The organism is Streptomyces sp. NRRL F-525 (genome assembly GCF_000716605.1).
GTDB lineage: Bacteria > Actinomycetota > Actinomycetes > Streptomycetales > Streptomycetaceae > Streptomyces.
This window is the reverse complement of sequence record NZ_JNXE01000001.1, coordinates 1-229,690: the sequence shown is the minus strand read 5'-3', so window position 1 is coordinate 229,690 and position 229,690 is coordinate 1. Positions and strand designations below refer to the sequence as shown.

General features: G+C 70.6%; 200 protein-coding genes, 1 pseudogene and 1 riboswitch (1 of these 202 cut by a window edge). Of the genes and pseudogenes, 115 read left to right on the top strand and 86 right to left on the bottom strand.

Annotation, left to right across the window (positions count from 1 at the left end; all coding sequences use genetic code 11):
• The 3 genes from OO69_RS00995 to OO69_RS00985 all read right to left on the bottom strand — a co-directional run.
• Window positions 1-1,678, bottom strand: the 5' portion of a protein-coding gene (locus OO69_RS00995) for a cellulosome protein (RefSeq protein ID WP_420707845.1). 941 nt of this gene lie to the left of the window's left edge; 1,678 of the gene's 2,619 nt are visible here — the first part of the coding sequence; it begins with the start codon at window positions 1,676-1,678; its stop codon lies beyond the left edge, outside the window.
• A gap of 109 nt (window positions 1,679-1,787) precedes the next feature.
• Window positions 1,788-2,360, bottom strand: coding sequence for a MarR family transcriptional regulator (locus OO69_RS00990; protein ID WP_033278381.1), 573 nt, complete (start codon window positions 2,358-2,360; stop codon window positions 1,788-1,790).
• A complete protein-coding gene (locus tag OO69_RS00985; RefSeq protein ID WP_033278380.1) occupies window positions 2,357-4,048 on the bottom strand; it encodes an FUSC family protein in 1,692 nt (563 codons plus the stop codon). The genes OO69_RS00990 and OO69_RS00985 overlap by 4 nt, the downstream gene beginning before the upstream one ends.
• Before the next feature lie 168 nt (window positions 4,049-4,216).
• Here OO69_RS00985 and OO69_RS00980 point away from each other — a divergent pair, with 168 nt between their 5' ends.
• From OO69_RS00980 to OO69_RS00960, 5 genes are all read left to right on the top strand, one after another.
• Window positions 4,217-4,807 (top strand): DUF5134 domain-containing protein, encoded by a 591-nt coding sequence (locus OO69_RS00980; RefSeq protein ID WP_420707841.1) that lies wholly within the window; start codon window positions 4,217-4,219, stop codon window positions 4,805-4,807.
• 99 nt (window positions 4,808-4,906) lie between these two features.
• Complete coding sequence (locus OO69_RS00975; protein ID WP_033278379.1) at window positions 4,907-5,842, top strand: M56 family metallopeptidase; 936 nt, start codon at window positions 4,907-4,909, stop codon at window positions 5,840-5,842.
• A gap of 81 nt (window positions 5,843-5,923) precedes the next feature.
• On the top strand, window positions 5,924-6,571 hold the full coding sequence (locus OO69_RS00970; protein WP_078652245.1) for a phosphatase PAP2 family protein: 648 nt from the start codon (window positions 5,924-5,926) through the stop codon (window positions 6,569-6,571).
• Between the two features lie 172 nt (window positions 6,572-6,743).
• Window positions 6,744-7,463: an HAD family hydrolase gene (locus tag OO69_RS00965; protein WP_033278378.1), complete on the top strand. Its 720-nt coding sequence runs from the start codon at window positions 6,744-6,746 to the stop codon at window positions 7,461-7,463.
• 111 nt (window positions 7,464-7,574) lie between these two features.
• Window positions 7,575-8,276, top strand: coding sequence for a Clp protease N-terminal domain-containing protein (locus OO69_RS00960; RefSeq protein ID WP_051800702.1), 702 nt, complete (start codon window positions 7,575-7,577; stop codon window positions 8,274-8,276).
• 60 nt (window positions 8,277-8,336) lie between these two features.
• Here OO69_RS00960 and OO69_RS00955 read toward each other — a convergent pair whose 3' ends face one another.
• Window positions 8,337-8,585: a DUF2630 family protein gene (locus OO69_RS00955; RefSeq protein WP_033278377.1), complete on the bottom strand. Its 249-nt coding sequence runs from the start codon at window positions 8,583-8,585 to the stop codon at window positions 8,337-8,339.
• A 262-nt stretch (window positions 8,586-8,847) separates the two neighbouring features.
• Between OO69_RS00955 and OO69_RS00950 the strand changes: the two genes are divergently transcribed.
• On the top strand, window positions 8,848-9,567 hold the full coding sequence (locus OO69_RS00950) for a TetR/AcrR family transcriptional regulator (protein ID WP_033278376.1): 720 nt from the start codon (window positions 8,848-8,850) through the stop codon (window positions 9,565-9,567).
• A 9-nt stretch (window positions 9,568-9,576) separates the two neighbouring features.
• On the opposite strand, the gene OO69_RS00945 is transcribed toward OO69_RS00950, so the two are convergent.
• On the bottom strand, window positions 9,577-10,038 hold the full coding sequence (locus OO69_RS00945; protein ID WP_033278375.1) for a DUF6214 family protein: 462 nt from the start codon (window positions 10,036-10,038) through the stop codon (window positions 9,577-9,579).
• Window positions 10,039-10,265: 227 nt separating this feature from the next.
• Between OO69_RS00945 and OO69_RS00940 the strand changes: the two genes are divergently transcribed.
• Both OO69_RS00940 and OO69_RS00935 read left to right on the top strand, forming a co-directional pair.
• Window positions 10,266-11,612: an FAD-dependent oxidoreductase gene (locus OO69_RS00940; protein WP_033278374.1), complete on the top strand. Its 1,347-nt coding sequence runs from the start codon at window positions 10,266-10,268 to the stop codon at window positions 11,610-11,612.
• Between the two features lie 136 nt (window positions 11,613-11,748).
• A complete protein-coding gene (locus OO69_RS00935) occupies window positions 11,749-13,116 on the top strand; it encodes a nucleobase:cation symporter-2 family protein (RefSeq protein WP_033278373.1) in 1,368 nt (455 codons plus the stop codon).
• A 221-nt stretch (window positions 13,117-13,337) separates the two neighbouring features.
• Here OO69_RS00935 and OO69_RS00930 read toward each other — a convergent pair whose 3' ends face one another.
• Both OO69_RS00930 and OO69_RS00925 read right to left on the bottom strand, forming a co-directional pair.
• Window positions 13,338-14,624 (bottom strand): SGNH/GDSL hydrolase family protein, encoded by a 1,287-nt coding sequence (locus OO69_RS00930; RefSeq protein WP_199810851.1) that lies wholly within the window; start codon window positions 14,622-14,624, stop codon window positions 13,338-13,340.
• A 68-nt stretch (window positions 14,625-14,692) separates the two neighbouring features.
• On the bottom strand, window positions 14,693-16,018 hold the full coding sequence (locus OO69_RS00925; RefSeq protein WP_033278372.1) for a PHB depolymerase family esterase: 1,326 nt from the start codon (window positions 16,016-16,018) through the stop codon (window positions 14,693-14,695).
• Window positions 16,019-16,266: 248 nt separating this feature from the next.
• On the opposite strand from OO69_RS00925, the gene OO69_RS00920 reads away from it, so the two are divergent.
• Entirely contained in the window at window positions 16,267-17,223 is a 957-nt protein-coding gene (locus tag OO69_RS00920; protein ID WP_033278371.1) for a pectate lyase family protein, read from the top strand.
• 32 nt (window positions 17,224-17,255) lie between these two features.
• The gene (locus tag OO69_RS00915; protein WP_033278370.1) at window positions 17,256-18,050 is read left to right on the top strand and encodes a pectate lyase; all 795 of its coding nucleotides are present in this window, start codon (window positions 17,256-17,258) and stop codon (window positions 18,048-18,050) included.
• 71 nt (window positions 18,051-18,121) lie between these two features.
• Here OO69_RS00915 and OO69_RS00910 read toward each other — a convergent pair whose 3' ends face one another.
• A complete protein-coding gene (locus tag OO69_RS00910; protein ID WP_033278369.1) occupies window positions 18,122-18,661 on the bottom strand; it encodes a GNAT family N-acetyltransferase in 540 nt (179 codons plus the stop codon).
• Window positions 18,662-18,704: 43 nt separating this feature from the next.
• Window positions 18,705-19,460, bottom strand: coding sequence for a PaaX family transcriptional regulator C-terminal domain-containing protein (locus OO69_RS00905; protein WP_033278368.1), 756 nt, complete (start codon window positions 19,458-19,460; stop codon window positions 18,705-18,707).
• Between the two features lie 74 nt (window positions 19,461-19,534).
• Between OO69_RS00905 and OO69_RS00900 the strand changes: the two genes are divergently transcribed.
• Window positions 19,535-21,202 carry a DNA alkylation response protein gene (locus tag OO69_RS00900; RefSeq protein ID WP_033278367.1) on the top strand — a complete coding sequence of 556 codons (1,668 nt, stop codon included), beginning with the start codon at window positions 19,535-19,537 and terminating at the stop codon, window positions 21,200-21,202.
• Between the two features lie 86 nt (window positions 21,203-21,288).
• Entirely contained in the window at window positions 21,289-23,331 is a 2,043-nt protein-coding gene (locus tag OO69_RS00895; protein ID WP_033278366.1) for a hypothetical protein, read from the top strand.
• A 137-nt stretch (window positions 23,332-23,468) separates the two neighbouring features.
• Here the strand turns inward: OO69_RS00895 and OO69_RS00890 are convergent, their stop codons facing one another.
• A complete protein-coding gene (locus OO69_RS00890) occupies window positions 23,469-24,050 on the bottom strand; it encodes a hypothetical protein (protein ID WP_033278365.1) in 582 nt (193 codons plus the stop codon).
• Between the two features lie 214 nt (window positions 24,051-24,264).
• On the opposite strand from OO69_RS00890, the gene OO69_RS00885 reads away from it, so the two are divergent.
• The 4 genes from OO69_RS00885 to OO69_RS00870 all read left to right on the top strand — a co-directional run bounded on the left by OO69_RS00885 (window position 24,265) and on the right by OO69_RS00870 (window position 28,232).
• A complete protein-coding gene (locus OO69_RS00885; protein ID WP_078652244.1) occupies window positions 24,265-25,416 on the top strand; it encodes a glycosyl hydrolase in 1,152 nt (383 codons plus the stop codon).
• Between the two features lie 133 nt (window positions 25,417-25,549).
• Entirely contained in the window at window positions 25,550-26,227 is a 678-nt protein-coding gene (locus tag OO69_RS00880; protein WP_033278364.1) for a uracil-DNA glycosylase, read from the top strand.
• On the top strand, window positions 26,224-27,213 hold the full coding sequence (locus OO69_RS00875; RefSeq protein ID WP_033278363.1) for an N-acetylglucosamine kinase: 990 nt from the start codon (window positions 26,224-26,226) through the stop codon (window positions 27,211-27,213). Before OO69_RS00880 ends, OO69_RS00875 begins: the two co-directional genes overlap by 4 nt.
• A gap of 95 nt (window positions 27,214-27,308) precedes the next feature.
• On the top strand, window positions 27,309-28,232 hold the full coding sequence (locus tag OO69_RS00870; RefSeq protein WP_078652243.1) for a sirohydrochlorin chelatase: 924 nt from the start codon (window positions 27,309-27,311) through the stop codon (window positions 28,230-28,232).
• A gap of 90 nt (window positions 28,233-28,322) precedes the next feature.
• Here the strand turns inward: OO69_RS00870 and OO69_RS00865 are convergent, their stop codons facing one another.
• Window positions 28,323-29,360, bottom strand: coding sequence for a lactonase family protein (locus OO69_RS00865; RefSeq protein ID WP_033278361.1), 1,038 nt, complete (start codon window positions 29,358-29,360; stop codon window positions 28,323-28,325).
• Between the two features lie 118 nt (window positions 29,361-29,478).
• Entirely contained in the window at window positions 29,479-30,972 is a 1,494-nt protein-coding gene (locus OO69_RS00860; protein ID WP_033278360.1) for an FUSC family protein, read from the bottom strand.
• Window positions 30,973-31,151: 179 nt separating this feature from the next.
• Here OO69_RS00860 and OO69_RS00855 point away from each other — a divergent pair, with 179 nt between their 5' ends.
• The gene (locus OO69_RS00855; RefSeq protein ID WP_033278359.1) at window positions 31,152-31,628 is read left to right on the top strand and encodes an Lrp/AsnC family transcriptional regulator; all 477 of its coding nucleotides are present in this window, start codon (window positions 31,152-31,154) and stop codon (window positions 31,626-31,628) included.
• 19 nt (window positions 31,629-31,647) lie between these two features.
• Window positions 31,648-32,361: an HAD family hydrolase gene (locus tag OO69_RS00850; protein ID WP_033278358.1), complete on the top strand. Its 714-nt coding sequence runs from the start codon at window positions 31,648-31,650 to the stop codon at window positions 32,359-32,361.
• Window positions 32,362-32,382: 21 nt separating this feature from the next.
• Here the strand turns inward: OO69_RS00850 and OO69_RS00845 are convergent, their stop codons facing one another.
• From OO69_RS00845 to OO69_RS00830, 4 genes are read right to left on the bottom strand one after another with little or no spacing between them, the layout of a single operon-like run.
• Window positions 32,383-33,513, bottom strand: a complete 1,131-nt coding sequence (locus OO69_RS00845) for an XdhC family protein (RefSeq protein WP_033278357.1) — start codon at window positions 33,511-33,513, stop codon at window positions 32,383-32,385.
• Complete coding sequence (locus OO69_RS00840; protein WP_033278356.1) at window positions 33,506-35,641, bottom strand: xanthine dehydrogenase family protein molybdopterin-binding subunit; 2,136 nt, start codon at window positions 35,639-35,641, stop codon at window positions 33,506-33,508. The genes OO69_RS00845 and OO69_RS00840 overlap by 8 nt, the downstream gene beginning before the upstream one ends.
• Window positions 35,638-36,630 carry an FAD binding domain-containing protein gene (locus tag OO69_RS00835; protein WP_033278355.1) on the bottom strand — a complete coding sequence of 331 codons (993 nt, stop codon included), beginning with the start codon at window positions 36,628-36,630 and terminating at the stop codon, window positions 35,638-35,640. Before OO69_RS00835 ends, OO69_RS00840 begins: the two co-directional genes overlap by 4 nt.
• Complete coding sequence (locus tag OO69_RS00830; RefSeq protein ID WP_033278744.1) at window positions 36,627-37,214, bottom strand: 2Fe-2S iron-sulfur cluster-binding protein; 588 nt, start codon at window positions 37,212-37,214, stop codon at window positions 36,627-36,629. The genes OO69_RS00835 and OO69_RS00830 overlap by 4 nt, the downstream gene beginning before the upstream one ends.
• Before the next feature lie 227 nt (window positions 37,215-37,441).
• Here OO69_RS00830 and OO69_RS00825 point away from each other — a divergent pair, with 227 nt between their 5' ends.
• The 4 genes from OO69_RS00825 (at window position 37,442) to OO69_RS00810 (ending at window position 43,041) form a co-directional block, all read left to right on the top strand.
• Window positions 37,442-38,020, top strand: coding sequence for a TetR/AcrR family transcriptional regulator (locus tag OO69_RS00825; protein ID WP_033278354.1), 579 nt, complete (start codon window positions 37,442-37,444; stop codon window positions 38,018-38,020).
• Between the two features lie 73 nt (window positions 38,021-38,093).
• Entirely contained in the window at window positions 38,094-40,307 is a 2,214-nt protein-coding gene (locus OO69_RS00820; RefSeq protein WP_033278353.1) for a TerD family protein, read from the top strand.
• A 197-nt stretch (window positions 40,308-40,504) separates the two neighbouring features.
• Window positions 40,505-41,185: a class I SAM-dependent DNA methyltransferase gene (locus OO69_RS00815; protein ID WP_033278352.1), complete on the top strand. Its 681-nt coding sequence runs from the start codon at window positions 40,505-40,507 to the stop codon at window positions 41,183-41,185.
• 164 nt (window positions 41,186-41,349) lie between these two features.
• On the top strand, window positions 41,350-43,041 hold the full coding sequence (locus OO69_RS00810; RefSeq protein ID WP_234444317.1) for a SpoIIE family protein phosphatase: 1,692 nt from the start codon (window positions 41,350-41,352) through the stop codon (window positions 43,039-43,041).
• A 3-nt stretch (window positions 43,042-43,044) separates the two neighbouring features.
• Here OO69_RS00810 and OO69_RS00805 read toward each other — a convergent pair whose 3' ends face one another.
• Window positions 43,045-44,526 (bottom strand): MFS transporter, encoded by a 1,482-nt coding sequence (locus tag OO69_RS00805; protein ID WP_033278743.1) that lies wholly within the window; start codon window positions 44,524-44,526, stop codon window positions 43,045-43,047.
• A gap of 211 nt (window positions 44,527-44,737) precedes the next feature.
• On the opposite strand from OO69_RS00805, the gene OO69_RS00800 reads away from it, so the two are divergent.
• A complete protein-coding gene (locus OO69_RS00800) occupies window positions 44,738-46,306 on the top strand; it encodes an HAL/PAL/TAL family ammonia-lyase (protein WP_234444292.1) in 1,569 nt (522 codons plus the stop codon).
• On the top strand, window positions 46,303-47,202 hold the full coding sequence (locus tag OO69_RS00795; protein WP_033278349.1) for an amidohydrolase family protein: 900 nt from the start codon (window positions 46,303-46,305) through the stop codon (window positions 47,200-47,202). The genes OO69_RS00800 and OO69_RS00795 overlap by 4 nt, the downstream gene beginning before the upstream one ends.
• Window positions 47,203-47,209: 7 nt before the next feature.
• Here OO69_RS00795 and OO69_RS00790 read toward each other — a convergent pair whose 3' ends face one another.
• Together OO69_RS00790 and OO69_RS00785 are read right to left on the bottom strand one after the other, a co-directional pair.
• Window positions 47,210-48,670 (bottom strand): glycoside hydrolase family 76 protein, encoded by a 1,461-nt coding sequence (locus OO69_RS00790; protein ID WP_033278348.1) that lies wholly within the window; start codon window positions 48,668-48,670, stop codon window positions 47,210-47,212.
• Window positions 48,671-48,703: 33 nt separating this feature from the next.
• Window positions 48,704-50,317 carry a glycoside hydrolase family 27 protein gene (locus OO69_RS00785; protein ID WP_033278347.1) on the bottom strand — a complete coding sequence of 538 codons (1,614 nt, stop codon included), beginning with the start codon at window positions 50,315-50,317 and terminating at the stop codon, window positions 48,704-48,706.
• A 226-nt stretch (window positions 50,318-50,543) separates the two neighbouring features.
• On the opposite strand from OO69_RS00785, the gene OO69_RS00780 reads away from it, so the two are divergent.
• Window positions 50,544-51,716, top strand: coding sequence for a glycoside hydrolase family 76 protein (locus OO69_RS00780; RefSeq protein ID WP_033278346.1), 1,173 nt, complete (start codon window positions 50,544-50,546; stop codon window positions 51,714-51,716).
• 2 nt (window positions 51,717-51,718) lie between these two features.
• Here the strand turns inward: OO69_RS00780 and OO69_RS00775 are convergent, their stop codons facing one another.
• From OO69_RS00775 to OO69_RS00760, 4 genes are all read right to left on the bottom strand, one after another.
• Entirely contained in the window at window positions 51,719-52,750 is a 1,032-nt protein-coding gene (locus tag OO69_RS00775; RefSeq protein WP_234444291.1) for a LacI family DNA-binding transcriptional regulator, read from the bottom strand.
• A 93-nt stretch (window positions 52,751-52,843) separates the two neighbouring features.
• Window positions 52,844-54,139 carry an ABC transporter substrate-binding protein gene (locus tag OO69_RS00770; RefSeq protein WP_033278344.1) on the bottom strand — a complete coding sequence of 432 codons (1,296 nt, stop codon included), beginning with the start codon at window positions 54,137-54,139 and terminating at the stop codon, window positions 52,844-52,846.
• A gap of 80 nt (window positions 54,140-54,219) precedes the next feature.
• Window positions 54,220-55,134: a carbohydrate ABC transporter permease gene (locus tag OO69_RS00765; protein ID WP_033278343.1), complete on the bottom strand. Its 915-nt coding sequence runs from the start codon at window positions 55,132-55,134 to the stop codon at window positions 54,220-54,222.
• On the bottom strand, window positions 55,118-56,080 hold the full coding sequence (locus OO69_RS00760; RefSeq protein ID WP_234444290.1) for a carbohydrate ABC transporter permease: 963 nt from the start codon (window positions 56,078-56,080) through the stop codon (window positions 55,118-55,120). The genes OO69_RS00765 and OO69_RS00760 overlap by 17 nt, the downstream gene beginning before the upstream one ends.
• Window positions 56,081-56,308: 228 nt before the next feature.
• On the opposite strand from OO69_RS00760, the gene OO69_RS00755 reads away from it, so the two are divergent.
• On the top strand, window positions 56,309-57,682 hold the full coding sequence (locus OO69_RS00755; RefSeq protein WP_033278341.1) for a glycoside hydrolase family 125 protein: 1,374 nt from the start codon (window positions 56,309-56,311) through the stop codon (window positions 57,680-57,682).
• A gap of 148 nt (window positions 57,683-57,830) precedes the next feature.
• On the opposite strand, the gene OO69_RS00750 is transcribed toward OO69_RS00755, so the two are convergent.
• A complete protein-coding gene (locus OO69_RS00750) occupies window positions 57,831-58,577 on the bottom strand; it encodes an SDR family NAD(P)-dependent oxidoreductase (protein ID WP_033278340.1) in 747 nt (248 codons plus the stop codon).
• A gap of 92 nt (window positions 58,578-58,669) precedes the next feature.
• Here OO69_RS00750 and OO69_RS00745 point away from each other — a divergent pair, with 92 nt between their 5' ends.
• Complete coding sequence (locus OO69_RS00745) at window positions 58,670-59,278, top strand: TetR/AcrR family transcriptional regulator (RefSeq protein ID WP_033278339.1); 609 nt, start codon at window positions 58,670-58,672, stop codon at window positions 59,276-59,278.
• Between the two features lie 64 nt (window positions 59,279-59,342).
• Here the strand turns inward: OO69_RS00745 and OO69_RS00740 are convergent, their stop codons facing one another.
• A complete protein-coding gene (locus OO69_RS00740) occupies window positions 59,343-61,019 on the bottom strand; it encodes a glycosyl hydrolase family 28 protein (RefSeq protein WP_078652242.1) in 1,677 nt (558 codons plus the stop codon).
• Window positions 61,020-61,257: 238 nt separating this feature from the next.
• On the opposite strand from OO69_RS00740, the gene OO69_RS00735 reads away from it, so the two are divergent.
• From OO69_RS00735 to OO69_RS00710, 6 genes are all read left to right on the top strand, one after another.
• Window positions 61,258-62,832, top strand: a complete 1,575-nt coding sequence (locus tag OO69_RS00735; RefSeq protein ID WP_420707840.1) for an acyl-CoA carboxylase subunit beta — start codon at window positions 61,258-61,260, stop codon at window positions 62,830-62,832.
• Between the two features lie 62 nt (window positions 62,833-62,894).
• Entirely contained in the window at window positions 62,895-64,646 is a 1,752-nt protein-coding gene (locus OO69_RS00730; RefSeq protein WP_033278337.1) for a fatty acyl-AMP ligase, read from the top strand.
• Complete coding sequence (locus OO69_RS00725; protein ID WP_033278336.1) at window positions 64,643-68,572, top strand: type I polyketide synthase; 3,930 nt, start codon at window positions 64,643-64,645, stop codon at window positions 68,570-68,572. The genes OO69_RS00730 and OO69_RS00725 overlap by 4 nt, the downstream gene beginning before the upstream one ends.
• A 9-nt stretch (window positions 68,573-68,581) precedes the next feature.
• The gene (locus OO69_RS00720) at window positions 68,582-69,526 is read left to right on the top strand and encodes an alpha/beta hydrolase (RefSeq protein ID WP_033278335.1); all 945 of its coding nucleotides are present in this window, start codon (window positions 68,582-68,584) and stop codon (window positions 69,524-69,526) included.
• Window positions 69,527-69,648: 122 nt separating this feature from the next.
• Window positions 69,649-70,923: a PucR family transcriptional regulator gene (locus OO69_RS00715; protein ID WP_033278334.1), complete on the top strand. Its 1,275-nt coding sequence runs from the start codon at window positions 69,649-69,651 to the stop codon at window positions 70,921-70,923.
• Window positions 70,924-71,017: 94 nt separating this feature from the next.
• A complete protein-coding gene (locus OO69_RS00710; RefSeq protein WP_033278333.1) occupies window positions 71,018-71,659 on the top strand; it encodes a cutinase family protein in 642 nt (213 codons plus the stop codon).
• Between the two features lie 80 nt (window positions 71,660-71,739).
• Here OO69_RS00710 and OO69_RS00705 read toward each other — a convergent pair whose 3' ends face one another.
• The 3 genes from OO69_RS00705 to OO69_RS00695 form a co-directional block, all read right to left on the bottom strand.
• Window positions 71,740-73,410 carry a hypothetical protein gene (locus OO69_RS00705; RefSeq protein WP_033278332.1) on the bottom strand — a complete coding sequence of 557 codons (1,671 nt, stop codon included), beginning with the start codon at window positions 73,408-73,410 and terminating at the stop codon, window positions 71,740-71,742.
• Between the two features lie 224 nt (window positions 73,411-73,634).
• On the bottom strand, window positions 73,635-74,069 hold the full coding sequence (locus OO69_RS00700; RefSeq protein ID WP_033278331.1) for an OsmC family protein: 435 nt from the start codon (window positions 74,067-74,069) through the stop codon (window positions 73,635-73,637).
• 82 nt (window positions 74,070-74,151) lie between these two features.
• A complete protein-coding gene (locus tag OO69_RS00695; RefSeq protein WP_033278330.1) occupies window positions 74,152-76,065 on the bottom strand; it encodes an N-acetylmuramoyl-L-alanine amidase in 1,914 nt (637 codons plus the stop codon).
• A gap of 322 nt (window positions 76,066-76,387) precedes the next feature.
• Here OO69_RS00695 and OO69_RS00690 point away from each other — a divergent pair, with 322 nt between their 5' ends.
• Window positions 76,388-77,488: a helix-turn-helix domain-containing protein gene (locus OO69_RS00690; RefSeq protein ID WP_063744399.1), complete on the top strand. Its 1,101-nt coding sequence runs from the start codon at window positions 76,388-76,390 to the stop codon at window positions 77,486-77,488.
• On the opposite strand, the gene OO69_RS00685 is transcribed toward OO69_RS00690, so the two are convergent.
• A complete protein-coding gene (locus OO69_RS00685; protein ID WP_033278329.1) occupies window positions 77,424-79,169 on the bottom strand; it encodes a CocE/NonD family hydrolase in 1,746 nt (581 codons plus the stop codon). The genes OO69_RS00690 and OO69_RS00685 overlap by 65 nt on opposite strands.
• Before the next feature lie 176 nt (window positions 79,170-79,345).
• On the opposite strand from OO69_RS00685, the gene OO69_RS00680 reads away from it, so the two are divergent.
• The 5 genes and pseudogenes from OO69_RS00680 (at window position 79,346) to OO69_RS51160 (ending at window position 93,161) form a co-directional block, all read left to right on the top strand.
• Window positions 79,346-80,374: an alpha/beta hydrolase gene (locus OO69_RS00680; RefSeq protein WP_033278328.1), complete on the top strand. Its 1,029-nt coding sequence runs from the start codon at window positions 79,346-79,348 to the stop codon at window positions 80,372-80,374.
• A gap of 39 nt (window positions 80,375-80,413) precedes the next feature.
• Window positions 80,414-81,356, top strand: a pseudogene (locus OO69_RS52350) (carboxylesterase family protein); the annotation flags it as partial.
• Window positions 81,357-82,064: 708 nt separating this feature from the next.
• Window positions 82,065-85,292: an alpha-L-rhamnosidase gene (locus tag OO69_RS00670; protein ID WP_033278327.1), complete on the top strand. Its 3,228-nt coding sequence runs from the start codon at window positions 82,065-82,067 to the stop codon at window positions 85,290-85,292.
• 1,141 nt (window positions 85,293-86,433) lie between these two features.
• Window positions 86,434-92,586 (top strand): DNRLRE domain-containing protein, encoded by a 6,153-nt coding sequence (locus OO69_RS00665; RefSeq protein ID WP_078652240.1) that lies wholly within the window; start codon window positions 86,434-86,436, stop codon window positions 92,584-92,586.
• A gap of 20 nt (window positions 92,587-92,606) precedes the next feature.
• Window positions 92,607-93,161 carry a hypothetical protein gene (locus tag OO69_RS51160; protein ID WP_158713342.1) on the top strand — a complete coding sequence of 185 codons (555 nt, stop codon included), beginning with the start codon at window positions 92,607-92,609 and terminating at the stop codon, window positions 93,159-93,161.
• Window positions 93,162-93,289: 128 nt separating this feature from the next.
• Here OO69_RS51160 and OO69_RS00655 read toward each other — a convergent pair whose 3' ends face one another.
• On the bottom strand, window positions 93,290-93,712 hold the full coding sequence (locus OO69_RS00655) for a secondary thiamine-phosphate synthase enzyme YjbQ (protein WP_033278325.1): 423 nt from the start codon (window positions 93,710-93,712) through the stop codon (window positions 93,290-93,292).
• A 181-nt stretch (window positions 93,713-93,893) separates the two neighbouring features.
• Here OO69_RS00655 and OO69_RS53810 point away from each other — a divergent pair, with 181 nt between their 5' ends.
• The 6 genes from OO69_RS53810 to OO69_RS00630 all read left to right on the top strand — a co-directional run bounded on the left by OO69_RS53810 (window position 93,894) and on the right by OO69_RS00630 (window position 99,081).
• Window positions 93,894-93,977: a putative leader peptide gene (locus OO69_RS53810; RefSeq protein ID WP_315986669.1), complete on the top strand. Its 84-nt coding sequence runs from the start codon at window positions 93,894-93,896 to the stop codon at window positions 93,975-93,977.
• 129 nt (window positions 93,978-94,106) lie between these two features.
• Window positions 94,107-95,000: an ABC transporter permease gene (locus OO69_RS00650; RefSeq protein ID WP_033278324.1), complete on the top strand. Its 894-nt coding sequence runs from the start codon at window positions 94,107-94,109 to the stop codon at window positions 94,998-95,000.
• Window positions 94,973-95,740 (top strand): ABC transporter ATP-binding protein, encoded by a 768-nt coding sequence (locus OO69_RS00645; RefSeq protein WP_033278323.1) that lies wholly within the window; start codon window positions 94,973-94,975, stop codon window positions 95,738-95,740. Before OO69_RS00650 ends, OO69_RS00645 begins: the two co-directional genes overlap by 28 nt.
• 43 nt (window positions 95,741-95,783) lie before the next feature.
• Complete coding sequence (locus OO69_RS00640) at window positions 95,784-96,809, top strand: ABC transporter substrate-binding protein (protein ID WP_033278322.1); 1,026 nt, start codon at window positions 95,784-95,786, stop codon at window positions 96,807-96,809.
• Between the two features lies 1 nt (window position 96,810).
• Window positions 96,811-97,953 (top strand): LLM class flavin-dependent oxidoreductase, encoded by a 1,143-nt coding sequence (locus OO69_RS00635; RefSeq protein ID WP_033278321.1) that lies wholly within the window; start codon window positions 96,811-96,813, stop codon window positions 97,951-97,953.
• 42 nt (window positions 97,954-97,995) lie between these two features.
• Window positions 97,996-99,081 carry an NAD(P)-binding domain-containing protein gene (locus OO69_RS00630; RefSeq protein WP_033278320.1) on the top strand — a complete coding sequence of 362 codons (1,086 nt, stop codon included), beginning with the start codon at window positions 97,996-97,998 and terminating at the stop codon, window positions 99,079-99,081.
• A gap of 326 nt (window positions 99,082-99,407) precedes the next feature.
• Here OO69_RS00630 and mltG read toward each other — a convergent pair whose 3' ends face one another.
• Both mltG and OO69_RS00620 read right to left on the bottom strand, forming a co-directional pair.
• Window positions 99,408-100,250: an endolytic transglycosylase MltG gene (mltG, locus tag OO69_RS00625; RefSeq protein ID WP_033278319.1), complete on the bottom strand. Its 843-nt coding sequence runs from the start codon at window positions 100,248-100,250 to the stop codon at window positions 99,408-99,410.
• A 43-nt stretch (window positions 100,251-100,293) separates the two neighbouring features.
• Window positions 100,294-102,096: an ABC transporter ATP-binding protein gene (locus OO69_RS00620; RefSeq protein WP_033278318.1), complete on the bottom strand. Its 1,803-nt coding sequence runs from the start codon at window positions 102,094-102,096 to the stop codon at window positions 100,294-100,296.
• Window positions 102,097-102,226: 130 nt separating this feature from the next.
• On the opposite strand from OO69_RS00620, the gene OO69_RS00615 reads away from it, so the two are divergent.
• On the top strand, window positions 102,227-102,727 hold the full coding sequence (locus OO69_RS00615) for a MarR family winged helix-turn-helix transcriptional regulator (RefSeq protein WP_033278317.1): 501 nt from the start codon (window positions 102,227-102,229) through the stop codon (window positions 102,725-102,727).
• Window positions 102,728-102,786: 59 nt separating this feature from the next.
• Here OO69_RS00615 and OO69_RS00610 read toward each other — a convergent pair whose 3' ends face one another.
• Window positions 102,787-103,425: an HD domain-containing protein gene (locus OO69_RS00610; RefSeq protein WP_033278316.1), complete on the bottom strand. Its 639-nt coding sequence runs from the start codon at window positions 103,423-103,425 to the stop codon at window positions 102,787-102,789.
• Window positions 103,426-103,555: 130 nt separating this feature from the next.
• Here OO69_RS00610 and OO69_RS00605 point away from each other — a divergent pair, with 130 nt between their 5' ends.
• Complete coding sequence (locus OO69_RS00605; protein ID WP_234444289.1) at window positions 103,556-104,536, top strand: GlxA family transcriptional regulator; 981 nt, start codon at window positions 103,556-103,558, stop codon at window positions 104,534-104,536.
• Between the two features lie 15 nt (window positions 104,537-104,551).
• Here the strand turns inward: OO69_RS00605 and OO69_RS00600 are convergent, their stop codons facing one another.
• Entirely contained in the window at window positions 104,552-105,217 is a 666-nt protein-coding gene (locus OO69_RS00600; RefSeq protein ID WP_106970953.1) for a TetR family transcriptional regulator, read from the bottom strand.
• A gap of 59 nt (window positions 105,218-105,276) precedes the next feature.
• Between OO69_RS00600 and OO69_RS00595 the strand changes: the two genes are divergently transcribed.
• Window positions 105,277-106,128, top strand: a complete 852-nt coding sequence (locus OO69_RS00595) for an SDR family NAD(P)-dependent oxidoreductase (RefSeq protein ID WP_033278314.1) — start codon at window positions 105,277-105,279, stop codon at window positions 106,126-106,128.
• Window positions 106,129-106,208: 80 nt separating this feature from the next.
• On the opposite strand, the gene OO69_RS00590 is transcribed toward OO69_RS00595, so the two are convergent.
• The 3 genes from OO69_RS00590 to OO69_RS00580 all read right to left on the bottom strand — a co-directional run bounded on the left by OO69_RS00590 (window position 106,209) and on the right by OO69_RS00580 (window position 110,244).
• The gene (locus tag OO69_RS00590; protein WP_033278313.1) at window positions 106,209-107,615 is read right to left on the bottom strand and encodes a cation:dicarboxylate symporter family transporter; all 1,407 of its coding nucleotides are present in this window, start codon (window positions 107,613-107,615) and stop codon (window positions 106,209-106,211) included.
• A gap of 174 nt (window positions 107,616-107,789) precedes the next feature.
• Complete coding sequence (locus tag OO69_RS00585; protein WP_234444288.1) at window positions 107,790-109,472, bottom strand: peptide-N4-asparagine amidase; 1,683 nt, start codon at window positions 109,470-109,472, stop codon at window positions 107,790-107,792.
• A gap of 10 nt (window positions 109,473-109,482) precedes the next feature.
• A complete protein-coding gene (locus OO69_RS00580; RefSeq protein ID WP_033278311.1) occupies window positions 109,483-110,244 on the bottom strand; it encodes a L,D-transpeptidase family protein in 762 nt (253 codons plus the stop codon).
• A gap of 227 nt (window positions 110,245-110,471) precedes the next feature.
• Between OO69_RS00580 and OO69_RS00575 the strand changes: the two genes are divergently transcribed.
• From OO69_RS00575 to OO69_RS00560, 4 genes are all read left to right on the top strand, one after another.
• A complete protein-coding gene (locus OO69_RS00575) occupies window positions 110,472-112,382 on the top strand; it encodes an ABC transporter ATP-binding protein (protein WP_033278310.1) in 1,911 nt (636 codons plus the stop codon).
• Window positions 112,379-114,160: an ABC transporter ATP-binding protein gene (locus tag OO69_RS00570; RefSeq protein ID WP_033278309.1), complete on the top strand. Its 1,782-nt coding sequence runs from the start codon at window positions 112,379-112,381 to the stop codon at window positions 114,158-114,160. Before OO69_RS00575 ends, OO69_RS00570 begins: the two co-directional genes overlap by 4 nt.
• A 330-nt stretch (window positions 114,161-114,490) precedes the next feature.
• Entirely contained in the window at window positions 114,491-114,967 is a 477-nt protein-coding gene (locus OO69_RS00565) for a DUF5709 domain-containing protein (RefSeq protein ID WP_033278308.1), read from the top strand.
• Window positions 114,968-115,018: 51 nt separating this feature from the next.
• Complete coding sequence (locus OO69_RS00560) at window positions 115,019-115,288, top strand: type B 50S ribosomal protein L31 (RefSeq protein ID WP_033278307.1); 270 nt, start codon at window positions 115,019-115,021, stop codon at window positions 115,286-115,288.
• 38 nt (window positions 115,289-115,326) lie between these two features.
• Here the strand turns inward: OO69_RS00560 and OO69_RS00555 are convergent, their stop codons facing one another.
• Window positions 115,327-116,118 (bottom strand): metal-dependent hydrolase, encoded by a 792-nt coding sequence (locus tag OO69_RS00555; RefSeq protein WP_033278306.1) that lies wholly within the window; start codon window positions 116,116-116,118, stop codon window positions 115,327-115,329.
• A 145-nt stretch (window positions 116,119-116,263) separates the two neighbouring features.
• Here OO69_RS00555 and OO69_RS00550 point away from each other — a divergent pair, with 145 nt between their 5' ends.
• Window positions 116,264-118,777 (top strand): DEAD/DEAH box helicase, encoded by a 2,514-nt coding sequence (locus tag OO69_RS00550; protein ID WP_033278305.1) that lies wholly within the window; start codon window positions 116,264-116,266, stop codon window positions 118,775-118,777.
• A 19-nt stretch (window positions 118,778-118,796) separates the two neighbouring features.
• Window positions 118,797-119,660 (top strand): acyl-CoA thioesterase, encoded by an 864-nt coding sequence (locus tag OO69_RS00545; RefSeq protein WP_033278304.1) that lies wholly within the window; start codon window positions 118,797-118,799, stop codon window positions 119,658-119,660.
• Window positions 119,661-119,684: 24 nt separating this feature from the next.
• Here OO69_RS00545 and OO69_RS00540 read toward each other — a convergent pair whose 3' ends face one another.
• Both OO69_RS00540 and OO69_RS00535 read right to left on the bottom strand, forming a co-directional pair.
• A complete protein-coding gene (locus OO69_RS00540) occupies window positions 119,685-120,683 on the bottom strand; it encodes a DUF6397 family protein (protein ID WP_033278303.1) in 999 nt (332 codons plus the stop codon).
• A 126-nt stretch (window positions 120,684-120,809) separates the two neighbouring features.
• Complete coding sequence (locus tag OO69_RS00535) at window positions 120,810-121,223, bottom strand: roadblock/LC7 domain-containing protein (RefSeq protein ID WP_019062680.1); 414 nt, start codon at window positions 121,221-121,223, stop codon at window positions 120,810-120,812.
• Between the two features lie 92 nt (window positions 121,224-121,315).
• Between OO69_RS00535 and OO69_RS00530 the strand changes: the two genes are divergently transcribed.
• Window positions 121,316-121,744, top strand: coding sequence for a PPOX class F420-dependent oxidoreductase (locus tag OO69_RS00530; RefSeq protein WP_033278302.1), 429 nt, complete (start codon window positions 121,316-121,318; stop codon window positions 121,742-121,744).
• Window positions 121,745-121,754: 10 nt separating this feature from the next.
• On the opposite strand, the gene OO69_RS00525 is transcribed toward OO69_RS00530, so the two are convergent.
• The 5 genes from OO69_RS00525 to OO69_RS00505 all read right to left on the bottom strand — a co-directional run bounded on the left by OO69_RS00525 (window position 121,755) and on the right by OO69_RS00505 (window position 126,761).
• Window positions 121,755-122,360, bottom strand: a complete 606-nt coding sequence (locus OO69_RS00525) for a GTP-binding protein (RefSeq protein ID WP_019062682.1) — start codon at window positions 122,358-122,360, stop codon at window positions 121,755-121,757.
• Between the two features lie 182 nt (window positions 122,361-122,542).
• The gene (locus OO69_RS00520) at window positions 122,543-122,956 is read right to left on the bottom strand and encodes a DUF742 domain-containing protein (protein ID WP_033278301.1); all 414 of its coding nucleotides are present in this window, start codon (window positions 122,954-122,956) and stop codon (window positions 122,543-122,545) included.
• A gap of 22 nt (window positions 122,957-122,978) precedes the next feature.
• Window positions 122,979-123,416, bottom strand: coding sequence for a roadblock/LC7 domain-containing protein (locus OO69_RS00515; RefSeq protein ID WP_019062684.1), 438 nt, complete (start codon window positions 123,414-123,416; stop codon window positions 122,979-122,981).
• A complete protein-coding gene (locus OO69_RS00510; protein WP_033278300.1) occupies window positions 123,413-125,938 on the bottom strand; it encodes a nitrate- and nitrite sensing domain-containing protein in 2,526 nt (841 codons plus the stop codon). Before OO69_RS00510 ends, OO69_RS00515 begins: the two co-directional genes overlap by 4 nt.
• A gap of 49 nt (window positions 125,939-125,987) precedes the next feature.
• A complete protein-coding gene (locus OO69_RS00505) occupies window positions 125,988-126,761 on the bottom strand; it encodes an MHYT domain-containing protein (protein WP_033278299.1) in 774 nt (257 codons plus the stop codon).
• Between the two features lie 152 nt (window positions 126,762-126,913).
• Here OO69_RS00505 and OO69_RS00500 point away from each other — a divergent pair, with 152 nt between their 5' ends.
• The 3 genes from OO69_RS00500 (at window position 126,914) to OO69_RS00490 (ending at window position 129,040) form a co-directional block, all read left to right on the top strand.
• Window positions 126,914-127,513: a class I SAM-dependent methyltransferase gene (locus OO69_RS00500; RefSeq protein ID WP_033278738.1), complete on the top strand. Its 600-nt coding sequence runs from the start codon at window positions 126,914-126,916 to the stop codon at window positions 127,511-127,513.
• Window positions 127,514-127,646: 133 nt separating this feature from the next.
• Window positions 127,647-127,943 (top strand): hypothetical protein, encoded by a 297-nt coding sequence (locus OO69_RS00495; protein ID WP_033278737.1) that lies wholly within the window; start codon window positions 127,647-127,649, stop codon window positions 127,941-127,943.
• Between the two features lie 134 nt (window positions 127,944-128,077).
• Complete coding sequence (locus OO69_RS00490; RefSeq protein ID WP_033278298.1) at window positions 128,078-129,040, top strand: hypothetical protein; 963 nt, start codon at window positions 128,078-128,080, stop codon at window positions 129,038-129,040.
• 200 nt (window positions 129,041-129,240) lie between these two features.
• Here the strand turns inward: OO69_RS00490 and OO69_RS00485 are convergent, their stop codons facing one another.
• A complete protein-coding gene (locus tag OO69_RS00485; protein ID WP_033278297.1) occupies window positions 129,241-129,423 on the bottom strand; it encodes a hypothetical protein in 183 nt (60 codons plus the stop codon).
• A gap of 133 nt (window positions 129,424-129,556) precedes the next feature.
• Window positions 129,557-130,621, bottom strand: a complete 1,065-nt coding sequence (locus tag OO69_RS00480) for a fatty acid desaturase family protein (protein ID WP_033278296.1) — start codon at window positions 130,619-130,621, stop codon at window positions 129,557-129,559.
• A gap of 277 nt (window positions 130,622-130,898) precedes the next feature.
• Between OO69_RS00480 and rox the strand changes: the two genes are divergently transcribed.
• Both rox and OO69_RS00470 read left to right on the top strand, forming a co-directional pair.
• Window positions 130,899-132,425, top strand: coding sequence for a rifampin monooxygenase (gene rox / locus OO69_RS00475; RefSeq protein ID WP_324604524.1), 1,527 nt, complete (start codon window positions 130,899-130,901; stop codon window positions 132,423-132,425).
• 319 nt (window positions 132,426-132,744) lie between these two features.
• A complete protein-coding gene (locus tag OO69_RS00470; RefSeq protein ID WP_033278294.1) occupies window positions 132,745-134,091 on the top strand; it encodes an esterase-like activity of phytase family protein in 1,347 nt (448 codons plus the stop codon).
• Window positions 134,092-134,114: 23 nt separating this feature from the next.
• Here the strand turns inward: OO69_RS00470 and OO69_RS00465 are convergent, their stop codons facing one another.
• Entirely contained in the window at window positions 134,115-134,366 is a 252-nt protein-coding gene (locus tag OO69_RS00465; RefSeq protein WP_033278293.1) for a hypothetical protein, read from the bottom strand.
• A gap of 344 nt (window positions 134,367-134,710) precedes the next feature.
• Window positions 134,711-135,877, bottom strand: a complete 1,167-nt coding sequence (xylA, locus tag OO69_RS00460; protein ID WP_033278292.1) for a xylose isomerase — start codon at window positions 135,875-135,877, stop codon at window positions 134,711-134,713.
• Window positions 135,878-136,064: 187 nt separating this feature from the next.
• On the opposite strand from xylA, the gene xylB reads away from it, so the two are divergent.
• From xylB to OO69_RS00425, 7 genes are all read left to right on the top strand, one after another.
• Window positions 136,065-137,510 carry a xylulokinase gene (gene xylB / locus OO69_RS00455; protein ID WP_033278291.1) on the top strand — a complete coding sequence of 482 codons (1,446 nt, stop codon included), beginning with the start codon at window positions 136,065-136,067 and terminating at the stop codon, window positions 137,508-137,510.
• Window positions 137,511-137,538: 28 nt separating this feature from the next.
• A complete protein-coding gene (locus tag OO69_RS00450) occupies window positions 137,539-138,771 on the top strand; it encodes an ROK family transcriptional regulator (protein ID WP_033278290.1) in 1,233 nt (410 codons plus the stop codon).
• Between the two features lie 177 nt (window positions 138,772-138,948).
• Window positions 138,949-140,451, top strand: coding sequence for an APC family permease (locus tag OO69_RS00445; protein WP_051800699.1), 1,503 nt, complete (start codon window positions 138,949-138,951; stop codon window positions 140,449-140,451).
• Window positions 140,448-141,461, top strand: coding sequence for an acetamidase/formamidase family protein (locus OO69_RS00440; protein ID WP_033278289.1), 1,014 nt, complete (start codon window positions 140,448-140,450; stop codon window positions 141,459-141,461). The genes OO69_RS00445 and OO69_RS00440 overlap by 4 nt, the downstream gene beginning before the upstream one ends.
• A 36-nt stretch (window positions 141,462-141,497) precedes the next feature.
• Window positions 141,498-142,097, top strand: coding sequence for an N-acetylmuramoyl-L-alanine amidase (locus OO69_RS00435; RefSeq protein WP_033278288.1), 600 nt, complete (start codon window positions 141,498-141,500; stop codon window positions 142,095-142,097).
• Window positions 142,098-142,293: 196 nt separating this feature from the next.
• The gene (locus OO69_RS00430; protein WP_033278287.1) at window positions 142,294-143,571 is read left to right on the top strand and encodes a GAF domain-containing protein; all 1,278 of its coding nucleotides are present in this window, start codon (window positions 142,294-142,296) and stop codon (window positions 143,569-143,571) included.
• Between the two features lie 278 nt (window positions 143,572-143,849).
• Complete coding sequence (locus tag OO69_RS00425; RefSeq protein ID WP_033278286.1) at window positions 143,850-145,373, top strand: aldehyde dehydrogenase family protein; 1,524 nt, start codon at window positions 143,850-143,852, stop codon at window positions 145,371-145,373.
• A gap of 88 nt (window positions 145,374-145,461) precedes the next feature.
• Here OO69_RS00425 and OO69_RS00420 read toward each other — a convergent pair whose 3' ends face one another.
• The gene (locus OO69_RS00420) at window positions 145,462-146,598 is read right to left on the bottom strand and encodes a thioesterase domain-containing protein (protein ID WP_033278285.1); all 1,137 of its coding nucleotides are present in this window, start codon (window positions 146,596-146,598) and stop codon (window positions 145,462-145,464) included.
• A 74-nt stretch (window positions 146,599-146,672) separates the two neighbouring features.
• Here OO69_RS00420 and OO69_RS00415 point away from each other — a divergent pair, with 74 nt between their 5' ends.
• Entirely contained in the window at window positions 146,673-147,071 is a 399-nt protein-coding gene (locus OO69_RS00415; protein ID WP_033278284.1) for a hypothetical protein, read from the top strand.
• 53 nt (window positions 147,072-147,124) lie between these two features.
• On the opposite strand, the gene OO69_RS00410 is transcribed toward OO69_RS00415, so the two are convergent.
• Complete coding sequence (locus tag OO69_RS00410; RefSeq protein ID WP_033278283.1) at window positions 147,125-147,811, bottom strand: DUF2848 domain-containing protein; 687 nt, start codon at window positions 147,809-147,811, stop codon at window positions 147,125-147,127.
• Window positions 147,812-147,971: 160 nt separating this feature from the next.
• Between OO69_RS00410 and OO69_RS00405 the strand changes: the two genes are divergently transcribed.
• Genes OO69_RS00405 through OO69_RS00395 form a run of 3 tightly spaced genes read left to right on the top strand, consistent with a single transcriptional unit; the run spans window position 147,972 to window position 150,558 of the window.
• Window positions 147,972-149,399, top strand: a complete 1,428-nt coding sequence (locus tag OO69_RS00405) for an MFS transporter (protein ID WP_234444287.1) — start codon at window positions 147,972-147,974, stop codon at window positions 149,397-149,399.
• 41 nt (window positions 149,400-149,440) lie between these two features.
• A complete protein-coding gene (locus OO69_RS00400; RefSeq protein WP_033278282.1) occupies window positions 149,441-150,232 on the top strand; it encodes a carbon-nitrogen hydrolase family protein in 792 nt (263 codons plus the stop codon).
• A complete protein-coding gene (locus tag OO69_RS00395; RefSeq protein WP_033278281.1) occupies window positions 150,229-150,558 on the top strand; it encodes a cupin domain-containing protein in 330 nt (109 codons plus the stop codon). Before OO69_RS00400 ends, OO69_RS00395 begins: the two co-directional genes overlap by 4 nt.
• A 16-nt stretch (window positions 150,559-150,574) precedes the next feature.
• Here OO69_RS00395 and OO69_RS00390 read toward each other — a convergent pair whose 3' ends face one another.
• On the bottom strand, window positions 150,575-151,201 hold the full coding sequence (locus OO69_RS00390) for a GntR family transcriptional regulator (RefSeq protein ID WP_033278280.1): 627 nt from the start codon (window positions 151,199-151,201) through the stop codon (window positions 150,575-150,577).
• Window positions 151,202-151,448: 247 nt separating this feature from the next.
• Here OO69_RS00390 and OO69_RS00385 point away from each other — a divergent pair, with 247 nt between their 5' ends.
• Window positions 151,449-151,943 carry a peptidylprolyl isomerase gene (locus tag OO69_RS00385; protein ID WP_033278279.1) on the top strand — a complete coding sequence of 165 codons (495 nt, stop codon included), beginning with the start codon at window positions 151,449-151,451 and terminating at the stop codon, window positions 151,941-151,943.
• 83 nt (window positions 151,944-152,026) lie between these two features.
• Here OO69_RS00385 and OO69_RS00380 read toward each other — a convergent pair whose 3' ends face one another.
• From OO69_RS00380 to OO69_RS00350, 7 genes are all read right to left on the bottom strand, one after another.
• Complete coding sequence (locus OO69_RS00380; protein ID WP_051800698.1) at window positions 152,027-153,061, bottom strand: alpha/beta hydrolase; 1,035 nt, start codon at window positions 153,059-153,061, stop codon at window positions 152,027-152,029.
• Between the two features lie 58 nt (window positions 153,062-153,119).
• Entirely contained in the window at window positions 153,120-153,986 is an 867-nt protein-coding gene (locus OO69_RS49305) for an alpha/beta fold hydrolase (protein ID WP_051800697.1), read from the bottom strand.
• Window positions 153,987-154,024: 38 nt separating this feature from the next.
• Window positions 154,025-155,203, bottom strand: coding sequence for a DUF5624 domain-containing protein (locus tag OO69_RS00370; RefSeq protein ID WP_033278278.1), 1,179 nt, complete (start codon window positions 155,201-155,203; stop codon window positions 154,025-154,027).
• Between the two features lie 41 nt (window positions 155,204-155,244).
• Window positions 155,245-156,351, bottom strand: coding sequence for a hypothetical protein (locus OO69_RS00365; RefSeq protein WP_033278277.1), 1,107 nt, complete (start codon window positions 156,349-156,351; stop codon window positions 155,245-155,247).
• Between the two features lie 47 nt (window positions 156,352-156,398).
• Window positions 156,399-157,007: a TetR/AcrR family transcriptional regulator gene (locus tag OO69_RS49300; protein ID WP_051800696.1), complete on the bottom strand. Its 609-nt coding sequence runs from the start codon at window positions 157,005-157,007 to the stop codon at window positions 156,399-156,401.
• Between the two features lie 116 nt (window positions 157,008-157,123).
• Complete coding sequence (locus tag OO69_RS00355) at window positions 157,124-157,831, bottom strand: response regulator (protein ID WP_033278276.1); 708 nt, start codon at window positions 157,829-157,831, stop codon at window positions 157,124-157,126.
• A complete protein-coding gene (locus OO69_RS00350; RefSeq protein WP_078652238.1) occupies window positions 157,828-159,096 on the bottom strand; it encodes a sensor histidine kinase in 1,269 nt (422 codons plus the stop codon). The genes OO69_RS00355 and OO69_RS00350 overlap by 4 nt, the downstream gene beginning before the upstream one ends.
• Window positions 159,097-159,296: 200 nt before the next feature.
• On the opposite strand from OO69_RS00350, the gene OO69_RS00345 reads away from it, so the two are divergent.
• The 4 genes from OO69_RS00345 to OO69_RS00330 all read left to right on the top strand — a co-directional run bounded on the left by OO69_RS00345 (window position 159,297) and on the right by OO69_RS00330 (window position 164,298).
• Complete coding sequence (locus OO69_RS00345; RefSeq protein ID WP_033278275.1) at window positions 159,297-160,016, top strand: ABC transporter ATP-binding protein; 720 nt, start codon at window positions 159,297-159,299, stop codon at window positions 160,014-160,016.
• Window positions 160,013-162,517 (top strand): ABC transporter permease, encoded by a 2,505-nt coding sequence (locus OO69_RS00340; protein ID WP_033278274.1) that lies wholly within the window; start codon window positions 160,013-160,015, stop codon window positions 162,515-162,517. The genes OO69_RS00345 and OO69_RS00340 overlap by 4 nt, the downstream gene beginning before the upstream one ends.
• 107 nt (window positions 162,518-162,624) lie before the next feature.
• Window positions 162,625-162,984 carry a DUF779 domain-containing protein gene (locus OO69_RS00335; protein WP_033278273.1) on the top strand — a complete coding sequence of 120 codons (360 nt, stop codon included), beginning with the start codon at window positions 162,625-162,627 and terminating at the stop codon, window positions 162,982-162,984.
• A 75-nt stretch (window positions 162,985-163,059) separates the two neighbouring features.
• Window positions 163,060-164,298 (top strand): phosphodiester glycosidase family protein, encoded by a 1,239-nt coding sequence (locus tag OO69_RS00330; protein WP_199810850.1) that lies wholly within the window; start codon window positions 163,060-163,062, stop codon window positions 164,296-164,298.
• A gap of 26 nt (window positions 164,299-164,324) precedes the next feature.
• Here the strand turns inward: OO69_RS00330 and OO69_RS00325 are convergent, their stop codons facing one another.
• The 6 genes from OO69_RS00325 to OO69_RS00300 all read right to left on the bottom strand — a co-directional run bounded on the left by OO69_RS00325 (window position 164,325) and on the right by OO69_RS00300 (window position 169,698).
• Entirely contained in the window at window positions 164,325-164,519 is a 195-nt protein-coding gene (locus tag OO69_RS00325; RefSeq protein ID WP_026150825.1) for a hypothetical protein, read from the bottom strand.
• 110 nt (window positions 164,520-164,629) lie between these two features.
• The gene (locus tag OO69_RS00320; protein ID WP_033278271.1) at window positions 164,630-165,493 is read right to left on the bottom strand and encodes a phosphatidylinositol-specific phospholipase C/glycerophosphodiester phosphodiesterase family protein; all 864 of its coding nucleotides are present in this window, start codon (window positions 165,491-165,493) and stop codon (window positions 164,630-164,632) included.
• Window positions 165,494-165,675: 182 nt separating this feature from the next.
• Window positions 165,676-166,749: an acyl-CoA dehydrogenase family protein gene (locus OO69_RS00315; RefSeq protein WP_033278270.1), complete on the bottom strand. Its 1,074-nt coding sequence runs from the start codon at window positions 166,747-166,749 to the stop codon at window positions 165,676-165,678.
• Window positions 166,746-167,951: an acyl-CoA dehydrogenase family protein gene (locus OO69_RS00310; RefSeq protein WP_033278269.1), complete on the bottom strand. Its 1,206-nt coding sequence runs from the start codon at window positions 167,949-167,951 to the stop codon at window positions 166,746-166,748. Before OO69_RS00310 ends, OO69_RS00315 begins: the two co-directional genes overlap by 4 nt.
• Window positions 167,948-168,925: an NADPH:quinone oxidoreductase family protein gene (locus OO69_RS00305; protein ID WP_033278268.1), complete on the bottom strand. Its 978-nt coding sequence runs from the start codon at window positions 168,923-168,925 to the stop codon at window positions 167,948-167,950. Before OO69_RS00305 ends, OO69_RS00310 begins: the two co-directional genes overlap by 4 nt.
• Window positions 168,926-169,116: 191 nt before the next feature.
• Window positions 169,117-169,698 (bottom strand): helix-turn-helix domain-containing protein, encoded by a 582-nt coding sequence (locus tag OO69_RS00300; RefSeq protein ID WP_033278267.1) that lies wholly within the window; start codon window positions 169,696-169,698, stop codon window positions 169,117-169,119.
• A gap of 70 nt (window positions 169,699-169,768) precedes the next feature.
• On the opposite strand from OO69_RS00300, the gene OO69_RS00295 reads away from it, so the two are divergent.
• From OO69_RS00295 to OO69_RS00260, 8 genes are all read left to right on the top strand, one after another.
• A complete protein-coding gene (locus OO69_RS00295; protein ID WP_234444286.1) occupies window positions 169,769-170,725 on the top strand; it encodes an NAD(P)/FAD-dependent oxidoreductase in 957 nt (318 codons plus the stop codon).
• Window positions 170,726-170,754: 29 nt separating this feature from the next.
• Complete coding sequence (locus tag OO69_RS00290) at window positions 170,755-172,293, top strand: ATP-dependent DNA ligase (RefSeq protein ID WP_033278265.1); 1,539 nt, start codon at window positions 170,755-170,757, stop codon at window positions 172,291-172,293.
• Window positions 172,290-172,760 carry an NUDIX domain-containing protein gene (locus OO69_RS00285; RefSeq protein ID WP_033278264.1) on the top strand — a complete coding sequence of 157 codons (471 nt, stop codon included), beginning with the start codon at window positions 172,290-172,292 and terminating at the stop codon, window positions 172,758-172,760. The genes OO69_RS00290 and OO69_RS00285 overlap by 4 nt, the downstream gene beginning before the upstream one ends.
• A 74-nt stretch (window positions 172,761-172,834) precedes the next feature.
• Entirely contained in the window at window positions 172,835-174,220 is a 1,386-nt protein-coding gene (locus tag OO69_RS00280) for an NADP-dependent succinic semialdehyde dehydrogenase (RefSeq protein ID WP_033278263.1), read from the top strand.
• A 25-nt stretch (window positions 174,221-174,245) separates the two neighbouring features.
• Window positions 174,246-174,482 carry a DUF6213 family protein gene (locus tag OO69_RS00275; protein ID WP_033278262.1) on the top strand — a complete coding sequence of 79 codons (237 nt, stop codon included), beginning with the start codon at window positions 174,246-174,248 and terminating at the stop codon, window positions 174,480-174,482.
• A 266-nt stretch (window positions 174,483-174,748) separates the two neighbouring features.
• Window positions 174,749-175,813, top strand: coding sequence for a type III polyketide synthase (locus OO69_RS00270; protein ID WP_033278261.1), 1,065 nt, complete (start codon window positions 174,749-174,751; stop codon window positions 175,811-175,813).
• Between the two features lie 7 nt (window positions 175,814-175,820).
• Window positions 175,821-177,035 (top strand): cytochrome P450, encoded by a 1,215-nt coding sequence (locus OO69_RS00265; RefSeq protein ID WP_033278260.1) that lies wholly within the window; start codon window positions 175,821-175,823, stop codon window positions 177,033-177,035.
• 7 nt (window positions 177,036-177,042) lie between these two features.
• On the top strand, window positions 177,043-177,564 hold the full coding sequence (locus OO69_RS00260) for a cupin domain-containing protein (protein WP_033278730.1): 522 nt from the start codon (window positions 177,043-177,045) through the stop codon (window positions 177,562-177,564).
• Window positions 177,565-177,695: 131 nt separating this feature from the next.
• Here OO69_RS00260 and OO69_RS00255 read toward each other — a convergent pair whose 3' ends face one another.
• Window positions 177,696-178,925, bottom strand: coding sequence for an acyl-CoA dehydrogenase family protein (locus OO69_RS00255; RefSeq protein ID WP_033278259.1), 1,230 nt, complete (start codon window positions 178,923-178,925; stop codon window positions 177,696-177,698).
• 171 nt (window positions 178,926-179,096) lie between these two features.
• Between OO69_RS00255 and OO69_RS00250 the strand changes: the two genes are divergently transcribed.
• Window positions 179,097-179,741 (top strand): TetR family transcriptional regulator, encoded by a 645-nt coding sequence (locus OO69_RS00250; RefSeq protein WP_019070916.1) that lies wholly within the window; start codon window positions 179,097-179,099, stop codon window positions 179,739-179,741.
• Between the two features lie 132 nt (window positions 179,742-179,873).
• Here the strand turns inward: OO69_RS00250 and def are convergent, their stop codons facing one another.
• The gene (gene def, locus OO69_RS00245) at window positions 179,874-180,413 is read right to left on the bottom strand and encodes a peptide deformylase (protein WP_033278258.1); all 540 of its coding nucleotides are present in this window, start codon (window positions 180,411-180,413) and stop codon (window positions 179,874-179,876) included.
• A 154-nt stretch (window positions 180,414-180,567) separates the two neighbouring features.
• Here def and OO69_RS00240 point away from each other — a divergent pair, with 154 nt between their 5' ends.
• The 7 genes from OO69_RS00240 to OO69_RS51155 all read left to right on the top strand — a co-directional run bounded on the left by OO69_RS00240 (window position 180,568) and on the right by OO69_RS51155 (window position 188,294).
• Window positions 180,568-181,806, top strand: a complete 1,239-nt coding sequence (locus OO69_RS00240; RefSeq protein ID WP_033278257.1) for a Mur ligase family protein — start codon at window positions 180,568-180,570, stop codon at window positions 181,804-181,806.
• A gap of 21 nt (window positions 181,807-181,827) precedes the next feature.
• Entirely contained in the window at window positions 181,828-182,556 is a 729-nt protein-coding gene (locus OO69_RS00235; protein WP_033278256.1) for a type 1 glutamine amidotransferase, read from the top strand.
• A gap of 189 nt (window positions 182,557-182,745) precedes the next feature.
• Complete coding sequence (locus OO69_RS00230; RefSeq protein ID WP_033278255.1) at window positions 182,746-183,771, top strand: 6-phosphofructokinase; 1,026 nt, start codon at window positions 182,746-182,748, stop codon at window positions 183,769-183,771.
• 163 nt (window positions 183,772-183,934) lie between these two features.
• Complete coding sequence (locus OO69_RS00225) at window positions 183,935-184,885, top strand: cytochrome c oxidase assembly protein (protein ID WP_033278254.1); 951 nt, start codon at window positions 183,935-183,937, stop codon at window positions 184,883-184,885.
• A 47-nt stretch (window positions 184,886-184,932) separates the two neighbouring features.
• Window positions 184,933-186,255, top strand: coding sequence for a PASTA domain-containing protein (locus tag OO69_RS00220; RefSeq protein WP_324604522.1), 1,323 nt, complete (start codon window positions 184,933-184,935; stop codon window positions 186,253-186,255).
• 25 nt (window positions 186,256-186,280) lie between these two features.
• On the top strand, window positions 186,281-188,122 hold the full coding sequence (locus tag OO69_RS00215; RefSeq protein ID WP_033278252.1) for a serine/threonine-protein kinase: 1,842 nt from the start codon (window positions 186,281-186,283) through the stop codon (window positions 188,120-188,122).
• A 13-nt stretch (window positions 188,123-188,135) separates the two neighbouring features.
• Window positions 188,136-188,294 (top strand): hypothetical protein, encoded by a 159-nt coding sequence (locus tag OO69_RS51155; protein ID WP_019070924.1) that lies wholly within the window; start codon window positions 188,136-188,138, stop codon window positions 188,292-188,294.
• Between the two features lie 6 nt (window positions 188,295-188,300).
• Here the strand turns inward: OO69_RS51155 and OO69_RS00205 are convergent, their stop codons facing one another.
• The 4 genes from OO69_RS00205 to OO69_RS00190 all read right to left on the bottom strand — a co-directional run bounded on the left by OO69_RS00205 (window position 188,301) and on the right by OO69_RS00190 (window position 192,418).
• Window positions 188,301-189,506: a sensor histidine kinase gene (locus tag OO69_RS00205; RefSeq protein WP_033278251.1), complete on the bottom strand. Its 1,206-nt coding sequence runs from the start codon at window positions 189,504-189,506 to the stop codon at window positions 188,301-188,303.
• 82 nt (window positions 189,507-189,588) lie between these two features.
• A complete protein-coding gene (locus tag OO69_RS00200; RefSeq protein WP_033278250.1) occupies window positions 189,589-191,301 on the bottom strand; it encodes a cation acetate symporter in 1,713 nt (570 codons plus the stop codon).
• A gap of 5 nt (window positions 191,302-191,306) precedes the next feature.
• Window positions 191,307-191,666: a hypothetical protein gene (locus OO69_RS00195; protein ID WP_033278249.1), complete on the bottom strand. Its 360-nt coding sequence runs from the start codon at window positions 191,664-191,666 to the stop codon at window positions 191,307-191,309.
• 2 nt (window positions 191,667-191,668) lie between these two features.
• Entirely contained in the window at window positions 191,669-192,418 is a 750-nt protein-coding gene (locus OO69_RS00190) for a LytR/AlgR family response regulator transcription factor (RefSeq protein WP_033278248.1), read from the bottom strand.
• A gap of 77 nt (window positions 192,419-192,495) precedes the next feature.
• Between OO69_RS00190 and OO69_RS00185 the strand changes: the two genes are divergently transcribed.
• The 3 genes from OO69_RS00185 (at window position 192,496) to rocD (ending at window position 195,158) form a co-directional block, all read left to right on the top strand.
• A complete protein-coding gene (locus OO69_RS00185; RefSeq protein ID WP_033278247.1) occupies window positions 192,496-192,999 on the top strand; it encodes an Lrp/AsnC family transcriptional regulator in 504 nt (167 codons plus the stop codon).
• Window positions 193,000-193,122: 123 nt separating this feature from the next.
• Window positions 193,123-193,935, top strand: a complete 813-nt coding sequence (gene ddaH / locus OO69_RS00180; RefSeq protein WP_033278246.1) for a dimethylargininase — start codon at window positions 193,123-193,125, stop codon at window positions 193,933-193,935.
• Window positions 193,932-195,158, top strand: a complete 1,227-nt coding sequence (gene rocD / locus OO69_RS00175; RefSeq protein ID WP_033278245.1) for an ornithine--oxo-acid transaminase — start codon at window positions 193,932-193,934, stop codon at window positions 195,156-195,158. Before ddaH ends, rocD begins: the two co-directional genes overlap by 4 nt.
• A 177-nt stretch (window positions 195,159-195,335) precedes the next feature.
• On the opposite strand, the gene OO69_RS00170 is transcribed toward rocD, so the two are convergent.
• Both OO69_RS00170 and OO69_RS00165 read right to left on the bottom strand, forming a co-directional pair.
• Window positions 195,336-195,575, bottom strand: coding sequence for a hypothetical protein (locus OO69_RS00170; RefSeq protein WP_051800695.1), 240 nt, complete (start codon window positions 195,573-195,575; stop codon window positions 195,336-195,338).
• An 88-nt stretch (window positions 195,576-195,663) separates the two neighbouring features.
• Complete coding sequence (locus tag OO69_RS00165) at window positions 195,664-195,882, bottom strand: hypothetical protein (RefSeq protein WP_158713341.1); 219 nt, start codon at window positions 195,880-195,882, stop codon at window positions 195,664-195,666.
• 278 nt (window positions 195,883-196,160) lie between these two features.
• On the opposite strand from OO69_RS00165, the gene OO69_RS00160 reads away from it, so the two are divergent.
• The 4 genes from OO69_RS00160 (at window position 196,161) to OO69_RS00145 (ending at window position 201,641) form a co-directional block, all read left to right on the top strand.
• Window positions 196,161-197,453, top strand: a complete 1,293-nt coding sequence (locus OO69_RS00160; RefSeq protein WP_033278243.1) for an EfeM/EfeO family lipoprotein — start codon at window positions 196,161-196,163, stop codon at window positions 197,451-197,453.
• The gene (gene efeB / locus OO69_RS00155) at window positions 197,450-198,667 is read left to right on the top strand and encodes an iron uptake transporter deferrochelatase/peroxidase subunit (RefSeq protein ID WP_033278242.1); all 1,218 of its coding nucleotides are present in this window, start codon (window positions 197,450-197,452) and stop codon (window positions 198,665-198,667) included. Before OO69_RS00160 ends, efeB begins: the two co-directional genes overlap by 4 nt.
• Window positions 198,668-198,840: 173 nt before the next feature.
• Window positions 198,841-200,718, top strand: coding sequence for a phospholipase C (locus OO69_RS00150; protein WP_033278241.1), 1,878 nt, complete (start codon window positions 198,841-198,843; stop codon window positions 200,716-200,718).
• Between the two features lie 203 nt (window positions 200,719-200,921).
• Window positions 200,922-201,641 (top strand): lysophospholipid acyltransferase family protein, encoded by a 720-nt coding sequence (locus OO69_RS00145; protein WP_033278240.1) that lies wholly within the window; start codon window positions 200,922-200,924, stop codon window positions 201,639-201,641.
• Window positions 201,642-201,705: 64 nt separating this feature from the next.
• On the opposite strand, the gene OO69_RS00140 is transcribed toward OO69_RS00145, so the two are convergent.
• The 8 genes from OO69_RS00140 to OO69_RS00105 all read right to left on the bottom strand — a co-directional run bounded on the left by OO69_RS00140 (window position 201,706) and on the right by OO69_RS00105 (window position 208,996).
• Window positions 201,706-203,286, bottom strand: a complete 1,581-nt coding sequence (locus OO69_RS00140) for an alpha/beta hydrolase (protein WP_033278239.1) — start codon at window positions 203,284-203,286, stop codon at window positions 201,706-201,708.
• A 164-nt stretch (window positions 203,287-203,450) separates the two neighbouring features.
• A complete protein-coding gene (locus OO69_RS00135) occupies window positions 203,451-204,218 on the bottom strand; it encodes an urease accessory protein UreD (RefSeq protein WP_033278238.1) in 768 nt (255 codons plus the stop codon).
• Window positions 204,206-204,883, bottom strand: coding sequence for an urease accessory protein UreG (gene ureG / locus OO69_RS00130; RefSeq protein WP_033278237.1), 678 nt, complete (start codon window positions 204,881-204,883; stop codon window positions 204,206-204,208). The genes OO69_RS00135 and ureG overlap by 13 nt, the downstream gene beginning before the upstream one ends.
• A gap of 498 nt (window positions 204,884-205,381) precedes the next feature.
• Window positions 205,382-206,056 (bottom strand): urease accessory protein UreF, encoded by a 675-nt coding sequence (locus OO69_RS00125; RefSeq protein WP_033278236.1) that lies wholly within the window; start codon window positions 206,054-206,056, stop codon window positions 205,382-205,384.
• Between the two features lie 35 nt (window positions 206,057-206,091).
• A complete protein-coding gene (locus OO69_RS00120; protein WP_033278235.1) occupies window positions 206,092-207,813 on the bottom strand; it encodes an urease subunit alpha in 1,722 nt (573 codons plus the stop codon).
• Window positions 207,806-208,117: an urease subunit beta gene (locus OO69_RS00115; protein ID WP_033278234.1), complete on the bottom strand. Its 312-nt coding sequence runs from the start codon at window positions 208,115-208,117 to the stop codon at window positions 207,806-207,808. The genes OO69_RS00120 and OO69_RS00115 overlap by 8 nt, the downstream gene beginning before the upstream one ends.
• 9 nt (window positions 208,118-208,126) lie before the next feature.
• On the bottom strand, window positions 208,127-208,429 hold the full coding sequence (locus tag OO69_RS00110) for an urease subunit gamma (protein WP_019059531.1): 303 nt from the start codon (window positions 208,427-208,429) through the stop codon (window positions 208,127-208,129).
• Between the two features lie 288 nt (window positions 208,430-208,717).
• Window positions 208,718-208,996 (bottom strand): type II toxin-antitoxin system Phd/YefM family antitoxin, encoded by a 279-nt coding sequence (locus OO69_RS00105; protein WP_033278233.1) that lies wholly within the window; start codon window positions 208,994-208,996, stop codon window positions 208,718-208,720.
• A gap of 91 nt (window positions 208,997-209,087) precedes the next feature.
• On the opposite strand from OO69_RS00105, the gene OO69_RS00100 reads away from it, so the two are divergent.
• The 3 genes from OO69_RS00100 to OO69_RS00090 all read left to right on the top strand — a co-directional run bounded on the left by OO69_RS00100 (window position 209,088) and on the right by OO69_RS00090 (window position 211,035).
• Window positions 209,088-209,723 (top strand): ATP-dependent Clp protease proteolytic subunit, encoded by a 636-nt coding sequence (locus tag OO69_RS00100; protein ID WP_033278232.1) that lies wholly within the window; start codon window positions 209,088-209,090, stop codon window positions 209,721-209,723.
• Window positions 209,724-209,730: 7 nt separating this feature from the next.
• Entirely contained in the window at window positions 209,731-210,039 is a 309-nt protein-coding gene (locus OO69_RS00095) for a hypothetical protein (RefSeq protein ID WP_033278231.1), read from the top strand.
• Window positions 210,040-210,378: 339 nt separating this feature from the next.
• Window positions 210,379-210,558, top strand: a riboswitch (cyclic di-AMP (ydaO/yuaA leader).
• 3 nt (window positions 210,559-210,561) lie between these two features.
• Entirely contained in the window at window positions 210,562-211,035 is a 474-nt protein-coding gene (locus tag OO69_RS00090) for a C40 family peptidase (protein WP_033278230.1), read from the top strand.
• Between the two features lie 84 nt (window positions 211,036-211,119).
• Here OO69_RS00090 and OO69_RS00085 read toward each other — a convergent pair whose 3' ends face one another.
• A complete protein-coding gene (locus tag OO69_RS00085) occupies window positions 211,120-211,578 on the bottom strand; it encodes an ATP-binding protein (protein ID WP_033278229.1) in 459 nt (152 codons plus the stop codon).
• A 212-nt stretch (window positions 211,579-211,790) separates the two neighbouring features.
• On the opposite strand from OO69_RS00085, the gene OO69_RS00080 reads away from it, so the two are divergent.
• Both OO69_RS00080 and OO69_RS49865 read left to right on the top strand, forming a co-directional pair.
• Window positions 211,791-212,660, top strand: coding sequence for a helix-turn-helix domain-containing protein (locus OO69_RS00080; RefSeq protein WP_033278228.1), 870 nt, complete (start codon window positions 211,791-211,793; stop codon window positions 212,658-212,660).
• 9 nt (window positions 212,661-212,669) lie between these two features.
• Entirely contained in the window at window positions 212,670-212,894 is a 225-nt protein-coding gene (locus OO69_RS49865) for a DUF397 domain-containing protein (RefSeq protein WP_078652236.1), read from the top strand.
• 44 nt (window positions 212,895-212,938) lie between these two features.
• Here OO69_RS49865 and OO69_RS00075 read toward each other — a convergent pair whose 3' ends face one another.
• Window positions 212,939-214,066, bottom strand: a complete 1,128-nt coding sequence (locus OO69_RS00075) for an 8-amino-7-oxononanoate synthase (protein WP_033278227.1) — start codon at window positions 214,064-214,066, stop codon at window positions 212,939-212,941.
• Window positions 214,067-214,212: 146 nt separating this feature from the next.
• Between OO69_RS00075 and bioB the strand changes: the two genes are divergently transcribed.
• From bioB to bioD, 3 genes are read left to right on the top strand one after another with little or no spacing between them, the layout of a single operon-like run.
• A complete protein-coding gene (gene bioB, locus OO69_RS00070; protein WP_033278226.1) occupies window positions 214,213-215,415 on the top strand; it encodes a biotin synthase BioB in 1,203 nt (400 codons plus the stop codon).
• Window positions 215,408-216,700 (top strand): adenosylmethionine--8-amino-7-oxononanoate transaminase, encoded by a 1,293-nt coding sequence (locus OO69_RS00065; RefSeq protein WP_033278225.1) that lies wholly within the window; start codon window positions 215,408-215,410, stop codon window positions 216,698-216,700. Before bioB ends, OO69_RS00065 begins: the two co-directional genes overlap by 8 nt.
• Window position 216,701: 1 nt before the next feature.
• Entirely contained in the window at window positions 216,702-217,451 is a 750-nt protein-coding gene (gene bioD, locus OO69_RS00060; protein WP_033278224.1) for a dethiobiotin synthase, read from the top strand.
• On the opposite strand, the gene OO69_RS00055 is transcribed toward bioD, so the two are convergent.
• The gene (locus tag OO69_RS00055) at window positions 217,448-219,838 is read right to left on the bottom strand and encodes a LuxR C-terminal-related transcriptional regulator (RefSeq protein ID WP_033278223.1); all 2,391 of its coding nucleotides are present in this window, start codon (window positions 219,836-219,838) and stop codon (window positions 217,448-217,450) included. The genes bioD and OO69_RS00055 overlap by 4 nt on opposite strands.
• Before the next feature lie 115 nt (window positions 219,839-219,953).
• Here OO69_RS00055 and OO69_RS00050 point away from each other — a divergent pair, with 115 nt between their 5' ends.
• Window positions 219,954-220,640 (top strand): esterase/lipase family protein, encoded by a 687-nt coding sequence (locus OO69_RS00050; RefSeq protein ID WP_033278222.1) that lies wholly within the window; start codon window positions 219,954-219,956, stop codon window positions 220,638-220,640.
• Window positions 220,641-220,735: 95 nt separating this feature from the next.
• Window positions 220,736-221,422, top strand: coding sequence for a class I SAM-dependent methyltransferase (locus OO69_RS00045; protein ID WP_033278221.1), 687 nt, complete (start codon window positions 220,736-220,738; stop codon window positions 221,420-221,422).
• Here OO69_RS00045 and OO69_RS00040 read toward each other — a convergent pair whose 3' ends face one another.
• Window positions 221,423-221,797, bottom strand: a complete 375-nt coding sequence (locus OO69_RS00040) for a hypothetical protein (RefSeq protein WP_033278220.1) — start codon at window positions 221,795-221,797, stop codon at window positions 221,423-221,425.
• Between the two features lie 4 nt (window positions 221,798-221,801).
• Entirely contained in the window at window positions 221,802-222,041 is a 240-nt protein-coding gene (locus OO69_RS00035; RefSeq protein WP_033278219.1) for a hypothetical protein, read from the bottom strand.
• Window positions 222,042-222,263: 222 nt separating this feature from the next.
• Between OO69_RS00035 and OO69_RS00030 the strand changes: the two genes are divergently transcribed.
• The 6 genes from OO69_RS00030 (at window position 222,264) to OO69_RS00005 (ending at window position 229,633) form a co-directional block, all read left to right on the top strand.
• Window positions 222,264-223,151: an ABC transporter ATP-binding protein gene (locus tag OO69_RS00030; RefSeq protein WP_033278218.1), complete on the top strand. Its 888-nt coding sequence runs from the start codon at window positions 222,264-222,266 to the stop codon at window positions 223,149-223,151.
• A 4-nt stretch (window positions 223,152-223,155) separates the two neighbouring features.
• Window positions 223,156-225,726: an ABC transporter permease gene (locus OO69_RS00025; protein WP_033278217.1), complete on the top strand. Its 2,571-nt coding sequence runs from the start codon at window positions 223,156-223,158 to the stop codon at window positions 225,724-225,726.
• A gap of 46 nt (window positions 225,727-225,772) precedes the next feature.
• Complete coding sequence (locus OO69_RS00020; RefSeq protein ID WP_033278216.1) at window positions 225,773-226,684, top strand: LLM class F420-dependent oxidoreductase; 912 nt, start codon at window positions 225,773-225,775, stop codon at window positions 226,682-226,684.
• Window positions 226,677-227,102, top strand: coding sequence for a GNAT family N-acetyltransferase (locus tag OO69_RS00015; protein ID WP_033278215.1), 426 nt, complete (start codon window positions 226,677-226,679; stop codon window positions 227,100-227,102). The genes OO69_RS00020 and OO69_RS00015 overlap by 8 nt, the downstream gene beginning before the upstream one ends.
• Before the next feature lie 156 nt (window positions 227,103-227,258).
• Window positions 227,259-228,623, top strand: coding sequence for a hemolysin family protein (locus OO69_RS00010; RefSeq protein WP_033278214.1), 1,365 nt, complete (start codon window positions 227,259-227,261; stop codon window positions 228,621-228,623).
• Window positions 228,620-229,633 carry a hemolysin family protein gene (locus tag OO69_RS00005; RefSeq protein WP_033278213.1) on the top strand — a complete coding sequence of 338 codons (1,014 nt, stop codon included), beginning with the start codon at window positions 228,620-228,622 and terminating at the stop codon, window positions 229,631-229,633. The genes OO69_RS00010 and OO69_RS00005 overlap by 4 nt, the downstream gene beginning before the upstream one ends.
• The last annotated feature ends 57 nt before the right edge of the window (window positions 229,634-229,690 follow it).

The following is a 229,690-nucleotide window of genomic DNA, read 5'->3' as shown; positions in this document are numbered from 1 at the left end:
CGCCGGCGGTCAGTTCGACCCGGGTGTCGGTGTGGCCCCACACCGCCCACTTGTAGGCGAGCGGCAGCCGGAGTTCCTGCGCGTGACCGCCATCCACACGAAGGAAGACGTTGGTGGGACCCTGCTCACGCACCGCGTCGGCCAGGTTGTAGGAGTTGGCGAAGACACGCAGGTCGTACGTCCCGTCCTCCGGGACCTCCACGGAGAAGACGAGCACGCCGTCGGAACCGGTGCGGAGTCCGCCCACGTGGTAACCGGTCGAGCCCGCGAACCTGTCGACGTCGGACGGGGACCCCTCGGGCCCGTTCAGCGAGTGACCGTCACCGATGTAGGCCGCGCCCTCCGCCTGGTACGAACGCCGCCATCCGACCGAAGGCGCCAGCGCTACGGCTCCGTTGCCGCCCGGGGACAGCATCACCTGGTAGGCCGACATAGCCTCCAGGTCGGTCAGACGCAGCGTCACTTTGCCGTCCACCACGGGGTGTTCGCGATCAGCCAGCCTCAACGGCTGCGCGGAGGCGCCGACTTGACCCGTCCAGGGGATCTCAAAGAGCCGCGCGTGGACGGTCGTACCGAAGATGTCAGAGTCGACGCGCTCGAACACGACGTCCGCCGACCCACCCGCGCCGCCGAGCAGTACCCGCGCCTGCCGCTTGGCGCGGTCGAGCATGGCGACCCCCTGAAGCGTGTACTGGACGTTGGGATGGGGCGCGGTGACCTGGACCGTGTCGCCCGTGAACTGCCCGTACGCGTTGAACAGCCACCACTGGCCATTGCCCTTGTTGGCCTCCACCACCGAGTCGTTGAGGTTGCCGTCGATGTTCCAGTACGCCATGTCGGCGTCGACCTTGGACTCCTCGATGGCGGCGATCCACTGGATCATCTGACCCGGGACGGACAAGTGGTAGTTGTGGGCGTACTCGTTGATGTTGACGGGCAGCGGGCCGATGCCCAACTCCCGTTCCAGCGCACGATACTTGGCGACGCTCGTGCGGATCTCGTCGGGCGTGGTCAGCTCGTGCCAGGTGATGACGTCGGGCAGGACGTCCTCAGCCTTGGCGAACTCCAGGAAGCCCCTCACCTCGTCGTACAGGAGGCAGGTGTTGGGGCCGGCGATGCGGGCGCCCGGGTCGAGTTCCCTGATCAGGCGGTGGATGTCACGCCAAGCGGTGAAGTAGCGGTCTGGGCCGGTCCGCCAGGAGACGCGGTCGTAGCTCCACTCCTCCTCGCCGAACATGTTGCCCTCGGGCTCGTTGAACGGGACGTACACGACATGGGCCTTGTACGTGCCGAGCGTCAGCACCTGGTCGACCTGGCGGCGGACGCGGGCCGTGAAGTCGGCGAGGCGTTCGGCTCCGGTGTCGCCGGGCCATTCGTAGGGGAAGCCGCGGTAGATGTCGGTCATGTAGACGTAGACGTCCCGGCCGCCCGCCTCGACGAAGGGGCGCAGGATCTCCAGGGCGTCGGCGCCCGGGTGCTGGGTGCCGTCCTGGGCCTTGGTGGAGACCGTGCGGACGTACATGCCCTCGACGGCGTTGCGGCTGGGGACGCCGTCGCCGTACAGGCCGTAGAGCGTGCCGCTCGCGCCTCCGTGGAAGGGGCCCGTGTCGGTGCCGAGGTCGATGGTGAGGTTCCCGGAGGTGGGAGCTTCGGAGGCTTCGGCTGCCACGGCATCAATCCCTTGTTCGGCATGTCGTACGTCGGTCGGCTTCCCGGACCGGCTTGATCGAACGTAGGGAGATCACGCGACTCGCGTCAACGGTCCGTCGGCGCCCGCGTACGGCGGGTCAGACGCGCAGCATGCCCAGCCGGCCTTCCAGCTGGACCAGCAACTCGCCGAGCAGGGAGGCGAGTTCGCCCTGTCCGGGGGTGTCGAGACCGGCGAGCACGGTCGTCTCGTAGGCGAGCTGCTCGGGCAGGATCGCGTCGACGAGGTCGCGGCCGGTGTCCGTGAGGCGGACGTGGGCGACGCGCCGGTCGCGGGTGTCGCCGCGGCGCTCGACCAGCCCGCGTTCGGTCAGCAGCTTGAGGCGCTTGGTGACGGCGGCGCCCGAGGAGAAGGTCTCCCGGGTCAGCTCGCTCGGGGTCAGCTCGTGCCCGGTGCGGCGGAGCGCGCCGAGCAGGTCGAACTCGGGGCGGCTGAGCCCGGCCCGGCGCAGCGGCGCGTCCTCGGCCTGCTGGAGCAGGGCGGCGCACCGGTTGATGCGGCCGATGATCTCCATCGGGCCGGTGTCGAGGTCCGGGTGCACTGCCTGCCACTGCCCGACGACGGCGGCGACCGTGTCACCCCGGGTCGCGCTCGGAGGGGTCGGGCGGGCCGCGCCGTCCCCGTCGACCGGCCGTCCGTTCATTGCCGTCATCCCCGTACGCCCTCCGTCTTTCCGCCCGTGCGCCGATCCACGGTCGGCCAGGAGTGCGACTCCCGGCGTCGTACCGTCGCGGCGAGCGTACGGTGTCCGGACCGCTCGGCGAACACGACCCGCTCCTGCGGCAGGGCGCGCTGCCACCACTCGCCGGACGCGGCGTCGACGGTGGCCCGCAGTTCGACGAGCGCGGCGGCGAGCGCGCGGTGCGCGGAATCGAGGCTTCCCCGCGCGGGCGCCTGCTCCGTCAGGAGCCGCGCGGCCCGCTCCCGGGTGCGTTCCACGGCGGCCAGGGCCTCCTCGATGCGGTCGGTCGCGCGCCGGTTGGTGACGACGAACGCGGCGACAAGGCCGACCAGCGCGCCGACGAGGGTGTCCACGAGCCGCTCGGCGATCAGCTCCCCGGGCTGCTGGGTCCGGGCGAACTCGGTGATGAGCAGTGCCATCGGGGTCACACAGACGCTGCCGAGCCAGTAGTTGCGGCCGATCAGCGCCTCCGCACCGAAGTTGAAGGCGAGGCAGCACAGCACGAGGGCCGCGGGGTGCGCGTGGGCGAGCGGGGCGACCGCGGCGAAGACGAGCACCCCGGCGAGATTCCCGACGACCCGTTGCACGCCCCGGCCCCAGGTGAGCGTGATGTTGGCCTGATAGAGGGAGGCGGCGGTGACGAGGGCCCAGTAGGGGCGGCCGACTCCGAGGGCGAGGGAGGCGTATCCGGCGAGGGCGCAGCCGAGCGCCGTGCGCAGCACGAGGGGGGTGAGCGGACCGAGCCTGGCCCACAACGGGCGGGCGGGGGCGGCCAGTTCGGCGTCCACACCGAGGAGTTCGTCGGCTACGGCGTCTGCCGGGGCGTCGGTCTGCGGGACCGGTCCCCTCCCGCGCAGTTCGCGGGCCCAGGTGCGGAGCAGTTCCGGGTCGGCGTCGGCGGGCGCGGCGAGGGCGACCTCGGCACGGACGAGGAGGCGTTCGAGAGCGCGTCGGGGCTCGGCGCGGGCACCGGTCGCGAGCAGGGACTGCCAGGCGGCGTGGACGGCGGCCGCCCCGGCGGCACGCGCGCGTGCGTGACCGTCGCCGGTGCCACGGGTGGCGGCGTACGTCGCAACGGCGTTCAGGGCCTGGGCGGTGGCGCGGCGCTCCGGGCCGTAGGGGCGGACGAGTGCGGGAGCCATGCCGACGAGCCATGCCCAGGCGCCCGCGACTGCGGCCAGCGCGAGGTGGCCGGGGACCTGGCCGAGCGTCTGCGGCGCGAAGAGCGAGGCCGAGCTGATGAAGGTGAGGACGACGTTCCCGGGCGGGCCGATCCGGGTCGCGTCGCACAGGCCCTTCTGTACGGCGGCCAGGGCGGCGCCGACCGTGACCAGTACGACGGCGTTCGTGGTGAGGGAGGCCGTGACCAGCGCGACGGCGAGACCGGCGATCATGCCGAGCACCACCCGGACGAGGGCGCGGGCCCGGGCGGCGTAGGGCTTGTTGTGGGCGTAGAGCGCGCACAAGGAGCCGGCCATCGTGTACATCGCCAGGTCGAGGCGGCCGAGGGCCAGCAGGGTCAGGTTGGGCGGGGCGACCGAGGCGACCGCGCTGAGCGCGGGCTTGAACCAGATGTCGGAGGGCCGGCCGAGGCGCAGTACGCCGGTGAGCGGGAGACGTCGGACGCGTGGGGTGGGGGCGAGGGTCGCACTGCTCATGGGAAACAAGTTTAGCAGGTGTTTTACTCGTGAAACATTTCCGCCGGGCATGCCCCGGGGGCGCCACTGACCAGCCGCGCTCCGTCGAGTGCTCCCCATGTACACCGTTGCGCTTGATTGCGCCCCGTGCGGCAAGGGCATCCTGTGACCGAACGTCGACGGGGAGCGATGTCCGAGGCGGAACGGGGGATGCGCGTGCATGGTGGACCGGCTTCGCCCGGCTGGCTGCTGGTCGCGCTGTGCGCGGCGACCGGGGCCTACTGCCTGCTGCGGATGCGCAGCCCCGTCGAGGAGCAGCGCCGGGCCGCGGGCGGCGAGGCGCTGATGGGCTTCGGCATGGCCGCGATGGCCGTACCGGCCGCGGTGTTCACGCCACCGTCCTGGGCGTGGCCCGTCTACGCGGCGGTGTTCGGCGCGGCGGCGCTGCGCGCCCTCTGGTCGGCGCGCCGGAGCCCGCACCATGTGCACCATCTGCTGGGCACCGCGGCCATGGTCTACATGGCGCTCGCGATGGCCGCCTCACCCGCGCACCACCACGAGCACGGCGACTCCGGAGTACCACTCGTGACAGGCGCGTTGCTCCTCTACTTCGTGGGATACGTGCTGCTGTCGGGCATCCGGCTGGTGCCGGGCGCCGGAGGGGTCACCGGCGCGGCCGTCGGCGGCGGGAGCGTCGGCTGGGGCGACCGGCCGGAGTTGGCGCGGGCGTGCCGACTGTCGATGGGGATCGGCATGGTCGCGATGTTGCTGACGCTCTGAACCTCCGAGGATCCGAGGCACTGTACGGAATCGTGGTCTGCGTCACTTTGCCGTAACAAGCCGTACCCCTGATCACCGCGGCGCTCATAGGGTGCTCCCATGATGGTCCCCGCGGCACTGTTGCTGCTCGGCGCCTTGGCCGCCGTCGTCGCCCCACGGCTGCTCGCCCGGGCCGACTGGCCGGACCATGAGCCGGTGCTCGCGCTGTGGGTGTGGCAGTGCGTGGTGGCGGCCGTCCTCCTGTGCTGCGCCCTGTCGATGACGCTCAGCGCGGCAGCCGCGTGGCAGGCGGTGCGCGGTCACGTCTTCGCCAACGCCCCGCACGCGGTCGTGGACGCCTATCCCCTTGTGGCGAACGGTCCTTGGGCCGCCACGACCGCGGTGGCCCTCGCGTGCGGCGGGGCATGGACCGTGGCGATGCTGGTCCGTGAAGTCGTACGAGCCCGGGCGCGACGTCGGCTGCGGAGGGCCGAACTCCTCGTGCGCGCACCGGTGTTGCCCGGCGAGGAGCCCGGTGCCGAGCCGCTGGTCATCCTGGAGGGGGAGCGGCCGGACGCGTGGTGGATGGCCGGTGCCGCGCCCCAACTGGTCATCACCACGGCCGCGTTGAGGCGCCTCAAGGGGCGGCAGCTGGACTCGCTGCTCGCGCACGAACAGGGGCACGCGCAGGCCCGGCACGACTGGCTGCTGCACTGCTCGGGCGCGCTCGCGAACGGGTTTCCGCAGGTGCCGGTGTTCGCCGCGTTCCGGGACGAGATGCACCGGCTGGTCGAACTCGCCGCCGACGACATGGCCTCCCGGCGCTTCGGCCGCCTCACCACCGCCCTCGCCCTGGTCGAACTCAACGAGGACCGCGGGGTGTTCGGGCCGTGCCCCACCCCGCACGCCCATGTCCCGCAGCGCGTGAACCGGTTGCTCACTCCCCCGGACCGCCTCACGGCGATGCGCCGCCTGGGCTGGACCGCGACGGCGGCACTGGTGCCGGTGGTTCCGGTCCTGGTGGCGTTCGTGCCGGGGTTGCGGGCGCTGGGCTGAGGAGGGCCGGGGAGGAGTCCGGGGGAGGTGATCCCCAGGCAGCGGTGGCTCCGCCCGCCGCCGGTCGGCGAGGATCGTTCCATGCACTCCCCGCTCCGCCCGAACCTCCGCCAGACAACCAGCATCACCCTCGCCCTGTGCTCCGCGCTGCTCCTCACCCTGGTCACTGTGGAGTGGCGTCCGCTGATCGACGTCGACGAGCGGATCGCCCGGACTGCACATCGCCGGGCGGTCGAGAACCACGGCCTGACGCATACGTTCCGCATCCTGACGGACTGGGTCTGGGACCCGCTGACCCTGCGCCTCGTGTGTGTGGCAGCCATGGTGTGGCTGGTGTGGCGGCGTTCAGCATGGTGGACGGCTCTATGGCTGGCGGCCACATGCGCGCTGGGCACCCTGCTCCAACAGACCCTGAAGGCACTGGTCGACCGCCCCCGCCCGGTGTGGCCCGACCCCGTCGACTCGGCCCACTACGCCGCCTTCCCCTCGGGCCACGCCATGACCGCCACGGTGGTCTGCGGCCTGCTGCTGTGGCTCCTCCACGACTACGGCACCGACCGCGCTGTATGGCGTACGGCCATGGTCCTGGCCGTGACCTCCGTCGCGGGTGTGGGCTTCACCCGTGTGTGGCTGGGCGTGCACTGGCCGTCGGATGTGGTGGGCGGGTGGCTTCTGGGGGCGCTGATGGTGGCGGTGGCCGTGGGGGCGTACGAGCGGTTGCCGGCGTGAGCGCGGCCGGGTGGCGGCACAGGTGTGCCGGTCCGGCGCAGTTGCTGAGGTCGGCAACCAGTCCACCGGGTACTGCCCGTACCTCGAATCCTGGGATGCGGTGGCACGGGCACCCCACGGGGCCGGTATCGGCCGCCCCGCCGAGTGGAACGTCGCTGCGTAAGATCACCGCATGAATGCCGTCCTCTTCGACTTCTCCGGAACTCTCTTCCGTATCGAGTCCACCGAGTCCTGGCTGCGTGCCGTGTTGCGCGAGACCGGGATCGCGCTGCCGGAACCGGAGTTGACCGAGGCGGTGCGGGCGCTGGAGTCGGCGGGGGCGATGCCGGGCGGGGCGCAACCGGAGCAACTGCCCGAGGAGTTCGCGGAGATGTGGGCGATCCGGGATGAGAGTTCCGCGCTGCACCGGGCCGCGTACACCGGCGTCTCCCGTCAAGTCCCGCTCCCCGACCCGGCGTTGCACGACGCGCTGTACGACCGGCACATGACGCCGGCCGCGTGGACGCCGTACCCGGACACCGAGGACGTGCTGCGGACCCTGCGCGAGCGCGGGATCGGCGTGGGCGTGGTCAGCAACATCGGGTGGGATCTGCGGCCGGTGTTCCGCGAGCACGGGCTCGATCCGTATGTGGACGCGTACGTCCTGTCGTACGAACACGGCATCCAGAAGCCGGACCCGCGGCTGTTCACCGTCGCCTGCGAGGCGCTCGGCGTCGACCCGAAGGACGTGCTGATGGTCGGCGACGACCGGCGGGCGGACGGCGGGGCGGCGGCGCTGGGGTGCGGGGTGCACTTCGTGGACCACCGGCCGGTGACGGAGCGGCCGGACGGTCTGCGGCCCGTGCTCGAACTGGTCGGGCGGGGGCGGGGGTTGGGCGGGATCCGGGGCTGACTGATCGCTGGGCCCGCCGGGTCGTAACCCCGCATCACCGCGGCGGAGCGACCTCCAACCAATCGTCAATTACAGGTTGACGATGGGGGGTCGTCAATTTAAAGTTGACGCATGAGCCCACTCGACATCAGCCTCGCCGATCTGATCGCCCGCCTCGACGAGGAGCTCCCCGACACCGACGAACTGGCCCGCATCAGCGAAGCACGCCTGCGCGCCCAGACCCTGTCCGACCTCGGTGACCAGCTCATCGACCACTACGTCAGCAAGGCCAAGCAGGTCGGCGCGTCGTGGACCGAGATCGGCGACGCCATCGGAGTGTCCAAGCAGGCCGCCCAGCAGCGCCACGCACCCGGCCCTTTCGAGCGGTACACGAACCTGAACCGGCACAGCATCGTGCTGGCGCAGGAGGCCGCCCGGACGCACAAGCACGACTCCATCGGCACCGAACACCTCCTGCTCGGCCTGCTCGGCGAACCGCGGGGCCTGGCGTACGAGGTGCTGGTGGCGAAGACCGAATCGGAGCAGCGCGTCCGTGACGCGATCGCGGAAGCGCTGCCGCCGGCCGGCAAGAAGGCGCTACGGGGTCACATCGCGTTCCGGCCGGAGAGCAAGGAGGCCATCGAGCAGGCCCGCCGCGCGGCGGCCGACCTCGGCCACGACTGGGTCGGCACCGAGCACGCACTGCTCGGCCTGATCCGCGTCGAGGAGAGCCCGGCCGCGCGAATCCTGCGCGACCTCGGCTTCACCTCGGACGAACTGCACGAGACGGTCAAGGCCGAGATCGCCAACAGGCTTGCCGCGCGCGGCAATTAGCGAGAAGACGACCAGTGACCGCGGAGCACCGGGCCGCCGCGATCACCCCGACCCATCAGCTCACCCCTGATACCCCTCCACCTCGGACTCCGGCCGCACCCGCGCCTCGTCCGGGTTCTCCCCGAACTCCACCTTGGCGCGGCGCTGGCGCAACAGGTCCCAGCACTGGTCGAGTTCACGTTCCAGTTGCCCGAGGCGCTGATGCTCCGTGGCGCTGTCGATCGCGCCGGACGCGACGGCCTCCCGGAGCTTGCGCTCGTCGTCGACCATCTCGTTGATCCGCGCGAAGATCTGCTGGTCCTGCTCCATGCCCGTGCGCCTCCTCGGCTCGACACCCGTGCCCACTCTAGGGACGGATCACGTGCCGTGCGACAGATGTGCGAGAAGGCGGCGCCGGGCGCCGGTTCAAAAGTCGCCCGAGGAAACCATTGGGGTGAAAAGGAGCCGCCCGCCTGAGACGATCCCCCGCGTCGCCCCAGACGGACGGCAGCATGCGCCAGGCCCCCTCGACGGGCGACCCGGACGTCCTGAGTATAGTTGGCTGATAGCCAGTCAACGCAGGAGTTACAGCATGTCCCCGCGAAGCGCATCGGTCAATGAAGAGTTGCGCAGGCGTTCCCGGGAACGGCTCCTGCAGGCGGCCCTGGAGCTGGTCGGCGAGCGCGGGTACGAGGCCACGACCTTGGGCGACATCGCGGACCGGGCCGGTTCGGCGCGCGGACTGGTGTCGTACTACTTCCCCGGAAAACGCCAGCTCGTCCAGTCCGCCGTGCACCGTCTGATGCACCGGACGCTGGAGGAGGCACTGGAGCGCGAGCCCCGGACCGACGACGGGCGGGAGCGGATGGCGCGGGCCATCGACGCGATCCTGGGTCTCGCGCACGACCGGCCCGTGCTGATGCGCCAGCACATGGCGGGGCTGTTGCAGGGCGAGGGCTTCGTGCAGTGCCCGGAGCAGCGGCGCCTTTCCGAGCTGCTCGGGCAGACGATCGCGCGGTACGGATCGGGGAACGTCCCCTCCGACTACCCCATGCTGCGCGCGCTGCTCATGGGCGCGGTCTACTCGGCACTCGTCCCGGGGGTGCCGATGCCGATTCCGGTGCTGCGCACCGAGCTGTTCGAACGGTACGGACTCGACTGGGAGTTGGGGATCCCGCCGGAGGCCCGTGCACGGGCCGGGACGCCCGACACGGACCTGTCCCGGTTCTTCGCGACGGACGACAGATCCACTCCCCCACCCACGGCCGAAGACCCGGCCGACGAGCGGCCGACCGAGCCCTCCGACGCGTAACCGCCCTACTCAGCGCCGGGCGTGACGAGGCGTCAGAAACCCGGCGTCCCGCGCCTGCGAGATGAGCCGAAGCGACCGGCGCCGACTGTGCCCGGTCGCGCACATCACGGCGAGGACGGGATCAACTCCCTCCTCCTGCGCGGCGCGATACTCCTGAGCGATCTGCCACCGCCCCTCGATACCCCGAGGCCAGGCCGGCCGGGCCCGGCGCGCTCCGCCCGACTCCACGTCCTCCTCCCCGGGTTGCAGCCCGCACGCCTCGAAGAGCGGCCCCTCCAGCCAGTCGGCCAGCACCGTCAAGTCGTCGAGGGACAGGGCGGGTTGAGCCCGTACGTCCTCGACGGAGACGGTCTGCTCACAGACCACGGCGAGCGCGTCGACCCGGGCGCCGTCGGGGAAGGCGAGCCGGACGTGGAACCACGAGGTGGCGCCGTCGTGCTCCTGCACTTCCCACGCGGGCCACACGGACACCGCACCGTCAGCCGGAGAGCGATCAGAAAGATTAACGAAGGATGCTTCTAGCACATACGCAACGTAACCGCATGATCACATTCCATACGAACGGACACGCGCGCCCCCAGCGCGTACGGGTGCGTCCGGCACCCTGTCAGCGGAGCACCGGTGGTGCGATCCTGGACGTGTCAGTGGTCTGGCGAATGAGCGTTCTCCTGTGTGCCTGACGGGTGAGGAGTTCCGCCGTGCTGCGTGTCGCCGTCGTCGGCTCCGGGCCGAGCGGGGTCTACACCGCCCAGAGTCTGGTCCAGCTGGAGCCCGGGGTACTGGTCGACGTCCTGGACCGGCTGCCGTGCCCGTACGGTCTGGTGCGCTACGGCGTGGCACCGGACCACGAGAAGATCAAGTCGCTGCAGAACAATCTGCGGGCGGTCCTGGAGCACGGGCGGGTGCGGTTCCTCGGCGGGGTGCTCGTGGGACCGGGCGGACTGTCGGCCGCCCGGCTGCGGGAGTTGTACGACGCGGTCGTGTACTGCGTGGGTGCCGCCACCGACCGCCACCTGGGGATTCCCGGCGAGGAGCTGCCCGGCAGCTGGTCGGCGACCGAGTTCGTGTCCTGGTACAGCGCCCACCCGGACTCCACCGCCGACGGGTTCGTGCTCGGCGCGCGCTCGGCCGTGGTCATCGGCGTGGGCAACGTCGCGGTGGACGTCACGCGGATGCTGGCGCGCGGCGCGGCCGAACTGAGCCGTACCGACATTCCCCAAACCGCGCTCACCGCACTGTCCGCGAGCGGGATCACGGACGTCCACATGGTCGGCCGGCGCGGTCCCTCGCAGGCCCGGTTCACGACGAAGGAGCTACGTGAGCTGGGCGGGCTCCCGGACACCGAAGTGACCGTGGATCCGGCCGAGTTGGCGCTCGACCCGGACTGTCTCGACCCCTCCGCCCTGCCCGGTGCCCAACGCCGCAACGTGGAGGAACTCCGCCGCTGGGCCGCGCTTCCGCCCCAGGGCGCCGCACGCCGTATCCACCTCCGTTTCTTCCTCCGTCCCGTCCAACTCCTCGACGAGGCAGGGCGCGTGGGCGCGGTCCGCTTCGAACGCACCGCGCCGGACGGGCGGGGCGGAGTGGTCGGCACGGGTCAATTCGAGGAGATCGAGGCGCAGTTGGTGCTGCGCTCGGTGGGCTATCGCGGAGTGCCGTTGGACGGGCTGCCGTTCGACGCCGAGCACGGCACCGTGCCGCACCGGGCGGGCCGGGTCGTACGCGATGGGCGGACCGTGCCCGGCGAGTACGTGGCCGGCTGGATCAAGCGGGGCCCGACCGGCGTCATCGGCACCAACCGCCCGGACGCCAAGGAGACGGTGACGTCCCTGCTCGCCGACGCCTCCATGCTCGTACGACGGGATGCGCCCGAGGACCCGCTCCCCGCACTGCGCGCCGAGGGGATCAAGCCGGTCGAGTGGAGCGGGTGGGAGGCCATCGAGCGGGCCGAGGCGGAGTTGGGGGCCTCGCTCGGGCGGGGTGGTGTGGTCAAACTGCCGGACTGGGATGCCCTGCTGGCGGCGGCACGCGAGGCGCGCGCATAGAGATATGTGGGGCGCACACATAGCAGCCGGGCAAGACACACGGCGGCAACAACCCAGAAATCAACAAACTGTTCAAGGCGCCTACGGTCTCGAACTGTTCGCACATTTCTCCCCTCTCCGCCGCTCAGGAGTGTCCATGGCCACGACCACACCCGTGCATCCCGTCGACGAGGTCCCACCCGTACGGCAACTGGCCACCTTCGGGCTCCAGCACGTGCTCGCGATGTACGCGGGCGCGGTCGCGGTGCCGCTGATCGTGGGCGGGGCGATGAAGCTGTCGGCCGCCGACCTGGCGTATCTGATCACCGCGGACCTGCTGGTGTGCGGGATAGCCACGCTCATCCAGTGCATAGGTTTCTGGCGGTTCGGCGTGCGGCTGCCGATCATGCAGGGCTGTACGTTCGCCGCGGTGTCGCCGATGGTGCTGATCGGCACGACGGGCGGCGGGCTGCCCGCGATCTACGGCTCGGTGATCATCGCGGGGCTCGCGATCGCGCTCCTGGCCCCCGTCTTCGGCAGGCTGCTGCGCTTCTTCCCGCCGCTGGTCACTGGCACGGTGATCCTGATCATCGGTCTGTCGCTGCTGCCGGCGGCGGGCAACTGGGCGGCGGGCGGGCAGGGTTCGAAGGACTTCGGTGAACCTAAGAACATCGCGCTCGCCGCCTTCGTCCTCGCGGTCGTGCTCGGGGTGCAGCGGTTCGCGCCGGCCTTCCTCAGCCGGATCGCGGTGCTGATCGGCATGGCGGTGGGGCTGGTGGCCGCGGTGGTGTTCGGGTTCACGGACTTCAGCGGGGTCGGGGACGCCGACTGGGTCGGCATCAGCACCCCGTTCCATTTTGGAACGCCCACCTTCCACGCCTCGGCGATCGTGTCGATGCTGGTGGTGGCGCTGGTGACGATGACCGAGACGACCGGTGACCTGATCGCGGTCGGCGAGATGACCGACCGCAGGATAGAGCCGCGTTCGCTCGCGGACGGACTGCGCGCCGACGGCCTCTCCACCGTCCTCGGCGGCGTCTTCAATACCTTCCCGTACACGGCGTACGCCCAGAACGTCGGCCTCGTCGGCATGACCCGGGTCCGCAGCCGCTGGGTCGTCGCGGTCGCCGGTGGCATCCTCGTCGTCCTCGGTCTGCTGCCCAAGCTGGGCGCGGTCGTCGCGGCGATCCCGGCGCCGGTGCTCGGCGGCGCGGGTCTGGTCATGTTCGGCACGGTCGCCGCGAGCGGTCTGCGCACCCTGACCCAGGTCGACTTCAAGGACAACCACAACCTCACCGTCGTCGCCGTCTCGGTGGCCGTGGGCGTGCTCCCGGTCGGGGTGCCGACGATCTACGCGCAGTTCCCGGACTGGTTCCAGACGGTGATGAACAGCGGCATCAGCGCGGGCTGCCTGACGGCGATCGTACTGAACCTGCTCTTCAACCACCTTCCTGCGAAGGGAAGTTCGCCTGCCACCAGCACGGCTGCTTCCGCCGGCGCGGTCGCGGAGGAGCCGGTCGTCTAGGGCCGGTCCGGCGGATCCTGTCGCGGACGCGGGGCGAGGCACACCATCCCCGCTGCCCAACAGGCTTGGGGCACAACGGCGTTGCCGTCGGTAGCCGACTCCCCCTTCTCGACACCCGTGACGGCAGCCTCTGACGTCGACGCCCCTTCCGCCTCGCAGCCGCAGGCACAACTCCCCGCGTACCGGCGCCGATCAGAGACCGCCGACGCCCTTCGCCCTGATCAGCGCAGCAGTCCGGCAGGGACCGTCGCGGCCAGCACCCCATACCCCGCCGGATTGAGATGCAGCCAGTCGCCGACCTGGAGGGACGGGAGCAGTCGGCGCGGGTCGGCCGGATCGCGTACGGCGTGGTCGAAGTCGAGGACCGCGTCGAAGCAACCGGCCGTGCGGATCCAGGAGTTGACCGCCCGGCGGGAGGACTCGCGCTCTCCCGCCGGGTCGTCGTAGGTGTTTCCGCCGAAGGGGAGCAGGGTCGCGCCGTAGACGCGGATGCCCTGGGCGTGGGCGCGGACGACGATCTGGGCGTAGGCGGCCAACAGGTCTTCCGTGACCTGGTGTTGGGCGGTGGTGGTCGCGTCGGCGGTGCCGATGTCGTTGACGCCCTCGAAGACGATGAGGCGGGTGACCCCGCTGCGGGAGAGGACGTCGCGGTCGAGGCGGGCGAGGACGTTGGGGCCGAGGCCGTCGTTGAGGACTCGGTTGCCCCCGGCGGCCTGGTTCAGGATTGCCACGGACTCGGTGGCGGGGTGGGCGCGGAGACGGTCGTAGAGCTGGTCGGGCCAGCGGTCGTTGGCGTTGGTCGTGGAGCCTCGGCCGTCGGTGAGCGAGTCGCCCAGGATCGCTACGGCCGTGCTCGCGCGCGGGGCCAGGACCTCCACGTCGCTCAGCAGATACCAGTGGTCGACCGGGGTCGCCCCGGGCAACAGGTCCTGGTCCTCGGTGTGGTCGCCGGTGCGGAGGTACGAGGTCGTGCGCGAGCCCGGGTGCGAGGTGAGCGCGAGCGAGGGCTGGCCCGTCGCCAGGTACGTCGTCACGGCCAGGATGGACGCCGGGCGCAGGTCCAAGTCCAGTGGGTCGGAAACCAGTTGGGCGCCGACGGGGACCGTCGCCGATCGGCGTCCGGCGAACGTGACCAGTCTGCTGCTACCGGGCACGATCGCGCTCGCTCCCGCCCTGCCGTCCTGCGGGAGCGCCAGCGTCACCGCGGTGAGCGGGAGCGGGGTGTCGCCGTAGGCGTTGGAGAAGCGCAGGCGGAGCTTCCGGCCGCCGGTGGTGACGCGGAGTGTCTGGCGCAGGGTCGTGTCGACGAGGACTGAGGCGGTCCCGGTGAACGGCGCGGGTGGCAGGTTCCCGGGCTCGGTGAGCTGGGGCATCGCCGTCCAGGTGTTCACCCAGTGCGCGACGGACGGGGCTGAACTCCCCTCTGCGCGTGCGGGGTTGGTGGCGACCAGGGCCGACAGCGCCGTTGTCGTCGTGGCGACGATCGCTGTCCGTCTCGTGGGCTGCACGGAACCTGCCTTCCTCTGGCGGGAGTTGGGGCGCAGGGGTGCGCGCAGGGCACGCACCCCGGAGTGGGTCAACCGACCGTGCAGGCCGTCCCGTTGAGCGTGTAGGCCGTCGGCGCCGCGCTGTTGCCGGTGTGGTTCGCCTGGTAGCCGATGGTCACGCTCGCGTTGGGGGCGATCGTGCCGTCGTAGGAGGCGTTGGTGGCCGTCACCGTGCCGGAGGCCGGTGCGTAGGTGGCCCCCCAGCCGTTGGTGATGGCCTGGCCGGTGGGCAGGGTGAAGCCCAACTGCCAGCCGTTGACGGCACTTGTACCGGTGTTGGTGATGGTCACGGAGGCGGTGAGGCCGGTGTTCCAGGCGCTGGTCGTGACGGTCACCTTGCAGGGGCCGGTCGAGGGCGGGGGTGTGGTGCCGCCGCCGGTCAGGCCGAAGAAGGTGAGGACACGGGCGCCCATGCCGTAGGTGTAGAGGTTGTGGGTGACGCCCTGGAGGCTGATCGCCTCGACGGGGGCCCGGTCACCGGTGGCACCGTAGCGGGTGCGGGTCCAGCCGGTCGCCGGGGTGTCGGTGGCGGCCGGGGTCTGGCTGACGCCCTGCACGTTGGTCCACTGTTTGATCTCCTCGCCGAAGTTGGGGTAGCGCAGCGTGTCGTCCGCGGTGCCGTGCCACAGCTGCATGCGGGGGCGCGGGCCGGTGTAGCCGGGGTCGGCGCCCCGGACCAAGTCGCCCCATTGCTGCGGGGTTTGGATGACCGTGCCGTTCGCGCAGGCGGTGTTCCACTCCGAGCCGTCGGTGGTGGCGAAGCAGCCGAACGGTACGCCGGCGAAGGCGGCGCCCGCCGCGAACACGTCGGGGTAGTCGCCGAGCAGGACGTTCGTCATCATTGCGCCGGAGGAGATGCCCAGGGCGTAGACGCGGGAGGTGTCGGCGGAGTAGGTGCTGGTCACCCAGTCGACCATGGACTTGATGCCGACCGGGTCGCTGCCCCCGTCGCGGTGCAGGGCCTGGGGCGAGGAGACGTCGAAGCACTTGCTGGCGCGGGTGACCGACGGGTAGATCACGATGAACCCCAACTGGTCGGCCAGCGAGGCGTATTCGGTGCCGGAGTACATCGCCGGGCCCGATCCCCCGCAGTAGTGCACGGCCACGACGACCGCCGGGTGCGCGGTGACGGCGGCCGGGACGTACACGTACATCTGGAGGCTGCTGGGGTTGGCGCCGAAGCCGGTGACCTCGGTGAGGGTCGCGGTGGGGACGGCCTCGGTGCGGGCGGTGGCCGGGGGTGCCAGGAGGGTCAGGGCCGCGAGGAGCGGCACCAGCGCTCCGAAGACCGCGACGAGTACCGAACGCGGCTTTCTCCGGGCGGACTTGAGGGTGTTGTCGGCTGTGGGGCGCACGTCATCGTCCCTTCCTGAGCGCGGCTCGTGCGGCTCGTGCGGCATCGTTCGGAGGGGGAACCATCGGCATCGTGGCATGGACATGAGCCCCATGGAAGCGCTCCCACGCCTCGAATAGTTTCGCGCGGAGCGTTGACTAGAAAGCGCTTGCACCCTACCTTCCGTTCAGATGTGTGACCGCAACACCTCTAGCGGCACGCCTCGTTCACGTACGCGATCACCCGACCCCTCCGAAGGGACGCACCCGCATGCGTACTCGCTCCCGAAGGTCAGCCCTGACGGCTGTCGCATTGGCCACCGTCGCCGTGTTCGCGCTCCCCCAGTCCGCGTCGGCGGTCGACGCCTCGCCGGTCGGTTTCGGCGCCGGGACGACCGGGGGCGGCGGCGCCTCGGCGGTCACGGTGTCGACGCTGGACGCCTTCAAGTCGGCCGTCACCGGCGGCAGTTCGAAGGTGGTCAAGGTCAACGGCCTGATCTCGCTGAGCGGTCAGGTCGACGTCGGGTCCAACACCACGGTCCTGGGCGTCGGTTCGGCGTCCGGGTTCACCGGCGGCGGGCTGCGCCTGAAGAACGTGACGAACGTCGTCGTCCGCAACCTGAACATCAGCAAGTCGGTCGCGCCCGCCGACGGCATCACCGTGCAGGCGTCGACGAAGGTGTGGATCGACCACAACGCCTTCTCGTCCGACCTCGACCACGGCAAGGACTACTACGACGGCCTGGTCGACATCAGCCACGCCTCCGACTACGTCACCGTCTCCTGGAACACCTTCAAGAACCACTACAAGGGCTCGCTCGTCGGCCACAGCGACAACAACGCGAGCGAGGACACCGGGCATCTGCGGGTGACGTACCACCACAACTGGTTCGACCAGGTCAACTCCCGTATCCCCAGCCTGCGTTTCGGCACCGGGCACTTCTACGACAACTACGTCGTCGGCGCCGAGACGGCCGTGCACTCGCGCATGGGCGCCCAGATGTTCGTCCAGAACAACGTCTTCCGGGACACGGAGGTCGCCGTCACGACGAACCGGGACAGCGACGTGGACGGCTACGCCAACCTCAGCGGCAACGACCTCGGTGGAGCCGCCACCGAGATCTCGCAGGTCGGCACGTTCACCAGCCCGCCGTACAGCTACACCGCCGAGCCCGCCTCGACCGTCGTCGCCTCGGTGACCGCGGGCGCGGGCACCGGAAAGCTCTGACCACTCCCCCACCTCGGAGAAGGAATCGGGACATGACTTCTTCCGCACGATCGCGCGCGCTGACAGGCGCGTTGGCCGCCTTCGGCCTCTCCGTTGGCATGATCATGGCATCTGGCGCGCTCTCGCCGGCCAGTGCAGCCACCTGGCCCACCGCGAGCGGCAGCCAGGCAGTGACCTCGACGATCTCGGTCTCGGGCACCAAGGACTACGGGATGCTGCGCCTGTACGGCAGCGGCGACCTGGGCACGGGCAGCCAGGACGAGGACCAGGGCCCCATCCTGGAGCTGGCCGCCGGTGCCGTCGTCAAGAACGTCATCATCGGCTCGCCCGCCGCCGACGGCATCCACTGCCTGGGCAGTTGCACGCTGCAGAACGTCTGGTGGGAGGACGTCGGCGAGGACGCTGCGACCTTCCTGGGCTCCTCGTCGTCGAACGTGTACGCCGTGAACGGCGGTGGCGCGAAGGAGGCGAGCGACAAGGTCTTCCAGTTCAACGGCGCCGGGACCCTCAACGTCTCCAACTTCGCGGCGCAGACCTTCGGTACGTTCGTCCGCTCGTGCGGCAACTGCAAGACGCAGTACAAGCGCACGATCAACCTCAACTCCATCGAGGCGACCTACAAGGGCAGCCGGATCGTCGGCATCAACACCAACTACGGCGACAGCGCGACCCTGAAGGCCATCACCATCGTCGGGGACACCAGCAAGAAGATGATCCCCTGCCAGAAGTACATCGGGAACAACACGGGCGCGGAGCCGACAACCAACGGCACGGGCGCGGACGGGACTTACTGCAAGTACGCGTCCTCGGACATCACGTACAAGTAGGCCTCCCACGGTGACGGCGGCCGTACGAAGCGTCCCCGCACGGCGCTTCGCACGGCCGCTCCGGCACCAACTCAGCGCGGCGGCACGGCCGTTGACCGCATGCCGAGCCACTGCTCGGCGTCCCATGCCTCGAACCGCTCCACCTCGGTGAACCCCAGTTTCGCCGCGAGGCGCATCGAACGGGCGTTGGCGGTCTGGGTGGTGAGCACCACCGGCTCGCCGGGAAGAACGTCGTCGAGCCAGCCGAGCGCAGCCGCGCACGCCTCGGCGGCGTACCCGGATCCCCACGTCCGGGGCAGGAACAGGTAGCCGAGATCGACCTTTCCCACGGCAGCCGGGCGGCTGTGCCCGGTCGCCCTCCTGAGCAGGATCAGGCCGACCATCGCCCCGTCGAGATCGACGACGAAGCTCCCGGGCCGGTGCTCGGGCACCGCAGGCATCTCGCGCTCGAGCTCGTCACGCGGGCGAGGACCGCCGAGGTAGGTGTGCACCTCCGGCGAGGCGAGCAGTTCGATGAACGTCGCGCGGTCCCGCACCTCGGACGCACGGAGCACGAGCCGCCCCGTTCTGATCAGCTCAGGCGGCCAGGCCGCGACTCCCAGATCTTCCATCGGCACACGCTAACAGACCGTCAAACCCGGTGAACGGAGGTGCTCATGCCGTGTTCGCGAGCATGTTCGCGATCAACTCCCGGCGGTGGCGCGTGTATTCGCTGCGCAGAGCCGCACCCGGCCAGTCGGGGGGCAGGAGTTCAGGGGGCAGAACCGGGTCGGCGAGCAAATGCCGCACGGCGGCGGCGAGGACGGTGAAGCGGTCGGCCGGGTGGTCCGCGGTGGCGGTGATCCGGTCGAGCAGGGCCTCGGCCGTCTTCGCCCAGGTGTCAAGTGGCCATAGGGCCGCAGCCAGTTGGCGGGCGGGTTCCTGCGGGCGGGTGGTGAAGTGCCGGGCGACCGCGCCGAGTTCGTCCGGTCGGGGCCGTAGGAGATTGGCGGGGCGGAGCCAGACTCCCTCGCGGAGTTCCGCGAGCCGCAGAGTGGTCAACTTGCCGCGCAGGTCGGCGCGTTCGGCGGGGCCGCGGCCGGTCGCGGTGACGACGGTCATCTCCCAGTCGCCGTCCCAGGGGCGGGTCTCCGGGTGGACAGCGGCGTCCTGGCGGCGCTGGCGTTCCAGCAGGCGGTCGCTGAGCCGGTAGACCGCGTCCGTGGTCCGCAGGTCACCGGCGGCCACCATCCGGCTCAGCGCGGCACGGAGCGTGGAGCCCGCGACGCCGAGGGGTTCGACGGCGCGCAGCAGATCCCGTACGGGCAGCTCGGGCGGGTGCGTGCCCAGCAGCAGGCTGAGGACGACCGACCGCGCGGACAGCGGGCGCAGGTTCACCTCGCCGGGGCCTTCTGACACGTTCATCCGCATGGCCTCGTACTCTACGTGGCGATTCCCGTGTTACATCATTGATGCGACCGCAGGGATAGTGCAACACTTCAGCTATGGCCCAGACACTCGCGCACATACCGCCGCAGCCGCGGAACGACACGCACGACGTCACCAACCAGCCCCCGCCCCTGACCCCGTACGACGCCTCCGAGGACGCGGCCCTGCTGGAGGGACTGCGCCGGGAGGGTGCCGGGTGGGCCGAGGACGACGTGCGGCGGCTCGGCCGGGCGGCGGGCAGCGAGGAGGCGCAGGAGTGGGGTGAGCAGGCGAACCGGCACGAGCCGGAGCTGCGCACGCACGACCGGTACGGCAACCGCGTCGACGAGGTCGAGTTCCACCCGAGCTGGCACCGGCTGATGGGCGTCGCCGTGGCCGAGGGGCTGGCCGGGGCTCCCTGGGCGGACGACCGCTCCGGCGCCCATGTGGCCCGCACGGCAGGGGGGTTGGTGTGGGGACACACCGAGGCCGGGCACGGCTGCCCGACGTCGATGACGTACGCCGCCGTCCCCGCCCTGCGCGCCACGCCCGAACTGGCCGCGGTCTACGAGCCGTTGCTCACCAGCCGGGTGTACGACCCGACCCTGCGCGTCCCGACCGAGAAGCGTGGGCTGCTGGCCGGGATGGGGATGACGGAGAAGCAGGGCGGCTCCGACGTCCGTACCAACACCACGGTGGCCACCCCCACTTCCGAACCCGGCGTGTACACCCTGCGCGGGCACAAGTGGTTCACGTCGGCGCCGATGTGCGACGTGTTCCTCGTACTGGCACAGGCGCCTGACGGACTGTCATGCTTCCTGGTGCCGCGCGTACTTCCCGACGGCAGCCGCAACACGTTCCGCATCCAGCGGCTGAAGGACAAGCTCGGCAACCGGTCCAACGCGTCCTCGGAACCCGAGTTCGACGGAACCGTCGCCTGGCTGGTCGGCCCGGAGGGCCGTGGCGTGAAGACCATCATCGAGATGGTCAACTGCACGCGCCTGGACTGCGTGATGATGTCGGCAACTCTCATGCGCAAAACCCTCGTCGAGGCGGGTCACCATGTACGGCACCGGTCCGCGTTCGGGGCTCGACTGCTCGAACAGCCGCTGATGCGCAATGTGTTGGCCGATCTGGCGCTGGAGTCCGAGGCCGCCACGACGCTCACACTGCGGCTGGCGGGCGCGGCCGACCGTGCGGTGCGCGGGGACGGTGTCGAGTCGGCGTTCCGCCGGATCGCCACCGCCGTAGGCAAGTACTGGGTCACCAAGCGCGGCCCGGCCTTCACCGCGGAGGCCCTGGAGTGCCTCGGCGGCAACGGCTACGTCGAGGACTCGGGCATGCCCCGCCACTACCGCGAGGCGCCCCTCCTCTCGATCTGGGAGGGCTCGGGAAACGTCAACGCCCTGGACGTATTGCGGGCGTTGACCCGCGACCCCGGCACGGCGGAGGCGCTGTTCACCGAACTCGCCCTGGCGCAGGGCGCGGACGCCCGCCTGGACGCGGCCGTGACCCGCTTGAGGAACGACTTGGGCCGGGCCACCGAGACGGGTGCCCGCCGTCTCGTCGAGCAGATGGCGTTGACCCTCCAGGCCTCCCTCCTCGTGCGACACGCCCCGGCCGCCGTCGCCGACGCCTTCTGCGCGAGCCGGCTCGGCGGCGACTGGGGGCACGCCTTCGGCACCCTCCCCGACTCCGCCGACCTCGACACGATCCTCGCCCGCGCTCTGCCCGAAGCAGACTGACCCTCGGTCACCTCCCGATTCCGCTTCGTTGTCAGTGGCGTGGTGCAGACTCGCGATCAGTTGGCACCGCGCCTGGGGAGGACAACGTGTTCACGGGGATCGACGAGGTCGGCTGGGCCTCACTGCGCCACGCGTACGGCAGTGCGGAGGACGTGCCCGGACTGCTCCGGGGACTGGCCTCCACGGACCCCGCCGAGCGGGCGGGCGCGCTCGACGGGATGTACGGCGCGGTGCACCACCAGGGGATCGTGTACGACTCGACGCTCGCCTGCGTTCCGTTTCTGTTCGAGCTCTCCGCGTGCGAAGAGGTCGCGGACCGGGGCGAGTTGGTGGAGCTTCTGGTCAGCATCGGACGGGGGCACGGGCCGGAGGCAGCGGGTGCCGGGGGCGAATCCGCCGAGGCCGCCGTCCGCGCGGGCGCCGAGGTCTTCGTCGCCCTCACCGGGGACCGGGACTCCGGCGTGCGCCGCGCGGCGGCCGAAGCACTCGTGCGCTTCCTGGACCAACCCGCGCGCGTACTGGGCCTGTTGCGGCAGCGCATCGCGGTGGAGCGCGACGACCGCGTCCTGCTCGCCCTCACCGAGAGCGTCGGCCTGTTCGTACGGCAGCACCCGGCCCACGCCCCCGAGGCGCTGGACATCCTGCTGATGCTCGGCACTCCGCCGTACGACCCCGGTCTACGGCTCGCCGCGCTCGGCCAACTCGCGGGCTGCGCACCCGATCTGCTCCCCGCCGACCTCGTCCCGACCGTCGTCGAACTGCTCGGGGAGAGGTCGGAGCAGCGCCGGTCGGGCCGTTCGGCGCCGACGGAGGGGGACCATGCGGACCCGGACACGCTCGCCGGACGGTTACGGCGGCTGCGGCCCTCGGACGAGGAGGGCGCGCTGCTGCTGCGTACGCTGCACACCGCGCTCGGCGGGCGGGTGGGCGATCGAATCGCCCTGCTGGAAGGGCAGTTGACCAGCCCGGACCCGGCCGACCGGTGCAACGGGGTGTGGATGGCGGCGGGGTTGTTCCGCGAGTGGCGGGCCGACTACTCGGTGCCGGTCACGCTGATCGGTGAGCAACTGGGCGCGGGGGCACCTCCGTTGCCCGGTGCGGCGGCGTCGGACCGGTTGCGCGATGCGGCGGTGTCGGTCCTGGGCGATCTCTTCCACCTGGCCGCACCTGCCGCCGACCATCTCCACGCGCTGGTGATCTCCCGCCCCGACCTGTGGGTACACCGCTGGGAACGCCGGCCGCCGACCCTGGGCGGACCTCTCAAGTCCCTTGCCCACAGCGGCGATCCACGGGCGGTACCGGTACTGGCCCAGGTTCTCGCACAGCCAGCCGCACCCGACGATCTGGGCCGCGTGATCGTCCACCTCGGCCGCGCCGCCGCACCGCTCGCCCCGGCACTGCGACACCGGCTCGGCCAGGTCCCCCTCGACTCCCCCGAGACCTACGACCGTGCCGTACCCCTGCTGTCGGCACTGACCGCGCTCGCCGATCGGGAGGCGGTGCCGGAGGTGTTGCGGCTGTTGGGCGGGATGGCGGAAGGGGTGCGGTTGAGGCACCGGGTGGTTGAGTCGGCGGTCCGGGCGCTCGGGGTGTTCGGAGGTGGTGCGGAGGGGGTCGTACCCGTGCTGCGGAGGCTGTTGGAGTCCGAGTGTGCGGGGCTGGCGGCGGGGGCTCTGTGGTCGGTGGAGGGGGATGCCTCGGCCGTACTGCCGGTGCTGGTACGGGAGTTGGCGGGCCCGGACACGCAGCGGTGCCGGGCTGCCGCGGACGCGCTCGCCCGGCTGGGGTCGACCGCGCGGGCCGCGGCGCCCGGGTTGTCGCGGCTGGTCGGGGCGGAGTGCGCGTGGGAGCGGGTGGCGGGCGCGGGTGCGCTGTGGCGGGTCACCGGGGAGGTGGAGAGGGTGCTTCCGGTGCTGCGTTCGGCCTGGGTGGAGCAACCGGGGGTGCGGGGCGTCATTGCCGGGTGTCTGGTCGACATGGGGGCGGCCGGGACACCCCTGCACGACCTGGTGGAGGCGGAACTCGCCGCGCCGCGACGGCATTTGGTGCGGTCGGGTGGGTACGGGAGCCAGGACGTTCTGGAGGACGAGCGGCTGTTGGGGGTGTGCCGGGTGGTATTGGGGGCTTGAGATCGGACGGGGCCATCTGCCTGGAAGTACACACGACTTGGGACCAGGCGGGACCGCGTGACGGGCACGAGGAGGGCCCCTGCCTGTGATCCGTGTGACAGGCAAGGGGCTCGCGCTCGTGACGCCGTGCTGGGCGCTCAGCCCGTCTTGCGGCCCCACAGTGGGCCGAAGCGGGCCCACTCCTCGTCCCACTGGTCCATGCGGCGGCGTTCCAGTCGGCCGCGCAGGGCCCGGGCGCTGACGAAGGGGACGGCCGCCGCGCCCACGCCCAGGAGGGTGCCGATCAGTACGGCCCGCAGCTTGGCCTGCGAGGCGCTGGCGGGCTGGGTGACCAGGTGGCCCCGCGGGTCGGTCCAGACGGTCACCGGCGTGCCTATCGCACTGCCGGAGGGGACGCGTATCTGGCCGCTGTGCGAGGAGCCGTCCACGGCCGTCCAGCGGACCTTCGCCCAGACCGGTTCGCCGCTCGTCCTGGAGTTCGCCGGGGCGGGGCCGGGCGCGTCCTGGACCACCAGGGCCACCACGGGTTTCCAGTCGACGCGTTCCCGGGCCAGCTCGTGTTCGACGGACTGGGTCGCCGTCAGACCGGCGAGCACCCCGGCGAGGACGGTGATCAGCCAGGCGCCGAGCACGATCCACGATTCCACCGCATCGGCACGGCGCTTGAGCGGATTCCGCCGCCACCGCCACAGCCACACCTTCGGACCTCGGAACGCCATCGAAGGCATCCTCCTCATGAACGCACTGACATGCCGAACCGCCCTCCCATACGGGAGACGTCTCCTCGATGCTCACGACGAATACCCCGACTCGACGTTCCCATGGCTGCCGGGACTTCCGCAGGCGCTTTGCGGGAAGGCCTCGCGCAACTGCCCAACAGACCGATATTGGCCTCCTGACCTGCGGTGATGCCGGTTGCAGGGGTGACTGTCAGTGGTGGGGTGCAGACTGGGCGGTGATGGGGGCAAAGTCGCCAAAAACGCAGTGGAGGTGACCGGCATGACGGAGGTTCTGCTCGCGGTGGGCACGCGAAAAGGCCTGTTCATCGGGCGCAGGCGGGGTGGGACCTGGGAGTTCGACGAGAGTCCGTACTTCAACGCGCAGGCGCTGTATTCGGTCGCCGTCGACACCCGCGGCCCCACACCGAGACTGCTGGCCGGTGGTGACAGCTCTCACTGGGGCCCGTCCGTGTTCCACTCCGACGATCTGGGCCGGACGTGGGCCGAGCCGGCGCGGCCCGCGGTCAAGTTCCCGAAGGACACGGGGGCTTCGCTGGAGCGGGTGTGGCAGCTGCACCCGGCGGCCGCGGAACCCGACGTGGTGTACGCGGGCACGGAGCCGGCCGCGCTGTTCCGCTCCGAGGACCGCGGCGAGAGCTTCGAACTCGTCCGTCCCCTCTGGGAACACCCCACCCGTTCCCGGTGGGTTCCGGGCGGCGGCGGAGAGGGCCTGCACACCGTCCTCACCGACGAACGCGACCCGCTCGCCGTGACGGTGGCCGTCTCGACGGCCGGGGTGTTCCGCACCGGCGACGGCGGCGAGAGCTGGGAGCCGTCCAACTCCGGCGTCTCCGCGGTGTTCCTGCCGGATCCGAACCCGGAGTTCGGCCAGTGCGTGCACAAGATCGCGCAGGACGCGGCGACCCCGGACCGGCTGTATCTGCAGAACCACTGGGGCGTGTACCGCAGCGACGACGCGGGCGCGCACTGGACGGACATCGGCGAGGGCCTGCCGTCCACGTTCGGCTTCGCGGCGGCCGCCCACCCCCATCGCGGCGACACCGCCTACGTGTTCCCGATCAACGCCGACGCGGACCGCGTGCCCGCCGGGCACCGGTGCCGGGTCTTCCGTACGGCGGACGCGGGCCGGAGCTGGGAGCCGCTGTCGGCGGGGCTGCCGACCGAGGACCACTACGGCACGGTGCTGCGCGACGCGATGTGCACGGACGGCGCGGACCCGGCGGGCGTGTACTTCGGCAATCGCAACGGCGAGGTGTTCGCGTCGGACGACGACGGGGACAGCTGGCGGCAGTTGGCGTCCCATCTCCCGGACGTGCTGTGCGTGCGCGCGGCGGTGGTCGCGTGAGGGCGGGAGCTTCCGGGAGGACAACTCCCGCCAGGACAGGCTTCGTTCAGACGCGTCGACGATTCGGTCGTTCTCGGTCGGGCCGCGACCACCGGTTGATCGCCGGGCCCTGTACGGCAGTAGGGTGACGCCCGTGGCACCACGACCGTTGCATGAGATCGTCGAACCGGGCTGGGCGAAAGCCCTGGAACCCGTGGCCGGACGCGTCGCCGGGATGGGGGAGTTCCTGCGCGCGGAGATCGCCGCCGGACGCACCTATCTACCGGCGGGACCGAATGTCCTCCGAGCCTTCCAGCAGCCCTTCGACGACGTCCGCGTCCTGATCGTCGGACAGGACCCCTACCCGACTCCGGGGCACGCGGTGGGGCTGTCGTTCTCGGTGGCCCCCGAGGTACGTCCGCTCCCGCCGAGCCTCCTCAACATCTACCGCGAGCTGAACACGGACCTGGGCCTGCCCCAGCCGTCCAACGGCGACCTCACCCCGTGGAGCCAGCAGGGGGTGCTCCTCCTCAACAGGGCGCTCACCACGGCCCCGCGCAGTCCGGCCGCCCATCGCGGCAAGGGCTGGGAGGAGGTCACCGAGCAGGCGATACGGGCGCTGGCCGCGCGCGGCAAGCCGCTGGTGTCGATCCTGTGGGGCCGTGACGCCCGCAACCTCCGGCCCCTCCTCGGCGACCTGCCCTCGGTGGAGTCCTCGCACCCGTCCCCGATGTCGGCCGACCGCGGCTTCTTCGGCTCCCGCCCCTTCAGCCGCGCCAACGACCTGCTGGTCCGGCAGGGAGGACAACCGGTGGACTGGCGTCTGCCGTGACCGCGCCGGGGTTTCTCGCCGTGGACTCGGGAGGCTCCGGGCTCCGGGTCGTCGTGGGCCAGGCCGGTAGTGGCCGAAGATCCGGCCCGCTCTCGTCCGGGGAGCCCGTTCGAACCGGTGCCCGCGGGATCGACGCGGGGCATTTCATGGAGCAACTGGCGCCCATGGTGCGCGAGTTGGTCGATCACGCCGAGGTGTCCGAGATCGGCACGGCCGTCATCGGGGCCGCCGGGCTCGCCACCCTCGGGGACGGGGTGCGGGCCGAGTTGCCGGGGGCGTTGGCGCGGGAGTTCGGGGTACGGACCGTCGCACTCGCCGCCGATGCCGTCACCGCCTACGTGGGCGCCCTCGGGGCACGGCCCGGTGCTGTGGTCGCCGCCGGCACCGGCCTGATCGCGATCGGCACCGATCTCACCGGGTGGCGGAGAGCCGACGGTTGGGGGCATCTGCTCGGCGACTGCGGTGGCGGGGCCTGGATCGGACGGGCCGGGCTGGAGGCGGCGCTTCGGGCGTACGACGGGCGGGACGGTGGCTCCGGGGCACTGTTGAGCTGTGCCGAGAAGCAGTTCGGGGCGATGACGGGGTTGCCGGGGCAGGTGTATCCGCGGTCGGACCGGCCCGCCGTACTCGCGGCTTTCGCGCCCCGTGTCGCCGAGTGCGCGGCGGTCGACCCGGTGGCGGCCGGCATCCTGCGTGCCGCCGCCCAGCACATGGCCGAGTCCGCCGTCGCGGTCTGTCCGGTAACCGGCGAGCCCCAAGTCGCGCTCACCGGTGGCCTGTTCAAGATGGGCGATCCTCTCCTCGTACCGCTGCACGAGGAGTTGGCGAAACGGCTGCCGCATGGGCGGGTGGTTCCGGCGGAGGGTGATCCGCTGGACGGTGCCGTGCGGATCGCGCGTGATCTTGCCGCGGGGGCGCTCGCGCTGCCGTGTGACGACGTGATGTTGTCCGTGCTGAGCCCAAAGGGACAAGGTGATCACTTCTGATCCGTACGTAACTCATCAGACAAAACAGGACGGATACCGCTCACCTGCACCCTCCCCGAACAGGGGAGCCCAGGAAGCCAGTAACATGCCTCGCCATGAGCTCCCCCACTGGGCCCGCGTCCGGCCTGCCAGTACGAATGCCGCGACCTCGCCAGCCCGGGCGGCACCGCCGACCCGAGCAGCTGGCGGCTCCCGAGGGCGCGCCCGCGCTGGTGCTTGCCGTGCCGGGCACGCCCAGCGCGGCCACGCGCAGCCTCGCCGAGGAGGTCGTGAGCATCGCGCGCTCCGAGCTGCCCGGTCTCGACGGCCGCATCGGTTATCTCGACGGGGACGACTCCGAGTTCCCCACGCTGACGTCCGTGCTCGCGCACGCCGCTGAGGAGCGCACCGCCCGCTTCGAGCAGGCCAGGGCCGCCGGCGCCGACGTCAAGGAGCCCGACGGGCCGGTGGCCGTCGTCGTGCCGCTGCTCGCCGGTCCGGACAGCGCGCTGCTGCGTCAGGTCCGCCAGGCCGTCATGGACAGCCGTGTCGCGGCCGACCTGACCGATGTGCTCGGCCCGCACCCGTTGCTCGCCGAGGCGCTGCACGTGCGGCTGTCCGAGGCAGGCCTGGCCCGTGCCGACCGCGCCCGGCTGTTCACCGTGGCGACCGCCGCGGACGGCATCATCCTCGCGTCCGTGGGTGGCGAGGAGGCCGTACAGGCGGCCGGGATCACCGGCATGCTGCTCGCCGCTCGTCTCGCCGTGCCCGTGATGGCGGCGGCGCTGGACCAGGAAGGTTCGATCGCGGCCATCGCTGAGCAGTTGCGCGGGTCGGGTTCGCAGCAGCTGGCGCTGGCGCCGTACCTGATCGGCCCGGAGATCGACCCCGGTCTGCTCCAGGCGGCCGCCGCCGAGGCCGGCTGCGCAGCCGCCGAGGCGCTCGGCCCGTACCCGGCGATCGGCAAGCTCGCGCTGGCCAAGTACACGACGGCGCTGGGCATCGCCCCGCCGCAGCCGCAGGGCGCGCCGGTTCGCTGACTCACCGGCACGTGTAACGCCGTAGCGCCGAAAGGGCCCCTCCTCACGCGGGAGTGGGCCCTTCGGCATGTGCTGGGGACGGCAGCGGGGTCAGTCGAACACCACGCAGGACGCGGCGGTCACCTTGATCGAGCCGTTGCGGCGCGGGACGCCCGTGGCGGGGTCGACGGTGAACCAAGTGACGTCACCGGAGCGCTCGTTCGCGACGTACAGGTGGCCCCCGGCCTCGGTGAGCGCGCGCGGCCAGTGGCCCTCGCAGGGCACCGTGCCGATCAGGCGCAGCCCGTCGCCCTCGACGGCGAGGACGGAGAGCACGTCCTCGCCACGGGTGGCCGTCCAGACGAAGCGGCCGTCCGGCGAGGTCACGATGCCGGATGGGTAAGCGGCGTCGCCGTCCGGCGGGCCGGGCAGGACCGCGACCTCGGTCAGCGGTTTCAGTGCGCCGCTCTCGGCGTCCCAGCGGCAGACGGTGACGGTCGGCGTGAGTTCGTTGAGGACGTAGGCGTGGGCGCCGTCGGGGTGGAAGGCCAGGTGGCGGGGGCCCGAGCCGGGGCGCAGCGCGATCTCGCGGTGCAGTACGGGACGTCCGTCCTCCAGCGTGCACACCCGCACGGAGTCGGTGCCGAGGTCGACGCTGACCGCCCAGCGGCCGCTCGGGTCGGGCTGGATCTGGTGGGCGTGCGGACCCTGCTGGCGCTGCTGGTGCGGGCCGGAACCGGTGTGCCGGAGCTGTCCGGAGGGGCGGCTCGCCAGGGTGCCGTCCGGGCGGACCGGCACGGCGGTGACGCTGCCGGAGCCGTAGTCGGCGGTGAGGACGTGCCCGGCGAACAGGCTCAGGTAGGTCGGCCCTGAGCCGCCCACCCGCACCGGCGACCCGAGCGGCTCGGGCTTGTCGCCGTTCACGCGGTACGCGGCCACCGCGCCCTCGGCCGTCTCGCTGACGGCGTAGAGCGTGTCCCCGTCGGGGGCCAGGGCGAGATACGAGGGATCGGGGACGCCGTCGACGCTGCTCAGGACGGTCAGCGCGCCGCTGTCCGCGTCCACGGCCGCCGTGACGACACCCGGGCCGCCCGCCGCCGTGAACGACCCGATGAAGGCCCGCCGTCCCCGCCTGTCGCCGTCTGCCACCGCTGTCCCCTCTCGGTCAGTGCTGTCCGGGGTGACGGTAGCAGTCGATCATGACCGGTCTAGACCAAATCCCAGAGCTTTCTCCGCCCCGCAGTACCGGTCTCGCTCCCGTACCTGCTCACGCTCCGACGAGCCGTGAACCAGAGCGCGCACGCAGCGGCTCCGCCAGTTCCGCGAGGGCGTGCTCCAGCCCATGGAGGTGGGCCAGCGCGGGCTCCGCGGGTGCCCTGGTCGGCGTGGCCGTGAGCCGCGACGCGTCGCCGTCGGTGAGCGCCTCGACCGCGGTCTCCACGCGCCAGCAGGCGGCGGCCAGGCGGGCGTCGTGGGAGGCCTCGGGGTCGGCGGCCACCGCGACGAGGCCGCGGATCTCGCGGGCGCAGTCGTCGAGCAGCGCGAGCACCCGGCGGGCGCGGCGCTTGCGGCCGAGCACCGGGTTCAGCGGGTGCACGAGGGGCGCGACGGACAGCCGTACCCGGCCCAGGAGTTGCTCGAGTTCGGCGACGCGTCCGGCGGGGTCGGCCGCCGCGGAACCGGCGAGGCGGGCGGCGGCCTCGGCGGTGCAGGTGTGGACGCAGCGCAGGGCGCGTTGGATCCAGGCGTCGGTGGTGGTGTGGGTGGTCACCGGCAGGACGAGGAGGACGGCCAGTACGGCACCGAGCGCGCCGACGCCGGTCTCCGCGAAGCGCAGCGCCAGCAGCGCGGGGTTCAGGACGCCGAGGAGGCCGTAGAGCAGTTCTGCCATCAAGGTCACCGAGAGCATCATCCAGGTGTAGGAGACGGCGGCCGAGTAGAAGATGCCGAAGACGCACACGGCGACCAGGATCGCGGTGGGGACGGGGGCGCCGTGGACCGGTACGGCGACGAGGAGGCCCAGGGCGATGCCGAGGACCGTGCCGAGGACGCGGCGGAAGCCGCGGACCACGGTCTCGCCGCGCGAGGCGGTGTTCACGAAGATCCACCAGGTGGCGCCGACGGCCCAGTACCAGCGCTGCCCGGACACCAACTGGCCGACGACAAGGGCGAATCCGGCACCGGCGGTCGCCTGGACCGCCTGCCTCGTGGTCACACGGGCCAGGCCTCGTCCGGCAGTTGGGGCGGGTACGGCGGTCGTCGGCAGTCGGCGTTCGTAGCACCAGAAGCCGAAGCGGACCGTCGCGGCGGTGAGCACGGAGAGGGCAACTGCCGCGTACAGCCTGGGCAGTTGGTCGGTGGTCGCGTGCAGGAACTGGGCCACGAAGAAGGTCATGAACGCGAAGACGCCGAGGCTGTGGCCGCGCGGTCCCCAGCGGCGGGCGTAGACGCCGGCGCCGACCACGGCGAGGAAGGTGAGGTCGCGGGCGACGGGGTGGTCGTGCAGTTCAGCGGCGGCGGCGAGCACCGGCAGGCCCACACAGGGCAGCAGCGCGGTGGTGACGGCCTGCCCGCGCACCGTGGCGTCCGTCACCGTGAACAGGGCGAGCAGCGCGGCGAGGCCACCGGTGACGGCGCCCGCGAGGGACTGCCCGGTCAGCCCGCAGACGACGACCGCGAGGCCGATGCCGAGGACGGCCCGCGCGGCGAACCGCAGCCGCACGCGCCCCGGGTCCGGAGCCACGAACACCCTTTTCAGCACTGCTTCCCGCCCCCTGCGCATACCTCTGGACACCGGCATGAAAAAGGCGCCGCGGAGGTCCGCAGCGCCATCGACATGCCCATGAGAGCATCATCGGGTCGAGTGGCTCAAGTGGCTCCCGATCCACTGGTCCATTGGCCCAGTAGCTTGACGCTGGGCCATTGGTACAGTCTTGCGCCATGAGCGTGGACGAACTCGACACCCGCATCCTCAGGCTGCTTCTGGAGCAGCCGCGTACCAGCGTGCGCGAGTACGCCCGCCTCCTCGGCGTGGCCCGCGGCACGCTCCAGGCGCGGCTGGACCGGCTGGAGCGGGACGGGGTGATCACCGGTACGGGCCCCTTCCTCTCCCCCGCCGCGCTCGGGCACCCGGTGCTCGCGTTCGTGCACATCGAGGTCACCCAGGGGCATCTCGACGAGGTCGGGGACGCGCTGGCCGCCGTACCGGAGATCGTCGAGGCGTTCTCGATCACCGGTGGCGGGGACCTGCTCACCCGGGTCGTCGCGCGGGACAACGGTCACCTGGAGGACGTGATCCAGCAGCTGATCAGCCTGCCGGGAGTGGTCCGCACCCGGACCGAGATGGCGCTGCGCGAGCGCGTCCCGCACCGGTTGCTGCCACTGGTGGAGTCGATCGGCCGCGCGGCCGGCATGTGACCCTTGGCATCCTGAACCCATGAGCAATCTCGGCGCCCTCTCGGTCATCTTCGATCTCGACGGAACACTCGTGGACAGCGAGCCGAACTACTACGAAGCCACCCGGCAGACCCTCGCCGAGCACGGCGTCCCGGACTTCACCTGGGCCCAGCACGAGCGCTTCGTCGGCATCAGCACCCAGGAGACCCTCGTCCTCCTGAAGGAGCGCTACGGCCTGAAGGCGCCGGTGGAGGAGCTGCTGGCGGAGACCAACCGCCGTTATCTGGCGCTGGCCCGGGCCGCCACGCGCGTGTACCCGGAGATGCGGAAGTTCGTGGAGTTGCTCGCGGCCGAGGGGGTGCCGATGGCGGTGGCGTCGGGTTCGTCGCCGGAGGCCATCGAGGCGATCCTGGCCGGCACCGGGCTCGACGCGTCGCTGCGGACCGTGGTCTCGGCGGACGAGGTGGCGCGGGGCAAGCCCGCGCCGGACGTCTTCCTGGAGGCCGCGCGCCGGTTGGGGGCGGCTCCGGCCGACTGCGTGGTCCTGGAGGACGCGGCTCCGGGTGCGGCGGCGGCGCACGCGGCCGGGATGCGCTGCATCGCGATCCCGTACGTGGCGGCGCAGGCCGACGCCCCCGAGTTCGCGACGGCGGGGCTGCTGCTGCGGGGCGGGCAGGCGGAGTTCAGCGCGCGGGGGGCGTACGACTGGCTCACCGACGACCGACCGGTCCGCTCGGGGCGTACAACTGGCTGACCGAGGACCGACCGGTCCGCGTCAGGACACCCCCAGCACAAGCTCGTCCCGGTCGCGGTGGATCGGTGCCGCCGAGCCGGTCAGCGGCACGCCCGAGCCGCCGTTGCGCACGGCGACGATCTCCGCCGCGATGGACAGGGCCGTCTCCTCGGGCGTACGGCCGCCCAGGTCGAGGCCGATCGGAGAGTGCAACCGGGCCAACTCCCGCTCGCTGAGGCCGACTTCACGGAGCCGTCGGTTGCGGTCCTCGTGGGTTCGGCGCGAGCCCATGGCTCCGACGAAGGCGACGGGCAGCCTCAGTGCCTCTCCGAGGAGCGGGATGTCGAACTTGGCGTCGTGGGTGAGCACGCACAGGACCGTGCGCTCGTCCGTGGCCGTGTGCCGGAGGTAGCGGTGCGGCCAGTCGACCACGATCTCGTCGGCGTCCGGGAAACGGCTCCGGGTGGCGAAGACGGGCCGGGCGTCGCACACGGTCACCCGATAGCCCAGGAACTTGCCGGCCCGCACCAGCGCCGCCGCGAAGTCGACAGCACCGAAGACGATCATGCGGGGTGCGGGCACGCCGGACTCTACGAAGAGGGTCAGACCACCGGGGCAGTGCGAGCCGTCCTCCGAGATCTCCACCGAGCCGGTGCGGCCGACGTCCAACAGCGCGCGGGCCTGTGCCGCGGCGGTCCGCTCCAGCTCGGGGCGTCCGTCGAGACCGCTCTCGTACGAACCGTCCGGGCGGACCAGCAGCCCGCGGCCGAGCAGCCCGGCCGGACCCCGGACGACCCGGGCGAGGGCGACCGCCTCGCCCCGGGCCGCCGCCGCCAGCCCGGCGGTGAACAGCGGATCGCCCGCGTGGACCGGCGTGACCAGGACCTCGATCACCCCGCCGCAGCACAGGCCCACGGCGAAGGCGTCCTCGTCGCTGTAGCCGAAGCGTTCGCGGACCGGCTCGCCGTCCTGGAGTGCCTGCACGCACAGGTCGTAGACCGCGCCCTCGACGCAGCCACCGGAGACCGAGCCGATCACCGTGCCGTCGGTGTCGACGGCGAGCGCGGCGCCGGGTGGGCGCGGTGCGCTGCCGCCCACGGTGACGACGGTCGCGACGGCGAAGTCCCGGCCTTCCCGCATCCAGCGGTCCAACTCCTGGGCGATGTCAAGCACTTGGCGTCCCGCCCGCAGTCAGGATCCGGTCGGGGCGGATCGGCAGGGCGCGGTGGCGGACGCCGGTGGCGTGCCAGACGGCGTTGGCTATCGCCGCTGCGGTCCCTACGACCCCTATCTCGCCGATGCCCTTGATGCCGACCGGGTCGTCCGGGTCGGGGTCGTCGACCCAGTCGGCCTCGATGGCCGGTACGTCGGCGTTGGCGGAGAAGTGGTAGTTGGCGAAGTCCGGTCCGACCTGGGCGCCGGACGCCGTGTCGCGGACCGCCTCCTCGTGCAGGGCCATGGAGATGCCCCAGATCATCCCGCCGACGAACTGGCCGCGCGCGGTGAGCGGGTTGACGATGCGTCCGGCGGCGAAGATGCCGAGCAGCCGTCGTACCCGGACCTCACCGCTGGCGACGTCCACGGCGACCTCGGCGAACTGCGCCCCGAAGGAGTGCCGTTCCTTCTTGGCCAGCGCGGCGACGGCCTCGGCGGTGTCGCTTCGCGCGGTGATGCCGTCGGGCGGGATGTCGCCGCCCAGGGCCAGTTGCTCGCGCAGGTCGGCCGCGGCCCGCATCACCGCCCAGGCCCAGGAGCGGGTGCCCATCGAGCCGCCGGCGAACATCGCGGCACCGAGATCGCTGTCCCCGATGTGCACCCGGACCCGGGCCGGCTCCGTCTCCAGCGACTCCGCGGCGACCAGGGTCAGCGCGGTGCGGGCGCCGGTGCCGATGTCCGTCGCGTTGATCCGCACGGTGTAGGTGCCGTCCGCTTCAGCGGTGACGGCCGCCGTGGACGGGCCCACCCCGACATGGAAGGTGGCCGCGGCCATGCCGGTGCCGAGCAGCCAGCGCCCTTCGCGGCGCACGCCGGGGCGGGGGTCGCGGTCGGCCCAGCCGAAGCGCCGGGCGCCCTCGTCGAAGCAGGCGAGCAGGTTGCGGCTGCTGAAGGGGAGCCCGGAAACCGGCCCCACCGTGGGTTCGTTGCGGACGCGCAGGGCGATCGGGTCGAGGCCGCACTTCTCGGCGAGTTCGTCGAGCGCGGACTCCAGCGCGAAGGAGCCCGGCGCCTCCCCCGGGGCGCGCATGAAGGTGGGGGTCGGCAGGTCGAGCCGTACGACCCGGAAGGCGGTGCGGTGGGCGTCGGCGTCGTACAGCGGGCGGCCGAACGCGGCGCTCGGTTCGACGAATTCGTGCACGGTCGAGGTGAGGCTGAGTGCCTGGTGGTCGAGGGCGCGCAGCCGGCCGTCGGGGTCGGCGCCGAGCCTGACGCGCTGGGTGGTGGGGCTGCGGTAGCCGACCAGGGTGAACATCTGACGGCGCGTCAAGACCACGCGGACCGGGCGCTGGAGAACGGTCGCGGCCATCGTAGCGGCCACCTGGTGCGGCCGTACGCCCTTGGATCCGAAGCCGCCGCCGACGTGTTCGGACCGCACCCGCACGGCCGCCGGGTCGAGGGAGAAGAGTTTCGCGAGTTCGCCGGCCACCCACACGGTGCTCTGGTTGGAGTCGACGACGTCGAGCCGTCCGGCCTCCCAACGGGCCGTCGCGGCATGGGGTTCCAGTGGGCTGTGGTGCTCCTCGGGTGTCGTGTACTCCTCGTCGACGACCACGGCGGACCGGGCGAGGGCGTCCGCCACGTCGCCCTTCACCACCTCGGCCGGTCCGGCTGGCGAGCCCGCGGGCAGGTAGGCGCCGGGGTGCCCGGCGTGGAACGCGATGTCGTGCGGCTCCTCGTCGTAGTCGACCACCAGCGCCTCGGCGGCCTCCCTGGCCTGCTCGGACGTCTCGGCGACGATCAGCGCCACCGGCCAGCCCACGTAAGGGACTTGGTCGTGCTGGAACAGTCCGAGGGCCGGGTCGGGCGGGCCCACGACACTCAGGTAGTCGGTGCTGACACGCGGTGCGTTCTCGTGGTGCAGGACGGCGAGGACTCCGGGCATCGCGAGCACCGGGTCGGCCCGGACGGTGCGGACGCGGCCTCGGGCGACGGTGGACAACACCAGCCAGCCGTGGGCGAGTTCGTCGAAGGGGAAGTCTCCCGCGTAGCGGGCCGCGCCGGTGACCTTGTCCCGTCCCTCGACGCGGGTGTGGGCGGTTCCGAAGGCACCCGTCGACCGGACGGCCTGGGTCGTGGTGGTCATCGGGCGGTCTCCTCGGCGAGTTCGGTCAGTACGGCCACGACGAGATTGCGCAGCAGGGTGACCTTGTAGGCGTTGTCCGACAGCGGCTCGGCGGCGGCCAGTTCGGCGTCCGCGGCCGCCATGAACGCCTCGGCGCTCGCCGGTCCCCCGGTCAGCGCCCGCTCTGCCCGCCGCGCCCGCCACGGTCGTGACGCCACCGCCCCGAAGGCCAGCCGCACCTCGCGCACGACACCGTCGCGCACGTCGAGGGCGGCGGCGACCGATCCGATCGCGAACGCGAAGGAGGCACGCTCGCGCACCTTCCGGTAGCGGGAGTTGGCGGCGACCGGGGCGGGCGGCAGCGTGACCCCGGTGATCAGGGCGCCCGGGGGCAGCGCGGTCTCACGGTGCGGGGTGTCGCCCACGGGGAGATAGAGGTCCATGAGCGCCAACTCACCCGGCCCGGCGGCGGTTTCGTACGACACGACCGCGTCGAAGGCCGCCAGCGCGACCGCCATGTCGGAGGGGTGGGTGGCCACGCAGTGCTCGGAGGCACCGAGGATCGCGTGGTTGCGGTGCTCGCCCTTCAGCGCGGGGCAACCAGTGCCGGGGGCCCGCTTGTTGCAGGGCTGGGTCACGTCGGTGAAGTAGGCGCAGCGGGTGCGCTGAAGCAGATTCCCGCCGACCGTGGCCATGTTGCGCAGCTGGCCGGAGGCGGCGGCCAGGACCGCCTGGGCCAACGCCGGGTAACGGAGCCGCACTTCGGGATGTGCGGCGAGGTCGCTGTTGGTGACGGTGGCGCCGATGCGCAGGCCGCCGTTCGCCGCCGTCTCGACGCGGTCCAGGGGCAGTTCGCGTACGTCGACGAGCCGCGCGGGACGCTCCACCCCGGCCTTCATCAGGTCGACGAGATTGGTGCCGCCGCCGAGGAAACGGGCGTCGGGCTCGGCGTCGAGCAGCGCGACCGCGCCGAAGACGTCGAGCACCCGCCGGTACTCGAACTCCCTCATGCCGCGGCCTCCTTGACGTCGTCCTGCTCCTCCTCGGCCCGCGGTGCTTCCGTCCGCCGCGCCTCGGCCGCCCGGGCGACCGCCTGGACGATCGACACATACGCGCCGCACCGGCACAGGTTCCCGCTCATCCGCTCCCGGATCTCCTCCGCGGTGAGGGGTGGCGGCCCCGCCTCGGGCCGTACGTCGGCGGTGACGGCGCTGGGCCAGCCCGCCGCGTGTTCCTCGATCACCGCGAGGGCCGAACAGATCTGGCCCGGAGTGCAGTAGCCGCACTGGTAACCGTCGAGGTCGAGGAACGCCTGCTGCACGGGATGCAGCCGGCCGCCGTCGGCCACGCCTTCGATGGTGGTGACGGCGCGCCCCTCGGCGGCCACCGCCAACTGGAGGCAGGAGACGACCCGGCGGCCGTCGAGCAGCACCGTGCAGGCCCCGCACTGCCCCTGGTCGCAGCCCTTTTTCGTGCCGGTGAGGTCGAGGTGTTCGCGCAGGGCGTCGAGCAGGGTGGTGCGGTGATCGACGGGCAGCGTGTGCTTCTCTCCGTTGATGTTCAGGGTGATGACGCTGGACGTCGATGGGGCCATGGTCAGCCTTCTCTCGCGGATGTGGGGCGCGTCGAAGTCGGACAAGGGGATCCGTGAGCCCACGGGTCGCACGGGAATTCCGGTCGGCGATCGGTCCGGCCGTTCGCGCAGCCCGTTCTACCGGTAGAGTGAGCTCTAAGCGGACAACTGTCCGCTATCCAGGAACCTAACGGACAGCTGTCCGCTTAGCAAGGTCGGCTCTGCCGTGTTTCCCCGAAGGAGGAGGAGTGCGCGAGGAGTTGGGCACGCCACAGCGCTCGGACGCCCAGCGGAACCGCGAGCGCATCCTCGAAGTGGCGCTCGCCGAGCTGACGCTCGCGGCGGACGTCCCGCTGAGCACGATCGCCAGGAAGGCCGGCGTCGGGCAGGGCACGTTCTACCGCAACTTCCCCAACCGCGAGGCGCTCCTGCTGGAGATCTACCGCCACGAGATGCAGCAGGTCGCCGATGCGGCGGCCCCGTTGCTGGAGACGAGCGCGCCGGACCGGGCGCTGCGGGAGTGGATGGACCGCCTCGCCCGGTTCGCCAGGGCCAAGGTCGGCCTGGCCGGGGCGCTGCGGCAGGCGGCCGGCGCGTCCGGCACCCCGGCCAAGCCCGGGCACGGCGCGGTGACGGAGGCCGTCGCGCTGCTCCTGCGGGCGAACGACGAGGCCGGCACCATCCGCCCGGGCGTCACCCCCGACGACTTCTTCCTCGCCATCGCGGGCCTGTGGCAGATCGAACCGCACGGCGACTGGCAGGGGCGCGCGGAGCGGCTCCTGGACCTGGTCATGGACGGACTGCGGGCGGGAGCGCCCGGACGCTGACCCGCGGCCTTCACCGCACCCTCCACGGGAAACCCGAATGCGCCCGCTTGTTCGGTTCTGGGACCATGCGGGAATGATCGACCGTCTCGAACCACTGGTCCTCCGGCACACGTTCCGCATTCCCCTCCCCACGGGTCCCTCGGGTGAACCCACAGGTCCCTCGGGTGACGCCACAGGTCCCGTGGGTGAAGGCGCCACCGCCGCGCGGCAGTTCGACGCCGTGCTGCTCTCCGTGGGGTTCAAGCTCTCCGCCGAGCTGCTGGAACGGCTGTCGGGGCTGCCCGAGGAGACGGTCGTCCGTATCGCCGGACGCACGCTGCGGACCGTCCGCGAGCTGGTCGGCGATCACGTGCAGCACAACGCCTACTTCATCGGCTTCCCGGCCAACGTGCCCGACACCGTGGACTTCTGGATGTCGTGCGTCGCCGACGCGCTCGACGACGAGGAGACCTCGTCCGCGACGCTCAAGCAGCTGCGGACCGGCGTGGTGAATCTCCTCGACCTGCCGACCTACGGCAGATACCAGCACACCTACGCCGAACTGCTCGCCGCGCAGGACGAGTTGATCGCGGGGGCGGGCGACCGACTCACGGTGCTGCACGCGGGCGGCAAGCTCGCCGATGAACTCGCCACCCTGTACCTGGCGTTGGCGGGCAGCGTCACTCCCCTGAGCGAGGAGCACCAGGGTGATCTGCGGGCGCTGGCCGAGCGGTGCGTGGACGGGCCGCAGCCCGAGGCGATCCCGGTCCGGGAGAACCGCGCGATCGTCAACCAGGCCCGGATGAAGGCGGGTTCGGGGCTGTTGCTGGACACCGTGACCGATGTGCTGCGGCTGGCCTGCGCGCTGTCGGACGGTGATGTGACGCTGACGGAGCCGACCCGTTTCCGGTCGCCCTCGCGTCCGGTGCGGCGGGCGCTGCTCGCGGGGCTGGACTCCGTGATCGCCGCGTCCCCCGCCAAGCTCGCCGACGTGCACGCGCACCGCGAGGCGTGGAAGCGGCTCGGCGAGCGGCTGCACCCGCACGAGTACCCGCGACTGCCGCGCGCCGCCGAGGTGTTCGCGGTCGCGCGCGGTGAGCTGAAGGCGCGGTCGTTCGACAGCCGGGTCGAGGAACTGCTCGCGGAGGCCAACCTCCTGGACGCGCTGGAGCTGCTGAAGTCCGCGCCGGGCAAGCTGTTCCGCGCGCTGGACCGGCTGCTGCGCATGGCGCTCACGCAGGAGGAGCGGGACGCCGTGGTGGCCGCCGCCGAGCAGGTCGCGCCCGAGGTGTCGGGCCGGGTCGTGCTGTCGGTGCGCGAACATCTGCACAACCGGGCCCGGGACACCGGGGAGTTGCGGGTCTTCGTGAACCGGCGCGGCCGGGCCTGGGTGACCGACGACGAGCGGTCGATCGTAGGACCGGCGGAGCGTGACCGGCTGATCGCCGCGCTCGACGACGAGACGCGGCGTCGACTGCCTTCTCCGGAGCGGCTGTTGGTCGATCCGGACATGCTGGACGTGGCGCTGCCGTTGAGCGGGAAGGCGACGGCTGCCGGGCTCGGGGTGCTGCCGCGCGGGTCCCTCTCCACGGTCGAGGGCGAGTTGCTGCGGTTCTTCGTGTACTGGAAGGAGACCGAGCAGCGCACCGACTTCGACCTGTCGGCGCTGATGCTGAACGCGGACTACTCGACGCACTCGTGGCTGGCGTACACCGCGCTCACCGACGTCGAGGGCGAGCACTCCGGTGACATCACCGAAGCGCCGGACGGGGCCTCGGAGTTCATCAATCTGCGGCTGGGCGCGGTGCGCGGGGCGTTCGTCGTGCCGCAGGTCAACATCTTCGCGGGCGAGGGCTTCGAGGAGGTCGAGGAGTCGTTCTTCGGGTTCATGCTGCGCGAGGGCGAGCACTTGGGGCGGCCGTTCGAGCCGCGTACCGTGCGGATGAAGTCGGAGCTGCGCGGGGCGGGCCGGGTCGCGCTGCCGCTGGTGTTCCTGCGCGGGGAGGACGGCGCCTGGCGGGCGAAGTGGCTGCACCTGTACCTCAAGGGCAGCCCGTCCGCGAACCGGGTCGAGGAGAACCGCGTGACGGTGGCCAACCTGCTGCGCGGCATCGTCGAGCGCGAGCAGCTCACCGTGCGCCATCTCGTCGGCCTGATGACCGGGGAGGCGACGACGGTGACCCTGTGGGACGGGGAGACAATCCCCGACGAACCGGTCACCTTCATCGGCATGCGCCGCCCGGCCGGGCTGCCCGCCGGATCTCTTGTCGTCACTCCCGAAAATCTGCGCGACCTGATCCCCGCCTGACTGATAGCGTCGGCCCCGGCGAGGCCATGGACGGACTTCCTTCTCAACTCCTTCTTTGAATCCAGTCCGTCCGCTTTCCTCGCCCTCGACGTTCCGTGAGGGGTGCCCCAGGGCGCCCCTCACGTTCTTTTTCCGCCGAAACCTCACTTCACAGACTTGTGGGACAATCCTCTATGCGCGGACGAAAGGCCACTTCAGTGAGCGGAACGCACGACGGGTCCGGCTACGACAGCCTTCGGCTCGACCGCACCGGTCAGGCCGAGGCCTTCGATGCCATCGGGGACCGGTACGACGAGGCCTTCCCGCACAAGGAGGGCCAGGTCGGCGCCGGTGACTGGCTCATCGAGTCCCTCGATCCGGGCGCCCGTGTGCTGGACCTCGGCTCCGGCACGGGTGTGCCGACCTCCCGACAGCTGGCCGACGCGGGTTTCGACGTCGTCGGCGTGGACTTCTCCGCCCGGATGGTGACGCTCGCCCGGGAGTACGTCCCCACCGCCACGTTCCACCAGCTCGACCTCGCGGACCTGCGCCCGGGCGGCACCCGTGACCTGGGCCGTTTCGACGGCGTCGCCGCGTTCTTCTCCCTGCTGATGCTCCCGCGCGCGGAGATCCCGCTCGCCCTGCGCACGATCCACCACCTGCTGAATCCGGGCGGGCTGCTCGCCCTGTCGATGGTGGAGGCCCATGTGGACGACTTCGAGATCCCCTTCCTCGGCCACACGATCAGGGTCTCCGGCTATCTCCTCGAAGACCTGCACAAGGTCCTCGACACGGCTGGCTTCGAGGTCGTGAAGGAGAACTCCTACACCTACGCCCCGGCGACCGCCGACGTCCCGCCCGAGGAACAGGTCTTCCTCTGCTGCCGACGGCGCGACTGAGGCCGTAGGACCGACACAGCGGCCGCTGCCGTACCAGTGACGGGACGAAGCGTGTGACGGAGCAACCCAGCCCCCGCGAAGGCCCCGCCGGAACCGCCCGGCGAGGCTCCTCGGCGAGCGGCCCGGCGCCCGTCGTACCGCTCGGCCGGACGCCCGTGCAGCAGATGGACCGGCTCCAGTACCTCGATGTCGCCACCCGGCGGATCGCCCGCGGGATGGACCTGGACGAGACGCTGCGGGAACTGCGGTGGGCGGCGGTGCCCGCCTTCGCCGACGCGATCGTGATCCACCTGCACGATCCGCTGCCCGTCGGGGACGAGAAGTCGGCCGCGCCCGTCGTCCTGCAACTGCACAGCATCGACCGCGCGCCCGAGGCCAGGTCCGCGCTGCTCATGCCGCACGCCGAGTACGCGAGCGTGGCCGAGCGGGTGCAGCCGATGCTCGCGGGACGGCTCGCGAAGCTGCTCCTGGCCGGGCGCCCGGCCTTCGGCGACGCCCCGGGCATCCACCCCGCCGTGGCCGAACTGCTCGGGCCCGCGGCGAGCGCGCACGGCACGCTGCCGCCGGGCCGCCGCCTGATCATCGCCCCGCTGCACGGCCGCCACCACGTCATGGGCACCGTCGTCCTGCTGCGCCGCCCCGACCGCTCCGCGTTCACCACCGACGACCTGCTCGTCGCCTCGCAGCTCGCCACCCACACCGCGATCGGCGTCCAGAAGGCGGTGATGTACGGCCACGAGGCCTCCGTCGCGGACACCCTGCAGCACACCATGCTCCCGTCCTCGCTGCCCGAGCCGACCGGCATCCGGCTCGCCAGCCGCTATCTGCCGGCCTCGAAGACCGCGCAGGTCGGCGGCGACTGGTACGACGCGATCCCGCTGCCCGGCAGCCGGGTCGCGCTGATCGTCGGTGACGTCATGGGCCACTCCATGACCTCCGCCGCGATCATGGGCCAGCTGCGCACCATCGTGCAGACCCTCGCCGGCCTCGACCTGCCCCCGCACGAGGTCCTCCACCACCTCGACGAACAGGCCCAGCGCCTCGGCAGCGACCACATAGCGACGTGCCTGTACGCGATCTACGACCCGATCTCGCACCGCCTCCTCATGGCCAACGCCGGCCACCCGCCCGCCGTACTGCTGCGCCCGAACGGCCACGCCGAGGTGCTCCAGGTCCCGCCGGGCGCGCCGATCGGCGTCGGCGGGGTCGTCTTCGAGTCCGTGGAGATGCCCGCGCCCACCGGCACGACCCTGGTCCTGTACACCGACGGCCTGGTCGAGTCCCGCGACACCGACGTGGGGACGGGTGTCGAGGCCCTGCGCACCCACCTCCAGTCCACCCCGCACCGACACCGCCTGTCCTCGCTGGAGCGGCTCTGCGACCGCATCCTCACCGCACTGGCGCCGGGCGCCCGCGACGACGACATCGCGCTGCTCACCGCCCGCTTCGACGGCTTCCCGCCGGACAGCGTCGGCTACTGGCACCTCGACCCCCACCCCCTCACCGCGGGCCAGGCCCGCCGGCTGACCCGCAGGGTGCTGCGCCGCTGGGGCCTGGACGCCCTGCTCGACAGCACGGAACTCATGGTCAGCGAGGTCGTCACGAACGCCGTGCGGTACGCCTCCCGCCCCATCTCGCTACGGCTGCTGCGCACCGACGTGCTGCGCTGCGAGGTCACCGACGACTCGCCCCAGGTGCCCCGCATGCGCCAGGCCGCGCCCGGCGACGAGGGCGGCCGGGGCCTGTTCCTGGTCGACCGGCTCGCCCACCGCTGGGGAGCGACGCGGCTGAGCACGGGCAAGGTCGTGTGGTTCGAGCAGCAGATCCCGAAGGGCCAGCAATCTCAAGGGAGTTGATGTTCAGACCGGTCCAACCCCCGGGCCTCCCTTGAGGCGTTCGAGATCGGAGGGCCGAACCTGGATGACCACCACGGCGATCAAGGCAGCGACGACAGTGAAGATCGCCGCCATCACGAACGCGGCCGAGACCCCGGCAGTGAGGACGTGATCGCCCCAGGCGCCCGGGAGTTGGCCGGTCCGCTGGAAGCGGATGCGCTCGGCCGGGGTCGCCTGGGACAGGAACGCGGGGATCTGGTCCTTCGCCTCGTTGCGGCTGGCCGTGCCGAACATCGTGACCAGGATGGACAGCCCGAGCGACCCGCCCACCTGCTGCATGACGTTGAGGAGTCCGGAGGCCGCGCCGGTCTCCTGGACGGGCACGTCGGAGAGCGCCATCAGGGTCAGCGAGACGAACTCCATGCCCATGCCGAGGCTGAACACCAGCATCGGGCCGAGGACGCTGCCCAGGTAGGTGGAGTCGACGTCCGTCAGCGTCAGCCAGGCCAGGCCGCCCGCCGCGAGAACCGCGCCCACCACCATGAACGGCTTGGGGCCGTAGGTCGGCAGGAACCGTGAGGCCAGCCCCGCGCCGACCGCGATGACGGCACTGACCGGCAGGAAGGCGAAGCCGGCCATGAGCGGACTGAAGCCCAGCACGTCCTGCACGAAGAGGGTGAGGAAGAAGAACATCCCGAAGATCGCGGCGGACAGGCAGAGCATGATGCCGTACGTCCCGGCGCGGTTGCGGTCGCGGAACATGCGCAGCGGGGTGATCGGCTGCCGGGAGCGCCGCTCGACCAGCACGAACAGCGCGAGGACGACCACCGCCGCGGCGAACGAGCTCAGGGTGAGCCAGTCCCGCCAGCCCTCCTGCGCGGCCCGGATGAAGCCGTAGACGAGGAACACCAGGCCCACGGTGGAGGTCAGGGCGCCGGTGATGTCGAAGTGGCCCGGGTGGCGTTCGGACTCCTTGATCCAGCGCGGGGTGGCCAGGACGATGAGCAGTCCGATGGGGACGTTGACGAAGAGCACCCAGCGCCAGTTCAGCCACTCGACGAGGATCCCGCCCATCAGCAGTCCGATCGCGCCGCCGCCGGCCGAGACACCGGCGAAGACCCCGAACGCCCGGTTGCGTTCCGGGCCTTCACGGAACGTCGTGCTGATCAGGGCGAGCGAGGTCGGCGAGGCGATGGCACCGCCGACGCCCTGGAGGGCGCGTGCGGCGAGGAGTTCACCGGAGTTCTGCGACAACCCGCCCAGCAGGGAGGCGAGTACGAAGAGCAGCACCCCGAACACGAACACCCGCCGCCGCCCGAGGATGTCCCCGGCCCGCCCGCCGAGCAGCAGCAGACCGCCGAAGGTGAGGGTGTACGCGTTGACGACCCAGGCCAGGCTGGTGGTGGAGAACCCCAGCGAACTCTGGATGTGCGGAAGCGCGATGTTCACGATGGTGATGTCGAGGACCACCATCAGCTGACAGGACGCGATGACCAGCAACGCCATCGTGCTGCCGCCACCGCCGGTGTCCCGGGTGGTGGTCGTGGCTGCGGAGGCTTGCTGAGGACTGCTGCTCATGGCGGATCGCACTCACGAGAGCCCGGTGAACGGCTCCGTCCACTGGTTGCTCACCGTTCGACGGTACGCCCGCCCCTTCCTCCCCACCACTCGATCATCACGAGCGCAGGCGCTAGGTTCACTCATGACAGGACATGGGGTGAAGCCATTGGTGACCGAGGTCGTCGTCGACGGACGGACACTGTCCTACGGCGATGTCGTCGCCGTCGCCCACCACGGCGCCCAAGTCGCCCTGACGGACGAGGTGTTGCCGCGTCTGGCCCGCGAACGGGCGGTCGTGGACGACGTGGTCGACCGCCAGATCCCGACCTACGGTCTGACGACAGGCCTCGGCGCCCGCTCCTCCTACGCCCTCCCCCGCACGGAACTCGACGCGTTCAGCGTCCGCACGGTCCGGGGCCGCGCGAACGCGGTCGGCGATCCACTGCCGACCCCTGTCGTACGCGCCGCCCTCCTCGCCCGGGTCAACGGCCTCGCGGGCGGCGGCAGCGGAGTCCGGCCGGAGATCGTACGGCTGCTCGTAGCGCTGCTCAACGCGCGGGTGCATCCGGTGATCCCCGAGGTGGGCTCGATCGGCGCGTCCGACCTCTGCCAGATGGCACACGTCGGCCTGGTCGTCATCGGCGAGGGCAGCGCGGAGTACGGCGATGAGGTACTCCACGGCGCTACGGCCCTGCGCCGGGCCGGTCTCACCCCAGCCGCGCTTGGCCCGAAGGACGGCCATGTCCTGTGCAGCGCAAGCCCGTTGGCGGCCGGCGTCGGTGCCCTGGCCCTGCACGAGGCGGGCGCGGTGCTGACCCTGGCACAGGCGGTGACGGCTCTGACCTACGAGGGCTTCCGGGCCAACACCAGCCCACTCGACGCCCGGGTCCTGGCGCTGCGCCCCGCTCCCGGACAGTCCCGAGCGGCGGCCGAACTCCTCGCCCTGCTGGACGGCGGCGAGTTGACCGACCCCCGCAACGCCCGCCGGGTCCAGGATCCGGTCAGCCTGCGGTGTGCCGCTCAGATGCATGGTGCGGGGTACGCGGCCCTGGACTTCGCGGATGCGGCGCTGGCACCGGAGTTGAACGGCTGCGGGGACAATCCGGTGGTGCTGACCGGTGTCGGCGACAACCCCGAAGTGCCGGGCGGCACAAGCGAGATCGTCTCGTCCGGGAACTTCCACACCCCCGCCCTGGCCCTCGCCTTCGACACCCTCGCACTGGCCCTGACCCAGACCGCGGCGATCTCCGCCGAACGCATGCGCCGACTGCTCGACCCGAACGTCAGCGGACTCCCCGCGAACCTCTCGCCGTACGGTCCGGAGCGTTCGGGGTTCGCGCCGCTGGTGAAGACGGCGCAGGCGCTGGTCGCCGAGATCCGGATGCTGGCCGTGCCCGTGTGCGTCGATCCCCGGCAGGGCGCGGATGCCGTGGAGGACGACTCGACCAACGCGGCGCTCGGTGCGCGGCGGTTGACGACGATGCTCGGCCGACTGCGTCAACTCCTCGCCGTGGAGGCGGTGGTGGCCGCGCAGGCGGTGGATCTGGCGGCGCCGGGCACGTTGGGGCGGGGGCCGGAGTTCCTGCGTCGTGCGATCCGCGAGGTCGTGCCCACCCTGAACGACGACCGGCCAGGCGGTGTGGACGTGGAGACGGTGAGCCGCGACATCCTGGGGTCCGACGACGTCCGCAGCACACTGAACGCCTTGGCGGGAGAAGCGACATGACCAACGTCGACGTACACCAGCATCTGTGGACCCCATCGCTGGTGACGGCTCTGCGTGCCCGCCGTGAACCGCCGTACCTGGACGGCTGGACGCTGTTCCTGGACGGCGAACCGCCCTTCGAGATACCGCCCGCCGACCACGACATCGCCCGGCGCGCGGAACTCGCCGCCGCCGACGGCCTCGGCCGGGTCCTTGTCTCGCTGTCCGCCCCGATCGGCGTGGAGTGGCTGCCCGAGGCCGACGCACGCCCCCTCCTCGACGCCTACCACGACGGCGCGGCCGCGCTGCCCGAGCCGTTCGGGGCGTGGGCCGCGGCCTGCGTACGGGACATCGACGCGGAGGCGACCGCCAAGGACCTCGACCGAGGCTTCGTCGGCCTCCAGCTCCCCGCCAACTCCCTTGCCGACGCCGCTGGTTACGCCCGCTGCGCCCCGCTCCTCGACCTCCTCGAAGAACGCGACCTCCCCCTCTTCGTCCATCCTGGACCAGCGGTGGGCTCATCAGCAGACCCCGCGTGGTGGCCCGCGCTGGTCCCCTACGTCCAGCAGATGCACGCCAGTTGGTACGCCTTCCGCGCCTTCGGCCGCCCCCGCCATCCACGCCTCCGCGTGTGCTTCGCCCTGCTGGCCGGGCTCGCCCCACTGCACGGGGAGCGTCTGGCGGCCCGTGGCGGGCGGCAACTGGAGGGCGACCAGGGCGTGTTCGTCGAGACGTCCTCCTACGGCCCGACCGCCGTCGACGCGATCGTGCGCGCGCTCGGCGTCGACGCCGTCGTCCAGGGCTCGGACCGCCCCTACGCGGAGCCGCCCCGCCACCCGGGGTACGGGTTGGGCGGGGCGGCTGCCTACGCCTTTCGCATCGCCAATCCGCGACGGCTCCTCACCGGGCAGGGATGACGGTGCGTCAATTCGCCGCGTTCATCAGGTCGAGCGCGCTCTGCTGCCGGGCCGCGTCGGTGGAGTCCAGCGGTCCGGCCCAGTGCAGGCCGTACGCGTCGAGGGAGTTGCGGTCGTTCGCGTAGGCCGTGTCCGCCTGGCGTTTGATGTAGGAGGTGTAAGGGCGGTCCGACAAGCGGGAGTTGAAGGCGCTCAGACCCCGGACGTACGCGCCCTTGAAGGACGGGCCGTCCCCGCCGCAACCGCTCGTCTCACACGGTTCCCGCAGGATTCCACCGGAGTTGAGGGCCGTCGACGTGGTCGAGGCGTCCCCGATCTGACGGCCGGTCGTGAGCAGACCGGCGTCCCCGGTCGCCCGGTACAGCTCCGACAGACCGCCGAGCAGCACGCCCTGGTTGTACGACCACGTCGTGTCGCCGTTGTTGCCGCAGGTCGCCAGGTTGATGCCGTCGTTGACGAGGTGGGAGCCGTTGATCATGCCGGTGCCCTTGAACCAGGACCACTCGGCGTTGGCCCGGCCGAGATACGCCGTGTCGCCCGCGATGCGGTTGTGCAGCGCGGCGTTGAGCTCCAGGTAGAGGGAGTTGGCGATGGCGTTCTTGTAGGTCTTCGCCGTGCTCCACCACACCCCGCCGCCACACGTGCTGTCCCAGTACCGCGCCATGTAATCGGCGTCCGCGCGGGCGGTGTTGAGGTAGCGGCTGTCGCCGGTGAGGTCGTACGCGTCGACCCAGGCCAGCCCCCACCACCCCGTGTCGTCGATGTAGTTGTTGGTGAAGTTGCCGCCCTGGGCGGAGAGGTTGCGGTCGTAGGTGTTGGCGATCGCGTACTTGTAGCTGCCCATGCCGGTGACGCGGACGTTGTCGATGAGGGCGGTCAGGGCGTTGGCCGAGTTCCACCAGCCGGTGGTGTCGAAGAGGCCGGTGCCCAGGTTGTACGACTGCATCAGTGCCGTGGCGGCGGCAGTTGGGCGGCTGCCCGCGTTCCACGTCGTGCGGGCCCAGGACGTACAGGCGATCTCGGCCCGGTCGCCGGCCTTGCCGCAGGCGCGCAGGGCGCCGACGCCGAGGTTGTTCCAGTCGTCGACGTTGTACATAAGTGTGCGCCAACCGCCTTGCCCCGCAGGGATGGTGGTGTCGCCGAGCTTGCTGCCGGAGGACCAGGTGCGGCCGCCGTCGAAGGAGCGGTCGAGCCAGACCTCGTCACCGGGGCTGCCGTTGGTGATCGAGGCCCAGCCCATCGCGTCGGTGTCGTCGAAGTGGAGCGCGATGTTGCGGGAGTAGATGCTCGCGCTCACCGGCTGCCTGTCACCCGGGGAAAGGGCCGGGTCGCGGGCGTCGCAGTACTTGTTGCAGATCGACGCCTGGGCGGCGGCGGTCGCGACGCCGGTGGAGACCGGCATGAACAGGGCCAGGGCGGCGATCAGACCGGTCCCAACTCTCTCGATGTGTCTTGCTGTTGAGATCATGCCGGCTCCATGGGTGTGGGGGGATACGAGCGGTCAGCCCAGGCGCCACTGCTGGTTGGCGCCGCCGTTGCAGGACCAGAGTTCCAGCGCGGTGCCGTTGACGTTGCCTGCGGGCTGGTCGCCTCCGGTGACGTCGAGGCAGAGGCCCGACTGGGTGCCCGTGATCGTGCCGTTGGGGTTGACGCTCCACTTCTGGTTGGCGCCGCCGTTGCAGCCGTAGAGCTGCACCTTGGTGCCGTTGCTGGTCTGGTTGTTGTAGGCGTCCAGGCACTGGGTGCCGCCGTAGAGCCGGAGTTCACCGGCGGCGGTGATGGTCACGGCCTGGTTGGTGCCGCCGCCGCAGTCCCAGATCTCGATCTTGGTGCCGGGGGTGGTCTCGCCGTTGTAGGCGTCGAGGCAGCGGTTGGAGGAGGCGCCGATCAGCGGGTGGGTGGTGCCGACGCTGGTGCCGCTGCCGACGGAGACCCGGTACATCACCGAGCCGTGGCCGGGGACGCTCGCCGAGATGCTGCCGCTGGTGCTGCTGACGACGTGGGACCAGAGGTTGTTGAGCTTGTACGAGGACGCCGAGGGGAGGCCTGCCGCCGTCGCCGAGGTGGTGATGGTGGCGGCGGAGGAGTTCTCGTTGAAGAGGACCACCGAGACGTCGCCGTTGGCGAGGGGCTTGGAAAGGACGTGCAGGCCACCGGAGTTGGAGATCTCGGTGCCCTGCTTGCCCAGGGAGTCCTGGTCCACGGCGATGACGTCCTTGTTGCCGTAGAGCGAGAGCGTGGCGGCGGTCGCCTTGCGCAGGTCGGTGCCCGCGATCAGCGGCGCGGCCATCTCCGACCAGAGGCTGAAGTGGGAGCGGTCCTCGGTGAACGACATGCCGTTGCCGACCTCCAGCATGTCGGGGTCGTTCCAGGCGCCGGGCTTGGCGTACGCGGCGAGTTTGACGTTGGCCTTGTAAATGGACACCACCGTCGAGAAGTTGACGTTGATGTCGTCGGTGGTGCGCCAGCTGTTGCCGACGCCCGCGCCCCAGGTCCACACGTCGGCGAGGCCCCAGTTGCAGAGGCTGTAGACGATCGGGCGGCCGGTGTTGGCGAGGGCGTCGCGCATCGCGGTGTAGCGCTGCTGGTCGGGCACGTTCTGGTGGTTGCAGTTGTCGTACTTGAGGTAGTCGACGCCCCACGCGGCGAAGCTGTTGGCGTCGGTCTGCTCATGGCCGAGGCTGCCGGGGTAGCCCGCGCAGGTCGCGGTGCCGGCGCTCTCGTAGATGCCGAGCTTGAGGCCCTTGCTGTGGACGTAGGCGGCGGTGCCGCTGATGCCGTTCGGGAACTTGACCGGATCCGGGACGAGTTGACCGGCGGAGTTGCGGGCCGAGGTCATCCAGCAGTCGTCGATGTTGACGTACTGGTACCCGGCGTCCTTCAGCCCGGAGGAGACGAGGTAGTCGGCGGTCTGCTCGACCAGCTGCTCCGTCACGTTGCACCCGAAGGCGTTCCAGTCGTTCCAGCCCATCGGGGGCGTCTTAGCGAGGCCGTTGTCGAGGGCCTGCGCGGGCGGCGCAGCGCGCAGCACCAGCAGGGCCGGGACGAGGGCCAGCAGCAGCACCATCGTGAAGGCGGCGCTCAGACGTCTCTTGAAGGGTGACGGGACGGTCATGTCGAGGTCTCCTGCTTCGCCGTGTGGGGCCGGTCGAACTCACCTGTGGAAACGTAACCATCGTGCAGGTTCCAACAGCGCGGCCGCATCGTCAATGGTCCGGACCAAAATGTCCCGGGAGTGAACTACCCGTGTCGTCAGATGCGTTGACGACCTATTGAGTCGATGACAACGTTTCCATCATCGGCACCAACCCGCACCCATCGACCATGACTTGGAGGCCTCCATGTCGCTGCGTCCCTCCCGGCGCGTGATGATCGGTTCCGGCCTGGCCGCCGCCCTGACCGCGACGGCCGCCGCACCCTCCTTCGCGGCCGAACGCCCAAGCTCCGCACGGGCGTTGTCCCGCGCCAAGACCACGTACGCCGTGCTGAGAAGACACTTCGACGCGACCGACGGCTCCGGGCTGGTCCGCGAACAGATCCCGGCGGCGGCCGGTGACAACCCGTACTCGTACGAATGGCCCTTCTCGCAGGTGCACATCGCCGCGCTCGATCTCACCGTCGTGGCACCGGAGTTGGAGCCCGAGCTGGCCCGGCGGGCGGCGGCGCAGGAGCACCACTGGAACACGGGCGGCGGGACGACGAAGCTGCCTGGTTACGCCTCCTACCCGGTCGCGCCGTACGGGGCGGGCGGTGACATGTTCTACGACGACAACGAGTGGGTCGGGCTGGCGAAGGTCCAGCGGTATCTGCAGACCGGGGACACCGCCGCGCTGTCCCGCGCGAAGGAGATCTTCGCCCTGGTCAAGTCCGGTTGGGACGACGACAGCAGCCATGCCGCGCCCGGCGGGGTCTTCTGGACGCAGGCCGACTGGAGCCACGACCGCAACACCGTCTCGAACATGCCCGGCGCCCAACTCGCCCTGCGCCTGCACCAGATCACCGGCGAGGCCGACTACCTGGACTGGGCCAAGCGCTTCTACGACTGGACGAACGCGCACCTGCAGAGCCCAACTGGCCTGTACTGGGACCACCTTGACCTCCAGGGGACGATCGAGAAGACCATCTGGTCCTACAACCAGGGCGTGCCGGTCGGCGTGGCCGTACTGCTATACCAAGTCACGCGCGACCGCGCCTACTTGCGCCAGGCCGAGCAGGTCGCCGCCGCCGCGTACGCCTACTACGTCACCCAGGGACGGCTGTTCACGCAGCCCGTGTTCTTCAACTCGATCTTCTTCAAGAACCTGCTGCTCCTGGAGTCGGTGACCGGGAAGGACACCTACCACCGGGCGATGGCCGACTACACCGACCAGGTGTGGGACACGATGCGCGATCCCGCGACCGGCCTCGTGCACTTCGACTCGGCCGGTGGCACGCAGGCGATCCAGCAGGCGGCCCTCGTGCAGCTCTACGCCGTGCTCGCCTGGCCGCGTGCCAAGTGGCGGATCCTGTACTGACGTTACGGGTGCGCGATCTCCCCGGTGCCGCGTGCGATCAACTGCACCGGGAGGACGGTCCGGTGGGAGGGGCTGTCGTCGCCGTCGATGCGGTCCAGCAGGATGTGCGCGGCCCGGCGGCCGAGTTCCTCGGTGTCGGAGGTGACGACGGTGACCGGGGTGGGGAGCATGTCGGCGAGCTTGAAGTCGTCGAACCCCACGACGGCGATGGAGACTTGGAGGTCACGGCAGGCCCGCAGCACGCCCTCGGTGAGGAATCCCGTGGTGGAGAAGACCGCGGTGGGCGGGTTCGCGGAGGTGAGCAGGGCGCGGGTCGCGGCCTCGGCCTCCTCGGTGGTGCCGCGGCGCAGGGTGACGACGAGGTCGTTGTCGGGCTCGATGCCGCTGCGGCGCAGGGCCTTGCGGTAGCCGCGCAGCCGTCGGCCGGTGCTGTAGTACGAGGGCGCGACGAGGATCGCGATACGACGGTGGCCCTGGTCGACGAGGTGCTGGGTGGCCTTGTGGCCGCCGTCCTCGTTGTCGACCAGGACGACATCGGCCTCGGCGCCGGTGGCCGGCCGGTCCACGAAGACGATGGGCACGTGGTCGTGGCCGTTGATCTCGTTCAGGAAGGCGTGGTCGCCCTGGTCGGGGACGATGATGAGCCCGGCGACCCGGCGGCCGATCAGCTCGCCGACGGCCCGGCGCTCGACCTCGGGGTCCTCGTCGGCGGTGCTCAACAGGACTGCGTAGCCTGCCTCGTTGGCGACCTCGACGGCGGCCTTGGCGAGGGAGGCGTAGAACGGGTTGGTGAGGTCACCCAGCAGCAGCCCGATGGTCATGGAGTTCTGGCCGGGGCGCAGGGAGCGCGCGATCTCGTTGCGCTGGTAGCCGATCGCGGTGATCGCCGCGTTCACGCGCTCGGCCGTCTCCTCGCGGACCGTGCCGATGCCGTTGACGACGCGGGAGACGGTGACGACGGCGACTCCGGCCCGCTCCGCGACGTCGCGCATCGTGGGCCTGGTGTTCTGGCGGTGCGGGGGACGACTGCTCACGTGAGTTGAAGACCAACCTTCCATCGCGTACCGGGGGCCGGGACCGCCCTCAGGATACGTATCGGGTCCCGGCCCGCCGCTCGGCCCGGAACGCTAACTGTTGTTCTTGATCACATCGTTGATCTTGTCGGTCATCGTCTGCAGGTCGGAGAGCGGCTTCTTGCCGTTGAGGATGTCCGGCCAGTAGGCGGTGATCAAGTCATTTGACTGGCTGGCCCACTGAGTGGTGAAGCGCACGCCGATGGTGGTCGGGGTGTTCAGACCCGCCTTGACGGTGGCCACGACGGTGGTCTGCCCGGCTTTGTCGAGGGCGCCGAAGTAGGCGTTCTGGGCGGAGAGATAGGCCGGGGCCGCGACCGGGGAGTCGGGCAGCACCTTGGTCCACACCGTGGAGTCGAGGTACTTGAGGACCTTGAAGGTGGCGTCCGCGTTCTGCGTGTACGACGGCGTGCAGATGCCCACGGCGTCGTAGAGGGTGGCGGGCTTGTTGACCTGGGGCAGGGGCGCGAAGCCGTACTTGATCTTCGGCTTGTCGGTGAGGAAGCCCGCGGCCAGCCACTGACCGCTCCACAGCATCGGGATCTGCCCGGCGGCGAACAGGCCCTGCTGGTTGCTGATGTCGTAGCCGGGCGGCGCGATCGCTCCGCTCTTGATACCCGCCACGACCTTGCTGACGCCCTCGGTGTACGTCGGGTCGATGGTCGTCCTGGTGGGCTGGTGCACGTTGTCGGCGAAGGGCTTGCCGCCCGCGGACAGGGCGTACGTGCTGAGGGAGAACGGCCCGTCCGTGGAGGTCAACGCGTCGGCAACCAGGCCGTACTTGGCGCCCTTGGCGTGCAGCTTGGCGGCGGCGTCGAACATCTGGTCCCAGGTCCAGCCGGCGGCGGGCACGGTGATTCCGGCGGCCTTGAAGGCGTCGACGTCGTACCAGATGCCGTAGGTGTTCAGCAGGGACGGGACGCCGCCTATCTTGCCGTCGGCGGTCTTCCAGTTCTTCATCGTGGACGAGACGAAGCTGCTCGCGCCGAAGTCGCTGGAGCCGGAGAGCCGGGAGGCCCAGTCGGTGAGCAGGCCCTGGCTGGTGTACTGCTGCTCGGTGTCGTTGCCGCACCAGAACAGGTCGGGCAGCTTCTTGGCCTGGGTCAGGGCCGCGAGCTTGTCGCTGTAGTTGCCGTTCGGGGTGTCGACGCGCTTGACAGTGATGTTCGGGTCGTGGAAGCCGGTCAGGGCCTGGTCGATGGCCTTGTTGGTGGCCGCGGACTCCCAGGTCATGAGGGTGACCGTGACCTTGCCGTCCGACTGCTTCCCGGACGAGCCGCCGCACGCCGCCGTCGCGAGCAGTCCCCCCGCCGACAGCAACACTCCGGCGCAACGGATCCATCGTTTCATCGTGGCCTCCTGATACCTGGCTGGCATACGGCTCGCTGGCATACGGCTCGTAGGTGGGTCGGGGTCCAATTCGGCGCCGGTCAGCGCTGGTTGACGGTGCCCAGGGCGCTCAGACCCTGGATGAAGTAGCGCTGGGCGACGAAGAACACGATCAGCGGCGGGAGCATGTAGAGCAGGTTGGTGGCCATGAAGAGGTTCCAGTCCGGGGTCTGGCCTGCGAACTGGGTGACGAAGGAGGCCATGCCCACGCTCAACGGCCACTTCTGGGACGAGTACAGGTAGATCAGCGGGTTGAGGTAGTCGTTCCAGGACATCTGGAAGGCCAGGATTGACATCGTTATCCAGGCGGGCTTCGTGATCGGCAGCATCACGCTGAAGAAGATCCGGACGTGTCCCGCGCCGTCGACCTTGGCCGCCTCGTCGATGGAGTGTGGGATCGACAGGAAGTACTGCCGGGCCAGGAAGATGAAGAGCGGATTGCCGCCGAGGAAGGCCGGGACGATCAGCGGCAGCCAGGTGTCGTACCAGCCGATGTCCTTGAAGAGCTGGAACAGCGGGATGATGCCGACCACCGGGGGCAGCAGCATGCTGCCGACGAAGACGTAGAACCACACCTTCCGGCCGGGGAAGCGCAGCCGGGCCAGCGCGTAGCCCGCCATCATCGAGGTCATCACCCCGCCGATCACCGAAAGCCCGGTGATGACAAGGGAGTTGAGCAGCAGGCGCGGGAAGTGGATGACCTTCGGGCCGTCGATGAAGTTCTTGAAGTGAAACTCGTGCGGCAGCAGTTTCGGCGGGACCTCGAAGACCGCCGAGGGACCTTTCAGGGCGACGGTGAGCATCCAGAGGATGGGCAGGATCATCACCGAGCTGATCAGCAGCGCGGTCGCGTACCAGGTTGCTTTGCGTACGGCCCTGCCGGGCGGCTTCGTCGGTGGGGCGGCCGGTGTCGGCGCGGTCGTCGGCGCCCTGGTGACGTCAGGAGACGTGGTCACTGTAGGTCCAAATCGACGAGAAGCGGGCGGTGGCGGCGATCACGACGACGATGACCAGGAACAACACCCATACCTGGGCGGAGGCGTAGCCGAACTGGGAGACCTGCCCGAGCCGGGGGAAGCCGTTGTCGTAGATCGACAGCATCAGGGTCCTGGTGCTGAACCCGGGTCCGCCCTGGTTGTCCGGCGAGAGGATCTTCGGCTGGTTGAACGCCTGGAGGGCCGTCACCATCTGCAGAACCACTTGCAGGATCATGATCGGGCTGATCAGCGGCAGGGTGATCCGGAAGAACACCGTGCGGGGTCCCGCCCCGTCGAGCCTGGCCGCCTCGTACAGCTCGGTGGGGACGGCCTGGAGCGCGGCGAGGAAGATGATCATCGTGGAGCCGACGCTCCACAGCATGACGATCACGATCGACGGCATCGCAGAGTTGTCGCCGGACAGCCACTCACTGGTGGGCAGGTGGAACCACTTCAACACCTGGTTGGCCAGGCCGACTTGGGGGTTGAACACGAACTTCCAGAGCGTGATCGTGGCCACCACGGGCAGCACGACCGGCAGATAGCACAGGGTGCGCAGCAGGCCGACGCCCCGCATCCGCTGGTTGCAGAACACCGCCAGGGCCAGCCCGATGGCCAGCGACAGCGGCACGTACAGCACGACGAGCAGCAGCGTGGCGCGCACGGACGGCCAGAAGGACGGGTCGGTGGTGAACATGCGGTGGAAGTTGTCGAGGCCGACGAACTTGGGGTCCGTCAGGCCGTTGTAGGTGGTCAGCGCGAAGTAGCCGGACCGGAACAGCGGGTAGACGACGAACGCCGTGAAGCCGATGAGCGCCGGGGCCAGGAACACATACGCGGCCAGGGTGTCCGAGGACCGCTTCGGCGCTCGTCGCCAAGGGAGTCCGAGGCGCCCCTGACTCCCCCGGCCGGGCGGCCTGTCCATGGGCGGTACGGCGGTTCGCGTCTCTTGGTGCGGAGCGGCTGTCACACGCGCTCACCTTCTTCCTCCGAGGAGTTGACGATCACTCGGATCGCGCGGACCCGACCGTCTGGTGGTCGTCGGCCCGCTCAAGGTAACGTTTCCATTCCCTGGCGATCACACGGTGGCGCACGCCACATGAGGGAGTCAAGAGGCGCGATGGTAACGTTTCCCGGATCAACATCCGGAACAGTGTGGGCAGTTCCGGAGTCGCTGAGCACGCTCGGGCGACGGCTGGCCGGCGAGTTGCGGGGTGGTCCGGCGGGGGACATCGTCGAGCGGTGCCTGACCAACACGTGGGCTACGGCGATGAGTTGGGGGGCTTCGCCGGGAAGTCTGTCGGCCGGCGTATCGGACGCGTCGTCAGAGGTCTTCGTCAAGACCGGTGACATCCCGGCGATGTGGCTGCGGGACAGCACGGCGCAGGTCAGGCCCTACCTCGGCGTGGCCACGGACCCGGAGGTCGGTGACGTGCTGGCCGCCGTCTCGCGCCGCCAGATCCGCTGCGTCCTCCTCGACCCGTACGCCAACGCCTTCAACGACGGCCCCACCGGCGCGCACGGCGAACCCGGCGATCTGCCCACGCCGGGCGACTGGGTGTGGGAGCGGAAGTACGAACTCGACTCCCTCTGCGCGCCGTTGCAGCTCGCGTACGCGATCCGGCGGGCGACCGGTCGCGAGGATCATCTCGACGAGGCGTTCCACCGCGCCGCCTGGCGGATCGTACGGTTGTGGCGGGCGGAGCAGTCCCACCACACGCAGTCGCCCTACCGGTTCGTCCGGCCGTCCGGCCCCTTCGCCGGAGACACTCTGCCTCTCAACGGCCATGGTGCGGCGGTCGGTTGGACCGGGATGACGTGGTCGGGCTTCCGGCCGAGCGACGACGCGTGCGTCCACGGCTATCTGGTCCCGGCGAACGCCCTGGCGTCGACGAGCCTGCACGGGTTGGCCGAGCTGGCGGCGGCGGTTCTCGACGACACCGAACTCGCCCATGAGTGCTGGCGGTTGGCCGACGAGATCGACGCCGGGATCCTGGCTCACGCGGTCACCGAGGTCGACGGCGACTCCGTCCTCGCGTATGAGGTCGACGGCCTCGGCGCGACGTTGATGTGCGACGACGCGAACCTTCCGAGTCTGCTGAGCCTTCCGCTGAGCGGTTGGTGCGTGCCGGAGGATCCGCTGTACCGGGCCACCCGGCGCTTCACACTCTCTGAGGCCAACCCTTCTTATTTCAGGGGGAGTTACGCGTCCGGAGTCGGCAGTACGCACACACCGGACCGGCATATCTGGCCCCTGGCGATCGCCACGGCGGGCCTGACCGGCAGCGCGGACGAGGCGGCTCGGGCCCTGGAGACCCTGGCCGCCACCACCGCAGGTACCGGCCTGATGCACGAGAGTTTCCATGTCGACGCGCCTGGCCGCTTCACCCGGGACTGGTTCGGGTGGGCGAATGCGATGTTCTGCGAGCTTGCGCTGGAGGTGTGCGGGGGCGGGGTACGGCAGTTCTTTCCGGTACATCCGCGGGCGTTGCCCGGCGGGTCGGGGGCGGGCGGCGAGCCTGCGTGACGCTGGGGGTACTGGGCGACCCTGTCGGCGGAAGTGATGTTGCCCCTCCGTGTCCGGCCCGGGCGCACCGCACGCATGCTCGCGCCGGCCACGCGAACTGTCGCGGGCGACGACTCGCCCGCGACAGTTCGGGACTCCCGCGGCGGGGTCAGAACTGGTTCTCGCCGCCGTTGACGTGCAGGGTGGTGCCGAGCACGAAGCTGCTGTCCGCGGAGGCGAGGAAGGCCACCGCGGCGGCGACCTCCTCCGGGCGCCCCCTGCGGCCGATCGGCACTCCCGCCGCGAGTTCCGCCTTGACGGCGGCCGCGTTCTCCTCGCCGATGGCGATGTCGACTCCGGGGGTGTCGATCGCGCCCGGCGCGACCGTGTTGACGCGGATGCCCCTGCCCTTCAGCTCGTTGGCCCAGGTCCGTGCGAGGGACCGGACCGCGGCCTTCGACGCCGCGTACAGGCCGAAGGCCTCCCGGCCGTCGTCGGCGCGAATGGAGTCGTTGAAGATCACCGAGGCGCCGTCGTTGAGGAGCGGCAGCGCCTTCTGCACGGTGAGCAGTGTGCCCCGGACATTGACGCCGAACATTTGGTCGAACTGCTCCCCGGTGGCCTGCGCCAACGGTGCGAGCGTGGCCATGCCCGCGTTGGCGAAGAGCACGTCCAGGCCCCGGCCGCGTTCACGGACCGCGTCGTACAGCCGGTCCAGGTCGGCCGGCTCCACTATGTCGCCCGGCACCGCGGTGACCGCGGAACCGATCGACTCGACGGCCCGGTCGAGCACGTCCTTGCGTCGGCCGGTGATGAACACATGGGCGCCCTCGGACGCCAGCCGCGCGGCGGTGGCCAGGCCGATTCCCGTGCTTCCGCCGGTGACAACGGCGGTCTTACCTTCCAGCTGTCCCATTGCTTGACCTCACGAAACTTAGATACCGATCGGTGCAGAATGAAACCGTAGCACTTCTGCACCGATCGGTATCCAGGACGTAGGATGGGGTCATGGAGATCACCGGGAAAGCGCCGATCGGCCGACCGAGAGGCTTCGACGCCGACGAGGCCCTGGAGCGAGCGATGATGGTCTTCTGGGAGCAGGGCTACGCAGGCGCCAGCCTGACCGACCTGACGCGCGCCATGGGCATCACCCGCAAGAGCATGTACGCGGCCTTCGGCAACAAGGAGGAGCTGTTCCGAAAGGCCCTGGAGCGTTACACCGACGGTCCCGCCGCCTATGCGGCCCGCGCGCTGGAGAAGCCGAGCGCCCGTGAGGTGGCCACGGCGTTCCTCGCCGGCGCGGTCAACACGACCACCCGCCCCGACTGCCCCGCCGGGTGCCTGGGCGTGCAGGGCTCGCTGGCCGCCGGCGACTCCGGACGGGCGGCCCAGGATGCCCTGATCGCCTGGCGCGACGACGGCCGCGCTCTCCTCCGCCACCGGTTCCAACAGGCCGTCGACGAGGGCGATCTGCCCCCGGGCGCGGACCCGGAACTGCTCGCCCGATACCTCATGACCGTGGGGAACGGCATCGCCGTCCAGGCTGTCGGCGGTGCCACCCGCTGCGAACTCCAGCGGGTGGCCGACGCGGCACTGCGGAACTGGCCACCCGTCTGACAGCAGGGGCCCGTGGGAGCGTGCCGCGCCACCCGGGGCGAGGAACCGCGCCCGCATTCCGGCCTCAGGGCGTGATGGTCAAACTGCCGTAGTCCGAAAGGTTGGTGAGGTTGGCCTGGCCGAGGGTGGTCGCGCCGGTCGTGCTGCCCGGCATCACGATGTGGCTCAGGGCCACGCCCGAAATGGGCGCGCCGGGAAGGCCGTTGACGCGTGCGGCGGTCGTACCGGCGTTGCGGACACGGACGTTGGAGATCGTGACGCCGGTGACCGGGCCGATGCCCGCCGTGCTGCCGGTCATCATGGCGAGCCAGGTCCGGTTGCCGTCGTTGGTGAAGCTGAGCCGTTCGATGTCGATGTCGTCGAACTTGAGGTTCGTCGCGGCCGCCGTGCCGTACTTGTGGTGGACGCCGATGCCGACGGCCGCGTCGTAGACGACGACGTGCTGGAAGGTGACCTTGTTCTGCGACTCGTAGACGCCCTGGCCGACCTTGACGCCGTAGCAATAGGTCCAGGAGACAAGGTCGTTGAAGGTGACGTTGTCCAACGGGCGGGGGGTGCCGGGGACCGAGCTGTAGATGTCGGCGCCGGCCGGCCAAGTCTTGGTGCTGAACGGGTCGTCGAGGCCGATGCCGATCGCGTGGTCGACGGTGACGTTCGTGGACTCCATGACGTCGATGCCGTCGTTCTCGCCCATGTCGAACCTGTTGAACATCTTGATGTTGCGGAAGGTCAGGTCCGAGGAACGCAGCGGAATGACCGCCCAACTGCTGGACTCCCGGAAGGTGATGCCGTCGACCGTGAAGCCGCTCGTGTAGATCGGGGCGAGGAGGTTCACGCCGAGGTTGGAGGGCGCGAGCGCGGCCCGGCCGTTGCCGTCGATGATGCCGCGGCCGTAGATCTTGATGTTCGTCGAGGAGTAGCGGGTGGAGATGAACCAGGTGAGGTCGCGGCCCTGGGAGGTCTTGTGTCCGTTCACCACGTAGTGGCCGGCCTCGCCTGTGTAGCGAAGTACGGCTCCCGGTGCGAGATAGAACGCGAGGTTGCTCCGCAGGTAGAGGTTGCCGAGGGTGTAGACGCCGGCCGGGACGTACACGATGCCCTGGGTGCCGTTCGCGGAGCCGTACGCGGCCGCGTCATCGAGGGCGTTCTGGAAGGGAGTTGTGGTGTAGGCGCCGGTGTTCGGCTGGGCCGAGTAGGGCGCGCTCCGCACGTTGAAGATGCCGGTACCGCCGGTCGCCGGGCGGTCGGTCTCGGCCGGGTCGGCGGCGATGACCAGGTTGGGGCGGCCGTCGAGCTTGACGATCAGGTACTCGTCGTTCTGGACGGTGAAGGTCAGGGTCGGGCCGCTGACGGTTCCCGTGATGCCCAGCTTCTGCGGGCTGATGCTGTACGCGCCGATGGCCGTGTTGTTGAGCTTGGTCACGGAGATGGTGGCCGTGCCTGTCCCCAGGGCGAGTTGGGCGATGTCGTACCCGGTGTACTTGGTGACCGGAACCGAAGTGCCGTTGACGGTCAACTTGTAGTCGGTGGACGCCGGGTAGATGGAGGGGACCGGGTACGCCGACACGGTGCCCGCCGCGGCCTGTGCGGGCTGCGGGGCGCCAACGAGTGCCGCGACGCCGAGCAGGAGGGCCGTCAACACGAGGGCCAGGGGGCGCAGTACGCGCTTGTCGGTTCCGTCGGCTGCGGTCAACAGCCGTCTGCGGGCCGCGATCAACGGCCGACTCGTCGACGATCTCATCCGGGGTCCTCCTGTGGTCACATCGGTGGGGGCACGTAAGACGGGATGGAAACGTTGCCAGTGACATGACCACACTAATGGTCTGGACCGCAGACGCCTATGCGCTGTGCCGGGCCGGCGTCACTCCCTTGTCACCTCAGGACGAACCTCCGTCGCCCGGGACTCAACTCCCGCAAACAGAACGGCGATCCCTCGGTCCGCTCCCGAATCGCTGCCATATTCGAGAACCACTTCGGAGGTGGCTGTGACGCTAGAGGCGACGACATCCCTGACGGCAGTGACACCCTCGGCGGACGGGACCGCCGGACGCATCGGCGATCTGGAACACCGTCGGGCGCAGGCAGTTGCCACGGCCGCGCCGAGAAGACAGGGCGCGCTCGGTGCGCGGCAGCGGATCGAACGGCTGCTGGACACGGGCTCGTTCGCGGAGACGGGCCGCTTCGTGCGGGCCCGCGCCGTCGGGGACGGTGCCCAACGCCCTTACGGGGACGGGGTCGTGACCGGGTACGGCACGGTCGACGGACGGCCGGTCTGCGTCTTCGCGCAGGACTCCACGGTCTTCGGCGGCAGCATGGGCGAGGCCTTCGGCGAGAAGACCGTGGCCCTCATGGAGCTGGCCCTGAAGACCGGCTGCCCGGTCGTCGGCCTCAACGACTCCGGCGGCGCCCGCATCCAGGAGGGCGTCAACTCCCTCGCGCTCTACGCCGAGTTGGTGCGCCGGAATGTAAAGGCGTCCGGGGTGATCCCACAGATCTCCGTCGTCCTGGGCCCGTGTGCGGGCGGCGCCGCGTACTCCCCCGCCATCACCGACTTCACCGTGATGGTGGACGGCGCCTCGCACATGTTCGTCACCGGGCCCGACGTCATCGAGGCCGTCACCGGCGAACGCGCCACCGCCGAGGAGCTGGGCGGCGCCCGCACCAGCAACTCCGTGAACGGCAACGCCCACTTCCTCGCCGCCGACGAGGGTGACGCGCTCGACACCGTACGCGACCTGCTGTCGTACCTTCCCGCCAACAACCTCGAACGGCCACCGGAGTTCGCGCCCGGTTCCGTCGCCGACGGCGCCCCGCTCGACGAGATCGTGCCCGACCGGCTCGGGCAGGCCTACGACATGCGGGACATCCTGCACGCGGTCGTCGACGACGGTGAACTCCTGCACGTACAGGAGCTGTTCGCGCCGAACATCATCTGCGCGCTGGCCCGGGTCGAGGGGGCGAGTGTCGGGGTCGTCGCCAATCAGCCGCTGCACCTCGCCGGTGTCCTCGACATCGACGCCTCCGAGAAGGCCGCACGGTTCGTACGGTTCTGCGACGCGTTCGGCATCCCGCTGCTGACCTTCGCCGATGTCCCCGGGTATCTCTCCGGCGTCCGCCAGGAGCGCGGCGGCATCATCCGGCGCGGCGCCAAACTCCTCTACGCGTACGCCGAGGCGACCGTCCCGAAGGTCACCGTGGTGGTGCGCAAGGCGTACGGCGGCGGGTACGCGGTGATGGGCTCCAAGCATCTCGGCGCGGACCTCAACCTCGCCTGGCCCACGGCCCGTATCGCCGTCATGGGCGCGGAGGGTGCCGTGGGCGTGCTGCACCGGCGCCAACTCGCCGCCGCGGCCGACCCGGAGGCGCTGCGGGCCGACCTGGTCGCCGCGTACGAGTCGACGCACGGGACGCCGTACCTTGCCGCCGAGCGCGGGTACGTCGACGACGTGATCGCCCCGCGCGACACCCGCGCCCATGTCAGCCGCGCGCTGCGCGCACTGCGTGGCAAGCGCGCCCCGATGCCGGAGCGGCGGCACGGCAACATCCCGCTCTGACCGCCCTGTTCACCCTCTCCAACTGACACCGCGTTGTTCCGCGATGTGAGGAGTCACGCCCGATGGACAGCCGCCGCCCCCCGCTCGCGCCCGCGTACCGGACTCTCCCCGAGTACGTGCGGCACTGGGCCGAAGTCACCCCGGACCGCCGGGCGTTCACGTTCGTCGACCATCCCGCCCCCAACTCCCGTGGCGTGCACCGCACTCTGACCTGGCAGCGCCTGGATCTGCGGGTGCGGGCACTGGCCGCACGGATCGCCGAGCACGCCGAACCCGGAGCGCGGGTCGCCCTGTTGTGCCCGCAGGGCACGGACTACATCACCGGCTTCCTGGCGGCGCTGACGGCCGGGACGGTCGCCGTACCGCTGTATCCGCCCGGACTGCCGGGTCAAGGTGACCGCCTGGTAGGGGTGTTGGGCGACGCGCGCCCGTCCGTCGTGGTGACCACCGGTCGCGCTCTGCCCGAGGTCACGGACTTCTGCGAGCGTGCGCAGGTCACAGTCCTCGCGGCGGACCAGGTACCGGACTCCGCCGCCCTCAACTGGCAGGCGCCTGAGCCGGATTCGGCCGCGACCGCCTACCTCCAGTACACCTCCGGCTCGACCCGCGCTCCGGCCGGTGTGGAGATCACGCACGGGAACGTAGTCGCCAACGCCCGCCAGGCGCTTGCCGCTTACGGTGCCGACGCGCATCCGATGACCTGCGTGGGGTGGCTGCCGCTCTACCACGACATGGGGCTGGTGCTGAGCGTCGCGGCGCCGGTCGTACGGGGTCTGCTGTCGGTGCTCATGGACCCGGCCGCGTTCCTGCACGAACCAGCGCGCTGGCTACGGCTGTTGGCCGCGCATCCGCAGGCGCTGAGTGCCGCGCCCAACTTCGCCTACGACTACTGCGCCTCCGCCGTCACCGGGGCGCAGAAGGAGGGGCTGCGGCTGGACGGGGTCGCCGCGCTGATCAACGGCAGCGAACCCGTCCGGCCCGGCACCGCCGACCGTTTCCAGGCCGCGTTCGCCGCGCAGGGGCTCGCGGCGGAGGTGCACTGTCCGTCGTACGGGCTCGCCGAGGCCACGGTCTTCGTCAGCGCGGCCCGGCCCGGCCGCCCGCTCGGCCGCTTCGCCCTCGACCGCGACGCGCTCGCCGCCGGGAAGGCCCTGCCCGCACGGCCCGAGGACCCGCGAGCCGTGCTACTGGCCGCCTGCGGAACGCCAGTTGGGCAGCGGGTGCGCATCGTCGATCCGGTCGCCCACGCCGTGCTGGCCGAGGGAGAGGTCGGGGAGATCTGGGTGCAGGGTCCCAACGTGGGGCGCGGCTACTGGAACAACTCCGCGCAGACCGAGCGCGTCTTCGGCGCCACGCTCGGCGAGGAGGCTCCGGGCAGCTGGCTGCGCACCGGGGACCTCGGGACCGTGCTGGAAGGGCAGTTGATCGTCACCGGCCGGCTCAAGGACCTCATCGTCGTCGACGGCCGCAACCACTATCCGCAGGACGTGGAGGCCACCGCCCAGGACGCCCATCACGCCGTACGACGCGACCGGCTCGCCGCGTTCGGCGTGCCGGGCGGCGCGGGTGGCGCGGGCGAGCGGGTGGTGGTCGTCGCCGAGCACGCTCGTACGGCCAGCCTCGCCGACATCGACGTACCGGCCCTGACGCAGGCCGTACGCGCGGCCGTCTCCGCCCGGCACGGGCTACGGCTCACCGACGTCGTCCTCGTCGCACCCGGCACGGTCCCCCGCACCTCCAGCGGCAAGGTGTCCCGGGCGCTGACCCGCACCCGCTATCTGGAGGGCGCCTACGCGGCGGAGACCGCCGTATGACGACCGCCGACACGAGAGCGCTGCTCCGCCGCCGCATCGCGGAACGGGTCGCCGAGTGGAACAACACCCCAGTGGACGACGTCCCGTTGGACCGACCGCTGGCCGAGCTCGGCATGTCCTCGCGGGACGCGGTCGTGCTGGCGGGCGAGTTGTCCTCGCTGACGGGCCACGAGTTGCCGGCGACCCTGCTGTGGGAGGCGCCGACCGTGGACGCGCTGGTGAAGCGGGTGTGCGGTTCGGCTCCGCGAACTGCCGTACAGGCGGCTCCTGTTGCCGCGACCCCGGGCGAGCCCGTGGCGGTCATCGGCGTCGGCTGCCGACTGCCGGGCGGGGTGCGCGGACCGGCTGACTACTGGCAACTGCTGCTCGACGGTGTCGACGCGATCAGCCGCGCCCCCGAGGACAGATGGGCCGACTTCACAGCGTTCCCGCCGCCCGAAACGCCGTTGTACGGCGGCTACTTGGATGACATCGCGGGGTTCGACGCGGACTTCTTCCGCATCACCCCGCGCGAGGCCGCGGTGATGGACCCCCAGCAACGCATCCTCCTGGAGGTCGTCCGCGAGACCCTCGACCACGCAGCCGTGCCCGCACCTTCCTTGGCGGGTACGGCCACCGGCATCTACGTCGGCGTCTCGGCCCCGGAGTACGGACAGCTCACCGGCGCCGACGCGAACGCCGTCGACCCGTGGGCCCCGGCGGGCGCGGCACTCAGCGTGACGGCGGGCCGACTGGCGTACGTGCTGGACACCCATGGCCCCAACATGGCGGTGGACACGGCCTGTTCGTCCTCGCTCGTCGCCGTGCACCAGGCGTGCGTCAGCCTCCGCACCGGCGAGACCGACACGGCGATCGCCGCCGGAGTCAACGTCCTCCTCTCCCCCGTCGTCGGCGTCGCCTTCGAACGAGCGGGCGCCCTAGCCCCGGACGGCCGCTGCAAGCCCTTCTCCACGGCGGCCGACGGCATCGGACGCGGTGAGGGCTGCGCGGCGGTCCTGCTGAAGCGGCTGTCCGACGCGGAACGGGACGGTGACCGCGTCCTCGCGGTGATCCGCGCGACCGCCGTCAACTCCGACGGGCGCTCCAACGGGCTGCTCGCCCCCAACCCCACTGCCCAACAAGCCCTGTTGACCACCGCGTATGCCCGGGCCGGACTCACCCCGGCCCACATCGACTACGTTGAGGCGCACGGCACCGGCACCCCGCTCGGCGACCCGATCGAGGCGGGCGCCCTCGGCGCGGTGCTGGGCGCGGACCGTGACCCCGAACAGCCGTTGCTGCTCGGCTCGGTGAAGGGGAACCTCGGTCATCTCGAATCCGCGGCGGGCGTCACCGGCCTGGTGAAGACGGTCCTCGCCCTCCACCACGACCTGGTCCCGCCCTCGCTGCATGGCACCTCCCTCGACGACGCACGGCTGCGCGTCGTCACCGAGCCCGAACCATGGCCCCGTTACGGCGGAACGGCCACCGCAGGCATCTCGGGCTTCGGGTTCGGCGGCACCAACGCCCATGCGGTGGTGGAGGAATGGCGGCCCACCGTGGTCCGGGGCGAGGAGCCGGCCGCCCGCCTTCACCTCCTCTCCGACATCGACACCGAGCGGATCCGCGACACCGCGTCCCGTCTCGCCGCGTGGCTTCGCACGCCCGAAGGGAGCGCCGTCCGTCCGGCCGACGTGGCGCGCACACTCGCCGGGCGAGTCGGGCGCGGGCCTGTACGCGCTGCGGTCGTCGCGCGCGACGGGGGTGAACTGGCCGATGCGCTGGGCGTGTTGGCGCAGGGTGCCAGCCCGGATGCGCGGGTGGTGACCGGTGACCGTGATCTCGTAGGACGGGGTCCGGTGTGGGTGTTCTCGGGATACGGCAGCCAGTGGACCGGCATGGGGCGCCAACTGCTCCTGGAGGAACCGGCTTTCTCCGCCGCCGTGGAGAAGCTGGACGCGCAGGTGGCTGACGTGTTCGGCTTCTCCCTGCACGAACACCTGGTCTCCGCCGGGGATCTCGACCGGCTGGATGTCGCGCAACCCGTGCTGTTCGGCGTCCAGTTGGCACTCGCCGAGCTGTGGCGGTCCTACGGCGTGGAGCCGGTCGCCGTGATCGGTCACTCCCTGGGCGAGGTGGCCGCCGCCGTCTGCGCGGGCGCGCTGGATGTGGCGGACGCGGCCCGGGTCGTCGCCGTACGGGCTCGGTTACTCGCTGGACTTCAGGGTGGCGCGATGGCCGTCGTAGACCTGGATGACGGTGAACTAACCTCCCTGGAGCGGGACTTCCCGGGTGTGCATGTCGCCGTCCATTCCTCGCCCCGGCAGAAAGTCGTCACCGGTGACGAGATGGCGGTCGCCCGGCTGGTGCGCGCGCTGGAGGAGCGCGGGCGGGCCGCCCGGGTCATGCGGGTCGTCGGCGCCGGGCACTCACCTCAGGTGGACCCGCTGTTGCCGGAACTGATCGAGGTCATCGGGGACATCAAGGGTCGGCCGCCACGCATCCCCGTCTACTCCACGGTCCTCGAAGACCCGCGCTGCGCCTGCCAGTTCGACGCCGACCACTGGGCCGCCAACCTGCGTCGGCCGGTACGCCTGGACCGTGCCCTCGCTGCCGCAGTGGCGGATGGCCACACCGCCTTCGTGGAGATCTCGCCGCATCCGGTCCTGGCCAGATCCATCGCCGACAACGTGCCCGGCGCCCTCACCGTCGGGACGTTGCGGCGCGACGCGGATGGATCCGCCGCGTTCCTGAAGGAGTTGGGGGCCTTGTACGCGGCGGGACTGGACCTCCCACTGCCGGGCGGCCGGGTCATCGACCTCCCGGCACCGCGCTGGCGGCACGTCCGGTACTGGTGGACCGACGGCCGAACTCCCGTCGCCGTAGCGCCTTCCGCCCATCGCTGGGCCGAGCCGGAACCGGCCGCAGGGGGCTCGGTGACCGCCCGCGTCAGCCACCACATCGCTTCTGTCACCGGCCACCCGGCGTCCCGCATCACCCCGGCCACGGCGCTGTCGGACCTCGGCCTTGACTCCCTCATGGCCGTCCGCATCCGCACCGCCCTGCAACACGGCTTCGGTGTCGAACTGCACCTGCGCGATTTGTTCGACGCTGTCACGGTCGCCGAAGTGGCGGACCGAATAGGTCAGTTGACCGACTCGCCGTCCCCTCTCCCTCCCCTCTTCCTCTTCCACGCCGCCGGTGGGACCACCGACGTCTACCGCGCGCTCGGCGAACGCCTCGGCGAGGACCGGCCGGTGCACGGACTGGACCGGATCGAGGACGCCCACACCGTCTCCGAGAAGGCTCGCCGCTACGCCGAGGCGATCACCACCGCTCATCCCAACGGGCCGTGTGTGCTTGTCGGTTGGTCCTTCGGCGGATTCGTGGCGCAGGAGACCGCGCGCCAACTCACCGCCGCCGGGCGGGACGTCGAACTCGTCGTGCTCATCGACTCCGTACGGCCTCTCCCCCGACCCGACAGCGTGCGCACACAGCTCACGGGCTTCGCCCAGCACATCGCCGACACCTACGGCGTCCAACTCCCCCTGCCCTACGACGAACTCGTGGCGTTGGACGACGACCACGAGCGCATCGACCTCGTGCTGCGCACCCTGCGCGGGGTGGTGAAGGTGCCGTCCGCCGCGTTGGAGCACCAGCGTGCCTCGTACCTCGATCTGCGGATCGGCGAGGCGCATCGACCGGGCCGGTACGAGGGGCGGGTGGTGCTGTACCGGGCCACCGAACCGGCGCCGCACACCGTGCGTGACCCGGCGTACGAACGGGACGACGACGCGCTCGGCTGGGACGAGGTGTGCCCGCGGCTGACGGTCGTACCGGTGGCGGGGCACCACCTGTCGCTGCTCGACCCGCCGTACGTCGACGAGATCGCCGCCCATCTGCGGCGGGTGCTCACCTCGCCGGAGGGACCCGCCGAACCAGCCTGAGGAGCCGCCATGCCGCACCACCCCAGTGGTATATCCCGACGCGCCGTCACGAGGGCAACCGCAGCCACGGGACTGGCCGTTCTGTTCGGTGCCACGGCCGCCGCGGGCCGGGCCCGGGCCGCGACGCAGGTCTCGGCGCGGACGTTCGACGTGTCCGTGTCCTCGCCCGCGCTGGGCCGCAGCGCGCCGGTGCGGGTGATCCTGCCGTCGGGCTTCGCCGCGCAGCCCGGGCGGACGTATCCCGTGCTGTATCTGCTGCACGGGGCGCACGACGACTACACGTCCTGGACGCGGGAGACGGACATCGAGGCCTTCACCGAGGGCCGCGATCTGATCGTGGCGATGCCGGACGCGGGGCCGACCGGCATCCCGAGCGCGTGGCGGGACGGTCCCGACTACGAGACCTTCCAACTCACCGAGGTTCCGGCGCTGTTGGCCCGCGACTACCGGGCGTCCGGGGTGCGGGCCGTCGCCGGGGTGTCCACCGGGGGCTATGGCGCGATGGCGCACGCGGCCCGTCACCCGGGCGCGTTCACCGCCGCAGCCTCGTACAGCGGCATCCTCGACACCACGGCCCCCGGGGTGCCCTCGCTGGTGGACGCCATCGTGGCCCGCGAGAACCTGGCGCCGCGCTCCCTGTGGGGCAATCCCCTGCTGGACCTGCTGACTTGGCAGGCCGCCAATCCGCGCGCCCGGGCCGGCGGGCTGCGCGGGACACCCTTGTACGTGTCCAACGGCAGTGGTGTGGCCGGGGGTTCGGGCGACTGGCTGCCCGAGGCGCTGGAGAGTCTGCTGTGGCCCTCCGCGCACAGTTTCACCGGCGTGCTCGCCCTGCTCGGCATACCGGTGATCACGCACTTCTACTCGGGGGGAGGTCACAGCTGGGCCTACTGGAAAGGGGAGTTCACCACCTCGTGGCCGATGCTCGCCGGTGCGCTGGGGCTGCCGGAGTGATGTCGGTGCAGCCGGGGCACGGAACGGAGCGCAGGGGACGACCGTCCAACACGGGACGTCCCCCTCGCCCCACGGGCAACAGTCCGTGGGCGAGCCGCCTCCGGGGGAAAGGAGTGTCCGTCGTGGCTGTCCCCACCCCGCGCGGAGTACCCACCGAGCCCGGAACCGCTCTGGTTCCGCCCGACCTGGCCGAGCTGCTGCGCGCCCAACTCCCCGCCGTCTCCGACGAGGTGGAGGACGTGGTGCGCAGACAGGTCCCCGAGTACGCGCGGCCGGCCGACGGGACATACCGCGAGAACCTCAGATCCGGGGTGGTGCAGGCGCTCACCCTGTTCGTCGACCACATCGCGGACCCGCACGGCCAGAACGCCGCGATGGCGGCGGCGTACTACGAGGAACTCGGCCGCGGCGAGGCCCTGGAGGGCCGCAGCCTGGAGGCGCTGCAGTCGGCGATCCGCGTCGGCGGGCTGCACGCGTGGCGGCTGATGGGCCGCACGGCGGAGGAACTCGGCCTGGATTCGGCGGTGGTGGCCGCGCTGGGAGAGCTGGCGTTCCGGACCGTGCACGAGGTCGCGGAGGCGGCCGCCGCCGGATACGCGGAGGCGCAGTCGCGCAGCACGGACGAGGTGGAGCGGCGGCGCCGACGGCTGCTCGAACTCCTGCTGGGCGAGGGGCCGGTGGCCCCGGAGGCGTTGCAGGACCTGGCGCACGGGGCGCGCTGGCGGGTGCCGTCACGGGTCGCCGTCATCGCGCTGGCGGGTCCGGCGGACCCGCGCGCGGAGGACCGGCCGCCGGCGATGCCGGGCGCGCTGGCGGACATGGAGTCGCGTCCGCCGCGCGTGCTGGTGCCGGACCCGGAGGGTTACGGCCGGTTCGGCGGGCGGTCGTTCGTCCTCGGCCTGGGCGGCCGTCCGGCGGCGATCGGGCCTACGGTCCCGGTCGTCGAGGCCGCGCGGTCCTTGCGCTGGGCCACGCGGGCGCTGGGGCTGATGGGGCGCGGGGTGCTGCCCCGGCAGGGCGTGGTGCTGTGCGCCGACCATCTGTCGACGCTGTTGCTGCACAGCGACGAACCGCTGCTCGCCCAGCTGGAGTTACGGGCTCTGGCGCCGCTCGACGCCGCGTCCGAGGGTCAACGCCCGCGGCTGGCCGAGACGTTGCTCGCCTGGCTGCTCAGCGGCAGCAACGTCCCCGATGTCGCCGCCCGGCTCCACATCCACCCGCAGACGGTCCGCTATCGCCTGCGTCAGTTGGAGAAACTCTTCGGCGCGTCCCTGCACGACCCCGGCACCCGTCTCGATCTGATCCTCGCGCTGCGTTCGGCGGCATTGCGGGACGGTGACCGTGACGCACGAGGTGACCGCGACTCACGAGCCGACAAAAACAGAGAGAGTTTCTGAATTCCCGTCCATAACACCGGGTACGGGAACGCGAATACCTTCGGGACAGTCCTTTCCACAGGCGCTTCACGCGCCCCACCCTCAAAGGATTCCCATGCGTATTCGCTTATGCCTCGCCGCGCTCTCGCTGGCCGGCGGGGCCGGGCTCGCCACCCTCTCCGCACCCACCGCGACGGCCGCCACCTGCTCCGACCTCGACGTCGTGGCAGCTCGCGGCACCTTCGAGCCGGGCGCCCTCGGCCTGATCGTCGGCGACCCGGTGTTCTCCGCGCTCCAGAAGAAAATCACCGGAAAGACGCTCTCCAGCTATGCGGTGAACTATCCCGCCGACCTTTCCCTGACGTCCGCCGCGACGGGAAACGCCGATGTGGTGAACCACGTCGACGCACAAGCCGCCGCATGTCCGAATCAGCGTTTCATTCTCGTCGGCTATTCGCAGGGCGCGAACGTCGTCGACAACTCCATCGGAATCAGCAGCGACGGCGCGGTGGTCGGCAGCCCGATCGTGGCGACCATCCCCGCCGCGCTGGCACCGCGAGTCGCCGCGGTCCTGCTGTTCGGCAACCCGATCCGGGCCCTCGGCAAGAGCGTCACCGGCACGTACCAGAGCCGCACCATCGACTTCTGCGCCAACGGTGACCCGATCTGCCAGAACGGCGGAACCGACGTCCTCGCGCACCTCGGCTACACCTCCGACGCGGACGCGGCGGCCACGTTCGCCGCGGGCAAGGTCTGAGCCGTAGCAACGCACTGATGAGGACCGGGAGTTGATCCTCCCGGTCCTCATCATGTTCGGGAACAGCTGTGCGGGGACGGCTACTTGGGCGAGGCCGCGAAGGCCGCGAGGCTGCTGGAGACGACCTCGGGGCGGCCGTTGTTCTGGACGGGCGCGGCGGTCAGGACGTCGAGGTGCTGGTAGCCGGGGGCGATCACGGGGTGCAGGCCGGCCGGGATGTGACCGGCGAGCAGACCGTCGCCCGCGAGGACGGTGAGCGTCGGGTTGGCCGTCAACCCGCCCGGGTGGACGAGGAGTTGCTTCACCTGGGGTGAGGTGGCCAGCTCGATGTCGGTGACGAGCTTGGTCGGGAAGTACTGCTCGGTGAAGTCCAGCGGCTGCTCCCCCATGCTGCGGGCCAGCTCGTGGATGTCGGTGACCTCCTTGGAGGCGTTGGTGAACGGGGTGCCGTCGGCCGACCGGTACCCGGGGTCGTCGGCGGCGCCGACACGGTCGTAATCGCGCCAGGTGTAGAGCGGCCTGTGCGGCACCGCCGGGATGGCCTTGTACTCGACGCCGAAGAGCTGCGACTGGTCCGAACTGCCGTTGGTGGCAGGGAAGTTCTTGTCGACGATCGGGCCGCCGTCGAAGAAACCGACGCTGCTCTGCAGGAAGGCGAGGGGTACGGAGTTGTCGTCCATCAGCGACCCGAGCACGGCGTCGTTCGTGAGCCGGAAGTCCTTCACCGCGGGTGAGCCGGTGAGGAAGGTGGCGGCGTCCTTGGAGAACAGGAAGCGGTTCGTGGCCTCGATGTTGACGTTGGAGGGGAGGTAGGACGGCAGGTCCGCCTCGGCGTCCGGGTTCTGTACGGCGCCCAGGCCGGCGATGGCGAGCAGGGTCATCGTCTCGGGGTTGAGCAGCACGGGCGCGGACAGCGAACGGGACAGCACGCCGCTGTCGAGCCCGGCCTGTACGACGGCGTAACCGAGCCCGATGTCAGGCAGGTTGGTGTCGTCGGGGATGCTGCCACTGAGGTCCCCGAGGTCCGTGGAGATCGTCGTGTCGAGGGCGAAGTAGCCCGCGCACTGGTTCTGCCCGGCGTCCGCCGTGGTGGCGGGGTTGCCGTCGAAGTCGGCCGCCGCGAAGTACCCGGTGATGACACCGCCGAGCGAGTGGCCGCCGCACAGCACCTTGCTCTTGCGTACTCCCTGATCGGGCAACTCGGCGACGAGGAGGTCGTATTCGTCGCGCACGGTCTGCTGGATGCCGAGCTTGGCCATCCAGCCGAGCTGGTCGTTGCCGACGAACCCGGCGAAGGTGCGGCTGCCGACGGACTTGCCCCGGTAGTAGTAGTCGACGGCCGTGTGCTGGTCGCCGGAGGCGATACCGGTGGGATCCTCAAGGCAGTTGGAGCGCCGGTCCAGGGCCCAGAACTCGATGTGCCGTCCCTGCGCGGCGGCTTGGGCGACCGTGTCGCGGGCGACGCTGTCGAAGGCACCGGCTCCTTCGAGGATGCCGGGCTGGGCCACGAGGATCCGGTCGGCGTCGGCGGAGGCGCTCGGGCCGTCGGCGGAGCGGTAGCGCAGATACGACAGCCAGTCGCACGCCGCCGGACGGGCGCCGAACGACTGCGGTAACGGCACTTTGACCCGCACCAGCGACTCGGTCACGCCGTCGGCGGGATGTGTCGACGCCACCGGGGTCTCGGTGCGGGCGCTCTCGCCCTGGGCCTGGGGAGCGGCGGCGGTGAGCGCGCCCGCGGTCAACAGCACCGCGAGCGCGGCACCGCGCCAGGTACGTCCTGTGCTTGTGGCTCCGCGCCACGTGCGTCCTTTGGTAGTGGCTCCGCGCCACGAACTTCCTTTGCTGCGACTCGTGTTCATGGCCGGACCGTAGGACGGCCGGGACCACGGGATCAGGCGGTGCTCACAAGAACGCAGCGCACGCCGGCGCCCTTGTCACCTGCTCGCAGAGAACCTCGCGGCGAGCGGGAGGGTCAGGCGTCCTTGATCGTCGCGGTGACGGGCGTGCCGGTCTCCACCGTGCGGCTGACCGTGCACAGCCGGTCGTGCGAGACGGTGACCGCCCGGGGCAGGATCGCGCGGGCCCGGTCGCCTGCCTCGCCCTCCGGGAAGGTCACGGCGAAGGTGACCGCGAGGTCGGTCATCCGGTTGCCGAGGTCGTCGCTGACCTTGTTGCCGGTCACCGTGACGGTGAACCCGTCCGGCTCCGCGTGCCGGGTGGTCGCCACATCGACGTCGGCCGCGGTGCAGCCCCCGATCGCGGCGAGCAGCAGTTCGACCGGGGTGAACTCGGTGCCGCCGCCGACGGCGGTACCGAAGTCGATCGTGCCGCCGCGGGCGTTGGTCGCGGTGAAGCGGCCGGGGGCGGTGCGGTCGACGGTGACGTGGCGCAGGGGGTTGTCGCTCATGGGGAGATCCTCGCAGAGCGCCCCGCCGAAGAGGTCCACCGGTGCGGGCAGGTCGTACGCGTGCCGCCCGCACCGGCCGGGTTCAGGAGACCTGGGAGGCGTCGACCAGGACGACCCGGTGGTTGTACTGGATCGTGTAGTACTTGGCCGCGCCGGTGACGTAGGTGTCGCCCGAGACGAAGAAGTCGTCGGCGCTGACCGGGGGTTGGGTGGCGACGTAGGCCTGGCCCGCCGGGAAGCCGTAGACGGTCAGGGGCTTCTGGGTGGACGGGGAGAGGCCGGACGGGTACTCCGACGCCTGCGGGTAGCCGGAGCCGTAGAGGGTCGCGGCCTGGTCGCCGGAGTGGAGGATCCTCGCGCCCTGCGCGGCGCAGGTGTTGAGGCCGTGGGGGTTGTAGAACCACACCTTCGCCCCGCTGAACCAGATGGCGGTCCAGTCGCCGTCGACGTCGGCCACCACGAACTGCTGGCCGGCCTGGACGGTGCTGCCCCAGTCGTGGATCGAGTCGGTGCCCTCGGTCGCGCCGGGGTGGATGGCCGGGTCGGCGAACAGGGGCGCGTCCGCGCTCGGACCGGTGCGCACGGGAAGGAAGTTGGAGGGCGCGGTGCTCTCGGTGCACTCGGCGGTGGCGCCCGTGGGGTCGTCGGCCGGGCAGACCTGGACGGTCTGGTCGTTGGTCGCGAACCTGGGGCTGATGGTGACCGCCGAGCCCACCCTCGGGGCGTGCCGGGAGGCGCTCTGCGCGTGGTGCCCCTTGGCCGGGGCGACCATGTTCATGAACGCCGTCCAGTCCCAGTAGGGACCGGGGTCCCAGTGCATGCCCCGTACGTAACTGTCCTGCGGGCCGGGCACGTTGTCGTGGCCGATGATGTGCTCGTGGTCGAGCGGGATGTCGTACTTCGCGGCGAGGTACTTCACCAGGTCGGCCGTCGCCTGGTACTGCGCCTGCGAGTACCAGGTGGCGCCGTGCGCGGCGTAGCCCTCGTGCTCGATGCCGATCGAGTGCATGTTGAACCAGTAGTTGCCGGCGTGGAACGCGATGTCCTTGGTGTGCGTCATCTGCGTGACGGCCGCGTCCGAGGCCCGCATGACGTAGTGCGCCGAGTCGCCGGAGCCCACGGTCTGGAAGGTCTTGATGGCGGCGTCGTAGGACGACTCGGTGTCGTGCAGGACGATGTACTTGATCTGCACGCCGTCGTCCGGGCGGCCCGCGACCTGCCCGTTGGAGGCGGCCGCGGCGAGGAAGGTGCAGTCGACCGTGGCGGGGCACTCGGTGTCGGTGGCCGTCGCGGCGGTCTTCAGCTTCAGCTCGGACAGCTGTCGGGTCTCGGGCCGAATCGCTCGCTGCGCCGGGAGTTCGACGTGCTGTCCGTCGACGGTCGTCCGCGAGGCGCCCGAGGACACGGTCTTGAAGACGCGGTCGGCGAAGAGCTGCGCGGCCTTCTTGTCGGAGGACTGGCTGTACTTGGCCACCGCGCCGCACCAGTCGGCCGGGTCGGTGGAGCTCTTGCCCGTCAACTCCCTTTGGTACGAGGCGAGTAGGGCGGCACCGGCGCGGATGTTCTCGCGGTCGTCGGTGCGCAGTTTCGTCGCCGGGGTGTCGGTGAGCTTCGCCGCCGCGTCGAGGGTGTGCAGCGCCGGGTCCGACGTCAGCTCGGCGAGGTCACCGCGGCCCGCGGCGCCCGCCGCGCCCCCGGAGACCATCTTGGCGGTGACGTCCGTCAGGTTCATCGGGCCGTATCCGCCCGAGGTGTTGTAGTGCCCGTCGTGGTCGTCCCACTGCGACTCCTGGTACGACACGGCCAGGAGCACGGGCAGCGGTACGCCGAACTCCTCGGCCGCGTCGGTGAAGGAGGACTGCCGGTCGGCGCCCGGGGTCTGCGCGGCCTGTGCCGTCGACGGCAGAACGGCGAAACAGCCCGCGGCCACGGCACCGCCGGCCAGGATCGCGGCCAGCACCTTCCGGGGTGATCTTCTACGCGAGGATTGCTGCAAGGCTCTTCCCTTGTGTGTGTTGCCCTGATGCAGACGTGCGGGGCGACGCCTGCCCGAACCACTGTGCGGAAGTTTCCAGCATCACCCACCGGACTTCACAACTCCCCCAGCAGACAGGCGAGTCGGCGTCTTTCTCACTGACGTCGGCCGGTCCGGCCCGGTGCCGGGGGCAGACACATCACATCGCGCCCTTGTCATCCCCGTAAAGAAACATCAATACTTGCGGAGGAGGACTCTCCATTTCCCGTCCTCCACTTCCAGCCTTCCGAGCCCTACCCGGTCCAGGGCTGTTCCGGCCGGCGCTGTGCGGAACGAGGCGGTCATGCATCACGTGGTAGCCAAGCTCGACGCCCTCGACCCGGAGGCGGGCGCCGCCATCAGGGTCATCAGCCGGTTCGACGAACTCGTCGAAGGGCACGCGGGGTTGGGGCCCGTCCTGGCCGCGGTGGCGACGTTGAGCGGCTCACCGGCCCGGCTGGTCGACGAGCGGTTCGGCGTCGCCCTGCGCGCGGACCTGGACGGCCGGGTCGAGCGCGACGCCGGGCCGATCGATCCGCGGTGGATCGGCGCGCCCCTCATACCGGGCGGCCTGCCGGCGCTCTGGCTCGAACGGGTCGGCCGGCACTCGCTGATCGAGGCGATGGTTCTCGACCGGGCCGCGTTCGCCGCCCGCGAGGTGCTCCATCGCACCCGCGACGCGTCCGGCAGGAGTGCGGGCCCCTTCTCGGACGACCCGGCCGCGGTCGAGGTGCTGCTGGACAGCGGTGCGAGCGAGAGTGACCGCCTGTGTGCGGCTCGGCTGTTGCACCTGCCGGAGGGGGCCACCCTGCGGGCGGTGGCGGCGGCCGACGGTGCGGGACAGATCGTGGCCGCCGCCAGGAGCGACACGGACTGCACCGCCCGGGCGCGCCGGTGGGAAGGTCTCGGGCGGACGGGGATCGGACCCGCCGTTCCCCTGCTGGACCTCCCCCGGTCCTGGGACCTGGCCCGGACCGCGCTGCGCTTCGCCGCCGAGGACACCGACGAGGACCCGGGCCCCGGCATCGTCCTCTTCGAGGAACTCGGCACACTGGCCCTGCTCGCCGACGCCCTCGACCCGGCCTCACCGCCGGCCGACGTCCGCGCGCTGGAGAAGGCGGCCCGTTCCGGTCCGTGGGTGCTGCGCACGCTGGCCGAGTTCACCTCGCACACGAGCCTGCGGCTCGCGGCGGCGGCCCTGTACGTCCACCACTCGACGCTCAAGGGCCGGATCACCGCGATCGAGCAGGACCTGGGGTTCCCGGTCCACGACCCCCAGGGCCGGCTACGGCTGCAACTGGCCCTCGCCGCACGCCGGTTGCTGCTCCACCCGCCGGCTCCTAGCGCCGTACGACAGGCAGGACGATCCGGCTGGGGTACTCCGCTCCCCGGTGGATCCGGTTGACCGCGGTCACCATGTCGGCGAGGTGCTCCTGCGCGATGACCCCGCCGGTGTTGGAATTCCGGTCGTAGCGGGGGAAGTTGGAGCTGGAGATCTCCACCATGATCCGGTGCCCGGCCAGGAAGACGTTGGCGGTGGCGATGAGGTCGACCTCGATCTCGTACACCTCTCCGGGCGTCATCGGCCGCGGGGCGTCGAGCCCCTCCCGGTAGCGCGTGCGCAGGATGCCGTCGCACAGGACGATGGCCCGGCCGTCCGGGTGGACGTCGACCAGCTTCGCGGTGAAGTCCGTGTCCACGGCCGACGAGCTGACGAAGAGCCGCGCCGACACCGGACCCGTCACCTCCATGGGTTCCTCCAGCACCTCGGTGGTGAAGACCAGCACGTCGTCGCGGTCGTGGACCGGGCGCTGATCGGCGGGGCCGTCGTATCCCGTGAGGCTCATGAGGGTGCCGCCGAGGGAGGGCACCGGCCGGCGCGGGTCGTAGAGGTAGGTGTCGACGAAGTCGCCGGTCGGTTCGGCCGGCGACAGGCACCCGGCGCCCGCGGCGCTGTTCGCCGGGCCGTCGCCCTCCAGGTAGTAGGACCGGTAGTCGGTGTCGGGCAGCGGCCAGTCCGGCTCGTCCCGCCACTGGTCGATCCCCATGACGAACAGCCGCACCGGCGACCGGCGCTCCAGAGCGTCCGGCCGTCCCTTCAGCCAGCGGTCGAAGAAGGCGATCTGCTGCTCGCCCAGCGCCGCCGCGTCCATGCCGGCCGCCATGCCGAAGTCACGGTCGGGAAAGTAGCCGACGAACCCGACGAGCGAGTGGGACCACGGCCCGACGATCAGCCGCTGTCCCTCCCGCGCCTCCGCCGTGCCGGCCCCCGCCCTCATCTCCGTGAAGTCACGCAGCGTCTCCCCGATGAACAGGTCGTACCAGCCGCCGATGTGCAGCGCGGGCGTCGTGATCGAGGCGACCTGCTCGATCGCCGCCAGCTCCCGCCAGGCCTCGTCGCGGTCGGGGCGGCCGATCGCGACGTCGACCATCCAGGGCAGGTGGGCGGAGATCAGCGGCTGGTCGGCCACCAGGGTCGGGTCGTTACGCAGCGAGCGGTCCGCCGCCACCCGCGCCGCGAGGGCGGTGACATCCTCTACGTCGGCACGCCCCTGCGCGAGACCCCGCTGAGCCTCGCCCAGCGCCATCAGAGTGGCCCAGCCCAGCACGGTGTCCAGTGACAGCGCACCGCCCCGGGAACGCCAGGGCGTCGCGTAGAGGTCCGCCGACGCCATCATGGGAGCGATCGCCTTGAGCGCCGGGGGCTTGGCCGAGACGGCTCGCATCTGCACCATGCCCAGGTACGAGGGCCCGAACATGCCCACGCCGCCGTCGCACCACTCCTGCCCGGCCAGCCAGGCCACCGTGTCGGCGCCGTCGGAGGCGTCGTCCACGTGCGGCACGAAGACACCGTCGGACCCGTAGGTGCCCCGGCAGTCCTGGACGGCCACCGCGTAACCAGCGCGCAGCATCGCGTTGAGACTCGGCATGAGCGCGGTCCCCAGGCCCACCTTCTCCTTGTCGTACGGAGTACGGGTGAGCAGCACGGGGACCGGCTCGTCGGTCTCCGGTCGCCAGATGTTCGTCGACAACTCGGTGCCGTCCCGCATGGGGACCCGCACATCGAAAGAGGCTCCGTACTTCATCGCGCACCTGCCTGTCCCGGGGAAATCCGTCCTGCGATTGTGCGGCCGGACCGGGCGGGAACCGGTTAGCCGGATGGCGGGTATTCCCCGCCATCCGGCAGCGTTCCTCCCGCCTGGCCCGGCCGCACAATCAGGGCGAAAGCAGCCTCCACCAGCGCGCCCCACGAGAGGTGGTCATGAGTCCCGTCACGTCGAACGCCGGCTCCACCCGAGAACCCGTCGGTCCGCTGCCGCCTTTCGATCCCGGGCTGGCCGCCGTCGCGACGGCGTACGAGGATCAACTGGCCCAATTCGTGGAGGTGTTCCGCGCCGACGGCGTCGCAGCCGCGGTCGCGGCCATGCGCGAGGGCGCGGCGGCCGGGCTGGAACCAGTGGGCGACCTGAGCCGGAACGGCGCGCTCGCGGTGTCCGAACACGTGGTGCCAGGCCCGCCCGGCGCGCCGGATGTCGCGTTGCTGGTCTGTCTGCCGACCAGGGCGCGGGCGCCATACGGCGCGGTCTACCGCATCCACGGCGGCGGCATGATCGGCGGCGACCGGTACCTGAACATGCCCCTGTACGCAGGTATCGCCGAGGAGTTGGGACTCGCCGTGGTCTCGGTGGAGTACCGGCTCGCACCGGAGCATCCCCATCCCGCGCCGGTCGAGGACTGCTACGCCGGTCTCGCGTGGACGGTGGCGAACGCCGCCGGACTCGGCATCGACCCGGAGCGGATCGTCGTCATGGGTGAGAGCGCGGGCGCCAACCTGGCTGCGGCGACCGCCCTGTTGGCCAGGGACCGAGGCGAACCGGCCCTGTTCGGCCAGGTGTTGCTCGGCCCCATGCTGGACGACCGCGACGGCACGTGCTCGGCCCGGCAGATGGCCGGTACGGGACTCGGCGACACCGGTGTCATCGAACTGTGCTGGACCGCGTTCCTCGGTGCCGCGCGCGGTGGACCGGAGGTGTCTCCGTACGCCGCCCCCGCCCGGGCCGCCGAACTCTCCGGCCTCCCGCCCACGTTCATCGACGCCGGCTCGGCCGAGATCTTCCGCGACGAGGCCGTCGAGTACGCCCGGCGGATCTGGCGGGCGGGCGGCTCGGCCGAACTCCATGTCTGGCCCGGCGGTTTCCACTCGTTCCACATCATCGCGCCGCAGGCCCCGTTGTCGCGGGCCGCGAACCAGGCATCCGTCAGCTGGCTGCGCCGCCTGTTCGCCGTCTGACACAGCCCCTCCGCACCGGACCAGGAAAGGGAACCACCCATGACAGCCGAGATGTCCGAGCAGTCCCCCACGGCCGATTCCCGCACAACTGCCGGGACGGTGCGGGGCCGTTGGGAGCACGGCCTGGCCGTCTTCCGGGGAATTCCGTTCGCCGCGCCCCCGGTTGGCGAGGCGCGAGGCGTTCGCCTTCGGCTCGTGCGCACCGCAGGACTACGCCGTCTTCCGGGACCAAGTGGGCGCCCTGCCACCGCAGTCGACGGACGACGACTGGCTGACGCTCAACGTGTGGACACCAGCCCCCGACCGCGCGGCACCGCGCCCGGTGATGGTGTGGATCCACGGCGGGGCCTACAAACTGAGCTCGAGCAGCGACAGCGCCTACGACCCGCGGAGCATCGCCCGCGAGGGAGATCTGGTGGTGGTCAGCTGCAACTACCGGCTGGGCGTGGAGGGTTTCGCCGCGATCGAGGGCGCCCCGGCCAACCGCGGTCTGCTCGATCAGGTGGCCGCGCTGGAGTGGATGCGCGAGAACATCGCCGCGTTCGGCGGCGACCCCGGCCAGGTCACGGTGTTCGGTGAATCGGCCGGTGCCGGTTCGGTGGCCGCGCTGCTGGCGATGCCCTCGGCGGCCGGACTGTTCCACCGAGCCATCGCCCAGAGCGTCGGAGGCCCGTTCCTCTCCGCGGTCGAGCCGAACGACCTCGCGACGGCCGGCGAGGAGGCGACCGCGGGACAGCGCGAGCGCGTCGGCCGATGGGGTCAACTGGCCGACCATCCCAGCCTGTTCGGCCCGGTCGTCGACGGCGACGTGCTCCCCACCACCCCGTGGCAGGCCCTGGCCGCCGGCGCGGGGCGCGGTGTCGAGCTGATCGCCGGGCACACGCGCGACGAGTACCGGTCGTTCCTGCCTCCGGGGCCGGGTGCGGTCGACGAGCGGGAGGTCTCCCGCGCTCTCACCGTCTACGGCCCCGGCCCGGACGACGCTGTTGGCCAATCCCGTCAGCGGGCCCGGGCGACCCTGTACAGCCGAGAAAGCGTGACACTTTCGCGAGAAGTGTCACGCTTTCTCGGAAGGGTGCCCCGGCCGCACCGGATTCGCCAACAGCATCCCGGACGCCGGGACCGCCTACCGGTCCGCGTTCTCGCACACCTCCGCCGAACCGCTCTGGGTGCTGGTCCGCTCCGACTGGCTGTTCCGCATGCCCTCGCTCCGGCTGGCCGAGAGCCAGGCCGTCGGCGGCGGCCGGGCCCACGTCTACGACCTCACCTGGCCGCCTGCCACGGACTGGATCTCCCCCTGATCTTCGGCGACTTCACCACCGGTTTCGGCCAACTGCTGGGCGTCCCGACACCGGCCGAGGCTGGCCCGCGTTCGACACCGACCACCGGCTCACCCAGGTGTTCGGCGCACCGCCCACCGTCGCCGCGTAACCCGAGGAGACCTCGCGACGGCTCTGGCAGGACCATGAGTTCCCGCCACTGCCCCTGAGGGCCTGACCCGCGCGCGATTGAAACCGTTCAATTCCCTCGCATCCACCTCGCGCGCCTACCCCACCCGAGTCGATCGCGAAGTAGCCCTGTCACGAAAACAGTTGCACGACGATTGACCCCGGCCTCACCAGGATCTACGTTACCCACGCCTCTCATTTCTGAATCGATTCATCCCATTCCGTGCGAGTGAGGAGTCGTAGTGATCAGCAGGAGGAACATGCTCGCGGGCGCGATCGCCACGGTCGCGGCAGTGACCGTGGACAGCGTGCCGGCGATGGCCGCACCGGCATCCGGACAGGCGCAGGCGGAGACACAGGCACAGCGCGACGGGCTGCGCGTCACGGTGCCGACCGTGGAGTACGTCCAGCACCCGCTGGGGATCGACGCCCAACGCCCCCGGCTGAGCTGGCCGTTGGCGTCCGACACGGTGGACGCGCGCCAGAGCGCCTACCAGATCCGCGTCGCCACCACCGCGTCCCGTCTGTCCCTCCCGGACGTCTGGGACAGCGGGAAGGTCACGTCCGGCGAGTCCGTCCTGGTGTCCTACGGAGGTCCCGCTCTCAAGCCCCGTACGCGCTACCACTGGTCCGTCCGCGTGTGGGACGCCGACGGGCACATCTCCGGCTGGAGCGCGCCCTCGTGGTGGGAGACCGGACTGATGGATGCCGGGCAGTGGAGCGCCGGCTGGATCTCCGCACCGGCGAGCCTCGTGGACGCGCCGTCCTTCGAGGGCGCTTCCTGGATCTGGTTCCCCGAGGGTGATCCGACCAACAGCGTTCCGGCGGCCACCCGTTGGTTCCGCCATACCGCCCAACTGCCCGACGGAATCACGTCGGCCACGCTCGCCATCACCGCCGACAACGTATATGCCGTCTCCCTCAACGGTGTCGAGGTCGCCCACACCGACCTCGACACCGACAACGAGGACTGGAAACGCCCGGCGGTGATCGACGTGCTGGACCGCGTGCGGGCCGGTGACAACGTTATCGCCGTCGCCGCCACCAACGCGACGGTAGGCCCGGCGGGACTCGTCGCCACCCTTGTCGTCGGGACCGCCTCCGGTGAGCAGAAGGTGTTCACCGACGCCTCCTGGAAGACCACGGACCAGGAACCGGCCGACGGATGGCGGGAGTTGGGCTTCGACGACGGGGCCTGGCCTGCCGTCCGGGTGGCGGCGGCCTGGGGCGCCGGACCGTGGGGGCGGGTCGTCCCGGTGTCGTACGCCGTCACCCAACTGCGCCACGAATTCCGCCTGCCCCGCAGGAGGGTGGCCCGCGCCCGCTTGTACGCCACGGCGCTCGGCCTGTACGAGAGCCACCTCAACGGCAGCCGGGTGGGCCTCGACCAACTCGCCCCCGGCTGGACGGACTACCGCACCCGTGTCCAGTACCAGACGTACGACGTCACCGACCTCCTGCGGCCCGGCACCAACGCCCTCGGCGCGTATCTCGCACCCGGCTGGTACGCCGGCAACGTGGGCATGTTCGGACCCGGCCAGTACGGCCAAGTCCCGGCGCTCCTGGCGCAGTTGGAGGTGGAGTACGCGGACGGGTCGAGCGAGCGCATCGTGTCGGACGCCGACTGGCGGGCCGCCCCGGGGCCGATCGTCACCGCCGACCTCCTGAACGGCGAGACGTACGACGCCCGCAAGGAGACCCCTGGTTGGGCCTCGCCCGGCTTCGACGACACGGCGTGGCTCGGCGTGCGGGGCATGGGTGGCGTCGGCGACCTCGGCCCCGACCTGATCGTCGCGCAGGTCGACGGTCCGGTGCGGGTGGAGCGGGAGCTGACACCGAAGACCGTGACCCAACCCAAGCCCGGCGTCTACGTGTTGGACCTGGGCCAGAACATGGTCGGCTCGGTGCGGCTGCGCGTCTCGGGCGAGGCGGGCACGACCGTCCGGCTCAGACACGCCGAGGTGCTCAACCCCGACGGCACCGTCTACACCGCGAACCTGCGGACCGCGGCGGCGACCGACACGTACACCCTCAAGGGCGGCGGGAAGGAGGAGGTCTACGAGCCGCGCTTCACCTTCCACGGGTTCCGGTACGTGGAGGTGACCGGTTTCCCGGGCACTCCCACCGCCAGGGCCGTCACCGGCCGCGTGATGCATACGTCCGCCCCCTTCACCCTCGACTTCGAGACCGACGTACCGATGCTCAACCAGCTGCACCACAACATCACTTGGGGCCAGCGCGGAAACTTCCTCTCCGTCCCGACCGACACCCCCGCGCGCGACGAGCGCCTGGGCTGGACGGGAGACATCAACGTCTTCGCGCCCACGGCCGCGTACACGATGGAGTCGGCCCGCTTCCTGTCCAAGTGGCTCGTCGACCTCCGAGACTCCCGGACCGCGGAGGGCGCGTTCACGGACGTGGCGCCGATGGTCGGCACGGTCGGCAACGGAACGGCCGGCTGGGGCGACGCGGGTGTCACGGTCCCCTGGTCCCTCTACCAGGCGTACGGCGACCGCCAAGTCCTCGCGGACGCCTGGCCGTCCGTCCGGACCTGGCTGACGTACCTGGAGAAGAACAGCGACCAACTGCTGCGCCCTGACCAGGGATACGGCGACTGGCTGAATGTCGACGACGAGACTCCCAAGGACGTCATCGCCACCGCGTACTTCGCGCACAGCGCGGACCTCGCGGCGCGGATGGCCGGCGAACTGGGCGAGGACACCGCCCCGTACGTCGATCTCTTCGAGCGGATCCGGGCAGCCTTCCAGAACGCGTACGTCACCTCCGACGCCAAGGTGAAGGGCGATACGCAGACGGCGTACGTCCTGGCACTGTCGATGAACCTGCTGCCGGACGCGTCACGAAAGGCCGCGGCCGACCGCCTCGTCGCCCTGATCGAGGCCAAGGACTGGCACCTGTCGACGGGATTCCTCGGCACTCCCCGACTGCTCCCCGTCCTGACCGACACGGGCCACACCGACGTCGCCTACCGCCTCCTCCAACAGCGCTCGTTCCCCAGCTGGGGCTACCAGATCGACCGGGGCTCCACCACGATGTGGGAACGCTGGGACTCCATCAGGCCCGACGGCAGCTTCCAGGACGCGGGCATGAACTCCTTCAACCACTACGCCTACGGCTCGGTGGGGGAATGGATGTACACGAACATCGCCGGCATCTCGCCGGGCCGGCCCGGCTACCGCGAGATCGTCGTCCGCCCCCGCCCCGGCGGCACCGTCACCACCGCCGGCGCCACGTTCACCTCGGTCTACGGCCCCGTCTCCACCCGTTGGCGGCAGCGGTCCGGCCGCTTCGCGCTGACCTGCGCGGTGCCGCCCAACACGACCGCCGAGGTGTGGATCCCGGCGTCCTCCCCGGACGCGGTGACCCGCACCCACGGGACCTACCTGCGCCAGGAGGACGGCTGCGCGGTGTACCGGGTCGGCTCCGGCACCCACCGCTTCACCACCTGACCAAGGCGGCACGGCTGCCCGGAGCGGTCACCGGGCCGGGCAGCTCGGCCTGCGGCGGCGCGCCAAGAACGGAAGCAGCGTCGTTCAGGTTCTCGAGGTGGATGATGCCGTCGCCCATCCGGCGCGCGGGGCCGAGGCACGGGCGTCTTCCTACCTGTCCCGCTGATCGGCTCGGGTTCAACTGTGCGCGGCTCAGCGCCGGTTGACGGCTCGGCCTCGATGCCGTGTGGGGACAGTGGAGCGTCCCAGGCGCCGGGGGCCGTGAGGAACGCGGCGAAGGCGCACACGAGGGGCAGACCGAGGAGCAGCGTGAAGCGGACCAGGTCGGCGGCGATCATGACACGGCGGCGGTGCCTGCGACCGTCCGCCCACAGTCCGGCGCTGGGCCCGAACAGGAGGTAGAGAACCGTCGGCGCGATGGCACGGGCAGCTCCGCAGCACGGCATGGCGCACGGCCACGACCGTTCGATGCCCCAGGTCCCCCGGGAAGCCGCAGGACGACACCAGAGGCGGCCTCCACCCGGTCGCCCCCCTGAGCGCTGAACTACGCCTCCTCGCACCGGACTTCGGCGGTTCCGGGACAGGCTTGAGCGACGTTCAAGTGCGTGTTGGCCAAGGCCGGGCAGCCAGCCATTCCCAGGTCACGCGTGGTGCGGGGCGCCGCCCGGCCGGGCCAGGTGCTCGATGCCCCGGGCACGAGGGACCACCGTCCCCAAGACCTCCCCGACTTTCGTGAACGCCATCGCCGGAGAGCATCCTCGCCACCACAACCGGCCACGGACAACACCCCGTTGGGAGCGGCCCGGGGTAGACCGCCGGGCACGTGCCTGGACCCCGCGTACCCGTGCCGAGCCGCAGCGTCCACCTCCCCGGCCCGGTCCGTCACGTCGGCCGGGACCGGGTGCTGCTCACTGCCGCCCGGATCGAGGCGGCGGGCGGCGGCTGGATCAGCCGAGTTCCACCTCATGGAGCGATTCTTGGGCGAATATTCCGATTGATGCGGTTCTTGATCGTCGAACCCGCCTCAAGATCGCCTCTTTGGTGATCACTTGAGGTTCTTCAGAGGTTCTTTCACATATCTTTGCTGTTTCATTACTTCACCGTGGCGCATGGAGCGCACGGAGAGATCGCAGGAGAAGTGATGAGACTCAAGGGGAGATGGGTCCCGGCCTCAGGGGGGCGGACGTTCCGCCAGGGGCTGAGACGTACCGCACTCGCGGTGGCCGCCGTACTGGTGGCGGAGACCGCGCTGGTGTCGCTGGGGACGGGGGCCGCGTTCGCGGCGGACGGCGCCGCCGAGGGCGCCGCGGAGACACGGACGGCCGCCTCGGACAGCGCCAAGTCGGCCGCTTCGGCGGCGGATTCGGTCGATGCGGCGTTGCTGATGGCCCGGCTTCAGGACCGGAAGATCGAGGTGCTGTCGGAGCGTTCTGCGACCTCGACAACGTACGCGCTGCCGTCTGGTGAGTTGCAGACGTCCACGTATGCGGCGCCGATCCGGCAGAAGGTCGGCAGTATCTGGCAGGACATCGACACGTCGTTGTCGGACACGGGTGGGTCGCTGGAGCCGTCCGTGGCGGCGGCCGACATCGCGGTGTCGGACGGGGGTGACACCTCCCTGGTCTCGGTGGACAAGGGTTCCAGATCCTTCGGTCTGGGCTGGGCGTCAAAGCTGCCGACGCCGACCGTGAAGGACGACACCGCCTCCTACGACCTGGGTGACGGGGAGACCCTGACGGTCACCGCGCTGGCGCAGGGCTTCAGCCAGAACGTGGTCCTGGACGCCGCGCCGGACAGTGTCCCCGAGTACCGGATTCCGCTCGAACTCAAGGGACTTGAGCTGTCCGAGGCGGACTCCGGACACCTGTTGCTGAAGGACCCGGACGGCGAACTGGTCGCCGAGGCCCCGGCGCCGATGATGTGGGACTCCTCCACCGACAGGGCCTCGGGGGAATCCAGGTACCAGGCCCGGGTGGACACAAAGGTCGAGACAGCCGAGGACGGTTCGCAGACCCTGGTCCTGACCCCGGACGCGGACTACTTCAAGCAGGACCTGACCTACCCGGTCACCGTCGACCCCACCTCCACCCTGGCGGTGACGACGGACACCTGGGTGGCCACCAACTACACCGACTCGCAGGTCTCCTCGACCGAGCTGAAGTCGGGCACGTACGACGCGGGGACCACCAAGGCCCGTTCGTACCTGAAGTTCGACGTGTCGAAGTTCAAGGGCAAGCACATCACCGACACGAACCTCGCCCTGTACTCGTACTACTCCTCGACCTGTGCCACCTCGGGAGCCGGTACGCAGGTCCGGCGGATCACCTCGACGTGGTCGTCGTCGGACATCACCTGGTCCGAGCAGCCCTCCACCACCACGACGGGCGCGATCACCAACAAGGCCGCGCTGGGCTACTCCAGCAGCGACTGCCCCGGCGGCACGATGAACTTCGACATCGACGCCATCGTCCAGGCCTGGGCGGACGGTTCCGCCAACCACGGCCTGCGGATCGCCTCCGCCGACGAGACCGACAGTCTCACCTGGCGCCGCTTCCGTTCCGCCAACTACGTCTCCGGGGACGGCTCGACCGAGCCGCACCTGACGGTGACGTACAACTCGTATCCCTCGACGCCCAGTTCGCTCGCGATCTCGCCCTCGCAGGTCAACGCCTACAACGGCAAGCGGTACGTCACCTCGCTCACCCCGACTCTCTCCGCGAAGGTCACCGACCCCGACGGGTCCAGCAGCAAGGGCCAGTTCGAGATCACGGCGGACCCGGCGTACGCGGACACCACGTACTCGTACACGGGCACGTCGTCCTCGGTGGCTTCCGGTTCGACGGCCAAGCTGGCGATCCCGTCGGCCTCCGCCTTCCCGGCAGGCGTGCATCTGCGCTATCGGGTGCGGGCCTACGACGGTACGGACTACGGCAGTTGGACCGGCTACACGACGTTCGTGATGAACACCGGCCTGCCCGCCGCGCCGACCGTCACCTGTGACACGTACGGACAGAACGGCTGGACGGCGAAGGCCGACGGCCCCGTCTCCTGCACCATCGACACCTCCTCCGCGGACGGCGCAGGCTACTACTGGGGGCTGGACAACAGCAGCCTGCCGAACAAGAAGCTCGACACCACCGACGGCAACGGCGGCGACGCGGCCACCGTCTCCATCTCCCCGGCCAACGGCTGGCACACGCTCCACGCCCGCACCGTCGACTCCGGAGGAAACCTTTCTGCAGTCACCACCGCCTACAGCTTCGGTGTGGGCGCGGACGGCGCGGCCATCCTCTCCCCCGCCTCCGGTGACACCACCGCCCGCCGCCTGACCCTCTCGGCCAAGGGCCTGACCACCTACACCGGGGTCACCTGGCAGTACCGACGTGGCGAGACCGACACCTGGCACACCGTCCCGGTCGGCGACGTCACCGCCTCCGGCACGGCCGTATCCGCCTGGCCGGTCGCCGTCACCGGCGGCGCCGCCACCAAACTGGTCTGGAACACGGTCGGTTCACTGTCCGAGGACGGTGCGATCGAACTCCGCGCCGCCTTCACCGACGGCACCACCACCGGCCACTCGCAGACCGTCGAGGTCACCCTCGACCGCGACGCGGGCACCGCACCGGGCGCGCGGGTCGGTCCCGGCGAGGTCAACCAGCTCACCGGCGACCTCACGCTGTCCGCCACCGATGCGACCGCGTTCGACGCGAGTGTCGACCGCACGTACTCCTCCCGCGCCAACGACACCGACACCGAGGGCCAGGCCCAGATCTTCGGAGCGGGCTGGAGCTCCGCCGTCACCAGCGAGGCGAGCGACTACACCCAGGTCCGCAAGACGTCCGACACCTCCGTCGAACTGCTCTCCGCCGACGGCAGCGCGGTGGCGTTCACCCTGAACGCGGACGGCGGCTGGACCTCGGAGACGGGCGCGGAGGTCCTGACCCTCACCGGCACGCTCGGCGGCACGAAGTTCACGCTCACCGACACGGACGCGAACACCACGGTGTTCACCAAGGCGGCGAGCGCGGCGACGACCTGGACCCTGTCCTCCTCCGCCACGGCGGTGGACAACACCACGGTCACCACCGTCTCGGAGACGGTCACTTCGGACAGCCGGACCCTGGCCCGCCCGAAGTACGTGATCTCCCCGACCGGCGCGGTCACCGTGGCCACCTGCCAGGCGACACCGTCCACGAAGGGCTGCCGGGTCCTGGAGTTCGTCTACGCGACCAGCACCACGGCCACCGGCTCGGCGCTCGGTGACCACACCGGCCAGGTCAAGTCCATCAAGCTCTGGGCCACCGGCCCCACCGCGTCCGCCGCCACCGCCGAGACCGTCACGTCGTACGCCTACGCCGCCGACGGCAGGCTCCGGCAGGTCTGGGACCCGCGCATCAGCCCGACCCTCAAGACGGAGTACACCTACGGCTCCGACGGAAGGGTCGCCACCCTCACCGTCCCCGGCGAACTGCCGTGGACCTTCACCTACGGCAAGGCCGGATCCGCCCTCACCGCGGGCGCGGGCATGCTGCTGAAGGCATCCCGCGCGGCCCTCGCGGAGGGTTCGGACAGCACCACGTCCGGCACCGCGACAACCACCGTCGTCTACGACGTCCCGCTCTCCGGCACCACCGCCCCGCACCAGATGGACGCCGCCACGGTCGCCACCTGGGCCCAGGACGAGGCACCCACCGACGCCACCGCCGTCTTCCCGGCCGACAGCGTCCCCTCCTCCAGCACCGGCGGTGACCTGACGTCGACGTCGTACAGCCGCGCCACCCTCACCTACATCAACGCCAACGGCGAGGAGACCAACACCGCGAGCCCGGGCGGCGCCATCACCGCCACCGAGTACGACGCCTTCGGCAACATCGCCACCGAGCTCACCGCCGCCAACCGTGAACTCGCGCTGGGCGGTTCCGCCGACAAGTCGGCCGAGCTCGGTCTGACCGGCCTGTCCACGGCCGACCGCGCCCAGCGACTCGCCACGGTCTCGGAGTACTCGCCGGACGGCGAGCGCCTCACCCACGAGTACGGCCCGCTCCACCAGGTCACGCTCACCCGGGAACTCACCGGAACCACCACCGAGTCCACCCTCGCCGCGGGCACGGTCCTCCCGGCCCGCACCCACACGGCGTACACCTACGACGAGAACAGGCCGTCCGACGCGGCGGTCTCCGGCCTGGTCACCTCCGCCGTGACCGGCGCGACGATCGCGGGTTACGCGACGGACGCCGACACCACCACGACCACCGCGGCCTACGACTGGTCCACCGGCCAGGAGAAGGCGACCACGGGTGCCGAGACCAGCGCCCTGGTGACGACGTACGACGACGCGGGCCGGGTGGCCACCACCCGCACCGCGGGCTCGTCCGGATCGGACGCGGGCACGCTCCAGTACACCTACTACAGCGCGAGCGCGTCGGGCACCTGCGCCTCCGCCGCCTGGGACGGCCTGCTCTGCAGGACCGCCCCCGCGGCCGCCGTCACCGGCGGCGGCAGCAACCCGGCCGAGGTCGTCTCCACGGTCTACACCTACGACCGCTGGGGACAGACCGCGACCAAGGCGGAGACCGCGAACGGCGTGACCCGCACCACCACCAACACGGTGGACGCGGCAGGCCGCCCGACCAGGACGGCGGTCACCGGCGGCACCGGCTCGACGACCCCCGCCACCACGATCACCTACGACGGGGCCACCGGCCGGATCTCGGCACAGGCGTCGAACGGGCAGACCATCACCTACGGCTATGACGACCTGGGCCGCCAGACCTCCTACGGCGACGGCGCGGGCAACACCGCGACCACGGCGTACGACACCCTGGACCGCCCGGTGAAGTCCACCGACTCGGCCCCGTCGACGGTCACTTACGCCTACGGCACCGCGGGCAGCCTGAAGACGCTCACCGACTCGGTCGCGGGCACCTTCACCGGCACCTACGACGCCGACGGCACGCTGGCCTCCGAGACCCTGCCGGGCGACTACACCCTCACCGTCACCACCGACCCGGCCGGCCAGGAGACCGGGCGGGAATACACCACCTCGGACGGCACGACCGTTGCCTCCGACACCGCCGACTACACGGTCACCGGCCGACAGGCGGGCCATGTCCGGACCGACGGCTCCACCACCCGGACCGACTACACCTACGACACCGCCGGCCGCCTCACCCAGGCCGCCGACACCACGGGTACCGGCTGCACGACCCGCGCCTACACCTTCGACGCGAACAGCAACCGCAAGGCCCTGACGGCGAGTTCGGACGACTGCGACAGCAGTACCTCCGACGCGACGACCGCCACCACGTCGTACACCTACGACTCGGCCGACCGCCTGGTCAACTCCGGTTACGCGTACGACGCGTTCGGCCGCACCACCGCCAGTGGCGGCACCGCCCTGGCGTACTACACCAACGACCTGGTCGCCACCGAAACCCTCGGCACCGGCCGCAACGCCTGGACCCTGGACGCCGCCGGACGCCTTGCCGTCCGGACCGCCCAGACCCAGGGCACCGACGGCAGTTGGACGACCTCCGCCACCGTCGTCAACCACTACGGCAACACCCAGGACAGCCCGACCTGGACCAAGACCGGTGACACCGTCACCCGTCATGTCGGGGACCTGACCGGCACGTTGGCCGCCACCACCTCGGCGTCCGGCGGCACGATCCTCCAACTCGCCGACATCCACGGCGATGTGACGGTCCAACAGCCCCTGGACACCGGCGTGGCGAGCACCGTCCAGCGCTACGACGAGTACGGCAACGCCCTCGACGCCACCGCCGCGACGACCTACGGCTGGCTCGGCGGCCACCTGCGCTCGTCCGACACGCTCAGCGGCCACACCCTCATGGGCGCCCGCGTCTACGACCCGGCCACGGGCCGCTTCCTCCAGCCCGACCCGGTCCACGGCGGCAACGCGAACGCGTACGTCTACCCGGCCGACCCGATCACCCTGTACGACCTGGACGGGCTGGCCTCCTGGCACAAGAAGAAGTCCTGGTTCTTGAAGGACAAGACCGCCACCAAGCTGGGCAAGACGCTCATCGGCGGAGCCGGACTGCTGGCCGCCCTCGCGAACTACCTGGCCTTCGTCCCCCACTGGGCGGCCAAGATCCTGCGGGTCGCCGTGGAACTCCTCGCCGGCAGCGCTAAGGCCCTGGGTCAGATGATCAAGGCCGCGGCGAAGGCGAAGGGACGGGGCGTCAGACTCACCATCGGAATCAAGAAGGGCAAGGTACTGGGCGTGACCCTCTACTGGCCGGCGATGGCCGTCTATCCGGCGAACAAGTGACGGAGCGGGTGACAGAACGGATGACAGAAGCTGTGGACATGAAGGAACTCGCCCGCGCCGAAGGCGATCTCGCGGCCAAGGGCGTTCTCCTGCCCTGGATGCATGTCGCGGTGGCGGTCGGCTGCGCGGTCCTGGCGTGGATCGTCCCGACGGACGGGGTACGCGCCGTGGCCTTCGCCTCGGTGCTGTACCTGCCGCTGTGGGGAGTCCTGGCGGCTCCCCGGCTGGGCCGCCTGGCGTGGCTCTACGCGCTGCCCGAGGACGACGACGGACCCGACGAGGAGGATCGGACCGACCGCTCCGCACCGGGACCGCGGGCCCACATCTGGGGACTGCGGATCTCCTTCGCCGTCGCCGGAGGCATCGGCGCGGCGGCGGCCGCCTTCGTGCCGGTCCCCTGGATCCGCTGGCTGCTCCCCGCCCTGGCGGCCTGGGCGGTGGCGGAGGCCGTACGCCGTGACCGCGGCCGGTACCGCCAGGCACGCGAGGTGCGCGCGAGGGCCACGACCGCCGCCTGGTACGACGACTACCGGGCACTGATCGACACACGACGCGGGCAGCTCCAGAAGGGCTGATCCGAGAGCTTTCGCGACGTCGGCCGTCAAGTCCACGGTGGTGGTCTTGACGGCCGACGTCGTCGCGGTGGAGTCCGGACGCGATGGAGATGCCGAAGCCGCCGGGGCCACCCCCAGGACGATCCAACTCACCCCAGGAAGCTCAACCGCACGTGCCGGTTGGCATTGTCGATGTTGGTGTCGACCAGGCACACCGACTGCCACGTCCCCAACTCCAGCCGCCCGCCGACCACCGGCAGCGTCGCGTGCGGCGGTACGAACGCCGGGAGGACGTGGTCGCGGCCGTGCCCGGGGCTGCCGTGGCGGTGCCGCCAGCGGTCGTCGGCGGGGAGAAGGGTGTGCAGGGCGGCGAGGAGGTCGTCGTCGCTGCCCGCGCCCGTCTCGAGGATCGCGACGCCCGCGGTGGCGTGGGGGACGAAGATGTTGAGGAGGCCGTCGCGGCCGGCCGCCGCCTCCCGGAGGAAGGCCTCGCAGTCGCGGGTCAGGTCCATGACCCGCTCCCTGGAACCGGTGGCGACGTTCAGGACTCGGGTGGTGAAGGCAGCTGACATGCCTCCCATCCTGAACCATCCGTCGGGCTCAACGCTCGACACCCGTCCCTCGGGCTGCCGGCCCGCTCAATACCCGTCCCTCGGGCTCCACGCCCGCTCGGCCGACCGGCCCGTGATACGAAGGGTCCAGTCCGCGAGACACCGTTGACCGTGGCACGCCATCTGACCTATTTTCGGCCGCATGTTGCGTTCAGTTCTGCTCACCACGCGCGGTCACATCGACCTGCTGCGGGTGGCCTCCGCCGCGTGTTGTCGCGGCTGCTGACGTCTTCTTCCGCCTCACCCCTTCTTCTTTTCCCGCACTCCGTCGCGCCCGTGCACACCGTCGTGACGCGGCGGCGTTGAGGCGTACCCCCCTCCTCACCGGACGCTCTCCCCCACCCGTGGAGCACCCATGAGCATCAGTCATGCCCCGCCCGATTCCTCCGGGCCCGACATTTCCCCTATATCAACATCGAAGGCCGACTCGGACGATCCCGCTCCCCTCGATCTCGTCCCCCTCGTCCCCACCTCCTCGCGCCGCACCCGCGTACCCCGCTGGCTGCGCCGCACCACCGGCCCACTCGTCCTGCTCGCACTGTGGCAACTCCTCAGCAGCACAGGCGTGTTGACCTCCGACGTACTCGCCTCGCCCGGGCGGATCGCCCACGTCGGCTGGGATCTCGTCGACAACGGGTCACTGCCCTCGGCCATGACCACCTCGCTCCAGCGGGTCGCCGTCGGGCTGCTCCTCGGAACGGTCATCGGCACCGGACTCGCCCTGGTCTCCGGCCTGTTCAGGATCGGCGAGGACCTGGTCGACGCACCCGTGCAGATGCTGCGGACCGTGCCCTTCGTCGGGCTGATCCCACTGTTCATCATCTGGTTCGGCATCGGCGAAGCCCCCAAGGTCGCCATCATCACCCTCGGCGTGACCTTCCCGCTCTACCTCAACGTCTACGCCGGAATCCGGGGCGTGGACAGCCAGTTGATCGAGGCCGGCGAGTCTCTCGGGCTGTCCCGCTGGGGGCTCGTACGGCACGTGGTACTGCCGGGCGCGCTGCCCAACGCGATGACCGGGCTGCGCTACTCCCTCGGCATCGCCTGGCTGGCCCTCGTCTTCGCCGAGCAGATCAACGCGGACGCCGGCATCGGCTTCCTCATGGTGCAGGCCCGGGACTTCCTGCAGACCGACGTGATCGTGGTCTGTCTGATCGTCTACGCCTTCCTCGGCCTGCTGGCCGACTTCCTCGTCCGCACCCTCGAAAGGCTGCTGCTGCAATGGCGACCGACGTTCACGGGCCGGTGAGCCCGCAGGAGGCGACCTCCTCGCCGGTGACCACGCAGGCGGTACGTGTCGAGGGGCTGACCCGTTCCTTCGACGGCCGCTCCGTCATCGACCAGCTCCAACTCGACGTACAGCAGGGCGAGTTCGTGGCGCTTCTCGGCCGCAGCGGCTGCGGCAAGTCCACGCTGCTGCGCATTCTCGCCGGGCTGGACCGGGACATCGAGGGCACCGTCCTCGTGCCGCGTCGCAAGGCCGTCGCGTTCCAGGCGCCCCGGCTGATGCCGTGGAAGAAGGTGTGGCGCAACGTCCTGCTCGGACTGCCCGGGAAGCCCGAACGGGCCATAGCCGAGCGGGCGTTGGCGGAGGTCGGGCTCGGGGATCATGCCGACGCCTGGCCCAAGACGCTGTCCGGTGGTGAGGCGCAGCGGGCCTCGCTGGCCCGCGCTCTGGTGCGCGAGCCCGATCTGCTGCTCCTCGACGAGCCGTTCGGAGCGCTCGACGCGCTCACCCGGATCAAGGCCCAGCGGCTGGTGGGCGAACTGTGGCAACGGCGGGGCTGCGCCGTCCTGTTGGTGACCCATGACGTCGAGGAGGCGGTGCTGCTCGCGGACCGGGTCCTGGTGATGGACGACGGTGTCATCGCACACGAGCAGCGGATCGACCTCGCCCGGCCGCGCGACATCACCGACCCCCGGTTCGCCGAACTGCGCGCCGGACTCCTGGAACGCCTCGGCGTCGACACCGCCGCCGAAGCCGCCTGAACTCCCCCCACGCACCACACCAGTTACCGAGAACGGAACCCCCATGCGACGACGTCTCGTCCCCGCCGCCCTGCTGCTCCCCCTCGCCCTCCTGCTCACCGCCTGCGGCGGGAACTCGGCCGCCGAGACCTCGACCGGCACCGACGGCAAGGGCTCCCTCACGCTCAACGTCGGTGACCAGAAAGGCGGTTCGGAGGCGGTGCTGCGGGCCGCCGGTGAACTCAAGAACCTGGACTACAAGATCAAGTGGTCCACGTTCACCTCCGGCCCGCCCCTCCTGGAAGCCGTCAACGCCAAGGCCGTCGACATCGGCGGCGTCGGCAACACCCCGCCGGTGTTCGCGGCGGGCGCGGGCTCGAAGATCAAGGTGGTGGCCGCCTGGCACGGCACGTCCGAGGGCGACGCCATCCTCGTGCCGAAGGACTCCAAGCTCAGCAAGCCGCAGCAGCTCAAGGGCAAGTCCATCGCCGTGGCGCAGGGTTCGTCCGCGCACTTCCAGCTGGTCGCCTCCCTCAAGGCGGCCGGGCTCGGCATCGGCGACGTCAAGGTGAAGTACCTCCAACCCGCCGACGCCCTGGCCGCGTTCACCTCCGGCAAGGTCGACGCGTGGGCGGTGTGGGACCCGTACACCTCGCAGATCCTCCAGGCCAAGCAGGGCCGTGTCCTCACCACCGGCCAGGGCGTGACCAACGGCCTCACCTTCCAGGTGGCGGCGCCCGGCGCGCTGGCCGACAAGAAGAAGGCCGCCGCCATCAAGGACTATCTCGACCGGCTGCGCCGCGCCCAGACCTGGGTGTTCTCGCATCAGGAGGAGTGGGCCAAGGTGTGGTCGAAGGACACCGGGCTGCCGTACGAGGTCGCGCTGGCGTCGGTGAAGCGGACCAACTCCACGCGCGTGTCGGTCGCGGTCGACAAGCCGCTCATCGCGTCCGAGCAGCAGATCGCCGACACCTTCACCCAACTCAAGCTGATACCGCGGAAGGTGGACTTCGCCGACTTCGTGGACACGCGCTACAACGGCAATCTGCCGGCCTCGACCTCCGCTCCGCGCACCACGGGAGGTTCGTGACATGAGCGTGCGTCTGCACTGGTTCCTGCCGACCGGCGGCGACGGCCGTACGCTCGTCGACCGGCATGCCTACGGCCCCAACCGTGCCGGGGCAGTCCGCGGGGTGCGCCCGCCGGACATCGAGTATCTCGCCCAAATCGCCAAGGCGGCCGAGCAGTTGGGCTTCGAGGCGGTACTGACGCCGACCGGCACGTGGTGCGAGGACGCCTGGCTGACGACGGTCGCGCTCGCGCAGCACACCGAACGGCTGAAGTTCCTGGTGGCGTTCCGGCCCGGGGTGATCTCGCCGACGCTCGCCGCGCAGATGGCGGCGACCTATCAACGCCTCACGCGGGGGCGGCTGTTGCTCAACGTCGTCACCGGTGGCGACTCGGCCGAGCAGCGGCGCTTCGGCGACCATCTCGGCCACGATCAGCGGTACGCGCGTACGGACGAGTTCCTGTCGGTCGTACGCGGAGTGTGGCGCGGGGAGCCGTACGACTTCGACGGTGTCCACTACCAGGTCGAGGGCGGGCTGACCGCGCTGCCGCCCGATCCGGTGCCGCAGGTCTTCTTCGGGGGTTCGTCGGCGGCGGCCGGGCCGGTCGCCGCCCGGCATGCGGACGTGTATCTCACCTGGGGAGAACCGCCGGCGCAGGTCAAGGAGAAGATCGACTGGATTCGCGGGCTCGCCGAGCGGGAGGGGCGGGACGTGCGGTTCGGGGTACGGCTGCACACCATCTCGCGGGACTCGTCGGCCGAGGCGTGGGCGACCGCGAACCGGCTCCTCGACGACCTCGACGCGGACACGATCGCGGCCGCGCAGGCGGCGCTCGGGCGGAGTGAATCGGTGGGCCAGCAGCGGATGTTGGCCCTGCACGGCGGTTCGCGGGCCGAGCTGGAGATCCACCCGAACCTGTGGGCGGGCGTCGGTCTCGTCCGGGGTGGGGCGGGCACGGCGCTCGTGGGCAGTCATGCCGAGGTGGCCGACCTGATCGAGGAGTACCACGCGCTGGGCGTCGAGCACTTCGTGCTGTCCGGGTATCCGCATCTGGAGGAGGCGTACTGGTTCGGCGAGGGCGTGATTCCCGAGCTGGCGGCGCGCGGGCTGGTCGAGGGGAGGACGACGGCCGGCTTGCCGTTGCTGGTGAGCGGCGGGCGCTGAACAGGCGGGAAGATCGAAGACCCCGATGCTGTTCGTACAAACGTGAACAACATGCGTGAGGTCGACGTGGTCGTCATAGGCGCCGGGCAGGCGGGACTGGCCGGCGCCTATCACCTGCGGCGCACCGGTTTCGAGCCGGAGCGCGACTTCGTGGTGCTGGACCACGCGCCCGCGCCGGGCGGAGCCTGGCAGTTCCGGTGGCCGTCGTTGACGTACGGCAAGGTGCACGGCATGCACGCGCTGCCGGGCATGGAACTCACGGACGCCGATCCCGCCCGCCCGTCCGCCGAGGTGATCGCCGAGTACTTCGCCGCGTATGAGCGCGCGTTCGATCTGCGGGTGCGGCGGCCGGTGGACGTGAAGGCGGTGCGGGAGGGCGTGGACGGCCGGCTGCTCGTCGAGACGTCGGACGGGTCGGACGGTACGTGGTCGACGCGGGCGCTGATCAATGCGACGGGGACGTGGGACCGGCCGTTCTGGCCGCGTTATCCGGGTCAAGAGACCTTCCGGGGGCGGCAGTTGCACACCGCGCAGTATCCGGGGCCGGAGGAGTTCGCCGGGTTGCGGGTGGTCGTGGTGGGCGGTGGCGCGTCCGGCACCCAGCATCTGATGGAGCTCGCCCCGTACGCGGCCGCCACCACGTGGGTGACCCGGCGTCCGCCGGTGTTCCGCGACGAACCCTTCACCGAGGACGTGGGCCGGGCGGCCGTGGCACTGGTCGAGGAGCGGGTACGTCAGGGACTCCCGCCGAAGAGTGTCGTCTCCGTGACCGGCCTGCCGCTGAACGACGCGATCCGGCAGGCGATCGCGGACGGGGTCCTGGACCGCCAGCCGATGTTCGACCGGATCACGCCCGACGGCGTGGACTGGAACGACGGCCGACATGTGGACGCCGATGTCATCCTCTGGGCAACCGGCTTCCGTGCCGCGATCGACCACCTGTCACCGCTGAAGCTGCGCGAACCGGGTGGCGGCATCCGCGTCGAGGGGACGCGCGCGGTCGCCGATCCACGGGTCCATCTGGTCGGGTACGGCCCGTCGGCCAGCACGATCGGCGCCAATCGCGCGGGGCGGGCGGCCGTCCGGGACATCCGGCGGTTGTTGGCGGGAGAGCCGGTGGCGGCCTGAGGTTGTCCTAGCGGGGTCGCTTCACGGTGGGGCGGAGGCGCCGCATCGAGGACGCCCGTCCACGATTATTTCGACCATGGCAGAACTGGACAGCACCGGCCGGCAAAGCGGCTTTTAAGGGGCGCGAGGAACTGCGCGACCAGCCACAGCGAACCCGCACCCGCCAACGAACCACAAACCCCTCCCCCCGGAACGCGCGCATGAGCCTGACCCACGCCACCCCGGTCACCGCACAGACCGACCGCGATCAACTCCGCGCACTCCCCCGACACATCAGGCGGCGCCGGCCAGAAAGCCGAGCGCCGCCCTACGACGTCCCGCCCGGGTCACTTCGTGGGCGACGCCGTGTTCTTCTGGGCCGCGTTGAACTCGGCGACGTTGCGCTGGTGTTCCTCGTAGGTGGCCGCGAAGCGGGTGTCGCCGGGCTTGACCGTGACGAAGTACAGCCAGTCGCCCGGGGGCGGGTTGATCGCGGCGCGCATCGCGTCCTCGCCCGGGTTGTCGATCGGGGTCGGGGGCAGGCCCATGCGCTGGTAGGAGTTGTAGGGACTGTCGAGCCGGGTGTCACTGCCGGTGGTCTTCAACGTGGCGCGGTTCAGGGCGTAGTTGATGGTGGAGTCCATCTGCAGGGGCATGCCGCGCTCCAAGCGGTTGAAGATGACCCGCGCCACCTTTCCCATGTCCGCCGTGGACGCCGCCTCGGCCTGCACGATGCTCGCGATGGTGACCGCCTGATACACGTTCATCGCGTTGCGCTGGGCGCCGGCCGCGACCGGGGCGCCGTTGAACTTCTTGTTGGCCGTATTGACCATGAACGACAGGAGCGACGCGGGCGTCGACTTCTTCTCGAGCGGATACGTCGCCGGGAAGAGATAGCCCTCGGGGTTGCCCTCCGCGTCGTTCGGCAGCTTCAGGCCGGCTTTCGCGATCGACTTCTTCGTGGTCCCGACCGGCAGCGCGAGGACCTTGTCCACCGCTTCGTAGATCTGGCCCGAGCGCCAGCCCTCCGGAATCACCAGGGACGTCGGACGGGCGTCCCCCTCGCTCTCCAGGCTCAGCAGCGGCACCGCCACGGCGGTGCCGGCCACGACGGCCCCCGTCGCGATGAGGGCGACCCGGCCCCTGCGGGTCAGTCGAATCGTGCTCCGTGGCGGAGTGTTCATCTGCATGCGGGCACGGTAACCCGCATATCGTCACAAACCCGGCATATCTTCAGCTTGTCGGTTCCAGTTGGGCATCCCGGCGTACGAGCGCCGCGTACCGCCCGTCCTGATCGAGCAGTTCGTCGTGCGTGCCCCGCTCCGCGACCTTCCCGGAGTCGAGGACCACTATCTGGTCGGCACTCCGGATGGTGGACAGCCGGTGGGCGATGGTGAGCGTGGTGCGGTTGGCCGACAGAGCGTCGATGGCGTCCTGGACGGCGGCCTCCGTGCGGTTGTCCAGCGCGCTGGTCGCCTCGTCCAGGATGAGGACCGGCGGGTCGCGCAGGATTGTGCGGGCGATGGCCAGGCGCTGCTTCTCGCCGCCGGAGAACCGGTGTCCGCGCTCGCCGACGACCGTGTCGTACCCGTCGGGCAGGCCCGCGATGTGCTCGTGGATCTGCGCCGCGCGCGCCGCCGTGTACAGCTCCTCGTCGGTGGCGTCCGGCTTGGCGAAGCGGAGGTTCTCGGCGACCGTCGCGTGGAAGAGGTACGTCTCCTGGGAGACGACGCCGACGGCACGCGCGAGCGTGTCGAAGTCCAGGTCGCGGACGTCGACCCCGTCGAGGGTGACCCGGCCACCCGTCACGTCGTAGAGCCGGGGCACGAGATAGCCGAGGGTCGACTTTCCGGCGCCGGTCGGGCCGACGATCGCGAGGCTGTTGCCCGCGGGGACGGTGATGTCGATGCCGTCGAGGATCGGGCCGCTCTTGTCGTCGTAGTGGAACTCGACGCCCTCGAAGGCGACTTCACCCTTGATGCTGTCCAGGTGGACCGGGTTCTCGCGCTCGGTGATGTCGATCGGCAGGTCGAGGTACTCGAAGATGCGGGCGAAGAGCGCCAGCGAGGTCTGGATCTGGACGCCGGTCGACAACAGGCTGACGGCCGGGCGGAACAGTCCCTGCTGGAGCGAGACGAAGGCGACGATGGTGCCGATCGAGGCGTCCGGGCCACCCAGGTGCAGGGTCATGCCGGCCGTCCAGTAGATGACGGCGGGCATCGCGGCCATGACGATCGAGATGACGGCCATGCGCCAGCGCCCGGCCATGTTCGACCGGACCTCGAGGTCGACCAGCCCCTCGGACTCCTCGGAGAAGGACCGGGTGAGCGAGTCGGAGCGGCCCATCGTGCGGCCGAGCAGGATGCCGCTGACGGACAGCGACTCGGTGACCGTGGCGGCCATCTCGGCCATCTGCCGCTGGCGCTGGGTGGCGATCTTCTTGCGTTCGTTGCCTACACGGCGGCTGATCCACACGAAGACCGGGAGCAGCAGCAGCGAGACGACGGTGAGCCGCCAGTCCAGGGCGATCATGGCGATGATCGTGGCGACCACGCTGGTGAGGTTCGAGACCAGGGAGGTGGCCGTGGAGGTGACGGTGGCCTGCATGCCGCCGATGTCGTTGGCTATGCGGGACTGGACCTCGCCGGTGCGGGTCCGGGTGAAGAAGGCGAGCGACATGCGCTGCAGGCGGCCGTAGACCGCTGTGCGCAGGTCGTGCATGACGCGCTGGCCGACCGTCGTGGAGATGAGGGTCTGCAGCACGCCGAAGATGCTGGTCAGGACGGCGCTCAGGATCATGCCGAGCGCGAGCAGGCTCAGCAGGCCCGTGCGGTTCTGCGGGATGGCGACGTCCAGCGTCTCCTTCAGCAGGAACGGGGTCGCCACGGTGACCAGGGACGCGGCACCGACCAGGAGGCCGACGACCGCGAGCCGGGCGCGGTAGGGCTTGAAGAGCTTGAGGATGCGGCGCACCTGCCGAGGCTGGTCGGTCGAGGTGCCGGGGGACGGTGTCCAGTTGATGTCGTCGCGGGGCATGGTCTCCTACGGATGGTGAGGCGATCAGGACTGGTCAAGCGCTCAGGGCTCATGGAGCGATGAGACTTGATGGAGCATAGCTCATTGTTACCTATACTCACAATGAACCAGGTCCTGATATTGTTCCCGTATGACCACCCCCGATTCCGACGGCCTGCTCGCGGAGCAGTTGTTGCGGCTCACGCGCCGGGTGCACCGCATCCAGAAGCGCCATCTGGAGCAGCGCGACCTCGGCATCACCCCCGCCCAGTCCCGCCTGCTGCGTACCCTCGCGCACTTCGACGCCCCGCCGCGCATGGCCGACCTCGCCGAGCGCCTCGAAGTGGTGCCGCGTGCCGTGACGACGCTGGTCGACGGGCTGGAGGCGAGCGGCAAGGTCCGGCGGGTGCCCGATCCGTCCAACCGGCGGGTGATCCGGATCGAGATCACGGACGACGGCCGCAAGGCACTGAGCGAGCTGCGGGGTGCGCGGCGGGGGGCGGCGAACGAGATTCTGGCGCCGCTCACGGATGTGGAGCGCGAGGTGTTGCGGGCGTTGCTGGACACGTTGGTGGACGGGGCGCCTGGTGCGCATGAGGGGCATGACGCCCATGGGGCGCACGAGGGGCATGGGCACGAGCGTTCCTGCTGACCCGCCGCCCCCTCACCCTCTGCCCCGCTCCGAGCTTGCCGCCGGCGACCGCGCTCGCGTCACTCCGGCCAGTTCGACGCCTTGATGCGCTCTACGAAGTCACCACGCACGAAACCCGGCACGAAGTGCTCCAGCACGTCCGCCTTGATGTTGCCGAACGTGGTCTCGGGGCGGTCCTTGATGCCCTCGGTGAAGGCGGCGAGGATCCCGTTCTTGAAGTCCGGGCGGGGGTGTGCCGCCACGACGGCCGCGCGCTGCTCGTCGGACACGGCGTCGTAGCCGATGCCCACGACGTCCAGCGACACACCCCGGTTGACCAGGGCGATCTCGGCCGCCATGTGCAGCGGGATCTCCTGCGTGGTGTGCAGGGCAATGCTCGCCCAGACCCGGTCGGCCGGCTCACCGGTGACGCCGTGGGTGTGCAGGAACCGGCGGGCCTCGTCGGCGCCGTCGATCTCGAAGCGCTGGTCGGTGCGGCGGAACTTCTCGGTGAGCCCGAGGTCGTGGAACATCGCGGCCACGTAGAGCAGTTCGGGGTCATAGCCGAGCCCCTGCTCCCGGCCGCGCAGGGCGCCCCAGAGGAACACCCGCCGGGAGTGGTCGAACAGCAGCGGCGACGCGGCCTCGCGCACCAGCTCGGTCGCCTCCCGCACGAGGGCTGTGTCCGGGATCTCCACGCCTGCGATCACTTCACTCATCGTTCTTGCCTCTCCTGGATGCCGTTCCGTGCCGTACGCCTCCAGGATCGTCAGCGGCGTACGCTGGAGCCATGTCCTCACAGCCAGGAAAACCACAGATTCGGACATGCCTTCAGCAGCCGCTCCAGACATGGCTTCCGGCATGACGCACCGGGTCGGATTCCTCGTCTTCGAGGGCGTGACCATGCTCGACGTCAGCGGCCCCGCCGAGGTACTGCACCAGTCGGGCAAGCTCGGCCACCCCTACGAACTGGTCCTGGTCTCACCCCACGGCGGCACGGTGACCGCCTCGAACGGACTGACACTGACCGGCACGGTGACCGCGGCCGACGCCGGCCCGGTCGACACAGTCATCGTCGCCGGGGGCGACCGGCTGGCCCAACAGCCCGCCGAGGAAGGTCTGTTGACCGCGACCCGTACCCTCACCGAGCATGCCGCCCGGGTCACATCCGTCTGCACGGGCGCCTTCGTCCTCGCCCAACTCGGCCTGCTGGACGGCCGATCGGCCACCACCCACTGGCGGCACGCCGAGACGCTCGCCCGCCGCTACCCCCTCGTGCGCGTCGAGCCGGACGCCATCCACGTCCGCGACGGGCACTTCGTCACCTCGGCGGGTATCAGCGCCGGCATCGATCTCGCGCTCGCCCTCGTCGAGGACGACCACGGCGCGGACGTGGCCCGGGACATCGCGCGCGAGTTGGTCGTCTTCATGCAACGCCCGGGCGGGCAGTCCCAGTTCAGCGCCGCGACCGCCACCCCACCACCGCGCACCGATCCGCTACGGTCCCTGATCGCCTCGGTGTTGGCCGACCCGGCCGGCGACCACAGCCTGCCCGCCATGGCGGCGACGCTGGCCGTCAGTCCACGTCACCTGACACGGCTCTTCCGTACCGAACTCGGTACCACGCCCGCCCGTTGGGTCGAACGGGTCCGTCTCGACCGCGCCCAGCATCTCCTCCTCGAAGGGCACAGCGTCACCTCCGCGGCGCACCACAGCGGCCTGGGCACCGACGAGACCCTCCGCCGCGCCTTCGCTCGCCACTTGGACACGACGCCGACGCACTATCGCAGCCGGTTCGCGAGCACGCGCGGCCGGTCGCCGATGCCGTGAGTCACTGGCGGCACTTCACATCCCTGTGGACCGCATTCCTTTCACCAACGCGGCCAGGATGCGCGTCAGTTGGGGCTCGACGTCGACCAGCGCATGCGCCAACTCGGGGCGGGACTCGTAGAGCGTTCTGAGACGCGTACCGGGGGCGGCCATCTGCAGCAGTGCCCCGGCCATGCTCGTCGCCGTGGAGATCAGATCGATGGCCGAACGCTCGGTGATCGCGAGCACTCGGCACAACTCGGATACCAGCAAGGCCACTTCGCCGAGTACGACCGTCTTGAACTCGTACACCGAGTCGAGCGAGACGTTGCGTTCCAGGTTCAACGGCGCCTGAGCGAGCAGGTCGCAGAAGAACGGCCGCGCGACAAGCGTCCGCGCGATGACGGCCGCGACCGCATCGGGGTCGGCGGTGCCGCCGGTGAATTCACTCAACCGCGCGCGGAGCACCGCCGACCAGTCCTCCCAGCCTTCGGCGGTCAGCGCCAGGAAGATCTGCTCCCGGGTCTCGAAGTACCGCAGCATCGCGGACTTGTGCATGCCCACGGTGGCGGCGATGTCCGTGAGGGTGACCTCGCGCACACTGCGTTCGGCACCGAGGGATCTGGCGGCGTCGAGGATCGCCCGCTCGCGCTGCTGCTTGGCCGCCGCGCTGCGGGCGCGCTGGGGACTGGGCGTGCTCATGACCCAGAGCATAGCGCAACGCGGTTGCACTAATAACGAAACAGTGTTTTGCTAGACCCATGACTCAGACATGGTTCATCACCGGTTCGTCCCGCGGCTTCGGCCGCAACCTCACCGTCGCGGCCCTGGAGGCCGGCGACCACGTCGTCGCCACTGCACGCAAGCCCGAGCAGCTGGAAGACCTCGTGGAGAAGTACGGCGACCGCGTACTCCCCGTCGCCCTCGACGTCACCGACCGGGCGGCCGCAACGGCGGCTCTACAGGCGGGAGTCGACCGCTTCGGCGGGATCGACGTGGTCGTCAACAACGCCGGGTACGCCAATCTCTCCCCGGTCGAGACGACCCCCGAGGACGACTTCCGCCGACAGTTCGACACGAACTTCTGGGGTGTCTACAACGTCTCGACGGCCGCGATCCCGTTCCTGAGGACACAGGGCGCGGGCACGGTCGTACAGTTCTCGTCCATCGGCGGCCGGGTCGGCGGGAACCCCGGGCTCGGGTCCTACCAGGCGGCGAAGTTCGCGGTCGACGGCTTCACGCGCGTGCTCGCGGCCGAGACCGCGCCGTTCGGCATCAGGTACCTCGTCGTGGAACCGGGCGGGTTCGCGACCGACTGGGCCGGCTCCTCCATGCAGATCCCGGATGTGGCACCGGAGTACGACGAGACCGTCGGCGCGCTGATCCGCCTCTTCGACGGTCCGGTGGTCGCCGCGGGCGACCCGAAGCGCGCCGGGGAGATCCTGGTCCGCGTCGTCAAGCAGCCGAACCTCCCCTCCCACCTCATCCTGGGCGCCGGCGCCGTGGAGATGGCGCAGAACTACTCACGCGCCCAGATCGCCGAGGCGTCCGCGTGGGAGGCGGTGAGCCGCTCGGCCGACTTCGAGCAGGAGTACCCGGTCGACCTCGCGTAGCCACAGAAGAACGGGCCGCGACTCCCCCACCGTAGACACGGAGCAGAAGCCGCAGCCCACCACGGCGAACCGACGCACCCTCAACTGGCCTCGGGGGCAGTCTCCTTGACGCGCTGCGCGGGGATCTCCGCCTCTGCCTCTGCTTCCGCCTCTTCCCGCACGGGCACGGCTTCTTCCACGGCCTCTTCCACGTCCGTGATCTCGCCGTCGAGGACCCTCTTGGCCTTCTCGATGTCGAGGGCGCCTTCCCAGCGGGAGACCGCGAAGACGGCGACGCAGTTGCCGAGGAGGTTGGTGACGACGCGCATCGAGTCCATGATGCGGTCGACGCCGAGGAGCAGGGCGACCGCGCCGGCCGGGATCGCGCCCAGCGAGGAAGCGGTCGCGGACAGGGCGAGGAAGGCCGAACCAGGGATGCCGGCCATGCCCTTGCTGGTGAGCATGAGCACCAGGATCACGGTGATCTGCTGACCGAGGCTGAGGTCGACGCCGACGGCCTGGGCGATGAACAGCGTGCCGATGGAGAGGTAGAGGGAGGCTCCGTCGAGGTTGAAGGAGTAGCCGGTGGGCAGCACCAGGCCGACCGCGTCGTCCCGGGCGCCGGCCTTGCGCAGCTTCTGCATCACGCGCGGCATGACGGACTCGGTGGAGGCCGTGCCGAGTGCGAGCAGCATCTCCTCGCGGATGTAGCGGAGGAACTTCCAGAGGCTGAGCCCGGTGACCAGCCGTAGCGCGACGGCGAGCAGTGCGACGAAGAGCGCGGCGGCGACGTAGCAGAGGATGATCAGCTTGGCGTAGGTCTTGATGACGCCGAGCCCGTACTGGCCGACGAGGACGGCCATCGCGCCGAAGACGGCGAGCGGGGCGAGGCGCATGACGAAGCCGACGATCGCGAAGATGATCTCCTGGGCCTGCTCGATCGCGGGCAGCACCTGCGGCACCTTGGTGTGACCGAGGTGGAGCAGCGCGGCGCCCACCAGGCAGGCCAGGATGAGGACTTGGAGCAGGGAGTTCTCGGCGAAGGCGCCGATGAAGCTGGTGGGCAGCGCGTTGACGATGAACTCGGTCGTCGAGGGCAGCGCGGCGCCGCCCGTCTTCGCGTCCACCGCCGAGGTGTTGAGCGTCGACGGGTCGACGTGCATCCCGGAACCGGGCTGGACGACGTTGGCGAGCACCAACCCGATGATCAGCGCCGCGGTGCTCGCGACCTCGAACCAGATCAGCGCCTTGAGGCCGATCCGGCCGAAGGCCTTGAGGTCACCGGCCTTGGCGATCCCGACGACGACCACGCAGAACACGAGCGGGGAGATGATCGTCTTGATGAGCCGGGTGAATCCGTCGCCGAGGGGCTGGAGGTCCGTGGCCACGTCGGGCCACAGCTTTCCGACGAGGATGCCGAGGACGAGCGCGCAGGCGACCTGCGCGAAGAGTGAGGTACGCAGTATGCGTGCGACGCGTCGCGGCAGAGGCGGGACGGACGGCGGCACGGGCACTCCTTGAGGGGGGACGGTCGTTCGCGGAAGTCGATGGGGGGCGACTTCTGCGATACGGAAAGCGGCTTCCGAGTGGACACTTTGAAGCCGTTGTTGATCGTCCGGAAAACCTCCGTGTGACGGCCGTGTAAATCACACATCTGAGTGACGCATCGCACGCACAGCAGGTCAGCAGCCGCTGCGGTCCTCGGTCAGCACCCCCTGCGCGGTGCTCAGCGAGCGGTCGTAGCAGCCGCCCGAGCCGTACAGCCGGTAGCGCTCACTCGACGTCCCGACCGCGTGCCGCTGGTCGCGCGGCACGTTCAGTGTGTAGGTCGCGTCCCCGCTGTAGGTGTCGTCGAGCCGCGACCACCCGGTCCGCCGCCCGTCCCGCGTGTCGACGACCGCCGCCCGGTCGCCGAGCGTGAGAACGGTCCGCAGCCGGTCGTCCGTCCCGATCGTCGTCGCGCCGTTCATCGTGTACGTCCGGTGCGTGGCCGTCGTCCGGGCCGATCCCCGCCCGTCCACGGTCACCGACTCGTCGTCCGTCCAGGTCGCGTCGAGCCCGTCCATGTTCTCGCCGTCGGTCCAGCGGTGCACGGAGGTGTTCGCGAGCGTCCGTTCGACGGTGGTCCGCACCCGGCCGTGCGAGGTGTCGACGTACCCGGCCGTGGTCAGCCGATGACCCGCGTCGGTGTCCACGCGCTCCTCCGAACCGGGCGTGTACGTCGAGGAGTTGGCGAGTTCGCCCGCGCGGTCAAGGGTGAGCTTTCCGGTGACGTGGGCGCGCTGCGCGTCCTGCCAGACGAGCACGTTCACCGGCGCGCTCCACCCGCTCTGCCCCTCGGGCACGCCCACGACGGAGACGTCGATGTGGTGCGGGCGGCCGTCGTTGAGCAGCCCGGCGAAGGGTGTCAGGTCGTATTCGATCGGCTTGACGTCGAAGGCGCGCGGGCCGGGAATGACATACCAGAGGAAGGGGTCGGACCAGCCGCCGGTCCACACGTTCGGGAACGGGGCGGCGATTCCGGCGAGTTGGCCGTCGACCTTGATCTGCACCTCGCGGTAGGGGCCCTTGTCGGCCTGGCAGGAGTACGGCGCCGAGTCGGGCACCGCGAGATACCAGAACTCCTCGCAGCCGCCGCCGGATCCGGTGGCGTAGACCTCGGCGACGATGCGTTCGGTGTTGCGCGGGGTGGTGAGGGTCGAGTCGGCGGCGAGGGTGAGGACGCGGCTGGGGGTCTGCGCCGCCGCCGGTCTGCCCTCGTAGAACGTCAGCGTGGCCTTGACGCCGATGACGCCGGTGTAGGTGTCGTCGACGACGTTGCCGATGAGCATCTCGACGTCCTGCGTGCTGCGGAAGGTGGCGCTGTAGCGCGTGACGTCCTTCTCCACGGACCACTTGATGCCGTCGGGCGAGGGCTCGGGAGTGGAGGTACGGAGGATCTCAACCCCGCCGACGTGCAGATAGCCGAGTCGGTCGTACTGCCGTCCGGCGACCGTCCCGTCCAGTCTCAGGACGACCTTGCTCCAGCGGTCGCCGCAGGCCTTGGGAGGTGTGTAGGTGCCCTTGTACGGGGTGAAGTCGCGGAACTCGGTGTCGGCGAGGGTGACTTGGCAGGACTTCGTCGCGGGCTTGGCGATGGGTGGGGCGGCGGTGAGGGGGTCGTGCCAGTCGGTGCCGAACTCGGCCGGGACGTCGGCGACTTGGGCCTTCGCGTCGGCCGCCTGGGCTTTCGAGTCGACCAACTGGGCCTTCGCAGCAGACACTTGGGCTTTCGCTTCGGCCGCTTGGACGGGGCTCGCTCCGAGGAGGGTGCTCGCCAGGAGGGTCGCCCCGGCGAGCATGGACATGACTATCCGGCTTCTCATGGGCGGTGTTCTACCCCTTGAGGTCCGCCCTGTCCCCCATCAGCACCACGGGATGCCGGTTCGGGTCGAGCGTGCGCAGCAGGTACTCCATCGCCTCCTTGGACAGGCTGACGCAGGCCGACGTACCGCTGCCGTGGTCCAGGTGCAGCCAGATCCCGCCACCCTTGTCCTCGCCCTCGGGCTGCTCCGCGTCGTCGGGCGGGGTGCCGGGGACGCGGTTGTAGTCGATGGCGATGACGTAGTCGAAATCGTGCCAGTGCGACTCGTCCCAGTCGCGCGGGGCTTCGTACGACTCGTCCTGGGAGTACGGGAGTGCCGTGCCCGGGTCGTCGAGGACACCGCCCGCGGCGGTCAGCGTGAACACGCCGACGGGGCTGCGCTTGTCGCCGAGGTGGTGGTCGGTGGTCCAGCCCAGTTTGCCGTTGTGCGCGGGCCAACTGGCGGCCCGGGCCCAGGTGTTGCCGTTCTTGGTGAACAGGACGGCAGTGGAGTCCGGGGAGTCCTTGCCGTTGCCGTAGACCGCGAGGACCTGGCTCGTGTCGGTGGGGATGGCGCGCTGGAGCCGGTCTCCGACGTCCGGGATGCGGGTCGGGTCCGGGGCGGAGGTGGTGACGGCCGGTCTCGGGTGGGTCGCCTGGGCACCGGGTCTCCCTTCCGTGCCGCCGGGGTGTCCGGTGTGTGCGCTGCCGCACGCGGACAGGGTCGTCATCGTCAGGAGGGAACCGAGAGCCGCCATCGCGACCGTCGCACGTCGTGTGCCGCCACTCTGCATCAGGCCATGGTCACATCGCATTCGGCGGCATTGCGTGAGGTCACGGACATCTCGCCCCTGATGGGTGAACGCCGGTTCTGACCCCCGGCCGGGAAAACCGCTTGCTTCCGACCACGCTGCGACGCGAACCTTTCACGGTTTGTTGCCGCGTTCCGCTCGCGGTCCGTCGCCGCGCTCCGCGGTTCCCTCCTCCCCCTTCCCGCCTGAACAAGAGCCACTGGGACGTCATGCAGATTCAAGACCTTCCGTATCCCGACCCGGGTGTGCCGGACGCGCGCTCGGGGCCCCGATTCCTGTGGTGGCTCGGCCGGAATCAGCTCGGTGGCCAGCTGAAGTCCCTGGCCTGGGGGCTGCTGCACTTCGTGTCCGTCTCCGCCCTGCCGTTCTGTGTGGGGTTCGCCGTGCAGGCCGTGGTCGACCGCTCCGGGATCCGGCTGGCCCAGACCGGCGGGCTGATGGTGCTGTGCGGGGCAGGCATCGCCGTGGGCGACACCTTCCTGCACCGGGCCGCCGTCACCAACTGGATCACTGCGGCTGCCCGCGTCCAGCAACTGCTGGCCCGCCAGGCGTCCCACCTCGGCTCGGCGCTGACCCGGCGGGTCGCGGCCGGTGAGGTCGTGGCCGTGTCGACGGGTGACGTCGAGAAGATCGGCTGGTTCGTGGAGGCGCTGTCCCGCTTCCTGGCCGCCGCCCTGACGATCGTCATCGTGTGCGTGGGCCTGTTCGTGTACCAGCCCGCGCTCGGTGTCGTCGTCGCCGTGGGCGTGCCCGTGCTGGCGGTGTCCGTGCTGCCGCTGCTGCCCCGCGCCACCCGGCGCGCCGACGTGCAGCGCGAGAAGGCGGGCCGCGCCACCGAACTCGCCTCCGACACCGTCGCCGGACTGCGGGTGCTGCGCGGCATCGGCGGCGAGGAACTGTTCCTCGACCGCTACCGCCGCGCCTCCCAGGAGGTCCGCCACGCGGCCGTGCGCAGTGCCCGGATGTGGGCGGTCATCTCCGCGATCCAGGTGCTGATGCCCGGGCTGCTGCTGATCGCGATCGTTTGGTACGGCGTGCACCTGGCCCGCCAGGGCCGGATCACCGTCGGCGAACTGGTCACCGTCTACAGCGCGGTGATGGTCATGTCCTATCCGCTGCGGCACTTCGAGGAGATCGCCATGGCGTACTCCTTCTCCCGGCCCTCGGCCAGACGCGCCGCTCGCGTGCTGTCCCTGGAGCGGGTCACCGACACCGTGGGAACACGCGCGGCGGAGGTGCCGGCCGGGGATCTGTACGACCCGGACACCGGCCTGCTCGCTCCTTCCGGCCGGTTCACCGCCGTGGTGTGCGGCGACCCGGACGCGGCCGGGCGGCTGGCGGAACGGCTCGGCGGACACCCCGCCGAGGCGGGCACCTCCGTGCTCCTGGACGGCGTACCGCTCGACGAACTCCCCCTCGACTCGGCGCGCACCGCCGTCCTCGTCCAGGACAAGGACCCGGTGCTGTTGTCCGGCTCGCTGCGCGAGCTGCTCGACGTGCCCGCCTCGGGTGCGGTCGGCGCGGAGGAAGCGCTGGCCGCCGCGCAGTGCGGGGACGTGCTCGTGGCGCTCGCGCAGGGCTCGCTCGACACCGAGGACCCGATGGACGCCCGCATCACCGAACGCGGGCGCTCCCTCTCCGGCGGCCAGCGCCAACGGCTCGCCCTGGCACGGTCGTTGATCACGGACCCGGAGGTCCTCGTCCTGGACGAGCCGACCTCCGCCGTCGACTCGCACACCGAGGCCCGGATCGCCGACGGGGTACGGGAGTTGAGGACCGGCCGGACCACGGTGGTGTTCACCTCCTCGCCCCTGCTCCTGGACCACGCGGACCGGGTCGTGCTGGTGCACGAGGGCGCGGTCGTGGCGGTCGGCGCCCACCGCGAACTGCTCCGGAGCGAGCCGCGGTATCGGGCGGTGGTGACGCGCGAGACCGAGGAGGAGTCCGCGTCGCGGGTGGCTCGGGATGGTGAACAGACCTCCCTGCGGGGCGAGTTGAAGCAGGACGAGGCTCCTCTTCGAGGTGCCAAGGACAACGACGGGGGCTCGCTGCGGGCCGCCTTGGACGACGACGAATCCGCTCTGCGGAGCGCACTGGAAGAAATCGAGGAGAGCGCATGATCGGCGTGGCGCCCCCGGCCTACGACCCGGCGGCCCCGACCACGGCCAACACCCTGCCGGTCGGCGCCCCCGCGACCGTACGGTCCTACGTGTCCGAACTGTTCCACCGGCATCGCCGGGCCTTCCTCCTTCTCGTCACCGTCAACACGGTCGCCGTGATCGCCTCGATGGTCGGCCCCTATCTGCTCGGGGACCTCGTCGAGCGGGTGTCGGACGGGGCGCGGGAACTTCATCTCGGCCTGACCATCGGAGTGTTCGTGGTCGCGCTCGCCGTCCAGGCCCTGTTCATCCGGCAGGTGCGGTTGCGCGGCGCGATGCTCGGCGAGCGGATGCTGGCCGACCTGCGCGAGGACTTCCTCGTCCGGTCGGTCGGGCTGCCGCCCGGCGTCCTGGAACGGGCGGGCACCGGCGATCTGCTGTCCCGCATCACCACCGACATCGACCGGCTCGCCAACGCGATGCGGGAGGCCGTACCGCAACTGGCGATCGGTGTGGTGTGGGTGGTGCTGCTGCTCGGCGGTCTCGTCGTCACCGTGCCGCCGCTGGCGCCCGCCGTGCTGATCGCGGTGCCGGTGCTGGTGATCGGCTGCCGCTGGTACTTCAAGCGCGCACCGGCCGGCTACCGCTCCGAGGCCGCCGGATACGCCGCCGTGGCCGCGGCCCTCGCCGAGACCGTGGACGCCGGGCGGACCGTCGAGTCCCACCGCCTCGGCGACCGGCGGATCGCCCTCTCCGAGCGTCGCGTCAAGGAGTGGACCGCCTGGGAGAACTACACGCTCTGGCTGCGGTCGGTGCTGTTCCCGGTCATCAACGTCACCCATGTCACGGTGCTCTGCTCGGTCCTGATGCTCGGCGGGGTGTTCGTCCTGCAGGGCTGGATCGACGTGGGCGAACTGACGACGGGTGCCCTGATCGCGCAGATGCTCGTCGACCCGGTCAACCTGATCCTGCGCTGGTACGACGAGCTCCAGGTCGCCCAGGTCTCGCTGGCCCGGCTGGTCGGCGTCCGGGACATCGAGCCCGACGCCGGGGACGCCGCACTGTCCCCCGAGGGCCGGGACGTGCACGCGGACCGGGTGCACTTCGGCTACCGCGAGGGCGTCGACGTGCTCCGCAAGGTCTCCCTGGAGGTCGCACCCGGCACCCGGCTGGCCCTGGTCGGCCCCTCGGGCGCGGGCAAGTCCACCCTGGGCAGGCTCCTCGCCGGCATCTACGCGCCCCGGGACGGCCGGATCACCCTCGGCGGCGCCGAACTCTCCCGGATGACCGCGGAACACGTCCGCTCCCATGTGGCCCTCGTCAACCAGGAGCACCACGTCTTCGTGGGCTCCCTGCGCGACAACCTCCTGCTCGCCCGGACCGACGCCGGGGACGCCGAGCTGTGGGCGGCGCTGGGTGCGGTCGACGCGGACGGGTGGGCGCGGGCCCTGGACGACGGCCTCGACACCGAGGTCGGCTCGGGCGGGCTCGCGCTCACCCCGGCCCAGGCCCAGCAGATCGCGCTGGCCCGGCTGGTGCTGGCCGATCCGCACACGCTGGTCCTGGACGAGGCGACCTCGCTCCTCGACCCGCGGGCGGCCCGGCACCTCGAGCGGTCCCTGGCCCGCGTCCTCGACGGCCGTACGGTCGTCGCGATCGCCCACCGCCTGCACACCGCCCATGACGCGGATGTCATCGCCGTCGTCGAGGACGGGCGGATCAGCGAATTGGGGAGCCATGACGAGTTGGTGGCGGCGGAGGGGGCGTACGCGGCGCTTTGGCGGTCGTGGCACGGGTAGCTCCGCTGGTTGAGGGGTGACTGGGGTGCGGGTCGGTGGAGGGCTGGTCGGGGAGAGTGTGGCCGGCCTGCGGGCCGGTGCGTATCCGCGGGTCGGTGGGGGCTGGTCGCGCAGTTCCCCGCGCCCCTTTCGGGGCGCCCTGTCGCGCCGGAACCGGATGCCTGCCGTTGCGCCCGGGGGAAAAGGGGTGGAAGGCTGGGGAGCGGCACCGGTTCGGGGAGTGCCCGGGGACCATGTGGTTCGTGCCGGGCGCCGAGTGTGCCCCGCACAGCGGCGACCCGCCGCCGACCGCGGTGAGAACGGGCCGGTCCCCACCACCTGGAGGTACCCGTGAACAGCGCCGACGGATGGGGAGACGACGTCTACCAGCCCGACGGATCCGAGGTGCAGGACGACGCGGGTCTGCTCGACGCGGAGGACACCCTGGTGGCCGACGGCGTCGAGGACCCCCTCGACCGCGGCTGGTCCCCGCCGGAGCGCCCCTGGGCGGTGGAACGCGACGACGTGACGGCCGCCGGGCGCGAGCACGGCGAGACCCTCGACCAGCGCCTCGCCGAGGAGGTCCCGGATCTCGCCGCGTCCGACGGTGACGGCATCGGCGACTCCGAGGACACCGACGGCGAGCTCCTCGACATCGAGGTCGGCGACACCCGCTCGGGCCGGCTCGTGGCACCGGACGAAGGAGCGCACGAGGACGAGGAGAGCGGCCTGATCGCCACGGACGTGGGCATCGACGGTGCCGCCGCCTCCGCCGAGGAGGCCGCGATGCACATCGTCGACGAGGACGAGGACTCCCTCTACGGCTGACCTCGCCGCCCCTTCGCCGCCAACCGCACCACCGTCGCAGGAGGAGCAGCCATGCAGCAGGACAAGCAGCCCGACTACCACCCCGTGGTCTTCCGCGACCGCGCCGCCGGATACGCGTTCCTCACCCGGTCCACCGCGACCAGCGACCGGACCATCGAGTGGGACGACGGCGAGACCTACCCGGTCGTGGACGTGGAGATCTCCTCGGAGAGTCACCCCTTCTACACCGGCAAGGCGCGGACGGTGGACACGGAGGGCCGCATCGCCCAGTTCGAACGGCGCTACGGCGGCGGGACGAGCGAGGGTTCCGGCGGGGCGTGAGCCACCATCCGCGTCGGCGCCGGAACCGACGCCAGGCCTCAGATCACATTGAGCGCCGCCGCGCAGCCCACTCCCCCAAGGAGTATGAACACCGGCATCAGCACCTTGAGCTCGATCCAGCTGCCCGCGCGGAACCGCATCACCTTCGGCGGCCCGATCGGGTACCAGCGCTTGCGGCCCAGCGGGATCGGCCACAGGATCGGGCAGCCGGAGACGGTCAGCGCGTCCCCGATGTCGTGCACCAGCGCGCCCAGCACGACCGGCAGTCCCAGCCACAGGTACTGGTGCTGATCCGTGAACAGCCAGTCCGAACCGTTGCCCGGCTTGTCCAGCACTCCGGCGAGGATCCACGCGCTGGTCGCCGCCAGCAGCCACACCAGGATGTCGCTGCTGGAGCCGCGGGCCGCCCGCCACAGCAGACCTTCGATGGCCAGCACCATGTGCACGAAGAGGATCGCCAGCACTCCCCAGCGACCGCCCAGGATCGCCACGCCCGCACTGCCCGCCCCGATCAGGACCGCCCACAGCCAGGTGTGGGTGAGCGTGCGGTGCCCGCCGGAGCGACGCGGGTCGCCCTGCTTCCTGGTCCCCTTGTAGACGGCGTACGAGAGCTTGTCGACGACCTCGCACACGGTCCGGGAGACGGGGCCGAAGGCCCGGGAGATGGTCGCCGCCTTGTGATCGAGGTCCGGGGCGAGCGCGGCGCCGGCACAGATCAGGGCACCGACCAGGATCACCGGCCAGGGCATCGGGTGCCCAGCCGCGGCAGTCGCCGCTCCGACGCCGAGCCAGGCCGCCGCTCCCGACAGTGAGTGTGCTGGTCCCATCATGGCCGTTCCCCGCCCCATTCCTCTTACGCCGCCGGTCAGTTGCTCGGGCGCCCTGACACTCTGTCGGCGACACAGCGTAGCGGTAGCGATCTTCGTCCCCGCAGCCGATTCCCCCATCGGCCACGGCGCCAGGCAAGATGGGGTCGTGACCCTCATCGACCAGTTGCCGCCGACCGCAGATCCCGACGCCCTCTACGAAGCCTTCGAGTCGTGGGCCCGGGAGCGCGGTCTCACGCTCTACCCCCATCAGGAGGAGGCGCTGATCGAGGTGGTCTCCGGTGCGAACGTGATCGTGTCGACGCCCACCGGCTCCGGCAAGAGCATGATCGCCGCCGGTGCGCACTTCGCCGCCCTGGCCCGGGACGAGGTCACCTTCTACACCGCCCCGATCAAGGCCCTCGTCTCGGAGAAGTTCTTCGAGCTGTGCAAGATGTTCGGCACCGAGAACGTCGGCATGCTGACCGGCGACGCGTCCGTCAACTCCGACGCCCCGATCATCTGCTGCACCGCGGAGGTGCTCGCGTCGATCGCGCTGCGGGACGGCAAGCACGCGGACGTCGGCCAGGTCGTCATGGACGAGTTCCACTTCTACGCGGAGGCGGACCGCGGCTGGGCCTGGCAGATCCCGATCCTGGAGCTGCCGCAGGCGCAGTTCGTCCTGATGTCGGCCACGCTCGGCGACGTCGCGATGTTCGAGAAGGACCTCACGCGGCGCACCGGGCGCCCCACTTCGGTGGTCCGCTCGGCGGTCCGGCCGGTGCCCCTGTCCTACGAGTACAAACTGACCCCGCTCACCGAGACGCTGACCGAACTGCTGGAGACCAGGCAGGCGCCGGTCTACATCGTGCACTTCACCCAGGCGCAGGCCGTGGAGCGGGCGCAGGCGCTGATGAGCATCAACATGAGCTCGCGCGAGGAGAAGGACCAGATCGCCGAGCTGATCGGCAACTTCCGCTTCACCACCAAGTTCGGCCGCAATCTCTCCCGTTACGTACGGCACGGCATCGGTGTGCACCACGCCGGCATGCTGCCCAAGTACCGGCGCCTGGTGGAAAAGCTCGCGCAGGCGGGCCTGTTGAAGGTGATCTGCGGTACGGACACGCTCGGGGTGGGTGTCAACGTGCCCATCCGCACCGTGCTGTTCACGGCCCTGGCCAAGTACGACGGCATCCGGGTGCGCACGCTGCGTGCCCGTGAGTTCCACCAGATCGCGGGCCGCGCCGGACGCGCCGGCTTCGACACGGCGGGGCTCGTGGTCGCGCAGGCCCCCGAACACGTCGTCGAGAACGAGAAGGCGCTCGCCAAGGCGGGCGACGACCCAAAGAAGCGCCGGAAGGTCGTCCGCAAGAAGGCGCCCGAGGGCTTCGTCGGCTGGTCGGACAGCACCTTCGAGAAGCTCATCACCTCCGAGCCGGAGCCTTTGACGTCCCGCTTCCGGGTCACGCACACCATGCTGCTGTCGGTGATCGCCCGCCCCGGCAACGCCTTCGACGCGATGCGGCACCTCCTGGAGGACAACCACGAGCCGCGCAAGCAGCAGTTGCGGCACATCCGGCGCGCGATCGCCATCTACCGCTCGCTCCTGGACGGCGGCATCGTCGAGAAGCTCGACACCCCGGACGCCGAGGGCCGCATCGTGCGCCTCACGGTCGACCTGCAGCAGGACTTCGCCCTCAACCAGCCGCTGTCGACCTTCGCGCTCGCCTCGTTCGAGCTGCTGGACCCCGAATCGCCGTCGTACGCGCTGGACATGGTGTCCGTGGTCGAGTCCACGCTGGACGACCCGCGGCAGATCCTCGCCGCCCAGCAGAACAAGGCGCGCGGTGAGGCCGTGGCGGCGATGAAGGCGGACGGCGTCGAGTACGAGGACCGCATGGAGCGCCTCCAGGACGTCAGCTACCCCAAGCCGCTGGAGGAGTTGCTCTTCCACGCGTACAACACGTACCGCAAGAGCCACCCGTGGGTCGGCGACCACCCGCTGTCCCCGAAGTCCGTGATCCGTGACATGTACGAACGGGCCATGTCCTTCACGGAGTTGACCTCGTACTACGAGCTGGCCCGCACCGAGGGCATCGTGCTGCGCTACCTCGCCGGCGCCTTCAAGGCCCTCGACCACACCGTCCCGGACGACCTCAAGTCCGAGGACCTGGAGGACCTGATCGCCTGGCTCGGCGAGATGGTGCGCCAGGTCGACTCCAGCCTGCTCGACGAGTGGGAGCAGTTGGCGAACCCGGCGGAGATGACCGCCGAGGAGGCCCAGGAGAAGGCCGACCAGGTCAAGCCGGTCACCGCGAACGCGCGTGCCTTCCGTGTCCTGGTGCGCAACGCGATGTTCCGCCGCGTCGAACTCGCCGCCCTCGACCATGTCGACGAACTGGGCGAGTTGGACGCCGAGGCGGGCTGGGACGCGGACGCCTGGGGCGAGGCGATGGACAAGTACTGGGACGAGTACGAGGACCTCGGCACCGGCCCCGACGCCCGCGGGCCCAAGCTCCTGCTCATCGAGGAGGAGCCCCAGCACAACCTGTGGCGCGTTCGGCAGATTTTCGCCGACCCGAACGGCGATCATGACTGGGGCATCAGCGCGGAGATCGATCTCGCGGCCTCCGACACGGAGAGCCGTGCGGTCGTCCGTGTCACCGACGTCGGCCAGCTGTGAGCACAGGAGAATCCCACCCATGACGAACCCGGCAGAGCGGCTCGTCGACCTGCTCGACCTGGAGCAGATCGAGGTCAACATCTTCCGTGGCCGCAGCCCGCACGAGTCCCTCCAGCGGGTCTTCGGGGGCCAGGTCGCGGGCCAGGCGCTGGTCGCCGCGGGGCGCACCACGGAGGGCGACCGGCCGGTGCACTCGCTGCACGCGTACTTCCTGCGCCCTGGCCGACCGGGCGTGCCGATCGTGTACCAGGTCGAGCGGGTGCGGGACGGGCGGTCGTTCACCACCCGCCGGGTCACCGGCGTACAGCAGGGCCGCACGATCTTCAATCTCACCGCCTCCTTCCACAAGCCTGAGCAAGGTCCGTTCGAGCACCAGCTGCCGCCTCGCGAGGTCCCGGACCCGGAGTCCCTGCCGACGGTGTCGGAGGAGGTCCGGGCCCATCTGGGCGTACTGCCCGAGCAGTTGGAGCGGATGGCACGCCGTCAGCCCTTCGACATCCGGTACGCGGACGGGCTGCGCTGGAGCGCCGAGGAGATCAAGGACGCCGAGCCGCGCAGCGCGGTGTGGATGCGCGCGGTCGGGCCGCTCGGCGACGATCCGCTGGTGCACACCTGCGCGCTCACGTACGCCAGCGACATGACGCTCCTGGACGCCGTCCGCATCCCCGTCGAACCCCTGTGGGGACCGCGGAACTTCGACATGGCGTCGCTGGACCACGCCATGTGGTTCCACCGGCCGTTCCGCGCGGACGAGTGGTTCCTGTACGACCAGGAGTCCCCGATCGCGACGGGCGGCCGCGGTCTGGCCCGTGGGCGCATCTACGACCTTGAGGGACGCCTGCTCGTCTCGGTCGTCCAGGAAGGGCTGTTCAGAGCCCTGTGACCGGTGGGCGTGCCGCGCTGCAGCTCACGCGCTTCTGCGGCGCAGCCAGCTCAGCATGCCGCGTGATCGCTCGGGTTCCGGCGGGTGCTCGCTCAGGGACGACGATGGTCCGGCGGGTCCGACGGGTCCGGCCATCGGCGGCGATCCGGCCGGTTCGACGGTCGGTCGCGGTGCAGTCGGTTCGGCGATCGGTCGTGGTGCGGCCCGTCCGACGGCCGGCTGTGGCGCGGTCGGTTCGGCTGTCGGTCGTGGTGCGGGGCGGTGGCCGCGTGCCTCGTCAAGTACCTGGGCCAGATCAGCCCGCAGCCAGCTGATCTCGTCCGGGTCCTGCGCCGTCATGATCCGCTCGGCGAGGTGGGCGGCGGGCGAGCCCGGAGCCCCGTGGGCGGGCGGGTCGGGCCGGAAGCGGTTCAAGTAGGCGCGCTCGTAAGGGTCCTGGATGATCTCCGCGACCTGGACGGGGTCGAGCAGCGAGGCCAGGGCTCCGGCGCGCTCCCACGGGCCGTCGGCCTGGCGGAGCAGGAACCCGAGATGCCGTCCGCGCCAGTTGCGGGGCCGTAGGTCCAGGCCCTCGTGCAGCTGGTCCCGCATTCCCTCGGGCGTACGGCCGTTCAGCAGGGCGGTGTGGTTCTTGTCGGCCGCGAACTGCCGTAGTTCTTCGGCGAGATAGAGCCAGACCACGGCCCGATAGCGATTGAGGTAGAACTTCACCGGCACCACCAGTCCCAGCCGGGCGAGGCGGGTGAACCTGGCGGAGGTGACCTCCATGAGGGCCGCGCCGTCCGTGGTGCCCACGGTCCTGACGGTTTCCAGGAGTGTTTCGGGGAATCCGTCCGCCGAGCGCAGTCGGTCGATCTCGGCGTGGGCGACGCGTCGGCCGCCGCCCCCTTCGTCGGGCGCGGTGCGGATGCGTCCGAGATGGACGGCGAGGTCGAACTCTCCTCGCTTGAGCCCGAGTTCCCGTGCCGCCCGACCGGGCGTGCACGAGAGGTCGGACGGTTGGGTGATGGTGTTTCCTGCCATGGTCGATCTCCCCCGCGGAGTCCAATGCTCACGCTGTGTGCGCTTGCGATGAACAAACCGTAACCGGATCGGCGGATCTCGTGGCAGGCCTGTGGATAACTCTGCGGAGGCCGGTGAAGTTGCAGGTCAGAGGTCTGTGACGGGGGTCCGCTCCGGCTGGCGGGCGTCCACGCCGAGGTGCTCTCCGACGCGGTTGACGAGGAGTGTCATCTCGTAGGCGATCTGGCCGATGTCCGCATCGGCGCCGCTGAGGACGCACAGACAGCTGCCGCTGCCCGCGGCGGTGACGAACAGGACGGCGTCGTCGAACTCGATCATCGTCTGCCGCACGCCGCCCGCGCCGAAATGGCGTCCCGAGCCCTTGGCCAGGCTGTGCAGTCCGGACGAGACGGCGGCGAGGTGTTCGGCGTCCTCGCGGCGCAGGCCCGTGCTCGCGCCCGTCACCAGTCCGTCGTTGGACAGGACCAGGGCGTGGCGTACGTGCTCGACGCGCTCGGTCAGATCGTCCAGCAGCCAGCTCAGTCCCTGGTTCTGTGCCATGTTCCGGCCTCCCCGTGTCGCCTCTCCCCCTGGCCGGAGGATCTCCCGTCAGCCTTCCCCACCTCCGTCGCCCGGGCAAGGAGGATAGGGGCATGGCACAGAAGATGACCGACGAGGAATGGCGGGCGTTCGTCTCGCTCGGCACGCGCACCGGCAAGCTGTCGACCGTACGCGCCGATGGGAGCCCTCATGTGGCGCCGATCTGGTTCCTGCTGGACGGGGACGATGTGGTGTTCAACACCGCGAAGGAAACGGTAAAAGGGCGCAATCTTGCCCGTGACGGGCGAGTCGCCCTGTGTGTGGACGACGACCGGCCGCCGTTCGACTTCGTGGTGCTGCAGGGACGCGCCGAGTTGTCGGAGGAGCCGGGTGAACTCCGGTACTGGGCCGCCCGGATCGGGGCCCGGTACATGGGCGAGGAGCGCGCCGAGGAGTTCGGTGACCGCAACGGGGTCCCGGGCGAACTCCTCGTCCGCGTCACGGTCGAGAAGGTGCTGGCGCAGAAGGGCATTTCGGAGTGAGATGTGCCCGTCAGCCCACCGAGTCGAGCATGCGGGCGGTGTGCATCCGCCCTGCGTACTCGACGAGCCGGATGAGCACTTCCTTCCCCGAGTCGCGGTCACGGGCGTCGCAGAGGACCACGGGTGTGCCCTGGTCGAGGTCCAGCGCGCGGGAGACGTCGCGGGCGCCGTAACTGCGGGCGCCCGTGAAGCAGTTGACGGCCACCACGAACGGGATGTGCCGGTGCTCGAAGTAGTCGACCGCGGGGAAGCAGTCCTCGAGTCGCCGGGTGTCCGCGAGGACCACGGCCCCCAGGGCGCCCTGCGACAGTTCGTCCCACAGGAACCAGAAGCGGTCCTGGCCCGGTGTGCCGAACAGGTAGAGGGAGAGGCCTGACCTGATGGTGATGCGGCCGAAGTCCATGGCGACGGTCGTCGTGACCTTCTGGTCCACGCCGTCGGTGTCGTCCACCAACTGACCGGCCTCGCTGAGCAGTTCCTCGGTGCGCAGCGGCCTGATCTCGCTGACCGCGCCCACCATGGTGGTCTTGCCCACGCCGAATCCGCCGGCGACCAGGATCTTCAACGCCAGGGCGGTCGTCTCGCCGTCCTCGGCGTCGGAGTGCTCGGAGACCATCGATCACTTCTCTCGGGAGTGCCGGAAACGCACGACGTCCGTGGATACGCATCCTGGCAAGCGCGGCCTCACTCTGGGCGGTTGGACCGCTATTTGCCCGATGTGACCGCCTCGCACCCGTTCGGTGAGCGAAAGGGTGCACAAGTCGGCGTCGTACGCGTTCGAGTCGTTCTGAAGTTTCGTCACAGCGCCCGTAGTCCCTCGATCACCTCGCGCAGAATCCGTTCGTCGGGCAGCTGCGCGGGCGGCACCGGACGGCTGACGGTGACGCAGCCGAGCTCCAGGAGGTCACCCAGGAGCACCCGGACCACCCCCAGGGGGAGGTCCGCTCCGGCGGCGAGTTCGGCGACGGACTGTGTTTCCGGACGGCACAGGTCGATGAGCGCCCGGTGCTCCGGTCCGAGCCCGGTGTCGTCGTCGAAGCCTGGCGCGCCCGTGTCCAGCGTGACGAGCGCGATCAGGTCGAAACGCACCCCCGTAGGGCCTGATTTGGTACGTCCGCCCGTCATCGCGTAGGGGCGGACGAGAGGCCCGGCTTCTTGGTCGTACCACTGGCTGCCCGGCTCGCGTTGGGCGCCGGTCATGTCCTCGGTCATCGGAACGGACCGCCCTCTCGCCTCATCCGGCTGCGGGCGGCCGCGCACCGACGCGCGGCGGCGTGTAGAGGTGCTCGCCGACGCGCTTGACCAGCCGCGCCATCTCGTAGGCCACCAGGCCTATGTCGGCCGTGACGGCGGTGAGGACGGCGAGGCAGGAACCGTCTCCGGCCGCTGCCACGAACAGGAATCCGTCGTCCATCTCCACCATGGTCTGCCGCACTCCGCCGGCTCCGAAGTGCCGCCCCGCGCCCTTGGCCAGGCTGTGGAATCCGGAGGCGACCGCGGCGAGGTGTTCGGCGTCCTCGCGCTTGAGGTCGGTCGACGCGCCGACGGCGAGGCCGTCGTTGGAGAGCACCACGACATGCCGTACTTCGCTCACGCGCAGCACCAAGTCGTCCAGCAGCCAGTCGAGTTCGCCGGACCGCTGGGCGGCCCTCATGCTCGGGTCCTGGATCACGCGGGGTCTCCTTCGCTGCTGTCGCTGCCCGTCGCGGGGCCTGGGGTGGCACCGCGGCCCGGTTGTCTGCCGCCGCCGCGTGTCCAGCCCTCGCGGTAGGCCGCCATCCGGTCCCGTACGACCTCCGGGGTGCGGTGCTCGTCGCGCGGGGCCGCCGGCGCCTGTTCCCGTTCCGCGGTGGGCTGTTCGCGGAGCTGGGGGGCGAGGTGTGCCTGGCGTACGCGACGGGGGAGGTCGTCGTTCTCGTCGGTCCCTTCGGTGTCCTCGGGGGGACGGTGCAGGCGCAAGGTGGTGACTCCGGGGGGCGGGGTGTCGTTCGCCGACTCCGCGGCGGCCCGTGCGGAGACCGCCAGGGCGGGCCGGTCGGCCGAGGCCGGGACGGACTCCTGGTGCTGGGGTGCGGTGGGCACGCGCGCGTACTCGCGTTCCAGAGCCCGCTCCCCGTCCTCGACCGCCGCGCGCGGGGCACGTTCCGCCGCGCCGCCGTGCAGCAGCGCCGTAGGCAGCAGGACGACCGCCGTCGTACCGCCGTAGGGCGAGGTCCGCAGGTGGACCTTGATGCCGTGGCGGGCGGCGAGCCTGCTCACCACGAAGAGGCCGAGCCGGTCGCTGTCGAAGAGGTCGAGGGCCTCGGACTGTTCGATGCGACGGTTGGCGTCGCCCAGGGACTCGGTGCCCATGCCGAGGCCCCGGTCCTCGACCTCTACGGCGTAGCCGTTGCCGACGGGTTCGCCGGTGACCCGCACGCGCGTGTGCGGCGGCGAGAACTGGGCGGCGTTCTCCACGATCTCGGCGAGCAGGTGCGTGAGGTCGGCGACGGCCGCGCCGACGACGGACGCCTCGGGGAGTTGGCGTACCTCCACGCGCGCGTAGTCCTCGACCTCGGAGACGGCCGCGCGGACGACATTGGTCAGGGAGACCGGCATGCGCCAGGCCCGGCCGGGTGCCGCCCCGGAGAGGATGATCAGGCTCTCGGCATGCCGTCGCATACGGGTGGTGAGGTGGTCGAGGCGGAAGAGGTCGCTCAGTTCGTTCGGGTCCTCGGAGCGGCGCTCCATGCTGTCCAACAGGCTGAGTTGACGGTGCACCAGAACCTGGCTGCGGCGGGCGAGGTTGACGAAGACCCCGGAGATGCCGCTGGCGAGTTCGGCGCGTTCGACGGCGGCCCGCAGAGCCGCGCGGTGCACGGTGCTCAGGGCCTCGACGACCTGTCCGATCTCGTCCTCCGCGGGCGACCCGGGCGGGGCCTCGGCCCTGATGTCGATCTCCTCCCCCGCGCGCAGTCTCCGCATGGCTTCAGGGAGTTTGTGGCGAGCGATCCCGAGGGCGTCGTTGCGCAGGCTCACGAGTTCGACGACGAGTCCGCGTCCGATGCGCACCGAGATGACGAGCGACGCGATGACGGCGGCGAGTCCGAGCAGGACCGCGGCACCGGCGGAGGTGAGCAGCCCGCGGGTGAACGGATCGGCGCGGTCGGCGACCCCGCTGCCCGCGTCCGACTCGATGGTGCGCATGCCGTCCTGCACGCGTGCGTGCGCGTTGTTCCAGGTGGACTCCGGAGCCGCGGCGATCGCCCTGGTGGCCGAGTTGGTGGCGAGGACCTTGTCCTCGACGGTGCCGACCGCGGCGTAGTCGCTGGTGTCAGCGAGGTGCTGCCAGGCGGCGCGTTCGGAGCCGCGCAGGTCCTCGACGGCGGAGTCGGTGAGGGTGCGTCGGGTGTCGACGGCCCCGGTGAACAGCCTCAGCCGCTCCCCGTCGAGCCTGCCGTCCAGGCGGGCGCCTGCGAGCATGACGTCCTCCTGGGACAGCGATTCCCCGGCCCGGGAAAACTCGAGGAGCACGCGCGCGTCGGATCCGAGGTCGGCGTCCTGGATCCCGGTGAGCGCCCCGCCCACGGAGAAGGCCGTCGCGATGGTCTTCGTGTACTGCCCGTAGGTCTCGTCCCATCCCGCGCGGTGGCCGAGCACATCGGCCCGCAGCGAGCGCAGTTGCTCGGCTCCGGTGACGAAGGTCTTCAGGCGGCGGGCGACTCCGGCGGGCAGTTCCTCGCCGTCTGCAACGGTGTTGTCGTCACCGAGCCGCAACCGGGCGACCGCCCGGTCCGTGCCCGCAGCCAGCTTCTTCAGATTCCCGCTCTGCTCGGCGTCGGGGTCGGTCGCGTAGCGCACGGCGGCCGACCGCTCGGCCTGCAGTGCCGCGACAGCGTCTGCTACGGGGCTGCGCACCGCGGAGTCCACGCGCTGCAACTGCCGTAGCCGGGAGACGTCCTGGGCGGTGCTGACGGTGGCGTACGCCCACAGGGCGAGCAGGGAGACGACCGGCACCATCAGGAGGCAGACGATCTTGGCCCGTACGGTGCGCGGGCGCATCCGCCATCGTCCCGCGCGCAGGGGTATGTCCTCCGGCGGGGCGTCCAGGGGCTCATCGAAGAGTTCGTCGGCGGGTGGTCCGGCGTGCGCGCGACGACCGCGCACGGGCGGCGTCTCGACGCCGGCTCTCGGGGTCCTACGGGGGGTACGCATGGCCTCCTCGCTCGGAAGTGGTTCTCAAGGGCGTGCTGCGCGGGCGTGGCTAGCGGGCGACGCTCTCGACCGGCCGCTGGGCCGAGGCGGTGGCCTCGCGTTCTCCCGTGGTCGGAGACAGCGCGACGAACGCCGAGGTCAGGAACAGGTAGGACCCGAGGCCCACGGCGAGGGGGAAGATGAACTGCATCGCCGTGGCGCCGGGCAGGACCGCTCCAGAGGGCGTGACGTGCACGCGGACCGCGAACATGCCGGTGTAGTGCATGCTGCTGACGGCCGCTCCCATGACGAGGGAGGCGGCGGTGACGGCTACGGGCGACTTGATGTTGAGGGCCGCCCACAGGGCCGCGGTCGCCGCGACGACGGCGATGAGCACGGAGAGCCCGACGAGCATCGGGTCGTAGCTCACGTCTCCGTGCAACCGCATCGCCGCCATCCCCAGGTAGTGCATGCTCGCGACGCCCAGGCCGGTGGTGAGACCACCGAGGATGAGCGCGCGGCCCCGGTCGCGGCCGTAGCCGACCGCGAAGACGCCCGCGCAGACGACGACCATGGCGACGAGGAGGCTGAGCATGGTCAGGGGTACGTCGTAGCGAATGTCGGTGCCGGTGACGCCGAAGCCGAGCATGGCCACGAAGTGCATGGTCCAGATGCCGGTGCCGAGCGCGGAGGCCGCGGTGATGAGCCAGTTGCGGCGCGAGCGGCCGGTGGCGCCGAGCGCGCGGACGGTGCAACGCAGCCCGAGTGCGGAGCCCATGCAGGCCATCACGTATGACAGCACGGGGGTCAGCCAGCCGAAGGTGGCGTGGTCCAGGTGTCCCATGACCAGGGGACGCTAGTAGGGGCACGGGTGCACAAAGGGGGCGCATTTCGAAAGGTGTTGCAATCTGACGCGGAGAGGTGCCTGAACGACCACGTCACGCTCGAACGTGTGCACCGAAGCGTCATCCGTGTCGGTGAGGGATCATGCGGAACATGAGCGACGACCACACACACGTCCAGGAGTTCTTCGGCGCGCGCGCCGCGGACTGGGACAGCCGTTTCCCGGACGACGGCCCCGCATACGCCGCCGCGGTCGCCGAACTCGGGCTGCGCGCGGGAGACCGGGTGCTCGACGCGGGCTGCGGGACGGGACGCGCGCTGCCGCCGCTCCGTGCGGCCGTGGGGCGCTCCGGAGTGGTAGTCGGGGCCGACCTGACCCCGGCCATGCTGGAGGCCGCCGTACGGGCCGGACGCGGCCGGGAGGGGCAGTTGCTGCTCGCCGACGTGGCCGCGCTGCCGCTGCGGCCGGACTCGCTCGACGCCGTGTTCGCGGCGGGCCTGATCGCTCATCTGCCCCAACCGGGCGAGAATCTGCGGGAGTTGGCGCGTGTGGTGCGCCCCGACGGCACGCTGGCCCTGTTCCATCCGATCGGCCGGGCGGCGCTGGCGGCCCGTCAGGGGCGGCAGATCACACCGGACGACCTGCGCGCGGAGCCCAATCTCCGTCCGCTGCTGGCCGGTTCGGGGTGGCGCATGACGTCGTACGCCGACGAGGACACCCGCTTCCTGGCACTGGCCGTGCGCGAAAGCTGAGCCCGCGCGTGGGGCGTCCGATGCGCTTCACCACACCGCCCCCCTTCTGTCACCGCACCTCCAACTCTACTTTGTGTAGCAGTAGATGAACGGTCAGCGACGACGGAGAACCATGCAGGGGAAGGTGGTCAGCATGTTCGACAGGCCCCGCAAGACCTTCGCCAGATTTCTCACCGCCACGCGCACGGAGTCGGGCAGCGGCCCGCAGCGGCGCCCGCACAATCTCTTCGAGGCGGCGGCCGTCTATGTGTCGGCCCGCGCGGAGGACGACCCGGACCGGATCGACGAGGCCGCGGGCTGGGTGTCGCCGGAGGCGCTGTCCTTCGGGGTGAGCGAGTTGGCGTGCCGGGCCGTCGTCGCGCTCGCCAGGGAGCGTGACGAGTCGCCAAGGACGGTGGCTCGTGCGCTTCTTGGGCTCCCCGCGGCCTGACAGTTCGGTTGCTGGAGGTCATTTCGCCCTGTCCAGCCGGAAAACTGCAGCTCCGGGTGTACTTGGGAGTCGTGACAAGCGGCTTCCGCGCACACTAGGGTGCGCGCGGTTGGACGAATGATGGGGAGGCTGGGATGGCCGACACGGATGAAGAGGCCGTCGCCGCCGAGGACGATGCGCTCTATGTGCTCACGGCGGTGCTGCTGACGCCCGCGAAGTTCCCGAGTGTGCTGGGCGACGACTACCCGGAGGCCTGTGCGGCGCTCGGTATGGCGCCGCTCGCCGACGGGTACGGCCTGGTTCTCGGCCAGGACGGCGATGGGTCGCGCTGGACCGTGGTCGTCGACGACGTGTCGCTGGTCGCGGTCGCCATCGCGTCCTGGGACTGCGGCATGGAGTACGACCTGTCGCCGAGCGAGCGCACGGTGGTCGCCGCTCTGCCGGGCTGGCCGCTCGCGGTCGCCGTCGCGGCTCCCAACGTGCCCGCGCCGCACGATCCGGCCCCCGACCTCGTGGACCGGCCGCCGCTGACTCCACCGGACACCACCATCTGGGGTCCGGCGCAACGACGGCTGGGTGCCGACGAGATCGCGCTGCAGTGGGCCCTGTGGCGCGAGCAGATCGACGATTCGACCTTCTCGACGCAGGAGGCCGAGGAGGCCCAGCACGGGGCGGGCGACGCGGCGAAGACGGACAAGGCCGCCGTTGACGCCACCGGCGATGCGGCCACCCCCGACGACGCGTCCGAGGCGGACGGAACGCTCTCGGACGACAACGCCTCCGACGACACCACCTCTGCCGGTGGCACCGGGGAAGGCCCTCAGGCGGGCCACAGCGGGGTTCGTCGGGTGCTGACGGAGATCCGCGCGTACATCGACACCCCGCCGCCCCTCGGCCGCGTCAGATCGTCCTTCGCACCGGGCGACGCACGCACGCTGCGCGCCGACGGTCCCGGCTGGTCGTTGGTGGCCCGGACCGACGACATAGCGTTCGTCCTGCTCGACGACGAGCCCGGCGAGGTCCTGCCGGTCGGCCGGGGCCCCGAGCTTCCTGGCCTCCTGGAAGCACTCGACAAGCTGGCCGTACGGCCGAGTTGAGCCCTTGGGCGTGGATCCGGGCGTTCGGGGGCCGGACGCCCGGGCACCCTCGATCGACCGGGTCGACGAGAAAAGCCCGATCCGTGGACGGTGCTCGGCCGCGCGCCGTCCGCAGGGCTGTCGTCGGCAGTCCCGCGAACGGCGCGATGCTGTGCTCTGCTCCCGTACACCACCCGGGAACGCAGCCGAGCATCGGTGCGTCAGCGGCCGATCTCCTTGCCTGCCACGCGGCGCAGCCGACGCCGCTGCGAGGGGTCCAGCGTGAGATATGCGGCCGCCGGCACCCCCACGACGATCAGGAATGAAACCCACCAGGGCAGCCAGATCAACAGGATCAGTCCGACCGCCACACCTCCTACGGCGATCTTCGCGTTCCTCGACATATGTCGCCTCCTCCGCGGCCGCAGCCGCTCTCTGATCTGAAAACGGGTTCGCGCTCCTCACAGTTCCGGATCGCGACCCTGAGACATCCCTGAGGCGCTTCCCCTACTGGTATCCGGGCCGTCGGCCGTTCCGTCACTCCGTCCACTCCATGCGCAGCGGCTCCCCCACCTCGTGGAGGTGGCGCAGGGCCTGCCGGTAGGAGTCGACGAGTCCCGTCTCCACGTAGGGGATACCCACATCCTGGCAGTGGGCGCGCACCAGGGGCTGTGCGAGCCGCAGATTGGGCCGCGGCATGCTCGGGAAGAGGTGGTGTTCGATCTGGTAGTTGAGGCCGCCGAGGAACCAGTCGGTCAGCACGCTGCCACGGATGTTCCGCGAGGTGAGGACCTGACGGCGGAGATGGCCCCACCGTTCGCCGTTCGGGTCCGGCATCTCCATGCCCTTGTGGTTGGGTGCGAAGGCCAGGCCTAGGTGCAGGCCGAACAGGGCCTGGTGCAGCGCGGCGAACGCGAGTGCCTTCCCCGGGGACATCGACATGAGCAGCAGCGTCGCGTAGGCCACGACATGGCCCACCAGAAGAGCGCCTTCGACGAACCGCTCGCGACGGGGCTGGCGCCGCAGATCCTGGAAACCGTGGACCTTGAGGGCGACGCCTTCGAGCAGCGTGAGCGGGAAGAACAGCCACGCCTGGTTGCGCGTGAGCCAGCGCCGGAACCCTGAACGGTCCTTGGCCTGTTCGCCCGTGAAGACGAGGACGTCGGCGACGACGTCCGGGTCCTTGTCGATGTGGTTGGGGTTGGCGTGGTGGCGGTTGTGCTTGTCGTTCCACCAGGAGTAGCTCATCCCCAGCAGCAGATTGCCGTGGATCAGGCCGATGAGGCGGTTGACGGCCTTGCCGCCGGCGATCTGGGAGTGGCCCGCGTCATGGCCTACGAAGGCCGTGCGGGCACCGAACACGGCGAGCAGCGGGGCCAGGAGCAGCGTCAGCCAGGAGTCGCCGAGCAGGACGACGCCCGTGACGATGCCGCCCAGCGCGAGGGCGTTGGCGGCGATGCAGCGCGCGTACCAGGCATACCGGCGCTCCAGTAGGCCTCTGCCCTTGACCGTGCGCAGGAGGGGCGCGAACTCGCTTCCTGGGGGCGCCGCGACCTCATCCCCCGGATCATGCGCGCCGATGACTGCGGTGGTCTGGGACATGTCCGGTCTCCGGCTCTCTCAGGCAACGGGCTGACCTGAGCAAACGTACGAATCGGTGACCGGTCGCGACCATGACGGAACCCCCCGTGTCCGTACGGGGGTCAGCCGGGTCCTCACAGGGGGGGTTGACGACACCCTCGCCGACCCGGTCCCGGAGTCACGAGCTTGCGGAGAGGTGCCCGGAAACAGGCGATGGCAAGGAGCTCGTCCACTCCTTGCCACACCCAACGTATAGCGCGGCCGGGGGCTTGCGGCAAGGCCCAGGGGGTCCCGCAGAATGACCGCCCGAGGCCGCGACCTGCGGAAACGAAAGATTCGTGAGTACAGATCCACGGATCGGCGGGCCGGAGACCAATCTCGTTGGGCGGGCGTTCTGATGATTGACGTGATCGTGGTCGGCGGTGGACCGACCGGCTTGATGCTGGCCTGCGAGTTGCGGCTGCACGGCGTGCACGTGGTCGTACTGGAGAGGTTGACCGAGCCGACCGAGGAGTCCCGCGGGCGCGGCCTGCACGTGCGCACGGTCGAGGTGATGGACCAGCGCGGACTGCTGGACCGGTTCCTCGCGGTCAGCGAGCGGTTCCAGGTCGGCGGGCTCTTCGGCGGCATCGCCAAACCGTGGCCGGACCAGTTGGACACCGCGCACCCGTACGGCCTCGCCATGCCGCAGCCGGTCACCGAGCGCCTCCTGACCGAGCGCGCGGTCGAGATCGGCGCCGACATCCGGCGCGGCTGCGAACTGGCCGGGCTGAGCCAGGACGAACACGGGGTGACCGTCGAGTTGGCCGACGGCACACGACTCCGCTCACGCCACCTCGTCGGCTGCGACGGCGGCCGCAGCGTGGTGCGCAAGCTGCTCGGTGTCGGCTTCCCCGGTGAGCCCGTCAGGATCGAGACCCTGCTGGGTGATGTCCAGGTGACCGAACGCGCGGCGACGGTGGCGGCCATCACCGCCGAAATCCGAAAGACCCACTTACGGTTCGGCGCCGACCCCATCGGGGGCGACGGGGCGTACCGCATCATCGTGCCCGCCGAAGGGCTGGCCGAGGACCGTGCGACCGCGCCGACCTTCGAGGAGTTCAAGCAACGGCTCCGGGATTTCGCCGGCACCGACTTCGGCGCGCACGCACCGCGCTGGCTCTCCCGGGTCGGCGACGCCACCCGGCAGGCCGAGCGCTACCGGGTGGGCCGGGTGCTGCTGGCCGGCGACGCGGCCCACATCCATCCGCCGGCCGGCGGGCAAGGGCTCAACCTCGGCGTCCAGGACGCGTTCAACCTCGGCTGGAAGCTGGCCGCCGAGGTCAACGGCTGGGCGCCGGAGGGGCTGTTGGACAGCTACCACGCCGAACGGCATCCGGTGGGCGCCGACGTGCTGGCCAACGCCCGCGCACAGGTCGTGCTCCTGGAGGCCCATCCGGGTGCGAAGGCCTTGCGGGAAGTCTTCTCGAAGCTGATGGACTTCGAGGAGGTGAACCGGTACATGACCGGGGTCATCACCGCGGTCGGGATCCGCTACGACTTCGGCGAGGGCCACGAACTGCTCGGCCGACGGCTGCGGGACGTGAAGCTGAAGCAGGGGCGCCTCTACGAGTTGATGCACGGCGGCCGAGGGCTCCTGCTCGACCAGACCGGCCGGCTCTCGGTCACGGGTTGGGCGGATCGCGTCGACTACGTAGTCGACGTCAGCGAGGAACTGGATGCACCCGCGGTACTGCTGCGGCCGGACGGCCACGTGGCCTGGGTCGGCGACGACCAGGAGGACCTCTTCAGCCGACTGCCCAGGTGGTTCGGCGCGGCCCACTAATCGCTCTCCCCGCCTGCTGTACCAGGACGCCCGGAACGGTCAGCACGCGCGCGTGCGGTGCAGTTCCACTGACCGGAGTGGGACCGTCGAACACGGCGATGGCGCGGCGCAGTTCAGTCGCAGGTCGCTCGTGGACCAGCGGTTCGTCGGACAGGTCACTGCCGCGAAAGCGGATGGCGATCGCGCTTCCGGCCCCCGTCACGAATGCCACGCCCGCCCGACAATCGGCCGACACTCCGGATTCACCTCACCGCCAAGAACCGTTCCTCATGAGCACCAACTCTGGCCGCTGTCAGCCAACTTGTCCTCAGGAGGCCCGATGTCCCCGCACGACCTCGTCCGACGCCGCGTCCGTCGTCCCGTCGCGGCGGGTGTTCCGCTCGCCGTGGTGGTCGCCCTCATGGCCGCCGGTACGGCCGCGGGAGCCCCCGCGAAGGCCGAGGCCGCCCATGTCACGCGGACGGCGACGCTGGGCGACATTCCGCTCGGTGCGTTCAGCAACGCGCTGTTGCCGGGAACGGTGGACAACGACCGGGGCGTGGACCTCGGCGGCATCGGCAGCGACATCTACCCCGCCGGCCGCAAGGGCGAGTACTGGACGATCACCGACCGCGGGCCCAACGGCCAGATCAAGGTGAGCGGGACGAAGCGCCGTACGTTCCCCGTGCCCGGTTTCGACCCGGCGATCGTGAAGATCCGTGTCTCCGGGGACAAGGTGAAGGTCCTGGACGCCCTCCCGATCACCACGTCCTCCGGGAAGGCCGTCACCGGGCTGTCGAACCAGCAGGGACGCGACGAGGCGCCGTACTCCTACGACGCTCGGACGGCGCTGTCGTACAACCCGAACGGCCTGGACACGGAGGGCATCGTGCGGGCCGGGGACGGGTCCTTCTGGCTCGTCGACGAGTACGGGCCCTCCCTGGTGCATGTCTCCGCGCGCGGGAAGGTGCTCACGCGGTACGTGCCCAAGGGGCTGCATCTGGCGGGCACTGACTACCCGGTGGTGGAGGCGCTGCCGGCCGTCCTGCTGCACCGGAAGATCAACCGCGGCTTCGAGGGGCTCGCCCAACTGCCCGGCGGTGACCTGGTGATGGCCCTGCAGAGCCCGCTGTCGCTGCCGGACGGGGATGCCGGGGAGGCGTCGCTCAACACCCGTCTGCTGCGCTTCTCCACGAAGAAGAAGGCGGTCACGGCGGAGTACGCCTACCGCTTCGACCCGGTGAACGTGGTCGACCCCAGCGAGGACGACACCTCCGAACTCAAGATCTCCTCGGTGGTCGCCGTGGGCGACGACCGGCTCCTGGTCGAGGAGCGCACCGACAAGGCGGCCCGGTTGCAGTTGGTGAAGCTGAGCCGGAAGTCGAACATCCTCGGCGGTCGCTACGACGACGACACGACGTCCCCGTCGCTGGAGCAGCTCGACGACCCGGCCGCCGCGGGTGTCCCGGTGCTGGCCAAGAAGCTGGTCGTCGACCTGGGGACCGTCTCCGGGGTGCCGCAGAAGATCGAGGGCATCGCGCACGTGGATCACGACACGCTCGCCCTCGTGAATGACAACGACTTCGGGATGACGGACGGCGCGGGCGCGTTCGACGCGCAGGGACGGTTGGTCGACAGCGGTATCGAGACGACCGTGGTGTACCTGAAGCTGCCGCACGGCATCTGAGCGTCCGTCGGCTCCTGAGGCGGCTAGCCGAACAGGGACGGGAGCAGGGACTCGATGTCGCTGGGAACCTCGCTCGGCAGTTCCGAGGGGAGGTTCGACGGAAGCGCGGTCGGGAGCTTGGTCGGCAGACTGGTGGGAAGTTTCGTCGGGAGGGTGAGGGACGGGCTGCGGCTGGTGCTCGAACTGCTCGCCGCAGGCGTCTTCTTGTCCGGTGAGTCGTGTCCCCCGGAGGCCATCAGCACGATGGCGGTGACGGCTCCGGCGGCGACGATCACGGCGAGCAGGATGAACAGCGGCCGGGGGCGCCGGCGCGGAGGCGGGTCGTAGCCCCCGTAGTCCCCTCCTGATGCGTGGCCGAAGTCTCCGGGAGGTGGCGGTCCGAAACCGCCTCCCGGAGGCGGGGCGGCGCCCGGAGGCCCGGGCGGTCGAGGCGGTACGGGCGGCATGGCCATACCGTCCAGAGTCGCCTCGCAGAGGTCATGACGCGACCCCCGCGCGGTGGTTGATACGGGCTCATGCCGTGGATCGCATGATTCCGGAGCATTCCGCGCGGAGGTCGGTCACGAACAGCACTTCACGAACACCAATCGGCCCGTGAGTGACGCACGCGTGCGTGCGGTCAGCCGCGTGCTCCCAGGAGGTGGTCCATGGCGAGCTGGTCGAGCTGCTCGAAAGCCATCCCGCGCTGGGCCGCCGCCTCGATGTCGAAGTCCTCGAAGGCCGAGCGGTCCGCGAGCAGCGACTTGAGGCCGTCCGCCGCGGTCTGCTGCGCCAGTTCATCCAGACGCGAGGCGCGCAGCGCCTCCTGGACCACCGGGTCGGCGCGGAACGCGGCCGAACGCTCCTTGAGGATCAGGTAGTTGCGCATGCAGCCGGCCGCGGACGCCCACACTCCGTCGAGGTCCTCGGTGCGCGGCGGCTTGAAGTCGAAGTGCTTCGGGCCGGCGTAACCGGCACTCTCCAGGAGGTCGACCAGCCAGAAGGCGGCGCGCAGGTCGCCGTTGCCGAAGCGCAGGTCCTGGTCGTACTTGATGCCGGACTGGCCGTTGAGGTCGATGTGGAAGAGCTTGCCCGCCCACAGGGCCTGGGCGATGCCGTGCGGGAAGTTGAGCCCGGCCATCTGCTCGTGGCCGACCTCGGGGTTGACGCCGTAGAGCTCCGGGCGCTCCAGGCGCTCGATGAACGCCAGGGCGTGGCCGACGGTGGGGAGCAGGATGTCGCCGCGGGGCTCGTTCGGCTTGGGCTCGATCGCGAACTTGATGCTGTAGCCCTGGTCGGTGACGTACTCGCCGAGGAGGTCGAAGGCCTCCTTCATCCGGTCGAGGGCGACGCGCACGTCCTTGGCGGCGCCGGACTCGGCGCCCTCTCGGCCGCCCCAGGCGACGTAGGTCTCGGCGCCCAGCTCGACCGCGAGGTCGATGTTGCGGATGGTCTTGCGCAGGGCGTAACGGCGCACGTCACGGTCGTTGGCGGTGAACGCGCCGTCCTTGAAGACGGGGTGCGTGAAGAGGTTCGTGGTCGCCATCGGCACCTTCATGCCGGTCGCGTCGAGGGCCTCGCGGAAGCGCTTGATGTGCGACTCGCGCTCGGTGTCCGAGGACCCGAAGGGGATCAGGTCGTCGTCGTGGAAGGTCACACCGTGGGCGCCGAGCTCGGACAGGCGCTGCACCGTCTCGACGGGGTCGAGGGCGCGGCGGGTGGCGTCGCCGAACGGGTCCCTTCCCTGCCAGCCGACGGTCCAAAGGCCGAAGGTGAACCTGTCCTCAGGGGTGGGCTGGTAGTTCATGACGCGGCTCCTTGTTGCTTCGCTGCGACTATTTCGTCATGGCGGTTTACAAATTAGTATGCACACGCAGCTCTGGGAAGGGACAACATGTCCCTGAAGGAGTGGGGTACGGCCCACCGCACCCCGGACAGCCTTGAGAACACCAGGTCAGAGCCCGCAGAGCCGCGGAAAAAACAGGGAGAGCCCGATGTCAGCAGCCGAGGGTCCGCTCGTCGTCGGCGTGGACACGTCCACCCAGTCCACCAAGGCACTGGTCGTCGACGTGTCCACCGGACGGATCGTCGCGAGCGGCCAGGCGCCGCACACCGTCTCCTCGGGGGCGGGCCGGGAGAGCGATCCCCGCCAGTGGTGGGACGCCCTGTGCGAGGCCCTGCGCCAGTGCGGGGACGCGGCCCACGAGGCGGCGGCCGTGTCGATCGGCGGCCAGCAGCACGGGCTGGTCACCCTGGACGCCCAGGGCGAGCCGGTACGCCCGGCGATGCTGTGGAACGACGTGCGCTCTGCGCCGCAGGCCCGCCGCCTGATCGAGGAACTGGGCGGTCCGAAGGCCTGGGCGGAGCGCACCGGCAGCGTGCCCGGAGCCTCCTTCACGGTCACGAAGTGGGCCTGGCTCGCCGAGCACGAGCCGGAGGCGGTGCGCGCCACGGCGGCCGTACGCCTCCCCCACGACTACCTCACCGAGCGGCTCACCGGGCAGGGCACCACCGACCGGGGCGACGCCTCCGGCACCGGCTGGTGGGCTTCGGGGACCGAGTCGTACGACGAGGAGATCCTGCGGCATGTCGGGCTGGACCCGGCGCTGCTGCCCCGGGTGGTGCGGCCGGGCGAGGTGGCCGGGACCGTGCGGGACTGCCACGACCTGCCGTTCTCCAAGGGCACCCTTGTCGCCCCCGGCACCGGCGACAACGCGGCCGCCGCGCTGGGTCTCGGGCTGCGTCCCGGCCACCCCGTGCTCAGCCTCGGCACGTCGGGCACCGTGTACGCGGTGTCGAAGCGCCGCCCCGCCGACCCGTCGGGCACGGTCGCGGGTTTCGCCGACGCGCACGGCGACTGGCTGCCCCTGGCCTGTACCCTGAACTGCACGCTCGCCGTCGACCGGGTCGCCGCTCTGCTGGGCCTGGACCGGGAAGCCGTGGAACCCGGCACTTCGGTCACCCTGCTCCCGTACCTGGACGGCGAGCGCACCCCGAACCTCCCCAACGCCTCGGGCCTGCTGACGGGCCTGCGCCACGACACCACCGCCGGCCAGCTCCTCCAGGCCGCCTACGACGGCGCCGTGCACGCCCTCTTGGGCGCGCTCGACCTGGTCCTCGACGAGGACGCGGACCGCACCACGCCGCTGCTGCTGATCGGCGGGGGCGCCCGGGGCACGGCCTGGCAGGAGACCGTACGGCGGCTGTCCGGGCGTCCGGTCCAGGTGCCCGAGGCGAAGGAACTGGTCGCGCTCGGTGCCGCCGCGCAGGCCGCGGGGCTGCTGACCGGTGAGGATCCGGCCGCGGTGGCCCGGCGCTGGAACACGGCGGCCGGGCCGGTACTGGACGCCGTGGAGCGCGACGAGGCGACGCTGGCCAGGATCTCCGGGGTACTCTCCGACGCGGCTCCGCTGCTCGAACGCGGGCCGGACGCCCGTTGACGCACACCGACCGAGGACTGACGGAGGCATGACCGCACCGCTGCACGAGGCACACCCCGCCGGGTCCGGGCGTGCCCTGCCCGACACCCAGCAGGGCATGCGTCGGCGCAATCTCGCGCGCGTGATGCACACGGTGAGCGCCGAGGGTCCGCTCTCGCGCGCGGCCGTGGCCTCACGCATCGGGCTGACCCGTGCGGCGGTGTCGACACTGGTGGACGAGCTGATCCGGTCGCGGCTCCTCGAAGAGCTGGGCCCCGAGCGGCCCGGCCGGGTGGGCCGCCCCGGATCGGCGCTCGCCGTCAGCGGGCACGGTCCGGCCGGGATCGGCGCGGAGATCGGCGTCGACCATCTCGCGGTCTGCGCGGTCGATCTGCGCGGCGAGATACGCGCGCGTGCCGTGCGACACGGCGTGAACCGCGGCCGCTCCCCCGAGCCTGTGCTCGCCGAACTCACCGCGCTGGTACGGCAGGTCGTCGCCGAGGCGGACGCGGAGGGCCTGTGGCCGGCCGGGCTCGCGGTCGCCGTGCCCGGTCTGGTGGCACGCGACGGCCGTACGGTCGTCCGCGCCCCGAACCTCGACTGGCACGACACGGATCTCGGCGCCCTGCTGCCCGCCGAACTCCCGCCCACGGTGGACAACGAGGCCAACTTCGGCGGACTCGCCGAACTCTGGCTGGGCGAGACCACTCCGCGCGACTTCCTGCATGTGTCGGCCGAGATCGGCATCGGCGCCGCGGTCGTGGTGGACGGCGGGCTGCTGCGCGGAACCCGGGGATTCGCGGGCGAGTTGGGCCATGTTCCCGTGCGTCCCGACGGGCCGGAGTGCGCGTGCGGCGGTCGCGGCTGCCTCGAACAGTACGCGGGCGAGGAGGCGGTGCTGCGTGCCGCGGGGCTGGAGCCCGGCGCGGACCGGGTCGGGCTGCTCGCGTCCCGCGCCGCCGACGGCGACGAGGCGGTACGACGTGCCCTGCACGACGCCGGTACGGCGCTCGGCATCGCGCTGACCGGCGCGGTCAACCTCCTCGATCCGCGGCTGGTGGTGCTGGGTGGCGCACTGTCCGGTCTCGCGCCCTGGCTACTGCCGTCGCTGGAGGCCGAGTTGGCGCGGCGCACGGCGGGGCCCGCCTGTCCGGTCGCGGTGTCGCGGCTGGGACCCGAGGGTCCGCTGCTGGGCGCCGCGCACTCGATCGTGCGGGCCGTCCTCGACGACCCGGCCTCGGTGGCCGAACGGGCTGGGGACAACCTGGCCGAACAGGCCTGAAACGGGGCCGACTTCACCCGTCCGAGTGATCGGGTTATCCACAGTTCCGCCGCCGTCCACGGAACCACGCCACGCCCTACTGCCCAACCCGCAAGCGCCGTACCGTGATTCACGCGAGGCGCAGCCGTCGAGTCGTGACGACGGGGTGCGGATGACGGTGGACGAGGGGGGATTCACGTGTCGGGGGAGACAGTACGAGGACCGGAGACGGTTCCGGGGCTGCGGCGGGATGCCGTCGGGCTGCGCGAGGTCCTTTTCCAGAGCATCCCGGCGATGGCGCCCGCCGCCGCGGTCGCCGCGTCGATCCCGTCGGGCGCGGCCTTCGCGGGCGGAAGCCTCCCTCTGTCGGTGCTGATCGCGCTGGTGGCCTGCCTGTTCACGGCGTCCTGCGTCGCCGAGTTGGCCCGCGAGTTACCCGCCGCGGGCTCGGTGGCCACGTACGCGGCGCAGGGACTGCATCCGGCCGTCGGCTTCCTGGTCGGCTGGGGCTATGTCTTCGTGGAAGCACTGGTCCCACCCCTCCTGCTCCTCCAACTCGGCTTCACCACGGCGGGCACCCTGCACCAGGAGTGGCCCTCGTATCCGGAGAACCTGTGGTGGCCGTGGGCGCTCGCGGGCGCCGCGATCATCGCCGCGGCGGGCTGGTTCGGAGTGCGTGCCTCGGCCCGCTTCGGGACGGTCCTCGGGGTCTTCGAGATCCTCGTCTTCCTGGTGTTCGCCCTCTGGCTGATCGGCAAGGCCGGTAGCGCCAACACGCTGTCGGTGTTCGGCACTTCGCACACCGGCAAGGACTACTCGGGGCTCGGCGGGGTCTTCGCCGGCTCGGTCTACACGGTGCTCGCGTTCGCCGGGTTCGAGGCCGCGGCACCACTCGCCGAGGAGACACGGGACCCGCGCCGGACGATGCACCGCGCGGTGCTCGGCGCGGCCCTCGGAATCGGCCTGTTCTACGTGCTGACGACCTACGCCATGACCGTGTACTTCGGGCCGGACCGCTTCAGCGGATTCGGCGCCGACGGTGCGGCCTCCTGGGAGGGCGTGGCCCGCGCGTCGTTCGGACTGTTCTGGGTGCTGGTGTTCCTGGCCGTGGTCAACTCGACGATCGCCAACGCCAACGCGTGCGCCACCGTCTCGACCCGCACCGCCTTCGCCCTGGCCCGCATCCGGGTACTCCCCCACGTCCTGGCGACCCTGCACCCACGGCACCGCTCCCCCGTCGCCGGCATCACCGTCCAGACCGTCGTCGCGGTGGGAGCCGTACTGGGCCTCGGCCTCGGCTACGACCCGGTGACCGCGTTCCTCCTCCTGGCCACGGTGATCGTCACGGTCGTCATCGCCGTCTACATCGTCGTGAACCTGGCCTGCGCGGGCTACTTCCTGCGCCGCAGACGCGAGTTGCTCAAGCCGCTACGGCACCTGCTGGTCCCGCTCCTGGGGATCATCGCGTTCGTCCCCGCCCTGCTCACCGCGGCAGGCATCCCCGCCTTCGACTTCGTGACCGAACTGACCGCACCCGTGTCCTACGCCGGACCGGTCGTCGGCATCTGGATGGCGGCCGGGGTCGTGGTCCTGCTCGTTCTGCTACGACGGCACCCCGAGCGAATAGCCGAAACCGCCCGCGTCCATCTCGACGAACCCGCCTCCACCGGCCATCCGCAGAACGGAGCAGTACAGCCATGAACGACCCCCGGATCCTGACGGTGCGGCCCGAACCGGGCGAGTACGCCTGGACGTTCGGCGGCGCCCCGCCCGTGGCGCGCATCGCGCCCGGCACGGTCCTCGACCTGTATACGGAGGACTGTTTCGCCGGACGGGTACGGTCCGAGAAGGACCTGGTGTCCGAGGTGTGCGAGTTCCCGTTCCTGAACCCGCAGACCGGTCCCTTCCATGTGGAGGGCGCGGAACCTGGCGACACGGTCGCCGTGCACTTCGTGTCGATCGAACCCGCCCGGGACTGGGCCGCCTCGACCACGGTTCCGCTCTTCGGCGCACTCACCTCGACACACACCACGGCGACGCTGCAGCAGCCGCTTCCGGAGACCGTCTGGATCTGGCAGTTGGACCGGACCCGGCGTACGGCGTTGTTCCGCGCGCGGGACAGCGACATCGAGATCGAACTGCCCCTGGATCCGATGCACGGCACGGTGGGCGTGGCACCCGCCAATCTGGAGGTGCGTTCGGCGCTGGTGCCGGACGCGCACGGCGGGAACATGGACACGCCCGAGATGCGGGCCGGGGTCACCTGCTACCTCGGCGTGAACGTGGAGGGCGCGCTGCTCAGCCTCGGCGACGGGCACGCCCGGCAGGGCGAGGGCGAGACCTGCGGTGTCGCGGTCGAGTGCGCGATGAACACCGTGGTGATCGTGGAGCTGCTCAAGGGGGTCGCCACGCCCTGGCCACGCATCGAGTCGGACACGCACATCATCTCGACGGGTTCGGCACGCCCGTTGGAGGACGCGTTCCGGATCTCCCAGCTCGACCTGGTGCGTTGGCTGGTGCGCGACTACGGGTTCAGCGAACTGGACGCCTACCAATTCGCAACCCAGGCGGTCGAATCGCCGTTGGCCAACGTGTGCGACACCAACTACACCTGTGTGGCGAAGATCCGGAAGGAATGGCTGCCCGCGCGCGAGACGCACCGCGGACTGCACGCGCGGCTGCGGGAGACCGCAGCGGCGCTCCAGGGCTGAACGGCCCCCCGGCACTGACCAGAAAGGCACCCGACCATGGAACGGGCACGACCGCTCCCCAGCAGGCGATGGCTACTGAAGGGCGCCGCCCTCGCCGCCGTCCCTTACGCGTTACTTCCCGACGCGGAGGCCGGTGCGCAGACTCAGGCCGTCGACTATCCGTCGGCCGAGTGGCAGCCGGCGAGCACCGCCAACTACACGGCGTCCAACCGCCCCAGCAGCTATCCCGTCGACTACGTGATCATCCACGTCACGCAGGAGACGTATCCCAACACCCTGTCCATCTTCCAGAATCCGCAGAAGAAGGTGTCCGCGCACTACCTCGTGCGGTCGGCCGACGGACATGTGGCGCAGTGCGTGCGGGAGGCCGACATCGCCTGGCACGCGGGGAACTGGGACTACAACACGCGCAGTGTCGGTATCGAGCACGAGGGCTGGGTGGATCAACCCCAGTGGTTCACCGACGCGTTGTACGAGCAGTCGGCCAAGCTGACGGCGGCGATCTGCACGAAGTACGGGCTCCCGAAGGACCGGGCACACATCATCGGGCACTACGAGGTGCCGGGTACGGACCACACCGATCCGGGGCCGAACTGGGACTGGACGCGCTACATAAGGCTGGTCAACTTCGCCTGAGCCGGGGCGGATCAGGGCCGGTCCCGCGCCAGTTCCGAGTGCGTCGAGGTTCGTTCGGGGCGTACCTGGTCGAAACGGTTGTCCGGATCCGTCTGCGGAGTAACGATGTCCGCATCCGTTGCGGCGCCGTGTCGCCGCCATATCGCCACCGCACCACCGTTGTAACGCCGTTGCATCGACTTCAGGGGAGGCCGAGTTGACCGATCCATGGGTGGCCCTGGAGCCGGGGGCCGACCCTGCTGAGCGGGTGCGGGTGCTGCGGCGGGCGCACGAGACGTTCGCCGTGGCGGGTACGGTGCCGCAGCCGGTGCGGTCGGTGGTGGCCGAGTCCTGGCGGCGTTCCGCGCGGGCCGGGGTCGGTCCCGAGGGCACGGCGAGCGTGGAGCTGACGGACGGCGACCTGGGCGTCTATCGCGCGGAGCATCCGCTGGCGCGGGTGATGCCGCTGATCCGGGAGTTGGTGGGCACGTTCGCCGCGGACGGCGAGCATCTGCTGGCGGTGTGCGACGCGCAGGGCAGGCTGTTGTGGGTCGAGGGGGATCCGGCGACCCGGCGGAAGGCGGGCCGGATGAACTTCGTGCCGGGTGCGCGCTGGGCGGAGAGCGCGGTCGGGACGAACGCGCCGGGTACCGCGGTCGCCGTGGACCGGCCGGTGCAGGTGTTCGCGGCCGAGCACTTCATCCGGCGGGTGCAGCCGTGGACGTGCGCGGCTGCTCCGGTGCACGATCCCCGCACGGGGCGGGTGCTCGGCGCCGTGGACATCACCGGTGGCAACGGGCTGGCACATCCGCACAGCCTGGGCTTCGTGCAGGCGGTGGCGCGGGCCGCCGAGTCCCAACTGGCGCTGCTCGCACCGGAACAGACGCCCGTCGACGGACCCGAGCTGACCGCGCTCGGCCGGGACGAGGCCCAACTGTGCCTCCACGGACGCAAGATGAGGCTGAGCCGCCGGCACAGCGAGATCCTGGTGCTGCTGGCCCGGCATCCCGAAGGCCTGACTGGCGACGAGTTGCTGTGCGCGCTGTACGAGGACGAGTCGGTGCCGCCGGTGACGTTGCGGGCCGAACTCGCACGGCTGCGGCGGCTGTTGGGCCCGGGTCTGCTCGCCTCGCGTCCGTACCGGCTCACGTCACCGGTCGAGTCCGACGTGGCGATCGTAGAGCGGCGGTTGGAAGGGGGCGCGGTCATGGGAGCGGCGACGGCGTACACGGGTCCGCTGTTGCCCGGTTCGCAGGCACCGGCGGTGGTGCGGCTCAGGACCCGCCTCGCGGACGGCCTCCGTACGGCGCTGATCGCCCGCCGCGACCCCGACCTGCTGGCGGACTGGGCGCACGCGCCGTGGGGCGAGGACGACCTCGACGTGTGGCGGGCGCTCGCGGCGATACGGCCGACGGCACCGGTGCGTTCGCGACTCGCCGCGCTGGAGTCGGAGCTGGCGGCACCGGCCGGGTGGTCACGGCACGCGGGTCGCTGAAGCAACTCGCGCTCGACGAGGGACACTTGCCGCCCAACCCGCCTTCCGCCCACTGACTACCGTCCCGCCGCCTGCTCGCCGTCCCCGTCCCCTCCACGGACTGGGGTTATTTCTAACTGGTCACCAGGGTGAACAGCGGTTAGATTTACCCCCAGCTTCCGGCACCCCGCACCCCAGCACCCCAGCACCCGCGCAACGTACATGCAACGTCCCGCTCCCTAGCCTCGCGCCGAGAGCTGCCCAACGGCGGGCAGCGCTGTTCCGGGAGGCAGACCAGGATGACCCGTTACACGGCACCCGGCACCGACGGCGCGATCGTCTCCTACCAGGCGCGCTACGACCACTTCATCGGCGGCGAGTACGTGCCGCCGGCCCGCGGGCAGTACTTCGAGAACCCGTCACCGGTGAACGGGCAGCCGTTCACGGAGATCGCGCGCGGCACCGCGGAGGACGTGGAGCGGGCGCTGGACGCGGCGCACGCGGCGGCGCCGGGCTGGGGCCGGACGTCGGTGACCGAGCGTTCCGACATCCTGCTCAAGATCGCCGACCGGATGGAGGCGAACCTGGAGCCGCTCGCGGTCGCGGAGAGCTGGGAGAACGGCAAGCCGGTCCGCGAGACGCTCGCCGCCGACATCCCGCTCGCCATCGACCACTTCCGCTACTTCGCGGGGGCGATCCGCGCGCAGGAGGGTTCGCTGGGCGAGGTCGACGACGACACCGTGGCGTACCACTTCCACGAGCCGCTCGGGGTCGTGGCGCAGATCATCCCGTGGAACTTCCCGATCCTGATGGCGACTTGGAAGCTGGCGCCGGCGCTCGCGGCGGGCAACGCGGTCGTCATCAAGCCGGCCGAGCAGACCCCGGCGTCCATCCACTACTGGATGAGCCTGATCGCGGACCTGCTGCCGCCGGGCGTGGTGAACATCGTCAACGGCTTCGGCGTAGAGGCGGGCAAGCCGCTGGCGTCGAGCCCGCGCGTGGCGAAGGTCGCCTTCACCGGCGAGACCACGACGGGCCGGCTGATCATGCAGTATGCCTCCGAGAACATCAAGCCGGTCACGCTCGAACTCGGCGGCAAGTCGCCGAACATCTTCTTCGACGACGTGTCGTCGGCGAACGACGACTTCCTCGACAAGGCGCTCGAAGGCTTCACGATGTTCGCGCTCAATCAGGGCGAGGTGTGCACCTGCCCGTCCCGGGCGCTCATCCAGCGCGGCCACTACGCCGACTTCCTCCAAGCGGCCGTAGCCCGCACCGAGTTGATCAAGCCAGGCCACCCGCTCGACACGGACACGATGATCGGCGCCCAGGCGTCCAACGACCAGTTGGAGAAGATCCTCTCCTACCTGGACATCGGCCGGCAGGAGGGCGCGAAGATCCTCACGGGCGGTGAACGCCTCGACTATGACGGCGAGTTGAAGGGCGGCTACTACGTCCAGCCGACGATCTTCGAGGGCGACAACCGCATGCGGATCTTCCAGGAGGAGATCTTCGGGCCGGTGGTCTCGGTGACGTCGTTCGGCGACTTCGACGACGCGATCAAGGTCGCCAACGACACGCTGTACGGCCTCGGGGCGGGCGTGTGGACCCGGGACATCAACACGGCGTACCGCGCGGGCCGGGCGATCCAGGCGGGCCGGGTGTGGACGAACTGCTACCACGCGTACCCCGCGCACGCGGCGTTCGGCGGCTACAAGCAGTCCGGCATCGGGCGGGAGAACCACAAGATGATGCTGGACCACTACCAGCAGACCAAAAACCTGCTGGTGAGCTACTCGCCGAAGAAGCTCGGCTTCTTCTAAAGGCCAACGAAAGGGTGCCTGACCTGGGAGAACTCCCGTCAGGCACCTGCTGGTCATGACTGAGAATCACGGTCCTGCGTCCGGTGGACTACCGCGTCATCCGGTCGATCAGGCGGGCGAGTTCGGTGACGTACGGTGGCTCGAACAAGGTCAGGTGGTCTCCTTCCAGGACGTGGCGGGTCAGCCGGGCGGGGGCACAGACGCAGGACCAGGAGCGGATCGCGGTGCGCCGGAAGTCCTCGTCCTGTTTGTCGGCCTGGACGAGTGCGACCGGGCCGGCGTACCGCGACGGACGGTAGGCCCGGGCGGCCCGCAGATGGACGCGGTTGGTGCGCCGTCTGGGGTCCAGCCGGAGCGACTCTGCGGCGCTCATGCCCTCCTCCTCCGCCGCCACGGGACCCGGCAACTCCCGCTCGTCGTTCTCGTCGAACTCCGGGAGCTGTGCGCGGAGGTAACTCTCGACGAGGAAGACCATCTCCCCGCGCTCACCCCGCAGTTCGAGCAGCCGGGCCATTCCGAAGGCCACCAGCCCGCCCATGGACCAGCCCAGCAGCAGATGTGGTCCGGTCGGCACCACCGCGCGTACGGCCGCCAGATAGCGGGCGGCCAGCGCCTCGACGCTCGGGTCCTCGTGGTCGGCACCGTCCGCCGATGTCTGGAGGGCGTACAGCGGGCCGCGCAGCTCGGGACAGGCGGCGAGATGACGGAAGCCGGTGGCCTCGCCGCCTGCCGGGTGGACGCAGAACAGAGGGGTGCCCTCACCCCGGGGCCGCAGCGCCACGATGTCGTCCGGAAGGGCCGGCGGGACGGCGCCGCCCGCCTCAAGCAGCCGGGCCAGATGCTTCGGTGTGGCCGCCCTCCCCTGCCCAGGCTGCGGTTCCGAGAACAGGACGGATACCGGAAGCGCGGCGTGGAACTCCCCGTTGAGCCGTGCGATCAGCCGTACGGCCAGCAGGGAGTGACCACCGAGCACGAAGAAGTCGTCGTCCGCGCCGACGGGGGCGACGCCGAGCAGGTCCTCGAAGACCCGGGCCACGGCGGCCTCCACCGGGTCGGTCGGCGGCGTGCCGACTCCGCCCGTCGACGGGACCGGGGACCCGGCGCCGTCGGCCCGGACGAGTGACCGCAGCGCGGCCTGGTCCACCTTGCCGTTCGATGTGAGGGAGATCGTTCCGGTCAGGGCATACGTGGCCGGCACCAGTTGGGCCGGCAGCCGCTCGGCCAAGTGGGCGCGCGGAGCCTGCGGCGTCGGGGCGTGGGCGTCGGCGGGGACGACACAGGCGGCGCGACCGCCCGGTGATGATGGGCAGCCGGGCGGACCGCAAGGCGCGGTGGTTCGGCACCAAGGCGGAACTGTTCGTCCTCGCCGCCTCGGTCCCCGGGGTCGACCAGGCCTTGCTGACCGAGTACACCGGGTGGGCCCTGGACTACGCGAAGAACCTGCGCGGCGGCCTCGCCGACGCCCGCAACGCCACGCTGATCCTGCCCGCGCTGGTCACCGGCAACGCCCAGCCCGACGCGCGGACGTGGGCCGCCAAGGACGCCCGGGTGCTCGGAACGTCCCTGATCGGACGGCCCATCACCGTGGAGACCTCGGGATCGGGAGTCACCCGGGTCTCCATGTACCGGGGCGGGAGCATGTACGGCGGGATGTTCACAGGGCACGTCCTGGAGAAAGCGGCCCTGTACTTCCCCTAGTGCTTTCCGGGGACTCCCCCAGCGACCGACTTCCACGTCAGCCGACTCCCCCGTCAGCCAATCGGCTCCGCCATCGGCCGAACGTCGTAGGCAAGACCGATCGCGTCCCCACCCGCCGGATCCCCCAACTCCACACGCCACCCGTCGGCGAACTGGTCCACACCCGCCGCCATGGGAATGGTCCCGGAGATCAGGACAGTCCCGGGGATCAGTTCGCCACGGGAACGCAGCACGTCGACCCAGTAGCCCGGGGTGAGGAGTTCGGCCAGCGTGCCGGTCTGGATCTCGGTCTCCGTGCCCGCGTGACTGACCCACGCGCGCAACGTGATCTCATCGATACGGGACTCCACATCGGCCAGCCGCCAGGCGCGGCGCGCGAGGACATCAGGCCCGGCGTTCTTGCTCCACGCCACCCCGTGCACCTCCAGGTCGCGGTCGGTGTGATCGCACGCGGCGGTCAGCAGCAACTCCCCGCCCCCCGCGACGACCAGCGCCCACTCCGCCTCGCCGGACGTACGCCCGTGCTGGACCGCGACCCGCTCCGTCTGCTGGGCGAGGTACGGCGAGACGGGGTACAGCGCCGGCGTCACGGACGGACCCGGCACGCCCAGCTCGGCGAGTTCCGCGACGTGCGCGGCGACATCGTCCTGGCTCCGCCCGGCGTACCCGGCGTTGAGGACCTGGACGACATCGACCTCGCGCGTCGATCCGTCGGGCAGTTCGAAGGTCAGCACGGACATGAGGGCACTCCCAGGGATCGGGGAACAGGGAACGGGCACCGGTGAGGGGCCCGCGGAACCTGATTTCTCCACGGTTAACTTCCGGCGCAGGGCTTGCGCATACGACCTGTATACAAGAAGTATGCCGGAAGGTCGATGTCCCCGAGCAAGGATGGGCCCCATGCACGACACCCCGAAGAGCGACGCCGGCGCTCCGCGGAACGAACCCCACGCCCCGCGAAACGACACCGACGCCTCACTGAGCGGCACAGACACCACGGCGAAAACCGCCGGCGTCCGCCGCGCCTTCGTCGCCAGCCTCACCGGCACCGCCCTGGAGTGGTACGACTTCGCCGTCTACTCCGCCGCCGCGGCCCTCGTCTTCGGCGACCTCTTCTTCCCCTCCGAGGACCCGCTCACCGGCACACTCCTCGCGTTCTCCACCTACGCGGTCGGCTACCTCTCCCGCCCCCTCGGCGGCTTCGTCTTCGGCCGCCTCGGCGATGTGATCGGCCGCAAGAAGGTACTGATCGCCACCCTCGTCCTGATCGGCGTAGCCACTTTCCTCATTGGCCTGCTGCCCGCCTACGGCACGATCGGCATCGCCGCCCCCATCGCCCTGGTCGTGCTGCGCTTCGCCCAGGGCGTCGGCGTGGGCGGCGAGTGGGGCGGCGCCGTCCTGCTCTCCAGCGAGTTCGGCGACTCCCGCCGCCGGGGCTTCTACGCCTCCGCCGCCCAGGTCGGCCCGCCCGCGGGCAACCTGCTCGCCAACGGTGTGCTCGCCGCCCTCGGCGCCCTGCTCACCGAGGCGCAGTTCGAGTCGTGGGGCTGGCGGGTGGCGTTCCTGCTGTCCGGCGTCCTGGTCGGCTTCGGGCTGTGGATCCGGGCCAAGCTGGAGGAGACCCCGGTCTTCAAGGCGATGGAGGCCGAGCAGTCCCGCCCCCAGACCCCGATCCGCGAGGTCTTCACCACCCAGCCCCGCGCCCTGACCGCCGCGATCCTGTGCCGGGTCGGCCCGGACGTCCTCTACGCGATGTTCACCGTCTTCGTCCTGACGTACGCCACCCAGGAACTCGACATGTCCCGCGGCTCCGCCCTCGCCGCCGTCCTCATCGGTTCCTCGGTACAGGTCTTCCTGATGCCGCTCGCCGGCGCCCTCTCCGACCGCGTCAACCGCCGCCTGCTGTACGGCGTTTCAGCGATCGCCGCCGCGGTGTGGCCGTTCGTGTTCTTCCCGATGGCCGCAGGCGGCTCCTGGCTGCCGCTCGCCGCCGGAGTCCTCGTCGCCCTGGTGATCCACTGCTGCCTCTACGGCCCGCAGGCCGCCTTCATCGCCGAACAGTTCTCCCCCCGCCTGCGCTACACCGGCTCCTCCCTTGCCTACACCTTGGCCGGAATCATCGGCGGCGCCATCGCCCCGCTCCTCTTCACCACCCTGCTGAGCGCCTACGACAGCTGGGTCCCGCTGGCCCTGTACATCGCCCTCGCCTCCGCGATCTCCCTGGTAGGCGTCATCCTGGGGCGCAACCCCGAAGCCGCCGTGGACGAGGACGCCCAACTCGCCGCACCGAAGACCCCGGCCACGGCGGACGCTCCCGTCGCCCGCTGAAAGCATCACGCCACCCCGCCCCAGACAAGGAGGCCCCGCCCATGCGGATCGCCCTCAGCCAGCTCACCACCGGCCCCGATCCCGAGAAGAACCTGCGCCTCATCGAGGAGTGGACGCGCCGCGCCGCCGACGCCGGAGCCCGTGTCGTCGTCTTCCCCGAGGCGTCGATGGCCTGCTTCGGCACACCGCTCGCCCCGCTCGCCGAGCCCCTCGACGGACCGTGGGCCGACGGGATCCGCGAGATCTCCCGGGCCACCGGCACGGTCGTCGTCGCCGGCATGTTCACCCCGGGCGGCGAGGGCCGGGTGGCCAACACCCTGCTCGCCACCGGACCCGGCGTCGAGGAGTCGTACGACAAGATCCATCTCTACGACGCCTTCGGCTTCCGCGAGTCCGAGACCGTGGCCCCGGGTTCCCGTCCCGCCGTGATCGACGTGGACGGCGTCCGGCTGGGTCTGGCGACCTGCTACGACGTCCGGTTCCCCGAGTTGTTCCGGGCGCATGCCGACGCCGGGGCGGTGGGCACCCTGCTGGCGGCCTCCTGGGGCGCGGGCCCTGGCAAGCTCGACCAGTGGGAACTGCTGGTGCGGGCCCGTGCGTTGGACGCCACCGTCTGGGTCGCCGCCGTAGGCCAGGCAGATCCCGGCACCGGTCCGGGCCCGGTGCCGACCGGCATCGGGCACAGCCTGGTGGTGGGCCCCGACGGGACCGTACGGGCCTCCCTCGGCGCCGATCCGGAGCTGCTCGTGACCGACCTGGACGTCGACGAGGTCGGCGCGGTCCGCGAGAAGACGTCCGTGCTGGCCAACCGGCGGCCGGAGGTGTGGCGATGAGCGGGCCCGAGCTGGAGTTCCACCGCCCCGACGGACCCTGGACCGGCACGGGACCCGGCGTCGAGGAGTGTGTCCTCGCCGAGGACCCCGACAGCGGGCGGCGCACCGCGCTCGTCCGGTGGGCGCCCGGCACGGACTCCTCGGCCGCGGGCGTGGCCCTGCACGACGTGTGGGAGGAGGTCTATCTCGTCGAGGGAGCGATGCACGACCTGACGCTGGACCGCACGTTCACGGCGGGCATGTACGCCTGCCGTCCCCCGGGCATGCCGCACGGGCCGTGGACCTCGGCGGGCGGTGTGACGATGCTCGTGATCACCTACCCCTGACCGCCGAGGAGTGGCGTCAGCCGTCGAGGAGCACCTTGAGGGTCGACTGCAGGTGGTGGTCGATGGCCGCGCACGCGGCCTGCGCGTCACCGGCGGCGAGGGCGTCGACGATGGCCTCGTGCTCGTCGAGCACCGCCTTCTGCCGGCCCTGCTGGTTGAAGACGGCGACCACCCCGGCGCGGACCTGGCGGCTGCGCAGACCGTCGTAGTGCCGGTCCAGCAGCGTGTTCCCCACGGCGGACACCAGGGACGCGTGGAAGCGGTGGTCCACGGCGATGAACTCGTGGGCCTCCTCGGCGCCGGTGAGCGCGCGCTGCTGTTCCAGCAGGGAGCGGAGTTCCTCCAGGGGCACCCGCCCGGCCGCGACGAGCCGCTCGGCCGCGTACCGCTCGGCCATGCCGCGCAGCTCCATCAGCTCCCGGACCTCGCGCCCCGTCAGGGGTGCCACCCGGGCGCCGCGCTTGGGCACGAGCTCGACCAGGTCCTCGGCGGCGAGCATCAGCAGCGCCTCGCGGATGGGGGTGCGGGAGACGCCGATACGATCGGCGAGGTCCTGCTCCGACAGGAAGGCCCCCTGCATCCCGGGGTCCGTCAGCACCGTGTCCTTGAGATACGCGTAGGCCTTCTCCCGACCGGACGCCACGGCAACCCCCAGACATCGCATACAGTTTGTATACCGACGCTACCACGCGCGTTCCCGCCCGGGAGAGCCGTACGGCACGGGCCCGCTCCCCGCCTCCGGAAGCCGGCGCCGACGCACGAGCCCTGCTCTGTGGATAGAGTTCGACGGACTGGACTCCGATCAGAGCCCTTTGACGTAACGGCCTGGTGTTCGGCACACGGCCACGCCAGGCAGAGGGTGCAACACACCGAAAGTGACAGAATTGACCATGAGCAACGTCTACTTCGACATCACCATCGACGGCGCCCCCGCCGGCCGCATCGTCTTCAACCTCTTCGACGATGTCGTCCCGAAGACCGCCCGCAACTTCCGCGAGCTGGCCACCGGGCAGAACGGTTTCGGCTACGCGGGTTCCGGCTTCCACCGCGTCATCCCGCAGTTCATGCTGCAGGGCGGTGACTTCACCAACCACAACGGCACCGGTGGCAAGAGCATCTACGGCGAGAAGTTCGAGGACGAGAACTTCAACCTGAAGCACGACCGCCCGTACCTGCTGTCGATGGCGAACGCCGGCCGCAACACCAACGGCTCGCAGTTCTTCGTCACCACCGTCGTCACCTCGTGGCTCGACGGCAAGCACGTCGTCTTCGGCGAGGCCGTCGAGGGCACGGAGATCATCGACAAGATCGAGTCCCTGGGCTCGCAGTCGGGTGCCACGAAGGCCAAGATCGAGATCGCCGCGTCCGGCGTCCTCGAGGGCTGATCCAAACACGCGAACAGCGCGATTTCGTACGCGGGCCCCGGGGACGACACGTCGTCCCCGGGGCCCGCTGCGTATCCGGACACTCAGTCACGCAAGGTCCGGCGCAGGAAGTCCGTGATCAGGTCCATCGTGCGGCGGGTCGACCAGGGCTGCCCGACCTCCGCGTCGGCGAGGACGGCCAGGTCCCCGTGGCCCGCGCCGACGAGGACGACTCGGGTCGAGTCGGCGCCGTGCGCGCGCAGGGCCTCGTGCAGGAGCAGCGTCTGGCTGGGCGAGATGACCGGGTCGGCGGTGCCGTGCAGGAGCAGGAAGGCGGGCAGCGAAGGCGTGGAGTCGAGGTGGCTGACCGGGTTCGCCTCGGCGGCGGCCCGCGGGTCGTCGGCCAGGGACTTTCCGCTGGTCCGGCCGTTGACGAACATCGCGGCGATGTTGTCGGCTCCCGCGTACGCCGCCTGCGTCGCCGGGTCGAAGTCGGCCGCGATCCGGGTCAGGTCCGAGGCGCCGAAGGTGTCCACGACGGCCGTCACCGCGGCCTCGGGGTCGGTGGTCGCGGGGTCGGACAGGGACCGGCCGCCGAGCACGCCGGTCAGCGCGGCCAGATAGGCCCCGGCCGACTCGCCCCACAGCGCGACGCGCCCCGTGTCGATGCCGTACTCCTCGGCATGGGCACGCAGATGACGCAGCGCGCTCTGCACATCGGCGACGGCTTCGCGGAAGGTGGTGCCCTGGACGATGGTGCGGTACTCAATGCTGGCGACCGCGAAGCCCGCTTCCGCCACATAGGCCTTGGTGTCCGGCGACAGCTCCTTCCTGGCGATCACGAAACCGCCGCCGGGGACGAAGAGCACGAGCGGCGCGGGCCCGTCCGTGTCCGGGACCAGCAGGTCCAGCCGGAGCGGGAACGGCTTGCCGTCGGCGTCCTGCGGAGTCGCGTACACGATGTCGCGCCGCTCGGAGAGCTTCCGCTCGCCCAGGGTGATCTGGGGCTCGCCCGTGGGGTCCACGACGATGCTGGTGCTGGTGTCGCTCTCGGCCACCGTCGTGGCGAAGGCGAGGTCGATCTGCGGCGTGCCGTCGGCCGGGATGAACTCGGGGTTCGGGGTGGCGGGTTCGGGCATGGTGTCGCTTCCTCTGGGGTCGGGAAGGCGGCGGGCGCCTTCGCTGAGGTGGGGGCCGTCAGCTGGTCAGGAAGGAGTCCAGGAGGGTGTTGACCAGGTCGGGGCGGGTGGCGAAGGCGAAGTGGTCCGCGCCGGGCAGCTCGGCCAGGCGGGCGCGGGCGATGGTGGTGCGCAGGTACAGGGAGACCGCGGTCGGCACCTCCTGACCGATCGTGCTGGCCATCAGGAGGGTGGGTGCCTCGATGTTGGGGAGCAGGGCCCGGTCGTCGTCCAGGGAGATGTCCTCGAAGAAACCGAGCAGGGTCCGTACGCCGGCGTGGTGGCTCATCTCCCGGAACCAGGAGCCGAGTTCGGCCGCGCGGGCATCGTCCACGTCGGCGAAGACGACCTCGGGGTCGAGCACGGCGTCGGTGATGCCCTCGATGCCGCCCTCGACCGCCGCGTCGGTGAAGTGGGCGATCCCCTTCTCGTCGAAGCCGTAGGGCCAGTCGGCGGAGCGGCGGAACTTGGGTGAGCCGTTGATGACCGCCAACTTGCCCACGAGGCCCGGGTGTTCGGCGGCGAAGCGCAGCGCGACGTGTCCCGCGGAGGCGAAGCCGACCAGCAACGGGGCGGTGAGTCCCAGGTGTTGGATCAGCGCCGCGAGGTCGGCGACGTACAGGGCGGTGACGCCGGTAGTGTCGGGCGGGAGCTCGCTGGAGGCGCCGTAGCCGCGCAGGTCGAGGAAGACGTTGTGGGCCCGGGTGTCGAAGAACTCCCGTTGCGCCGACCAGGATCGGGAGTCGAGTGGCAGGCCGTGCACCCAGACGATCACCGGTGCGGTGGGGTCGGTCAGGCCGGTCTCGTAGTAGGCGATACGGCCGCCGTCCGGTACGTCCAAGTGGCGGGCCTGGTCGAGAGTGAGGGGGGTGGCGGTCGCGGGCATGGCGGGGTCTCTCCCGGAAGGTGTGCGCGGGGCGGGGGTTACAGATCCGTGGGATACGTGACGCCGTCAAGGCCGGGGACGACAACCTTCGCGGGGTCGTTGCCCGCCTCCACGAGTTGGCGTACGGCGAAGTCGGTGACGCAGCCGGAGAGCAGTTGGCGCGGGTCCTCCAGGACCATGCGCAGCCGGGTGGTCAGGGCACGCCAGTCGTCGGGGCCCTGGATCACCGGCATCTCGCTGATCTCCGTTACGGCGGGATCCGCGACGTCGGGAGCCGTCAACTGCCCCGGCGCGTAACGGGGATAGCCGTCGAACATCATCTCGCCCAGTTCCACGGTCGCGCGGGTGTTGAACCAGATCCGGCGCAACGGCTCCTCCAGCGCGGCGACTTCCGTCAGGTCGCCGTTCACGGGAGTGGCGAAGGTGGGCGCGTGCGGGGCCATGTAGAGCCGTTCCAGGGGCAGTTGGTACTCGGAGGCGCCCAGGATCATGGTGGCGACGCTGGAGGTGTTCCAGGTGACGCCCGCGGTGGGGCGGCCCTGTTGGCCGGCGATCACGACCATCGCGCGGGCCCAGTCGATCTTCTGCATGGTGAACCAGCGCAGGATGCGATGGGAGACGTCCAGGCCGGTGAGGAAGAACGTCGCGATCATCATCTGGTTGACCGGGACGGGCAGTTGGACTCCGGGGCCGCCGCCCTCCAGGTAATCCTCGCGCAGGGTACGGGAGTTGAGGTACGACTCGTCGGCCAGCGCGGCGCGCAGATAGCGGGCGGTGACCGCGCACGCGTAGTCGACCATGTCGGCGATCGCCTGCTCGCGCCCCCGGTACGCCTCCACGGCGATGGTCTCGCGCCACAGCTCGGCGCTGCTGGCGGCACGGGAGCGCTCGACCTCGCGCAGCAGCCGCTCGGCCTCGGCGCGCCAGCCGAAGTCGGCGTATTTCTCGCGGAGTTGCACGAGGGTGGCGACGGCGGGGCCGAGGTGCGAGACACCGGCCAGTTCCTTGAAACCGCGGGTGGAGAAGCGGAAGCCTTCGACAGTGGGCGGCCGGCCGTCGCCGGGGTAGAGGGCGAAGTCGGCGCTGGTGGCCACGATCAGCGGGTCGGCGCTGCCGTGCTCGACGGCGGCCCGGGTCAGATGGGAGCCGATGCTGCCGGGCCCGGCGGTGTAGGTGGTGAACAGGTCGACGAGTTCGGGACTTTGGTGGGACGGCATCGGCGGATCCTTTCTCCAGAGGGGGTAGAGCAGGGCCCGAACTACTCGAAGCGGTACAGAACGGTCCGGGCTGAGAAACGGACGTCCGCGGTGAGGCTGTTGCTGACGGCCACCAGCAGGCCGCCGTCGCGGGCGCGGAGCACGGCGGCGTCGGTGCCGCCCGTGGTCGGAAAGGACTGCACGGACGTGAGGCGTCCGTCCGCGAACCGGTACAGCTCGGAGTCCAGCGCGGTGACGGGCTCGGCCTGGGTGCCGAGGATGAAGTTGACGCGGACGACGTACAGCCCGTGCTCGGTGTCGAGGACGGCGAACTCGCGCGCCCCGAGCCCGTCGAGCACCTGATGTTCGACGAAGCGCTCCCCGTCCCAGCGCAGCAGCCGCGAAGGGCTCGCCAAGCAGGCCACCAGCAAGTAGGTCTCGCCCTGCGCGTCGGTGAAGTGGGCGAAGGCGCGGCCGTGTTGGGGCGCGAGGTCCTGGACGTGGTCGAACTTCTCGCCGTTCCAGCGCAGCAGCATCGAGGGACGCACGTGGTCGGCGTAGGCGAGGAAGTGCTCGCCGCCGAGTTCGAAGGCGTGCCAGTTGTAGCCCCAGAGCGCGTCGACGTCCTGCAGTGCGGTGAAGCGGGTGCCGTCCCAGGTGTAGATGCGGGAGGGCTGGTTCTCGTCCTCGTGGCCCGGGACAGTCACGCCTTGCGCCAGGGCGAGGAAGTGCCGCTCGCCGATGGCGAAGTGGCGCCACTGCTTGGCCGCGAAGCCCAAGACGCTCTGGAAGGGCGCGAATTGGCTTCCATCCCACTCGAAGACCGTGGAGTCGGTGGTGTATTCGTACGGCCCCTTGCCCGAGCGGATGTCGGCCACGGCCAGGAAGGCGCGCTCGCCGATCCGGAAGAACTCCGCGTCCTCGCCGCCGGGCGCCGGCAGGGTCTGGAAGGGCTCGTACGTGTCGCCGCCTTCGGCCCGGCGCAGCAGGAGCAGTTCGGTGTCGCTGTCCCCGCCGTTCATGCCGGCCGGGGTGCCGGGGAGGTCGTAGGCGAGTTGGGGGATCGCCAGCAGCTGCATGCCGTCGAGTTCGAAGGGCTCCACGGCACGCGCCCCGGATGTGGGTAGCGCGGCCACCTCCGTCAGGCGGGGTGTGTGGGTGGCGGACATGTGGTTCCTCGATTCGGGGTACGGCGGCGAGGTGTGTGGGGACTCGATCAGCGCGGCAGGTCGGGCTGGAGCAGGCCGTGTGCCGCCAGCCGGGTCAGCGCCTCGACCGCCGCGTCGCCCTCCGCCTCGCTCTCCGGAGGGGCCACGACCTGGCAGAAGCGCTCGATCATGGAGACGACCGCGAGCGCGGTGAGTTGTGCGTCCACATCCGGAGCGGCGAGTCGACGTGCTTCCGCCACATGTGCGGTCCAGATCGTGACGTGCCGTGCCCGCATCGCCTCCCAGTGCGTGGCGAACTCCGCGCTGACCAGCGAGGCCTCGTATATGGCGGTCATCTCCGCGCGGTGGTCGCGGTAGATCTCCCAGTAGGCGCGCACATGCCGGCGGATGTCGTCGATCCCGTCGAGGGCATGGCCTTCCCCGGACTGCTCGACCACGCGCTCACGCAGGGCGGCGGCGAAGTCGTCCACTATCGAGCGCAGCAGGTCGTCCTTGTCGGTGAAGTACCGGTAAAAGATCCCGGCGGACTTGCCCGCCTCGGCGGTGATGTCGCCGATCTTCGTCGACAGGTAGCCCTGGCGCGCCATCACCCGCAGGGCGGCGGCCTTCAGCTCGGCCGCGGAGCGCTCGCCCTTGGACGTGACGGTTGCGGGCATGGGTCCTCCGACGTTCGCGTCATCAAAAAAGTAAATCTGAATTCAGTTTCAGTTCTGCTCGCGCACTTGTCAACCCGGGCCGGAACCGGGCGGAAACCGACGCTCCGCAGGTGGTACTACGCCGGTACTTCGCCGCCGGCGGCGTCCTCGTGCCGCGCCCCCGGGCTGACGAGCCCCGTCTCGTACGCGACGACGACCGCCTGGGCCCGGTCGCGCAGGGAGAGCTTGGCGAGGATGTGGGACACGTGGGTCTTGACCGTGGCCTCGGAGAGGTGGAGCCCGGTGGCCAGTTCGGCGTTGCTCAGGCCCTGGGCGAGCAGGCGCAGGACGTCCAGTTCGCGGGGTGTGAGGGCGGCCAGGTCGCGGTGGAGGGCGGCCGTCTCCGGGGCCCGGCGCGCGAACCGCTCGACCAGGCGGCGCGTGATGGCGGGGGCGAGCAGCGCGTCACCGGCGCGGACCGTGCGGACGGCGGCGACGAGGTGTTCCGGCGTGACGTCCTTGAGGAGGAAGCCGCTGGCTCCGGCGGCCAGCGCCGCGTAGACGTAGTGGTCGAGGTCGAACGTCGTCAGCATGACCACGCGCGGCGCGTCCGCGGCACCAACATCCTTGAGAATGCGCCGTGTTGCCTCCAGGCCGTCCATGTCCGGCATGCGGATGTCCATCAGCACTACGTCGGGCCGGGTGCGCCGGACCGCGTCGACGGCTTCCGCGCCGTCGGTCGCCTCCGCGACCACCACGATGCCGTGGGCGTCGAGGATCAGCCGGAAGCCGGTGCGTACGAGGGCCTGGTCGTCGGCGACCACGACGCGCGGGGCGCGGTTCACAGGTCCTCCAGGGGGATCAGGGCGCGGACGCGGTAGCCGCCGAGCGGGCGGGGACCGGTGCGCAGGGTGCCGCCGTAGACGGCGAGGCGTTCGCGCAGGCCGATCAGGCCACGGCCGTTGCCGGTGGCCGCGGCGGGGCCGGGCCTGCCGCCGGTGTCGGTGACCTCGACGTGCAATTCGCCCTCGCCGTACGACACTTGGACGCTCGCGTCGGCGCCGGACGCGTGCTTGACGGTGTTGGTCAGGGCCTCCTGGACCACGCGGTAGGCGGCGAGTTCGATACCGGCGGGGAGGGGGCGGGGCGCTCCGGATACGGTCAGTTCGACCGGTACTCCGGCGCCGCGCATACGGCCGATCAGCGCCTCCAGCCGGTCGAGACCCGGTTGGGGATCCAAGTCCTCCAACTCCCCGGCCTCCTGGCCCAGTTCCATGGTGAGCAGGCCCATCACGTCACGCAGCTCCCCCATCGCCGCCCGGCCGCCCGCCTCGACGGCGAGGAGCGCCTCGCGCGCCCGCTCCGGGGACTTGTCCATGATCGTGCGGGCGGCACCGGCCTGGATGACCATCACGCTGACGTTGTGCGTGACGACGTCGTGCAACTCCCGTGCTATCCGGGACCGTTCATGTTCTACGGCCCGATGCAGCTCCTCGGCCCGGGCGCTCTCCACCGCGGTGAGCCGGGTGCGGGTCTCGGCGGCCCGGAGTTTCCAGGTGCGCAGTCCGATGGCGGCCACGACGATCGGCACCGAGATGAACAGGGGCACGTACTGGGTGGGCACGGTGGGGGCGACGTAGAAGTACGGGTTGGCCGGGCCGACTTGACCCGATCTGCTGATGACGGCGACCGCCACGGCGAGGCTCGCCAGGGTCGGCAGGCGGTGGGGGCTGTAGGCCGCCGCGCTGTAGGCGGCGATGACGCAGGCGTAGAAGGTGAGCCGGGCGACGTCGTCCGGGGTCAGTGCCGTCGCGACCGTCACGAGCCACAGGACGGCGAGGGGATACCGGCGTCGCCACGCCAGCGAGGCCGAGGCCAGGAACACCAGGATCACCAGGTCGGTCATGCGGTGCCGGTGGGCCTCGTCGTAGCCGTCGCCCCACGCGTACTGCACCGACACGAAGGTGAGGACGAGCGCGAGCGCGGCGTCGACGAGCCGCTGTTGCCCTGTGGGGCGCGGCAGTTGACCACCGGGACGCAGCAACAGCCCGGCCGCTCGCCACAGTCGGGCCGGAACCGACCGAGCCGGGACTTCCTCTCCCACCGTCACCGGCCCATTCTCTCGGGTACCGACGGCGCCCGGAATCCCTCCGGCGGACGGGCCGCCTACATCCGTCGGCTACATCTCAAGGATGACGTCGTGGCCCATCACCCCAGTGCGGTACGGCATTTGGTCCGGGCGACCGGCGCGCCCGGGGCGTTCGTCTTCCTAACGTCATGGCACCCGATCCGAGAAGGGCCACCACGACGATGCCGACACCACTACAGCCACCGCTGATCGAACTCCTCGACGTGACCCGGCGCTACGGCAGCGGGCCGCCCGCGCTGGAGGAGGCGTCGCTGAACGTGCGGGCCGGTGAGGCCGTCGCGGTCCTGGGACCGTCGGGCAGCGGCAAGTCGACCCTGCTGAACCTCATCGCCGGTCTGGACCGGCCGGACTCCGGGTCCGTCACGGTGGACGGGGTACGGGTGGACCGGTTGGGCGAGGCCGGGGCGGCGCGTTACCGGCGGGCGAAGATCGGGATGGTCTTCCAGTTCTTCCATCTGCTGGACGATCTGCCGGTCGCCGACAATGTGGCGCTGCCCGCACGGCTGGCGGGCCTCGGGCGTCGCGCGTCGCAGATCAGGGCGGCCGAACTGCTGGAGTCCCTCGGCATCGCCCGGCACGCCGGGGCCTATCCGAACCGGCTGTCCGGCGGCGAGCGCCAACGCGTCGCCGTGGCAAGGGCGTTGATGAACCGTCCCCCGCTCCTCCTCGCCGACGAACCGACCGGCGCGCTGGACTCCGCGTCCGGCGAGGAAGTCAGCCGCCTGCTACGGGAGTTGAACGCCGACGGCCAGACCATCGTCGTGGTCACGCACGACACGGAACTCGCACGGTCGTGCACGCGCCGCACGATCCGGCTCGTCGACGGCCGGATCACCTCCGACGCCGCCACCCCCGCCCCGGAATCGGAGTCCGTCCGATGAGCGCGCTGGGCCGGGTGATCCGCTCAGGCATGGCCCGTCGCCGGGTGCAGACACTGGTGATCGGGCTGGCCACGATGCTGGCCGTGACGGCGTCCGTGCTCGGCGGCGCGCTGCTCGTGTCGTCCGAGGCACCGTTCGAGAAGGCCTTCGACCGGCAGAACGGGGCGCAGTTGACAGCACAGTTCGACGCACGGCGGGCTACGGCAGCTCAACTGGCGGACTCCGCCTGGCCGTTCGGGGTCACCGCGACGTCCGGCCCGTTCCCGACCGCGACCGTCGCGCCGGGGTTCGACGGGTACAGCGGAGCGCCGATGTCAGTGGCAGGCCGCTCGACTCCCGGCGGCGGGATCGACAAGTTGACGATGACCAGGGGCCGTTGGGTCAGGAGTCCCGGCGAGATCGTCCTGTCGGCGGACACGGGACCCGAGGGCCGGCTCGGCCAGAAGCTGGAGTTCCCGGACCTGCCCGGCAGCCCGACGCTGACGGTGGTCGGAGTGGCGCGCTCGGTCAGCCGTACGGCCGACGCATGGGTACTGCCGTCGCAGGTGGCCGAGTTGACCCCGTCCGGCAGGGTCACCGGCTACCAGCTGCTCTACCGCTTCGCCCACGCCGACACCGCGGCCCAGATGACCAGGGACCGCGCGGCAGTCACAGCTGCGGTACCCGCGAAGTCGCTGACGGGAGCGCAGTCCTGGCTCGGCGTGAAGAAGGTCGCCACTCGGGAGACCGCGCTGTTCGTGCCGTTCCTCGTCGCGTTCGGAGTGCTGGGCCTGGTCATGTCGGTACTGATCGTGGGCAACGTGGTCGCCGGCGCGGTGGCGACGGGCCGACGCCGGATCGGCATCCTCAAGGCCGTCGGCTGCACACCGGGCCAGGTCGTCCGAGCGTGCGCGGGACAGGCCCTGATCCCGGCCGCCGCAGGGGCGGCCCTCGGCACGGCCGCCGGTCACCTGCTCGCCACCCCGGTCCTCTCCGACACCGCGAACGCCTACGGCACGGCCGGGCTCGGCGTGGAGCTGTGGGTCGATGTGGCAGTGGTCGGTGGGGTGTTGGGGCTGGTCACCCTCACCGCGTGCGCGAGCGCCTGGCGGGCGGGGCTGCTGCGTACGGTCGATGCACTGGCGGTCGGGCGGACGCCGGGGGCGGGACGGGGGCGGTGGGAGGCAGGGCACGTCCTGAGCCGACGGCCGACAGAGCGCACTCCAGCGGCAGACCCGAGCCGAGGGGAACCGGAACGCGTCCTGTCCGGAAGCCACGATCAGCGGACGGCCGCGCACACCCCGTTCGCAGACCCAGGCCGTTGGGCAGCCCAACTCGCCACCCGGCTACCGGTGTCGCGGGCCGTGGGGCTGGGGCTGGCGCGGCCGTTCGCACGGCCCGCTCGTGCCGTCGCGATGATCGGCGCGGTGTTGTTCGGTGTCGCGGCCGTCACCTTCGCCACTGGTCTGTCCTCGTCGTTGGGCGAGGTGATCGCGTCCAAGAACCACAACTCCGCGGATGTCACCGTCAGTTCAGCGGGCGGGCAGGCCGGGCCCGGCAGTGCGGTCCGCCAAGGACAGCCGACCGCCGCCGATCCCGCCACCGTCGCCTCGATCACCGCCGCCGTCGCCGCCCAACCCGGCACCCGCGCCCACTACGGCAGCGCCTCCTTGGACGCGACCGTCTCGGGGATGAGCGGACCCGTCACCGTGACCGCGTTCGACGGCGATGCCTCTTGGGGTGGGTACACGATGGTCAGCGGGCGGTGGTTCACGGGAGCCGGTGAAGCCGTCGTGCCCAGCACCGTCCTCACCGCGACCGGAACGAAAGTCGGCGACAGCGTCACACTCACCGTGCGGGGCAGGCCAGTTGGGGTCCGGATCGTCGGTGAGGTGTTCGACACCGGGCACGACGGCCGGACCGTCCTCACCGACGCCGCCACCCTCAAGCCCGCCGCACCCGACCTCAACTCCACCACCCAGTACGTCGATCTGAGGCCCGGTACGGACCCGCACACGTATGTCACCGCGCTCAACGCCGAGTTGAAGCCCCTGAGGGTCACCGCGAGCACCGCCAAGAACGTGAACGGCAGCGGCACCGTCACCGTCCTCGACTCGCTCACCGCGCTGCTCACCCTGATGCTGGTGTGCGTCGCCGGGCTCGGTGTGCTGGGCGGGGTCGTCCTCGACACCCACGAACGCGTCCACGACCTCGGCATCCACAAGGCGCTCGGCATGACACCCCGCCAGACCGTCACGATGGTCGTCACCTCGGTCGTCCTGCCCGGGCTCGTCGGCGGCGCCCTCGGTGTGCCGCTGGGCCTGGCCGTGCACGGCGCGGTGATCCCCGCGATGGGCCACGCGGCGGGCCTACGGCTGCCCCGCTCCGTCATCGATGTCTACGACGCCCGGGACCTGGTCCTCCTCGGACTCGCCGGTGTCGCCGTCGCCGTACTCGGTTCGCTGCTGCCGGCCGGCTGGGCGGCACGCATCCGAACGGCGACCGCACTCCGGGCCGAGTAGCGCAGCAGCCCATTGTCCGCACGGGCGCCGCGCAACCCTCTCGCAACCTTGCCCGTGATGCGCTGGGCCACCCGCACCCCACCACCCGCCTCCCTGGGACGGCCGACATGGACGACACCACCCCGCGCGTCGAACTCACCCCCGCCGCAGCCGACCTGCTGCGCCAACTCCACGCACAGCACGGCCCGTTGATGTTCCACCAGTCCGGCGGCTGCTGCGACGGCAGTGCGCCCATGTGCTACCCGGAGGGCGAGTTCCGCACCGGCGGCTCGGACGTACTGCTCGCCGAGCTGGAGGTCGACGGGGTGCCGGAGCCCGTGACCTTCTGGATCTCGCGCAGTCAGTACGAGGTGTGGAGCCATACGCGGCTGATCGTGGACGTCGTAGCAGGGCGCGGCAGCGGTTTCTCGCTGGAGGCACCCGAGGGGGTGCGTTTTCTCACTCGTTCCCGTGTAGTCGGCGCCTAGCGGCCCCGCCAGTCACCGTCATCTGCTGCACTTCCCCTGAGACTTGAGAGAGTTGACGAGACATCAGGGGATCCTGTGACGCACCGTCAAAAACGTTTAAGAGCAGGCAGATCCGTACTCACACATCTCACGGCATTCGGCGCGCTGGCCGGTGCGGCCCTGGTGGGGGCGGCACCGGCCAACGCCGTGCCGGGCACCACGCGGCTCGCGCCCGGTGTCACCTACCGGCAGTTCGACATCACCGCGGCCAAGGGTGTGACCCACGCCCATGTGGTCGTCGTGGACCTGCGCGACACCCATGTGCGCGTCAACCTGCTGTACCCGGGCGCGGTGGCGGCCCGGGAGCCCGTCTCCCAGCTCGCCGACTCGGCGGGCGCCGTCGCGGGCGTCAACGGCGACTTCTTCAACATCACCGAGACCCAGCACCCGGGCGTCGAGGCCACCGGCTCCACCGACGGGCCGGCGATCGCGAGCGGCGTCGCGCTGAAGGCCGCGGTACCGGACGGCCAGCGTTTCGGGCCATCGCTGCCGCCCGGCACGAACACCCGGAACGTGCTCGGTGTGGGGGTCGACCGGGTGGCCCGGCTGGACAGCCTCGCCCTCAGCGGATCGGTCCGCACCCCGGATGGTCGGCTGACACTCGGCGGGTTCAACCAGTACGCGCTCCCGGAGAACTCCATCGGTGCGTTCACCACACAGTGGGGCAGCGTCTCCCGGGTGCGTGCCACATGTGGCACGGACACGAACCGGGCCGGCGCCTGTAGTGCCGACACCTATGAGGTGACCGTCCGCGACGGCCGGGTCGTGTCGGCGTCCAACACCCCCGGCACCGGCGCCATCGCCGCGGGCACCACTGTTCTCGTCGGCCGTGAGGCGGGTGCGCAGCGGCTGCGGAAGCTGTACTCCGGCGAGCGGGTCCAGGTGAAGCACCGTCTCGTGGCGTCGAGGTCCGGGGTTCCGTACCGCTTCGCCCTCGGCGGCTACCCCGTCCTGCGGAACGGCCGACCGCTGGCCGGTCTCGACAACACGGCCTCGGCCGTCCGCACCGCCGTGGGGATCGCCAACGGCGGCCACCGTCTGCTGCTGTTCGCGACGGACGGCGCGGTCGCCTACCGCAGCGGTCTGACGATCGCCGAAGTAGCCACCCAGATGCGGGAGTTGGGCTCGGTCGACGCCTTCAGCCTGGACGGCGGCGGCTCGACGACCCTGGTCGCCCGCGCACCCGGCGCGGCCGCCGTCACGGTACGGAACCACCCCAGCGGCGGCGCCGAGCGTCCCGTACCGAACGGCGTCGGAGTCTTCTCGACCAACTGATCAGTCAGCCGATCGACCGGCTGATCTCAGGGATGCAGGCCGCTCACCAGATCCGCGGTGGCCGTCAGGCCACTGTGGATCGTGGGCGCCATGCTGGTGCTCGCCATGAAGAACCCGAGCAGTGCGCAGACCAGCGCATGGGAGAGCTTCAGCCCGCCGCTGCGCATGAAGATCACCGCAAGGATCAGGAGCAGCAGCACCACAGAGATGGAAATCGCCATCGTCACCCTCCTCCGCCACGCCGCCATGCCTGGTTCACGGCGTTCGGCCGCAAGTGTGGCGTAGCGGAGGGTTCGTCCGGGCTACTGACGTGTCCCCCGAACGTGTGGTGTCACGCCGTGCGGCGCGCGTCCAGGAACGCTTCCAGCCCGGCCAGGTCGTCGGTGTTGAGGAAGTCCACACCGGCGGCGAAGAGTTCGTCCCACAGCGCGTCGCGGGCGGGGCCCGCCACGTCCGGGGTGTTCCAGAACCGCACGGTCTGGTCGTGGGCGTGCGCCCGCGCGACGATCGAGCGCAGCTTCTGCCGTTCGGCGGCGGGGAAGGCACCGGTGCCGAGCCAGGTGAAGTTGGCCTGCCAGTCGTCGCTGATGAGCGAGATGAAGGAGGCGGGCGCCGAGCTGCCGAGGTCGGCGAGGCGGCCGTCGTAGAAGGCGCGGCGTACGGTCTGCGCCTCCATGGGGATGCGGGCCGCGCGGTCGCCGGAGATGACGTTGGTGACGGCGCCCTGGTGGACGCGTCCGTGGGCATAGGTGGTGAACAGGTGCTTGTAGCGCAGGAGATGGCGGTCGAGTTCGAGGTACGTCGAGGAGCCCTCGGTCTTGATGTCGATCAGGAGTTGCAGCGGGTGGCGCCAACCCCGGTACACCGAGCCGTGGTTGGCCTTCACCAGGGCCGAGAGCGGTTCGAGGTACAGGGATTCGAGCGTGCGGCTCGGGTCGAGTTCGGACGCGTCGTGACCGATGAGGAGTTGGTCGCCGACGAGGAAGATGTCGGCCTCGACGCTGCCGAAACGGTGGTCGAGGGCGTCGAAGAGCGGCCGGGGGTGCTCGTAGTCGTTGTGGGCGTGGGCGCGCCACAACGGCCGCTTGCGGTGCCCTTGTTCGCCGGCGAAGGCGCTGCCCGCGGGCGGCGCGAGGACTGCCGCGACGGTGGCGCCGAGCGCGGTGAGAGCTCTGCGACGGGTGATGAGGGCCATGGTGTTCCTCCGTGTGGGGCGGGCTAGAACCACAGGGAGTATGAGGCTGTGAGCACGCCAACGAACCTGTACATGCCAGGAGTTGGCCGGACTGCCCTCGCGTGTTCACTCCTTCGGCGGGGGCGCACGGAAAAGCCCGCCCCAGGTGGGGCGGGCTTCCCGCGGTCTTCACCTCATGGCGCTCAAGGGGCTTGCAGGTCGACCAATCCGGCCAGCGCCTCGCGATGGGCGCCCGCCGTGCCGTAGGCGATCGAGTCGGCCTTGGCCCGCTTCAGGTAGAGGTGGGCCGGGTGCTCCCACGTCATGCCGATGCCGCCGTGCAACTGGACGGCCTCCTCGGCCGCGTGGACGGCGACGGCCGCCGCGTAGGCCTGCGCGACGGCGACCGCCACGTCGGTGTCGTCACCGGTCGCGAGGGCGTCGGCCGCGTTGCGCGCGGCGGCCCGCAGGCTGACGACCTCCAGCCACAACTGGGCGAGCCGGTGCTTGAGCGCCTGGAACCCGCCGACGGGCCGGTTGAACTGCTTGCGCTCCTTCAGATACCGGACCGTCTCGGTCAACGTCCAGTCGGCGAGCCCGAGTTGCTCGGACGCGAGCAGCCCGGCCCCGGCCCGCAGAGCACGTCGTACGGCGGGTTCGGCGTCCCCGATCCGCCGCCCGGCGGCCCCGTCGAACACCACGCGCGCGAGCGGCCGGGTCAGGTCCAGGGACACCTGCGGTACGACGGTCACGGCGCCCGCGTCGACGGCGTACAGCCCGCCGTCCTCCCCCGGCACCAGCAGCACATCGGCGGCGGCCGCGTCGGCGACGCCGGTCAACTCCCCGTGCAGGGAACCATTTTCGTGACGTACGGCCTTATAGGCACCGCCCGGAGCGACGCTCAGGGAGACGGCGAGGACGCCGATCCTCCGCCCGGAGGCCAGCTCGGCGAGGAGGTCCTCGGCATCGCTCGCGAGGAGTGCCTCGGTGGCCACGACCGCGCTCGTGAGGTACGGGACGGGAGCGACCGCGCGGCCCAACTCCTCCAGCACGACGGCGACTTCGCGGTGCGTGGCGCCCTGGCCGCCCTGTGCCTCGGGCACCAGGAGACCGGCGAGGCCCATGCCGTCGGCGAGGGACTTCCAGAGGGACAGGTCGTGCGGGGCGTCCGACTCGGTGCGGGCGATGACGCTCGCCGCGTCGCAGTGGTCGGTGAGCAGGTCCCGGACGGCGGCGCGGAGCGCCTCTTCCTCCTCCGAGTACAGCAGGTCCGTCATCGCGCGAGGTCCTTCCAGGCGACGTCCTTGTCGGTGCGCGGCTCGGCCGGGAGGCCCAGGACGCGCTCGGCGACGATGTTCAGCAGGACCTCGCTGGTCCCGCCCTCGATGCTGTTGCCCTTGGAGCGGAGGTAGCGGTAACCGGCGTCACGGCCGGTGAAGTCCACCAGTTCCGGGCGGCGCATGGTCCAGTCGTCGTACAACAGGCCTTCCTCGCCCCGGAGTTCGACCTCCAGGCCGCTGATCTCCTGGTTGAGGCGGGCGAAGGCGAGCTTCATGCCGGAGCCCTCGTGGCCGGGCTGGCCCGCGACGAGCTGCTGGCGCAGCCGTTCGCCGGAGAGCCGGGCGACCTCGGCCTCTACCCAGAGCTTGAGGAGGCGCTGGTGGAGGTCGTGGGTGCGCAACTCCGGGCGCTGGCGCCAGGTTTGGCTGATCGGGCCGATCATGCCGCCCTCGCGCGGGATGCGCATGCCGCCGATGGAGACACGCTCGTTCATCAGCGTGGTCTGCGCGACCCGCCAGCCGTCGCCGACCTCGCCAAGGCGATGGGCGTCCGGGATACGGACGTTGGTGAGGAAGACCTCGTTGAACTCGGCCTCGCCGGTGATCTGGCGCAGCGGCCTGACCTCGACGCCGGGGTCGGTCATGTCGCAGATGAAGTAGGTGATGCCGGCGTGCTTGGGCACGTCCGGGTCGGTGCGCGCGATGAGGATGGCCCAGCGGGCGAGGTGGGCGCTGGACGTCCACACCTTCTGCCCGTTGACGACCCAGTCGTCGCCCTCACGGACGGCACGCGTGCCCAGCGCGGCCAGATCGGACCCGGCGCCCGGCTCGCTGAAGAGCTGGCACCAGACCTCCTCGCCGACCCAGAGCGGCCTGAGGAAGCGGCTCTTCTGCTCCTCGGTGCCGAAACGGAGGACGGTCGGCGCGGCCATCCCGAGGCCGATGCCGATCCGACGCGGGTCGTTGTCGGGAGCCCCGGCCGCCTCCAACTCGGCGTCCACGACGGCCTGGAGAGCCCGCGGGGCACCCAGCCCGCCGAGGCCCTCGGGGTAGTGCACCCAGGCGAGCCCCGCGTCGAAACGAGCCTTGAGGAAATCGAGCTGATCGGTCTCCAGCGGCGGGTGCGCGGCCAGCAACTCCTGGGCGCGGCGGCGCAGTTCGGCCGCGGCCGCATCCGCTCCCGTGGTCTCCTCGCTCATACGGCGGCTCCGTTCTCCAACGACGGTACGACGACGACCCGGCCGGTGGTGACACCGTCGCCGAGGCGCTGCACGGCGGCGGCCGCACCGGCCAGCGGGACGCGCTCGCTCACCAGGGGCTTGATGACGCCGCGCGCGGCCAGGTCGGTCAGCTGCTCGTGGCAGTGCGCGATCAGCTTGGGGTTCTTGGTCGCGTACAGCCCCCAATGCAGGCCCTGGATCGAGTAGTTCTTCACCAGGGCGTGGTTGAGACTGGGGCTGGGGATCGTGCCGCTCGCGAAGCCCACGACCACGATCCGGCCCTCGAAGGCGACGACCTTCGTGGACTGCGTGTAGGCGTCGCCGCCGACCGGGTCGAAGACCACGTCGGCACCGCGTCCGCCGGTGGCCGCCTTGACGGCCGCGACGACGTCCTCGGTACGCCGGTCGATCACGACGTCGCAGCCCAACTCCCGTGCCACGACCGCCTTTTCGGCACCGCCGACGACACCGATGACGGTGGCACCGGCGGCCTTGCCGAGCTGTACGGCCGCGCTGCCGACCCCGCCGGCGGCGGCGTGCACGAGGAGGGTCTCGCCTGCCTCCAGGTGGGCGCGGCGGTGGAGGGCGAACCAGCCCGTCTGGTAGCCGATGTGGAGCGCGGCGGCCTCGGCGTCGTCCAGGGAGTCGGGGGCGGGCAGCAGGGCGGCGGCGTCCGCGATCGCGTACTCGGCGAAACCGCCGTACGGCAGGGCGGGGTTGGCGATCACGCGGCGGCCGTCCTCGGTCTCGGCGCAGATCTCGACGCCGGGGGTGAACGGGAGTGGGGGCCTGACCTGGTAGTGGCCCCGGCACATCAGGACGTCCGGGAAGTTGATGTTCGCGGCGCGTACCTTCAGCAGGACCTGGCCGTCGCCCGGCGTGGGTCGTTCCACCTCCGTCAGGCGCATCGCCTCACTCGGCTCGCCGTTCTCGTGCACTTGCCATGCCTGCATGCGGGGCCTCCACGGGACTGCTCTGTCTGACCGGGGTCGGTTGCATACTAAGCGGTCGCTTGCACGTCAGGGAACAGTCGGGTTCGTCACGCTCCGCGGGGTGCGTGTAGTTCTTTGACCGCGGGCCGGCGGGGGCTGGTCGCGCAGTTCCCCGCGCCCCTAAAAGAAGGGCGCTGTAGGGGGCGGCGTTTTTACTGGCCGCGCTTTGGTCTTGCCCTTACGTGCATTCGTTCGCCCTGTGGGCCGAACAGGCTCAGGAACTCCACCGGGCCCTCGCCCGTCGAGCCGAACCAGTGGGGTACCCGGGTGTCGAATTCGGCCGCCTCGCCCGGCCCCAGCACCACGTCGTGCTCGCCCAGCAGGAGACGTAGCCGCCCAGACATCACATACAGCCACTCGTAGCCCTCGTGCGTCCGCAGATCCGGCTCGACCTTCCGTTGCGGTTCCAGGACCTTGTAGGCCTGGAGGCCGCCGGGCTGGCGGGTCAAGGGCCAGTGGGTGCGGCCGCCGCGGACGATCGGCTCGGCGCGTACGCGGGGGTCGCGAACCGCCGGTGCCCCGACCAACTCGTCCAGAGGCACCTGGTGGGCCCGCGCAATAGGCAGCAGCAGCTCCAGGCTGGGCTTGCGGAGGCCTGACTCCAGGCGGGACAGGGTGCTGACCGAGATGCCGGTCGTCTCCGACAGGCCGGCGAGGGTCGCGCCCTTCTCCTTGCGGATGCGGCGCAGCCTCGGGCCGACCTCCGCGAGTACGTCGTCCGTGTCGTCGTTCATGACCGATATTGCAGTTTCGGCAAACGTGTTTGTCAATACGGCAGGGAGGGGGCGACCTTCGGGGGTGGAGGTGGTCACCGTGACCGAGACACGTACCGGAACCTACGAAGTGGTCGTCATCGGCGGTGGAGCGGCAGGGCTCTCCGCCGCGCTGGTCCTGGGCCGGTCCCGGCGTCGCACGCTCGTCGTCGACGCCAGTGAGCCGCGCAACACGCCCGCCGCGCACATGCAGGGCTATCTGACCCGGGACGGGATGTCTCCGGCCGAGTTCCTCGCCCTGGGCCGCGAGGAGATCGCGCGCTACGGCGTCGATCTCGTCCGCGACCGCGCGGTGGACGTCACGAAGGGCGAGGGCGACGGCTTCGCCGTAGCGCTGGCCGATGGGGAGACCGTGCACGCGCGGCGGATCGTCGTCGCCACCGGGCTCAAGGACGAGCTGCCCAGCGTCCCCGGGGTCGCCGAGCGGTTCGGGCGGGACGTGATCCACTGCCCGTACTGCCATGGCTGGGAGGTCCGTGACCAGGCCTTCGGGGTGCTCGCGACGACACCGATGAGCGTGCACCAGGCGCTGATCGTCTCGCAGTGGTCCAAGGACGTGACCCTGTTCCTGCACACGGTCGCCGAGTCCGAGCTGACCGACGACGACCTGCGCAGGCTGGCCGCCGCCGGGGTCGCCGTGGTGCCCGGCGAGGTCGCGGCACTGGCCGTCGAGGACGACCGGCTCACCGGCGTCCGTCTCGCGGACGGCAGCACACATCCCCGCGAGGCCCTGTTCGTGGCGCCCCGGGCCGTCCCGCAGACCGGGCTGCTGGAGAAGCTGGGCGCCGAGCTGCACGAGACGCCGTTCGGCGCGTACCCCGTGGTCGACCCGACGGGTCTGACGACCGTGCCCGGCGTGTGGGCGGTCGGCAACGCGATGGGCTTCGCGGAGCAGGTCGTGAACGCGGCCTCCGCCGGGTACCGGGCGGGCGCCACGATCAACGGCGAGCTGCTCATGAGCGATCTCGACGCGGCCGTCCGGGTGTAGACCGGCCGCCTCCGTTGCACGATGGCTGCATGCTGCTGACCCGGCTCGCGCATGTGTCCCAGGAGGTCGCCGCCACCTCGGCGCGGTCCCGGAAGATCGCCCTGCTCGCGGAGCTCTTTCGGGACGCGGCACCGGATGACGTCCCGATCGTCATCCCGTATCTGGCGGGACGACTGCCGCAGGGCCGCCTCGGCATCGGCTGGAAGGTGCTGAGTCGGTCCGTCGAACCGGCCGCCGAACCCACCCTCACCGTGCACGACGTGGACGCCCGGCTCAGCGCCCTCGGCAAGGTGTCGGGCGCCGGTTCGCAGGCTGAACGCGCCCGCATGGTGGGCGAGTTGATGGGCGCGGCCACCGCCGACGAGCAGCGCTTCCTCTTCGGACTGATCACGGGTGAGGTCCGGCAGGGTGCGCTGGACGCGGTCGCCGTGGAGGGCCTGGCCCAGGCAACCGACGTGCCCGCAGCGGACGTTCGGCGGGCCGTGATGCTGGCCGGTTCGCTCCAGACGGTGGCCGAGGCGCTGCTCGCCGACGGCCCCGCCTCCCTGGACCGCTTCCGGCTGACCGTGGGGCGCCCGGTCCTGCCGATGCTCGCGCACAGCGCCTCGTCCGTCGCCGAGGCGGTCGAGAAGCTGGGCGAGTGCGCGGTCGAGGAGAAGCTCGACGGCATCCGCGTCCAGGTCCACCGCGACGGTGACGTCGTACGGCTCTACACCCGCACCCTCGACGACATCACCGACCGCCTCCCCGAACTCACCGCCGCAGCAATGGAGTTGAGAGGCAAGCGGTTCATCCTCGACGGTGAGGTCATCTCCTTCGACGAGGACGGGCGGCCGCGTTCCTTCCAGGAGACGGCGGGCCGGGTCGGCTCCCGGGTGGACGTGGCCACGGCCGCCGAGACGGTCCCGGTCTCCCCCGTGTTCTTCGACGCGCTGTCCGTCGACGGCCGCGACCTGCTCGACCTCCCGTTCGCCGAACGGCACGCGGAACTGGCCCAGTTGGTGCCCGAACCGATGCGCGTCCGCCGAACTCTCGTGTCCGGCCCGGAGGATGTCCCGGCGGCGGAGGCCTTCCTCGCCGAGACCTTGAAGCGCGGCCACGAAGGGGTCGTGGTCAAAGGGCTCGAAGCTCCGTACAACGCGGGCCGCCGGGGCGCCTCTTGGCTGAAGGTCAAGCCCGTTCACACCCTCGACCTGGTCGTCCTGGCCGCCGAGTGGGGACACGGCCGACGCACCGGCAGGCTCTCCAACCTCCATCTGGGCGCCCGGAGTTCGGACGGTTCCTTCGTGATGCTCGGCAAGACCTTCAAGGGCATGACCGACGCCGTGCTGACCTGGCAGACCGAGCGGCTCCAGGAGCTGGCCGTGGAGAGCGACGGCCACGTGGTGACCGTACGGCCCGAACTCGTCGTAGAGATCGCGTATGACGGACTGCAGAAGTCCACGCGGTACCCGGCCGGTGTCACGCTGCGCTTCGCGCGGGTGGTGCGGTACCGGGAGGACAAGCGGGTGGAGGAGGCGGACTCGGTGGAGACGTTGTTGGCAGCGCATCCGGAGGTGAAGCCGTGAGTGGGAGTGGGAAGCGGAGTGCCGGGCTGTTGTTGTTCCGGCACACCGAACGTGGGCTGGAGGTGTTGCTCGGCCATATGGGCGGCCCGTTCTTCGCTCGGCGGGACGCCGGGGCGTGGGGTGTGCCCAAGGGTGAGTACGAGCCCGACGAGACCGCCTGGGACGCGGCCCGGCGTGAATTCCAGGAGGAGCTGGGGATCGCGCCGCCGGAGGGCGAGGCGATCGAGCTGGGCGAAGTGCGGCAGAGCAACGGGAAGGTCGTCACCGCGTGGGCGATCGAGGCTGATCTGGATCCGGCGGCCATGGTTCCCGGCACTTTCGAGATGGAATGGCCGCCGAAGTCCGGGCAGGTCCAGGAGTTCCCGGAGCTGGATCGGGTGGAGTGGCTGGGGCTCGAACGGGCGCGGGCCGTCATCGTCACGGCGCAGGCCACGTTTCTCGACCGGCTGGTGGAGCACTCGGGCTGAAGGGCCGTGCACGCGTTGCGGTCCCCCGTGCCACGCGGGAAGGTCGAAGCACAGCCCGCTCCAGGAGGTCAGCCATGCCCATCGCGACGGTCAACCCGGCCAACGGCGAGACGCTCAAGACGTACGAGGCCATGGGCGGCGAGGAGATCGAGCGGCGGCTCCAGCTCGCGGAGGCCACGTTCCGTACGTACCGGACGTCTTCCTTCGCCGAGCGCGCCCGGCTCATGCACCGGGCCGCCGACCTGCTCGACGAGGACCAACAGGACATCGGCCGGACCATGACCACCGAGATGGGCAAGCCGGTCAAGCAGGCCCGCGCGGAGGCCGCCAAGTGCGCGAAGTCGATGCGCTGGTACGCCGACCACGCCGAGGGGCTCCTCGCCGACGAGGAGCCGGACGCGGCGGACGTCAAGGACTCGGGCGGTTCACGGGCGTTGGTCCGCTACCGGCCGCTGGGTCCCGTCCTCGCGGTGATGCCGTGGAACTTCCCACTCTGGCAGGTGATCCGTTTCGCCGCGCCCGCGCTGATGGCGGGCAACGTCGGTCTGCTCAAGCACGCGTCGAACGTGCCGCAGACCGCCCTCTACCTGGAGGACCTGTTCCACCGCGCGGGCTTCCCGGAGGGCGCCTTCCAGACCCTGCTCGTCGGTTCCGACGCGATCGAGGAGATCCTGCGCGACGAGCGGGTGAAGGCGGCCACGCTCACCGGCAGCGAGCCCGCGGGGCGGGCGGTCGCGTCCGTCGCCGGGGACATGGTCAAGAAGACGGTGCTGGAACTGGGCGGCAGCGACCCGTACGTCGTCATGCCGTCCGCCGACATCGACCGGGCCGCGCAGGTCGCGGTGACCGCGCGGGTGCAGAACAACGGGCAGTCGTGCATCGCCGCGAAGCGGTTCATCGTGCACACGGATGTCTTCGACGCGTTCGCCGAGCGGTTCGTGGCCGGGATGAAGGCGCTCACGGTCGGTGATCCGCTGGCGGAGGAGACCGAGGTCGGACCGGTCGCGAGTGAGCAGGGTCGTAGCGATCTGGAGGAGCTCGTCGACGACGCGGTGGAGAGTGGGGCCACTGTGCTGTGCGGTGGTGAGCGGCCTGACGGGGCCGGCTGGTTCTACCCGCCGACCGTCCTCACCGACATCACCCGCGAGATGCGCATCCACCGCGAGGAGACGTTCGGGCCCGTCGCCACGCTGTACCGGGTCGGCGACCTCGACGAGGCCGTCCTCCTCGCCAACGACACGCCGTTCGGGCTGAGTTCCAATGTGTGGACGCGGGACGAGGCGGAGGTCGAGCGGTTCGTACGGGACCTGGAGGCGGGTGGGGTGTTCTTCAACGGGATGACCGCGTCGCATCCGGCCTTCCCGTTCGGTGGGGTGAAGCGGTCCGGGTACGGGCGGGAGCTGTCGGGGCACGGAATCCGCGAGTTCTGCAACATCACCACGGTATGGCACGGAGCGTGAGCGTTCCGCGGCTACGATCCCCTCTGTGAACCGCGAAGTGACTCTGCCTCTGATCGTCGACGACCGCGGGACCTTGCAGGTGGCTGCCGCCGATGTCAGCAAGCTTTTGCGTACCGTGGGTGGGCGGTGGCTGCACCTTGTCGAGGCCGGGGAAGAGGGGCTGGACGAGGACACGGTCGCCGCGTTGACCATTGAGTTGGCGAAGCTTGCCGACCGGATTGACGTTGCGTGCATTGCGCATAGCAGTGGGGGCGGCTCGTAGTTTGCTGAGTGGCGCGCCCGGTGGGGGCTGGTCGCGCAGTTCCCCGCGCCCCTAGGGGGTGGCGCCCAGCCTTGATCTAGAGGTCGCCCCCTCTGCGCTTTCACAGGATTTACTGATCCTGTCTTTATGAGCTTGTCCCTGAATTGGAGTAGTCCACCGCGAGATCGTCGTCCTCCCGGGTGATCGTGGGTGCACCACCCTCTGAGGTGAACCACCTTCTGACCGGCGGGCGAAGGCCTTCCGGAAGGCGAAAGCAGGGACGGTTCATGGCGACTTTGTGCAAGCCCTCGGTGTCGGTTCCCGAGCACGTGATCACGATGGAGGAGACGCTGGAGCTGGCGCGCTCCCGTCACGCGGACCACCCCAACCTGCCGCTGGCCCTCCGGCTGATCGAGAACACCGGTGTGCGCACCCGGCACATCGTGCAGCCCATCGAGGAGACCCTGAAGCACCCGGGGTTCGAGGACCGCAACAGGATCTACACGGCCGAGGCGAAGGCCCGGGTCCCGTCGGTCGTGCAGCACGCGCTCGACGAGGCGGAGCTCCTCACCACCGACATCGACGTGATCATCTACGTCTCGTGCACGGGCTTCATGATGCCCTCGCTCACGGCCTGGCTGATCAACGAGATGGCCTTCGAGTCCACGACCCGCCAGATCCCGATCGCCCAGCTCGGCTGCGCGGCCGGCGGCGCGGCGATCAACCGGGCGCACGACTTCTGCACGGCCTACCCGGACGCCAACGCTCTCATCGTCGCCTGCGAGTTCTGCTCGCTGTGCTACCAGCCGACCGACCTCGGCATCGGCTCCCTGCTCTCCAACGGCCTGTTCGGCGACGGCATCGCCGCGGCCGTGGTGCGCGGGCGGGGCGGCACGGGCATCCAGCTGGAGCGCAACGGGTCGTACCTGATCCCCAAGACCGAAGAGTGGATCATGTACGACGTCCGGGCCACCGGGTTCCACTTCCTGCTGGACAAGCGGGTGCCGGCCACCATGGAGCCCCTCGCCCCGGCGCTCCAGGACCTCGCGGGACTGCACGGCTGGGACGCGGCCGACCTGGACTTCTACATAGTCCACGCGGGCGGGCCCCGAATACTCGACGACCTGAGCAAGTTCCTCCAGGTCGACCCGCACGCGTTCCGGTTCAGCCGGGCCACCCTCACCGAGTACGGCAACATCGCCAGCGCCGTCGTGCTGGACGCGCTGCGCCGGCTCTTCGACGAGGGCGGCGCCGAACACCGGGCGCGCGGACTGCTCGCCGGGTTCGGCCCCGGCATCACCGCCGAGATGGCCCTGGGCCGCTGGCACAACGACGACCGAGAGACGGCTTGAGTACGGCATGACTGAAGAGACGCTCACCGAGACCCTGCCCCCGGTCCGGCCCTGGCCGGCCCTCGACCTGACCGGGGTGGACTTCGACCCGGTCCTCGCCAAACTGATGCGGGAGGGTCCGGTCAACCGGATCAAACTGCCCAACGGCGAGGGCTGGGCGTGGCTGGTCACCCGGCACGACGACGTGCGGATGGTCACCAACGATCCCCGCTTCAGCCGTGAGGCGGTGATGGACCAGCCGGTGACCCGGCTCGCCCCGCACTTCATCCCGGCGCGCGGCGCGGTCGGCTTCCTCGACCCTCCGGACCACACCCGGCTACGGCGCTCGGTGGCCCCGGCGTTCACGGCGCGCGGGGTGGAGCGGGTGCGGGAGCAATCCCGGCTGCTGCTCGACGAGTTGGTCGACGAGCTGCTGGAGAACGGGCCGCCCGCGGACCTCACCGAGACTGTGCTGAGCCCCTTCCCCATCGCGGTGATCTGCGAGCTGATGGGCGTACCGGCCGCCGACCGGCACGGCATGCACACCTGGACCCAGCTCATCCTGTCCTCCTCGCACGGCGCCAAGGTCAGCGAGAAGGCGAAGCAGGAGATGGGCGCGTACTTCGGCGATCTGATCGGGCTGCGGGAGGGCAGCGACGGCGAGGACGTCGCCTCGCTGCTCGGTGCCGCCGTGGGCCGGGAGGAGATCACGCTGGAGGAGGCGGTCGGGCTCGCGGTGCTGCTGCAGATCGGCGGCGAGGCGGTCACCAACAACAGCGGGCAGATGTTCTACCTGCTGCTGACCCGCCCCGATCTCGTCGAACGGCTGCGCGCGGAACCGGAGTTGAGGCCCCAGGCCATCGACGAGCTGCTGCGCTACATCCCGCACCGCAACGCGGTCGGGCTGTCCCGGATCGCCATGGAGGACGTGGAGATCCGCGGCGTGCGGATGCGGGCGGGCGACCCGGTGTACGTGTCGTACCTGGCCGCGAACCGGGACCCGGACGTGTTCCCGGACCCCGAGAAGATCGACTTCACGCGCAGCCCGAACCCGCATGTGTCCTTCGGTTTCGGCCCGCACTTCTGTCCCGGCAACATGCTGGCGCGGCTGGAGTCCGAGCTGCTGGTGGACGCGCTGCTGGACCGGCTGCCGGGGCTGCGGCTCGCTGTACCGGCCGATCAAGTCCCGTTCAAGAAGGGCGCGTTGATCCGCGGGCCCGAGGCACTGCCCGTGACGTGGTGAGGTGCGGATGACGGCGACGGAGGGGCTGCTGGTGCCGCCCGGTCACGGCCGAGTCGTCCAGACGCCCGCGCAGCACGTGACGTTCAAGGTGACCGGCTCGCACTCCCGGACCGCGTCGACCTTCGAGGTGCTTGTGCCGCCGGGGTTCGATGTCGGGGCCCACGTGCACACCCGTAGCGAGGAGTTGTTCTACGTGCTCGAAGGCGAGCTGGATGTCCTCGCCTTCGAGCCGCGGGTCCGTACCCCGGACAACTGGCAGCGCTGGGAGTCGAGTTCGGGTTCCCGGGTGGTACGGGCGACTCCGGGGACGGTGATCGTTGTGCCGCCCGGGTGTCCGCACGCGTTCTCGAACCCTACGGAGACGGCGGCGAAGATGTTTTTCCAGGCGTCTCCGCCGCCGGATCATGAGCGGTATTTCGAGGAGCTGTTGGAGATTCTCGGGGGTGGGGGGCCGCCGGATCTTGCGGCTATCGAGGAGTTGCGGGGGCGCTATGACATCGAGCAGTTGACGCCCTTGAAACACCGGTAGTTGTTCGTCCACCGGCCGGTGGGGGCTGGTCGCGCAGTTCCCCGCGCCCCTTAAAAACACCGGTGCCTGAGGGGTCTTTTAGGGGCGCGGGGAACTGCGCGCTCAGCCCCCACCGGGCGCGCACCCGAAACTCAACGAATCGGCATCCCGGACAAGGTCCGAGCGATCACCAGCCGCTGAATCTCACTCGTGCCCTCGAAAATCGTGTAGATCGCGGCATCCCGGTGCATCCGCTCAACCGGATACTCACGGGTGTAGCCGTTGCCGCCCAGGATCTGAATGGCCTGGCCCGTCACCTTCTTCGCCGTCTCGCTCGCGAACAGCTTCGACATCGACCCCTCGGCCGCCGTGAACTGCTTGCCGTTGACGGCCATCCAGGACGCCCGCCACACCAGCAGCCGCGCCGCGTCGATGGACGTACGCATGTCGGCGAGCTGGAAGGCGACACCCTGGTTGTCGATGATCGGGCGGCCGAACTGCTCGCGGGTCATCGCGTAGTCGAGGGCGACCTCGTACGCGGCCCGGGCCGTGCCCACCGCCATCGCGCCGACAGCCGGGCGCGACGCCTCGAACGTCGCCATCGCCGCGTTCTTCACGCGCTCGCCGCCGCCGGCCTTCGCGCGCTCACGGGCGCGGGCGAGGCGCTCGTCCAGCTTCTCCTTGCCGCCGAGCAGGCAGGAACCGGGGATGCGCACGTCCTCCAGGACGACCTCGGCGGTGTGCGAGGCGCGGATGCCGTGCTTCTTGAATTTCTGGCCCTGGGAGAGGCCAGGCGTGCCCGACGGGACGATGAAGGAGGCGTGGCCCTTGGAGCCGAGGTCCGCGTCGACGACCGCGACGACGACGTGGACGTTGGCGATACCACCGTTGGTCGCCCAGGTCTTGGTGCCGTTGAGCACCCACTCGTCCTTGGCCTCGTCGTACACGGCACGCGTGCGCATGGAGGCCACGTCGGAGCCGGCGTCGGGCTCGGAGGAGCAGAAGGCGGCGACCTTCACGTCGTTGGCGTCGCCGTACATCTGGGGGATCCAGGTACCGATCTGCTCCTCGGTGCCGTTGGCGAGGACGCCGACCGCAGCGAGACCGGTGCCGACTATGGAGAGGGCTATGCCCGCGTCGCCCCAGAACAGCTCCTCCATGGCCATCGGGATGCCGAGGCCGGTGGGGTCGAAGTACTGCTGGGCGTAGAAGTCCAGGGAGTAGATGCCCACCTTCGCGGCCTCCTGGATGACCGGCCAGGGAGTTTCCTCACGCTCGTCCCATTCGGCGGCGGCGGGGCGGATGACGTCGGCGGCGAAGCCGTGCAGCCAGTCCCGCACCTCCTTCTGTTCGTCGTTGAGTTCCATGGTGAACTCGGCCATGACTCCTCCAGCAGCGCACTAGCATGTTACTTGCGGTAACGACAGAGTCTGTTACCGACGGGTAGGAAAAGTCAACTCCCGATGACCACTCGGCAGCCCGTTCGAGGCGTTGGGGCCGTTGAGTGTTAGTTTGCGCAGGCGTCACCGATTCAGCACGGGTGGGGAGAGACCATGGACACCACGCAGCGGACCGATCAACAGCGGTCCGCCGATCGCCGACGGCGCGAGTTGTTGGAGGCCGCGGACAGAGTGGTGCTGCGTGATGGTCCGCAGGCCTCGATGAACGCGATCGCCGCGGAAGCGGGTATTACGAAGCCGATTCTGTATCGGCACTTCGGGGACAAGGGTGGGCTGTACGCGGCCCTTGCGAAGCGGCATACGGATGCCCTGTTGTCGTCGTTGCGGGCGGCGTTGGATGCTCCGGCCGAGCGTCGGGAGCGGGTTGAGGCGACGCTCGACACGTATCTCGCCGCGATTGAGGCGCTTCCTCAGGTGTACCGGTTTCTGATGCATCCCGTTGAGGGTGGGCAGACCGCGGATCAGGGGTTCGACACGGGGAATCACTCGGTTCCGTTGCTGCGGCGGATGGGCGAGGAGTTGGCTCAGGTCATCGAGGAGCGGGTGGATCTGGGGCCCAACAGTCAGCAGTTGGCTCGGGTGTGGGGGCATGGGATTGTCGGGATGATGCACGCGGCCGGGGACTGGTGGCTGGGTGAACGGCCTTGTTCCCGGGCCGAGTTGGTGCGGAGTCTGGCTGATCTGTTGTGGGGGCGGTTGGCTGCCGCCGGGGACAAAGTGGGCGGTCCGGGGTTCTGACGGTCGTATTCAAAGTGCAGGTGCGTGGGGGCTGGTCGCGCAGTTCCCCGCGCCCCTAAAAGAACCTCGCTCGCCGGTGTGGAGAGGTGGTCGCGCCCGCGCGGCGGAGCCCCGTGCCCCAAAAGCCTTCGCTCACCGGTGCCATGACGCTCGGCCCACCTGTCTCATCAGGCGTTTGTGGCGCCAGCCCGTCACGCGGTCCGCGTACACCCGGCCCTCCACGTGGTCGTACTCGTGTTGCAGGCAGCGTGCGAACCAACCCGTGCCGTGGACGGTGATCGGGTCGCCGGTCGCCGTGAAGCCCTCGATGACCGCGTGGTCGTAGCGCTCCGTTCCCGCCTCCAGGCCCGGTAGGGAGAGGCAGCCTTCCGGGCCTCTCAGCACCACGCCGTCCGTCTCCACCAGGCGTGGGTTGACCACATGGCCGAGGTGGCGGGTCTCTTCGTCGTCGGGGCAGTCGTAGACGAACACCCGCAAGGGCTCGCCCACTTGGTTCGCGGCGAGGCCCACCCCCTGGGCCGCGTACATCGTCGCGAACAAGTCCTCTACGAGACGGGCCAGTTCCGGGCCGAAGTCTGTTACTTCTGCGCAGGAGGTGTGAAGCAGTGGGTCGCCGAGCAGGGTGAGGGGGCGGACTCGCCCGTGGGCGCCCGGGATGGAGCCGTATCGCATGGGCGCAAGGGTACGGTTCTCTACGGCGCACGCCCGCCGCGAGGGGTTCGCGGTGCCGCGGTTCGGGCACCGATAAGGATCTCGATAGGCTGAGGTCCACACCACGTTGCCGGAGGCAGAGGCGCGGCGCGTACGCAAGGAGGATCGAGAACTGATGGCAGGCAACTCGGACCCGCTCACGCCGCGGGCCAAGCTGGCCGTGACGGCGGGCAAGGCGGTCGCGGCGGCATCGCGTGCCGCGGGGCGGGGCAGCGGATCGGTGATCGGCGGCCGAGTGGCACTCAAACTCGACCCCGACCTGCTCGCCCGGCTCGCGCAGAGCCTGGACGTGACGCTCGTCTCGGCGACGAATGGGAAGACGACCACGACGCGGCTCATCGCCGAAGCTCTCGGCGCCGCCGGGCCCGTCGTCTCGAACGCGCTCGGCGCCAACATGCCCGCCGGCATCACCTCGGCGCTGGCCGGTGGCTCGGACGCGAAGTTCGGTGTCATCGAGGTCGACGAGAAGTACCTCGCCGGTGTCGCCCGCGACACCGACCCCAAGTGCATCGCGCTGCTCAACCTCTCCCGCGACCAGTTGGACCGCGCGGCCGAGACCCGCATGCTCGCGGAGAACTGGCGTGAGGGGCTGTCGGGTTCCAAGGCCGTCGTCGTCGCCAACGCCGACGACCCGTTGGTCGTGTGGGCTGCTTCCTCCTCCCCCAACGTGATCTGGGTCGCCGCCGGGCAGATGTGGAAGGACGACGCCTGGTCCTGCCCGTCCTGCGGTGGCGTGATGCAGCGGCCCGGCGATGACTGGTTCTGCGGCGAGTGCGGATTCCGTCGGCCTACGCCGAGTTGGGCGCTGTCCGGGGATCACGTCCTCGACCCGCACGGGTCCGCCTGGCCCATTCATCTTCAGCTGCCGGGGCGTGCCAACAAGGCCAATGCCGCCTCTTCGGCCGCGGTCGCCGCCGTCTTCGGGGTGCCGCCGCAGGTCGCCCTGGAGCGCATGTACCGGGTGCAGGCCGTGGCCGGACGCTATGACGTCGTCCAGTTCATGCAGCGCGACCTGCGGCTGCTGCTGGCGAAGAACCCGGCGGGCTGGCTCGAAACGTTCAGCCTGATCGATCCGCCGCCGACCCCGGTGATCCTCTCGGTGAACGCGCGGGGCGCCGACGGCACCGACACCTCGTGGCTGTGGGACGTCGACTACACCCGACTGACCGGCCACCCCATCTTCGTCGTGGGCGACCGCAAGCTGGACCTCGCGGTCCGCCTGGAAGTGGCCAACCAGCACTTCCAGGTCTGCGACAACCTCGACCAGGCCGTGCAGCTGGCCCCGCCCGGCCGCATCGAGGTCATCGCGAACTACACCGCGTTCCAGGACCTGCGCCGCCGCGTCGGCAACTGAGACTCAGAGGACGAATTGACCATGAGCGACAACCAGCTGCGTCTGGTGTGGATCTACCCGGACCTGCTGAGCACCTACGGCGACCAGGGCAACGCCCTTGTCGTGGAACGCCGGGCACGGCAGCGCGGCCTCGACGTGGCCCGGCTGGACGTACGCAGCGACCAGCCCATCCCGACCTCGGGCGACATCTACCTCATCGGTGGTGGCGAGGACCGTCCGCAGCGGCTCGCGGCGGAGCGCCTGCGCCGTGACGGCGGCCTGCACCGGGCCGTCGGCAACGGCGCGATCGTCTTCTCGGTGTGCGCCGGCTACCAGATCCTCGGCCACGAGTTCATCAACGACCTCGGCCAGCGCGAGCCCGGCCTCGGCCTGCTCGACGTGGTGTCGACGCGCGGCGAGGGCGAGCGGTGCGTCGGCGACGTCCTCGGCGACATCGACGCGCGCCTGGGCCTGCCCCAGCTGACCGGCTTCGAGAACCACCAGGGCGTCACCCATCTCGGCCCCACCGCCCGCCCGTTCGCACAGGTGCGGCTCGGCAAGGGCAACGGCACGGGCGACGGCACCGAGGGCGCGTACAACGACACGGTGTTCGGCACGTACATGCACGGGCCCGTGCTCGCCCGCAACCCGCTGATCGCGGACCTGCTGCTGAAGCTGGCCCTCGATGTGAACGCGCTGCCGCCGATCGACGACCGCTGGTACGAGGCGCTCCGCAACGAGCGCATCACCGCAGCTCAGCAGCCTGCCTGAACCGGGCGTCCATCTCCTCTTCGGACACCGGCAACCAGCCCGTCTGACGGCCCGTCCGCGCAGGTGAGCGGGGTCGTCCAGCAGGCGGACGCATGCTACGACCCCGCCCCCTCCTGCCGTTAGGGTGGCGGGGTTCGTACCGGACAACGTGGTCCGGTTTCGGCCCACGTTGAGAAGGTTCTTCGGGCTATGCGCATTGGTGTCCTCACGTCCGGCGGCGACTGCCCCGGCCTGAACGCCGTCATCCGGTCCGTCGTGCACCGCGCCGTCGTGGACCACGGCGACGAGGTCATCGGCTTCCGGGACGGCTGGAAAGGCCTCCTGGAGTGCGACTACCTCAAGCTCGACCTCGACGCGGTGAGCGGCATCCTTGCTCGCGGCGGCACCATCCTCGGCTCCTCCCGCGTCCAGCCCTCCCAGCTCCGGGACGGCGTCGAGCGGGCCAAGGGCCATGTCGAGGAGCTCGGCCTCGACGCGATCATCCCGATCGGCGGCGAGGGCACGCTCAAGGCGGCCAAGCTGATGTACGACGCCGGGCTCCCGGTCGTCGGCGTCCCCAAGACCATCGACAACGACATCGCGGTCACGGACGTCACCTTCGGCTTCGACACGGCCGTCGGTGTCGCGACGGAGGCCCTCGACCGGCTCAAGACGACCGCCGAGTCCCACCAGCGCGTGCTCGTCGTGGAGGTCATGGGCCGCCACACCGGCTGGATAGCGCTGCACTCCGGCATGGCGGCCGGCGCGCACGCCATCGTCGTGCCTGAACGGCCCTTCGACATCGAGGAGTTGGCCGCGCGGGTCGGCGAACGCTTCGAGGCGGGCAAGCGGTTTGCGATCGTGGTTGCCGCCGAGGGTGCCAAGCCTCGGGCCGGGTCCATGGACTTCGACGAGGGCAAGAAGGATGTCTACGGCCATGAGCGCTTCGCGGGGATCGCTCGGCAGCTGTCCATCGAGCTGGAGGAACGGCTCGGTAAGGAGGCGCGGCCGGTGATTCTTGGGCATGTGCAGCGTGGGGGTACGCCGACCGCGTATGACCGGGTGCTCGCTACTCGGTTTGGGTGGCATGCGGTGGAAGCCGCGCATCGGGGGGAGTTCGGGAAGATGACCGCGCTTCGGGGGACCGACATCGTGATGGTGTCGTTGGCGGATGCGGTGGAGACGTTGAAGACCGTGCCTGCTGATCGGTATGAAGAGGCTGAGTGCGTGCTCTGAACGCCGTGAGGTAGTTCGTCGGGTGCGGGCGCGTGGGGGCTGGTCGCGCAGTTCCCCGCGCCCCTCAGGGGGTTCCGCTGGCCCCGGTCGCAGAAGTGACCGGGGGCGGTTCTACTCTGGTGCGGACAGATGACCCACACCCCCACGAATCAGGAGCCGTTCGATGGATCACGGCGGGCACGGTATGACCATGGATCTGCCGCCGTTCACCTTTGCGCGCGGGCTTGAGTGGTCGGCCGACCCGTTTTTCCTGACCGCTTGCCTGCTCGGGCTCGGGCTGTACGGCTGGGGGGTCGTGCGGTTGCGGCGGCGGGGGGACTCGTGGCCTGTGGGGCGGACGATCTCTTTCGTCATCGGTGTGCTGACCATCGGGCTGGTGATGTGCACCAAGCTGAATGACTACGGAATGGTCATGTTCAGCGTGCACATGGTGCAGCACATGGTCATCAGCATGCTGACGCCGATCCTGTTGCTGCTCGGCGCTCCGATCACGCTGGCATTGCGCGCGCTGCCTCCGGCGGCCAGGGGGCACAAGGGGCCCCGCGAACTGCTGTTGATGTTTCTGCACAGCCGGTACATGAAGATCATCACGCATCCCGCGTTCACGATCCCGCTGTTCATCGCGAGCCTGTACGCGCTGTACTTCACGCCGATCTTCGATTTCCTGATGGGGTCGAAGACCGGGCACATCGCGATGATGGTGCACTTCCTCGCGGTGGGTGTGGTGTTCTTCTGGCCGATCATGGGCGTGGACCCCGGGCCGAATCGGCCGGGTTATCTGATGCGGATGCTGGAGCTGTTCGCCGGGATGCCGTTCCACGCGTTCTTCGGCATCGCGTTGATGATGGCGTCGGAGCCGATGGTCGAGACGTTCAAGAACCCGCCCGCCTCCCTCGGCATCGACGCGCTCTCCGATCAGAACGCGGCCGGTGGCATCGCCTGGGCGTTCAGCGAGGTCCCGTCCGTGCTGGTGCTGATCGCCCTGCTCTTCCAGTGGTACAGCTCGGAGCAGCGGCAGGCCAAGCGGCAGGACCGGGCCGCCGACCGGGACGGTGACAAGGAACTCGAGGCGTACAACGCCTATTTGGCCTCATTGAACACACGAAGCAATTGAACACATGCGGCAACTGAACGGGAATTTCGTTCAGTAGCATAAGCGCGATGGGGGAACCGCGGCCGGGGGGAGCGGTAGTGACATTTCGCGCTGTTGTGCAAAGGACCGGAATTCCGGTGATCCGCAGGATCGCCGTGCTGCTCGCGTGCGTCCTGGTCGTAAGTGGACTGAGTGGATGCGGCGGGGGCGCACATTTGTTCGCCGTGCAGGCGGTTGCCGCCCGAGTTCCATCGCTCGCGCCTTTCTTCGACGAGAAACACGGACTGGGGCAGGACGCCGCGGTGCGTTCGGTGCCCGTGCGGGGCAGCTTGCAGCAAGGGGACACTCCTGGGCTGTACGGGGGCACCACGAAGCCGACCATCTGTGACGTGGCGAAACTCAAGAGGTTTCTGACCGATCCCGCGAATCATCAGAAGGCCGTTGCCTGGTCGGGTGTGCTGGATATCACCACAGACCAGATACCGGACTATCTGGACCGGCTCACACCCGTACTCCTGCGTCACGACACTCTCGTACAGAACCACGACTACAAAAAGGGAAAGGCCACGCCCTACAACTCCCTTCTCCAGTCGGGAATCGCGATTCTCGTCGACGAGCAGGGGGAACCGGCCGCGAAGTGCTCGTGCGGAAATCCACTGCGCCCCTTCAAGGGCGACGCGAGCCGCATTTCCGTCAAGTTCGCGGACGGCAACAAGAAGTGGAGCGGATATCACGCGTCCTCGGTCGTGGCGGTGCGTCCGGCGCCGCGGCAGATGGAGGGGCTCGCCCTCGTCGATGTCGACGATCCCGGCACCGGCATCACGCGGCCGGTCGGCACGACGGGCAAGCACGACACCACCTTCGACACCCGGAAGCAGCACGCGGTGCCCGATCTCGCGGGGGCGACGTTCGGGGACGCGCGGCGGCAACTGGTGAGCAGGGGTCTGGCCGTGGGGTACGGCGGGAGTGCGGTGCCCTCCGACGATGCGCACGTCACGGCCAGCGATCCGCCCGCCGGGACCGAGCTGCGGTTCGGGGAGTACGTGACGTTGAGCGTGACCGGCGGGACGAATGGGGGCGCTACGTCCACTCCCCCGGGTCCGACGACCTCCGGGCCGACGCTGGCTCCGCCGACGTCCACGGCGCCGCCCTCGACATCCGCCCCAGCACCCTCCTCGCCCACGAGTGAACCCCCGTCGTCCAACCCACCGCCGTCCAGCAGTTCGCCTACGACCGGTTCGCCCTCGGTGGTGTCCCACTCGGCCCCGCCGAGCGCACCGGTCACCAGCAGCGCCCCGGTGACGAGTGCTCCCGTGACCACCAGCGCCTCCGCGACCGTCACGCCCACCACCGTCACCGCCACCGCCACCGCAACCGCAACCGAGACGTGACGCAGCCCGGGAAGGAGGAGGCCGGATGCCACAGGGATCGCCGACCTCGGGAGTGGGCCGGGTCATCGCAGGCCGCTATCTCCTGCTGAACCGGCTGGGCAGTGGCGGGATGGGACATGTGTGGCTCGCACATGACCAGCGGCTGGCCTGTGAAGTCGCGCTCAAGGAGATCGTGTTCAGCAACCCGGCCTCCGCAGACGCCGAGCGGGAGGCCCGGGTCGCGCGAGCCCGGGCCGAGGCACGGAACGCGGCAGGGCTGCGCGGGCACCCCCATGTGGTGACCGTCCATGACGTGCTGGAGCACGAGGGGCTGCCCTGGATCGTCATGGAGTACGTGGCGGACGCCGTGGACCTGCGCGACATGGTCGGCCGGTACGGCTCGCTGGCCCCCGCGGAGTGCGCCCGCATCGGACTCGCCGTACTCGACGCGCTGACCGCCGGACACCAGCGGGGCGTCATGCACCGGGACGTGAAACCGGCGAACATCCTGCTCGCGCCGGACCGCACCGGTTCGCCGTACGCCCGCGTCCTGCTCACGGACTACGGCATCTCGGTGCAGCCGGACGCCGGGGAGACGCGGTACACGCTGACGTCCGTGCTCGTCGGTACGGCGGGTTATCTGGCGCCGGAACGGGCCACGGGCGGGCCGCCGACCGCCGCCGCCGACCTGTTCTCGCTGGGCTGCACGCTGTACCACGCCGTCGAGGGCCACGGCCCCTTCGTCCGCGAGACCCCGCTCGCCGAGATCACCGCGGTGGTCATGGAGGACCCGCTGCCCCCGGTCCGCGCGGGCGCCCTGGCCCCGGTGCTCCACGCGATGCTGGAGAAGGATCCGCTACGACGGATTCCGGCGGCGGAGGCCGAGGTGGCCCTGGCGCGGATCGTCACGCCGCAGACGGACCCGGGGGTGGGAGCGGGGGCGGGATCTTATGCCCGGACGCAGACCGAGCTGGGTTCGCAGTCGCCGTGGGAGGGGCAACCCGCGTCGGCGCCACCCACCGCGGGGCCGCCTCCCACCGGTCGGCGCCGCCGCCCACGTCCCCGTTTCCGCCAGGCCGTCCTCGCGGGCCTGCTCGGGCTCGCTCTGGCCCTGGGCGGCGTCTGGTACGCCATGGCCCCCCAGCCCCCTGGCGACAACACGAGCGCGCAGCAGGACAGTTCGCCGTACGGCACAGCCATCGGGCTCTCCGCGCCCCTCAAGAACGGCGACTGCGTCACCGCCGACTGGCCCGGCGGGAAGCTCTTCCACGGGACGCCGAGGCTTTCCGTCGACCCCACCTGTCGGAACTCCGTGCCCGACGGGCAGGTGATGGCATTGGTCTCCACCGCGTCCGCGGGCGAGGCGCGCAAGGTCGGGGCGGACCGGTGTGCGCGGCGGACGCAGGAGGTGCGGGAGAAGCTCGCGGATGTGCGGGCGCTCGCGGTCGTACCGACCGACGCGGGTTTCGAGGCCGCCGGGCAGCGCACCGCTTGTCTGGTGCTGGGTGCGCACGGGCCGGTCTACGGGCCGCTCGGCAGCCGTCGCGCCCTCGGGTCGGCGTTCGCCGATACGTCGACCATGCAGAAGCGGGACTGTCTGGCCGTGCCCTCGGACCGGGCCGCGAGCCTGGTCTCCTGCGCGGACAAGCACGATCAGGAAGTCCTCGGGTTCACCCGGTTGGGCGCTGGCGTCACGCTGGCCCAGGCCCGTACGGAATCGGACGCCGCGTGTGCCCGGGACGTCCCTCCGGCCGACTACGGCTTCGATCCGTCGGTCTACGAGGCGGCCTCCTGGACGAGTCAGGGACCGTGGAAGTCGGGCACACATTTCGTCGTCTGCGCCGTTCGGAGGCAGAACGGGGGCACCATGGAGGGGGACGAACCATGAGGAGGGTGTTGCGATGCCCGGTTCCACGAAGACCATGGGGGTGATCACCGTCGGCGGTCTGGTGGTGGTGACGGCCTACACGGTGGCGCTCGGGAGTAACGGCTGGCTGTGGTTCGGCTGGGTCGTGCTCGGGCTGATCACCCTCGGGATGGTGGCCACGCGCAGCACCTGACGTCGACTACGGCTCACTCCGCCGGCTCGCCGAGTGCACGCCCGGCTGGTACTTCGGCAGCCGGGCGGTGATCTTCATGCCCGCTCCTACGGCGGTCTCGATGACGAGGCCGTAGTCGTCGCCGTAGACCTGGCGGAGCCGGTCGTCGACGTTGGACAGGCCGATGCCGCCCGAGGGGCTGACCTCGCCCGCGAGGATGCGGCGGAGCAGGTCGGGGTCCATGCCGGCGCCGTCGTCCTCGATGACGACGAGTGCCTCGGCGCCCGCGTCCTGCGCGGTGATGCTGATCCGGCTCTTGTCGGCCTTGCCCTCCAGGCCGTGCTTGACGGCGTTCTCGACGAGCGGCTGGAGGCAGAGGAACGGGAGCGCGACCGGCAGTACCTCGGGGGCGATCTGCAGGGTGACCGAGAGGCGCTCGCCGAAGCGGGCCCGCACGAGCGCCAAGTAGTGGTCGATGGCGTGGAGTTCGTCGGCGAGGGTGGTGAAGTCGCCGTGCCTGCGGAACGAGTAGCGGGTGAAGTCGGCGAATTCCAGGAGCAGTTCGCGGGCGCGCTCGGGGTCGGTGCGGACGAAGGACGCGATCACCGCGAGCGAGTTGAAGATGAAGTGCGGGGAGATCTGGGCCCGAAGTGCCTTGATCTCGGCCTCGATCAGGCGCGTGCGGGACTGGTCCAGGTCTGCCAGCTCAAGTTGTACGGAGACCCAGCGGGCCACCTCTCCAGCGGCTCGGACCAGGACCGCCGACTCGCGCGGTGCGCAGGCGACCAGCGCTCCGTGGACCCGGTCGTCGACGGTGAGCGGGGCGACCACCGCCCAGCGCAACGGGCAGTCGGGGGCGTCGCAGTTGAGCCGGAACGCCTCGCCCCGGCCGGTCTCCAGCGGGCCCGCGAGCCGTTCCATGATCTCGGCCCGGTGATGGTCGCCGACGCCGTCCCAGGCGAGGACCTGCTTCTGGTCGGTCAGACACAGCGCGTCCGTGCCGAGCAGCGTGCGCAGTCTGCGGGCCGAGCGGCGGGCCGTCTCCTCGGTGAGACCGGCGCGGAGTGGGGGCGCGGCGAGGGAGGCGGTGTGCAGGGTCTGGAAGGTGGCGTGTTCGACGGGGGTGCCGAGCCCGCCGAGGTTCTCGGGGCGTGCGGTGCGACGGCCGAGCCAGAACCCGGCGGCGAGCAGCGGGAGTACGGCGACGCAGAGGCCGGCCAGGAATCCGCTCATGCGGCCGCCTCCGTAAGGGAGTTGAGCGGCAGGGAGTTGGGCGATCCGCTCGCGGTGACGCCAGGACCGCCCGTGGGTGTCGTCACGCCTTCACCTCCGCCCGCAGCTCCTCCGGCAGATGGAACCGCGCCAGGATGGCCGCCGTTCCCGTCGGCACCCGCCCCGGCGTGGCCAGCGACACCAGCACCATCGTGAGGAACCCCAGCGGCACCGACCAGAGCGCGGGCCAGGCGAGCAGGGCGTGCAGGGGCCCGGTGCCGGGGAAGCCCGCCATGGTCGCGGCCACGGCGACGAACGCCGAGCCACCGCCGACCAGCATCCCGGCCGCCGCGCCGGGCGGGGTGAGCCGCGTCCACCAGATGCCGAGGACCAGCAACGGGCAGAAGGAGGAGGCCGATACGGCGAACGCGAGCCCCACGGCGTCGGCGACGGGCAGCCCGCCGACGACCACGCTCGCCACCAGCGGTACGGCCATGGCGAGGACCGTGCCGAGCCTGAAGTGCCGTACCCCGCGCGACGGGAGGACGTCCTGGGTGAGGACCCCGGCCACCGCCATGGTGAGTCCCGACGCGGTGGACAGGAACGCGGCGAAGGCGCCGCCCGCGACCAGCGCGCCGAGCAGATCGCCGCCGACGCCGCCGATCATGCGGTCGGGCAGCAGGAGTACGGCCGCGTCGGCGTCGCCGGTGAGGGTGAGTTCGGGGGTGTACAGGCGGCCGAGGGCGCCGTAGACGGGCGGGAGGAGGTAGAAGGCGCCGATCAGGCCGAGAACGGCGACCGTGGTGCGGCGGGCGGCGACGCCGTGCGGGCTGGTGTAGAAGCGGACGACGACGTGCGGCAGGCCCATGGTGCCGAGGAAGGTGGCGAGGATGAGGCCGTACGTCGCGTAGAGCGGGCGTTCCTCACGGCTGGCGGCGAGGGAGGTCGACATGCCGCCATTGGTGCCCCGGTCGGCTACGGGGACGGGGTCGCCCTTGGCGAAGGTGAGACGGGTGCCGCGCTCGATGTGGTGGGTGCCGGTGGGGAGTTGGAGTCTCGCGCCGTCGTGTGTGTGGCCGTCGACTTTGCCGGTGACCGTGACCGTGAGGGGGCGGTCGAGTCTGAGGTCGAGTGTCTCGTCGACCCGAACTGCCCGTTGTGCGCGGAACGTTGCCGGTTCCTCGAAGGCGTGCCGGGGTGCTCCGTCGCTCTGCCAGGCGAGGACCAGGAAGAGGGCGGGGACGAGCAGGGCGGTGAGCTTCAGCCAGTACTGGAAGGCCTGGACGAAGGTGATGCTGCGCATGCCGCCGGCCGCGACGGTGGCGACCACCACGACCGCCACGATCAGGCCGCCGAGCGAGTCGGGCGCGCCGGTGAGGACGGTCAATGTGAGCCCGGCGCCCTGGAGTTGGGGCAGGAGGTACAGCCAGCCGACGCCGACGACGAAGGCGCCCGCGAGGCGTCGTACGGCGTGCGAGGCGAGGCGGGCCTCGGCGAAGTCGGGGAGGGTGTAGGCGCCGGAGCGGCGGAGCGGGGCGGCGACGAACAGCAGTAGGACGAGGTATCCGGCCGTGTAGCCGACCGGGTACCAGAGCATGTCCGGGCCCTGGACCAGGACCAGTCCCGCGATGCCCAGGAACGAGGCCGCGGAGAGGTATTCGCCGCTGATGGCGGCCGCGTTGAGGCGGGGGCCGACGGTGCGGGAGGCGACGTAGAAGTCGGAGGTGGTGCGGGAGATGCGCAGGCCGAAGGCGCCGACGAGGACCGTGACCACGACGACGAGGGCCACCGCCGGTACGGCGTAACTGGAGTTCACCCGGCTCAGCGGTCCTCGACGAGGCGGACGAAGTCGCGTTCGTTGCGTTCGGCGCGGCGCACGTACCAGAGGGCGAGGAGGACGAGCGGGGCGTAGAGGCAGAAGCCGAGGATCAGCCATTCGAGGCGGTGGGAATCCGGGGTCGCCGCGAAGACGAGGGGCAGGGGGCCGACCAGGAGGACGAGGACCGCGAACACCGTGAGGGCGGCGCGGAGTTGGGTGCGCATGAGGGAGCGGACGTAGGTGTGGCCGAGGGTGGTCTGTTCGTCGATCTCGGTGCGGGGGCGGGAGTAGCCGGAGGCGCGGCGGGTGCGGCGGGGCGGGCCGGTGACAACTACCCTGCGTTCGCTGGGGTCCTGAGGCATCGTCAGGACCTCCGCATCAGCAGGTCCCGCAGTTCGCGGGTGTGGCGGCGGCTGACCTGGAGTTCCTCGCCGCCGACCAGGACGCTCACCGTGCCCGCGTCCAGGCGGAGTTCGCCGATGTGGCGCAGGGCGACGAGGTGGCGGCGGTGGATGCGGACGAAGCCCCGGGCGCGCCAGCGGTCCTCCAGGGTGGACACCGGGATGCGGACGAGGTGGCTGCCCCGGTCGGTGTGCAGGCGGGCGTAGTCGCCCTGCGCCTCGACGTGGGTGATGTCGTCGACGGCCACGAACCGGGTGACACCGCCGAGTTCGACGGCGATGTGGTCGGGGTCGGGTTCGTGCACGGGTATCCGCGGTGCGGAGCCGCCGAGTTCGGCGGCCCGGCGTACCGCTTCCGCGAGCCGTTCCTTGCGGACGGGCTTCAGCACATAGTCAACTGCCTTGAGATCGAAGGCCTGTACGGCGAAGTCCTCGTGCGCGGTGACGAACACGACGAGCGGCGGCTGCGCGAAACCCGTCAACAGCCGTGCCATGTCGAGCCCGTCGAGGCCGGGCATCTGGATGTCGAGGAACACGACATCGATCGCCTCCGGGCCGTCCGGGCCTGATTCCAGGGCCCTGTTGATACGGCGCAGCGCCTCGGTCGCGTCGCCCGCGCCCTCCGCGCTGCCGATGCGTGGATCGGCGTTGAGCAGGTAGAGCAACTCCTCCAGCGAGGGGCGTTCGTCGTCGACGGCGAGGGCGCGCAGCATGAAGGTGGAGTGTAGGAGTAATTCGTACGGCTGGACATGTACCGGGCGTGGACGTTCGCGCTGGATACAGTGCCGACATGAACAGCAGGACCACCCCGTTCGACGAACTCGACCGGAAGATCATCACCGCGTTGATGGCGAACGCCAGGACCAGCTTCGCCGAGATCGGCGCGGCGATCGGACTGTCCGCGACGGCGGTGAAGCGGCGCGTGGACCGGCTGCGGGAGACGGGGGTGATCACCGGGTTCACGGCGACGGTGCAGCCGTCCGCGCTCGGCTGGCGCACGGAGGCGTACGTGGAGGTGTACTGCGAGGGCGCCGCGCCCCCCAGGCGGCTCGCGGAGGTGGTGCGCAACCATCCGGAGATCACCGCGGCGATGACGGTGACCGGTGGCGCGGACGCGCTGCTGCATGTGCGGGCGACCGATGTGGACCACTTCGAGGAGGTCCTGGAGCGCATCCGGCAGGAGCCGTTCATCCGGAAGACGATCAGCGTGATGGTGCTGTCCCACCTCCTCCCGGAAAGCCCGGAAGCGGGCGCCACCCATCCGGCGCCGGGAGACGCATCAGACGTGCGTTGAGGGCACGAAAGACGCAGCGTTCCTGCGTAGACACGCAGCGCTCATCGCTTGTCGGGCGTATAGGTCGTTTCCTACCGTGGTGTCAACCCCAGTCGTCATCACAGGAAGCGGAGGGACCCCTCTGTGCCCGACACCCGTGTGCGGCGCCGGCGGCGCTTTCTCGTCTGCGAACCCAGACACTTCGCCGTGCAGTACGCGATCAACCCCTGGATGCATCCCGATGCCCAGGTGGACGTCGATCTCGCCCAGGAGCAGTGGCGGACGCTGATCGACACCTACCGGTCCCACGGCCACACCGTCGACACGGTGGCGCCGGTGGCCGGTCTCCCGGACATGGTCTTCGCCGCGAACTCGGCGGTCGTCGTCGACGGCCGCGTCTTCGGCTCCCTCTTCCACGCGCCGGAGCGGCGCCCCGAGTCGGACCACTACGACCTGTGGTTCAAGGCCGCGGGCTACGACGTCCACCGCCCCGAGTCCGTGAGCGAGGGCGAGGGCGACCTGATCCCGACCGGCCGTTACGTCCTGGCCGGCACCGGTTTCCGTACGACCCGCGAGGCCCATCGCGAGGTGCAGGAGTTCTTCGGCGTCCCGGTGATCAGCCTGACGCTGGTGGACCCGTACTTCTACCACCTCGACACGGCGCTGTTCGTCCTGGACGAGGACAACGTCTGCTACTACCCGGAGGCGTTCTCGCCCGGCAGCCGCGAGGTGCTCGCGCGGCTGTACCCGGAGGCGGTGCTCGCCACCCGCGAGGACGCGATGACGTTCGGCCTCAACTCCGTCTCCGACGGCCTGCACGTCTTCATCGCGCCCCAGGCCGAGGCGCTGGCCTCGCGCCTCGCCGAACGCGGCTACGTCCCCGTCCCCGTCGACCTGTCGGAGTTCCACAAAGCCGGCGGCGGCATCAAGTGCTGCACCCAGGAGATCCGCTCATGACCGCACCCGCCAGCGCCCGTACGTCCGCCGACCTCATCCGCGCCGAGGAGCCGGTCCTCGCGCACAACTACCACCCGCTGCCCGTGGTCGTCGCCCGCGCCGAGGGCACCTGGGTGGAGGACGTCGAGGGCCGCCGCTACCTCGACATGCTCGCGGGCTACTCGGCCCTCAACTTCGGCCACCGCCACCCGGCGTTGATCGAGGCCGCCCACCGCCAGCTCGACCAGCTCACCCTCACCTCCCGCGCCTTCCACAACGACAAGCTCGCCGAATTCGCCGAGCGGCTCGCGGAGTTGACCGGGCTCGACATGGTGCTGCCGATGAACACCGGCGCGGAGGCGGTCGAGAGCGGCATCAAGGTGGCCCGCAAATGGGCCTACGACGTGAAGGGCGTCCCCTCCGACAAGGCCACCATCGTCGTCGCGGCGGAGAACTTCCACGGCCGTACCACGACGATCGTCAGCTTCTCCACCGACGAGACGGCGCGGGCGGGCTTCGGTCCCTTCACGCCGGGCTTCCGGATCGTGCCGTACAACGACCTCGCGGCGCTGGAGGCGGCGGTCGACGAGACCACGGCGGCGGTGCTGATCGAGCCCATTCAGGGCGAGGCCGGGGTGATCATCCCGGACGCGGGTTATCTGGCCGGTGTGCGTGAACTCACCACCCGCAAGGGCTGCTTGTTCATCGCGGACGAGATCCAGTCGGGCCTCGGCCGCACGGGCCGCACTCTCGCGGTCGAGCACGAGGGTGTCGTCCCGGACGTCCTGCTGCTCGGCAAGGCGCTCGGCGGCGGGATCGTGCCGGTGTCTGCGGTCGTCGCGCGCCGAGAGGTGCTCCGGGTACTGCACCCGGGCGAGCACGGTTCGACGTTCGGCGGCAACCCGCTCGCCGCCGCGGTCGGCACGGCGGTCGTCGAGCTGCTGGAGACCGGTGAATTCCAGCGCAGGGCAACGGAGTTGGGCATGATCCTGCGGGACGGCCTGACCGAGCTGGTCGGCAAGGGTGTGGTCGGCTTCCGCGCGCGGGGCCTGTGGGCGGGCGTCGACGTCGACCCGGCGATCGGCACGGGGCGCGAGATCAGCGAACGCCTCATGCGCGAGGGCGTGTTGGCCAAGGACACGCACGGCTCGACGATTCGACTGGCGCCGCCGCTGACCATTACGGCGGATGAACTCCGGTCGGCGATCGGCTCGTTGGAGAGGGTGCTGACGCAGGGGGCGTGAGCCCTCGCGAGTTGTCGGGGCCGGCTGGACCGACGGACGGGGGTGGGGAGTCGGTCCGGCCAGGCCCGCAGGAAGGTGCCGACGCGGGGCGTGAGGTGTGGGGGGTGAGATGGATCGACGCTCGGAGGCCCGACCATCCCACCCCCACGGACGCGGGTAACTCCCGGACGGGAGAGGCTACTTGCCCGTCGCGCCGTGCTCCGCGGGAGTACCCGTGCCGGTGCCGCTGTCGGCCAGGGCGGCCTGGGCGAGGAGGCGGCGGGCCAGGTCGCGGGCCTCGGCCACGGTGAGGGAGGCCCAGAGTCCGGGCTCGCCGCGCACGACCGGGCCCACGTCCAACGTGACCCGGCTGATCGGCCGTTCCGGGATCGCCAACAGCAGTCGCTTCACCGCGACCTGTCGGCCGCACGTGGTCACCAACGGCGCTTCACCTGACGGCGGGAGCGGCTCCTGCCCTGACCGATTCATCTCCTTCACGACCCTTCTCTGAGTACCCGGCGAGGTATCAGGAGCAGCGCCGAAGGGGGCCGGGTTGTTCCCGGGCGCCGGCTCCGCCACCCGTTTGGGCCGACGGCGACGCGTGGTCGTACCGCTGCTTCGCCGGGCGCCGCCGCGTTCCACCGGCCACGTCCTGATTCCGGGCCGACCGGTCCAGGACGAAGGCGACGGGCACCGCGGCGAACCACGTGCCCCGCATTTGCAGCAGCGCCGGCCTCCGTCCCATCGCGCCCTCCTCCACTCCCACCAGAAACCCCCGCGCCACCGATACGACCGCCGCTCCCCCCTACCCCGACCGACGTCGACCCGCCCCGCCCCGCCGTAGCCCACCGTGCACGCCAGCGCAGCTCACCGTGGCCGTCACAGGACGTCCGGTGAACCCCGGGCGAATTCTCGCCCGCCCTCCGGTCAGGACCGGGTCAAGGGACGCGGTGCGGGCCGTGGCGCCCTCATAAGATCGCTGGTACCGCCACCTTTCGTACGACTCCCCACTGGAGGCCCGGCGTGCCCGAAACCGCGCGCGGCGCCGAAGCCGATGCCCAGGCCGAGCCCGGTCCGATACCGGACCCGGAACTGAGCCCGCCCACGCCCGAACCCCGCACCGTCCGCCGCCGCACCGCGCTGCTCGCGGCCGGTGCCCTGGTCGTCGTGGCGGCTGTGGGAGCCGGAGTGGTCGCGGCCCGCGGCTCCGGCTCGGGCGGGAAGGCCGCCGCTGCCGCCGACGGGCTCCCGCACACCACCGTCGAGGTCGCGACCTCCGGGTGCGGGAGTGGCTGGACGCATCCGCAGGCCGGGCACCAGGTCTTCGAGCTGCACAACACGTCCAGCACGGCCGCCGAGGTCTATCTCACCGACGTGCAGACCGGTGCCGTCTACGGCGAGGTCGAGGGGCTGGCTCCGGGGACCGTCCGGCCGCTCGGGGTGACCTTGGGGAACGGGTCGTACGCCTTCAAGTGTCTGCCCGACGACGCGGACGCCGTGACCGGGCCCACCGTGCGGATCACCGGCTCGAAGGTGAAGAGCGGGCCCGCCGCCGTGCCCATCACGCAGCAGGAACTCATCCCGCCGACGCTCGCCTACCAGAAGTGGATTCAGGGCCAGACCGTCGAACTCGCCCAGAAGACCGACGTGTTGCGTGCCGCCGTCGATCGGGGCGACCTCGCCGCCGCCCGTAAGGCCTGGCTGCCCGCGCATCTCGTCTACGAGCGGATGGGCGCCGCCTACGGCACGTTCGGCGACTCCGACGGGGCGATCAACGGCACCACGGCAGGGCTCGCGGGCGGGGTGCACGACGCCGGGTTCACCGGGTTCCACCGGGTCGAGTACGGGTTGTGGCACGGCGAGTCGGCGAGCGGGCTGCGCGGTCCCGCCGATCAACTCGCCAAGGACGTGCACGCGTTGGAGAGCAGCTGGCCCTCCCAGCGGATGGATCCGGCCGACACCGGGCTGCGCGCGCACGAGATCCTGGAGAACACCGTGCAGTTCGAGCTGACCGGCCGCACCGACTACGGCAGCGGGACCAATCTGGCCACCGCCCGTGCCAACCTCGACGGCACCCGCGTACTACTCGGTTATCTGCGCCCGCTGTTGAAGACGCGGGACACGGGGTTCGCCGAACTGGGCGACTGGATGGACCGGGCGCAGCACACCCTGGACGGCCTCGACCACTCCGGGAAGTGGACGCCGTTGACCCAACTCACCCGTCCGCAAAGGGAGAAGGTCGACGCCGACCTCGGTGGACTGGTGGAGCGGCTGGCCGACGTGGCCGCCCTCACGGACGTACGGAGGACCGCGTGAAGCGCGTGAACGAGGTGGGCCGCCGGGGTTTCCTGGCGAGTGCGGCGGCCGTGGCCGGTGCGGGTCTTGTAGCCGCCGATCGCGGTGCGGCCGTAGCCGCGGGGGAGACCTCCGCGAGCGTGCCCTTCCATGGCCTCCATCAGGCCGGGATCGTCACCCCCGCCCAGCGCGCCACCGCGTTCGTGTCCTTCGACACCACCGCCGCCGACCGCTCCGAACTCACCGATCTGCTGCGGACGTTGACCGACCGGGCCCGTTTCCTCACCACCGGCGGCAGCCCGGAGGACCTGGGCATCACCGCCCCGCCCTCCGACTCGGGCACCCTCGGCCCGGACCTCCCCGCCGACCGGCTGAGCGTCACCGTCGGCGTCGGGGCCTCGCTCTTCGACGACCGCTACGGGCTGGCGAAGCTCACGCCCCGCCGGCTGACCACGATGCCGTCGTTCCCGGACGACGATCTCAACTCCGCCTGGTGTCACGGCGATCTGAGCGTGCAGTTCTGCGCCGACAGTTCGGACACCGTGCTGCACGCGCTGCGCGATGTCACCCGGCACACCCGCGGCGGCCTCCAAGTGCGGTGGCGCACCGACGGGTTCATCAGTCCGCCGCGCCCCTCGGGCACCCCGCGCAACCACCTGGGGTTCAAGGACGGCATCTCCAACCCCGAGGTGACCGACGCCCGCGCGATGAACGACCTTGTGTGGGTGGGCAGTAGCAGTGGCGAGCCCGACTGGGCGACCGGCGGCAGCTATCAAGTCGTACGGCTGATACGGATGTTGGTGGAGTTCTGGGACCGGGTCTCCATCACCGAGCAGGAGCGGATGTTCGGCCGCGCCCGGGACACCGGAGCCCCCCTGGACGGGCACCACGAGAAGGACACGCCCAACTTCGCGCAGGACCCGCAGGGCGATGTGATCCCGCTCGACAGCCACATCCGGCTGGCCAACCCGCGCTCCACGCAGAGTGCCGATCAGCGCATCCTGCGCCGGGGCTACAACTACGACCGGGGCATGGACAGCAACGGCAACCTCGACATGGGTCTGCTGTTCTGCTGCTACCAGCAGGACCTGGCCCGGCAGTTCGAGAATGTGCAGAAGCGGCTGGCCGGTGAACCGCTGGTCGACTACATCTCGCCGTACGGCGGCGGGTACTTCTTCGCGCTGCCCGGTGTGCGGGACGGGTCCGACTGGCTGGGCCGCTCCCTGCTGACCTGAGAGCAGGGTCAAGAACAGGCCAACAGACCATGAGAATTTCCTGACCGGGCGTTCGCTCCCACGTCATTGCCGCTCCCCCGCCCCGCCGTCACCATTGCCCAGGCTACGGCGGTAGGTGCCACGGCCATGGACGGTGTGGCAGCAGAACCACTGCTCCCGGAAGGCGAGACAGCATGATCGGCAAAGGAAGTAACCCCGGTGCACGGCGCCGGTTGACGCGGGTGGGCGCCCTGCTCGGCGCCGCGGCCCTGGCCACCGCGGGCGGGGCGGTCCCCGCGTCGGCGGCCTCGCACGGCCACCAGCCCTCGGGCAGCACGCACACGTCGACGCCGATCAAGCACGTGGTCGTGATCTACGACGAGAACATCTCGTTCGACCACTACTTCGCCACCTACCCCCAGGCCGCGAACACCGACGGCACCAAGTTCAAGGCGGCGGCGCACACGCCGAAGGCCGACAACCTGCTCAACGCCGGGCTGCTGAAGAAGAACCCGAACCTCTACACGCCCACGCGGCTGAGCAGTTCGCAGGTGATGACCTGCGACCAGAACCACTCCTACGGTCCCGAGCAGTACGCGGCCGACGGCGGCAAGGCCGACAAGTACGTCGAGAACACCGAGGTCAACAAGTGCACCGGCCTCTTCGGTGAGCCCGGTCTGGTGATGGACTACTACGACGGCAACACCGTCACGGGCATGTGGAACTACGCCCAGCAGTACGCCCTCAACGACCACTCGTTCAGCTCCAACTTCGGTCCCTCGACGCCCGGCGCGCTGAACCTGATATCGGGTCAGACGCACGGCGTGATCTCCGTCGACCCGGCCTCGGGCACCGAGAACCCGAAGCAGACGACGACCCCGGACTCGTACGCCGTGGTCTCCCCGAACGCCAAGGGTGTCGGCACGGTCATCAACGACCCCGACCCGGCCTTCGACGACTGCTCGGACAAGGACCACACCTCGACCAGCGCGCTCGCGGAGATGCAGGGCAAGAACATCGGCGACCTGCTCAACTCCAAGAACGTGAGCTGGGGTTGGTTCCAGGGCGGCTTCCGGCCCAGCACCGCGTGGGACGGCAAGAGCGGTGACTACGCCAAGTGCGCCGGCACCACCCACACCAATGTCGGCGGCGCCGCCTCCGAGGACTACAGCGCGCACCACGAGCCGTTCGAGTACTACAAGTCGACGGCGAACCCGCACCACTTGGCGCCGAAGTCGGTCGCCGAGATCGGGCACAACGGCCGGGCGAACCACAACTACGACCTGACCGACTTCGACGCCGCGCTCAAGGCCGACAGCCTTCCCGCGGTGAGCTTCCTGAAGGCGGCCGAGTACCAGGACGGACACGCCGGTTACTCGGACCCGGCCGACGAGCAGAACTTCCTGATCAAGGAGATCAACGCCCTTCAGAAGTCGCCCGAGTGGAAGTCGACGGCGGTCGTGCTCGCCTACGACGACTCCGACGGCTGGTACGACCACGTCTCCTCGAAGGTCCTGAACGGCTCGAAGGACTCGACGGTCGGCTCCAACGGCAAGGCCACGGACAGCCCGGCCTGCCAGGCGGGTCCGGCCGCCAAGGGCGGTTACGCGGACCGCTGCGGTCCCGGCACCCGGCAGCCGCTGCTCGTCATCTCGCCGTACAGCAAGGTCAACAAGATCGACCACACCGCCACCGAGCAGGCGTCGATCACGCAGTTCATCGAGGACAACTGGCACACCGGCCGCATCGGTGACGCGTCCTTCGACCAGCGGGCGGGCACCCTGGGCGGCATGTTCGACTTCCGGCACCCCAACAACAAGCAGGTGCTGCTGAACTCGAACGGTTCGGTGAAGTCGGTCAAGCGCATCCCGCACTACACGCAGACCTCGTCGACGGCCACGAAGGCCCCGTACCCGGCGTACGTCCAGGACCTGAAGGCGCAGAACGTCGCCGCCAGTACCGACTCCTCCACGGCTCTGCCGGTCGCGATCGGCGCCGGTCTGCTCACGGCGGTGGGAGCGACCACGGCGTTCGCCGTGTACCGCCGCAGGACGCGGAGCGCGGCCCTGTAAGTCACCGTGAACCGGGGCCGGTTGGCCCGCACCGAGGGCGGCGAGGACGATCTCCTCGCCGCCCTCGGTCGTGTCGTCGGCGACCTGATCGCCCCGGTTCCCCGGGACGGCGCCTGCCCCTACACTGACAGCTCACGAGGTACCGGGTGACCTGCGAGAACAGGTCGGTCGAGCCGACCCGCCGGAGTGAGGAGCGACCCCCCTTGTTCTACTACCTCCTGAAATACGTCATTCTGGGGCCTTTGCTCAGACTGGTCTTCCGCCCCCGGATCGAGGGCCTGGACCACATACCGGAGGAGGGCCCGGCGATCATCGCCGGCAACCACCTCTCGTTCGCCGACCACTTCCTGATGCCGGCGGTCCTCAAGCGCCGCATCACCTTCCTCGCCAAGGCCGAGTACTTCACCGGCCCCGGCATCCGCGGCCGCCTCACCGCGACGTTCTTCCGCAGCGCGGGCCAGATCCCGGTCGACCGCTCCGGCAAGGAGGCGGGCCAGGCGGCGATCCGCGAGGGCCTCGGCGTCCTGAGCAAGGACGAGCTGCTCGGCATCTACCCCGAGGGCACCCGCTCCCACGACGGCCGCCTCTACAAGGGCAAGGTCGGCGTGGCGGTCATGGCGCTGAAGGCCCAAGTCCCGGTCATCCCCTGCGCGATGATCGGCACCTTCGAGGCCCAGCCGCCCGGCAAGGTCATCCCCAAGATCCACCCCGTGACGATCCGCTTCGGCAAGCCTCTCGACTTCTCCCGCTACGAAGGCATGGAGAACGAGAAGGCGATCCTCCGCGCCATCACCGACGAGATCATGTACGCGATCCTCATGCTCTCCGAGCAGGAGTACGTCGACCAGTACGCGGCGGTCGCGAAGGCGGAGGAGGCGGCCGCGGCGAAGGAACGCAAGTTCCCCCGCCTGCCGCTGAGTTGACGTGAACGAGGAGGGGCGGCCGGTTCAGAACCGGCCGCCCCTCGTCACGTACGACTACTGCTGCTTACGGCACCGGGGTCGCGTGCGGGGTGCACGTGAAGTCGGCGGCGTCCAGCTTGCCGGTCAACAGGTAGGCGTCGACACGGGAGTTGATGCAGGGATTGACCAGACCGGTCACACCGTGCGAACCGGCGTCCTTCTCGGTGATGAGACGGGAACCCTTGAAGCTCTTGTGCAGGACGACCGCGCCCTCGTAAGGCGTCGCGGCGTCACGCTGGGACTGCACGATGAGGACGGGCGGCAGACCCTTGCCGGTCTTGACCTTGACCGGGGACTGCTGCTTGACCGGCCAGGTGGCGCACGGCAGGTTCATCCAGGCGTTGGACCAGGTCAGGAACGGGTACTTCTTGTTGAGCGCCGTGTTGTCCTTGTCCCACTTCGCCCAGCTGGTGGGCCACTTGGCGTCGGTGCACTCGACGGCCGTGTAGACGGCGTTGCCGTTCTCCGAGGAGATGTTGCCCGCGGTGTCCGACAGGTCGGGCGAGGCCGCGGCGATGAGCGGCTGGGGGTCACCGGCGACGTACTTGCTGAACGCGGTGGCGACCGGCACCCACGAGGAGTCGTAGTACGGGGCGCCCTGGAAGAAGCCGAGCAGCTCGGCCGGACCGACGACCCCGCCGAGCGGGTTCTTCTTGGCGGTGGCGCGCAGTTCGAGCCACTTGGCCTGGACGGCGGCGCGCGTGGTGCCGAGGTGGAAGGCCGCGTCGTTCTTCGCGACCCAGTCCTCCCAGTCCTTCCAGCGGCCCTCGAAGGCGACGTCCTGGCCCAGGTTGGCCTCGTACCAGATGTTGTCCTGCGCCGGGTTGACGACGCTGTCGACGATCATGCGGCGGAGGTGGGACGGGAACAGGGTGCCGTAGACGGCGCCGAGGTAGGTGCCGTAGGAGACGCCCAGGTAGTTGAGCTTCTTCTCGCCGAGGGCGGCGCGGATGACGTCGAGGTCGCGCGCGGTGTTCGGCGTGGTCATCTGCGCGAGCATGGTGCGGCCGGTGCGCTTGGCACAGCCGTCGGCGTACTCACGGGCCAGCTTGCGCTGCGCGTTCTTGTCGGCGGTGGAGTCCGGTACCGGGTCCGCCTTGGGCGCCTTCACGAACTCCTGCGGGTCGATGCAGGAGATGGGCGCCGAGTGGCCGACACCGCGCGGGTCGAAGCCCACGAAGTCGTACGCCTTGGACGTGTTGACCCACAGCGGGTTCTTGGTGGTGACCCGGAGCGGGAAGCGCAGCCCGGAGCCGCCCGGACCGCCGGGGTTGTAGACGAGCGCGCCCTGGCGCTCCGCCTTCGTGCCGGTGCTGACGGCGCGGTCGACGGCGAGCTTGATCTTCTTGCCGTTCGGCTTGGTGTAGTCGATCGGCACGGTGACCCACCCGCACTGGACCGGCTTGGCCAGCGCCCAATCGGCGGGGCAGTCCTGCCAGTTGATCCCGGCCTTGGCGGCGCGGGCGGCGGTGAGGGCGGCGCCCTGGGCGGCCGCACGGTCCTGCCCGTACCCCGCGCTCTGCCCGGTCTGCGCGTTGGCCGCGGGTGCCACCACGGCACCGGCTATCAGTGCCGCCGCCGCGAATCCGGCCGAACCGAACGCCATCACCCGGCTCTTCGGTCTGTTGTGCCTCAAGTGGGCCCCTCCCCGTACATCGTTGCGAAATGGTCTCGGAGGATCCTCGCGGCTGTGAGCCACCTGAGAACAGAGGCGGTTGACCTTCTTTACCAATCCGATAAGCGGAAACACCGGTACCGCTCAGCGGATACTCACTCCAGCGACGCCAACGCCTCGTCCAACACCCGCCGCAGCCGCAGCGCGTCGGAGGCGATCGCACTCACCAGCACGGCGGGCCCGGCGAGCGGCACGAGGCTCGCACACTCCCCCAGCATGCGCGCGCCAACTGGCTTCCGGGTGAACTCAGGCCGTACGACGACGAGTTGCCCCACAGCGCGATGCCCCCCGAGCACGGCGGGCCCGTCCCAGCCGCCCGGCGCCCCCGGCCCACAGGCCAACTCCTGATCAAGCACGGTCCGTTCGCCGATGCGCAGCGTGAGCCGACTGGTGAGCCGCCCGGGCTCCTCCCCGACCCGCCCAAGCACCTGCTCCTCACGCAGCACGAGCCGAGCGGACTCGGCGAGATCGACGCGTGTCGCAACCCGCAGATCACTACCGCGCACGGAGATCAACTGCTCGGGCAACCAGTGCAGTTCACCGTCCTCGGCGACGCTGAGCCGAACGTCGTACCGGGACTCCCCCTTCGCCTGCCCCGGCAGCGCGATGGTGGCGGCGGCGGACCCGACCCGCAACCGGGCCCCCGCCTCAACACCCGCCTCAACAGCGAAATGATCCCCGCCGAGCGGCCCGCTCATGGCCCCCACGAGCATGACCTGAGCCTCGGCCCCGCTCCCCCGGGTCCGCCGCAACGCAAGCGGCCCGTCCCCCTCCAGCACGGGCAGCGCGGTACCGCCCCGCCCGTCCTCCCGGGCCACGATCCGCGCGGTGGCCCGCACCCCGGTCACGTTCACGCCGTCCACGCGGCAAGCCGCTCCCGCACCCAGCCGGCGACGTCGCCCACTCCAGCCTCGCTCCTCAACGACTGGAAGACGACAGGCAGTTCGGCCCGCTGAGCCTTGGCGTCGGCGGCCATCCTCCCGAGATCCGACCCGACATAGGGCGCGAGGTCGGTCTTGTTGACGACCAGCAGATCGGCCGTGGTCACCCCCGGCCCACCCTTACGCGGAATGTCGTCCCCACCGGCCACGTCAATGACAAAGACCTGCGCGTCGACAAGCCCCTTGGAAAAGGTGGCGGTGAGATTGTCCCCACCCGACTCGACGAGGATGAGATCCAAGGGCCCGACCTCGTCCTCCAGATCCTCAACGGCTTCGAGGTTGGCGGAGATGTCATCCCGAATAGCGGTGTGCGGACAGGCCCCGGTCTCCACGGCGGTGATCCGCTCGGGCGGCAACACAGCCTCCCGCAGCAGGAACTCAGCGTCCTCCCGGGTGTAGATGTCGTTGGTCACGACAGCAAGGGAGAACTCGTCCCGCAGCGCCCGGCAGAGCGCGGCGACGGTAGCGGTCTTCCCCGACCCGACAGGCCCACCGAGCCCGATCCGCAGAGCACGGTGGGTCCCGTCGGGACGGTGAGCGTCGGCACTGACGGCGGCGGGGCCGTCGTGGGTGTGGTCGAGATGCATGGGGCGGCTCCTTCTGGTTTCTTACGGGTCCTGGTGGTGTCGGGCGAATTCGGCTTCGGGGCGTCGGGGCCTCACGGCTTCGGGGCCTTTCAGCGTCGAGATCTTGCGAACTTCGGGTCCTGGCGGCTTCGGAACCTTGCCGCTTCGGGTTCGTCGACTTCAGGCTCTTGCAGTTTCGGAGCCTTGCGGCTTCGGGCTCTTCGACTTCAGGTTCTTACTGCTTCGGGACCTTGCTGCTTCGGGATCTTGCAACGTCGGAGCCTTGCGGCTTGGGGCTCTTCGACTTCGGACCCTGGCGGCTTCGGACCTTGCTTCCTACGGCGTTGTGCGGCTCCGGCCCCTTGTCAGCCGGGGCCGGCACCACTTCAGCCCGTCCGGCGTTTGAGGACGAGGCCGTTCAGGCCGATCGGGGGTCCAGGGGGCGCAGCCCCCTGGCGGGGTGGAACGGGGCAGCGCCCCTGAGGATGGGACGGGTAGGGGCGGCGGGGGCGAAAAAACCTACGACGCGAACAACCGCACAGCCCAAGCCGCATGCCCCTCCCCCCCGATCTCCAGCAACGGCGCCGCCGCACAAGGCAGTTCATCAACCCCCTCGGCAAGAACCCGCCGCCCCGCCTCCACCGCCCGATCAGCAACCAGGTCCAACTCCGGCGCCAACCGGGCCAGCACAGCCGTAGCATCGAACGGATCAAGACTCAGCAACCGCACCGTCGCGGACGCCGGCCCACTCACGCTCTCGTAGGCCGCGCAGTACGCCGCATCCTCCGCCCCCAGCCCAGCAGACCGAGCCACCAGCCCCAACACCACAGGCTGATGCGCCCCCTTGGGGAACTCCCGCGCCAGGGCGTCGAGTTCAGCGGACGGCCAGGTAGCCCGAGCCGCCCGCATCAACTGCCGCCCCAACTTCCGCGAGGCCACCCGCAACGCGGGCGACGGAGTCCGCGCATCCACGGCAAGGTCCAACTCCACCGGGTCGACTCCCAGCGCGGCGGCGGAAGCGACCGAGGCGGACACAAGCCCAGCCGTGTGCAACCGCCCCCGGCAGAACTCACCAAGGCTCACGGCCCCGGTGACCCGCCCGGCCTTGACGGCAGCCTCCGCCCCGCCGGAGTGCGCATGCCCCCCGGCGGGAAACCGCCCGTCGGCGAGAACGAGTAGCGCCGCCCTGCTCATGAGACCCACCTCACCCAGCTCATCAGAACCCCTCCTCAGAAGAGGAAGTACCGCTGAGCCATGGGCAGTTCGGCCGCCGGAGTCGCCTCGACCAGCTCCCCGTCGATGTGCACGGCGAAACTGTCGGGATCGACCTGGACACGAGGCCGGGCATCGTTCTCGCGCATGTCCGCCTTCGTGACCCCACGCGTCGACTCGATCGCGACGAACTTCTTCCCGAGATCGAGCCGCTCGGGCAGCCCGTCCTCGATCGCCAACTGGGCGACGAAGTTGAAGGAGTTGGCGGCCGGTGCCCGCCCGATCGCCCCGAACATCGGCCGCGGCAGGATGGGTTGAGGCGTCGGGATGGACGCGTTGGCGTCGCCCATCTGCGCGTACGCGATCTGTCCGCCCTTGATGACGAGGTGCGGCTTGACCCCGAAGAACGCCGGTTCCCACAGCACGAGGTCGGCGAGCTTGCCGCTCTCGACGGAGCCGATCTCACGGGCGAGACCCTGCGCGAGGGCGGGGTTGATCGTGTACTTGGCGATGTAGCGCCGTACCCGACGGTTGTCCGCACGCCCGTCCCCGGGCAGCGCCCCCCGCCGCCGCTTCATCACGTGCGCCGTCTGCCAGGTCCGCATGATGACCTCGCCGACCCGCCCCATCGCCTGCGCGTCGGAGGAGATGATCGAGATGGCGCCGAGGTCGTGGAGGATGTCCTCCGCGCCGATCGTCGACGGACGGATGCGGGACTCGGCGAAGGCCAGGTCCTCGGGGACCGCCGGGTTCAGGTGGTGGCAGACCATCAGCATGTCGAGGTGTTCCTCGGCGGTGTTGACGGTGTAGGGCCGGGTCGGGTTGGTGGAGCTGGGCAGCACGTGCGGCTCGGAGACCACGGTCATGATGTCCGGCGCGTGCCCGCCGCCCGCACCCTCGGTGTGGTACGCGTGGATACCGCGTCCGGCGATCGCGGCGAGGGTGTCGCCGACGAACCCGGCCTCGTTCAACGTGTCGGTGTGGATGGCGACTTGGACGCCCGTACGGTCGGCGACGGTGAGCGAGGCGTCGATGACGGCGGGAGTCGAGCCCCAGTCCTCGTGCAGCTTCAGTCCCAGCGCTCCTCCGCGGATCTGGGACATCATCGCGTCGTGCGAGACGGTGTTGCCCTTGCCGAGGAAGCCGATGTTGAGCGGGTACTGCTCCATCGCCGCCATCATCCCGGCCAGATGCCAGGGGCCGGGGGTGACCGTGGTCGCCTTGGAGCCCTCGGCCGGTCCGGTGCCGCCGCCGACCAGCGTGGTGACACCGGCGGAGAGCGCCTCGTCGGCGATCTGCGGGCAGATGAAGTGGACGTGCGCGTCGACGGCACCGGCCGTGAGGATGCGTCCGTTGCCCGCGATGACCTCGGTCTCGGGACCGATCACCAGGTCGGGGTGGATCCCGTCCATGGTGTCGGGGTTGCCGGCCTTGCCGATGCCGGTGATGCGGCCGTCGCGGATGCCGACGTCGGCCTTGACGATGCCCCAGTGGTCGACGATCACGGCGCCGGTGATGACGGTGTCGGGGGTGCCCTCCGCGCGGGAGGCACGCGCCTGGCCCATCGACTCGCGGATGACCTTGCCGCCGCCGAACACGGCCTCGTCACCGGCGAGTCCGGGACCGCCGCTGCGGTCCTCCTCGATCTCGATCAGCAGATCGGTGTCGGCGAGCCGGATGCGGTCGCCGGTGGTCGGCCCGAACAGGTCCGCGTACGCGGCACGGGAGATCTCAGGCATCGAGGGCACCTCCGGTCTCCCCGCGCAGTCCGGGCACGATCCGGGCGCCGGTGAGGGGGACGAGTTCGACGTCGACGGGGATGCCCGGCTCGAAGCGCACGGCCGTACCGGCGGCGACGTTGAGCCGCTGCCCGCGCGCGGCGGCGCGGTCGAATTCGAGGCCGGGGTTGGCCTCGGCGAAGTGGTAGTGGGAGCCGACCTGGACGGGCCGGTCGGCGGCGTTGAGGACGGTCATCCGAGTGACCTCGCGGCCCGCGTTGTAGACGATCGGGTCGTCCGCGAACAGGATCTCGCCGGGAATCATCGAGGCCTCCTACACGATCGGGTCGTGGACGGTGACGAGCTTGGTGCCGTCCGGGAAGGTCGCCTCGACCTGTACGTCGTGGATCATCTCGGGGATGCCCACCATGACGTCGTCCCTGGTGAGCAGCTTGCGCCCGGAGGACATCAGCTCGGCGACGGTCCGGCCGTCACGGGCGCCTTCGAGGATGTGCGACGTGATGAGGGCGACCGCCTCGGGGTGGTTCAGCTTCAGACCACGGGCCCGGCGCTTCTCGGCCACGTCGGCCGCCACATGGATCAGCAGCCTCTCTTGCTCGTGCGGGGTCAGTTGCACGTCCCACCTCACAGTCCTCGCTCCGGACCGTGCGGGGTCCGGCTGCCGCCTAAACGCTCCGCTCGGAGTGCGGGACGTCGTCCGCAGGTCCGTCGTGGCTGGTCGCGCAGTTCCCCGCGCCCCCTTCGGGGCGCTGTCGAACCGCAGCGGACTTCGCCGGACCCGCTCAGCCCCCAGGGCAAAGTCCCTGGTGGCATGGATGGGCAGGCTAGTTGGACGGCGTTTCAAGCAAGTTAACCGAGCTGTGATCAGGACAATCACATCTACGCACGTAGAGCGGCCGCTCGACTAGGAGGGACCGGACCCCCGATGCTCGGCCGCGATGCCGAACCGCTGGTGTTCGCGGGGAGCGGACGCGACCTCGCGCACGGCGGAGACGGCACTGATCACCCGCTCCTCACCCGCCCGGTCAAGTTCGTTCAATCGCTCCAGGTCGGCGGCGGAGACAAGGGCGACGAGCGGCTTCCCGTGCCGTGTCACGACGACGCGCTCGGCGCCGTACACCACCCGGTTGATCAGGTCGGCGAGCTCAGCCCTGGCTTGCGTCACCGGAATCTCGTAGGCCATGACCCCATCATACGTTCCATACGTCCTGTACATTTTGTACAGAGCAAGCCAGAGTGGATGCCGTAGATGCCAGTCAATGAGGGGCTACGCCATGACCCGACCGTCCGCCCGCCACGTCCTGCCCGAGTTCACCGAGCGCACCAGCGCCGGCCACCGGACCCTGGACCCGTACTCGAAGCTGCTGGAGGAGCGGATCGTCTTTCTCGGGACGCCCATCGACGACATCTCGGCGAACGACGTGATGGCCCAGTTCATGCACCTCGAGTACCAGGCACCGGACCGCGACATCTCGCTGTACATCAACTCGCCCGGCGGATCGTTCACCGCGATGTCGGCGATCTACGACACGTTGCGGTTCGTCACGTGTGACGTGGAGACGGTCTGCCTGGGCCAGGCCGGCACCTCCGCGGCGCTGCTGCTGGCGGCGGGCACCCCGGGCAAGCGGTCCGCGCTGCCGGGTGCGCGGGTGGTGCTCCACCAGCCCTCCTTCCCCGAGCCGATCCAGGGTCAGGCGAGCGATCTCGCCATCCAGGCCGAGGAGTTGGCGCGTACGCGGGTCCAACTGGAGGAACTGCTGGCCCTGCACACGGGCCGGACGGTGGCGCAGGTGAGCGCGGACATCGAGCGGGACCGCATCATGGATGCCCAACAGGCCCTGGAATACGGGTTGGTGGACCGGATCGTGACCACGCGGAAGACCTCGCTCACCGAGCACGGCGGGGAGTGAGCCGACGATGCTGCCGCCGGAACTGCCTCCGCTGCCCGCACTGACGCGCGCCGAGGGCGAGTTGATCGACCGTTATCTGGATGTGGCCGACCTGCTGGGCCGTATCAACCCGGCGCACAACGGTGACACGTACCGTGGTCTGAGGGCCGCTCAGGCGCTCGTGGCGAAGGCCACCGAGCTCCGGGACGCGCTGGCGCTGATGCACCAGCGGGGCGAGAGCGAACTGCACGCCCCCACGCTGGCGCGGGCGCTGCGCGTGCTGGACGGGGAGCGCCGCACGGCGCGCGTCACCCTGCCCGCACCCTCGGACAGTTGACGGACGTAAAGCTGTCCCGGACGACGTCGAAACGAGCCGAACGACGTACCCCCGATCGGCGTAGTCGCGACTCCGCCCATACGGCCGTCCGGGTTGCGCAACACGCGTAGCCCGAGGGCCGGGTGAGGTGTTCCGGTGCTGGTCCGAGCGTCACACCCCCCTCGACACTCCCTCGAACACCGTTGCGTTCAGCCGAACGGGTGAGTGGTGAGTAACCCCACAAATCCCCGGTTCCGTTGGGCTTTTCGGACATTCATAGGTGAAGATCCCTGTCTGACGACAAGACCCCGCCGCAGCGGCGGGGCGATCCGGGCGGACGCCGAGTCCTGCCGCCGCCCGGATGACAGGTCGACAGGATTGCATCGGCAGGAGTGGAGGACCCAAGCACGACGGGTCGCCGGGACGGTCACGCCATGACCGGGTCGAGCAGCCCTTGGGGTGAAGCCGCGTCAGCGGCCGGGCAACTTCGCCAGCCCGAATCCGACAGGTCATCCTTCACAGGCGGCTGACGAAGGGTTGCGCATGACTGCGCTCAATCGTGTCCCGTCGCTGATGGTCAGGGCCGGTACGGCCTCGGCCTTCGCCATCGCCGCCGTTGGCGGTTCCGTCGTGATACCGGGCGTCGCATCCGACGCCGCGGCCGCGACACCCGCGACGAAGGCACTCCAGGTCGCGGCGTCCAAGAAGGGCGCGCCGTACAGGTACGGGGCCACCGGACCGGGCCGCTTCGACTGCTCCGGGCTCACGCTGTACTCGTACAAGAAGGCAGGCAAGAAACTGCCCCGTACGGCGGCCCAGCAGTACAACAAGACCCACCACATCTCGGCCAAGAGCCGCAAGGCCGGGGACCTCGTCTTCTTCCACTCGGGCTCCAGCGTCTACCACGTCGGCATCTACGCCGGCAAGGGAAAGATCTGGCACGCCCCGAAGACCGGGGACGTGGTGAGACTGCAGAAGATCTGGACCAAGAGCGTCTGGTACGGCCGGGTCAGCTAGTCCCGTCCGAATCTCCCGAGGGGGTGGCGGCCACCTGACAGGCCGCCACCCCCTCGGGTGTCCAGGGACGTTCACCAGGCTGTTCTACGGCTCCTGCTGGCCCGCGGCGGTCACCGGCCGGGCCGGTACCGTCCAGGGCACCTCGATGGAGACCGTCTTGCCGCCCTCCAGGGTGGGCCGGACCTTGAGTTTGCCGCCGCACTCCGCGGTCAGCCAGCGGATGATCACCATGCCCCGGCCGTTGTCCTGCTGGACGGCGGCCGGCAGGCGTTTGGGGAACCGGGGATGGCTGTCGGTGACCCCGATGCGCAGCCGTTCGTCACGCTCCAGCTCGATGTCCACCGTGAAGGTGGGTGACTGCCCGAAGGTGTGCTGTACGGCGTTGGTGGCGAGTTCGGAGACGATCAGGCGGATGGTGTCGGCGACCTCCGTGTCCGCCGCGAGCCCCCATTCCACCAGGGTCCCGACGACATAGGTGCGGGCGGTGGAGACCGAGGCGGGATCGCTCGGCAGAGTGACGGATGCTTCCAGATGGTCTGCCATGGCGCGGTCGTCCCTTTCCCGCGGGACCGGTGTCCGACACGGAGCGGATGGTTCGAGTACGGTCCCGGACTGGTGCTTCTTCGCCAGACTGCCATTACCGCGTCGGTAACGGTGGCGATCCACCAAGATATGCATATATCTGTCGCTCGAAGCGGTGAACTCTGCGACCCCAGACCGTATTTGGGCGGCTCGGAAGGAGTAAGGAGAAACCCATGCAGTACGGTCCCGCGGTGCGCCGCCGGAAACTGGGCGCCGAACTCCGCGCGTTGCGTGCGGAGGCGGGGCTCACCAGCGGTGAGGCGGCCCGGCTGGTCGGCTGGCACCAGTCGAAGGTGAGCCGCATCGAGACCGGCGCGAGTGGCGTGAAACCACCCGACGTCCGGTTACTCCTGGACGCCTACCAGGTCGGTGACCCACAACTTCGGGACATGCTCCTCGTGTTGGCCGGCTCCGACGACGGCGGCGGCCGGCACCACTGGTGGCACGCCTATCGCGGTGTACTGCCGCCCGCCTACCGGGACTTCATCAGCCTGGAATCACAGGCCAGCACGCTCCGCACCCTGGAGACCTCGGTGGTCCCCGGCCTGCTGCAGACGCCCGAGTACGCCCGCGCGGTGACCCGGGCCGCCGTGGGAGGCCTCGACAACGACGGCCCCGAGCGGCTCGACGCCCTGGTTCAGGTGCGGTTGGCCCGGCAGGACGTGCTCCGCGCGGATCCGCCGCTGGAGCTGAGCGTGGTCCTCGACGAGGCGGTGCTGCGGCGGGAGGTCGGCGGGCCGGGGGTGATGGCGCGTCAGCTGGACCGGCTCGTGGAGGCGGCCAAGCTGCCCCAAGTCAGGCTTCAGGTACTGCCGTTCGCCGCAGGAGCACACATCGGCATCACCGGGCCTTTCGTTATCTTCTCCTTTCCGAGCACTTCTGATCTGGACGTGGTTGTTCTAGACCACTTGACGAGTAGCCTCTACCTCGAACGGAAAGAAGACCTAGAGGCCTACACCGAGGCCTTCAACACCCTTCAGTTCCACGCCCTTTCGCCCGAGGATTCGTCGGATTACATCGCCGGGATACGTGACGGCGCGTAAGGAGGCACCATGTCTGCACTGCCTCGGAACGTACCTTCCAGTTCTGAACTGTCCGGTGTGCGGTGGCTGCGCAGCAGCTACAGCACGGGAGCGAACAACTGCGTCGAGGCGGCTCGTCCGCGCTCAGGCCCCCGCACGGGGCTGCTCGCCGTACGCGACTCGAAGGACCCGCAAGGACCCGCCCTGCTGTTCTCCCCCGAGAGCTGGACGGGTTTCCTCAGCGCGTTCCACTGATCGGTTCCCCCGTCATCAGCGACGCACGACCGTGTCACGCCGACTCATGGTCGCGTCTCGCCGATCACACGTACAGCGCGTTCGATCTCGGCCCCGGAGAGGTCCGCTCGGGCGGTCAGCCTGAGCCGTGAGATGCCGTCGGGCACGGAAGGAGGACGGAAGCAGCCCACGGCCAGCCCTGCCGTACGGCAGTCGGCCGCCCATTGCACGGCCGCCTCCGGGGACGGCGCACGCACCGAGACCACCGCGGCGTCCGGACGTACCGCTTCCAGACCCGCGGCGGTCAGCCGCGTGTGCAGATCACCCGCCACGGCGCGAGCCCGGGCAGCCCGCTCGGGCTCGCGCCGCAGCAGGGTGAGCGCGGCCAGCGCCGCGCCCGCCGCCGCCGGCGCCAGTCCCGTGTCGAAGATGAACGTCCGCGCCGCGTTGACCAGATGGTCGATCACCCGCGCGGGCCCGAGCACGGCACCGCCCTGACTGCCGAGCGACTTGGACAGGGTCACGGTCACGACCACGTCCTCACGCCCCGCGAGCCCCGCCGCGTACGGCGCCCCGCGCCCCCCGTCGCCCAGCACCCCGAGCCCGTGCGCGTCGTCGAGCAGCAGCCCCGCCCCGAACTCCCGGCACGCCTCGGCGAGCGCCTCCACCGGCGCCGCGTCCCCGTCCACGGAGAACACCGAGTCGGACACGACCACGGCCTGCCCGTCGTGCGTCCGCAGCGCCTTGCGCACCCCGTCCGGATCGGCGTGGCCTACGACCTGGGTCGCACCCCGCGCCAGTCGGCAGCCGTCGATGAGGGAGGCGTGGTTGCCCGCGTCGGAGACGATCAGCGAGCCGTGCGGCGCGAGCGTGGTGACCGCGGCGAGGTTGGCCGCGTACCCGGAGGAGAAGACGAGGGCGGCTTCGAACCCGCAGAACTCGGCCAGTTCACGCTCCAGTTGGGCATGCAGCTCCGTCGTACCGGTGACGAGCCGCGACCCGGTCGACCCCCCGCCCCAGGTCCGCGCGGCATCGGCAGCGCCCTCGACGACCTCGGGATGATGGGCCAGACCCAGGTAGTCGTTGCTCGCGAGATCGAGGAGCGGCGAGTCGGCGGGACGGGGGCGCAGGGTCCGTACGAGCCCGGCGCGGCGGCGCTGCTCCGCCTGCTCGTCGATCCAGCCGAACGCCATGGTTCCTCCGGGCTTTTGTAGGCAGTGCACAGACACTAATCGGACGACCGGCCGCCCATGGTGTGGTGATACCCACATGCCCGAGGCCATGTCTTGTGCATTCTCTCCTTGGCCGCAAGCGGTCCCGTAGGACAGGATCGGGCCTCATGGACCTGCTGAACACGCTCGTGGACAAGGGGCTTCGGCGCGAGCTGCCGACCCGCGCGGAAGCTCTCGCCGTCCTCGCCACCTCGGACGACGACCTGCTGGATGTCGTGGCCGCGGCCGGAAAGGTGCGCCGGCACTGGTTCGGCCGACGGGTGAAGCTCAACTACCTCGTCAACCTGAAGTCCGGCCTGTGCCCCGAGGACTGCTCGTACTGCTCGCAGCGGCTCGGCTCCAAGGCCGAGATCCTGAAGTACACGTGGCTGAAACCCGACGCTGCCTCGAAGGCCGCGGCGGCCGGTGTGGCGGGAGGCGCCAAGCGCGTCTGCCTGGTCGCCTCCGGCCGGGGTCCGACCGACCGGGACGTGGACCGGGTCGCGGGCACCATCAAGGCGATCAAGGACCAGAACGAGGGCGTCGAGGTGTGCGCCTGCCTCGGCCTGCTCTCCGACGGCCAGGCGGACCGGCTGCGCGAGGCCGGCGCCGACGCCTACAACCACAACCTCAACACGTCCGAGTCGACGTACGGCGACATCACGACCACCCACACGTACGCCGACCGCGTCGACACCGTGCAGAAGGCGCACGCGGCCGGCCTGTCCGCCTGCTCGGGCCTCATCGCCGGCATGGGCGAGACGGACGAGGACCTGGTCGACGTCGTCTTCTCCCTCCGCGATCTCGACCCCGACTCGGTACCGGTGAACTTCCTGATCCCGATGGAGGGCACCCCGCTCGAGGCCGACTGGCACCTCACCCCGCAGCGCTGTCTGCGCATCCTCGCGATGGTCCGCTTCGTCTGCCCGGACGTCGAGGTCCGCATCGCGGGCGGCCGCGAGGTCCACCTGCGCACGATGCAGCCCCTCGCCCTGAACCTCGCCAACTCGATCTTCCTCGGCGACTACCTCACCAGCGAGGGCCAGGCCGGCCACGCCGACCTGGAGATGATCGCGGACGCGGGCTTCGAGGTGGAGGGCGCGGGCGAGGTGACACTGCCGCAGCACCGGGCGACGGCGGGCGGCTGCGGCTCGCACGAGGACGCCGGGTGCGGTGGTGGCTGCGGCGGGCACGAGGGCGCCGGAGTCTGCGGTTCCGCCCCCGCTGCCGCCTCTACGTCCGCCCCCGTGCCGCAGGTGGACGAGCTGCGCCGTGACCTGGTCTCCGTACGCCGTCGAGGTGCCGGAACGGACATCGCGCCCAATGCCTGACCCGAACGGCCGCCTGCCCGTCCCGGAGCTGCTGGAACTGGACCGGCGGCACGTCTGGCATCCGTACGGTCCGATGCCCGGCCGGGTCGACCCGCTCGTCGTGGAGTCGGCGAGCGGGGTGCGGCTCCGACTGGCGGACGGCGGGGGCGAGTTGGTCGACGGGATGTCGTCCTGGTGGTCGGCGATCCACGGCTACAACCACCCCGTGCTCAACGAGGCCGCGCGGGAGCAGCTCGGCCGGATGAGCCACGTGATGTTCGGCGGGCTCACGCACGAGCCCGCCGTACGGCTGGCGAAGCTCCTTGTCGACATGTCTCCGGACGGCCTGGAACACGTCTTCCTCGCCGATTCGGGCTCCGTGTCGGTCGAGGTGGCGGTGAAGATGTGCCTCCAGTACTGGCGCTCACTCGGCCGCCCCGCGAAACAGCGCCTGCTGACCTGGCGCGGCGGCTACCACGGCGACACCTGGCAGCCGATGTCGGTGTGCGACCCCGAGGGCGGGATGCACGAGCTGTGGTCGGGCGTGCTCCCGCGCCAGGTCTTCGCGGACGCGCCGCCGACCGAGTACGAGGAGTCGTACGCCGATCATCTGCGCGAGCTGATCGGCCGGCACGCGCACGAGCTGGCCGCGGTGATCGTGGAGCCGGTGGTACAGGGCGCGGGCGGGATGCGGTTCCACTCCCCCGCGTATCTGCGCGTGCTGCGCGAGGCGTGCGACGCGCATGACGTGCTGCTGGTGTTCGACGAGATCGCGACGGGTTTCGGCCGCACGGGCGCGCTGTTCGCAGCGGAGCACGCAGCGGTGACCCCGGACGTGATGTGCGTGGGCAAGGCGCTGACCGGCGGCTACCTGACGATGGCGGCGAGCCTGTGCACGTCACGCGTGGCCGAGGGCATCTCGCAGGGCGAGGTACCGGTCCTGGCCCACGGCCCGACCTTCATGGGCAACCCGCTCGCGGCCGCCGTGGCCTGCGCGTCGCTCGAACTCCTCCTGAACCAGGACTGGTTGACGGAGGTCAAGCGCATCGAGACGGGCCTGCGGGAGGGCCTGGCCCCGGCGCGGGAGATCCCCGGCGTCCAGGACGTCCGCGTCCTCGGCGCCATCGGCGTGGTCCAGCTCGACCACGCCATCGACATGAAGGCCGCGACGGACGCGGCCGTACGCGAGGGCGTCTGGCTACGGCCGTTCCGCGACCTCGTCTACACGATGCCGCCGTACGTCACGGGCGACGCCGACCTCGCGCGGATCACCCGCGCGGTGTGCGCGGCGGCACAGGAGGGATGACATGCCGGTACTGGTGATCACGGGCACGGGCACGGAGGTCGGCAAGACGATCACCACGGCCGCGGTAGCCGCAGCGGCGGTGGCAGCCGGCCGCACGGTGGCCGTCCTGAAGGCCGCGCAGACGGGTCTACGGCCGGACGAGCGCGGGGACGCCGACGAGGTGGCGAGGCTCGCGGGTGCGGTGACGGCGACCGAACTCGCCCGGTATCCCGAGCCGTTGGCACCTGGCACGGCCGCCCGCCGGGCCGGTCTGGCGCCGGTACACCCGCACGAAATCGCCGAAGCCGCCCAGAAGTTGGCGACCGAGCACGACCTGGTGCTGGTCGAGGGTGCGGGCGGGCTGCTCGTACGGTTCGACGAGGAGGGCGGCACGCTGGCGGACGCGGCGAAGTTGCTTGCCGCTCCGGTCCTGGTGGTGGCGCCGGCGGGTCTGGGCACCCTGAACACGACGGAACTGACGGCTCGTGAACTCCGTTCCCAGGGGCTTGAGTTGCTGGGTGTGGTGATCGGCAGCTGGCCCGACTCCCCCGACCTTGCGTCGCGTTGCAATGTGGCGGACCTGCCGGAGGTGGCGGGGGCGCCATTGCTCGGGGCGTTGCCGGAGGGGGCGGGCGCTCTGCCACCCGCCGACTTCCGTGCCGCGGCGGCGAGTTGGCTGGCGCCGCGGCTCGACGGGACGTGGGACGCCGAGGGGTTCGGGGAGCGGGAGGCTCCGGCGACCTGGGACTCCCGCTCGACCGGCGCAGTCTAAGAGGCCTCCCCCTCCGCCAACAGCCGTACCAGTTCGATGCGCGATCGGATGCCCAACCGGCTGAAGACACCCCGTAGATGGTGGTCGATCGTGCGGGGGCTGAGGGCGAGGCGGACGGCGATCTCGCGGTTGGTGGCACCGTCGGCCGCCATGCGGGCGACCATGAGTTGCTGGGCGGTCAGGCGGGTGGTCGGGTCGAGGGCACCCGGTGTGGGGAGGACCGTCGCGGTCACCGGGGTGCCGAGGGCGCGGAGTTCGGCGCGGGCCTGGGCGGCGCAGTGCGGGGCGCCGAAGGACTCGAATGCCTCCAGCGAGGTGTGCAGGCGGTCGCGGGCCTCGGTGCGGCGGCGCAGTCGGCGCAGGGCGCCGCCGAACAGCAGCTCGGTGCGGGCCCGTTCGAAGTCTCGGGTGCCGTGCGCGTGGAGGTCGAGGGCGACGCGGTAGTGGTCCACGGCTTCGTCACCGGGCGCGAGCAGGGCCCTGCAACGGGCGCTCAGGGCAAGGTCGTCGGGGCTGCGCACGGCACGTGCCCAGCGGTCGTAGTCGGCGTGTGCGGCTCGGGCGATCCGGGTGTCGCCGCTGCGGACGGCGGCCTCGACATAGTGCGGGGTGGCCAAGTGCCGTATCGCCCGGTGCCCGTGCCCCGGCCCGAACCCGGCGAGCGCACGCAGCCGGGCCGCGGCGGCGGCGAAACGGCCGCTGCTCAAGTCCAGGTAGGCGAGCGCCCATTGAGCGAGGGCGGCGGGCAGCCCCAGGCCCCGGCCGAGGGCGTACGAGCGGGCGGCGGCGGCACGTTCCCGGCAGACGTCGCCGTCCCCGGTGAGCGCCGCGAACATGGCGAGCGCGGCCTGCAGATGACAGGCGCCGTTGTCCTGCCCGGTGGCGTGGGCCTGCCACAGGGCGTCCGCCACGGCCGTCTCGGCGGCCCGCGGATGCCCGGTCCAGAACTCGGCGTACGCCCGGAACTCCATCGCCTGCGCCACGACCACGGTCGCCCCCCGCGCCCGCGCCGAGGCCGCCGCCCGCACGGTGGCGGTGGTGGCACGGGTGTGGTCACCGAGCATCAACGCGGCGATCCCGGCGTGGATGAGGAGGGTGGGGTCACCCCCGGGCCCACACCTCCCGGCGGCGGCCTTGAGCAGATCCCGCGCGTCCTCGTACCGCCCCTCGAACGCGGCGGCCAGTCCCCCCAGCGTCCCGTGCGGCACGATCCCCACCCGGGAGGCAACCGCAGCCGCCTCCCGGCACCGTCTCAGGTCCCCGGTGTAGACAGCGGCCTCGGTGGCTCGGGCGAGGAGGTGAACGGCGTGGTGGGGGGCGGGAGTTCGGGGTACGGCGGTGATGGCGATGCGGGGTGTCCCGGTCGTTCGGGGTGCCGCGGTCGACGGGGGCGTGGCCGTTCGCGGGGCTGCGGGCGACCGGTTTGTCTCGTCGGTCGACCGGGGTGCCTCGGTCACCCGGTTCGCCTCGGCAGACCGGGGTGTCTCGCTCAAGGAGGCCGCGGACTCCCCCGCCTCCCATCGCGCCACCGCGATCAGCAGCGCGTCGAACGCCTCGGCCGCGTTGCCCGCCCGCAACGCGAACACCCCGTTCAACGCGTCGCTGTCCGTCGCGGCCGCGAGTCTTCGCGCCCGGTCCCCTTCCCCGGACTGCCAGGCGTCACCGGCGGCCCGGTTGAGGAGGCGGGACTGTTCGCGCGGGTCGCTGGAGAGCGCGGCGGCGCGTTCCACGAGGGCGCAGGCCAGGGGGTGTTCGCCAGCGTCGCGTGCCTGTTGCGCGGCGGTGCGGAGTTCCGCGCTGAGCCGCACGCTGGGGCCGAGCGCGCCCGCGCCCCGGTGCCAGGAACGCCGCGGTGTCTCCCCCTCCGCACGCAACACCCTTGCCAACAACCGGTGTACGTCCCGCCGGTCCGCCGCCGACCCGGTCTCGTACGCGGCGATCCTCGTCCACGCGTCACGGAAGACGACCCCGCCGGCCGTCGGGTGCGCGACCCCGGCCGTCTCGGCGGACTCCAGGGGACGGGTGTCGAGTCGGCCGGCCGCGACGGCACGGAGGAACGCATGGGTGGCGACCGGGTACTGATCCGCCGCCGCGAGCAGCAACAGCAGCCGCGTGTCGTCGGGCAGGGCGCGGATCTCCCGGCGGTGCCGGGTGAGCAACTCCGGTGCCAGGGACGCCGGTTCGGTCGGGAGGGGGTCGAGGCCGGCGGCCTGGCGCGGGGTCAGGCGCGGGAGGAGTTCGGCGGCGGCGCGCGGATCGCCGTAGACCGCGCGGAGCAGCCGGATGCGGACCCCTTCGGGGAGCGCGGGGTCGAGGGTTCGCCCGGTGTCGGTGCGCGACGGGGGCGAAGTGCGGTCTAGGGAAGTGGGGTTCACCGGAGTCAGCACACAACTGACGTTACTGGCGAGTTAATTCACCCGTAAAGACCGGCGATTTCGCCGATGCGGCGCGCGTAGACCCGCGCCGACACTCCTGACAACCCCACCCGTATCAGGAGGCATCATGCAGCGCCACAAGCGTCGCATCGCCGCGGCCCTGTCGGCCGTGACCACCTCGCTCCTTCTGTCACTCTCCCTGGCCTCGACGCCCGCGCACGCGGCGAGCCACGATCCGATCGTGTTCGTCCACGGACTGAGCAGCGACTCCACCAGCTGGGACGACTGGATCGCGGACTTCGAGGCGGACGGCTACTCGTCCTCCGAGCTGTACGCGATCTCCTACGACTGGACGAAGTCGAACGTCACGACCGCTTCGACGCTGTCGACCTACATCCAGTCCGTCCTCTCCAAGACCGGCGCCTCGAAGGTCGACCTGGTGGTCCACTCCATGGGTGCGCTCAACAGCCGCTACTACCTCAAGAACCTGGGCGGGACCTCGTACGTCGACCACTTCGTGTCGGTCGCCGGCGTGAACCACGGCACCTCGATCGCCTCGCTGTGCGGCTGGCTGTACACGTCCTGCAAGGAGATGCAGACGGGGAGTTCGTTCCTCACGGCGCTCAACTCCGGTGACGAGACGCCCGGCAGCGTGTCGTACGCGGCCTACTGGTCGGACTGCGACGCGGCGATCGACCCGGACACCTCGGCCGAGCTGAGCGGCGCGACCAACGTGGACGTCGGGTGCATCTCGCACACCGACATGAACAACGACCACGGTGTCTACGAGCAGGTGCACGACTTCATCTCCTGACCCACCCCAGGGCGGCAGCGGGGGTGGTCAAGGACGGCAGGGGGGACAATCCCGGTAGGGACCGGTTTCGGCCCGGTCCGGCCCGGGAGGTCGCCATGCCGCTACGGTCCGCAGGCTCCGGCACAGTGCCGCGGGACGCCGTCCACCACCCGCTGTTCGCCCGTTACTACGCCCGTTTCAGCGTGAGCGCCGAGTCGCGGTTCGGCCTCGCCGGGATGCGGGACCGGCTGCTCGCCGGGCTCTCCGGGCGGGTGATCGAGATCGGCGCCGGGAACGGCCTGAACTTCGCGCACTATCCGAGCGCCGTCTCGGAGGTCGTCGCGATCGAACCCGAGCGGACCCTGCGGCAGCTCGCCGTGGAGTCCGCGCTCCGCTCCGACGTCCCCGTCGACGTGGTGCCGGGCGCGGCCGAGAAGCTGCCCGTCAAGAGCGAGGCCTTCGACGCGGTCGTACTGTCCCTGGTGCTGTGCAGCGTGCGCGACGTACCGCGGGCGCTCGCGGAGGTACGGCGGGTGCTGCGGCCCGGTGGAGTCGTACGGTTCTTCGAGCACGGCCGGGGCGGCGGACCCGCGATGGCGTTCACCCAGCGCGCCCTGGACCGCACGCTGTGGCCTCCGCTGAACGGCGGCTGCCATCTGGCCCGCGACCCGGTGGCCGCGCTGCGCGACGCGGGGTTCGAACTCGGCCCGTACCGGCGGGTGTTGATCCCCGAGAAGGGGCCCACCCTGCCGTCCTCGTACTGCGTCCTGGGCACCGCGTGGCGCCCTGAGACAGCCGACTGATCACAGGCTCCACTGGCGCAGTTCGTGCGCGATCTCGTCGACCGACGCCTCGCCGCTCTTGACCAACTGGGCCAGATCGCGGACCTGTTCGGGCGAGGTGACGACCTTCAGGCCGCTGGCGACGAGGTAGGCGTAGGCGACAGCCGAGGCGAAGAGGGCGTTGGAGCGCTCCAACGCGGGGACGTGGATGAGGAGTTGGAGTAAGGCGGCGGCACGTGCGTGCGGGCTGTCGTAGACGGGGACGTCGAATATGTCGGCCTGGTGGCGCGCCACGGCGGCGACGAGCGCGCCCCAGTCGGTGACCTGGGGGTCTCCGGGTGTGTTGTGTTCGGCGAGCATCAGCAGCCAGGCGAGGTCGATCCTGAGGTTGTTCAAGGGATCAGCGGCGACCTTCGCGGGTGCTCTTCCCGTCGGCGCCGAACTCGTCGGCGAAGACGGACTCGTACTGCTTCATGAAGTCGGCCGCGGCCTCGACGAAGGTGTGGCCGACCTCCCCGGTGTCCTGTCTGACCAGCTCTTCTATGTAGCGGTTGACGCTCATGCCACGCGCCAGGGCACGTTCACGGGCCGCGCGGGCGGTGCCTTCGTCCACGCGTACGTTCAACTGGGTCTTCGCCATACCTAGACGCTAGCGCCGAATTGCTAGCACCGGCAAGGGCTCGTCCGCTGGGTGGAGAGTGCCCCTTACACCGGTATCGGGGGCCCGACCTGGGATGGAGACCGCCTCGGTCGCACGGGGGATATCGGGTGTGCGGCGCGTCACACTAGGCTCGGCCCGCGGCGAAGGCGCCGGAACGACAGCGAGCGAAGACGACGAGCGAAGGAATCCCAGGGGGCCGTCTTGTCCACATCTGCTGCGCAGCACGCTCCAGGCCAGGCATCGGCCGGCGGGATCGCGGCCCGCGCCCGCGGGCTGACCAAGGCGTACGGCTCGGGCGAGACGACCGTGCTCGCCCTGGACTCGGTGGACGTGGACATCGCGCGGGGCCGTTTCACCGCGGTCATGGGCCCGTCGGGGTCCGGGAAGTCCACGCTGATGCACTGCCTGGCGGGGCTCGACACCGTCTCGGCGGGACAGGTGTGGCTCGGCGACACCGAGATCACGGGGCTGAAGGACCGCGAGCTGACGCGGCTGCGCCGGGACCGGATCGGGTTCATGTTCCAGTCGTTCAACCTCATCCCGACCCTCAACGCCGCCGAGAACATCACGCTGCCCATGGACATCGCCGGCCAGAAGCCGGACCAGAAGTGGCTGGATCAGGTCATCGACACGCTCGGCCTGCGCGACCGGCTCAAGCACCGGCCCTCCCAGCTCTCCGGCGGCCAGCAGCAGCGCGTGGCCTGCGCGCGGGCGCTCGCCTCCCGCCCCGAGCTGATCTTCGCGGACGAGCCGACCGGCAACCTCGACTCACGGGCAGGTCTGGAGGTCCTCGGCTTCCTGCGCGACGCCGTCGACGATCTCGGCCAGACCGTCGTCATGGTCACCCACGACCCGGGCGCCGCCGCCCACTCCGACCTGGTGCTCTTCCTCGGGGACGGGCGGATCGTGGACGAGATGGAGCGGCCCACGGCGGAGGGCGTGCTGGAGCGGATGCGCCTCTTTCCTGGGGGAAACCCCCAGACCCCCGGCTTCGACCTCGCGAGGGGCCAGTTCGACGGGCCCGATCCAGGCGCCGGTCCCGCTGAGAGCACAGCAGCCGCACCCGACGTAACCCTCGACAAGGACTGAACCCGTGCTGAAGGCGACCCTCCGGAGCTTCCTCGCGCACAAGGGACGGCTGCTGCTCTCGGCGCTCGCCGTCGTGCTGTCGGTGGCGTTCGTCGCCGGCAGTCTGATCTTCTCGGACACGGTGACCCGCACCTTCGACCGGCTCTTCGCGTCCACGTCCGCCGACGTGACCGTGGAGCCGAAGCAGGACCTCAAGTCCTCGGTGCCGACCGGCGCGACCGAGACCGTGCCCGCCTCGCTCGCCGGGCAGGTCGCGAAGGTCGCCGGGGTCGCCTCGACCCACGCGGACGTCTCCGTCGAGAACATCGTGGTGGTCGACAGCAGGAACAAGTCCGTCGGCCCGACCACCGGCGCCCCCACCATCGCCACCGACTGGTACCTCACCGACCGCAGCCCGGTGAAACTGACCTCGGGCCACGCCCCGCAGGGCGCCGACGAGGCACTCCTGGACGCGGACACCGCCGACAACAAGCACGTGAAGATCGGTGACACGCTGGCGGTCCAGGCGCAGCCGGGCACCTTCCACGTCAAGATCGTCGGCATCGCCACCTTCACCACCACCAACCCCGGCGCCGCCCTGGTCTTCCTGGACCCCGCCACCGCGAAGTCCCAGCTCCTGGGCGCCTCCGACCGCGCCACGAGCATCTCGGTGGACGCGGCGAAGGGTGTCGACGACGCCGTACTCAAGCAGCGGGTGACCGCCGCGATCGACTCCTCCGGTGCGTACGACATCAAGACCGCGAGCGAACAGGCGAAGTCGGCGGCCGCCGATCTGGGCGGTTTCCTCGATGTGATCAAGTACGTGATGCTCGGCTTCGCGGGGATCGCGGTGCTGGTCGGTGTCTTCCTGATCGTCAACACGTTCTCGATGCTGATCGCCCAACGCACCCGCGAACTGGGCCTGTTGCGCGCCCTGGGCGCCGACCGCAAGCAGGTGCGGCGGTCGGTGCTCACCGAGGCGCTGCTGCTCGGGCTGGTGGGCTCAACTCTGGGTCTGGCGGCCGGGATCGGGCTCGCGGCCGGGCTGATCAAGCTGATGACCGCGTTCGGGATGAACCTCAAGACCACGGAGATGGTGGTCGGTTGGCCAACTCCGGTGGCGGCATACGTTGTTGGGGTCGGCGTCACCTTCGTCGCCGCATATCTCCCGGCCAGGCGTGCGGCGACCGTCTCTCCGATGGCCGCTCTCGCGGACGCCGAAGTCGCGGGCGTGGGGCGGCCGTTGAAGGTGCGTGCGGTCGTGGGCTCGATCGTCGGGGTGATCGGCGTGGCCGCGCTGGCGGGTTGCGCCGCCGCGACGAAGACAGCCTCCTCCGCCTCCTTCCTGGGCCTCGGCATCGTCCTCACCCTCATCGCGACCGTGATCGCGGGACCGCTGCTGGTCCGCCCGATGATCCGGGTGCTGGGCGGCGCCTTCCCGGCCCTGTTCGGCTCGGTCGGCCGGATGAGCCAGCGCAACGCCCTGCGCAATCCGCGCCGTACGGGCGCCACCGCGGCGGCGCTGATGGTGGGGCTCGCGCTGGTCGGCGGGATGTCGGTGGCGAGCGCGTCCATGTCCAAGTCCTTCGACCAGCAGATCGACAAGACCCTGGGCGCCGACTTCGTGATCCAGAACGGCAACTTCCTGCCGTTCTCCAAGGAGGTCACGGACCACGTGCGCGCCACCGAGGGCGTCGGTCTCGTCGTACGGGCCCGCTTCGCGCCCCTCGCGGTCCGACTGCCGGACGGCAAGCGGGTGGAGACGACGGCGGCCGGTTACGACACCCCGCTCGACGACGTCGCCCACATCAAGTACGCGCAGGGCGGCACGAGTTCGGCGCTCGCGGCCGGACACCTCGCGATGGAGGCCGACTTCGCGAAGAAGCACGGCGTACGGATCGGCAGTGTGCTCCCCGTCGAGTTCCCGGGCGGACGTACGACGAAGCTGACGGTGGGCGCCCTCAGCGACCAGGGCTCTTCGGGCGGTTTCGGGACGCAGGGCGGGCTGTTCTTCGGGATCGCCACGGTCGAGAAGTACGTCCCGAACGGCCAGGACTCCTCGCTGTACGTGAACGCCGCGTCCGGCACCGGCGCCGACCAGCTCCGCAAGTCCCTTGAGACGACACTGAAGCCCTATCCGCAGGTCCAGGTCCGCGACCAGGCCGACTACAAGAAGCTCGTCCACGACCAGATCGCCGTCCTGCTCTACCTCGTGTACGCGCTGCTCGGGCTGGCCATCGTCATCGCGGTGCTCGGGGTGGTCAACACCCTTGCCCTGTCGGTCGTGGAGCGCACCCGCGAGATCGGCCTGCTCCGCGCGATCGGCCTCGGCCGACGCCAACTGCGGCGGATGATCCGGCTGGAGTCGGTGGTGATCGCCGTGTTCGGCGCGGTGCTCGGGCTCGGGCTCGGCCTGGTGTGGGGCGTCTGCGCACAGCAGGTCCTGGCGCTCCAGGGCATGAAGGCGCTCGCGATTCCCTGGACCACGATCGTCGCGGTGGTGATCGGCTCGGCGGTGGTCGGCATCGTGGCGGCGTTGCTACCGGCGCTGCGTGCGTCGCGCATGAACGTGCTGGCGGCGATCGCACACGAGTGATGGAATCGCGGTGGACACTCAAGTCGCCTTCCGTGGAGGAGAGTTCATGCCGCGCCCGTTCCGCTTCGGGGTCAATCTGCTCACGTCCGCGCCCGCCGACGAGTGGCGCGCCAAGTGCAGACGGGCCGAGGAACTCGGCTACGACGTGATCCTGGTCCCCGATCATCTGGGCATGGTCGCGCCGTTCCCGGCGCTGGTCGCGGCGGCGGAGGCGACCGAGCGGCCGCGGGTGGGCACGTTCGTGCTCAACGCGGGCTTCTGGAACCCGACTTTGCTGGCCCGCGAGGTGACCACGACCAACGATCTGACGGGTGGACGCCTCGAACTCGGGCTGGGTACCGGCTATGTGCAGGCGGAGCACGACACGGCAGGGCTGCCCTTCGGATCGCCGCGCGAGCGGGTGGACCATCTGCGTTACACGGTCCAGGAGTTGGAGCGGCTGCTGGACGCCGCGGAGTGTCGGGTACCGCTGCTGCTCGGCGGCAACGGCGACCGCATGCTGCGCCTGACCGCCGCGCACGCGGACATCGCGGCGTTCACGGGGGCGAGCCTGGAGCCGGGCAGCACGACGGGCAAGCTGGCACCGATCGACGCCGCCGGGTTCGACCAACGGGTCGCCCGCTACCGGGAGTTCGCGGCCGACCGCACGGAACCCGCCGAACTGAACCTGCTGATCCAGCAGGTGGCGGTGACCGACGACCCCGCGAGCGCGCTCAAGCCCCTGCTGGACCGGCGACCGGACCTGTCCCTGGACCAGGTCGTCGATCTCCCCGTCATGCTGATCGGCACCCTGGAACAGATCACCGCGAAGCTGCGGGCGCTGCGCGACCGGCACGGGTTCTCCTATCTCACCGTGCTGGAACCGCACCTGGAGGCATTCGCTCCGGTCATGGCGGAACTCCGGCGAAACCCGGTCGCCGCGCACACCCACCCTCTGCTTGGCTCTCCCCATGAGTGATCTTCATATCCGCAGCGCGGCCCTCTCCGACATCGACGCCTTGCTGGCGTTCTGGCGCGAGGCCGCCGAAGGCACGAGCATCAGTGACGACCGCGACGGCGTGGCCCGGCTGATCACCAGGGACCCGGACGCGCTGATCCTCGCGGAACGCGACGGAGAGCTCGTCGGGTCCGTGATCGCCGGTTTCGACGGCTGGCGCTGCCACCTGTACCGGCTGGCCGTGCACCCGGAGCAGCGCCGACAGGGCATCGGCTCGGCCCTCCTCACCGCGGCCGAGGAGCGGTTCGTGGCGCTGGGCGGGCGCCGCGGGGACGCGATGGTGCTGGAGCGCAACGAGACCGGGCAGCATGCGTGGCGCGCGGCGGGGTACGCACCCGAGGAGCAGTGGCGGCGCTGGGTGAAGCACCTCACCACCTGAACGCTTTGCCCATCCTTTACTATTGGCGGACCACTCCGATCCTCTGAATCTCTTCGAAAGGTGTGAGCGTCCGCCCATGGGCGAGCCTCCCAGTCCCGGCGCGCGACATCGCGCGAACCTCCCTGCCCTGTCCGATCATGGGACGGAGGTGACCCGATGACCGAAGTGCTGCTCCTGCTGGTGGCGATCCTGCTGTCGCTCGCCTGTGGTGCCTTCGTCGCGGCCGAGTTCTCGCTGACCACCGTCGAGCGCGGCGAGCTGGAGCGCGCGGTCGAGCGCGGCGAGCGGGGCGCCGCGGGCGCCCTGAAGGCCGTACGGAATCTGACGTTCCAGCTCTCCGGGGCGCAGCTCGGCATCACCGTCACCAACCTGGTCGTCGGCATGCTCTCCGAGCCGTCGATCGCCGCGCTGATCGCGGGCCCGCTGGAATCGCTGGGCATCTCGCACTCCGCGTCGAAGTCCGTCGCGCTGGTGCTGGGTACGGCGCTGTCGACGGTGTTCCTGATGGTCGTGGGCGAGCTGGTTCCCAAGAACTGGGCGATCTCCTCGCCGCTCAGCGTGGCGAAGCGGGTGGGGAACGCGCAGCGGTGGTTCAGTGCCGCGTTCCGCCCGTTCATCAGCCATCTGAACAACACGGCCAACCATGTGGTGCGGGCCTTCGGCCTGGAACCGGCCGAGGAGCTGGCCTCCGCGCGCGGACCGCAGGAGCTGGCCGCGCTGGCCCGGCACTCCGCGAAGGAGGGCGCGCTGGAGCCGGACACGGCCGAGCTGTTCGTCCGGACCCTCAACCTCGCCGACCTGACCGCGGAGAACGTGATGACGCCCCGCGTCCAGGTCGTCGCCCTCGACGCGCAGGCGACCTGCGAGGACGTGGCCAACGCGACCCGGGCGACCGGGCTGTCCCGGTTCCCGGTCTTCCGGGGCAACCTGGACGAGGTCGTCGGCACGGTCCACATCAAGGACGTACTGGCCGTTCCGGCCGACCGGCGGGCCCGTTTCCCCCTCTCCGAGGTCATGCGCGAACCCCTCCTCGTCCCGGAGTCCCTGACCGTGGACCGCCTCCTGGACCGGCTGTCGGGCAAGCGCACGATGGCCGTCGTCATCGACGAGTACGGCGGTACGGCGGGGGTCGCGACCCTGGAGGACATCGTCGAGGAGGTCGTGGGCGAGGTGCGGGACGAGCACGACCCGCACGAGACGCCCGACCTGGCCCCGGCCGGGGCGGACGACGACGGCCGCACGCTGTACTCGGCGGACGGCGCGGCCCGTATGGACCAGCTCGCGCGCGTGGGTCTGCGGGCGCCGGAGGGACCGTACGAGACGCTGGCCGGTCTGGTGGCCAATGAGCTGGGGCGGATTCCGGAGGTCGGGGACGTCGTCGAGGTCGCCGGGTGGCGGATGGACGTGGTGGACGCGTCGGGGCGGCGGGCCGCGCGGCTGCTGCTGCACGCGCCGCTCGACACGACCGGTTCCGGCTCCGATTCCGACACTGGTTCCGACTCCGCGAAGGGGGAGCTGTGACCGCCGTACAACTGCTGATCGGGTTGGCGACGCTGGTCGTCAACGCCTTCTTCGTGGCCGCCGAGTTCGCGTTGATCTCGGTGCGCCGCAGCCAGATCGAGCCGCACGCCGAGCAGGGCGACCGGCGCGCCAAGAGCGTGCTGTGGGGTCTGCAGCACGTGTCGGCGCTGATGGCCGCGGCCCAGCTCGGCATCACGCTGTGCACGCTGGTGCTCGGCATCGTCGCGGAACCGGCGATCGCCCATCTGCTGGAACCGGTGTTCCACGCGGTCGGCGTGCCGGAGGGCGCGGGGCACGCGGTGTCCTTCGTGATCGCGCTCGCCGCGGCGACCTATCTGCACATGCTGCTCGGCGAGATGGTGCCGAAGAACATCGCCCTGGCCGAGCCGGTCCGCAGCGCGCTGGTCCTGGGACCCCCGCTGGTGACGTTGTCCCGGGCGCTTCGCCCGGTGATCTTCACGATCAACACGTTCGCCAACACCCTGCTCAAGCTGCTGCGGGTCGAGGTCAAGGACGAGGTCACCGCGTCCTTCTCGGACGCCGAACTCGCCCGGATCGTACGGGACTCGGGCGAGGCGGGGCTCATCGACGAACGGGCCCTGGAGCGGCTCAACGACGCGCTGGAGCTGGGCAGGCGTCCCGTGCGGGACGTCGTACTCCCCCTCGAACGCGTCGACTACGTGGTCGCGGGCATCACCCCGGCCGAGTTGGAGGTGCTGTCGGCGGAGTCCGGCTTCTCCCGCTTCCCGGTGGTGGACGGCGAGCGCCGCATCATCGGCTACCTGCACGTCAAGGACGCGCTGGACGCCTCGCCGCGCAACGAGCCGTTCAAGGTGGAGGACATGCGCTCCATCGCGAACGTGAAGCAGGACACCCCCCTGGACGACGTCCTCACGGCGATGCGCAGCAGTCGGACACATCTCGCGGCGGTCCTCGACGAGGAGGGCCGGCTGACCGGGCTGGTGACGATGGAGGACGTGCTGCGGGAGTTGTTCGGGCAGCGGGCGTGAGGGAGTGAGGGGGCGGGCGGGCCGGGGTGCGGCGTCGGGCGTGCGGCTGGTCCGGGG

Bases quoted from the DNA above. Each gene is read 5' to 3' on its own strand.
- OO69_RS00600 (WP_106970953.1), bottom strand. From the start codon at position 105,217: ATGAGCACGCCCAGTCCCCAGCGCGCCCGCAGCGCGGCGGCCAAGCAG.
- OO69_RS00555 (WP_033278306.1), bottom strand. From the start codon at position 116,118: ATGATGGGACCAGCACACTCACTGTCGGGAGCGGCGGCCTGGCTCGGC.
- OO69_RS00795 (WP_033278349.1), top strand. From the start codon at position 46,303: ATGACCAACGTCGACGTACACCAGCATCTGTGGACCCCATCGCTGGTG.
- OO69_RS00265 (WP_033278260.1), top strand. From the start codon at position 175,821: ATGACTGAAGAGACGCTCACCGAGACCCTGCCCCCGGTCCGGCCCTGG.
- OO69_RS00235 (WP_033278256.1), top strand. From the start codon at position 181,828: ATGAGCGACAACCAGCTGCGTCTGGTGTGGATCTACCCGGACCTGCTG.
- OO69_RS00910 (WP_033278369.1), bottom strand. From the start codon at position 18,661: ATGGAAGATCTGGGAGTCGCGGCCTGGCCGCCTGAGCTGATCAGAACG.
- OO69_RS00890 (WP_033278365.1), bottom strand. From the start codon at position 24,050: ATGGCGTTCCGAGGTCCGAAGGTGTGGCTGTGGCGGTGGCGGCGGAAT.
- OO69_RS00690 (WP_063744399.1), top strand. From the start codon at position 76,388: ATGCATCACGTGGTAGCCAAGCTCGACGCCCTCGACCCGGAGGCGGGC.
- OO69_RS00745 (WP_033278339.1), top strand. From the start codon at position 58,670: ATGGAGATCACCGGGAAAGCGCCGATCGGCCGACCGAGAGGCTTCGAC.
- OO69_RS00935 (WP_033278373.1), top strand. From the start codon at position 11,749: ATGGCCACGACCACACCCGTGCATCCCGTCGACGAGGTCCCACCCGTA.
- xylA (WP_033278292.1), bottom strand. From the start codon at position 135,877: ATGAACTACCAGCCCACCCCTGAGGACAGGTTCACCTTCGGCCTTTGG.
- OO69_RS00645 (WP_033278323.1), top strand. From the start codon at position 94,973: ATGGCGACCGACGTTCACGGGCCGGTGAGCCCGCAGGAGGCGACCTCC.
- OO69_RS00470 (WP_033278294.1), top strand. From the start codon at position 132,745: ATGTCCCCGCACGACCTCGTCCGACGCCGCGTCCGTCGTCCCGTCGCG.
- OO69_RS00525 (WP_019062682.1), bottom strand. From the start codon at position 122,360: ATGGTCTCCGAGCACTCCGACGCCGAGGACGGCGAGACGACCGCCCTG.
- OO69_RS00610 (WP_033278316.1), bottom strand. From the start codon at position 103,425: ATGAGTGAAGTGATCGCAGGCGTGGAGATCCCGGACACAGCCCTCGTG.
- mltG (WP_033278319.1), bottom strand. From the start codon at position 100,250: ATGCAGATGAACACTCCGCCACGGAGCACGATTCGACTGACCCGCAGG.
- OO69_RS00015 (WP_033278215.1), top strand. From the start codon at position 226,677: ATGAGTGATCTTCATATCCGCAGCGCGGCCCTCTCCGACATCGACGCC.
- OO69_RS49300 (WP_051800696.1), bottom strand. From the start codon at position 157,007: ATGCCCGCAACCGTCACGTCCAAGGGCGAGCGCTCCGCGGCCGAGCTG.
- OO69_RS00185 (WP_033278247.1), top strand. From the start codon at position 192,496: ATGAACAGCAGGACCACCCCGTTCGACGAACTCGACCGGAAGATCATC.
- OO69_RS00335 (WP_033278273.1), top strand. From the start codon at position 162,625: ATGGACGACACCACCCCGCGCGTCGAACTCACCCCCGCCGCAGCCGAC.
- OO69_RS00700 (WP_033278331.1), bottom strand. From the start codon at position 74,069: ATGAGCGACAACCCCCTGCGCCACGTCACCGTCGACCGCACCGCCCCC.
- OO69_RS00540 (WP_033278303.1), bottom strand. From the start codon at position 120,683: ATGGCAGGAAACACCATCACCCAACCGTCCGACCTCTCGTGCACGCCC.
- OO69_RS00955 (WP_033278377.1), bottom strand. From the start codon at position 8,585: ATGGAGCAGGACCAGCAGATCTTCGCGCGGATCAACGAGATGGTCGAC.
- OO69_RS00365 (WP_033278277.1), bottom strand. From the start codon at position 156,351: ATGTCCGCCACCCACACACCCCGCCTGACGGAGGTGGCCGCGCTACCC.
- OO69_RS00975 (WP_033278379.1), top strand. From the start codon at position 4,907: ATGATGGTCCCCGCGGCACTGTTGCTGCTCGGCGCCTTGGCCGCCGTC.
- OO69_RS00585 (WP_234444288.1), bottom strand. From the start codon at position 109,472: ATGAGAAGCCGGATAGTCATGTCCATGCTCGCCGGGGCGACCCTCCTG.
- OO69_RS00380 (WP_051800698.1), bottom strand. From the start codon at position 153,061: ATGCCCGAACCCGCCACCCCGAACCCCGAGTTCATCCCGGCCGACGGC.
- OO69_RS00500 (WP_033278738.1), top strand. From the start codon at position 126,914: ATGAGCGACGACCACACACACGTCCAGGAGTTCTTCGGCGCGCGCGCC.
- OO69_RS00560 (WP_033278307.1), top strand. From the start codon at position 115,019: ATGCAGCAGGACAAGCAGCCCGACTACCACCCCGTGGTCTTCCGCGAC.
- OO69_RS00195 (WP_033278249.1), bottom strand. From the start codon at position 191,666: ATGCCTCAGGACCCCAGCGAACGCAGGGTAGTTGTCACCGGCCCGCCC.
- OO69_RS00050 (WP_033278222.1), top strand. From the start codon at position 219,954: ATGCAGCGCCACAAGCGTCGCATCGCCGCGGCCCTGTCGGCCGTGACC.
- OO69_RS00780 (WP_033278346.1), top strand. From the start codon at position 50,544: ATGTCGCTGCGTCCCTCCCGGCGCGTGATGATCGGTTCCGGCCTGGCC.
- OO69_RS00080 (WP_033278228.1), top strand. From the start codon at position 211,791: ATGCAGTACGGTCCCGCGGTGCGCCGCCGGAAACTGGGCGCCGAACTC.
- OO69_RS00820 (WP_033278353.1), top strand. From the start codon at position 38,094: ATGATCGACCGTCTCGAACCACTGGTCCTCCGGCACACGTTCCGCATT.
- OO69_RS00410 (WP_033278283.1), bottom strand. From the start codon at position 147,811: ATGTCCGTGCTGACCTTCGAACTGCCCGACGGATCGACGCGCGAGGTC.
- OO69_RS00830 (WP_033278744.1), bottom strand. From the start codon at position 37,214: ATGGCCCCATCGACGTCCAGCGTCATCACCCTGAACATCAACGGAGAG.
- OO69_RS00435 (WP_033278288.1), top strand. From the start codon at position 141,498: ATGGAACGGGCACGACCGCTCCCCAGCAGGCGATGGCTACTGAAGGGC.
- xylB (WP_033278291.1), top strand. From the start codon at position 136,065: ATGTCAGCAGCCGAGGGTCCGCTCGTCGTCGGCGTGGACACGTCCACC.
- OO69_RS00345 (WP_033278275.1), top strand. From the start codon at position 159,297: ATGCCGACACCACTACAGCCACCGCTGATCGAACTCCTCGACGTGACC.
- OO69_RS00750 (WP_033278340.1), bottom strand. From the start codon at position 58,577: ATGGGACAGCTGGAAGGTAAGACCGCCGTTGTCACCGGCGGAAGCACG.
- OO69_RS00100 (WP_033278232.1), top strand. From the start codon at position 209,088: ATGACCCGACCGTCCGCCCGCCACGTCCTGCCCGAGTTCACCGAGCGC.
- OO69_RS00190 (WP_033278248.1), bottom strand. From the start codon at position 192,418: ATGCTGCGCGCCCTCGCCGTCGACGACGAACGCCCCTCGCTGGAGGAG.
- OO69_RS00425 (WP_033278286.1), top strand. From the start codon at position 143,850: ATGACCCGTTACACGGCACCCGGCACCGACGGCGCGATCGTCTCCTAC.
- OO69_RS00900 (WP_033278367.1), top strand. From the start codon at position 19,535: ATGGCCCAGACACTCGCGCACATACCGCCGCAGCCGCGGAACGACACG.
- OO69_RS53810 (WP_315986669.1), top strand. From the start codon at position 93,894: ATGTTGCGTTCAGTTCTGCTCACCACGCGCGGTCACATCGACCTGCTG.
- OO69_RS00985 (WP_033278380.1), bottom strand. From the start codon at position 4,048: ATGAGCAGTGCGACCCTCGCCCCCACCCCACGCGTCCGACGTCTCCCG.
- ureG (WP_033278237.1), bottom strand. From the start codon at position 204,883: ATGCATCTCGACCACACCCACGACGGCCCCGCCGCCGTCAGTGCCGAC.
- OO69_RS00870 (WP_078652243.1), top strand. From the start codon at position 27,309: ATGAGCTCCCCCACTGGGCCCGCGTCCGGCCTGCCAGTACGAATGCCG.
- OO69_RS00205 (WP_033278251.1), bottom strand. From the start codon at position 189,506: ATGAGCGGATTCCTGGCCGGCCTCTGCGTCGCCGTACTCCCGCTGCTC.
- OO69_RS00655 (WP_033278325.1), bottom strand. From the start codon at position 93,712: ATGTCAGCTGCCTTCACCACCCGAGTCCTGAACGTCGCCACCGGTTCC.
- OO69_RS00980 (WP_420707841.1), top strand. From the start codon at position 4,217: ATGTCCGAGGCGGAACGGGGGATGCGCGTGCATGGTGGACCGGCTTCG.
- OO69_RS00095 (WP_033278231.1), top strand. From the start codon at position 209,731: ATGCTGCCGCCGGAACTGCCTCCGCTGCCCGCACTGACGCGCGCCGAG.
- OO69_RS00835 (WP_033278355.1), bottom strand. From the start codon at position 36,630: ATGAGGGAGTTCGAGTACCGGCGGGTGCTCGACGTCTTCGGCGCGGTC.
- OO69_RS00850 (WP_033278358.1), top strand. From the start codon at position 31,648: ATGAGCAATCTCGGCGCCCTCTCGGTCATCTTCGATCTCGACGGAACA.
- OO69_RS00320 (WP_033278271.1), bottom strand. From the start codon at position 165,493: ATGGCCCTCATCACCCGTCGCAGAGCTCTCACCGCGCTCGGCGCCACC.
- OO69_RS00440 (WP_033278289.1), top strand. From the start codon at position 140,448: ATGAACGACCCCCGGATCCTGACGGTGCGGCCCGAACCGGGCGAGTAC.
- OO69_RS00415 (WP_033278284.1), top strand. From the start codon at position 146,673: ATGATGGGCAGCCGGGCGGACCGCAAGGCGCGGTGGTTCGGCACCAAG.
- OO69_RS00325 (WP_026150825.1), bottom strand. From the start codon at position 164,519: ATGGCGATTTCCATCTCTGTGGTGCTGCTGCTCCTGATCCTTGCGGTG.
- OO69_RS00990 (WP_033278381.1), bottom strand. From the start codon at position 2,360: ATGACGGCAATGAACGGACGGCCGGTCGACGGGGACGGCGCGGCCCGC.
- OO69_RS00240 (WP_033278257.1), top strand. From the start codon at position 180,568: ATGGCAGGCAACTCGGACCCGCTCACGCCGCGGGCCAAGCTGGCCGTG.
- OO69_RS00970 (WP_078652245.1), top strand. From the start codon at position 5,924: ATGCACTCCCCGCTCCGCCCGAACCTCCGCCAGACAACCAGCATCACC.
- OO69_RS00905 (WP_033278368.1), bottom strand. From the start codon at position 19,460: ATGCGGATGAACGTGTCAGAAGGCCCCGGCGAGGTGAACCTGCGCCCG.
- OO69_RS49305 (WP_051800697.1), bottom strand. From the start codon at position 153,986: ATGCCCGCGACCGCCACCCCCCTCACTCTCGACCAGGCCCGCCACTTG.
- OO69_RS00310 (WP_033278269.1), bottom strand. From the start codon at position 167,951: ATGAGCGAGGAGACCACGGGAGCGGATGCGGCCGCGGCCGAACTGCGC.
- OO69_RS00250 (WP_019070916.1), top strand. From the start codon at position 179,097: ATGGACACCACGCAGCGGACCGATCAACAGCGGTCCGCCGATCGCCGA.
- OO69_RS00405 (WP_234444287.1), top strand. From the start codon at position 147,972: ATGCACGACACCCCGAAGAGCGACGCCGGCGCTCCGCGGAACGAACCC.
- OO69_RS00510 (WP_033278300.1), bottom strand. From the start codon at position 125,938: ATGCGTACCCCCCGTAGGACCCCGAGAGCCGGCGTCGAGACGCCGCCC.
- OO69_RS00770 (WP_033278344.1), bottom strand. From the start codon at position 54,139: ATGAAACGATGGATCCGTTGCGCCGGAGTGTTGCTGTCGGCGGGGGGA.
- OO69_RS00490 (WP_033278298.1), top strand. From the start codon at position 128,078: ATGGCCGACACGGATGAAGAGGCCGTCGCCGCCGAGGACGATGCGCTC.
- OO69_RS00105 (WP_033278233.1), bottom strand. From the start codon at position 208,996: ATGGCCTACGAGATTCCGGTGACGCAAGCCAGGGCTGAGCTCGCCGAC.
- OO69_RS00665 (WP_078652240.1), top strand. From the start codon at position 86,434: ATGAGACTCAAGGGGAGATGGGTCCCGGCCTCAGGGGGGCGGACGTTC.
- OO69_RS00725 (WP_033278336.1), top strand. From the start codon at position 64,643: ATGACGACCGCCGACACGAGAGCGCTGCTCCGCCGCCGCATCGCGGAA.
- OO69_RS00450 (WP_033278290.1), top strand. From the start codon at position 137,539: ATGACCGCACCGCTGCACGAGGCACACCCCGCCGGGTCCGGGCGTGCC.
- OO69_RS00740 (WP_078652242.1), bottom strand. From the start codon at position 61,019: ATGAGATCGTCGACGAGTCGGCCGTTGATCGCGGCCCGCAGACGGCTG.
- OO69_RS00090 (WP_033278230.1), top strand. From the start codon at position 210,562: ATGACTGCGCTCAATCGTGTCCCGTCGCTGATGGTCAGGGCCGGTACG.
- OO69_RS00790 (WP_033278348.1), bottom strand. From the start codon at position 48,670: ATGATCTCAACAGCAAGACACATCGAGAGAGTTGGGACCGGTCTGATC.
- OO69_RS00965 (WP_033278378.1), top strand. From the start codon at position 6,744: ATGAATGCCGTCCTCTTCGACTTCTCCGGAACTCTCTTCCGTATCGAG.
- OO69_RS00315 (WP_033278270.1), bottom strand. From the start codon at position 166,749: ATGACGGACCTGCTGTACTCGGAGGAGGAAGAGGCGCTCCGCGCCGCC.
- OO69_RS00150 (WP_033278241.1), top strand. From the start codon at position 198,841: ATGATCGGCAAAGGAAGTAACCCCGGTGCACGGCGCCGGTTGACGCGG.
- OO69_RS00115 (WP_033278234.1), bottom strand. From the start codon at position 208,117: ATGATTCCCGGCGAGATCCTGTTCGCGGACGACCCGATCGTCTACAAC.
- OO69_RS51155 (WP_019070924.1), top strand. From the start codon at position 188,136: ATGCCCGGTTCCACGAAGACCATGGGGGTGATCACCGTCGGCGGTCTG.
- OO69_RS00140 (WP_033278239.1), bottom strand. From the start codon at position 203,286: ATGGCGTTCGGTTCGGCCGGATTCGCGGCGGCGGCACTGATAGCCGGT.
- OO69_RS00810 (WP_234444317.1), top strand. From the start codon at position 41,350: ATGGACCGGCTCCAGTACCTCGATGTCGCCACCCGGCGGATCGCCCGC.
- OO69_RS00960 (WP_051800702.1), top strand. From the start codon at position 7,575: ATGAGCCCACTCGACATCAGCCTCGCCGATCTGATCGCCCGCCTCGAC.
- OO69_RS00010 (WP_033278214.1), top strand. From the start codon at position 227,259: ATGACCGAAGTGCTGCTCCTGCTGGTGGCGATCCTGCTGTCGCTCGCC.
- OO69_RS00305 (WP_033278268.1), bottom strand. From the start codon at position 168,925: ATGCAGGCATGGCAAGTGCACGAGAACGGCGAGCCGAGTGAGGCGATG.
- OO69_RS00400 (WP_033278282.1), top strand. From the start codon at position 149,441: ATGCGGATCGCCCTCAGCCAGCTCACCACCGGCCCCGATCCCGAGAAG.
- bioD (WP_033278224.1), top strand. From the start codon at position 216,702: ATGCCGGTACTGGTGATCACGGGCACGGGCACGGAGGTCGGCAAGACG.
- OO69_RS00575 (WP_033278310.1), top strand. From the start codon at position 110,472: ATGCAGATTCAAGACCTTCCGTATCCCGACCCGGGTGTGCCGGACGCG.
- OO69_RS00220 (WP_324604522.1), top strand. From the start codon at position 184,933: ATGGGGGAACCGCGGCCGGGGGGAGCGGTAGTGACATTTCGCGCTGTT.
- OO69_RS00620 (WP_033278318.1), bottom strand. From the start codon at position 102,096: ATGCCCCGCGACGACATCAACTGGACACCGTCCCCCGGCACCTCGACC.
- def (WP_033278258.1), bottom strand. From the start codon at position 180,413: ATGCGATACGGCTCCATCCCGGGCGCCCACGGGCGAGTCCGCCCCCTC.
- OO69_RS00915 (WP_033278370.1), top strand. From the start codon at position 17,256: ATGACTTCTTCCGCACGATCGCGCGCGCTGACAGGCGCGTTGGCCGCC.
- OO69_RS00300 (WP_033278267.1), bottom strand. From the start codon at position 169,698: ATGAACGACGACACGGACGACGTACTCGCGGAGGTCGGCCCGAGGCTG.
- OO69_RS00225 (WP_033278254.1), top strand. From the start codon at position 183,935: ATGGATCACGGCGGGCACGGTATGACCATGGATCTGCCGCCGTTCACC.
- OO69_RS49865 (WP_078652236.1), top strand. From the start codon at position 212,670: ATGTCTGCACTGCCTCGGAACGTACCTTCCAGTTCTGAACTGTCCGGT.
- OO69_RS00260 (WP_033278730.1), top strand. From the start codon at position 177,043: ATGACGGCGACGGAGGGGCTGCTGGTGCCGCCCGGTCACGGCCGAGTC.
- OO69_RS00530 (WP_033278302.1), top strand. From the start codon at position 121,316: ATGGCACAGAAGATGACCGACGAGGAATGGCGGGCGTTCGTCTCGCTC.
- OO69_RS00920 (WP_033278371.1), top strand. From the start codon at position 16,267: ATGCGTACTCGCTCCCGAAGGTCAGCCCTGACGGCTGTCGCATTGGCC.
- OO69_RS00480 (WP_033278296.1), bottom strand. From the start codon at position 130,621: ATGTCCCAGACCACCGCAGTCATCGGCGCGCATGATCCGGGGGATGAG.
- OO69_RS00045 (WP_033278221.1), top strand. From the start codon at position 220,736: ATGCCGCTACGGTCCGCAGGCTCCGGCACAGTGCCGCGGGACGCCGTC.
- OO69_RS00570 (WP_033278309.1), top strand. From the start codon at position 112,379: ATGATCGGCGTGGCGCCCCCGGCCTACGACCCGGCGGCCCCGACCACG.
- OO69_RS00395 (WP_033278281.1), top strand. From the start codon at position 150,229: ATGAGCGGGCCCGAGCTGGAGTTCCACCGCCCCGACGGACCCTGGACC.
- OO69_RS00580 (WP_033278311.1), bottom strand. From the start codon at position 110,244: ATGCAGAGTGGCGGCACACGACGTGCGACGGTCGCGATGGCGGCTCTC.
- OO69_RS00950 (WP_033278376.1), top strand. From the start codon at position 8,848: ATGTCCCCGCGAAGCGCATCGGTCAATGAAGAGTTGCGCAGGCGTTCC.
- OO69_RS00120 (WP_033278235.1), bottom strand. From the start codon at position 207,813: ATGCCTGAGATCTCCCGTGCCGCGTACGCGGACCTGTTCGGGCCGACC.
- OO69_RS00520 (WP_033278301.1), bottom strand. From the start codon at position 122,956: ATGACCGAGGACATGACCGGCGCCCAACGCGAGCCGGGCAGCCAGTGG.
- OO69_RS00595 (WP_033278314.1), top strand. From the start codon at position 105,277: ATGACTCAGACATGGTTCATCACCGGTTCGTCCCGCGGCTTCGGCCGC.
- OO69_RS00165 (WP_158713341.1), bottom strand. From the start codon at position 195,882: ATGGGACGGAGGCCGGCGCTGCTGCAAATGCGGGGCACGTGGTTCGCC.
- OO69_RS00370 (WP_033278278.1), bottom strand. From the start codon at position 155,203: ATGCCGTCCCACCAAAGTCCCGAACTCGTCGACCTGTTCACCACCTAC.
- OO69_RS00255 (WP_033278259.1), bottom strand. From the start codon at position 178,925: ATGGCCGAGTTCACCATGGAACTCAACGACGAACAGAAGGAGGTGCGG.
- OO69_RS00785 (WP_033278347.1), bottom strand. From the start codon at position 50,317: ATGACCGTCCCGTCACCCTTCAAGAGACGTCTGAGCGCCGCCTTCACG.
- OO69_RS00085 (WP_033278229.1), bottom strand. From the start codon at position 211,578: ATGGCAGACCATCTGGAAGCATCCGTCACTCTGCCGAGCGATCCCGCC.
- OO69_RS00805 (WP_033278743.1), bottom strand. From the start codon at position 44,526: ATGGCGTTGCTGGTCATCGCGTCCTGTCAGCTGATGGTGGTCCTCGAC.
- OO69_RS00730 (WP_033278337.1), top strand. From the start codon at position 62,895: ATGGACAGCCGCCGCCCCCCGCTCGCGCCCGCGTACCGGACTCTCCCC.
- OO69_RS00485 (WP_033278297.1), bottom strand. From the start codon at position 129,423: ATGTCGAGGAACGCGAAGATCGCCGTAGGAGGTGTGGCGGTCGGACTG.
- OO69_RS00840 (WP_033278356.1), bottom strand. From the start codon at position 35,641: ATGACCACCACGACCCAGGCCGTCCGGTCGACGGGTGCCTTCGGAACC.
- OO69_RS00615 (WP_033278317.1), top strand. From the start codon at position 102,227: ATGACCACCCCCGATTCCGACGGCCTGCTCGCGGAGCAGTTGTTGCGG.
- OO69_RS00680 (WP_033278328.1), top strand. From the start codon at position 79,346: ATGAGTCCCGTCACGTCGAACGCCGGCTCCACCCGAGAACCCGTCGGT.
- OO69_RS00545 (WP_033278304.1), top strand. From the start codon at position 118,797: ATGACGAACCCGGCAGAGCGGCTCGTCGACCTGCTCGACCTGGAGCAG.
- OO69_RS00650 (WP_033278324.1), top strand. From the start codon at position 94,107: ATGAGCATCAGTCATGCCCCGCCCGATTCCTCCGGGCCCGACATTTCC.
- OO69_RS00035 (WP_033278219.1), bottom strand. From the start codon at position 222,041: ATGGCGAAGACCCAGTTGAACGTACGCGTGGACGAAGGCACCGCCCGC.
- OO69_RS00505 (WP_033278299.1), bottom strand. From the start codon at position 126,761: ATGGGACACCTGGACCACGCCACCTTCGGCTGGCTGACCCCCGTGCTG.
- OO69_RS00710 (WP_033278333.1), top strand. From the start codon at position 71,018: ATGCGTATTCGCTTATGCCTCGCCGCGCTCTCGCTGGCCGGCGGGGCC.
- rocD (WP_033278245.1), top strand. From the start codon at position 193,932: ATGACCGCACCCGCCAGCGCCCGTACGTCCGCCGACCTCATCCGCGCC.
- OO69_RS00280 (WP_033278263.1), top strand. From the start codon at position 172,835: ATGCCCATCGCGACGGTCAACCCGGCCAACGGCGAGACGCTCAAGACG.
- OO69_RS00215 (WP_033278252.1), top strand. From the start codon at position 186,281: ATGCCACAGGGATCGCCGACCTCGGGAGTGGGCCGGGTCATCGCAGGC.
- OO69_RS00020 (WP_033278216.1), top strand. From the start codon at position 225,773: ATGCCGCGCCCGTTCCGCTTCGGGGTCAATCTGCTCACGTCCGCGCCC.
- OO69_RS00685 (WP_033278329.1), bottom strand. From the start codon at position 79,169: ATGAAGTACGGAGCCTCTTTCGATGTGCGGGTCCCCATGCGGGACGGC.
- OO69_RS51160 (WP_158713342.1), top strand. From the start codon at position 92,607: ATGACAGAAGCTGTGGACATGAAGGAACTCGCCCGCGCCGAAGGCGAT.
- rox (WP_324604524.1), top strand. From the start codon at position 130,899: ATGACCGCCCGAGGCCGCGACCTGCGGAAACGAAAGATTCGTGAGTAC.
- OO69_RS00535 (WP_019062680.1), bottom strand. From the start codon at position 121,223: ATGGCACAGAACCAGGGACTGAGCTGGCTGCTGGACGATCTGACCGAG.
- OO69_RS00605 (WP_234444289.1), top strand. From the start codon at position 103,556: ATGGCTTCCGGCATGACGCACCGGGTCGGATTCCTCGTCTTCGAGGGC.
- OO69_RS00720 (WP_033278335.1), top strand. From the start codon at position 68,582: ATGCCGCACCACCCCAGTGGTATATCCCGACGCGCCGTCACGAGGGCA.
- OO69_RS00270 (WP_033278261.1), top strand. From the start codon at position 174,749: ATGGCGACTTTGTGCAAGCCCTCGGTGTCGGTTCCCGAGCACGTGATC.
- OO69_RS00640 (WP_033278322.1), top strand. From the start codon at position 95,784: ATGCGACGACGTCTCGTCCCCGCCGCCCTGCTGCTCCCCCTCGCCCTC.
- bioB (WP_033278226.1), top strand. From the start codon at position 214,213: ATGGACCTGCTGAACACGCTCGTGGACAAGGGGCTTCGGCGCGAGCTG.
- OO69_RS00340 (WP_033278274.1), top strand. From the start codon at position 160,013: ATGAGCGCGCTGGGCCGGGTGATCCGCTCAGGCATGGCCCGTCGCCGG.
- OO69_RS00635 (WP_033278321.1), top strand. From the start codon at position 96,811: ATGAGCGTGCGTCTGCACTGGTTCCTGCCGACCGGCGGCGACGGCCGT.
- OO69_RS00385 (WP_033278279.1), top strand. From the start codon at position 151,449: ATGAGCAACGTCTACTTCGACATCACCATCGACGGCGCCCCCGCCGGC.
- OO69_RS00125 (WP_033278236.1), bottom strand. From the start codon at position 206,056: ATGAGCAGGGCGGCGCTACTCGTTCTCGCCGACGGGCGGTTTCCCGCC.
- OO69_RS00230 (WP_033278255.1), top strand. From the start codon at position 182,746: ATGCGCATTGGTGTCCTCACGTCCGGCGGCGACTGCCCCGGCCTGAAC.
- OO69_RS00065 (WP_033278225.1), top strand. From the start codon at position 215,408: ATGCCTGACCCGAACGGCCGCCTGCCCGTCCCGGAGCTGCTGGAACTG.
- OO69_RS00855 (WP_033278359.1), top strand. From the start codon at position 31,152: ATGAGCGTGGACGAACTCGACACCCGCATCCTCAGGCTGCTTCTGGAG.
- OO69_RS00760 (WP_234444290.1), bottom strand. From the start codon at position 56,080: ATGGACAGGCCGCCCGGCCGGGGGAGTCAGGGGCGCCTCGGACTCCCT.
- OO69_RS00075 (WP_033278227.1), bottom strand. From the start codon at position 214,066: ATGGCGTTCGGCTGGATCGACGAGCAGGCGGAGCAGCGCCGCCGCGCC.
- OO69_RS00495 (WP_033278737.1), top strand. From the start codon at position 127,647: ATGTTCGACAGGCCCCGCAAGACCTTCGCCAGATTTCTCACCGCCACG.
- OO69_RS00290 (WP_033278265.1), top strand. From the start codon at position 170,755: ATGCTGCTGACCCGGCTCGCGCATGTGTCCCAGGAGGTCGCCGCCACC.